At 66.8% G+C, this 166534-nt stretch carries 171 protein-coding genes and 2 pseudogenes (1 of these 173 cut by a window edge); 80 read left to right on the top strand and 93 right to left on the bottom strand.

Going from position 1 to position 166534, the window contains the following annotated elements:
- Window positions 1–131: pseudogene (locus AC1DCZ_RS04100) on the bottom strand (VOC family protein); the annotation flags it as partial.
- 179 nt (window positions 132–310) lie between these two features.
- Between AC1DCZ_RS04100 and AC1DCZ_RS04095 the strand changes: the two are divergent.
- The 5 genes from AC1DCZ_RS04095 (at window position 311) to AC1DCZ_RS04075 (ending at window position 3269) form a co-directional block, all read left to right on the top strand.
- On the top strand, window positions 311–673 hold the full coding sequence (locus tag AC1DCZ_RS04095; RefSeq protein WP_476973476.1) for an ArsR/SmtB family transcription factor: 363 nt from the start codon (window positions 311–313) through the stop codon (window positions 671–673).
- Window positions 666–1139 (top strand): SRPBCC family protein, encoded by a 474-nt coding sequence (locus AC1DCZ_RS04090; RefSeq protein ID WP_476973475.1) that lies wholly within the window; start codon window positions 666–668, stop codon window positions 1137–1139. The genes AC1DCZ_RS04095 and AC1DCZ_RS04090 overlap by 8 nt, the downstream gene beginning before the upstream one ends.
- Window positions 1136–1951, top strand: a complete 816-nt coding sequence (locus AC1DCZ_RS04085; RefSeq protein ID WP_476973474.1) for an alpha/beta fold hydrolase — start codon at window positions 1136–1138, stop codon at window positions 1949–1951. The genes AC1DCZ_RS04090 and AC1DCZ_RS04085 overlap by 4 nt, the downstream gene beginning before the upstream one ends.
- Before the next feature lie 56 nt (window positions 1952–2007).
- The gene (locus tag AC1DCZ_RS04080; protein ID WP_476973473.1) at window positions 2008–2706 is read left to right on the top strand and encodes a DUF998 domain-containing protein; all 699 of its coding nucleotides are present in this window, start codon (window positions 2008–2010) and stop codon (window positions 2704–2706) included.
- A gap of 119 nt (window positions 2707–2825) precedes the next feature.
- Window positions 2826–3269: a YdeI/OmpD-associated family protein gene (locus tag AC1DCZ_RS04075; protein WP_476973472.1), complete on the top strand. Its 444-nt coding sequence runs from the start codon at window positions 2826–2828 to the stop codon at window positions 3267–3269.
- A 401-nt stretch (window positions 3270–3670) separates the two neighbouring features.
- Here the strand turns inward: AC1DCZ_RS04075 and AC1DCZ_RS04070 are convergent, their stop codons facing one another.
- On the bottom strand, window positions 3671–4363 hold the full coding sequence (locus tag AC1DCZ_RS04070; protein WP_476973471.1) for a hypothetical protein: 693 nt from the start codon (window positions 4361–4363) through the stop codon (window positions 3671–3673).
- 261 nt (window positions 4364–4624) lie between these two features.
- Entirely contained in the window at window positions 4625–4801 is a 177-nt protein-coding gene (locus AC1DCZ_RS04065) for a CsbD family protein (RefSeq protein ID WP_476896956.1), read from the bottom strand.
- 292 nt (window positions 4802–5093) lie between these two features.
- On the opposite strand from AC1DCZ_RS04065, the gene AC1DCZ_RS04060 reads away from it, so the two are divergent.
- The gene (locus AC1DCZ_RS04060) at window positions 5094–5558 is read left to right on the top strand and encodes an SRPBCC family protein (protein ID WP_476973470.1); all 465 of its coding nucleotides are present in this window, start codon (window positions 5094–5096) and stop codon (window positions 5556–5558) included.
- Window positions 5555–5893: an ArsR/SmtB family transcription factor gene (locus tag AC1DCZ_RS04055; RefSeq protein WP_476973469.1), complete on the top strand. Its 339-nt coding sequence runs from the start codon at window positions 5555–5557 to the stop codon at window positions 5891–5893. Before AC1DCZ_RS04060 ends, AC1DCZ_RS04055 begins: the two co-directional genes overlap by 4 nt.
- A 754-nt stretch (window positions 5894–6647) precedes the next feature.
- Here the strand turns inward: AC1DCZ_RS04055 and AC1DCZ_RS04050 are convergent.
- Window positions 6648–7661, bottom strand: a complete 1014-nt coding sequence (locus tag AC1DCZ_RS04050; RefSeq protein ID WP_476973468.1) for a medium chain dehydrogenase/reductase family protein — start codon at window positions 7659–7661, stop codon at window positions 6648–6650.
- A 164-nt stretch (window positions 7662–7825) separates the two neighbouring features.
- A complete protein-coding gene (locus AC1DCZ_RS04045) occupies window positions 7826–7990 on the bottom strand; it encodes a hypothetical protein (protein WP_476973467.1) in 165 nt (54 codons plus the stop codon).
- Window positions 7991–8413: 423 nt separating this feature from the next.
- Between AC1DCZ_RS04045 and AC1DCZ_RS04040 the strand changes: the two genes are divergently transcribed.
- The gene (locus AC1DCZ_RS04040) at window positions 8414–8794 is read left to right on the top strand and encodes a hypothetical protein (RefSeq protein WP_476973466.1); all 381 of its coding nucleotides are present in this window, start codon (window positions 8414–8416) and stop codon (window positions 8792–8794) included.
- Between the two features lie 166 nt (window positions 8795–8960).
- Window positions 8961–9473 (top strand): hypothetical protein, encoded by a 513-nt coding sequence (locus AC1DCZ_RS04035; RefSeq protein ID WP_476973465.1) that lies wholly within the window; start codon window positions 8961–8963, stop codon window positions 9471–9473.
- A 53-nt stretch (window positions 9474–9526) separates the two neighbouring features.
- On the opposite strand, the gene AC1DCZ_RS04030 is transcribed toward AC1DCZ_RS04035, so the two are convergent.
- From AC1DCZ_RS04030 to AC1DCZ_RS04015, 4 genes are all read right to left on the bottom strand, one after another.
- On the bottom strand, window positions 9527–10057 hold the full coding sequence (locus AC1DCZ_RS04030; RefSeq protein WP_476973464.1) for a DinB family protein: 531 nt from the start codon (window positions 10055–10057) through the stop codon (window positions 9527–9529).
- Window positions 10058–10230: 173 nt separating this feature from the next.
- Window positions 10231–10755, bottom strand: coding sequence for an N-acetyltransferase family protein (locus AC1DCZ_RS04025; protein WP_476973463.1), 525 nt, complete (start codon window positions 10753–10755; stop codon window positions 10231–10233).
- Window positions 10752–11102: an ArsR/SmtB family transcription factor gene (locus AC1DCZ_RS04020; protein ID WP_476973462.1), complete on the bottom strand. Its 351-nt coding sequence runs from the start codon at window positions 11100–11102 to the stop codon at window positions 10752–10754. Before AC1DCZ_RS04020 ends, AC1DCZ_RS04025 begins: the two co-directional genes overlap by 4 nt.
- Window positions 11103–11167: 65 nt before the next feature.
- Window positions 11168–11908 (bottom strand): aquaporin, encoded by a 741-nt coding sequence (locus AC1DCZ_RS04015; protein ID WP_476973461.1) that lies wholly within the window; start codon window positions 11906–11908, stop codon window positions 11168–11170.
- A gap of 45 nt (window positions 11909–11953) precedes the next feature.
- Between AC1DCZ_RS04015 and AC1DCZ_RS04010 the strand changes: the two genes are divergently transcribed.
- From AC1DCZ_RS04010 to AC1DCZ_RS03990, 5 genes are all read left to right on the top strand, one after another.
- A complete protein-coding gene (locus AC1DCZ_RS04010) occupies window positions 11954–12628 on the top strand; it encodes an arsenate reductase/protein-tyrosine-phosphatase family protein (protein ID WP_476973460.1) in 675 nt (224 codons plus the stop codon).
- A gap of 173 nt (window positions 12629–12801) precedes the next feature.
- Window positions 12802–13224: an arsenate reductase ArsC gene (locus AC1DCZ_RS04005; RefSeq protein ID WP_476897193.1), complete on the top strand. Its 423-nt coding sequence runs from the start codon at window positions 12802–12804 to the stop codon at window positions 13222–13224.
- 35 nt (window positions 13225–13259) lie between these two features.
- Window positions 13260–14636, top strand: a complete 1377-nt coding sequence (locus AC1DCZ_RS04000) for an FAD-dependent oxidoreductase (RefSeq protein ID WP_476973459.1) — start codon at window positions 13260–13262, stop codon at window positions 14634–14636.
- Window positions 14637–14705: 69 nt separating this feature from the next.
- The gene (locus AC1DCZ_RS03995; protein ID WP_476973458.1) at window positions 14706–15128 is read left to right on the top strand and encodes an arsenate-mycothiol transferase ArsC; all 423 of its coding nucleotides are present in this window, start codon (window positions 14706–14708) and stop codon (window positions 15126–15128) included.
- A 223-nt stretch (window positions 15129–15351) separates the two neighbouring features.
- The gene (locus AC1DCZ_RS03990) at window positions 15352–15741 is read left to right on the top strand and encodes a VOC family protein (RefSeq protein ID WP_476973457.1); all 390 of its coding nucleotides are present in this window, start codon (window positions 15352–15354) and stop codon (window positions 15739–15741) included.
- A 303-nt stretch (window positions 15742–16044) separates the two neighbouring features.
- Here AC1DCZ_RS03990 and AC1DCZ_RS03985 read toward each other — a convergent pair whose 3' ends face one another.
- The 7 genes from AC1DCZ_RS03985 to AC1DCZ_RS03955 form a co-directional block, all read right to left on the bottom strand.
- Window positions 16045–16920, bottom strand: coding sequence for a hypothetical protein (locus AC1DCZ_RS03985; protein ID WP_476973456.1), 876 nt, complete (start codon window positions 16918–16920; stop codon window positions 16045–16047).
- A gap of 76 nt (window positions 16921–16996) precedes the next feature.
- Entirely contained in the window at window positions 16997–17653 is a 657-nt protein-coding gene (locus AC1DCZ_RS03980; protein WP_476973455.1) for a response regulator, read from the bottom strand.
- Window positions 17650–18912 (bottom strand): sensor histidine kinase, encoded by a 1263-nt coding sequence (locus AC1DCZ_RS03975; RefSeq protein WP_476973454.1) that lies wholly within the window; start codon window positions 18910–18912, stop codon window positions 17650–17652. The genes AC1DCZ_RS03980 and AC1DCZ_RS03975 overlap by 4 nt, the downstream gene beginning before the upstream one ends.
- 139 nt (window positions 18913–19051) lie before the next feature.
- Window positions 19052–19966: an alpha/beta fold hydrolase gene (locus tag AC1DCZ_RS03970; RefSeq protein WP_476973453.1), complete on the bottom strand. Its 915-nt coding sequence runs from the start codon at window positions 19964–19966 to the stop codon at window positions 19052–19054.
- A 119-nt stretch (window positions 19967–20085) separates the two neighbouring features.
- Window positions 20086–21372: an ABC transporter permease gene (locus AC1DCZ_RS03965; protein WP_476973452.1), complete on the bottom strand. Its 1287-nt coding sequence runs from the start codon at window positions 21370–21372 to the stop codon at window positions 20086–20088.
- Window positions 21369–22067: an ABC transporter ATP-binding protein gene (locus AC1DCZ_RS03960; protein WP_476973451.1), complete on the bottom strand. Its 699-nt coding sequence runs from the start codon at window positions 22065–22067 to the stop codon at window positions 21369–21371. Before AC1DCZ_RS03960 ends, AC1DCZ_RS03965 begins: the two co-directional genes overlap by 4 nt.
- A 93-nt stretch (window positions 22068–22160) precedes the next feature.
- Complete coding sequence (locus AC1DCZ_RS03955; RefSeq protein ID WP_476973450.1) at window positions 22161–22751, bottom strand: TetR/AcrR family transcriptional regulator; 591 nt, start codon at window positions 22749–22751, stop codon at window positions 22161–22163.
- Window positions 22752–22892: 141 nt separating this feature from the next.
- Between AC1DCZ_RS03955 and AC1DCZ_RS03950 the strand changes: the two genes are divergently transcribed.
- Window positions 22893–23147 (top strand): hypothetical protein, encoded by a 255-nt coding sequence (locus AC1DCZ_RS03950; protein WP_476973449.1) that lies wholly within the window; start codon window positions 22893–22895, stop codon window positions 23145–23147.
- Between the two features lie 211 nt (window positions 23148–23358).
- On the opposite strand, the gene AC1DCZ_RS03945 is transcribed toward AC1DCZ_RS03950, so the two are convergent.
- Both AC1DCZ_RS03945 and AC1DCZ_RS03940 read right to left on the bottom strand, forming a co-directional pair.
- Entirely contained in the window at window positions 23359–23856 is a 498-nt protein-coding gene (locus tag AC1DCZ_RS03945) for a GNAT family N-acetyltransferase (RefSeq protein WP_476973448.1), read from the bottom strand.
- A 124-nt stretch (window positions 23857–23980) separates the two neighbouring features.
- Window positions 23981–24095 (bottom strand): annotated as a pseudogene (locus AC1DCZ_RS03940) (TetR/AcrR family transcriptional regulator); the annotation flags it as partial.
- A 165-nt stretch (window positions 24096–24260) separates the two neighbouring features.
- Here AC1DCZ_RS03940 and AC1DCZ_RS03935 point away from each other — a divergent pair.
- Window positions 24261–24635 (top strand): hypothetical protein, encoded by a 375-nt coding sequence (locus AC1DCZ_RS03935; RefSeq protein WP_476973447.1) that lies wholly within the window; start codon window positions 24261–24263, stop codon window positions 24633–24635.
- Window positions 24636–24916: 281 nt separating this feature from the next.
- On the opposite strand, the gene AC1DCZ_RS03930 is transcribed toward AC1DCZ_RS03935, so the two are convergent.
- The 4 genes from AC1DCZ_RS03930 to AC1DCZ_RS03915 form a co-directional block, all read right to left on the bottom strand.
- Window positions 24917–25846 carry a carbohydrate ABC transporter permease gene (locus AC1DCZ_RS03930; protein WP_476973446.1) on the bottom strand — a complete coding sequence of 310 codons (930 nt, stop codon included), beginning with the start codon at window positions 25844–25846 and terminating at the stop codon, window positions 24917–24919.
- Window positions 25843–26934: a carbohydrate ABC transporter permease gene (locus tag AC1DCZ_RS03925; protein ID WP_476973486.1), complete on the bottom strand. Its 1092-nt coding sequence runs from the start codon at window positions 26932–26934 to the stop codon at window positions 25843–25845. The genes AC1DCZ_RS03930 and AC1DCZ_RS03925 overlap by 4 nt, the downstream gene beginning before the upstream one ends.
- A 2-nt stretch (window positions 26935–26936) precedes the next feature.
- Window positions 26937–28187: a sugar ABC transporter substrate-binding protein gene (locus AC1DCZ_RS03920; RefSeq protein WP_476973445.1), complete on the bottom strand. Its 1251-nt coding sequence runs from the start codon at window positions 28185–28187 to the stop codon at window positions 26937–26939.
- Window positions 28188–28292: 105 nt separating this feature from the next.
- A complete protein-coding gene (locus tag AC1DCZ_RS03915; protein WP_476973444.1) occupies window positions 28293–29339 on the bottom strand; it encodes a LacI family DNA-binding transcriptional regulator in 1047 nt (348 codons plus the stop codon).
- A gap of 189 nt (window positions 29340–29528) precedes the next feature.
- On the opposite strand from AC1DCZ_RS03915, the gene AC1DCZ_RS03910 reads away from it, so the two are divergent.
- Window positions 29529–31559 (top strand): glycogen debranching N-terminal domain-containing protein, encoded by a 2031-nt coding sequence (locus tag AC1DCZ_RS03910; protein WP_476973443.1) that lies wholly within the window; start codon window positions 29529–29531, stop codon window positions 31557–31559.
- Between the two features lie 198 nt (window positions 31560–31757).
- Here the strand turns inward: AC1DCZ_RS03910 and AC1DCZ_RS03905 are convergent, their stop codons facing one another.
- Window positions 31758–32060, bottom strand: a complete 303-nt coding sequence (locus AC1DCZ_RS03905) for a hypothetical protein (protein WP_476973442.1) — start codon at window positions 32058–32060, stop codon at window positions 31758–31760.
- A gap of 389 nt (window positions 32061–32449) precedes the next feature.
- A complete protein-coding gene (locus AC1DCZ_RS03900; RefSeq protein ID WP_476973441.1) occupies window positions 32450–33085 on the bottom strand; it encodes a LysE family translocator in 636 nt (211 codons plus the stop codon).
- 418 nt (window positions 33086–33503) lie between these two features.
- Between AC1DCZ_RS03900 and AC1DCZ_RS03895 the strand changes: the two genes are divergently transcribed.
- The 4 genes from AC1DCZ_RS03895 to AC1DCZ_RS03880 are packed head-to-tail and all read left to right on the top strand — an operon-like array spanning window position 33504 to window position 35996.
- Window positions 33504–33830 carry a YciI family protein gene (locus AC1DCZ_RS03895; RefSeq protein WP_476973485.1) on the top strand — a complete coding sequence of 109 codons (327 nt, stop codon included), beginning with the start codon at window positions 33504–33506 and terminating at the stop codon, window positions 33828–33830.
- Between the two features lie 44 nt (window positions 33831–33874).
- On the top strand, window positions 33875–35233 hold the full coding sequence (locus AC1DCZ_RS03890; protein ID WP_476973440.1) for an RNA polymerase sigma factor: 1359 nt from the start codon (window positions 33875–33877) through the stop codon (window positions 35231–35233).
- Complete coding sequence (locus tag AC1DCZ_RS03885; protein ID WP_476973439.1) at window positions 35230–35568, top strand: YciI family protein; 339 nt, start codon at window positions 35230–35232, stop codon at window positions 35566–35568. The genes AC1DCZ_RS03890 and AC1DCZ_RS03885 overlap by 4 nt, the downstream gene beginning before the upstream one ends.
- A 47-nt stretch (window positions 35569–35615) precedes the next feature.
- Window positions 35616–35996 carry a VOC family protein gene (locus AC1DCZ_RS03880; RefSeq protein ID WP_476973438.1) on the top strand — a complete coding sequence of 127 codons (381 nt, stop codon included), beginning with the start codon at window positions 35616–35618 and terminating at the stop codon, window positions 35994–35996.
- On the opposite strand, the gene AC1DCZ_RS03875 is transcribed toward AC1DCZ_RS03880, so the two are convergent.
- From AC1DCZ_RS03875 to AC1DCZ_RS03840, 8 genes are all read right to left on the bottom strand, one after another.
- Entirely contained in the window at window positions 35975–36928 is a 954-nt protein-coding gene (locus tag AC1DCZ_RS03875; RefSeq protein WP_476973437.1) for an alpha/beta hydrolase, read from the bottom strand. The two genes, AC1DCZ_RS03880 and AC1DCZ_RS03875, sit on opposite strands and share 22 nt — an antisense overlap.
- Window positions 36929–37014: 86 nt before the next feature.
- A complete protein-coding gene (locus AC1DCZ_RS03870; protein ID WP_476973484.1) occupies window positions 37015–38577 on the bottom strand; it encodes a long-chain-fatty-acid--CoA ligase in 1563 nt (520 codons plus the stop codon).
- Between the two features lie 23 nt (window positions 38578–38600).
- Window positions 38601–39797: an acetyl-CoA C-acetyltransferase gene (locus AC1DCZ_RS03865; RefSeq protein WP_476973436.1), complete on the bottom strand. Its 1197-nt coding sequence runs from the start codon at window positions 39795–39797 to the stop codon at window positions 38601–38603.
- Between the two features lie 35 nt (window positions 39798–39832).
- A complete protein-coding gene (locus tag AC1DCZ_RS03860; RefSeq protein WP_476973435.1) occupies window positions 39833–41089 on the bottom strand; it encodes an acyl-CoA dehydrogenase family protein in 1257 nt (418 codons plus the stop codon).
- Between the two features lie 133 nt (window positions 41090–41222).
- A complete protein-coding gene (locus AC1DCZ_RS03855) occupies window positions 41223–41936 on the bottom strand; it encodes a TetR/AcrR family transcriptional regulator (RefSeq protein ID WP_476973434.1) in 714 nt (237 codons plus the stop codon).
- An 84-nt stretch (window positions 41937–42020) separates the two neighbouring features.
- On the bottom strand, window positions 42021–42497 hold the full coding sequence (locus AC1DCZ_RS03850; protein WP_476973433.1) for an NUDIX hydrolase: 477 nt from the start codon (window positions 42495–42497) through the stop codon (window positions 42021–42023).
- A gap of 76 nt (window positions 42498–42573) precedes the next feature.
- Window positions 42574–42975: a DUF7793 family protein gene (locus AC1DCZ_RS03845; protein WP_476973432.1), complete on the bottom strand. Its 402-nt coding sequence runs from the start codon at window positions 42973–42975 to the stop codon at window positions 42574–42576.
- A gap of 456 nt (window positions 42976–43431) precedes the next feature.
- The gene (locus tag AC1DCZ_RS03840; protein ID WP_476973431.1) at window positions 43432–44199 is read right to left on the bottom strand and encodes an SDR family NAD(P)-dependent oxidoreductase; all 768 of its coding nucleotides are present in this window, start codon (window positions 44197–44199) and stop codon (window positions 43432–43434) included.
- Between the two features lie 145 nt (window positions 44200–44344).
- Between AC1DCZ_RS03840 and AC1DCZ_RS03835 the strand changes: the two genes are divergently transcribed.
- Window positions 44345–45043, top strand: coding sequence for a DUF998 domain-containing protein (locus tag AC1DCZ_RS03835; RefSeq protein WP_476973430.1), 699 nt, complete (start codon window positions 44345–44347; stop codon window positions 45041–45043).
- Window positions 45044–45235: 192 nt separating this feature from the next.
- Window positions 45236–45556 (top strand): GYD domain-containing protein, encoded by a 321-nt coding sequence (locus tag AC1DCZ_RS03830; RefSeq protein WP_476973429.1) that lies wholly within the window; start codon window positions 45236–45238, stop codon window positions 45554–45556.
- A gap of 38 nt (window positions 45557–45594) precedes the next feature.
- Here the strand turns inward: AC1DCZ_RS03830 and AC1DCZ_RS03825 are convergent, their stop codons facing one another.
- Together AC1DCZ_RS03825 and AC1DCZ_RS03820 are read right to left on the bottom strand one after the other, a co-directional pair.
- A complete protein-coding gene (locus tag AC1DCZ_RS03825) occupies window positions 45595–46296 on the bottom strand; it encodes a maleylpyruvate isomerase family mycothiol-dependent enzyme (RefSeq protein ID WP_476973428.1) in 702 nt (233 codons plus the stop codon).
- 1 nt (window position 46297) lies between these two features.
- On the bottom strand, window positions 46298–46447 hold the full coding sequence (locus AC1DCZ_RS03820; RefSeq protein WP_476973427.1) for a hypothetical protein: 150 nt from the start codon (window positions 46445–46447) through the stop codon (window positions 46298–46300).
- 262 nt (window positions 46448–46709) lie between these two features.
- Here AC1DCZ_RS03820 and AC1DCZ_RS03815 point away from each other — a divergent pair, with 262 nt between their 5' ends.
- The 3 genes from AC1DCZ_RS03815 to AC1DCZ_RS03805 all read left to right on the top strand — a co-directional run bounded on the left by AC1DCZ_RS03815 (window position 46710) and on the right by AC1DCZ_RS03805 (window position 49921).
- Complete coding sequence (locus AC1DCZ_RS03815; protein WP_476973426.1) at window positions 46710–46991, top strand: DUF3311 domain-containing protein; 282 nt, start codon at window positions 46710–46712, stop codon at window positions 46989–46991.
- A complete protein-coding gene (gene mctP, locus AC1DCZ_RS03810) occupies window positions 46988–48682 on the top strand; it encodes a monocarboxylate uptake permease MctP (RefSeq protein ID WP_476973425.1) in 1695 nt (564 codons plus the stop codon). Before AC1DCZ_RS03815 ends, mctP begins: the two co-directional genes overlap by 4 nt.
- Window positions 48683–48907: 225 nt before the next feature.
- Complete coding sequence (locus AC1DCZ_RS03805) at window positions 48908–49921, top strand: isopenicillin N synthase family dioxygenase (protein ID WP_476973424.1); 1014 nt, start codon at window positions 48908–48910, stop codon at window positions 49919–49921.
- A 10-nt stretch (window positions 49922–49931) separates the two neighbouring features.
- Here the strand turns inward: AC1DCZ_RS03805 and AC1DCZ_RS03800 are convergent, their stop codons facing one another.
- Genes AC1DCZ_RS03800 through AC1DCZ_RS03790 form a run of 3 tightly spaced genes read right to left on the bottom strand, consistent with a single transcriptional unit; the run spans window position 49932 to window position 52362 of the window.
- Entirely contained in the window at window positions 49932–50732 is an 801-nt protein-coding gene (locus AC1DCZ_RS03800) for a potassium channel family protein (RefSeq protein WP_476973423.1), read from the bottom strand.
- A gap of 9 nt (window positions 50733–50741) precedes the next feature.
- Window positions 50742–51752: a class I SAM-dependent methyltransferase gene (locus tag AC1DCZ_RS03795; protein ID WP_476973422.1), complete on the bottom strand. Its 1011-nt coding sequence runs from the start codon at window positions 51750–51752 to the stop codon at window positions 50742–50744.
- A 22-nt stretch (window positions 51753–51774) separates the two neighbouring features.
- Window positions 51775–52362, bottom strand: a complete 588-nt coding sequence (locus tag AC1DCZ_RS03790; protein ID WP_476973421.1) for a hypothetical protein — start codon at window positions 52360–52362, stop codon at window positions 51775–51777.
- 148 nt (window positions 52363–52510) lie between these two features.
- Here AC1DCZ_RS03790 and AC1DCZ_RS03785 point away from each other — a divergent pair, with 148 nt between their 5' ends.
- Both AC1DCZ_RS03785 and AC1DCZ_RS03780 read left to right on the top strand, forming a co-directional pair.
- A complete protein-coding gene (locus AC1DCZ_RS03785) occupies window positions 52511–52714 on the top strand; it encodes a hypothetical protein (RefSeq protein WP_476896202.1) in 204 nt (67 codons plus the stop codon).
- 163 nt (window positions 52715–52877) lie between these two features.
- Window positions 52878–54044 (top strand): cytochrome P450, encoded by a 1167-nt coding sequence (locus AC1DCZ_RS03780; RefSeq protein WP_476973420.1) that lies wholly within the window; start codon window positions 52878–52880, stop codon window positions 54042–54044.
- Window positions 54045–54105: 61 nt separating this feature from the next.
- Here the strand turns inward: AC1DCZ_RS03780 and AC1DCZ_RS03775 are convergent, their stop codons facing one another.
- Genes AC1DCZ_RS03775 through AC1DCZ_RS03765 form a run of 3 tightly spaced genes read right to left on the bottom strand, consistent with a single transcriptional unit; the run spans window position 54106 to window position 55555 of the window.
- Window positions 54106–54636, bottom strand: coding sequence for an alpha/beta fold hydrolase (locus AC1DCZ_RS03775; protein WP_476973419.1), 531 nt, complete (start codon window positions 54634–54636; stop codon window positions 54106–54108).
- Complete coding sequence (locus AC1DCZ_RS03770; protein WP_476973418.1) at window positions 54627–54926, bottom strand: alpha/beta fold hydrolase; 300 nt, start codon at window positions 54924–54926, stop codon at window positions 54627–54629. Before AC1DCZ_RS03770 ends, AC1DCZ_RS03775 begins: the two co-directional genes overlap by 10 nt.
- Window positions 54923–55555, bottom strand: a complete 633-nt coding sequence (locus tag AC1DCZ_RS03765; RefSeq protein ID WP_476973417.1) for a cysteine dioxygenase family protein — start codon at window positions 55553–55555, stop codon at window positions 54923–54925. The genes AC1DCZ_RS03770 and AC1DCZ_RS03765 overlap by 4 nt, the downstream gene beginning before the upstream one ends.
- Before the next feature lie 72 nt (window positions 55556–55627).
- On the opposite strand from AC1DCZ_RS03765, the gene pdxR reads away from it, so the two are divergent.
- Window positions 55628–57025: a MocR-like pyridoxine biosynthesis transcription factor PdxR gene (pdxR, locus tag AC1DCZ_RS03760; protein ID WP_476973416.1), complete on the top strand. Its 1398-nt coding sequence runs from the start codon at window positions 55628–55630 to the stop codon at window positions 57023–57025.
- A 114-nt stretch (window positions 57026–57139) separates the two neighbouring features.
- Here the strand turns inward: pdxR and AC1DCZ_RS03755 are convergent, their stop codons facing one another.
- Together AC1DCZ_RS03755 and AC1DCZ_RS03750 are read right to left on the bottom strand one after the other, a co-directional pair.
- Window positions 57140–58405 (bottom strand): APC family permease, encoded by a 1266-nt coding sequence (locus AC1DCZ_RS03755; protein ID WP_476973415.1) that lies wholly within the window; start codon window positions 58403–58405, stop codon window positions 57140–57142.
- Window positions 58406–58535: 130 nt separating this feature from the next.
- Window positions 58536–59432 (bottom strand): amidohydrolase family protein, encoded by an 897-nt coding sequence (locus AC1DCZ_RS03750; RefSeq protein ID WP_476973414.1) that lies wholly within the window; start codon window positions 59430–59432, stop codon window positions 58536–58538.
- 119 nt (window positions 59433–59551) lie between these two features.
- Here AC1DCZ_RS03750 and AC1DCZ_RS03745 point away from each other — a divergent pair, with 119 nt between their 5' ends.
- Window positions 59552–60487, top strand: a complete 936-nt coding sequence (locus AC1DCZ_RS03745) for an aminoglycoside phosphotransferase family protein (protein ID WP_476973413.1) — start codon at window positions 59552–59554, stop codon at window positions 60485–60487.
- 461 nt (window positions 60488–60948) lie between these two features.
- On the opposite strand, the gene AC1DCZ_RS03740 is transcribed toward AC1DCZ_RS03745, so the two are convergent.
- Together AC1DCZ_RS03740 and AC1DCZ_RS03735 are read right to left on the bottom strand one after the other, a co-directional pair.
- Complete coding sequence (locus tag AC1DCZ_RS03740; protein WP_476973412.1) at window positions 60949–61992, bottom strand: NAD(P)-dependent alcohol dehydrogenase; 1044 nt, start codon at window positions 61990–61992, stop codon at window positions 60949–60951.
- Window positions 61993–62047: 55 nt separating this feature from the next.
- Entirely contained in the window at window positions 62048–62191 is a 144-nt protein-coding gene (locus tag AC1DCZ_RS03735; protein WP_476973411.1) for a hypothetical protein, read from the bottom strand.
- A gap of 107 nt (window positions 62192–62298) precedes the next feature.
- Here AC1DCZ_RS03735 and AC1DCZ_RS03730 point away from each other — a divergent pair, with 107 nt between their 5' ends.
- From AC1DCZ_RS03730 to AC1DCZ_RS03700, 7 genes are all read left to right on the top strand, one after another.
- The gene (locus AC1DCZ_RS03730; RefSeq protein WP_476973410.1) at window positions 62299–62481 is read left to right on the top strand and encodes a hypothetical protein; all 183 of its coding nucleotides are present in this window, start codon (window positions 62299–62301) and stop codon (window positions 62479–62481) included.
- A 105-nt stretch (window positions 62482–62586) separates the two neighbouring features.
- Window positions 62587–64125 carry an efflux RND transporter periplasmic adaptor subunit gene (locus AC1DCZ_RS03725; protein ID WP_476973409.1) on the top strand — a complete coding sequence of 513 codons (1539 nt, stop codon included), beginning with the start codon at window positions 62587–62589 and terminating at the stop codon, window positions 64123–64125.
- A 3-nt stretch (window positions 64126–64128) separates the two neighbouring features.
- Window positions 64129–64848 carry an ABC transporter ATP-binding protein gene (locus tag AC1DCZ_RS03720; RefSeq protein ID WP_476973408.1) on the top strand — a complete coding sequence of 240 codons (720 nt, stop codon included), beginning with the start codon at window positions 64129–64131 and terminating at the stop codon, window positions 64846–64848.
- Window positions 64845–66089: an ABC transporter permease gene (locus AC1DCZ_RS03715; RefSeq protein WP_476973407.1), complete on the top strand. Its 1245-nt coding sequence runs from the start codon at window positions 64845–64847 to the stop codon at window positions 66087–66089. The genes AC1DCZ_RS03720 and AC1DCZ_RS03715 overlap by 4 nt, the downstream gene beginning before the upstream one ends.
- A gap of 8 nt (window positions 66090–66097) precedes the next feature.
- Window positions 66098–66676: a hypothetical protein gene (locus AC1DCZ_RS03710; protein ID WP_476973406.1), complete on the top strand. Its 579-nt coding sequence runs from the start codon at window positions 66098–66100 to the stop codon at window positions 66674–66676.
- A 521-nt stretch (window positions 66677–67197) separates the two neighbouring features.
- A complete protein-coding gene (locus AC1DCZ_RS03705; RefSeq protein ID WP_476973405.1) occupies window positions 67198–68502 on the top strand; it encodes an MFS transporter in 1305 nt (434 codons plus the stop codon).
- Between the two features lie 108 nt (window positions 68503–68610).
- Window positions 68611–69066, top strand: coding sequence for a cytidine/deoxycytidylate deaminase family protein (locus AC1DCZ_RS03700; protein ID WP_476973404.1), 456 nt, complete (start codon window positions 68611–68613; stop codon window positions 69064–69066).
- A gap of 15 nt (window positions 69067–69081) precedes the next feature.
- On the opposite strand, the gene AC1DCZ_RS03695 is transcribed toward AC1DCZ_RS03700, so the two are convergent.
- Window positions 69082–69441, bottom strand: coding sequence for a hypothetical protein (locus AC1DCZ_RS03695; RefSeq protein ID WP_476973403.1), 360 nt, complete (start codon window positions 69439–69441; stop codon window positions 69082–69084).
- Between the two features lie 136 nt (window positions 69442–69577).
- Entirely contained in the window at window positions 69578–70285 is a 708-nt protein-coding gene (locus AC1DCZ_RS03690) for a hypothetical protein (protein WP_476973402.1), read from the bottom strand.
- Between the two features lie 570 nt (window positions 70286–70855).
- Between AC1DCZ_RS03690 and AC1DCZ_RS03685 the strand changes: the two genes are divergently transcribed.
- Both AC1DCZ_RS03685 and AC1DCZ_RS03680 read left to right on the top strand, forming a co-directional pair.
- The gene (locus tag AC1DCZ_RS03685) at window positions 70856–71362 is read left to right on the top strand and encodes a sigma-70 family RNA polymerase sigma factor (protein ID WP_476973401.1); all 507 of its coding nucleotides are present in this window, start codon (window positions 70856–70858) and stop codon (window positions 71360–71362) included.
- Window positions 71359–72078 carry a zf-HC2 domain-containing protein gene (locus tag AC1DCZ_RS03680; protein WP_476973400.1) on the top strand — a complete coding sequence of 240 codons (720 nt, stop codon included), beginning with the start codon at window positions 71359–71361 and terminating at the stop codon, window positions 72076–72078. The genes AC1DCZ_RS03685 and AC1DCZ_RS03680 overlap by 4 nt, the downstream gene beginning before the upstream one ends.
- On the opposite strand, the gene AC1DCZ_RS03675 is transcribed toward AC1DCZ_RS03680, so the two are convergent.
- From AC1DCZ_RS03675 to AC1DCZ_RS03625, 11 genes are all read right to left on the bottom strand, one after another.
- Window positions 72062–73333 (bottom strand): MFS transporter, encoded by a 1272-nt coding sequence (locus tag AC1DCZ_RS03675; RefSeq protein WP_476973399.1) that lies wholly within the window; start codon window positions 73331–73333, stop codon window positions 72062–72064. The genes AC1DCZ_RS03680 and AC1DCZ_RS03675 overlap by 17 nt on opposite strands.
- 79 nt (window positions 73334–73412) lie before the next feature.
- Window positions 73413–73682, bottom strand: a complete 270-nt coding sequence (locus AC1DCZ_RS03670) for a hypothetical protein (protein WP_476973398.1) — start codon at window positions 73680–73682, stop codon at window positions 73413–73415.
- An 85-nt stretch (window positions 73683–73767) separates the two neighbouring features.
- Window positions 73768–74361, bottom strand: a complete 594-nt coding sequence (locus AC1DCZ_RS03665; RefSeq protein WP_476973397.1) for a TetR/AcrR family transcriptional regulator — start codon at window positions 74359–74361, stop codon at window positions 73768–73770.
- Entirely contained in the window at window positions 74358–75380 is a 1023-nt protein-coding gene (locus AC1DCZ_RS03660; RefSeq protein WP_476973396.1) for an aldo/keto reductase, read from the bottom strand. The genes AC1DCZ_RS03665 and AC1DCZ_RS03660 overlap by 4 nt, the downstream gene beginning before the upstream one ends.
- Window positions 75381–75422: 42 nt before the next feature.
- Complete coding sequence (locus AC1DCZ_RS03655; protein ID WP_476973395.1) at window positions 75423–76565, bottom strand: phosphotransferase; 1143 nt, start codon at window positions 76563–76565, stop codon at window positions 75423–75425.
- Window positions 76562–77671 carry a phosphotransferase gene (locus AC1DCZ_RS03650; RefSeq protein WP_476896177.1) on the bottom strand — a complete coding sequence of 370 codons (1110 nt, stop codon included), beginning with the start codon at window positions 77669–77671 and terminating at the stop codon, window positions 76562–76564. Before AC1DCZ_RS03650 ends, AC1DCZ_RS03655 begins: the two co-directional genes overlap by 4 nt.
- The gene (locus tag AC1DCZ_RS03645) at window positions 77668–78933 is read right to left on the bottom strand and encodes a phosphotransferase family protein (protein ID WP_476896176.1); all 1266 of its coding nucleotides are present in this window, start codon (window positions 78931–78933) and stop codon (window positions 77668–77670) included. Before AC1DCZ_RS03645 ends, AC1DCZ_RS03650 begins: the two co-directional genes overlap by 4 nt.
- The gene (locus tag AC1DCZ_RS03640; protein ID WP_476896175.1) at window positions 78930–80849 is read right to left on the bottom strand and encodes an ABC transporter ATP-binding protein; all 1920 of its coding nucleotides are present in this window, start codon (window positions 80847–80849) and stop codon (window positions 78930–78932) included. Before AC1DCZ_RS03640 ends, AC1DCZ_RS03645 begins: the two co-directional genes overlap by 4 nt.
- A complete protein-coding gene (locus AC1DCZ_RS03635; RefSeq protein WP_476896231.1) occupies window positions 80846–82018 on the bottom strand; it encodes a glycosyltransferase family 4 protein in 1173 nt (390 codons plus the stop codon). Before AC1DCZ_RS03635 ends, AC1DCZ_RS03640 begins: the two co-directional genes overlap by 4 nt.
- A complete protein-coding gene (locus AC1DCZ_RS03630; RefSeq protein ID WP_476896174.1) occupies window positions 82018–83238 on the bottom strand; it encodes a glycosyltransferase family 4 protein in 1221 nt (406 codons plus the stop codon). Before AC1DCZ_RS03630 ends, AC1DCZ_RS03635 begins: the two co-directional genes overlap by 1 nt.
- Window positions 83225–84421, bottom strand: a complete 1197-nt coding sequence (locus AC1DCZ_RS03625; protein ID WP_476973394.1) for a glycosyltransferase family protein — start codon at window positions 84419–84421, stop codon at window positions 83225–83227. Before AC1DCZ_RS03625 ends, AC1DCZ_RS03630 begins: the two co-directional genes overlap by 14 nt.
- A gap of 152 nt (window positions 84422–84573) precedes the next feature.
- Between AC1DCZ_RS03625 and hrpB the strand changes: the two genes are divergently transcribed.
- Window positions 84574–87240, top strand: coding sequence for an ATP-dependent helicase HrpB (gene hrpB, locus AC1DCZ_RS03620; protein WP_476973393.1), 2667 nt, complete (start codon window positions 84574–84576; stop codon window positions 87238–87240).
- 123 nt (window positions 87241–87363) lie between these two features.
- A complete protein-coding gene (locus tag AC1DCZ_RS03615; protein ID WP_476896171.1) occupies window positions 87364–88464 on the top strand; it encodes an FAD-dependent oxidoreductase in 1101 nt (366 codons plus the stop codon).
- Between the two features lie 85 nt (window positions 88465–88549).
- Here AC1DCZ_RS03615 and AC1DCZ_RS03610 read toward each other — a convergent pair whose 3' ends face one another.
- From AC1DCZ_RS03610 to AC1DCZ_RS03595, 4 genes are all read right to left on the bottom strand, one after another.
- Window positions 88550–90112, bottom strand: a complete 1563-nt coding sequence (locus tag AC1DCZ_RS03610) for a CehA/McbA family metallohydrolase (protein ID WP_476896170.1) — start codon at window positions 90110–90112, stop codon at window positions 88550–88552.
- Window positions 90113–90252: 140 nt separating this feature from the next.
- Window positions 90253–91968: a phospholipase C gene (locus AC1DCZ_RS03605; RefSeq protein ID WP_476973392.1), complete on the bottom strand. Its 1716-nt coding sequence runs from the start codon at window positions 91966–91968 to the stop codon at window positions 90253–90255.
- 74 nt (window positions 91969–92042) lie between these two features.
- Window positions 92043–92207 carry an alkaline phosphatase family protein gene (locus AC1DCZ_RS03600; protein WP_476896168.1) on the bottom strand — a complete coding sequence of 55 codons (165 nt, stop codon included), beginning with the start codon at window positions 92205–92207 and terminating at the stop codon, window positions 92043–92045.
- Window positions 92192–92365 (bottom strand): twin-arginine translocation signal domain-containing protein, encoded by a 174-nt coding sequence (locus tag AC1DCZ_RS03595; RefSeq protein ID WP_476896167.1) that lies wholly within the window; start codon window positions 92363–92365, stop codon window positions 92192–92194. The genes AC1DCZ_RS03600 and AC1DCZ_RS03595 overlap by 16 nt, the downstream gene beginning before the upstream one ends.
- Before the next feature lie 236 nt (window positions 92366–92601).
- On the opposite strand from AC1DCZ_RS03595, the gene AC1DCZ_RS03590 reads away from it, so the two are divergent.
- Window positions 92602–93819: a macrolide family glycosyltransferase gene (locus AC1DCZ_RS03590; RefSeq protein ID WP_476896166.1), complete on the top strand. Its 1218-nt coding sequence runs from the start codon at window positions 92602–92604 to the stop codon at window positions 93817–93819.
- 51 nt (window positions 93820–93870) lie between these two features.
- On the opposite strand, the gene AC1DCZ_RS03585 is transcribed toward AC1DCZ_RS03590, so the two are convergent.
- Window positions 93871–94572, bottom strand: coding sequence for an alpha/beta hydrolase family protein (locus AC1DCZ_RS03585; RefSeq protein WP_476896165.1), 702 nt, complete (start codon window positions 94570–94572; stop codon window positions 93871–93873).
- 69 nt (window positions 94573–94641) lie between these two features.
- Between AC1DCZ_RS03585 and ligD the strand changes: the two genes are divergently transcribed.
- The 3 genes from ligD to AC1DCZ_RS03570 all read left to right on the top strand — a co-directional run bounded on the left by ligD (window position 94642) and on the right by AC1DCZ_RS03570 (window position 97061).
- Window positions 94642–95664, top strand: coding sequence for a non-homologous end-joining DNA ligase (ligD, locus tag AC1DCZ_RS03580; RefSeq protein WP_476896164.1), 1023 nt, complete (start codon window positions 94642–94644; stop codon window positions 95662–95664).
- A gap of 101 nt (window positions 95665–95765) precedes the next feature.
- Complete coding sequence (locus AC1DCZ_RS03575; RefSeq protein WP_476896163.1) at window positions 95766–95894, top strand: hypothetical protein; 129 nt, start codon at window positions 95766–95768, stop codon at window positions 95892–95894.
- Between the two features lie 567 nt (window positions 95895–96461).
- The gene (locus tag AC1DCZ_RS03570; protein ID WP_476973391.1) at window positions 96462–97061 is read left to right on the top strand and encodes a hypothetical protein; all 600 of its coding nucleotides are present in this window, start codon (window positions 96462–96464) and stop codon (window positions 97059–97061) included.
- 322 nt (window positions 97062–97383) lie between these two features.
- Here AC1DCZ_RS03570 and AC1DCZ_RS03565 read toward each other — a convergent pair whose 3' ends face one another.
- A complete protein-coding gene (locus AC1DCZ_RS03565; RefSeq protein ID WP_476896161.1) occupies window positions 97384–97737 on the bottom strand; it encodes a hypothetical protein in 354 nt (117 codons plus the stop codon).
- Window positions 97738–97921: 184 nt separating this feature from the next.
- On the opposite strand from AC1DCZ_RS03565, the gene AC1DCZ_RS03560 reads away from it, so the two are divergent.
- Window positions 97922–99205 (top strand): class I SAM-dependent methyltransferase, encoded by a 1284-nt coding sequence (locus AC1DCZ_RS03560; RefSeq protein WP_476973390.1) that lies wholly within the window; start codon window positions 97922–97924, stop codon window positions 99203–99205.
- A 15-nt stretch (window positions 99206–99220) separates the two neighbouring features.
- On the top strand, window positions 99221–99865 hold the full coding sequence (locus tag AC1DCZ_RS03555) for a hypothetical protein (protein WP_476896159.1): 645 nt from the start codon (window positions 99221–99223) through the stop codon (window positions 99863–99865).
- A 23-nt stretch (window positions 99866–99888) separates the two neighbouring features.
- Here the strand turns inward: AC1DCZ_RS03555 and AC1DCZ_RS03550 are convergent, their stop codons facing one another.
- Window positions 99889–100497: a TMEM175 family protein gene (locus AC1DCZ_RS03550; protein WP_476896158.1), complete on the bottom strand. Its 609-nt coding sequence runs from the start codon at window positions 100495–100497 to the stop codon at window positions 99889–99891.
- 185 nt (window positions 100498–100682) lie between these two features.
- Between AC1DCZ_RS03550 and AC1DCZ_RS03545 the strand changes: the two genes are divergently transcribed.
- Window positions 100683–102251 (top strand): FAD-dependent oxidoreductase, encoded by a 1569-nt coding sequence (locus tag AC1DCZ_RS03545; RefSeq protein WP_476896157.1) that lies wholly within the window; start codon window positions 100683–100685, stop codon window positions 102249–102251.
- A 26-nt stretch (window positions 102252–102277) separates the two neighbouring features.
- Here the strand turns inward: AC1DCZ_RS03545 and AC1DCZ_RS03540 are convergent, their stop codons facing one another.
- From AC1DCZ_RS03540 to AC1DCZ_RS03530, 3 genes are all read right to left on the bottom strand, one after another.
- Entirely contained in the window at window positions 102278–103090 is an 813-nt protein-coding gene (locus AC1DCZ_RS03540; RefSeq protein ID WP_476896156.1) for a CDP-alcohol phosphatidyltransferase family protein, read from the bottom strand.
- Between the two features lie 92 nt (window positions 103091–103182).
- Entirely contained in the window at window positions 103183–103614 is a 432-nt protein-coding gene (locus tag AC1DCZ_RS03535; protein ID WP_476896155.1) for a hypothetical protein, read from the bottom strand.
- A 26-nt stretch (window positions 103615–103640) separates the two neighbouring features.
- A complete protein-coding gene (locus AC1DCZ_RS03530) occupies window positions 103641–103925 on the bottom strand; it encodes a cupredoxin domain-containing protein (protein ID WP_476896154.1) in 285 nt (94 codons plus the stop codon).
- A gap of 325 nt (window positions 103926–104250) precedes the next feature.
- Between AC1DCZ_RS03530 and AC1DCZ_RS03525 the strand changes: the two genes are divergently transcribed.
- Complete coding sequence (locus AC1DCZ_RS03525; RefSeq protein ID WP_476896153.1) at window positions 104251–105198, top strand: cation diffusion facilitator family transporter; 948 nt, start codon at window positions 104251–104253, stop codon at window positions 105196–105198.
- Window positions 105199–105203: 5 nt separating this feature from the next.
- Here AC1DCZ_RS03525 and AC1DCZ_RS03520 read toward each other — a convergent pair whose 3' ends face one another.
- The 3 genes from AC1DCZ_RS03520 to AC1DCZ_RS03510 all read right to left on the bottom strand — a co-directional run bounded on the left by AC1DCZ_RS03520 (window position 105204) and on the right by AC1DCZ_RS03510 (window position 108100).
- Window positions 105204–106037: an EAL domain-containing protein gene (locus AC1DCZ_RS03520; RefSeq protein ID WP_476973483.1), complete on the bottom strand. Its 834-nt coding sequence runs from the start codon at window positions 106035–106037 to the stop codon at window positions 105204–105206.
- Complete coding sequence (locus AC1DCZ_RS03515; RefSeq protein ID WP_476973389.1) at window positions 106034–107482, bottom strand: diguanylate cyclase domain-containing protein; 1449 nt, start codon at window positions 107480–107482, stop codon at window positions 106034–106036. The genes AC1DCZ_RS03520 and AC1DCZ_RS03515 overlap by 4 nt, the downstream gene beginning before the upstream one ends.
- Before the next feature lie 315 nt (window positions 107483–107797).
- Window positions 107798–108100 carry a DUF4193 domain-containing protein gene (locus tag AC1DCZ_RS03510; RefSeq protein ID WP_476896230.1) on the bottom strand — a complete coding sequence of 101 codons (303 nt, stop codon included), beginning with the start codon at window positions 108098–108100 and terminating at the stop codon, window positions 107798–107800.
- 252 nt (window positions 108101–108352) lie between these two features.
- Between AC1DCZ_RS03510 and AC1DCZ_RS03505 the strand changes: the two genes are divergently transcribed.
- Window positions 108353–108613 carry a hypothetical protein gene (locus tag AC1DCZ_RS03505; protein WP_476896151.1) on the top strand — a complete coding sequence of 87 codons (261 nt, stop codon included), beginning with the start codon at window positions 108353–108355 and terminating at the stop codon, window positions 108611–108613.
- A 104-nt stretch (window positions 108614–108717) separates the two neighbouring features.
- The gene (locus AC1DCZ_RS03500; RefSeq protein ID WP_476973388.1) at window positions 108718–109467 is read left to right on the top strand and encodes an ABC transporter permease; all 750 of its coding nucleotides are present in this window, start codon (window positions 108718–108720) and stop codon (window positions 109465–109467) included.
- A 7-nt stretch (window positions 109468–109474) separates the two neighbouring features.
- On the opposite strand, the gene AC1DCZ_RS03495 is transcribed toward AC1DCZ_RS03500, so the two are convergent.
- Entirely contained in the window at window positions 109475–109978 is a 504-nt protein-coding gene (locus tag AC1DCZ_RS03495) for an HtaA domain-containing protein (protein ID WP_476896149.1), read from the bottom strand.
- Between the two features lie 186 nt (window positions 109979–110164).
- Between AC1DCZ_RS03495 and AC1DCZ_RS03490 the strand changes: the two genes are divergently transcribed.
- The 3 genes from AC1DCZ_RS03490 to AC1DCZ_RS03480 all read left to right on the top strand — a co-directional run bounded on the left by AC1DCZ_RS03490 (window position 110165) and on the right by AC1DCZ_RS03480 (window position 112898).
- Complete coding sequence (locus tag AC1DCZ_RS03490) at window positions 110165–111148, top strand: S1C family serine protease (protein ID WP_476896148.1); 984 nt, start codon at window positions 110165–110167, stop codon at window positions 111146–111148.
- A gap of 465 nt (window positions 111149–111613) precedes the next feature.
- On the top strand, window positions 111614–112456 hold the full coding sequence (locus AC1DCZ_RS03485) for an AfsR/SARP family transcriptional regulator (protein ID WP_476973387.1): 843 nt from the start codon (window positions 111614–111616) through the stop codon (window positions 112454–112456).
- Window positions 112457–112634: 178 nt separating this feature from the next.
- A complete protein-coding gene (locus tag AC1DCZ_RS03480) occupies window positions 112635–112898 on the top strand; it encodes a hypothetical protein (protein ID WP_476896146.1) in 264 nt (87 codons plus the stop codon).
- Window positions 112899–112952: 54 nt separating this feature from the next.
- Here AC1DCZ_RS03480 and AC1DCZ_RS03475 read toward each other — a convergent pair whose 3' ends face one another.
- A complete protein-coding gene (locus AC1DCZ_RS03475) occupies window positions 112953–113573 on the bottom strand; it encodes an L-threonylcarbamoyladenylate synthase (RefSeq protein WP_476896145.1) in 621 nt (206 codons plus the stop codon).
- 187 nt (window positions 113574–113760) lie between these two features.
- On the opposite strand from AC1DCZ_RS03475, the gene AC1DCZ_RS03470 reads away from it, so the two are divergent.
- The 3 genes from AC1DCZ_RS03470 to AC1DCZ_RS03460 are packed head-to-tail and all read left to right on the top strand — an operon-like array spanning window position 113761 to window position 115010.
- On the top strand, window positions 113761–113889 hold the full coding sequence (locus AC1DCZ_RS03470) for a hypothetical protein (RefSeq protein ID WP_476973386.1): 129 nt from the start codon (window positions 113761–113763) through the stop codon (window positions 113887–113889).
- Window positions 113890–113946: 57 nt separating this feature from the next.
- Window positions 113947–114465: an SDR family NAD(P)-dependent oxidoreductase gene (locus tag AC1DCZ_RS03465; RefSeq protein WP_476973385.1), complete on the top strand. Its 519-nt coding sequence runs from the start codon at window positions 113947–113949 to the stop codon at window positions 114463–114465.
- Entirely contained in the window at window positions 114462–115010 is a 549-nt protein-coding gene (locus AC1DCZ_RS03460; protein ID WP_476973384.1) for an NAD(P)H-dependent oxidoreductase, read from the top strand. Before AC1DCZ_RS03465 ends, AC1DCZ_RS03460 begins: the two co-directional genes overlap by 4 nt.
- 31 nt (window positions 115011–115041) lie before the next feature.
- On the opposite strand, the gene AC1DCZ_RS03455 is transcribed toward AC1DCZ_RS03460, so the two are convergent.
- The 9 genes from AC1DCZ_RS03455 to AC1DCZ_RS03415 all read right to left on the bottom strand — a co-directional run bounded on the left by AC1DCZ_RS03455 (window position 115042) and on the right by AC1DCZ_RS03415 (window position 122185).
- Window positions 115042–116169 (bottom strand): XdhC family protein, encoded by a 1128-nt coding sequence (locus AC1DCZ_RS03455; RefSeq protein WP_476973383.1) that lies wholly within the window; start codon window positions 116167–116169, stop codon window positions 115042–115044.
- A 9-nt stretch (window positions 116170–116178) separates the two neighbouring features.
- Window positions 116179–116892 (bottom strand): SRPBCC family protein, encoded by a 714-nt coding sequence (locus AC1DCZ_RS03450; protein ID WP_476973382.1) that lies wholly within the window; start codon window positions 116890–116892, stop codon window positions 116179–116181.
- On the bottom strand, window positions 116892–118142 hold the full coding sequence (locus AC1DCZ_RS03445; protein ID WP_476973381.1) for a vWA domain-containing protein: 1251 nt from the start codon (window positions 118140–118142) through the stop codon (window positions 116892–116894). The genes AC1DCZ_RS03450 and AC1DCZ_RS03445 overlap by 1 nt, the downstream gene beginning before the upstream one ends.
- Entirely contained in the window at window positions 118135–118401 is a 267-nt protein-coding gene (locus AC1DCZ_RS03440) for a hypothetical protein (RefSeq protein ID WP_476973380.1), read from the bottom strand. The genes AC1DCZ_RS03445 and AC1DCZ_RS03440 overlap by 8 nt, the downstream gene beginning before the upstream one ends.
- A 95-nt stretch (window positions 118402–118496) precedes the next feature.
- Complete coding sequence (locus AC1DCZ_RS03435; protein ID WP_476973379.1) at window positions 118497–119057, bottom strand: AAA family ATPase; 561 nt, start codon at window positions 119055–119057, stop codon at window positions 118497–118499.
- Complete coding sequence (locus AC1DCZ_RS03430) at window positions 119054–119734, bottom strand: nucleotidyltransferase family protein (protein WP_476973378.1); 681 nt, start codon at window positions 119732–119734, stop codon at window positions 119054–119056. Before AC1DCZ_RS03430 ends, AC1DCZ_RS03435 begins: the two co-directional genes overlap by 4 nt.
- Entirely contained in the window at window positions 119718–120644 is a 927-nt protein-coding gene (locus tag AC1DCZ_RS03425; protein ID WP_476973377.1) for an XdhC family protein, read from the bottom strand. The genes AC1DCZ_RS03430 and AC1DCZ_RS03425 overlap by 17 nt, the downstream gene beginning before the upstream one ends.
- A gap of 1 nt (window position 120645) precedes the next feature.
- Complete coding sequence (locus AC1DCZ_RS03420) at window positions 120646–121434, bottom strand: molybdopterin cofactor-binding domain-containing protein (protein ID WP_476973482.1); 789 nt, start codon at window positions 121432–121434, stop codon at window positions 120646–120648.
- Complete coding sequence (locus tag AC1DCZ_RS03415; protein ID WP_476973376.1) at window positions 121319–122185, bottom strand: molybdopterin cofactor-binding domain-containing protein; 867 nt, start codon at window positions 122183–122185, stop codon at window positions 121319–121321. The genes AC1DCZ_RS03420 and AC1DCZ_RS03415 overlap by 116 nt, the downstream gene beginning before the upstream one ends.
- Here AC1DCZ_RS03415 and AC1DCZ_RS03410 point away from each other — a divergent pair.
- Window positions 122120–122854 carry a substrate-binding domain-containing protein gene (locus AC1DCZ_RS03410; RefSeq protein ID WP_476973375.1) on the top strand — a complete coding sequence of 245 codons (735 nt, stop codon included), beginning with the start codon at window positions 122120–122122 and terminating at the stop codon, window positions 122852–122854. The genes AC1DCZ_RS03415 and AC1DCZ_RS03410 overlap by 66 nt on opposite strands.
- Window positions 122855–122950: 96 nt before the next feature.
- Window positions 122951–123268, top strand: a complete 318-nt coding sequence (locus AC1DCZ_RS03405) for a DUF6457 domain-containing protein (protein ID WP_476973374.1) — start codon at window positions 122951–122953, stop codon at window positions 123266–123268.
- A gap of 157 nt (window positions 123269–123425) precedes the next feature.
- On the opposite strand, the gene AC1DCZ_RS03400 is transcribed toward AC1DCZ_RS03405, so the two are convergent.
- Window positions 123426–125783: an FdhF/YdeP family oxidoreductase gene (locus tag AC1DCZ_RS03400; RefSeq protein WP_476973373.1), complete on the bottom strand. Its 2358-nt coding sequence runs from the start codon at window positions 125781–125783 to the stop codon at window positions 123426–123428.
- A gap of 185 nt (window positions 125784–125968) precedes the next feature.
- Window positions 125969–127711: a long-chain-fatty-acid--CoA ligase gene (locus tag AC1DCZ_RS03395; protein ID WP_476973372.1), complete on the bottom strand. Its 1743-nt coding sequence runs from the start codon at window positions 127709–127711 to the stop codon at window positions 125969–125971.
- Between the two features lie 252 nt (window positions 127712–127963).
- On the opposite strand from AC1DCZ_RS03395, the gene AC1DCZ_RS03390 reads away from it, so the two are divergent.
- From AC1DCZ_RS03390 to AC1DCZ_RS03375, 4 genes are all read left to right on the top strand, one after another.
- Complete coding sequence (locus tag AC1DCZ_RS03390; protein ID WP_476973371.1) at window positions 127964–129346, top strand: MBL fold metallo-hydrolase RNA specificity domain-containing protein; 1383 nt, start codon at window positions 127964–127966, stop codon at window positions 129344–129346.
- Window positions 129343–130659, top strand: coding sequence for an erythromycin esterase family protein (locus AC1DCZ_RS03385; RefSeq protein WP_476896129.1), 1317 nt, complete (start codon window positions 129343–129345; stop codon window positions 130657–130659). Before AC1DCZ_RS03390 ends, AC1DCZ_RS03385 begins: the two co-directional genes overlap by 4 nt.
- 164 nt (window positions 130660–130823) lie before the next feature.
- Entirely contained in the window at window positions 130824–131693 is an 870-nt protein-coding gene (locus tag AC1DCZ_RS03380) for a universal stress protein (protein WP_476896128.1), read from the top strand.
- A 199-nt stretch (window positions 131694–131892) separates the two neighbouring features.
- Window positions 131893–132576, top strand: coding sequence for a hypothetical protein (locus AC1DCZ_RS03375; RefSeq protein ID WP_476896228.1), 684 nt, complete (start codon window positions 131893–131895; stop codon window positions 132574–132576).
- 39 nt (window positions 132577–132615) lie between these two features.
- Here the strand turns inward: AC1DCZ_RS03375 and AC1DCZ_RS03370 are convergent, their stop codons facing one another.
- From AC1DCZ_RS03370 to AC1DCZ_RS03355, 4 genes are all read right to left on the bottom strand, one after another.
- Window positions 132616–133389 (bottom strand): maleylpyruvate isomerase family mycothiol-dependent enzyme, encoded by a 774-nt coding sequence (locus tag AC1DCZ_RS03370; protein WP_476973370.1) that lies wholly within the window; start codon window positions 133387–133389, stop codon window positions 132616–132618.
- On the bottom strand, window positions 133389–134225 hold the full coding sequence (locus tag AC1DCZ_RS03365; RefSeq protein WP_476973369.1) for a fumarylacetoacetate hydrolase family protein: 837 nt from the start codon (window positions 134223–134225) through the stop codon (window positions 133389–133391). Before AC1DCZ_RS03365 ends, AC1DCZ_RS03370 begins: the two co-directional genes overlap by 1 nt.
- Window positions 134226–135377, bottom strand: coding sequence for a cupin domain-containing protein (locus AC1DCZ_RS03360; RefSeq protein ID WP_476973368.1), 1152 nt, complete (start codon window positions 135375–135377; stop codon window positions 134226–134228).
- A gap of 174 nt (window positions 135378–135551) precedes the next feature.
- Window positions 135552–136373 carry an IclR family transcriptional regulator gene (locus AC1DCZ_RS03355; protein ID WP_476896504.1) on the bottom strand — a complete coding sequence of 274 codons (822 nt, stop codon included), beginning with the start codon at window positions 136371–136373 and terminating at the stop codon, window positions 135552–135554.
- A 48-nt stretch (window positions 136374–136421) separates the two neighbouring features.
- On the opposite strand from AC1DCZ_RS03355, the gene AC1DCZ_RS03350 reads away from it, so the two are divergent.
- From AC1DCZ_RS03350 to AC1DCZ_RS03330, 5 genes are all read left to right on the top strand, one after another.
- Complete coding sequence (locus AC1DCZ_RS03350) at window positions 136422–137762, top strand: MFS transporter (RefSeq protein ID WP_476896505.1); 1341 nt, start codon at window positions 136422–136424, stop codon at window positions 137760–137762.
- A complete protein-coding gene (locus tag AC1DCZ_RS03345) occupies window positions 137755–139005 on the top strand; it encodes an FAD-dependent oxidoreductase (protein WP_476896506.1) in 1251 nt (416 codons plus the stop codon). Before AC1DCZ_RS03350 ends, AC1DCZ_RS03345 begins: the two co-directional genes overlap by 8 nt.
- A 268-nt stretch (window positions 139006–139273) precedes the next feature.
- Window positions 139274–140479: an inorganic phosphate transporter gene (locus AC1DCZ_RS03340; RefSeq protein WP_476896507.1), complete on the top strand. Its 1206-nt coding sequence runs from the start codon at window positions 139274–139276 to the stop codon at window positions 140477–140479.
- Complete coding sequence (locus tag AC1DCZ_RS03335) at window positions 140476–140697, top strand: hypothetical protein (RefSeq protein WP_476896508.1); 222 nt, start codon at window positions 140476–140478, stop codon at window positions 140695–140697. The genes AC1DCZ_RS03340 and AC1DCZ_RS03335 overlap by 4 nt, the downstream gene beginning before the upstream one ends.
- A 60-nt stretch (window positions 140698–140757) precedes the next feature.
- Window positions 140758–141330: a dihydrofolate reductase family protein gene (locus tag AC1DCZ_RS03330; protein WP_476896509.1), complete on the top strand. Its 573-nt coding sequence runs from the start codon at window positions 140758–140760 to the stop codon at window positions 141328–141330.
- Here AC1DCZ_RS03330 and AC1DCZ_RS03325 read toward each other — a convergent pair.
- Window positions 141327–141791 carry a hotdog fold thioesterase gene (locus AC1DCZ_RS03325; protein WP_476896510.1) on the bottom strand — a complete coding sequence of 155 codons (465 nt, stop codon included), beginning with the start codon at window positions 141789–141791 and terminating at the stop codon, window positions 141327–141329. The two genes, AC1DCZ_RS03330 and AC1DCZ_RS03325, sit on opposite strands and share 4 nt — an antisense overlap.
- Window positions 141792–142029: 238 nt before the next feature.
- Between AC1DCZ_RS03325 and polA the strand changes: the two genes are divergently transcribed.
- The 4 genes from polA to AC1DCZ_RS03305 all read left to right on the top strand — a co-directional run bounded on the left by polA (window position 142030) and on the right by AC1DCZ_RS03305 (window position 148504).
- The gene (polA, locus tag AC1DCZ_RS03320) at window positions 142030–144669 is read left to right on the top strand and encodes a DNA polymerase I (protein ID WP_476973481.1); all 2640 of its coding nucleotides are present in this window, start codon (window positions 142030–142032) and stop codon (window positions 144667–144669) included.
- A gap of 63 nt (window positions 144670–144732) precedes the next feature.
- Entirely contained in the window at window positions 144733–146019 is a 1287-nt protein-coding gene (locus AC1DCZ_RS03315; protein ID WP_476896511.1) for a GNAT family N-acetyltransferase, read from the top strand.
- Window positions 146020–146260: 241 nt separating this feature from the next.
- On the top strand, window positions 146261–147736 hold the full coding sequence (gene rpsA / locus AC1DCZ_RS03310; RefSeq protein WP_476896512.1) for a 30S ribosomal protein S1: 1476 nt from the start codon (window positions 146261–146263) through the stop codon (window positions 147734–147736).
- Window positions 147737–148072: 336 nt separating this feature from the next.
- On the top strand, window positions 148073–148504 hold the full coding sequence (locus tag AC1DCZ_RS03305) for a VOC family protein (protein WP_476973367.1): 432 nt from the start codon (window positions 148073–148075) through the stop codon (window positions 148502–148504).
- Between the two features lie 394 nt (window positions 148505–148898).
- Here the strand turns inward: AC1DCZ_RS03305 and AC1DCZ_RS03300 are convergent, their stop codons facing one another.
- Both AC1DCZ_RS03300 and AC1DCZ_RS03295 read right to left on the bottom strand, forming a co-directional pair.
- Window positions 148899–149492, bottom strand: coding sequence for a GNAT family N-acetyltransferase (locus AC1DCZ_RS03300; protein WP_476973366.1), 594 nt, complete (start codon window positions 149490–149492; stop codon window positions 148899–148901).
- Window positions 149476–150096, bottom strand: a complete 621-nt coding sequence (locus AC1DCZ_RS03295) for an IMPACT family protein (protein ID WP_476973480.1) — start codon at window positions 150094–150096, stop codon at window positions 149476–149478. Before AC1DCZ_RS03295 ends, AC1DCZ_RS03300 begins: the two co-directional genes overlap by 17 nt.
- Before the next feature lie 103 nt (window positions 150097–150199).
- Here AC1DCZ_RS03295 and coaE point away from each other — a divergent pair, with 103 nt between their 5' ends.
- The 3 genes from coaE (at window position 150200) to AC1DCZ_RS03280 (ending at window position 154779) form a co-directional block, all read left to right on the top strand.
- A complete protein-coding gene (gene coaE, locus AC1DCZ_RS03290) occupies window positions 150200–151465 on the top strand; it encodes a dephospho-CoA kinase (RefSeq protein ID WP_476973365.1) in 1266 nt (421 codons plus the stop codon).
- A gap of 40 nt (window positions 151466–151505) precedes the next feature.
- The gene (uvrB, locus tag AC1DCZ_RS03285; protein WP_476896517.1) at window positions 151506–153587 is read left to right on the top strand and encodes an excinuclease ABC subunit UvrB; all 2082 of its coding nucleotides are present in this window, start codon (window positions 151506–151508) and stop codon (window positions 153585–153587) included.
- Between the two features lie 163 nt (window positions 153588–153750).
- Window positions 153751–154779 carry a TerC family protein gene (locus AC1DCZ_RS03280; protein WP_476973364.1) on the top strand — a complete coding sequence of 343 codons (1029 nt, stop codon included), beginning with the start codon at window positions 153751–153753 and terminating at the stop codon, window positions 154777–154779.
- A gap of 32 nt (window positions 154780–154811) precedes the next feature.
- Here the strand turns inward: AC1DCZ_RS03280 and AC1DCZ_RS03275 are convergent, their stop codons facing one another.
- The 3 genes from AC1DCZ_RS03275 to AC1DCZ_RS03265 are packed head-to-tail and all read right to left on the bottom strand — an operon-like array spanning window position 154812 to window position 159262.
- On the bottom strand, window positions 154812–156203 hold the full coding sequence (locus AC1DCZ_RS03275; protein ID WP_476973363.1) for an alpha/beta fold hydrolase: 1392 nt from the start codon (window positions 156201–156203) through the stop codon (window positions 154812–154814).
- Entirely contained in the window at window positions 156196–156696 is a 501-nt protein-coding gene (locus tag AC1DCZ_RS03270; RefSeq protein ID WP_476896520.1) for an N-acetyltransferase family protein, read from the bottom strand. Before AC1DCZ_RS03270 ends, AC1DCZ_RS03275 begins: the two co-directional genes overlap by 8 nt.
- A 19-nt stretch (window positions 156697–156715) precedes the next feature.
- Complete coding sequence (locus tag AC1DCZ_RS03265; protein WP_476896521.1) at window positions 156716–159262, bottom strand: DEAD/DEAH box helicase; 2547 nt, start codon at window positions 159260–159262, stop codon at window positions 156716–156718.
- Between the two features lie 191 nt (window positions 159263–159453).
- Here AC1DCZ_RS03265 and AC1DCZ_RS03260 point away from each other — a divergent pair, with 191 nt between their 5' ends.
- The 5 genes from AC1DCZ_RS03260 to uvrA all read left to right on the top strand — a co-directional run.
- Entirely contained in the window at window positions 159454–160233 is a 780-nt protein-coding gene (locus AC1DCZ_RS03260; protein ID WP_476896522.1) for a trans-aconitate 2-methyltransferase, read from the top strand.
- Window positions 160234–160369: 136 nt separating this feature from the next.
- Window positions 160370–162115, top strand: coding sequence for an ABC transporter ATP-binding protein (locus AC1DCZ_RS03255; protein WP_476973479.1), 1746 nt, complete (start codon window positions 160370–160372; stop codon window positions 162113–162115).
- 74 nt (window positions 162116–162189) lie between these two features.
- The gene (locus AC1DCZ_RS03250) at window positions 162190–163986 is read left to right on the top strand and encodes an ABC transporter ATP-binding protein (RefSeq protein WP_476973478.1); all 1797 of its coding nucleotides are present in this window, start codon (window positions 162190–162192) and stop codon (window positions 163984–163986) included.
- Window positions 163983–164375 (top strand): GntR family transcriptional regulator, encoded by a 393-nt coding sequence (locus tag AC1DCZ_RS03245; RefSeq protein WP_476896523.1) that lies wholly within the window; start codon window positions 163983–163985, stop codon window positions 164373–164375. Before AC1DCZ_RS03250 ends, AC1DCZ_RS03245 begins: the two co-directional genes overlap by 4 nt.
- A 67-nt stretch (window positions 164376–164442) precedes the next feature.
- Window positions 164443–166534: the 5' portion of an excinuclease ABC subunit UvrA gene (uvrA, locus tag AC1DCZ_RS03240; RefSeq protein ID WP_476896524.1), read on the top strand. Its footprint extends 878 nt past the window's final position; the window shows 2092 of its 2970 coding nt (coding positions 1–2092); it begins with the start codon at window positions 164443–164445; its stop codon lies off the right edge, out of view.

The following is a 166534-nucleotide window of genomic DNA, read 5'->3' as shown; positions in this document are numbered from 1 at the left end:
GGTTCCTGGCTCGCGTGGAAGTCGGCAAAGGTGTTGGTCACCAGCTCGCCGCCGAAGACGCTCTTGTAAAACTCCATGGCTTCACGGGCGTTGTTGCGGAAGCTCAGATATGGATTGAGGCGGGTCGTCATGATGGATTCTCCAGGGTTGTGGGGGCGGTCATGGAAGTACCGGGCCATGCTAACAGGGCGACGCGGGGTCTTTCGGTCATGTTCGTTCAATACCCGATGGTTGTCAAGGCTTGGGATTTGCTTGACGAAAACTCCTGTTTGCGTATTATGAAACCAGTTGATTTCAAAACAGATTGGTTATGAAAGTGGAAACCGATAATCTCAGCGCCGTCTTCGGCGCACTGGCGGACCCGACGCGACGGGCGATTCTTCAGCGGTTGACCGTGGGCGATGCCAGTGTTGCCGACCTGGCCGGTCCGTTCGCTATCAGCCAGCCGGCCGTGTCCAAACACTTGAAAGTCCTGGAGGGCGCCGGCCTGATCTCCCGCAAGCGAGTGTCGACAGCGCGGCTTAGCCATCTGGAAACCGAGCAATTGAAGGCGGCGACGGAGTACATGGAAAAGTACCGAAGGTACTGGAACGAATCTTTCGACCGCCTCGACGACGCCCTCGCCATGTTTCAACGATCCGCAGAACACCCGGACGGAAACGTCGATGCCTGAGGCCACCAGACCCGACATAGCTGACCTGAACGTCTTCGTCACGCGGGTATTCAAGGCCCCACGGGAGGTGGTGTGGCGCTTCTGGACCGAACCGCACCTGCTGGCCACCTGGTTTGGCCCGGCAGGCGTAACCGTGCCGATTGACAGTGTCACAGTCGAACTCCGGGCCGGGGGCCGATGGGAGCTATCCATGGTCGACTCCACTTCCGGTGCCCTGAATCCCATTCTCGGACGGATCTCGTCGTTCGTCGCGCCCGAATTTCTTGAAATTCGGATGGACGCGGACACTGCCGCCGGCCCCGCCCAAGGAGTCCTGCTGCGCCTTAATTTCCATGACCATGGTGACCTCACCCGCGTCACCCTCCACCAGGGCCCGTTCACCGAGGAGATCCGGGACATGACGATCACCGGCTGGGAGCTCTCCTTCAACAAGCTCGACCTTCTAATCGAAAGGCACCCGGCATGAAACCGCACACCATCGACACCTCCGTAGGAGAGGTGATCTCCGCGGATGGAACCCCGATTTCGTATGAAAGAACCGGATCCGGACCGAGCGTCGTTCTCGTCGACGGAGCTTTCTGCGGCCGCGCCTTCGGCCCTTCGCGCAAGCTAGCCGGGGAACTGTCGTCATCATTTACCGTGTACTTTTACGACCGCCGCGGCCGCGGCGACAGCGGGGACACGAAACCCTATGCAGTGCAGCGGGAAATCGAGGACCTCGCCGCGGTCCTGACAGCGGCCGGAGATACCCCGTACGTCTACGGCATTTCCTCCGGTGCCGCACTTGCGCTCGAAGCTGCCGCGGCCGGCATCGGGATCCGTAAGCTGGCGATTTTCGAAGCGCCCTACACCGGTGTCGGCTCGGCAAACGGGGTTCCGGAGGACCACGGTGCGCGCCTCGAGGAGCTGCTCGCCGAAAACAGGCGGGGCGCGATGGTTTCCTACTTCCTGGTAGAGATGATCAACCTCCCTGCCTTCGTGCCCCTCTTGCTGCGCTTCATTCCCGGCGTATGGAAACACCAAACGGCGGCGGCCAACACGCTGCCGTATGAGACGAAAGTACTGAACAATTTCATTGCCCCCCTCGATCGGCTCACCGCCATCTCAGTACCCACCAGGGTCATGGTCGGAGGGAAGGCTGCCGCCGTGATGGCGGCCGCGCAATCGGAGGTCGCGGGGAGCATCCCGGGCGCCGAGCATCGTGTTCTCGCCGGCCAAACCCACCAGGTTTCCGAAAAGGCCGTCGCACCCCAACTCGTCGAGTTCTTCACCGTTTGACACCGGAACCGGAGGGTTCCGCCCCACTCCAGTCACCTCGCGTCAGGAGAACAGCCATGACAACAAGAACGACGCCCGCCAGCGGCTCCACAACAGACTCAGTCCCTTCCGCCACTGATGAACGCACCCGTTTCCTGCTGGCCTGCGGAATTGTCGCCGGACCCCTCTACCTCATCGTTGGATTCACGCAGGCATTCACCAGAGCCGGATACGACGCCGCGCACAACGATTTGAGCGTGCTTGCCAACGGAGACCTCGGCTGGATCCAGATCAGCAACCTCATCCTCACCGGACTCCTGACCTTTCTCAGTGCACTGGGAATCCGCCGCGTCCTCCGCGGCGGAAAAGGCGGCACCTGGGGACCGGCACTCCTCGGGGTCTACGGCCTGGGCCTGATTGGAGCAGGAATCTTCGTCGCCGACCCCATGAACGGATTCCCGCCCGGAACGGCTCCCGGCCACACCACACCCGGTTCGCTCCACGGGTTCCTCCACTTCGTCACCGGCGGCATCGGCTTCATCGCACTAATCGCCGGATGCCTCGTACTCTCCCGCCGGTTCTTCGCCGCTGGGGCAAGAGGCTTCGGCACGTTTTCAATCATCACCGGCGCGCTGTTCCTCATCGCATTTGCTGGCATAGCCACCGGATCAACCGATGCCCTCGTTGTTCTTGGCTTCACCGGGGCAGTCATACTTGCCTGGATATGGCTCGCGCTGGTTACGATCCGCCTGCGCAGACGGACCGGGCACCCATGAGACATCCCTACGGCGGCCAGGAAACCAACCCGGCCGGCGAGCAACGCACCTCCCAGGCTCGACCATCTGGGCCGGCTTAAGCCGCCCGATCGGGGACCCTCGGGAGTCATACTGTGAGCATGAAATTCACTACGACAATCCAGGGCAGCGGCAATAAAGCAGGGATCACGGTCCCCGAGGACGCCGTCGACGCAGTCGGGGCTGGCAGGCGACCGCCGGTGGTCGTGACCATCAACGGCAAGAGCTGCCGCAGCAGCATCGCGGTGATGGGCGGCCAGAATATGGTTGGGGTCAGCGCTGTCAACCGTGAACTGACGGGAGCCTCAGCCGGGGACATCGTGGAGGTGGACGTCGAACTGGACATGCGGCCGCGAATCATTGACGTGCCCGAAGACCTGGGGGTCGTCCTGGAGGCGGACCCCGAGGCGAAGGCGTTCTATGCGACGCTGAACTACAGCAGCCAGCGGCGTTACGTGGAGCCGGTCGCAGATGCCAAAACGCCAGATACCCGCGCCCGCCGAATTGCAAAGGTAGTGACGGACCTCAAGTCCGGCAAAAAGTAACTCGGGCATACTCTGATGGACCCTGGCTGGTTTTGAGGCGGTCAACGGGGCGGGTCCCGATGAGTTCCCTCGTTAAAGTGACCATCCAGCGCGTGAAGTAGTGATGCTGTAGCTGCAGCTCCATCTGCAACCCGTCGGAACCGCATCAGGTTTCCCGCTGGGCAGCGCGGGTTCCGTCGTGGATACGAAGAAGCCTCCGCGCGAATCCAGGAGCCAGGCCGCAGGACAGGCCCATCGGAATGCCACCACCCTGGCAGACTCGTCAGTCCCGGCGCAGCAGCCCAGGCGCGGATGTCCTTCGCGCCCGGTCCCGCAGCGCGAAGCTCGGTGGGCCCCTTGCGGCCGCCGCTACGACAGAATCGAGGCCCCATCGCTTCCCCCGACCGTCCGCGGGCCGGGGCTCAGACCAGCAAGGAGACGGCGTGGGCGATCACGAGGGCCAGGAGAACGAATCCGCCGGCGGCTTCGAGCCCCATCATCATTTTGGCTCGTGGCGACAAGGGCATGGTGTCGGTGGGGCTGAAGGCCATGGAGTTGGACAGCGAGAAATAGGTGTAGTCGACGAAGGAGGCCACCCAGCCACTCTTGACGGAGGATCGCGTAGCAACTTCCGTGACAGCGTCGTGGTCTTCGTCCTGGGGAAACCGGAAGTCAGCAGCGGGAAGGTTGTCGCGGTGGGAATTCCGACGTGCCACCGGTCCGCCGCGGTCCAGTTCCCAGAAGACCAGGGCAAAGGCGATGACGTTTGTCACCCAGATCTGCAGTGCTGCCAGAAGGAGCGTGCGCCCGTCGCCGCTGCCGGAGGCGGTCAGCAAAATGATGAGTTGCACCAAGGCGACGCCATTTGCAGCGACGAGGAGGAGTGCCTGACCCGTGGCCAATCGTTTTGACCAGCGGGTCTCTTTGTGCAGGCGGCGGGGATTAAGAATCAGCAGGGGGATCAGCATCACGAGCCCGATTCCCACGACTGTGTAGCGGATGAGCGGTAGGAAAGCGCTGGGAAGGGCGGCATAGAGACCAAGCGCAATGAGCAACCCGATTACTGCCGGCCAGCGGTGTTCGGAACGATCCTTCAGGTTTGCAGTTTCAGACATCCACCGAGTCTAGGCAAAGCAACGGCGCATGCCGGCCTGGGCGCGTACTGAACCGAGGCCAGACATAGTCGGCAAAATGCGATTTTTGGGTGTCTTGGTCATGATTGTCCAGCGCTCGTTGCCGTACGGCGATTGCGGGTGACGCCATGGCTCAAAATTCCTGGTCCTTGCCATCCTCAGACTCGCAGTACAGCGGGAGGGGGCGGACAAAACGAAGGGCGCACCTCTTTGACAGAAATGCGCCCTTCGCCTGCGATCAGGTCAGTCCTTCTTGAAGGCGTCCTTGACCTTCTCGCCGGCCTGCTTCAAATCACCTTTGGCTTGGTCAGCCTGTCCTTCAGCCTTCAGGCTGTCGTCGCCCGTGGCGTTCCCGGCAGCTTCCTTGCCCTTACCGCCCGCCTTTTCGGCAGCGTTCTCAATCTTGTCGCCTAGTCCCATGGTGTTTCCTCCTCTGGTTGGCAGCCGATTGATACGGCCATACCCCTATCCTAAGCATGCTTGTGATCAGGATTTCAAGTCCGAGCGTGCCCTGGAGTGCGCCTGCTTGCATCTCGCCGCATCCACCACTGTTGGACCAGACCTTGTAGGCGGCGGCATATGTAACCGTCCCGGATGCCCGGCGAACCCAACCGGGTCTTCTATCTGCCCAACCTGCAACCAATGGTTGCGCATGCCTGCGGCATGCCCTACATTGATGTGCAACCAAAGGTTGCGCAGACAGGGGAGTCGGATGGAACACGGCAGCATCGAGCGGGAGATCGAGATCGAAGCGACACCGGAGGTGGTGTACGAGGTCATCAGCAAGCCGGAGCACCTGCGGGAGTGGTGGCCGGATAGGGCGGAGCTCGAACCGGTACCCGGCGCCACCGGGGTCATCTCGTTTGGCGACAGGTCGTCGCCGCAGGCAAAGAGCGTCACGCTCACGGTGGTGGAGGCCGAACCGTCCCGGCGGTTTTCCTTCCGGTGGGTGTACGACGATGGTGAGACCGCGACGTCGTCCAACTCGCTCCTGGTGACCTTCGACCTGATCCCATCGGACAGGGGCACGCTGCTGCGTTTCACCGAGACGGGATTCCGTGAAAAGGGTTGGGAGGCAGCCGTGCTCGAGCAGAGTTACCGCGACCACGTCCGCGGCTGGGACTTCTTCCTGCCCAGGCTCGTCACCTACGTCGCCCGGCTGGTATCGGCGGCATGAGCGTCGCCGTCGACGACGACCTCTGGTCGGCGGTGGGCGATTCGACCCGGCGGCGGATGCTCGACCTGCTGCTCGACGACGGCGGCGGCACAGCAACCACGCTGAGCAGGCAACTGCCGGTCTCACGGCAGGCGGTCGCCAAACACCTTGGCGTGCTCCACCGGGTGGGAATGGTCCATGTCAGGCCTTCGGGGAGGGAGCGCATCTACGTGGTGAGCCAGGGTCAGCTGGCCCGCGCCGTGGCACAACTGTCCTCGGTCGGCTCGACCTGGGACGCCAGACTGCAGCGCATCAAGGGAATCGCAGAAGCAATCCAGCACGGCCGCGAAGGATGAGGCCCCGCGAACGAGATCTCGCCGCATCCGTGGCGGAGCTGAGGGATTCCGCCCAAATGCGGGCGCTCACACGAAAATAGTGAGGTATCGAAAATGTCGGACTTCACCACCGCCTTTACCGTGGAGCGGACTCCCCGGGCAGTCTTTGAGGCCATCACAATCGTCGGCGGCTGGTGGTCGCAAGAAGTCCAGGCGTCACCGACCAGGTCTGGACAACTACTTCAACTTCATCCAAGACCAGACCGAATGGCAGGACACCCAAGTCGTCGTCGAGATCTCCGAACCGGCCGGGCCGAGGTCCGCTTCGCGCACGTAGGCCTGGCGCCGCAGTACGAGTGTTATGAGGTGTGCTCCAACGCGTGGGGCGGCTACCTTGGCTGCAGCCTGCGGAACCTGATTAACACCGGTGAGGGCCAGCCCAATCTGAAGGAGGCCGGCGACGCCCCGGCCCACCAGCAGGCCGCCAGTGTGCTGCGCAGCGGTAGCTCTCCGTGCCCGAATCGCCCGTCGGTGAACTGGAAAGGACAGAACCACGTCGGCACCTTTCCGGCGAGCACAGAGGTTATTCACCGACCTGTGGACCTGGCGGACCATGCCCGGCTCGCCGCTTCAATCGCGGGCCTTCCACCCGGGGCAAGGCAGCCGGGTGCGGCCCGCTCTGCGGAGCGGGCCGGGAGATGTGCGGCCGGCGCCGGGCACTAGCTGTACTCGGCCAACGGGGGCGTCGCCGACGAGGAGGCAGCCCTTTCCCGGCTTATGGCACGAGCACGATTTTTCCCGCCGCAGCCGAGGACTCAAGCATCTCGTGAGCGCGACGAGCGTCGGACAGCGGCAGGCGCGCAGCCACGACCGGGTGGATCTCGCCGCGACGGAGCAGTTCGAGCAGAGTGTGGAAGTCCTCCCGGAACCAGTCCTGGTGGCGGATGCGCAGTTTCTGGTTCCGGTAGGCGAGCACCCGCCGCCGGGGTGAGAGCAGACCCCAGAGCGCGACGCTGATCGTGGCCGCGTACCACTCGGCCCACCCCCGCCAGCTCTTGCGCCCGAGCTTGAGTGTGGAGTAATGGCCGAACACGACGAGCCGTCCGCCGGGCCGCAGCGCGCGGAAGGAGTGAAGCGACAGTGCGCCGCCGAGCCCGTCCAGTGCAACATCGACGCCGTTGCCGGTCAGTTCGCGCACCCGCACGACGAAATCTTCGTTGCGGTAGTCGATCGCGACCGCGCCGAGGCGCTCGACCGCGGCGCGGTCACCAGCTGAAGCGGTGCCGTAGAGGCGAAGACCTGCCAGCGCACCGAGCTCGAGGACCGCGGTGCCTACCCTGCCGGCTGCACCGTGCACGAGCAAAGTCTCCCCGCGCTTAGCCATAGCCACACGGTGAAGCAGCTGGTAGGCGGTCATGAAGGGGAAGACGAGGCTCACGACCTCCGCCGGGTCGAGGTCTTCGGGCACCTCGACCGCGTATGCCTCGGGCACGCAGACGAGCTCCGCGTTCGCGCCCCATACCGTCAGCGCACCGACGCGGTCCCCTTCCCGCAGCCTCGAGCAGCCCTCGCCCAGTTCGTCGACGACACCCACGAGCTCGTAGCCGGGCGTGAACGGCGGCTTCGGCACGCCGAAATATGTGCCGGCGCGCAGCAGGGAATCGGTAAATGACACGCCGGAAGCCAGAACTCTGACACGGACCTCGCCCGGACCCGGTCGGGGATCGTCGGCCTCCACCACCAGCAGCACCTCTGGACCGCCGAAATGGTCGACGACGACACGCTTCATAGGCTCAGCCTACGCCGGCCGCTGGCCGTCAGATCAGGGACTTTAGTCCGGTCGCAGACGCCGGGTCGCATGGTGGCGACGATCCCTCCTAAGCCCTGTCCGTGGGGAGCCAGGTTGTCGCGAGCAGTTGTGACGCCGGAACACTTCAGGCGCCCGTTTCAGGCCTACTCGCTTGGGGAGTCGGGGCCCAGGAGGGTACGTGCGTGGGGGATCGCACGTCCGACGTCGTCGTCGAGGTCTCCGGTGGGCAGTGAACCGAGTTCGCCGCGGAGCAGCCCGACGCCCTCGAGCAGCACGTCGTACTGGACGTCGATGAAGTTGTCGCTCACCCAACTGTGAAGACACATCAGAAGCGGGTTCGAATCGAGCGCGACAATTGAGCCCGTCCACGTGCGACGAGAAGTGCCTGCAGGGTACCTGCCTGGCCGGCTCGGAACATTTTGCGGTATCCGATTTCCGGAGTTGCCAAAAACCATCAGGGTCTTTAGTCCCTATCCGGGAGTCCGCCGCGGGCGTGAACTGGAAAGGTGCTCAGGGCAACAACCTCCGGAGCGACAACGGTCCTATAGATCCGGACCACGGCCGCCGGCCAGGATCCCGGCGCGACGCCACCCATGGCTATCACATACATATCTCCCGGTGTCTTCCCGGGGATCGCGTCAGCAATCCGGGATCGTGGCCCCGTGGGCAGCATGCCTGCCCGGCGACGGCTCGGGGACCGGGGATATGGACTTCTCCAAAGGATAAAGTTCATGAAAAAGACTATTCGCATCATCGGAACAACTGCCGTGACGGCTGCTTTGGGTTTGGGTGCCAGTGCCCTGCCCGCCAGCGCCGCTGTCAGTGCCACCGCCAACTCCTGGAACCAGTCCTCGTTCCAGAACAGGCACCAGATGCAGGACAACACCCGGCACGATACCCAGCGCGGCTGGTTTGACGGCGAGGACCGGTGGCACAGCAACTCCGACGGCTGGGGTTGGCGTGACGACGACGGCAAATGGCGTGACGACAACGACCACAACGGCTCGTGGACGGGCCATGACGGCTGCCGGCACGACAAAGACGGGTTCTTTGACCACAACGGGCAGCGGCACGACAACAACAGGCGCCACCACCGCACGATCACCTGGTGACCGGGCCCTGCTGAGGACCCGGAGAACAGGCCTGGTCGGGGCGGCGGGAGCAATACGCGCCGCCCCGATCCCGCTCACCGGGGTTTCAACTCTGCAGGCCCGCCCGGACTGAATAAGAACGACATTCATGCTGGGGCCGTGCTGGCCCCGGAAGAAAAGGGCATTCATGAACCAGCACCTGGGAGCGCAGATGACGGCGCGGTGCCGGCACGCAGCGGCGGAACCCGCGCGTCCGGCCGCTAACGACGACGGCGTCCGGCGCCGGCTCAGGGCATTCACCGGGGCCGCTGTGGCCGGCTCTTTTGCCCTGCTCGCGATTGCAGCGCCGGCAAACGCCGATGGCGGAGATGTACTGCGGACCGGAAGCGGCAGACTGCTCAGCCACGGCGCAGAGGTTCAGGTGCGCGTCAGCTACCGATGCGAGGAAGGCCGGATCGCCGGCGTCGGGATCTTCCTGACACAAGCCAGCCGCCACGGGCCTGCTGTCTTTGGAGGTGCCGGGTCCGGGCAACGGTCATGCACGGGGGAGACCGAAAGTGTGATCTTGACGGTCCGTGCCGGGAGTGGCCACTTCAGGCGGGGCTCCGCCTCCGAAACAATGTCCCTGTTTACCAGCGCACCCGGGACCCCGGATGAGACCGGGCAGCTCACGGAGACCATCCGCCTGGATCGCCGGTAAGAAACCGCGCCGACCACGTCCGCGAGGGACGCCCACCTTTTCGCTTGGCGCACCTAGCCGAGTGGATGGCTCAGAGATAGCTGGCGGGCGTGAAAGTCGAAGTGAAGCGTGGGGTAAGCGTAGACGTCGTTGAGTGTCATGGCCGGGGCGAAAAATGGGTCCCACCGGTCCGGGAAGGGCATCGATCCTGATAGCGAGGTCGGGCTCTCACGGTCCAGTCTGCGCGTGATGGCGGTGATGGTGGTATCGAGTTTCCGGAGCATTCGGTGCCTGTTGTAGACGAGGGCAGCGGCCCGGGAACCCCAGTAATTCACGACGTCAAACGGGCGTGTTCCGGCATTCAGGACGGCGGCGAACGCTTTGCCGACTGGTTCGGGGAGCCTGACGAGGACGTGGACCATCGGAAGCAGGGCGCGGACGATCATGTATCCGAAAACCATGTGGAATAGCAGTTCTTCGTTGGTCCACCGGGTTCCGCTACTGCCGCGCCGAAGGTCCGCGGCGGTTGCGCTGTCGAGCCAGCCGTCGAGGGCGTGGCGGGCGCGGCTGTATCCGGCCATGATTTCCGCTGTGTTTGGTTCCACGTCGGGCTGTCCCCCTCTTCAGGACTGAACCCGCATGCGGTCCGGTAGTGTTCGCGATTCGTTGCTGATGGCTTCATTATGGGTCGCGACAGGGCGGGGCGGGAACGTTGACGGCGTCAGGGGCACAAACAGTCTTCTGCGGTCGCCTGAGGCGGGGCCGGATCTGGGGCTGGTCAGATGACGGCGGAGCGACGTTCGATCAGGACGGTGTCGCGCCACTGCCCGGTGCGCGGCCCGTGCGCCATTCGGGCGACGCGGTGTCTGCGTCCGACGACGACGAAGCCGTTGGCGAGGTGGAGTCTGAGGCTGGCTTCGTTTTCGGGGAAGACGCTGGCCTGGATGGTCCAGATTCCGTCAGCCTCGGTGGAGTCTGCCAGGGCCCGCAGCAGCGCTGCGCCCAGGCCCTGTCCGCGGGCAACGGCAGCGACGTACACGGAGTGTTCGACCACGCCGGAGTACGCAGAACGGCCCGACGTGGGGGAGACGGCGGCCCAGCCAAGGACCCGACCGTCTGCAGTTTCGGCAACGAGCCGGTGGCGGGTCAGTTTCGAGTTGTTGAACCGTTCCCAGTCGGGCACCTCTGATTCGAAGGTGGCGTGGCCGGTGGCAATCCCCTCACGGTAGATCCGCTGCACGGCCGGCCAGTCGCCGTCGCGCATGGGGCGGATGGTGACCGCGGACAGTTCCGGCGCGGTCACAGGGTCGCCAGGAGGGCGGCTGTCTGTTCGATGGCACCCGGAACGAGGGAGTAGTACGCCCAGGTGCCGCGTTTTTCGCGGTGCAGCAGGCCGGCGTCGACCAGGATCTTGAGGTGGTGGGAAACGGTGGGCTGGCCCAGACCCAGCGGCCCGGTGAGGTCGCAGACGCAGGATTCACCGGAGGCTTCGGCTTTGACCATGGAGAGCAGCCGCAGCCGGTTCGGATCGGCCAGCGCCTTGAAGACCACGGCCTTCCGCTTCGCGTCCCCAGCACCCAGGGCAGGTATTCCTGCCGGGGCGCAGCAGGCTTCGTCCGTGACGGGCTCGAGCATAGGCAGCGAGTTCATGTATCCATTATGCCTCGATATTGACAATCATCAATGTATGAGCCTAAAGGCGGGGCTGGTGAAGGTTAGGAGCTGGCCGTCTCGGCGCTGTGCCGAAGAACGACGCCGTCCGCGGCGCGGGCCGCGGCGGGAAACAAGACAAGGAGGAGGCCCAAGCCGACCGCCGCACCGACCAGCTGTGCGAGGACGAAGGCGGGAACGGAGGCCGGTGCGATGCCGGCGAACGTGTCACTGAAGATGCGGCCGACAGTCACGGCCGGGTTCGCGAACGATGTCGAAGACGTGAACCAGTATGCGGCGCCGATGTATGCACCCACCGCCGGAGCGGCGAGGACGCCACGGGAGGTGGCTGCGAGGGCGAAGATCAGCAGGACCAGCCCCGCGGTAGCCACAACCTCGCCCAGTAGATGCCCCGTCGTTGCGCGCTCCTTGGCGGAGATTGAGGTGCTTACGTCAAACATGGCGTTCGCGACCAAGCTGCCACTCACCGCACCCACGGTCTGGGCGGTCACGTAGGTGACCAGCTCCGGAAGGGTCAGCCCGGTACCGCTGCCTCGACCCAGGACCCAGTCGGCGAGGGAAACCACGGGATTGAAATGCGCGCCGCTCACGGGCCCGAGCATCAGGATCAGCACCGTCAGGCCCAGGACCGTGGCGGTGCTGTTCTGGAGAAGCTGGAGGCCGGTGTCACCGGGGGAGAGCTGCTGGGCGGCGATCCCGGAGCCGACGACGATGGTCACGAGCAAGCTGGTGCCGAGCAGTTCAGCGACGGCTGGTCGCCACAGCGGTGGCTGGTTGGAGGTCATGGAAACAGCTTGACCGAAAGAATTAACTCAGTCAAAATTGAATCAATGAATATTGAGACAGTGGGCGGGTTTCGGGCGCGGGTGGCCAAGCACGCGGCCCTCGCCGATCCCGCGCGGCTGCGCATCGTTGACCTGCTGACCCTGGGGGACTTCGCCCCGACCGAGCTACAGGCAGAGCTGGGCATGCCGTCGAATCTGCTGTCCCATCATCTGCGCACTCTGGAAGAGGCCGGGCTGGCAGTGCGCCACCGCTCCGAAGCCGACAGGCGCCGCAGCTACATCCGGCTTGCTGCCGGCGCTCTGGAGGGCCTGGTGCCGGGGGCCGCGCACGGTGCGCGCCGCGTCCTGTTCGTCTGCACGCGAAACAGTGCACGCTCCCAGCTGGCCGCCGCACTCTGGCGACAGGCCAGCGACATCCCATCGATGTCGGCCGGAACACATCCCGCCGACAGCATCGCCCAGGGCGCCGTCGAGGTCGCCAGCCGTCACGGCATGGACCTCGCCGGCATTCGTCCTCGCCAGCTGGACGCGGTGGCGGCGGAAGGGGACTTGATGGTGACCGTGTGCGATAACGCCCATGAGGAGCTGGCCGGGCAGGGCGACCTCCACTGGTCGGTGCCGGATCCGCTGCGGCTTGGTACTGAGGAAGCCTTCGAGAAGGCCTTCGAGGACATCGCCCACCGTATCAACGGCCTCGCTCCGCGCATGCTTGCTGCCTAGCTTGGCGTGGTGGGGCCCGCGTCACGCAAACATTGACAATCATCAATTTATAGTCCAATACTGTCTATATCGATCAACATCAATATCCCGCTTTGGCGCTCCACCGTGTCTGACGCAGGCCCCCTGCCGGCCCGCGCTGCATCCGTCACCGAACTAAATCCAGGAGAAACTCCGTGAGCACCGAAACCGCCAAGAAGCCCTCCGTCCTGTTCGTCTGCGTCCACAATGCCGGCCGCTCCCAGATGGCCGCCGCCTTCCTCACCACCCTCGGCGAGGGACGGATTGAGGTCCGCTCCGCCGGTTCCCAGCCCGCCGACAAGGTCAACCCCGCCGCCGTCGAGGCGATGGCCGAACTGGGCATCGACATGTCCGCCGAGATTCCCAAAGTCCTCACCACCGAGGCCGTAAAGGAATCCGACGTCGTGATCACGATGGGCTGCGGCGACGAGTGCCCCTACTTCCCCGGCAAGCGCTACGAGGATTGGGTCCTGGAGGACCCCGCCGGCCAGGGCGTCGACGCCGTTCGGCCTATCCGCGACGACATCAGGACGCGCATCGAGGACCTCATCGCGTCCCTGATGCCCGCAGCCCAGTAACCAGCCCGGCACCGACGAACGAAACAGGGGACACCGTGGATCCAGCGAAGAACCTTCCCGTTGCCGTGATCGGCGCCGGGCCCGTGGGCCTGGCCGCCGCGGCCCACCTCCTCGAACGCGGACTCGAACCGCTGATCTTCGAAGCTGGTCCTTCCGCGGGCGCCGCCATCGAGCAGTGGCGCCACATCCGGCTGTTCTCCCCGTGGCGGTTCAACATCGACGCCGCCGCCGTCCGCCTGCTCGAAGCCGACGGATGGGAATCGCCCCGGCCCACGGCGCTGCCCTACGGCGGGGAGGTCATCGACAATTACCTGACGCCGCTGGCCGCTCTTCCCGGGATAGCCTCGCGTCTGCAGACCGGCGCGCGAGTCATCGCGGTCACCCGCCAGGGCATGGACAAGACCCACACGCGTCACCGCGAGGCCACGCCGTTCGTCGTCCGGGTCGAGCACGAGGACGGAGAAACCCGGGACCACGCGGTGGCCGGGGTCATTGACGCCTCCGGCACCTGGTCCGCGCGCAATCCGCTCGGCACATCCGGGCTGCCGGCCATCGGCGAACACTCGGCAGCCGAGCGGATTTCCTCGCCGCTCCCGGACGTCACCGGCCGTGACCGTGGCTCGTTCGCCGGCCGCCGTGTCCTGGTCGTCGGCGCCGGCCACTCCGCCGCCAACACCCTGATCAGCCTCGCCGACCTGGCCAAGGAAGAGCCGGACACCCGGATCCTCTGGGCGGTCCGCGGCGCGTCCGCCGACAAGGTCTACGGCGGCGGCGACGCCGACGGATTGCCCGCCCGCGGCCAGCTCGGTGCCCGCCTGCGCCGCCTCGTCGAGGCAGGCACCATCGAACTGCACACCGGTTTCGGAATCAGCTCGCTGAAAGCCCTCACCTCGCACCTGACCGTCGAATCCGTTGACGGCCGGACCTTGGTGGCTGACGTCGTCGCGCCCTGCACGGGCTTCCGCCCGGACCTGCATATCCTCCGGGAACTCCGGCTGAACCTGGACCCCGCCGTCGAAGCACCCGTGGCGCTCGGCCCGCTCATCGATCCGGAATTCCACTCCTGCGGCACCGTTCCCCCGCACGGCGCGGCACTGCTGGCCCACCCGGATAAGGACTTCTACATCGTGGGCATGAAGTCCTACGGCCGGGCGCCGACCTTCCTGCTGGCGACCGGCTACGAACAGGTCCGGTCCGTCGTCGCAGCCCTCGCCGGGGACCGCAAAGCCGCGGACACCGTCCAGCTCGAACTCCCCGCAACCGGTGTCTGCTCCTCCGACGTCGGCACCAGCTGCGAGGTTCCGGCCGCAGCCGCCGTCGCATCCGAGTCCCCGTGCTGCTCCGCTCCGGAGCCGGTGCTGGTCGGTTTTCCCACCGGACTGGCCCACGGCCGCCACTGCGAAAACACCTGAACCGGACTCCCCGTCGGCGAACCGCGCCAGTGGATCGCTGGAATGACTGAACAAGGAATAATCAAGAGCATGACCGAGACCTCGAAAACGCCCAGCATCCTATTTGTCTGCAGCAAGAACGGCGGAAAATCCCAGCTCGCCGCTGGCCTGATGAACCAGCTGGCCGGCGGGGCCGTTACCGTCTACTCCGCGGGCACAAAACCGGGCAAGTCGCTCAATCCCCAGGCCGCGGAGTCCCTGGCCGAGCTCGGCATCGACATCACCGGCGAACACCCCAAGCCCGTCAGCGACGCGGTCCTGGACGCGGTCGACGTCGTCGTCGTCCTGGGCAACGAAGCAAAAGTCGAGCCCCGCGAGGGTCAGCGGCTCGAGGTTTGGGATACGGACGAGCCCTCCGAACGCGGCATCGAAGGCATGGAACGCATGCGCCTGGTCCGGGACGACATCAAGGCCCGGGTCCAGGAGCTGCATGCGGAGCTTGCCGGAAAATAGGCCATGCCCCCACCAGCGCCATCGCGAACACCGGTCGCAGAGGGAACGCCAAGCCGGTAGCGGAATTGGCCGGGCAACGGAACAGCGCAGGCGCGATACCGACAGTCGCTAGTCCGGCCCCGGAGGAAAGCAGATCGCCGCCGTCGCCTCTCATCGCGGCGCTTCCCGAAGAAACGGGATGAAACGGGGGAGCTGTTCGCGCAATGATGGTAGGGTCCGGGACATGGAAATGCGCCTTGAGGTTATCCAGGTTCCGGTCTCCGATGTGGACCGGGCGAAGACGTTCTACACGGAGCAGATGGGATTTGAACTCGACCACGATGTCGAACACATTCCAGGGATGCGGGTCGTGCAGCTCACACCGCCCGGCTCATCGGCGTCGATTGTTATCGGGACAGGCATGCACAGCATGACCCCGGGCAGCCTGGAAGGGTTGCAGCTTGTTGTGGCCGACATGGCTTCGACCCGGTCCGAGCTGCTTCGGCGCGGTGCGGACATCAGCGATCCCCACGACCTCGGCGGATTCCTCTTCGCCTATTTCAGCGACCCGGACGGCAACCGCTGGGTCCTCCAGGAAATCGCGCCCAAAGGTGCTTCCAACACCTCGTCATAGCAGAGCTGGAGCCTGTTCGTCTTCGGTCAGGCTTCAATGATCGAGGCAAGTTTGACGGCGTTTTTTGTCCGGCCCAGGTGCAAGTCAACGTGCGCTGCCCGGCTGGTTGCCCGGCAAGATCCAGCCGCCGGACACCGAGCAGCTGGAGGCTTGCGGTGTCGATGGCGGTGCCGGCGTCGGTGGTGCGTCGTGTGGCCGCGGAGACGTCAGGAACTGCATCGTGTTTTGGTCCGGCGCTCTGCACGACGACGGGCTGGGTCAGGAGTGCCGTGCCGGAACCCGTGAACCACGGCTGGTCGGGCGCTATCTGGCGGTAGCTGTCAGAGCTGTTGCCTTTGCTGCAGCGGTCCGGCGAATCTCCTTGACCTGCTCGATCTGCGGGGCAAGTTCCTGCATGCGGGTCGTCACGTATTTATCCAGGACCCTGTCCAGCGCGGCATGGAACCCCGTCTTGTCGCGGCAGACGGCGTCGGTGACGGCGATTTTGAACTCTTCCTGCCCGCCCGCAGCCCGACCGGCGTCAGCGGCCTGATGGGGATCCGCGTACGACGAGTAGGGGGACTCTTTCATGCACGTTTTCCAGTCCATTATGGCTTTGTCGATGCCGGAATCGCCCGAGGTGGACAGGCTGGCCGGAAAGAACGAGTTGTAGGCGATGCCGGTGGCGAGCATGTAGTTTTCGGCGCTGCCGTAGATGGTTCTCATGGCTTCGCCACGGCATCCGCCGGATGCGGTGCCCGTTCCTTCGACGTGGGTCATCGTTGCGGAGCCATTGGGCCCGGTGAGGGCGTTGGTGAATGCCGGGTTGGCAAAGAGTTGGCCGTCTCCTGTGTCGACTGTGGGTTCCCGCGGCCCGTGCGGCCCGAGGCTGGCGTAGCCGCTGGCCTTGGCGGCGCCGACGGTCAGCCGTTTGAACCCGATGGCACCGTTGAGGTCCAGTGTCAGGTCCATTGCGGGGGGCGTGTAGTCGAAGCCGGCCTTGGCCATGCAGAGCCGGACAGCCTCCTGCATGCCCTTTTCGGCGATCGGATCGGCTGACGCGTAGGTCTCGGCCTGATGGGTGATCCCCGAGACAGGTTCCGGGGATGCGGTAACTGGCGCGGCCGGAATGGCAGCCGCGGCGAGCGCGACGGCGGTGCCGGCTATCAGGACGGCGGTGCCGAGAGTCTTCTTTTTCATTGTGGCTCCTTAGGGCGTTTGGGCGATGCGGTGGCCGGCCCCCCGGGGGGGAGGCCTGGGTGATTGGTCAGAAAGGCTAGGTCAGTAGGTTCTTTTCGTGGGCGAACGCGACGAGCTGGATCCGGTTCTTGAGTTTGAGTTTCGCCAGGATGCTGCCCACGTGGGACTTCACGGTGGCTTCGCTGAGGACGAGCGACGCGGCAATCTCGGCGTTTCCCAGGCCTTTGGCGGCCAGGAGGAAGACGTCGCGTTCCCGCCCGGACAGGTCGGCGAGCGCCGCGTCGTTGCCGCTGGAGGGGGTGGTGTAATCGCGCAGGAGTTCGTTGGTGAGAGCCGGGGCGATGACCGAGTGGCCGGCGTGCACGGTCCGGATGGCAGCGAGGAGGAACTCCGGTGTGGTGTCCTTCGTCAGGAAGCCGGCGGCACCGGCCTGGATGGCGCGGACGACTGCTTCGTCGTGCTGGATGGTGGTCAGGACAATGATCTTCGTGGACGTCCCGGGCGTGGCTTCCAGGATCTTCCTCGTGGCGGTGATGCCGTCCATGACGGGCATTCGAATGTCCATCAGCAGTACGTCGGGACCTGCCTCCTGCACGAGAAGGACGGCGGCCTCTCCATTGATGGCGTCTCCGACGAGGTCCATGTCGGACTGGCTGCGCAGGATCATTTTGAGTCCGGCGCTGAACAGCGGCTGGTCATCTGCCAGGGCAACCCGGATGGGTGCGGCGGTCATAGCCTGGCTGCCAGGATCGGCAGGGGCTCCGCGTCCGGGGCTCCAGCGGCTTCTTGGCGGGTGCCTGCCGACGGGAGGAATGCCAGCACCTCGAAGGTCTCCTCGCCCCGGACCGTTTCGACCCAGCCCGCCGCCGCTGCGGCGCGCGTTTTCATCCCGGCGATTCCCCGGCCCGCCAGGGATGGCTCCTCGCTTGGCGTGAGGTCACCCGCGGCAATGAGGGAGGAACGGACACGAAGCTCCAGGGATGTTGCCGTCCAGGCCAGGTGCAGGCGTGCGCCCCTGCTCCGGTCCGCGTGTTTGAAGGCGTTGGTCAGGCTTTCCTGTGCCAGCCGGAATACCGTCTGTTGCTGCAGGGGCGTCAAGTTCCAGGGCGTGCCCGTCGTGACGAGTTCGACCGGCATGCCGCTGGAACTCAACCGTCCGGCAAGAACCCCTAGCTCTTCGATGCTCCGCAACGCGGGGTCCGTCATCTCTGTGGAGAAATCTTCAATCAGCCGGCGCGTTTCGACCAGCGCTGTCCTGGCTGCGTCAGCGATGACCCGGGAAGCCTCGTCGACGGCGTACGGTTCCGTCCGGTGGACGAAGCGCATTCCATCGGCCTGCGCGACGATGACCGTCAAGGAGTGGGCAAGGACGTCATGGAGTTCCCTGGCGATTCTGTTGCGTTCTTGTTCAAGAGCAAGCTCAGTTGCGGTTGCCCGCAGCCGGGCCTCCGCTGCGAGCTGGGCTCGCCGGCTTCTCGAGGCGTTAATTACTGCCATCCCCACGGCCCAGGCCGCGAGGTTCAAGGCGGCGAACGCTCCGAAGATCAGAAAAGCGTAGGTGAGGGACCGCAGGAACCCCCTGCCATAGATCTGTGTGCCGAAAATGAAATTGATCCAGGTCTGGTCGGTAAACCAGTTGACTGTTGTAACGCCGGCAGAGACGACAGCTGCAAGGGGAACAATCCACCGGTTCCGGGTTTTCCAGCCGATCATGGCAAAGAAGATCACGACAGGAACCGCGGCGTAGCTGAGCACTCCCGAGAGCAGGACCAGCGGCAGGACCCTCACGCTCTGCAGCACCAGAGCGATGACGACAAGAACCAGAGCCGCGGCCGGCAGGATCTCGGCCACAGCGACGCCGGTCAGGAGGGCCAGCAGCAAGGCACTGTTCTGATCGAAATGGCGCTGCTCCAGAACCAGAAGCGTCCCCAGAAGCAGCGCAGCCGTAGCCGGTGCCGCCAGCGGCCTCAGGTACGTGAGTTTCCTATACATGCCTTCACCCTAAGCAGGGATTCACAACCCCGGTGCGCAATCCGCCAAGGTTCCGATCGGAGGATGAGGAAGTTCCCCCGGAATGATGACGAATCTGCATCACATCAGGGCAGTGCGGACGGGCTGTCCGCAGGCGACCTCATGCGGACCGCAGGTCATCGAGCAGGCATTGCACTTGCTCGGGCTGTTCGACGTTGGCGAAGTGGCCGCAGCGCGGGATGGTCACCAGCCGGGCGTGCGGGACTACTTCGGCCAACCGGATCAGGTCAGACGGCGGCGTGAACACGTCCTCGCCCCCGCGGGTTGCCAGGACCGGGCAGAGGATGCTGCGCCACTGGCCAAAATCGTAGCGGGCCACGGCCCGTGCAGCCGCGGCGAAGCTGGCAGGCCGGGCGTCAGCGCCGAGCCCGCTGATCACCCCTGCGGAGATGGCCGTGGAGTCTGCGAAGAGCGGGGACACCAGTGCACGCATCACAGGTGTGGTCCCGATGGTACGGAGCAGTGCAGGCCCTGCCGGGCCGAGGGCCGTCAGTGAACGCATGGCCAGCAGCATGCCCACAAACGCAGGGAACCCGGACACGCTGCGCAGAGGACGCCGGGACGCCTCGGACACACCGAAGGTGGTGGCCGAAATCGCGGCTACACTGATGGTCTGCTCCGGCCACGCCGCGGCAATGTGCAGTGCCAGGAAGCCTCCCATGGAGTGGCCCACGAGGTTCCACCGCCGGTACCCGAGCGCGGTCAGTACCTCGATGACAGCGCGTGCCATCGCCTCAACGCTGAAATGTTCCAGCCGGGCGCCCTCCGTGGATTCACCCCAGCCCGGCAGGTCAATGAGTACCCGATCATAGGCCGGTGCACCGGACAGCAGCGGCCGGAACGTAGTCCAGGATCCGGCGGCGCCGTGAAGGTAGACTTCCGGGCTGCTGGACGCGGGACCCCGGCCTCCGGTGCCCGGCTGGACTCGGACCGTGCAGGGACCCAGTTCCGAGGGGAGGACATGCCGCCGCAACGTCTCCGTATCCGTGCGCGCGGTTTCCTGCTGAACACTCATGGCCACCTTCTGCTCTTAGTCTGTGCAATTGATTCGGAGCTGCAGGGCTGGCGGACCGGACTCGCCTCCTGCTGTCCCGAATGGCCGGCGGCCGGCAGGAAACGGTCAGCGGGCGCGGCTTATTCGTAGCGGAGCGAGTCGATGGGGTTTTGCCGCGCGGCCCGCCAGGCCGGGAGGGTTCCGGCGATGAAGGCGATGGCCATGACCAGGAGGATGACTCCGGCGACGGGACCCGGGGCGAAGGCGAGGATGTGCAGGCCGGCCAGATCGCTGAGGGGACCGCGGGCGAGGGCGCCGCTGACGGCGGTTCCGAGCCCGATCGCGGCAGCGGAGCCGATGGCGCTTCCGAGGAAGCCGATGAAGGCCGCCTCGGTGCTGAACAGCCCGAAGACTGATCCGCTGCCCATGCCCATGGCTTTCATGAGGCCGATTTCCCGGGTGCGTTCCTGCACGGACATCAGCAGGGTGTTCACAATTCCGAACCCGGCCGCGATCAGGGCGATGACGGCGAAGGCGTCCAGGACGCCGATGATCCCGTTGATGACGGTCTTGACGGTGCCGATCCGGTCATCGAGCGTCTGGGCGCTGTAGCCGGCGGCGGCCAGCCTGCTCTTCATCTCGGTGACCTGCGCGGCGGTGGACGGGGCGAAGGTCGCCGTCGCGTCCGCCCATGCGGTCTTCGTTGCGGCCGGTGCTCCGGTGCCCTGGGCATCCGCAAGGGCTGTCGAGAGGGATTTGTTGACGAATGCGCCGCCGCCGCCGAGCAGGGCGCTTTGTTCAATCCCGGTGATGCGGGCAGTGATGGGGTGCAGCGTCCCGGTCGCGTCGGTGATGCCGATGGTGGCGTCCTGGCCGACAGCCTGGTTGTTGTCCGTGAACCCCAGCGGCGCCACGTAGCTGGCGGGAAGAATGAGCTGGAGTTCGGTGCCGGAGTCGTCGAGGGCAGTGCCCGCCGCGAGTTGCGGCTGGGCGCCGGCGAGGGGGCTCACGGAAAGCTGGTACTTGTCGCCGTTGCTCCATTGGACGTAGTCCGGGTTGAGCCTGATGACCGGCGTGACCGCGGTGATGCCCGGGATGGCGCCGATCGTGTCCAGGTCGGCCTGGCCCAGGGCCAGCTGGGTTGAGCCGGGCCTGCCGCCGGCCGCGAGGACCCGGGTGCTGGGATCGTATTTTTTCGGCCCGGAGGCGGTATTGCCGCTGGTATCGGCCTTGCCCACGGTGAAGGCGTTGCTGGAGCCGACGGCGGCGACCTGGGTATCGATGTAGTTTGAGATTCCGGTGCCGAGGCCGTTGGTGATGGTAAGGGTGAACGCCCCGACGAAGATGGCCAGGATGGTCAGCGAGGTGCGCAGTTTGCTTCGGAAGCTGTTCGTGATGGCAGTCTTCAGGATTTCGAGCGGTTTCATGCCGCGTGCTCCTCGTCGGTGTTGATCAGCAGGCCGTCGCGGATATAGAGACGGCGGTTGAAGCGGGCTGCCAGGTCGTGGTCGTGGGTGACAGTGATCAGGGTGATGCCGTGGCGGGTGTTCAGGTCGAACAGGATGTCCTCGACGATGCGCCCGGTGGCGGTGTCCAGGTTTCCGGTGGGTTCGTCCGCGAACAGGACCTGCGGGGTGTTGACCAGGGCCCGGGCAATCACGACCCGCTGTTTCTGGCCGCCGGAGAGGTTTCCGGCCTTGTTCCGGGCCTTGTCGGCCAGCTCGAGCTGTTCCAGGATGGCCATTCCGCGTGTGCGCCGTTCACGCGCTCCGACGCCGGCGATCTTGAGGGGGAGGACAACGTTTTCCAGCACGGTGGAGGACGGGTTGAGGAAGAACTGCTGGAACACGAAGCCGAACATCGAATTCCGCAGCGCGTTGAGCCGGCGTCCGTTCAGGGTCTTCGCGTCTGTCCCATCGACCTGGATCTGGCCGCCGCCGGGGGTGTCCAGGAGGGCGAGGAGGTGCATCAGGGTTGATTTGCCCGAGCCGCTCTTCCCCACGATCGCCACGGAATCGCCGCGGTCGATCTCCAGGGAGACGCCTTTGAGGGCATCGAAGCGGTCGGGCCCGCGCCCGTAGGTTTTGGTCAGGTCTCGGGCGGCCAGGATCGGCACAGACATGGGGTTCCAATCAGGAGTCGGAATGGGGTCTTGGGATTGCAGGGCAGGGAAGACTGGAACGCCGTCGGGCCGGCGAAGTGCCAAACGGAGAGGTCAGAACCCGGGCGGCAGAAGTCCGGCGGAGATGCGCGCCGCAGCGTCGAGGATCTCATCCTCGCCGGCATCGAGATCGCGGGCGGCCATGCCCGTCATGTTGATGATGAGCAGGGAAAACCGAACCCGGAGCTGGTCTTCGACGCTCGCGTCCGGAGGGGTCAGGATGGAGAACAACTCACTGACTACGGCGGCCATCCCGCCTGGCTGTCCGGGTTCGCCCCGAATGTCGCGGACCAGGCGGTAGTTGGCGCCGAGGAAGCGGAACATCCGCAGGCCCTGGTCGTGCATGATCGCCGACCAGCGGGCGAGCACTTCACGGCGCAGGCCCGGGCCGGGCTCCTGCGCACGGGCCCATTCCACCAGGGCGGTGACCTCGGCCAGCATGGTCTCGATCAGCGCCCGCACGATGCTTTCCTTGCTGGTGAAGTGGTAGTACAAGGCGGCTTTGGTGATGCCGAGCTGTTCGGAGATCTGCCGCATGGACGTCGACTCATATCCCTGATCAGCGAACAGGCGCAGTGCAACGGACTGGATCTTCGCCCGCGTCCCGACTGCACCGGCGGTTGCTCCGGCTGCCGTGTCACTCATTATGCGACCACTGCCTTCACTTCTAGGGGTTTCCGCCGGACGACGGAACTGAAAACTGACACTGGTAACTAACCGGCCGGTAAGTACGATGCTAACCCTACGGCATGCAGGCCTTAGAGCAACTTCCGGAGGACACGAGGCATGGAAAGAGACAGCCAACCCGGACAGACACGGCTTGCAACCCGGACAGACACGGCTTGCGCCCCGGCAGATCATCGCCGTGCTGCTGGCGCAGCTGGACAACATGATCGTTGCCCGGGCACTGCCGACAAGGCCATCGCCGGGGCCGCGCTCCTGGCAACCGGTCTGTTCCTCTTTTCGACGATCGGCCCGGACACGCCTGCCTGGCTCTCCGGGATCTACACGGCCGTCCTCGGCGCCGGCATGGCTGCATGATGCAGACCACCAACCTCATGCCCAGAACAGCGTCCACATCAAGGACGTCGGGGCTGCTGCGGGCTCCAGCACTTTCGCCCGGAACATGGGCGGATCCCTGGGCATTTCCGTGTTCGGTTCAACCTATGCCAGCCGCCTGCCGAAGCGGCCGCCGAAGAACTCGCCGTCTAAGACCCGGGTCCGTGGCCTGTCCGGTGTTGCTGTCCCGGTTTCAGTCGTAGTCCGTGTCGGTGTCATCGTCCGCGAGGCGGCGGAAGTCCCTGGAGAGGTAGAGGGCCATCGCCGCTGCGTTGTTTTCGTCAACGGCGACCCTGACCGTGGTGCGGCCCAGGATGTGCAGGGCGTGCAGGCAGTGCCGGAGGAGTTCTTCGGCCACGCCTTGGCGGCGGTGGTCCGGGTGCGTGAAAAGGTCCTCGATGACTGCTTCGCCGTCGCGTTCGGCGATGATGATGGCCGCAGTGATCTGACCATCAGGTCCTGAAGCTACAAGCGATGCGGCCTCGGCGGGCCGGGCCGGGCCTTCATCGATGGTGGTGCCGATCCAGCCGAGACCGCCACCACGCTGCCGTGCGGCACCGCCGGCATAAGCGTGCCGATGCAGACTGGTGAGCTCGGGAAGATCATCGGGTTCCATGGGCCGGACAGGGATGCGTGCTTGCGTGGTGTTCTGGTGTCCGGTGACTGCAACCAAGGTGATCAATGCGTTCATGACGGTGCTGCCTTCCGCGGTGCGCGGACGACACCGTTGAACACAGTGTCCGGCATTGTGCCTGCGCGCGGAAGACACAGGAAGGCAACGATCTCAGGGGTCCGTGGACGCCGATGGCTATCGCGGCGGGGACGGGGGCGAGGGCGCGGAGGCGGGGGATGTCCTTGGGCGGAAGACGGTGCAGGCCCAGGCGTAGAAGGGCTTCGTTATTCCGCCGGGTCGACGACTAATTTCTGCAGCGGGTGCCAGCTGGAACCACCACACCCCTGGCAGCGGATGCAGCGGACGGTGGCATCATGGGAGCCATGGGGGAGTATCGACCGGCGCCGACATCAACGTCGCGGACCTTCAGGACCGCTTCCGCGCGGCCCGTGGCGGTCATGATCTAGGGTGCCGCGGCCCTGATGGTTGGCTGGCTGGTCCTCGCAGGCGGCTGGGCGGCCGTGGCCGGCCCTGCCCCGTGGCTTGGCCTGGCGGCCTGGGTTGCGTATGTGACGCAGTGGCAACCGTGCCTGGTGGTCGACGGGTCCACTTTCGCGGTGGTCAATGGTGTGCGCACGCACCGGATTCCTGTCGGCGTCATCGAGGATGTCGGGGTGCGCTACACGGTGACCGTGACGGCGGCCGGAAAGCGGTACCGCAGCTGGGGGTGCGCCGACACCGCCCGGTGCGTTCGGTGCCGGCGCGGTGCAGCCCCGGGACTGGAACCTGCGCCCGTACAGCATGCTCCCGTCCAACGAACGGGCATCGCAGCCGCCTCAGGACCGCACGGAACGTGACGCCATCGTCCGTGCCTGGCGCGACGCCCGCGCAACCGGACGTCCCGCTGCTGCGCAGACGGTGACTTCCACCTGGAATAGCCCGGTCATTGCTCTCGGGGGAATCAGCGTTCTGTGGTGCCTCGCGGCCCTCGGGCTCTTCGGCCGGTAGCCACGGCCACGGCCACAGGGTGCGCTGACGGCGTCCCGCGCTTCCGCCACGTTCGACGCCGGCCCCAAGGCGCCCGCCGATTTGGACCGGCCGGGGGACGGGTCTCTGAATCCGCACCGGCCGGGTGTTGCTATTCCTTAACCGCTCCGGCTGTGGCGTTCATGATCCGCTTCTGGAAGATGAAGAAGACGACGGCGACGGGGATGGTCATGATCGCTGCGGCGGCCAGCTTCAGCGGGTACTGCGTTCCGGCACTCAGCTGGCCGGAGGAGAGCTGCGCGACGCCTTTGGTCAGGGTGGTCAGTGCCGGGTCCTGGGTCGAGACGATGAAATGGCTCAACTCGTTCCAGGACCCCTGGAACGAGAGGATCACGATCGTCATGACCGCGGGAACGGACATAGGCAGGACGATGGACCAAAACGTGCGGAAGGTTCCTGCCCCGTCGACCTTGGCTTGTTCCTCGACGCTGACGGGGATGGATTCGAAGAAGTTCTTCATGATGAAGACGCCGGCGGCGTCGGCGAGCAGCGGGATAATCATGCCGAAGTAAGAATCGTAGATTCCCAGCTGGTTGATCACGAGGAACTTAGGGATCAGGAGTACAACACCGGGAACAGCCATGACGGCGATGAGCGCGGCAAAAACCGCAGACCGGCCACGGAAGCGGAGTCGGGCCAGGGCGTAACCGGCGAGCAGGTCGAAGAACACGCGGCCGACGGTGACCAGGACCGTGACGACGATCGAGTTCTTGAACCACAGCGGGAAATCCGAGTTCAGGAACAAGCGCTCATAGGCGGCGGTGGTCCACGTCGCCGGCACGAGGGACAGCGGATCGGCGGCGGCACCCGGTTCGGTCTTGAACGACGTCGCTATGTTGACGAGGAACGGAAAAATGTAAACGGTCGCCAGCAGGATCAGGACAACGTAGTCCGTCCAGCCCCAGGTTGCGGGTTTCCGCACCCGAGACGGTGCGGGCCCGGGCCGTTGGCCGGGCGGCATCAGACGTGCGGCCTGGTTCTCAGCATCAACGGTCGGGGCACTGATGGGGGATACGGTCATTTGGTTCCTCCCTTGGGCAGCGGCGGATTAAACCGTTTGCGGCGCGGAACGGTGGTGCGTTCGCGCAGGATCAGCCGTTGAATGATGGCGAAGAAGATGATGATGGCGAATAACAGAAAACCGATGGCGGCGCCCTGGCCCCATTGCTGGTTGTTGAACGCAGTGCTGAACGACAGATAGGCAGGCGTCAGGGTGGTCTTGGCGGGGCCGCCCTGAGTGCCGGTATAGATCTGGTCGAAGACCTGCCAGGTGCCGATCAGGCCCAGCGTGATGACGGTGAACAGCGTAGGGCGCAACATGGGCAACGTGATGAACCGGAAGCGCTGCCAGCCGGTGGCGCCATCGAGCATGGCGGCCTCCTGGAGTTCGCCTTGCAGGTTCTGCAGGGCTGCGATGAACAGCAGCATGAATGTTCCGGATGTGGTGAAGACCGCCATCAGGATGAAAGCGGACATCGCCACGGAGGGTCCGGACATCCAGTCCCACCAGCTGACACCCAGGAAGGAATGGCCGGCCAGGGAAGCCGGCGCGGTTGTGATGCCGAGGCTGCCGGCTGCAAGGTGCAGCACCCCGTCGGGGTCCTGGAACCAGTTGGGTCCGGCAGCGCCGACCAGTGCGAGGAGTTTGTTGACGACACCGCTGGCGCTGAAGAGGAACAGCCACAACACTGTGATGGCCACCGAACTCGTCACCGACGGAAAGTAGAAGGCGGTCCGGAAGAAGCCCCGTCCCTTCAGGATGCGCCGGTTCACCAGCACCGCCAACAGCAAGGACAGCGCCGTCTGCAGCGGGACGGTGAGAATGACGTAGTAGAAGTTGTTCCGCAACGCGGTCCCGAAATCGCGCTCCGCCAGGCCGCCGCCCGCGAGGATGGCGCTGTAGTTTTCCGTTCCGACGAAGTTGGCGGTACCTGAGAACGGGCTGCCGCGGCCGGTCCAGTCGGAGACGCTGACCCACGCGGCCATGCCTACCGGCAGCGCCAGGAAGAGTCCGAGGATGATGACCACGGGCGCTATGAAAAGCCACCCGGTGGCGTTCTGGCGTCCATGGATGCCTGAACGCCGCCGGGTGAGCAGTTGTGGTGCCATGGTCATTTGGCCAGGACCGCGGTCATTTCAGTCTGGACGGAGTCCAGAATGGTCTTGGGATCGGAGGTCTTAAGCGTGGCCAGTTTGGCGTTCAAGTCCTTGATGACATCCGCTGCGCCGGGCTGGGAGGGAAGCGTCTGGGCGTATTCGGCGCCGGCCAGGGAGGCGGCCTGGGCCGGGAAATCGGACTTGAACGCTGCTGCTGCGGACTGGACGGACGGCATCACGCCGAAGGCCTTGGCGAAGCCGATCTGGCTCTGCGTACTGGTCAGCTGTTCCACCAGCTTTTTCGCGGCCGGCTTATTCTTGCTGTCCGCGGCAATTCCCCAGCAGTTGGTGAACTGCAGGGTCCCCTTGCCCTTAGGGCCGGCCGGAAGCTCCACGGTGCGGTATTTCACGCCGGGGTAGTCCTTGGACAGTGCGCCGCCGATCCAGTTGCCTTCGATGGTCATGGCGGAGAGGCCCTTGCCGAACGCCTCGCCGCCCCAGCCCGCTCCGAGGTCGGAGGAGTACTTCGCTGTTCCATCGGTGAGCAGGGACTTCACGAAGCCCAGGGCCTGGACGTTTTCGGGGCTGTTGAGGGTCGCCGTCTTGCCGTCTGCACTGACGAAGGAGCCGCCGGCCTGCGGGAAGAAGGCGCCCACGCGGGCGACTTCGGGGCTGAACGCCAGACCGGTCGTCGGGCCGGTGGTAAGTTTTTTGGCCGCCGCAGCCAGGCCGTCCCAGCTGGTCGGGATATCGGCGTCAGTGAGTCCGGCGGCCGCCCATTTGTCCGTGTTGATCACCAAGGAGAGGGTCGAGAAATCCTTGGGCGCGCAGTAGAGCTTGCCATCGTAGCTGAACGCCTTTGCCAGTCCCGGGTAAAAATCGCCCTTGTTCGCCAGCGAATCACCGTATGGCTCGAGTGAGCCGTTCTTTGCGAAGCCTGCGAACTGGTCGGTGGAAACGTAGAAGACGTCCGCCGGTTTGCCGGAGGCGAAGCCCTGGCTGAGCTGCTGGACCATATCGGAGGCGACGTTGACGGAGGCCTCGGTCCCGGACGTTTTTGACCAGTCGGCCACCGCGGACTTGACGGCCGTCGTTTCGGCGTCACCGGAGCTGCCGATCAGGACGCTGATGGGCCCTGAGCCGGTGGCTTCGGCTGTCCCGCTTGCGCTGGGGCTGCTGAAGCCTGAGCCGCAGGCGCTGAGTGCCAGGGCTCCAGCAACGGCGGCTGCGCCTGTGACCGTTCGCAGGGTTCGGGTTCTTGCCATGGGTCAAACTCCGTTTCAGTTATAGCGTGCCCATCGTTGGGCGCGCAGCGAATCATGGATTGTCGGGTGGTTTTTGGTTCATGGTGTGATGCGGTAGGCGGTGGATCAGGGGGACGTCGGGCTGGCAAGCGGACCGGCGCCGTCGCGCAGGACCAGCCTGGGCTTGAGTAGCCGGTGGGTGGCGGGGACGGGTTGGTCCGGTGAGCCGTCGAGGACGTGGCGAATGATGTCAACGATTTCCCTGGCGGCCTCTTCCACCGGCTGGGCGACGCTGCTGAGCCCCATCGCGGCCGCCACGGGTGTGTCATCGAAACCGATCACCGCCGGCAGGGTTCCCGGTGCCGCGGCCCGGAACTGTTCGGACGCGCCCAGGGCGAGCGAGTCACTGGCGCAGACCACGGCGGTCGCACCCCGCGCCAACAGCAGACGTGCACCCTCGGCGCCCTGGCGCGTACCGTCGGCGACGCCGACGGACAGGGACTCCAGTTCCCGCGGGGGGACAGTTCCCGTGAGGGCGGATGCCCACCCGGAACGCCGGTCATCGCCGACGCCTGAGCCTGCAGGCCAGCCGAGGAATCCGATCCGGCGGTGTCCCCGGCCCAGCAGGTAGTTTGTGGCCTCTGCTGTGCCTGCCCGCCCGTCGACGTCCACCCAGGAATGGGCGCAGTCCTCGTCATCGCCGGAGATATTCCAGGGGCGGCCAAAGGTCACGAAGGGGACGCTTGCCTCTAGCAGCCAGTCACTGCGGGCGTCGCCATGGTGAGTTCCGGCGAGCACAAAGCCGTCCAAGTCGGACGATTCCAGGAGTTCCTCGTAGGACCGGATTTCCGCGTCATCATCCCGGGCGGCAAACAGCGTTACCCGATAGCCGTGCTCCTGCAGGTTCTCGGTCAACGAGTGCAGGAACCGGTCCAGGATCGCACCATTGATGCCGTCCGTAGGCATCAGACGGAAACCCAGGTTGCGGGACCTCCGGGTGCGCAACTGCCTGGCCGCCGCGTTCGGGCGGTAGCCCGTCGCCGAAATCGTCTCGTTGACCCGGCGGAGGGTTTCCGGCTTGACGCGTTCGGGTGCGTTGATGGCATTCGAGACTGTCTGCCGGGACAGGCCCAGCTGTTCTGCCAGGCTGGCCAGGGTGGGCCTCGATGCCATTGGTCCTCCGGGTGTTTTGAACAGAGACGGGTTTTTGGATCGTTCAAATTAGGATAAAACTGTATTTGATCGATCAAAAACGATAGCCTCATCATGGATTGTGGCTCAGGTCACTGTCAACTAGCTGCCGCAAAGCACCCAACTTTCACACCGCTTCAAGGCCCCTGCCGGGCTCCCAGGAGGAACTTCATGACCCAACGCCAGCCGTTTCTGCACGACCTGAGCGTTCTGCTCGCCGCACCAATGCAGGCGTGGAGTGGCCATGACGGGCAGCTTCGATCCGGCGGGGCCCAGGGGATCTACTGCGCCGACACCCGCGTGATCGACGAGGCGATCCTGCTCGTGAGCGGCGAGGAGCCCGAGATGGTCGGAAGCAGCCTGACCGGCGGCGCTGTGGCATCGTTCCAGGCGCTGGTCCGGACGGTCGGAGGCGAAGGAAGCGATCCGCTGGTCCGGCTCGCCAGGACACGCACCGTGACGACCGGGACGGTTTCTGAGGACATTCTGCTTAGCTCTGATCTCTCCCGGGACACCGTGGCGGTCGTGGAGATGGTGCTCGGAACTGATTTCTCGCCGATGGAGACAGTGAAGTCCGGTGCGGCATCACACCCGGTCCAGCCCGTAGAAGGCGACAACGGGTGGCACGCTGCCGCCGGCGGTGTCGCGTCCTCGCTCACTGCGCCCGGCGCCTCCGTCACGCCGGACGGCCACCGGCTCCGGCTGCGCTGGGAGCTCACCGTCCCCGCCCACGGAACGGTGATGGCTGGCTGGTCCGTCCGCGCCGCGGACAGCGAAGCGCCCGTGATCGCCGCCCGGCGCGCCGCTCCCGCGGGTCTGGCTGTCCGCGCCGGAGACCGGCGGCTGACGGCGCTGGCCGAGCGGGCCATGGCTGATCTCGGCGGCCTTCGCATGGCTACGGCCCAGTCTCCGGACGATACGTTCCTGGCTGCCGGCGCGCCCTGGTTCTTCACACTCTTCGGCCGGGACTCGCTGATCGCGGCGCGCATGCTGCTGCCTGTTGATCCCGAGCTCGCGGCGGGAACCCTCCGGACCCTGGCCGCCCGGCAGGGAACGCGGAGCGCCGTCGGGACGGCCGAGCAGCCGGGCAAGATCCTCCACGAGGTGCGCCGCGGTGAACTGCGCTTTCCCGAGGGCAGCGACCACGCGGGGCTGGCCCTGCCGCCGGTGTACTTCGGCACCGTTGACGCCACCCTGCTGTGGGTTTCCCTGCTCCATGACGCCTGGAAGTGGGGCATGCCCGCCGCCGAAGTCGAGGCGTTGCTGGCCAACCTGGACCGTGCCCTCGTGTGGCTCAAGGACTGGGCGGACGCCGACGGTGACGGATTCCTGGAATATATCGATGACACAGGCCATGGCCTGGCCAACCAGGGCTGGAAGGACTCGGGCGACTCCATCCGCTGGAACGACGGCTCCCTTGCCACCGGACCCATCGCCCTGGCGGAGGTCCAGGGCTACGCCTTTGAAGCAGCCGTCAGCGCCGCCGAGATGCTCGATGCCTTTGACCGGCCGGGAGGTGCCGAGTGGCGGGGTTATGCCGAGGACCTGGCCGGCAAGTTCCGGTCGTCCTTCTGGTGTGCCGATGATCTCGGCCCCTACCCGGCCATCGCCCTGGACGCTGACAAGCGCGCCGTTGACGGCGTGGCGAGCAACATGGGCCATCTGCTCGGCACGGGTATCCTCAACGCCGAGGAGAGCGCGGCGGTGGTGCGGCGGCTGATGCACCCCACCATGTTTTCCGGCTTCGGCATCCGCACCCTGGACACCGGCAATGCCGGCTACTGGCCGCTGCGCTATCACGCCGGTTCCGTCTGGTCCCACGACACCGCGGTGATCCTCCAAGGCATGGCCAAGGCCGGGCACACCGGCGAAGCCGCGCAAATCGCCGCGGCGCTGCTGGACGCCGCGGAAGTCTTCAACTACCGGCTGCCCGAGTTGTTCTCCGGTGACACCCCCGAACAGGGAGGCCCGTTGCCGTACCCGGCATCCTGCCGTCCCCAGGCCTGGGCGGCAGCCTCAGTCATTCCAATGATGCTCGCCACGCTGGGACTGACGCCCCAGGGACCTGGAGTGCTGCCCACAACCTGCGCAACCAGCCCGACGCCGTTCGGCGCCCTGCGGGTGGACGGCCTCCAATCAGCCGCCGCCGGCTTCAGCGTAGAAGTCGACGCCGAGGGACGGGTCACTGTAATCCCGGGATAGCCGTCTCCGCGTGCAAGCAAAACGCCGGCCCGGAAAAGGCCGGTTACCGCAGTGCGGACGGCGATGATCGCGGACCGATAGTGCCATCGTTCCTGACCAGATCGGGGACGCAAATGTCAGCGGGACGGAGTGGAAGATATTCCGCCGTCCCGCTGATCTGCGGTCAGTCGATTTCACCCGTCTGGCCGCGAATGGCCGTCACCGAATGAAGTGGTGGTCTCGGTTGTCACCGATGCGGTGGTCACGGCTATCTCCGTGGTCCCGGTGGTCACGGTTATCGCAGCGGTCCCACCAGTTGCCGTGGTCCCACCAGTTGCTGTGGTCCCACCGGTCGAAGCGGTCACACTTGTTGTGGTCGCTGTTGTGGTCCGGCCAGTTTTGGGCGGACATGCTGGCCGGGGCCGGGGCCGGGGCCGCCGCGCTGGCGGGAAGGGCGCTAACGCCCAGACCCAACGCAGCTGTCATGGCGGCGGTCCCAATAATGCGGGTAATTGCATGCATGGGAATGACCTTTACTCATGGTTTACGTCCTGGTTCGATCCACAACGCTATGACCGGCCTGACGGGTCCGCGGGAATGCCGGCTTCTCCTGAGGCGAAGAACGCAAACGCGGTGTGATGTGAACATGTTCCGCCGGTATCAGCCGCCGGCGGTGATGGAGTGCCCGATTCTTCAGGGCCATTGTCCTGCCGGGAGCATTGGCCGGAAACAGGACCATAACCATTAAATGCCCGTTCCGGGCATTTGTACACGGACAAAAAGTCCCGGCCGGCGATGCATTCCGGTGCTGGATGAGAGCTGCCGGCCAGCATGGCCGGACCAGGACAAGAGTCCTCCTCGAACCTCCTCGAACCGGGCGTTGCCGGCCGCGTCGGCCGGCCCTCGGACCACTACGTGGAGGCCAGCGATTTCGTCAGGATTGTCCCGCCAACGCCGACCAGGACGGTACCGGATCCACCGGTGATGATCCGGTTCACGCGGGGGCGGGCCAGTGCCGTGGAGATTCTCTTGAGCGCATGTACCAGCACGATGTACCACGCCAATGCGGTGAGGAGAAAGATGCCGGCCATCAACGCGTGCTGCCCCAGCGGGGGAAGCGGGGCGAGATTGAATTGCGGGAAAAGGGACAGATAGAAGACGGCGACCTTGGGGTTGAGCAGATTGCTGACCATTCCTTGAAGGAATGGTGAGTTCCCGCGGAATCCAAACCCGGGTTCCGGGGCCGTGGGGTGACGGCGGGGGCGGCCGAATGCCTCCAGCAGGGCGCGGGTCCCAAGATAGAGCAAGTACGTGGCGCCGGCGATCCTGATGGCATTGCCAAGAATTTCGGACGCACCCAAGAGTGCCGTGACGCCGAGCACAGCGAGAAGAGCAAGGATCGTGTTACCGGCCATGATTCCGAGTGCGGTTGTTGCCGCTGAGCGCGGCCCGCGGGGTGCGTTCTTCAGCACCAGGGCAAAATCGGGGCCCGGGACCAGGACCACGACGACGCAGGTCAGCGTAAAGGCCATCAGTTGTTCGACCATCAAGGACTTCTTCCGGAGGGATGGATTGTCGGCCCGTATCGGTCGGCGGCTGGCCGACTCCCGCCGGCCGGGCAGGTGACGGGGATGCGACGGCATGCCCTGTCTTTGGCTCGGGCTGACTTTCACCTGTTGCCTTCAAAAGTGTAGCCGTGTCTGGCAGAAGAGCCCGGTTCTATCGGGCCGGCCGCTCCTCTCGCCGGGGCAGACGGGCCGGGATCACCTCACCGTTAGCCGGAAGTCACCGGCCGCGCGGAGTAGGCTTCCTGAACCGGGATTGCAGCGCCGTGGTGCACGCCACATCTATGGGGGTAGATAAAAGAGTGAAGCATCAAAGTATTTTTCGTCAGGTGTCCTTTTGGCGGCATGCCGGCCGTCGTAGTGGTGTAGCAACCGAAAGGGAGGAGTCAACGTGGAGTACATGCTTTTCATCTGTAGTGATCCCGCGGCGCCGGAATATGTGGCGGCCGAGGACAATATCGTGGAGTGGGCGGCCGAGATGGAAGCCCGTGGTGTCGCCCTTCACGGGGACCGGCTGCGTCCGGTGGAGGACGCCACTACGGTTACGGTGCGCGGGGGTGAGGTGGTGGTCTCGGATGGGCCGTTTGCGGAGACGAAGGAATGGATCGCAGGTTATGACATCATCGCGTGTGCCGATCTTGATGAGGCGATCGAGGTCGCGTCCAAGCACCCGATGGCCCGGTTCGGCAAGATCGAGATCAGGCCCGTGTGGCCGCTCGGAGTATAGCCACCCGCCCGCCGGGCGGCGCTGATGACCGGGGGAGGGGCGACGTGGCGCCGGAGCTGACGAAAGTGCGCACCGTGCTCGCGGCGGCCTCCGCGGCGGAGACCGCACGGATCACCGCCACCCTCATCCGGGTGACGGGGGATTGGAGCCTGGCTGAGGATTGTGTCCAGGATGCGTTCGCGCGCGCCCTGGTCGACTGGCCGGCGCGCGGCATTCCGCGGAGCCCCGGGGCGTGGCTGACCACCGTGGCCAGGAACAGGGCGATCGACCGGATGCGCAGTGCCGCGAGCGAAAAGAGGGCGGTCCGTGAACTCGCGATTCTCACGGAGCTCGAAGGTCTGGCACTCGAAGGTCCGGCCGGGGAGGCCGGCAGCGGTCCGGCGGCCGGCGATGACCGGTTGCGGTTGATCCACACCTGTTGCCACCCTGCCCTCCCCCTCGATGCCCGGGTGGCGTTGACGCTGCGCACGGTCGCGGGGCTGACCACAGCTGAGATCGCGCGCGCGTTCCTGGTCCCGGAAGCCACCATGTCCAAACGGCTGGTCCGGGCCCGGGCAAAGATCCGGGATGCCGGGATCCCGTACCGGGTCCCGCCACCGGAGCGGATTTCCGAACGCACGGCCGGGATCCTGGCCGTGCTGTATCTGCTGTTCAACGAAGGCTATTCCGCCACCGGCGGCGACGCACTTCTCCGCGGGCCGCTGGCCCGGGAAGCCATTCGCCTCACCCGGCTGCTGGTGGCGCTGCTCGATGGTTCCCCGCAGGAACCGGAGGCCCTGGGGCTCCTGGCGCTCATGCTGTTCCACCATGCCCGGCGGCGGGCACGGACAGACGACGCCGGGGACCTGGTGACGCTGGAGGAGCAGGACCGGTCATCCTGGGATACGGCTGCCATTGCGGAGGCTGTGACGCTGCTGGCTGCTGCCGACGGGTTGGACATGTCCCGTGGTTCCCGGCCCGGGAGCTACCGTATCCAGGCCGCCATCGCGGCGTGCCACATGAGGGCCCGCGACGCCGGCAGCACAGACTTCGCCCGCGTGGCCTTGCTCTATGACGCCCTTGCCCGGATTGCGCCGTCACCGGTTGTCGAGCTCAACCGTGCCGTCGCCGTTGCGATGTCCCAGGGACCCGGGGCAGGACTGGCCCTCATCGACCGGCTGGACCAAGCCCGTTCACTCGAGGGGTATTACCTCCTGCCCGCGGCGAAGGCTGACTTGTTGCGCCGCCTGGGCAGAAAAACGGAGGCCGGCCGCGAATATCAGCGCGCGTTCGACCTCGCACCCTCCGAGGCCGAGCGCCGCTACCTCGCCAAACGCCTGGCCGAGACCAGCCCCGAATCCCCGTCCGTGCCTGACCCCAGCCCGACCAGAAGCCCGGCACCCGCCGCAAAGGAGCATCAATGAAACACCTCATGCTGATCCCCAACAACGTCGAGACCTGGAACGCGCTCTCCGCGTCCGAGATCGAGGCGATCATGCAGGCGCACACCGCAGTGCAGAAGGAACTCAGGGCCTCCGGAGAGTTCGTCGAGGCTCATGAGCTCGGTGACGAGGCGAAGTTCGTAAGGAACAACGGCAGTACCTGCACCGTGACCGACGGTCCGTACATCGAGACGAAGGAAATCGTGGCCGGCTACTACATCGTCGACTGCGTGGACATGGCCCGCGCCGCGGAAATCGCGGGCAAGTTCGGCGAGGCCAGGCTGTGGCCCATCGAGATACGACGGATCGACCCATGACAACCCTGATATTCAAGCGTCAGTAAAGAAAATACTAGGAGAAATACATGCGCGTACAAATGAAACTGGAACTGGTGCCGCTGCCGGTAGCAGACGTGGACCGGAGTAAGGCTTTCTACACGGACACCGTCGGGTTCAATCTGGATCACGACGTGCAGCCCGGGAATGGCATGCGGATTGTCCAGCTGACGCCACCTGGTTCAGCATGCTCCATCGTCATCGGCTCTGGGATGGGCAACAGCAACCCGGACGGCGGCACGGTCAAGGGCATGCATTTAGTGGTTGACGACATAGCTGCCGCGCGCGAACAACTCATCAACCACGGTGCCACCGTGAGCGATATTGACGACATGGGCGGCGTCAAATTCGCGTACTTCAGCGATCCGGATGGTAACTCGTGGGCGCTTCAGGAGATGGGAGTTATGTGAGTTCCGGTGGCGTCGATGCCAGGCCAAGCCCGGTCCACGCCCAGAGCGTCGCCGACCGCTGCGGCTACCTGCGCCGCGCCTGAGCTTCCCATGACGATTGTGTAGTGGTTCACGTCGGAAACCATTTCGGAGTGCAGCGACGGCTGGATGTCGGTCCACGCGTCAACGGTTTCCTGTGTGTAAAGACCTGGGGACTCGTTGAGGAGCCCGCGCGGCGCCCACAGCAGGACCGTGGGGTGGCGCAGGTCTTGGAGAGCCTGGCGAACGGAGGTCCCGGCCAGGAGATCCTTCGAGTCCTCCGTCATAGCTTCAATGGCGGTCGAGGGACGAAGCTCCGGAGCGTCCCCCATCAAGTCATATCGTGCGTAGGCTTCGACGGCGTCGTTCCATTCGTCGGCAAAGGCCGGGTGGCGGCGCCAGAATCCGAGATACGTTTCGCGGTCCGGGAAACTCATCGACAGGCGCGCGGCCGCGGGCCCGAGGATCGCGGCAATGGCCTGGTCCACGCTGACTCCGGCCGGCAGCGTGAGCGGAAGGCCGCCGTCCACCAGCACGAGCGAGCTCACCCGCTCCGGGTAGGCCCGGGCGAAGACCGCCGCCGCGAAGGCGCCCATGGAGTGGCCAAGCACCACGACCCGGTCAGCCGACGCCGCATCAAGTAGTGCCGCCAGATCCTGGGCGTGGGCGGCCATGCCGAATGGTCCGGGCAACGCGTTGCTGCGCCCCCGGCCGCGCAGGTCCGGCGCGATGATCCGAACGCCGGGGAGGGCATCCGCCAGGACCGTCCACTGCATGTGTGAGGACGTTACGCCGTGCACGGCAAGGACGGTCGGGGCCGAGGGATCAGCTGGCCCCCAGATCGCGGCACGCAGAAGGCCGCCGCGCACGGGAACGTCGATGGTGCTGTAGTCCTTGCGGCTGGTCTCAGTCATGGGTCGATTCCATTTCTGTTGAGCGGAACATCGGCTGAGCCTGAAAGATCTGCGGGGCCGCGACGTTGTGGGCTGGGACCGGTCCTCTAGGATCCGGCGGATTCCGTCGCGAGGTTCCGTTTGAGGATCTTTCCGCTGGGTCCGAGGGGGAGTTCCGTGAGCAGCCTGATGACCCGGGGGTACTTGTACGCGGCGAGCTGTGCGCTGGCGAATTTGATCAGCTCGGTCTCCGTGGCAGTGGCTCCGGCATCGAGCACGATCGCGGCGGCGATTTCCTGGCCGTGGACATCGTGCGGGACTCCGTAGACGGCGGCGCTGACGACCTGCGGGTGGGTGAGCAGGATTTCCTCAACCTCGCGGGGGTAGACGTTGTACCCGTTGCGGATGATCATGTCCTTCTTGCGGTCCACGATTGTCAGGTAGCCGTCGTCGTCCTTCGTCCCGAGGTCCCCCGTGCGGAACCAGCCGTCAACGATTGCCTCGGCGGTGGCCTCCGGCCGGTTGAGGTAGCCCTTCATCAGCAAGTGTCCCCGGATGACGAGTTCGCCGAGTTCGCCGGCGGGCAGCAGTTCGATGCTTTCAATCGTTTCGGCGCGGGAAATCTCAATGTCGACGCCCCAGATCGGGACACCGATGGTGCCGGGCCGGGGCGGCGTGCCGACGTGGTTGAAGGCAGCGACCGGCGACGTTTCGGTCAGGCCATAGCCTTCGTGGATTTCCACCCCGTAAACGTCGCGGAACTTGTCCATCACGGCCAGCGGGAGGGACGCTCCGCCGGAGACGCCGTAGCGGAGGGCGGCCGGACGGACGGCAACAGTCTTGGCGGCTTCCAGAAGCGCCACATACATGGTCGGCACCCCGATAAAGATGTTCACGTTGTGCCGGTCAAGCAGCCTGAGGGCGCCCTCACCGCTGAAGCGCGGCATCATGACAATGGTCGCGCCGGCGCGCAGGCCGGCGTTGAGAACAACCGTCTGCCCAAAGGTGTGGAAAAGCGGCAGGCCGCCGAAGAGGACGTCGCCGGGTTTGAAATCCATCACGCTCGTTAGCAGGACGCTGGTTTGTTCCACCAGGGCGAAATGGGTGCCAAGCGCCCCCTTCGGCTTGCCGGTGGTGCCGGAGGTGTAGAGGATCGTGGCCGTGTCCGAGGGCCGGCAGGGGACGTAGGTCCGGATCGGCTCAGACGCGGCGGCCTCCGCTTCAAGCCGGGGCAGCCCGCCGTCGTCGGCCGCCATCACCGTCAGCACACCGATTCCGCTGGCGGCGGCACCGGCAGCCCCCTCCTTCAGCAGCGGAGCAGCGCAAATCAACAAAGTGGCTCCGCTGTCCTGGAGCACGTACTCGATTTCGCGGGCCTTGAGCAGGGCGTGCACCGGTACCACAACGGCTCCCAGCGACAGAACCGCGTAGTACACCCTGGCGAAGTCCGGAACGTTGGGAATCAAAACGGCGACGGCGTCTCCAGGGCCGATGCCGCGGGCGCGCAGAGCCCCGGCGTAGGCGCGGGTCTGACGCCACAGCTCGCCGTAGGTGGTCTCGTCCTCGTCCACGACGAGCGCGATGCTGTCCGGCGTCCTCCGGGCGGATTCGGCCAGGATGGCTGCGACGGAAATTGTTGCAAAGCCGTCGGCGGAAATGTTGGTGGTCATGGCCTGCTTCTTCGTTGGGATGGTCATGCTTTGAGGATCAGGGCGTCGCCCTGGCCGCCGCCGCCGCAGAGGGCAACGACGCCGGTGCCGCCACCGCGGCGCTTCAGGGCCAGCGCCTGGTGCAGGACCAAACGCGCGCCCGACGCCCCGACCGGGTGCCCGAGGGCTATGGCGCCGCCTTCGGCGTTCACGCCGTCCGTCTCGATGCCCAAGTCCCTGGCGGACTGGATCAGGACCGACGCGAAGGCTTCGTTGATCTCGACGAGATCGAGTTCCTGCACGGTAAGCCCCTCCAGCTTGAGGGCGCGTTCAATCGCCCGGGCCGGCTGGGAATGCAGGGAACCGTCCGGTCCCGCCGTCTGGCCGTGGGCGCCGATTTCGGCAATCCATTCGAGCCCTGCAGCTTCGGCGGCCGCCTTGCTGGCGATCACCAGGGCCGCTGCGCCGTCAGAGAGCGGGGAAGAGGAACCGGCGGTGATGGTGGCCGCCTCGTCTTTGGAGAAGGCGGGCCGGAGTTGGGCCAGTGATTCTGCGGTGGTTTCCGGGCGGATGCCCTCATCATGCTCGAACGTCACCGCGGGGCCCTTGCGTTGGGGCACCTGGATCGGTGCGATCTCCTCGGCGAACACTCCGGCGGCGCGCGCCGCTTCGGCGCGCTGGTGGGACCGGGCTGCGACGGCGTCCTGCTCGGCGCGCACGATGCCGCGCTCGGCGTTGCCGGCGTCAGTGGCGGCCCCCATCAGCAGGCCGCTCACCGGATCCTGCAACCCGTCGTGGTTCAGCGAGTCGAGCATCGGAGCGTCGCCGATGACGACGCCGGCCCGGAGTCCCGGCACCAGGTGGGGGGCGTTGGTCATCGATTCCTGGCCGGCCGCAACGATAAAGTCTGCTTCCCCCGCGCGGATCATCCGGGCGGCGTCAATCACAGCTGTGAGCCCGGACAGGCAGAGCTTGTTGATCGTGACGGTCGGCACGTCCCAGCCAATGCCGGCGGCCAGGCTGGCCTGCCGCGCGGGGCCTTGGCCGGCGCCTGCCTGGATGACCTGTCCGACGATGACGGCCCCGATTTGTTCCGGGGCGACGCCGGTCCGTTCCAGCGCGGCCCGGATAGCGTGCGCGCCCAGCTCGCTGGAGGAGAAGGGCGTGAGGCCGCCGCGGAACCGGCCGAACGGCGTGCGGGCGCCGCCGAGGATGACAGGGATGTTGGCGTTCTGGTTCACGAGGAATCCTTTCGGGGTGGGAGGGAAAGCGTGGATCACGCGAAGGCGGAGGTGCCGGTGATACCCCGGCCGATGATGAGGGCCTGCATTGTTTCGGTGCCTTCGTAGGTGTGGATGGCTTCGATATCGGCGAAGTGCCGGGCGACGCGGTTCGCCAGAAGGATGCCGTTGCCTCCCAGCAGGTCGCGGGCGTTGGACGCGATGCCACGGGCAACGCGGGTGCACGTGTACTTGGCAAGTGAGGCCTGTTCGGGCGTGAGCGCCCCTTCCTCATCGAGCCGCGTCATCTGGACGACCATCAGCTGCATGGTGGCGAGCTCGCTGAGCATCCGGGCCAGTCGTTCCTGCACGATCTGCGAGGCAGCCAGCGGCCGGCCGAACTGCTGGCGCTGCTTGGCATACTGGACCGCGGTTTCGTAGCAGGCGGTTGCATGGCCGACGGCGGACCAGGCGACGCCCAGCCGGGTGGCCAGCAGGACGCGCGCCGTGTCCTTGAAGGACCGCGCCCCGGGAAGGACGTTCTCGTCGGGGACAAAGACGTTCTCCAGCCGGAGGTGGGCCTGCCAGATGGCACGCAAGGCCAGCTTGCCTTCGATTTTCGTGGCGGAGTAACCGGGGGAGTCCTGCGGCACCAGATAGCCGTGGACCTGGCCGTCCTCGCCCCGGGCCCACACAACGCTGACTCCGCCGACTGAGCCGTTGCCGATCCATTTCTTCTCGCCGTTGAGAAGAAAACCGCCGGCCGTTCCAGTGGCCGTGGATTCGAGGGCCACCGCGTCCGAGCCGTGAGTGGGCTCCGTCAACGCGAACGCTGCATACTCCTTGCCGGCGGCAACCGCCGGCAGCCAGCGTTCCTTCTGCAGGTCAGAGCCGCACTCGGCGATGGACCGCAGGGCCAGACCGCCCTGGACCGCGATCATGGTCGCCACCGAGCCATCGCCGCGGCTGATTTCCATGTTCACGAGTCCGGCCGCCATCTTGCTCATCGTGGGGAAACCTTCCACCGCCGTTCCGTCCCGCAGCAGGTCCAGCTCGCCAAGGCGCCCGAGAAGGTGCAGCGGGTAGTCGCCGCGTTCCCAGTAGCTGTCGATGACGGGAAGTACCTCGTTCTGGACGAAGTGCCGGGCGCGGTCCCAGTACGACCGGTCTTCGCCGCTGATACCAGCGAAGACGGACGCCGGGTCCGTGCCCAGGGCCTCCGTCAGAACGTAGTGGGGTTCTACGGTGCCGTCGGGAAAATGGTCCGCAACCGCCGGTGCGGCGAACCCGGCATCGGGCGACGTCGTCGTCATCTATTCGTCCTCCGTCTTGGGGCCCGGTCGTGGGCGCCCTTGTCCTGTGGCTCACACCACATCGACTAAGGATGCAGTGAATCGCGGTTCCACGTCAAGGAACTCAGTGTCAAAACTGGTCCGTGTCGGCGATTTAGGGCAGGGCGTCGCGGACTGCCCTCAGAATGGCGTCCTTGTCTGCGCCGGCGGTAAGTACGGTCACGACGACGGCCGGGGACGCGGACGCGGAGGCGATCGGCCCAATCAACGCCGGCCGGAAGATCTCGGAGAGGACGCGGAGTTCGTCCGCGAGGGCCGCGGCCCTCTCCCGGTCAGACTTAGTTTCTTCTCCCTGGACATCCTGGGTTGAGCGGAGCCACCGCCGGAGGAAGGCGTTGTGCACGGCGACTGCGGCCGCGGCGAAAGACACGGCCTTGTATTCACGATGCTCACCGTCGGGCAGTTTATCCAGCAGGTGCAGGAGGAAGGCGCGCTCATACCGGTGGGAGGTGACCAGCTCCCGGTCCCGGAGGGCCGGCACGGCCTGCATCAGCTCATACCGGGCGCGCGACGTTTCCCTGTTCCGCAAATGGTGGTTGAACACAAGCAGCGCCGCGTCCTCGATTGCTGCGAGTGGTTCCTGCATCGTTTCCGCCAGACGGTCGGTCACCTGCGCCAGGATCCGCTCGTGGTCAGCGAAGACGACATCCTCTTTGGACCCGAACTTCCGAAAGAAGGTGCTGCGGCTCATGCCCGCGCCATCCGCCAGTTCGTCAACGGACGTGGAGTCATAGCCCTGCCGCGCCAACAGCCTGATGGCGACGGCCGCGGGCCCGTCGGCAGTGTGGGATGCGGGATGGGAGCTCATGGGCCGAAATCTAGCACAACCACTGGAGCCTCTCCCGATCCCGGCGCGGCTCGCACGGGAGGTCCCATCCGTCGTGCTGCAACGTCATGCGCGGCGGGTCCCGAGGAGCTGGATGAGCCCGTCGAGGATTGGCAGTTGACCACCTACGAGCTTGGTCCGGGCTCCGGGCACTGTAGTCCATGCTGCGTTGTCGACCTCAGGGTAGTTCCGCACAGTGCCGGATCCCTTAGGCCATTCGAGTGGGAAGGTGTTGCTCACGATGCGATCCGGGTCAAAGTCCGATTCGGCCGTGAAAACCGTGATGAGCTTGCCTGAGGGTTGCCGGAAGGAGCCCAAATGGAGGTAGTCGATGGAGGGTGCGGGGGTGCCCATCTCCTCGGCGAACTCGCGCTTTGCTGCCGCCAGCGGGTCCTCGTCGCTGAGGAACTCGCCCTTGGGGATGGACCAGGCGCGGGCATCCTTGTGGGCCCAGAATGGTCCGCCCATATGGGCTATCCAAACCTCCAGCTCCGATGTTGCGCTCCACCGGTAGAGCAGGATGCCTGCGCTCAGAACCGTCATTTGTCCTCCACGTCCCTAGGTTATCCATGCGCGCGGCGAACGGGCGGAAAGCAGGCGCTGATCGCGCCGGGGAACCTCAGCCTTGCGCGGGGACTTCGCCGGTCGGGCTCGGATCGGGGAGCTGGTCCAACCACGTCACGGCGTCGAGCGCAGACGTGAAGAAGCGTTGGGGGCAGTTTCGCTCGCGTTGGAGCGCCGCCGCGACGACGCGATCAACGACCGTGCTTCCGACGAGGGCGACGGCGGCGACGAAGCGCGCCTCCAGAAGGACGCACCGGGCCCCTGCGCTCATTACCACGTCAGTGATTTCGACCAGCAGGCGTCGCGGTCGGCCGCCGCTCATCCTCTGTACTGCCAGGACGGCGGAGGTCGCGTCGTCCGCTTCAACACTCGAACCGGGCGTCCACGTCAGGTGCAGTGTCCCGCCCGGGCCCGCTGCCAAAGTCGCCTTACCGCCCGCGAGCGTGATTTCCCCCACTTGTGCCTCCGGTTTGAGGATAGTCCGGCCTGGCGGGGAATTTTGACTTGTCTCAAATACTGGACGCGATCCGGGTCCGGGGGAGTGGGGTTGCCGGAAGGTTACTGAAAGCCTGGGGCCGCCGCCGGGCTGCGGAATGGGAGAGGGGCCGTCTCGGACCAATTCCGGGACGCATTGAGGCCGCAACCCAGGCTGCTGCATTGGCGCGCAGCCACCTCCCAGTCGGGCTGGGCGGCACCCGGAGAACGCGCGTCCTTCCAAATGGGAATCACTCTGGAACCACACTCCGGGCACGGAGGCTCCATGTGCGCGCGTCTTTGCGCTTTGTGCATGATTCCCCCAAAGAAAATTAATGCTCCCCGTTGTGCGGCTAACGTATCAATATATCCAGCGAATGTACAAACATCGGGTGCCTGCGGATGCGATGACGGCCGTCCGGGCGGTGACAGGCGCGGCTCAGGAGAGCGGGATGCCGGTGAGCTCCGCGAGCCGGTTCAGGAGCCGGTCCTGGAAGCCGGGGTCGAGGGCGACAGGTGCGGGCCTTTTCTGTTTCCGGTGGTACCAGTACCCGCCGCTGACCAGCGCGGCCGGATCGTTGCTGGTGGCAAGCCATGTTTGCGTCAGGTGCCCCATTTCCAGATCGTCCGGAGCGCCGGGGCCACCCATTTTCGTGGGGACCCAGCCCGGATCCACGGCATTGCTGAGCACCGCCGGCCAGCGGCTCGCGACCGCGAGGGCCAACGCCGCGACGTACAGCTTGCTCTCGGCGTAGGCCTCGCCGGCATTCCACCGCCGCTCGGTCCAGTCGAGGTCGTGCAGTGAGCCGCTGCTTCCGCGGTGCGTTCCGCTGCTGAGGTAAATGAGGCGGGAGGGCCGTTCAATGAGTGCCGTGAGCACGTAGGGCGCCAGGGTGTTCACGGCGAGCGTCCGCGCGTGGCCCTCGGGTGTCGCAGCCCGTTCCGGCTCCAGATAGGTGCCGGCGTTGTGGATGACAGCATCCATCCTCCCGATGCTGTTCACGTGGTCGGCCAGCGCTTCGGTTCCAACCGCGCTGCTGAGATCCCCGACGACGACGCCTGCTGCCCGTGCGGCGAGATCGGCGACGGCAGCGGCACGCTCGGGTGTTCGGACGTGCAGGACGACCTCGTGGCCCTCGTCCAGGAGGGTGCGCGCCGCAGCGCGGCCGAGCCCGTCGGCGGATCCGGTGATGAAGATGCGTGCCACGGGATGTCCCTTCGCCAGTTCGGTCGGTATGTGGAGGATACGCCCTGCGGCGGGGCAGCTTTGGCCGGCGTCGTGGGCGCGGCTGTCAACGGCGGCCGCCAGTGGGCGCCGGTGAGCTGTTGCGGGAGTGGATAGGCTTCACTATGTGAGCTTCCGCCCATTCCCCGGCCATGCGGTGGCCCGACGACGGCGCGTCGAACTGGCCGCGGTGGCGGGCAGGATCGGAGCGGTCTTCTTCGTCTCTGTCTTCACCGTTCTTGGCTGGCTGGACTCCGGCTACTCTCCGACGCGCATGTTCGTCAGCGAACTGTCCCTCGGCCCCCAGGGCTGGGTCCAGATTCTCAACTTCGTGCTGACCGGCGCCTTGGTGGTGGCGTTCGGCCGGGGCCTCGCCGCCCACTTCAGCAGCGGCGCGGCTTCCCGGGCCGGCCCCGTGCTTGTGCAGGGCATCGGAGTGAGCCTGATCGCGTCCGGACCATTCATCACCGACCCGTCGGCGATGTTCGACCAAACCACGACGCATGGCCTTGTGCACGGTATTTTCGGCGCTATCGTCTTCACGTTTGCGCCCATCAGCTGCTTCGTTTTCTATCGGCGTTTCCGCAGGGACCCCGGGTGGCGCTCGCTGGCGGGGTGGACACTATTCAGCGGCGTCCTGCTCACGGTCGGGATCGGCGTCCTCAAAATCAGCCAGCAGCCCTCGGGCGGGCTGTTCGAGTGGAAGGGCCTCGTGCAACGCGCCCTCCTCGTCACGTTCATGGCATGGATTTTTGCGGTCGCCTCCCGCCTGCGCCGCTGCTGTCGGGAGCCGGAGCGCGGCCCCGGCGCGCCGCCGCCGTCCTAGCGTGGAAGTTCCGCGTGCGGCAGCGTATCCGGTGGCGCGGGGGTCGACGTGAATCTCATTGTCAGGGCCACGAGCACGGCCTAGGATGTGCATGGCCACACTTCGGGGACCAGCTCCGGGACCTTCCTTCGATGGGTGTTCGGCACACCTTCGCATACCCCCGTCCCGGACATTACGGGACAGGAAAAAACCATGACCAAGTATCTGTTCGAAGCGAACTATGTGGGCGATGGAATAAAGGGCCTCATGCGCGAGGGCGGCACCAAGCGCCGTGATGCGGTCGTCGAAGCCCTCAAGTCCGTTGGAGGCTCGCTCGAATGTTTCTACTTCGCGTTCGGGGACACCGATGTCCTGGGGGTGTTCGAGATCCCGGAGCAAGCCGGGGCCGCCGCACTCTCCCTCATGATCAATTCGACGGGCGCCGTAGACCTGCGGTTGAAACCCCTCATGACGCCCGGCGACCTCGACGACGCAGCCAGGAAGACACCCTCCTACCGGGCGCCCGGACAATAGGGCACGGTTGCTGCGGACAAATCGGGCATGGGCCTGGCTCAAGGCGTCAGCGGCCCCTGAAGGACGCGCAGGGCAAGGCCGGTGTCACCTTCGATGAAGGCCGTCCCTGCGAGATCGGAGCGGCCCCAAAGACCGAGGTACATGCCGCGCGCGGGGGCGGTAATCGATGCGGCGGCGGCACCCTGGCCGAGTGTCCAGCTCCCGCCCCCGGGCACGCGGAAGATCACGGCCTGTTCCGGGCGGCGCATCCGCTCCAGACGCAGCTGGCGCGGGGCGAACATTGCCAGGACCTCATCGATTCCGTCGAGCAGGAAGTCCGCACCGAGAGCAGGGACCTCGGATTCTGACGCCTGGCAGGCGTCGGCGAGGTGGATGGCGTGTTCGTGCGCCTGGCGCCGGAGCCAGAACCCGGCCATGCGCGGGGGCGGTCCAAAGTTCCAGCACCGTGCTTCGGGATCCAGTGCCGTCATCGTCCCGAGGAAGGCCTCAGCACCTTCGAGGAACCATGCCGCGGCGCCCCCGGGCGGCGGCGCTGGTTCCTCGACGAACGTCCCGCGACTAACCACACCGGCCGCCCACCGTTCGATCGAACCGAGGTGCCCGAACAGCTGGTCGAGGGTCCAGCCCGGACAGGCCGGAACAGATCGTGCCAGTATTTCGCGGGGCACGACTGCCAGCACTTTCAGGCGCGCAAGGCTGCTGGCCAGCTCGGCACGGTAGGCATCGGGTAGTAGCCGCATCCTAAAGACCCGGCACCGGCGGATCGAGGAGAGCTGAGGCGTCATCGGGGACGGCGACGAGCGTCGGCTCGACGGGGTCCTCTCCCATCGCGACGAGCAGCTCATTGATCGAGATCTGGCCCGTCAGTTCGCCCTCCGGTCCCATGCACATACCAAAACGATAGGCGATCCAGCCCGCGCCACTGCGCTGGAACACGGCCCGGCCGGTCAACTGTCCGGCGGCGTTAGCGTTCTCCGGCGCTTATGCCGTGGTCCGGTCCGCCCAAGATCCGGCGGCTCCGGCACGGCCCTGTCGCATAGCACGCCCACTGTCTATTCTGGTCATGGATCGGTGCAACGTACGGTCCGCAGGCCGCCGGCACGTCCGGGAAAACCCTTCCTGCTCCGGGGGCCGTCTCGATGAGGAGGCGTCGATGTCCAGCCCCGATGTGCCAACGCGCGGGCCTGCCAGATCCGGCCCGTACATTATTGCCGGAATCCTGCTCGCTATCGCCATTCTGGTTCCCCTGATTGTCCCTGCGTATTCGGTCGATAAGCCGCGCTTGGCCGGGATCCCGTTCTTCTACTGGTACCAGATGCTGTGGGTTCCGATAACGGCAGGCCTGGTCGGCATCTCGTACGGCCTGGTCACAAGGGAGGACCGCCGCCGCCGCGAAGCCGTGCGGGGTACGCGCAACGGGGATGAGGAGCCATGACCGCGGCCACCGTCCCTCTGGCCGCGCCGGACCGGCCCGTCAACGGCGTCGCACTGACGATCGTGATCATCCTCTTCGTTCTCGTGGCCGTCGTAGGTTTCCTCGCAGCCCGGTGGCGCTCGGGGGAGCGGAGCGGGCTGCACAGCCTTGATGAGTGGGGCCTCGGCGGCCGGGGGTTTGGAACCTGGGTGACCTGGTTCCTGCTCGGCGGCGACCTCTACACGGCCTACACGTTCGTGGCCGTGCCGGCGGCAATGTGGGCCACCGGCGCCGTCAGCGGCTTCTTCGCGGTGCCGTACACGATCGTGCTGTACCCCATTGTGTTCTTGCTCATGAGCCGGCTGTGGTCCGTCTCCCACCGGCATGGATTCGTCACGCCGGCGGACTTCGTGGGCGGCCGGTACGGCAGCAGGGCCCTGACGCTCGCCGTCGCCGTCACCGGCATCGTCGCGACCATGCCCTACATCGCGCTGCAGCTGGTCGGCATCAAGGCGGTCCTCACAGTGCTGGGCCTCGGCAGTGCAGAGAACGCATTGCTCACAGACCTGCCGCTGATCATCGCGTTTGTGGTGCTGGCGGCCTACACCTACACCTCCGGCCTGCGCGCTCCGGCCCTGATCGCCGTCGTCAAGGATCTGCTGATCTATCTGGCAGTCATCGTCGCGGTGATTTATCTGCCGATCAAGTTCGGCGGCTGGGACAACATCTTCAATGCGGCCCAGGCAAAGCTGGACGCGGTCAGCCCGGCTACCGGCAAGCCCACCGGGGCCTTCATCCCGGGCGCGGCCAGCTACTCGGCTTACTGGACGCTGGCGCTTGGCTCGGCCCTCGCGCTGTTCATGTATCCGCACTCGATCACGGGCGTCCTGGCTACCAAGAGCCGGAACACGATCCGCAAGAACGCCGCGGTGCTGCCGCTGTACTCGCTGATGCTAGGGTTCCTGGCGCTGCTGGGCTACGTTGCCATCTCGGCCGGTACCAAGCCCATCGACTTGAACGGCGCGGTCAACCCTCAACTGGTGGTGCCGCAGCTGTTCCTGGACCACTTCCCGGGCTGGTTTGCCGGGGTTGCCCTGGCGGCTATCGCGATCGGTGCGCTGGTCCCGGCCGCGATCATGTCGATAGCGGCCGCGAACCTGTTCACCCGCAACGTCTACCGGGACCTGTTCCGGCCCAATGCGGACCCCCGGCAGGAAGCCAAGGTCTCCAAGATCGCCTCGCTTGTGGTGAAGTTTGGTGCGCTGATTTTCGTTATCGCGATGGACCAGTCGGCTGCCATCAACATGCAGCTCCTCGGCGGCATCTGGATCCTGCAGACTTTCCCGGCAATCGTGGCGGGGCTCTATACCAGGTGGTTCCACCGGTGGGCGCTCTTCGCGGGCTGGGCCGCCGGCATCCTGTACGGCACCATTGCGGCCTACAACGTGGTCAACCCGGCTACGAAGGCCCACTTTGGCGGGGCCATCGCGGCCATTCCCGGCACCGACGTTCAGGTCTACATCGCTGTCGTGGCGTTCGCGATCAACCTCATCGTCGCAGCCGGCCTGTCCCTGGCATTCCGGGCGATGAAGCTTCCCGACGGGCAGGACATTACCCGCAGCTCTGACTACGGCGCCGACGAGCACGACCCTAAAGTCGCCGAGCTGGCGCGCGAGTATCCTCTGGGCGAGTCCGGGGCCGCCACGCTCTGATTCCGGGGCAGGCACTCGGCAAGCCCTCACGGGGCAGGCGGCGAAGGAAGGAGGACCGCCGTCGGGGATCGTCCCGCGGTATCCGGATCCAGCCCGGGACCGCGGGCGCCCCGGCTCCGGATGTCTTATTTCGACACGTTAATCCCCAACATTATGGCCGGATCCGTAACATTGGAGCGAATACAGGCTTCGGTTTGCCAAGTTTGCTGTAAAGGACTAAAAGACGTGTCACTCGAATCATTGCCCGTCCTGGACTTCTCCCGATTGAGCGCGGGCCCGGTGGAGGCCTCCCGGTTTCGGGACGAACTGCGCAACGCCATGCATGAGGTCGGGTTCCTCTATCTGGCCGGCCATGGCGTCCCGCAGGAGCTCACGGACGCCATGCTCGAGGTCTCCCGCCGGTTCTTTGAACTGCCGGAGGAACAAAAGCTCGCGGTCGAGAATGTTTACAGCCCGCAGTTCCGCGGCTACACGCGCGTCGGCGGCGAGCTCACGGACGGGGCGGTCGACTGGCGGGAGCAGATCGACATCGGCGTCGAACGTGCCGCTGTGACGCCGGGCGACGGCATCGCGGACTATTGGCGCCTGGAGGGGCCCAACTTGTGGCCGGACGCCCTGCCCGAAATGCGGGAGATTGTCTCTGAGTGGACCGAGCGGCTGAGTGATATCTCCCTCGCTCTGCTGCGGGCGCTTGCCGTGTCCCTTGGAGCGCCCGAGGACACCTTCGACGCCGCGTTTGCAGCACGGGCTTTCCCCCTGCTCAAAATTGTGCGTTATCCGGGGGAGTCCAACCCGGAACCCAAACAGGGTGTCGGGTCCCACCGCGACGGCGGCGTGCTGACGCTCCTCCTCGTCGAACCCGGCAAGGGCGGACTCCAGGTCGAGTACCAGGGGAAGTGGATTGACGCGCCCCAAGTGCCCGGAACATTCGTGGTCAACATCGGCGAGATGCTCGAGCTGGCCACGAACGGCTACCTCAAGGCGACTCTGCACCGGGTGATCTCGCCCCTCCGCGGGACCGACAGGATTTCTCTTCCGTTCTTCTACAACCCGGCGCTGGACGCGACCATGCCACAGCTAGCGGTGAGTCCGGAGTTTCAGGTCAAAGCCCGCGGACTGTCGGTTGACCCGAGCAACAGCCCGATCCTGGAGACCTACGGGGACAATGCCCTCCGCTACCGGCTCCGGGCCCACCCCAACGTTGTCGCAGCCCACCACGCGGATCTCGTGAAGAGCTGACGCCCGTCCGCTAAGTCCGACGGTCCGGCTCTCCGTCTGTGTGGGGGCAGCCATTCTGGCAAGAGCCTGGCCGCGGGAGATTTGCCGTGGACCGCTGCTGGCCGGCAAGTTGGGCGGTGAGGAGGTCGATCTGTTGCGCGAGCCGGGCAACCTCTGTTCGGAGTGGCTCCTCGCTGGCTTCGACGTCCGCTGCCGTTTCAAGTGCGACGTTCTCCACCAGCCACGATGCGACGGCGGCCGTAACGACCCCCAGCACGGCAATCCCGCCGATCATCAGACCCCCGGCCACGAGGCGCCCCATCGGGGTCACCGGAAAGTGGTCTCCGTATCCGACGGTTGTAATGGTGGTCATCGCCCACCAGACGGCGTCGCCGAAGTTGGTGATGTTGGAGCCTTCGGCGTTCTCCTCCACGTCGAGCACGGCCAGGGCGCCCGCGTAGATGAGGAGTGTTGCGGCAGCAAGGACGTAGGTAATGATCCGCCCGCGTAGTGCGTTGCCGCCGGTGCGGTGCAGGATCCGTAGCAGGGTGACAAGACGCAGGAGCCGCAACGGCCGCAGGGCAGGGAGCATGAGGACGAGGAGTTCGTGGAGGTTCCGGATGAACCATCGTCCTCGCTGCGGTGCCAGGTAGAGATTGGCCGCGTAGTCCACGGCGAAGGCCGCCCATGTGATCCAGATGGTGACCTCGATCGCGTCAGCCTGGGTGGACTTCAGGTTTGCGATCACCTGGATGGAATAGGCCGTCAGGAACAAAACCGCGGCCGCGAGCATGGGCCATTCGGAGTACTTACGCCAGATCGCTTGATTCATGCTCCAAGGCTAGGGGACGGCATTGTTCTGCTCGCCCACCGTGGCCGCAACGAATCCCGCCGGGGCCTGCCTCCGTCGGGTCTCTGTTCCGAAATTCCGGTGTTCTTCAAGCGTCAGGCCGAAGGCTGCGACGAAATCCGCGGCTCGCTGCCGGGCCGGGGGAGCGTTGTCGAGCCCGAAGGTGAGCGGCTCGCCCACGAATTTCGTCGTCGCCCGGGCATAGCGCATGTACGGCGACCGGGACGCCATGGTCCCGGCGGAGAAGTAGTCAAAGGCAACGACGCTGCCGGGGGCCGTCCCTGCGATCCGCCGCAACGTTTCCTCGACGGACGCGCGGTCCAGGTACATGGTCACCGCTTCCCAGAGGAAGAACGCGGGCCGGGCCGCGTCGTATCCTGCCGCCGCAAGCTTCTCAAACCAGTCCTCCGCCTGGAAGTCGGCGGGCACGTAGGTGGCCAGGTCAGTTGCGAGGCCCGCGCTCTTCAGCATCTCGAGTTTGAAGGCCTGGGTTCGGGGCTGGTCAATCTCGAAGCACTTCACGTGCACGTCCGGTGAGAGGCGGTAGACGCGGGTGTCGAACCCGGCGCCGAGGATGACCAGCTGGTCGATGCCGGGGAGGTGGCGGCGGAGGGCGGCATCGTAGAGGCTTGTCCGTGCGGTCTGCTGGTGGCGCATCGGGGGCTCGCCCCCATAGGGATAGCGGTAGATCCGCGGAACATAGCCGCTCAGGAGATGTCCCACGATCGTCGGGGCGGTCTCCAGCCCGAAGGCTGCACGGGAAACGTTGGGCATGACCATCATGAGCCGTGCGGCGGGCTCATCAGGTCTGGTTCCCAGCCTGTGCTGCATGTAGCGGGTGTAGAGCGATGCGAGCAGGGTCGCCGAAATCCCAGTCCGGTGGCTGTAGAGGAGCAGCTTGGGCACTCCCCAGAGGTAACCGGCCGTCCCGACCGGGAGGAGGGCCAATTGGAACACGCGAAACAAGGACGCCTGCGCGATTCCCCGGATCCCCCGCATCATTTGCCGCATCCTGGCTCAGCCCCTATCCCGCACCGACGGCCGGGAGTGAGGCCCGGTTCCTGATTCGGGACTCACCGAAATCCACGCCCAGACGTCCAATCTCCCGGATTCCACGGTCTCTGGACTTGGGGCGGCCCACGGCGATGTGCGGTATCCAATGGGGGTACCTGAAACCAAGGGCCCGCGAACTGAGTATGAAGTCGTCGATATTATCCACGAGGAGCTCGTCCAGCAGTTCGTGCAGCGCCTTCACGAGGGAGACCTGATAGTCCCGCACGTGCCCGGGTACCTCAACTTCGAGTCCGGACACGCTGCCGCCGCCGAGGACGACCAGTCTGTCGCTGCTCCCGGAAAAGCTTCCCAGCACCGGAAGCGCCTGCAGCCAGTCCACCGTCCTGCCGGCAGCGGCTGCGGCGGTGGTGATGTCCTTCGTCCACTCCGCCACATCCTGGCAGAATTCGTCCAGGATGCCGATGTGCAGCAGGGTCAGGTGCAGCCCCTGGCGGCTGCGCAGCGCGTCGACGTAGCTGCCCAGGTCCTCGTAGTCCGCAGGGCCGGTCCCGATTTTGAGTACAGGCACCTCCACCGTGATGCGCGCAAGTGTTTGCATCCGGACCCCCTGTTATCCGCACGGCGTTACCCACGCTGGCCGTCGGCTCTCGGGGCAATTATCCTCCTGTGATGGAGGCTCCCGCGAATGACTCATCGGACACTGCGCGCAAGGAGTAGGGTTTGCCTCAACCGACGAAGGGGTCCCAATGAGCTACAAGTATCGAACCGTCCGGGTACGCGGCACGGAGCTGATCGGAACCATCGCGCGTAAACACGGGAGCGCGGCCGAGATCTACGAAACCTCGAAGGACCCGAGCACGTCGGTGGTTCCGGTGTTCTTCCCGGAAACGGGCGAGGTCCGGTTCTTCGACAGGTCAATGTTGGAGGACGTCGTAACTCCGGCCGGATAGGGTTCTTTGTTTTGGGTACCGCGGGGCGGATGCGGGCGGACGGGAATACCATGGTGCTGCTGGGTACTTAAGGGGGATCCGCGCGGGCCGCTTGCCCGTCGCCCCCGACGGCTTGTCCGTCAACAGGACGGACAGGTCTCCCGACTGATCAGGAGGACCAGCCATGACGGACGTCTCCGCATTTGAGCAGCAGCTGAATCCGTTTCCCCACTACGAAGCCATGCGGCGAGACCAGCCCGTCTTCCAGGACCAGCAGTCCGGGGTCTGGCATGTCTTCCTCTACGACGACGTGCACCGGGTCCTCGCCGAGCACGCCACATTTTCCTCCCGGATGGGAGGGGATAACCCGTCGGAGACAGGCCAGCTCTTCGCGGCCAGCCTGATCAACACCGATCCGCCGCGTCATCGCCAGCTGCGTTCCCTGGTGACGCAGGCGTTCACACCCCGCGCGGTGGAGGCCCTCGGCCCGCGCATCTCGGAAATCACCGATGAGCTACTGGGCCCGGCGGCTGCCGGCGGAACCATGGACCTCATCAAGGAACTGGCGTATCCGTTGCCGGTGATCGTCATCGCGGAGCTCATGGGCATTCCCGCAGCGGACCGGGACCGGTTTAAACAGTGGTCCGACCTCATCGTCAGCCAGGCGCAGCATTCGGACGACGGGTCCGGACCCGGCGCGGACCATCGGGACATGACCGAATATTTCCTGGGCATGATCGAGGAGCGCAGGCGCCGGCCCGGCAACGATCTGATCAGCAAGCTGCTGGAAGCGGAGATCGACGGCCAGCATCTGAGTGTCATCGAACTTCTCGGGTTCTGTGCCCTGCTGCTTGTCGCCGGCAACGAAACGACGACAAACCTGATCGGCAATGCGGTGCTGTGCTTTAGCGAAAACCCCGGCACGGTCGAGCGGCTCAGCGCCGATCCGGCGCTGCTCCCGGATGCCATTGAAGAAGTGCTCCGTTACCTTTCCCCGGTCCAGTCCATGTACCGCGTTGCCGCCGTTGATGCGACACTGGGCGGTCACCGCATTCCAGCCGGCTCGCCCTTGGTTGCCTGGATCGGGTCGGCGAACCGTGATGGCCTGCAGTTCCCGGATCCGGACGTGTTCGACGTCGGGCGCGCACCCAACCGCCACCTCGCGTTCGGTCAGGGCATCCACTTTTGCCTCGGAGCGCCGCTTGCCCGGCTCGAGGCCAGGATCGCGCTGCAGGCCGTGATCTCGCGCCTCCCGGGACTCGCGGTGGCGCCCGATACGCCCCTGGAACGGGTCGGCAGCACCATCATCTACGGTCTCAAAGAGCTCCCTGTCGTCTGGCAGCCTGCCTGAGGAATGGCGGAATCCCGCTCAAGTGCGTTCCGCCGGAGGCCCGGACGTGGCGCGGCCCGGGCTAAGAATCCCTGCTCCCGGGGCTCATCCGCACTGTCGCTGCGTGGAAGTCTGCGATGGCGCGGGCAAGGTCGTCGGGTGCCCTGAGGTTGGCGGAGTGGCCCTGCCCGCGCAGCACGTGCCTCTCAGTGCGGGGCACGGTCCGGGCCAGGACCTCCAGCCGTCGGCCCAGATGGGCCGGGCTCTTGTCACCGCCGACCAGGAGGACGGGCGCCTGGATTTCCTTGTACAGGTCAAGCCGCAGGCCGAGCTGTTCCAAGGCGGCGTTGTCGTCCATCTGCCGCGGCGCGAGGCGGCGCATCCTGGGGCTGGCGCCGACAAACATGCGGATGAGTCCGGCCTGCCAGGCCGGGAGCCCGACCATGTCGCGGGTGAAAATCTGCATGGCCTTCCCGGGTCTGCCGGCGGCGATGGCCGCCTGGGCGCTGAGCAGGGCGGCCCCGCCGACCGGGCCATCGGTCCTCAGCGGGGGCTCGTACAGGACGCCTCCAATGAACGACGACGGAAGCGCCGCCAGTGCTTCTAGTGCCACCACCGCCCCGGACGAGTGCCCCACAATGAGCATGGGACCCCGACCGTTTCGGCCAGGGCCTTGATGTCGGCGACCTCCTCGGCGATCGACGCCGGGGCACCTGTCGTGATGTCCAGCCGGTACTGGCGGCGCAGCACAGTCAGGACCCGGAACTGTCCCGCGAGGGCGGCGGCAACCTTCTGCCAGGAACTGCCGTCATCCATGCCCGGATGGACGACCAGGATGGCCGGTCCCTGGCCCGAGTCAAGAGCGCGCACCTCGGTGCCGTCAGCGGAAATCGTTGTGATCACGGGGATGCCTCCAAGGAATGCCGGGCGATAGCTGTGGAGAAGTGCCGCGGCGCGGTCACCCGGCGTGGAGAAAGGGGTAGATCGTAGGTGCACCGGATGCTGTTGCCGATGCGGTTGATGTCGGTGCCGTAAATGTGGAGCGATATGCCCAGCCCGGCTCCCGAATTGGTCACGCGATGGATGTCACCCGGCGGGGCGAATCCGGCAACAGCGCCGGCGTCATCGGTCCGGGTTCCCGTCAGTTCGAGGAACCGGCCCGCCCCGGCCAGGCGAAATCTCTCCTCGCGCTCCTGTCCCGCCACTACGCCCACTACGCACCAGGACGTGTGATCGTGGATGCTCGTCGCGTAACCCGGGCGTGTGACCAGGGCGACCACGGAAAAGGAGCCGTCCGGCTCCACATGCAGTACCTGCCCGCGATCGGCGCCGTGCCGTGCGCCGGCGGGCACTGCAAGCAATACCTCCCTGGCGGACGGGAGAATGGGCCTCACCGCCGCGGCGACCGTTTCGGCGACGCACTGCCAGTCGCCCGGGGAACGCGTGTCCGCCCTGACAGCGGCGTAAAGATCTTCCAGACCCGGTATGGGCGCCGCCCGGCGGGCACCGTCGGGCACTGCAACTGGCTTCATTTTTGGGTCCTTTCCACTTTCCGTTGCTGAAAGGCTAGGCCGCAGGGTGGCCCACGTGTAAGGTCCGATTCCATGGCAGTTGACTGGTCCGGTTCATCGCCGTCGTTCCTGCTGGGACTTGACCGCGGCAAGCGGGGGACGCTCGGAGTCCAGCTGCAGGAGGCGCTGCGGGCCGCAATCCGGTCAGGGCGCCTCACCCCCGGCGAGCGGCTGCCCTCGACCCGGAGCATGTCCGAGGAGTTGGGCGTCTCCCGGGGCCTCGTCCAGGCAAGCTATGAGCAGCTGGAAGCCGAAGGCTACCTTCTGGCCCGCGGAGGTTCGGCGACCCGCGTCGCGTTTACCCCGGGACCGGGTGTCGTCGAAGCTGGAACGCCGCCGCTGGCAGCCGTCATGGCGATCGATTTTGCCCCGGGCAGGCCCGACCTCCGCAGTTTCCCGATGCGCGACTGGATGTGGGCCTGCGGCGAAGTGGCCCGGTCGGCGTCGGCCGCCGACGCGGGCTATGCCGACCCGCGAGGGCTGGTCCAGCTCCGCGAGGTCGTTGCGTCGTACGTCCGGCGCGTGCGGGGCGGCGTCGCCGGAGCAGCCAACGTCGTGGTCTGCAGCGGGTTCACGCAGGGCCTGAGCCTCACGCTCGCCGTTCTGGCGCGGCGCGGCGTGCGGTGCGTCGCCGTCGAGGACCCTGGCCATTTGGAGATGGCGGAGCTGGTCAGGCGTGCCGGCCTGCGGCCGGTGTTCGTGCCGGTTGACGCGGAGGGGCTGGTGGTCGATGCCCTCAGCGCCACCGGCGCCACAGCCGTGATCGTCACCCCCGCGCACCAGACCCCGACGGGTGTTGTCCTGGCGCCCTCACGACGGCAGGCGCTGCTGAAATGGGCGATGGACTGCGAAGGGATCGTCATCGAGGACGACTACGATTCCGAGTTCCGGTACGACAAGAAGCCCGTCGGTTCGCTCCAGGGGCTGGCTGCGGACCGGGTGGTCAGTATCGGCTCGGTGAGCAAGTCACTGGCACCTGCCCTGCGGCTCGGCTGGGTTATCGCTCCCGGGGGCCTGGTCGCGGAAATAGCCCGGGAAAAATACCGGGCCGACCGCGGGTCGCCCGGCCTCGACCAGCTGATTCTCTCCCGCCTGATGGCATCCGGCCGGTTCGACCGCCATCTGCGGCGCATGCGCGGCGTCTACGCCGGCCGGCGGGCCGCATTGGTCGAAGCCCTGGCCGTTCACGCACCCGGAACTTCGTTGACCGGGCTGGCCGCCGGTTTCCACGCCGTGGCAGGGCTCCCGCCCGGCACGGACGAGGACGCGGTCGTGGCGGCAGCCGCGGAGCGGTCCGTCGGTCTGCAGGGCCTGGCCCGTTACCGGTCGTGTCGACTCGGCGGGCCGCCGGGGATCGTGCTCGGCTTCGGCGACCTCCGCGAGGAGTCGATCAGAAGCGGAATAGCCGCCATTGCCGACCTCTTGCGTTGAGGCCTTCGCCGCAAAACGGCCTGTCAACGCGCTCCGTTGACACCGCCTGGGGCCCTGCTGACTGGGCTTCACCTGGCCAAGCCCAGGCGAGGGAAGGCTTCGCTGTCCCGAAGGTCAGGGCTTCTGTGTTCCCGGCAGGCGCCGGCGCACGCCCCGGTACAGGACGCCGGCGGCGAACATGGCCAGGCCCGCGATCACGGACCCCGCCGGCAAGGTGGCCACCAGGACCACGCAGGCCGCCGCGCCGGCGATGTGCAGCGCTTTCGGGTAGCGGCGGTGTTCCCCCGTCTGGGTGAACGCGGCAAGGTTGGCGACGAGGTAGTAGATCAGCACGCCGAAGGAAGAGAAGCCGATGGCGCCCCGGAGATCGGCCACGCTGATGATAAGGCAGACCACAGCGGCCAGGACCGCCTCGGCCCGGTGGGGGACGTTGAAGCGCGGATGGACGGCGGCCAGCCAGCGGGGCAGATCAGCCTCCCGCGCCATCGCCAGGCTGGTCCGGCCCAATCCCGCGATCAGCGCCAGGAGCGCTCCCAGTGAGGCCAGAGCAGCGCCGGCCCTGACGATGGGGGCAGCCCACTCCCACGGACCGGCGGATACGGCGGCCGCCAGCGGAGCCGGGGTCCCTGCGACGCCGTCCGGGCCCAGGACGGCGAGGATGCTCACGGCAATGACGGCGTAGACAGCGATGGCAATGCCCAGCGCGATCACGATGGCCCGCGGAATGGTTCTGCGGGGATTGATGACCTCTTCGCCCATGGTGGCGATGCGCGCGTAGCCGGCGAAGGCGAAGAAAAGCAGTCCGGCGGACTGAAGGATCCCGTACCACCCGTGGGAGAGCACTCCGCCGTCGATCAGCCGCAGGGGGTCGGCGGCGCCGGGGCCCCAGCAGGCTGCGACGGCGATGGCCAGGGCCGCCAGGACAGCGACGACGATGACCCGCGTCAGGGCGGCGGTGCGCGTGACGCCCCGGTAGTTGACTGCGGCCAACAGGATTACGGCGGCGATCGCGACCGGACGCTCCCAGCCGGGAGGCGCTGCGTAGGCGGCAAAGGTCAGGGCCATGGCGGCGCTGCTGGCCGTCTTGCCGATGACGAAGCCCCACCCGGCCAGGAAGCCGGGCCATGGCCCGAGCCGCTCGCGTCCGTATACGTAGGTGCCCCCGGACGTCGGGTATTGGGCGGCGAGCTGGGCCGAGGCCGTGGCGTTGCAGAACGCGACGGCGGCGGCCACCAGCAGGCCGACGAGCAGTCCGGACCCGGCGGCCTGGGCGGCGGGGGTGAACGCGGCGAAGACCCCCGCGCCGACCATGGAGCCGAGGCCGATGACGACCGCATCGAAAGTGTTCAGCCTGCGGGCCAGGACGGGGTGGTTGCTCAACGCACAAAGACCTTTCGGACGGAAGCCGGCATCCGCACTGCGGGCCGCAGTCCTCAACTCTACCGAGCGCGATCCCCGGGCCCGGGCCCGGGCCCGGGCCCGAGCCTGAGCCCGCGAGCGCGGATGGGCCCTAGTCTCCGACCAGCCTGTTCCCGTTGTCCCAACAGACAGCACGCAGCCAGTCATCGTCGAGCCGGGGCTCTTTGTCCCGCAGGCGTTCAAGGGCCTCCAGCTGGTGGGCGTAGGGGTAGGGGATGTTGGGGAAGTCGCTCCCCAGTACGACCTTCTCCTGCAGGTCTGCCAGCCGCGGCAGGAGGTCTGAAGGGAACGGGTCACCTGCCTCGAAGAAGTCCGTGAAAGCCATGGTGGTGTCCAGATGGACCCGCGGGTACGCCTCTGCAAGGCTGAGGAACTCGGCGTATTCGGGCGCACCGAGATGGGCGACGACGGCGGTCAGCCCGGGGTGGCGTCGGAGGACGCCCTCAAGCTTGTCGGGTCCGGTGAAACCGGCCCGCGGAACAGGGCCGCTGCCCACGTGCACGACCACCGGGACCTCAGCGTCGGTCAACAACCCCCATACAGGGTCCAGTGCGGGCTCGCGGAGGTCAAACCCGCCCACCTGGGCGTGGACCTTGAAGACCCGCGCGCCGCGTGCGAGGGCCGACCGGACCTGGCCCAGGACACCGTCCTCGGGGTAGAAGGTCGCGCTCGGAACACAGTCCGCCTCAGTGGCTGCCAGATCCAGGGCGAAGTCTGTGAGGTCCGCCGCCATGCCCGGCCGGTGGGCGTACGTCAACGCGGTGAACCGGCGGATGCCGAGCCTGCGCACGTGCGCCAACCTGCGGTCCTGGTCCCAGCGGTAGGTGATCGGCCAGGGGCGCCCGATCAGCGGACCGGCGTCGTCAAAGTGCGCCCACACCCGCCGCATCATGCGGTCCGGCAGGAAATGCGTGTGGATGTCGATCAGTCCCGGCAATCCGAGTTGCTCCCACCAGGCCGGCACATCCGTATCCGCAAGAGGTGTCAACCAGGTCTCCTTCCACAGCGCGTGCAGACCCAGTGTGCCACCAGGCGGCCAGTGTCCCGGCACGAGATCTGACGGTGACATGTTCGCATGGGTGGCACCGCAACGCCTAGCATCGCTACATGAGACAGGTTGCGATGCCCATTGCTGCCCGCGACCGGCTTCTCGACCGGTTCGGCCCCGCGGCCGCGGAATGGATCGACGGTTTCGGAGCGATCGTGGCAGAACTCTGCCTGAAATGGGGACTGGACGCCCGCACTGTCCGCGCGGGTGGAACTGGCGCCGTTGTGGAGTGCGTGTCGAGTGCGGATGAAACGCGGTACGCCCTCAAGCTCTCACCCGACCGTGCGATCACGGAGCAGGAGTCGGCCGCGCTGACGTACTGGGCGGCCGCTCCCGGGGTCGTCGACCTGGTGGACGCGGACGCTGCCCGCAGCGCGATCTTGCTCGAGTGGCTACCCGACACCGCTGGGCTGACCGTTGAGACAGGAGGAATCACGGAGGTCTCCGGTCTCATCAAGGACCTCTACGCAGCGCGCCAAACGCCGCTACCTGATGTTCCCCCCGCTGCAGAGCGCGTGGAGTTCGTGTTCGAGTTGTGGGAGCGCCGCCGACGCGCTCTCCCGGACCCGCCGATCGACGATGCACTCTGGCGTCGATGCCGCGCGGCTGCGATGGATATGGCAAGGCGCGGTAATTCACTTCTTCACGGTGATCTTCACGCCGGCAACATTCTGCGGGCCGGCGGCGGCCGCGGGATTGTCGCCATCGACCCACGCCCGTGCATCGGCGATCCGGCGATGGACCTCACCGACCTGGCCATGGCCGGAGCGACCAGCCCAGCGGCCGTCTGGAGCCGGTGCCGTCAACTCGCTGATACTGCCGAGCCAATCGACGCCGACCGGCTATGGCGCTGGTGCTGCAACTTCGCGCCGCTGATGGCCGTGTCACTCGCCCGCCGGGCCGCGAGGACCGAGGACATCATCCTCATGCGCAACCTCGCTGCTCATTCCGGTCGATGGGGGCAGGAGCTTCCCCTCCCACCCCAGAGTCGCTAGGCTTCGCGGAAACTGCGTATCCACCCGCGGGTTGTCGCGTTGCCCATGGCCTCCTGAGGGTCCCGCTGCTGCTCAGGAAAGGACTTCCCATGCCGGATTCCAGCGTCGAAGGGACCGCACGCTCGTGCATCCAGGCCGTTGGCTCCCACAATATGGGCGTCCTTGAAAACCTGATCAGCGGGATCTCGTAGCCACCTTCGCCGGCGCGACTCAGACCTCGCAGCCTACCTCTCCGGCCGTGAACGCTGCGATGCGCGGGCGCGGTGGCAAGAACTCCACCCCGCATACCAGGAGCTTGCCGCACATCTTACCTAGCACGTCTGCAGCCCTGCCGCCGCACGCGGCCTGCCGAACTGCACCCCCGAAAGCAGATTCTCAAAGTCGCATCCGGCTTTCGAGGGTGCCGTTCAGCCGGCAGGGCCTCTGGGACGCACCCGGCCTGTGGCCGGGTGCCGCGCTGGTTAGTTCAGGGTCGACGTGTCGATCACGAAGCGGTAGCGCACATCCGAGGCGAGGACACGTTCGTAGGCCTCGTTGATCTTGCTGGCCGGAATGACCTCGATCTCGGCGCCGAGGTGGTGTTCGGCGCAGAAGTCGAGCATTTCCTGGGTTTCACGGATGCCGCCGATCATCGAACCGGCGAAGGAACGGCGTCCCGCGATGAGCGCGAAAGCGTTCACGGGGAGCGGTTCGGCCGGTGCGCCGACGTTGACCAAAGCGCCGTCGAGCGTCAGCAGTTGCAGGTACGAGCTGATGTCGATCGAGGCGCTGACCGTGTTCACGATCAGGTCGAAAGTGCCGGCGAGGTCCGTGAAGGTGTTCTCATCGCTCGTGGCGTAGTAGTGGTCCGCGCCGAGGCGCAGGCCGTCTTCCTGCTTTTTGAGCGACTGGGACAGCACGGTAACCTCCGCGCCCATGGCGTGGGCGATCTTGACGGCCATGTGGCCGAGTCCGCCCAGTCCGACGACGGCGACCTTCTTGCCGGGACCGGCATTCCAGTGGCGCAGCGGCGAGTAGGTGGTGATGCCGGCGCACAGCAGCGGGGCCGCGACGTCCAGATCGATGCCCTCAGGGATCCGGACCACGAAGTCTTCGGTGACGACGACGTGGGTGGAGTAGCCGCCCTGGGTGGTGGTGCCGTCGCGGTCGACTGCGCCGTAGGTGCCGGTGTTGCCCTTGAGGCAGTACTGCTCCTCGCCGGCCTGACAGTTGACGCACTCGCCGCAGGAGTTCACCATGCAGCCGACGCCGACGCGGTCACCGACAGCATGCTTGGTGACGGCCGAACCGACCTCAGTGACGATCCCGGCAATCTCGTGGCCGGGGGCGAGGGGATAGGACTGCGGTCCCCAGTCGCCGCGGACCGTGTGGATGTCCGAGTGGCAGATGCCGGCGAACTTGATGTCGATCAGGACGTCGTGCGGGCCGACATCGCGGCGCTGGATGGTCGTCGCGACCAGATCCTCAGTAGCGGACGGGGCAGCGTAAGCGTTAACGGTAAGCATTCTTCTCCAGTAATGGTCGATTGAGTAGTTAGGGTCGTTGGGGAGAGGGTCAGTTTCAAAGGCGGACAACGAGCTTGCGGGCCGCCCTGGCGCGGCGGCCAGCCGGGACGTCGTCGAGGGCCACCATCGGGTCAAACACCGTGCCGGGCTGGATTGTTCCGCTGCGGATGTCCGGCATGAGTTCTACGGGGTGGTCCATGTTGCCTCAGTCCAAGTAAAGAGGGGCAAAGTCGATGGCGGGAGACCCTGTCGATACAGGTAACGGCAGGGCCTCCCACGGACGTGCCGGGGCTTCTGGGCGGAGGCGTGGACACCGCGCGCGCCGGTGTCACCAACACCGAGCGAGATACTTTGGCAATCCGGCCGAAGCAGCCGGGCAACAAGGACCCGGCCGGGATGTTCACCGGCGACGTCCGGTTCGACGTCATCGCCAAGGGCGAAGGGTGCCCACTGCTCCACATGACCGACGGGGAGTACGGGACGCAGTAAGGCGCCCACGCGCCCCGGGGTCCGAAGAGGGGACGCGGGCCGGCGGGGGGTTTGCTCCCACGATTTTCCCGGTCTACGCCCAGCTACCCCGGTTAAGGTCCACGCATGACCTCAAAAACTCTGCTCATCAACTCTGCCCTGGGCGCCGTGATTCTGGCGCTGGGCGCGGGGACTTACCTTTCCGTCACGGCGGCGGGTTCAACGACTCCTGCGGCCGCGGTGCGGAGCGTGGCGGTGAGCAAGGCCACCATCGCATCCGTTGCGACAGCGTCGGGCAATGTATCTCCGGCGACGACGACCGTGGTCAACGCCCAGAACTGCACGGGCCCCATCCTTTCCGTCAGCGCAGCGCTGGGCCAGCAGGTGACGGCCGGCCAGCAGCTTCTGGCGATCGACCCGACAAACGCCCAGAACGCGCTGAAGGCGGCGCAGGCCCAGCTGGATTCGGTGAGCGCCCAGGCCAACCAGCAGCAGGTGGCCGCCGCAGGACAGGTCTCCTCCGCCAACCAGGGCCTTGTCAACGCGCAGCAGTCAGCGGGCCTGGACGCCTCGCAGCAGGCCGCCGCGGTGGCCGCCGCACAGAAGTCGGTGGATGCAGACAACGCAGCCCTGTCCGCTGCGCAGGCCCAGCCCGTGCCCACCCCGAAACCTGCCAACTGGGTGGACCCGGTGGCGGCCGCACAGAACCAGCTGGCCAAGGACCAGCAGCTCCTGACCCAGGCGCAGAACCAGCAGTCCTCCACCCAGCTCAAGGACAAGCAGCAGGTCGCCACGGCATCCACGGCGCTGGGCAACGCGCAGAACGCGGCGGCGTCCGCCGGAGGCGCCAATGCCACCAGCGCGCAGCTGGCGGTCGAGACTGCGCAGGCCAACCTCGCCGCCTGCACCCTGAATTCTCCGGTAGCCGGCACCATCACCGCCGTCAGCGCGACGGTGGGCGCATTGACCGGCGGTAGCGGATCCGCAAGCTCTGGTTCCGCTGCCTCCGGCGCTGCAGGCGCCGGCGCCTCCGCGACGTCGGGGGCCGCCTCCGCGGCGGGCTCGGCGGCTGCCGCCGGGTCCAGCAGCGGCCTCGTGACCATCAGCGACACAGGACACCTTCAAGTGGTGGCAGGCTTCTCCGAATCGGACATCGCGAACATGAAGCCGGACCAGACGGCGCAGTTCACATTCCCGGCACTGAACCAGGATGCCGGTGCGGCAACGGTCACCGGCAAAGTCGAATCGATCGCGCAGACCGCAAGCACCACCAACGGCGTCGTGACCTACCCCGTCACGGTCTCGATAGGGAACCCGCCGGCGACCCTGCGCCTGGGCCAGAGCGCCAATATCTCCGTCACTACTGCCACGGCGGACAACGCCCTCGTGGTTCCAACGCTGGCGGTCACAACCACCGGCACCCGCCAGAGCGTCAACGTGGTCAAAAACGGCGTAACGACCCCCACCAAGGTCACGACCGGAATCGCCGCCAACGGGAGGACCCAGATCCTCACCGGCCTTTCCGAAGGAGACCAGATTGAACTTCCGGCCATCTCCAGCACCCTCGACACCGGCGCCGCCACCACTCCAGGCGGCGGTCTTGGCGGGGGCGGATTCGGCGGCGGCGGTACGCGCGGCGGCGGCACCCGGAACGGTGGCCAGTAGAGCATGGCGGCGGTGATCGACCTCTCCGGAGTCAGCAAGGTTTACGGCAAGGGCGAAGCGGAGGTCCGGGCGCTCGATGGCGTGGACATCACGATCGAGCGCGGCGACTTTGTGGCCATCATCGGGGCCTCCGGCTCCGGCAAATCGACCATGATGAACATCATCGGCTGCCTGGACGCCCCGACGACCGGCAGCTACTTGCTCGACGGAATCAATACCGTCCAGCTGGACGAATACCAGCAGGCACAGATCCGGAACCGCAAGATCGGCTTCGTGTTCCAGAACTTCAACCTGATCTCCCGCACCAAGGCTGTCGACAACGTCGCCATGCCGCTCGCCTACGCCAGGGTGGGCCGGCAGGAGCGGCGCGCGCGTGCCCTCGAGATGCTCGATACCGTCGGGCTCTCCAGCCGGGCGGACCACAAGCCCTCGCAGCTATCGGGCGGCCAGCAGCAGCGCGTGGCGATTGCCCGGGCCCTGGTGACCAACCCGGTCCTGTTGCTGGCCGATGAACCGACCGGTGCCCTGGACTCGCGTTCGTCGTCGGACATCCTCGATCTCTTCGAACGGTTGCACGCAACAGGGCGGACTATCGTCATGATCACGCACGAGATGGACGTCGCCGAGCGGGCGGGGCGCGTGGTGCGCATGCAGGATGGCCGGATTGTTGCCGATGACCGTCAGCAGCCGTCCGGCGACCGGATCCTGGCTGTGGCGCCATGAACCTCCTGGAATCCGCCCGGTTCGCCCTCTCGGGGGTTGCCGCCAACAAGATGCGGTCCGTGCTGACCACGCTCGGAATCCTGATCGGCATCGCCGCCGTCATTGTCCTGCTCGCGGTGGGCGCGGGAACGTCCAACGCCATCAAAGCCCAGATCGGCAAGCTCGGAACCAACGTGCTGACGGTCAACCGCTCGACGTCGGTCGGGGGACGCGCCGCTGCCGGCGGCCAGGTCGGGGCGAGCCGGACCCGCAGCACCAACCTCACCCTCGAGGACCAGCAGGCCCTGACGGACCCGGTGCTGGCCCCGGACGTTGCCCGGACGGCGCCGATCGTCCAGGCGCAAAACGTGACCGGAACGTACAGTGGTGCCACCCATGCGGTGGCCAGCTTCCTGGGGACCACGGCGTCGTATTTCGATATCAGCAACAGTGCCGTGGCATCGGGAGCGTTGTTCACGGACGCCGACGAACAGGCGGCAAACCCCGTCGCGGTCATCGGCAACACAGTCGCAACCGATCTCTTCGGGAACAACCCGGCATCCGGCGTCGGGCAGACGATCCAGCTCAACGGCCAGAACTTCACCGTCGCCGGCGTGTTGAGCATCAAGGGCTCGTCCGGGCTGAACGACCCCGACGACGTCGTCGTCGTCCCGCTGTCCGCCGCGCAAAACAAGTTCACCGGTTACGCCCCGACGCTGGCGTCGATTACGGCCCAGGCGAAATCGGCCGAGGTGATGAACGAGGCCCAAAATGAGCTGCAGATGATACTGGATGCCCGGCATCACGTGGATGCCACCAACCGGGACTATCAGATCCGGAACCAGGCCCAGATCCTCACCACGGCCACCAACACGACGCAGACACTGACAATCCTGCTCGGCGCTGTCGCGGCGATCAGCCTTCTTGTCGGCGGGATCGGCGTCATGAACATCATGCTGGTCACCGTCACCGAGCGCACCCGGGAGATCGGCATCCGCAAGGCGATCGGTGCCTCGCGGGGGAGCATTGTGGCCCAGTTCCTGATTGAGTCCCTGGTCATTTCCGTCATCGGCGGGGTGGCCGGCATCGTCATCGGCTTTGTCGGGAGTGCCTTCCCCGTTCTTGGCGTCCAGCCTGAAGTCCAGCCGTGGACCGTGTGGGTCTCACTCGCAGTGTCGGCCTTCATCGGCCTGGTCTTCGGCGTCTATCCCGCCAACAAAGCCGCGAAGCTGCGGCCCATCGATGCACTTCGTTACGAATAGGACGTCCCGTGAAGAGTTTCCTCCCAGCCAACACCTCCATGACCCGCCGCCGAAGCGACGTCGACGGCCCGGCGTCGCCCGTCACGGAGTCCGTGGCCACCGACCCGGCACTCACCCGGGTACTGCCCGAAACGGCGCCTGAGGCTTCGGCTGGCTGGTACCGCGACGGGGCGCCGTCCGACGGCGTCGGGAACAGCCTCGAGCTCACGGAGCCTGAGGACGGGAACCCGGATGAAGGGGGCGGCGTCCCGGTACTGCCGCCGGCGGACCACGAGCCGTTTGTGCCGAAGCCCAGATTCGTCATGGGACGCTCGACCAGGATCCTGGCGTGCGTGGCGCTGGTTGCGGCCGGAGCGTTTGCCGGTTCCGCGGTGCAGAAACAGATAGACACCGGGAACCGCGCCGCCAGGTTCGGCAACTTCCAGGGCCCCGGTGCGGGAACCGGTTCCGGCACAGGCACAGGAAGCGGCAACGCAACAACTGGCCAGGGACGCCGCAACGGCGGTACAGGTGCCGGTGGCTCACCGGCGGGCGGCGCCGGTTCCGGCCCGCAGTCCACAGCTCCCACGCCAGGGCCCGGTCAGTAACGCGAGCGGGGGCACCAGCGTCTCCCGAGTCCCGCTCCGGCGGATATCCGACGCGGCAGAATCGTTGACATGGTGAAGATCTTCAATATAGTTGTGTGAGTAGCGTCACTCAGCAAAGGAATTCGGTGAACGAAGAGGACTTGGCCGGCCCGTCAGCGGCTGCGCAAAGTTCGCTTCCGATAGCCATCGGAAACCGTATGCGGACAGGTGGCGCAATCTCAAAAGGTGCCCGCGGGGCGGCCGGGGACGCAGCGAACGAGCTGCCGACACCGGATCTGAAGGCGGCCACCGAAGCGGCGATTCAATGATCTTCTCCGCCAGGATCCCGCACTGGTTTGTTAATCGCTACGAAGAGGTATGCGTAGCTATCCGGGTTAATTCGCCTCCCATCTGGTGAGGCCGTCAGGCCCTAGTTCGGCCCAAAAATACCGATAGTTTCGTCCATCGTCTCCCGGCTCTCCGTCCGGTGGCGGTGGTCCATACACTCACGCGCCCAAAAAGCGCTGGCGAAGGAAGCAATCATGATCGACACAGGCATCAAAGATGATGTGAGTAGTTCCCGGACAAGAGGCTTTTCTCCTGAGGTCCGTAGAGGCATACTCGCTCTCGGGCTGGGGAACACCCTTGAGTGGTACGACTGGATGGTATTCGGTCTGCTGTCCGCCTTCATCGGACCCAAGTTCTTCCCGTCGACGGATCCCCTGGCCGCCACATTGAACGCCCTGGCTGTCTTCGCCGTGGGCTTTGCCTTCCGTCCGCTCGGCGGCATCCTGCTCGGAACCCTGGCGGACCGGCTCGGACGGCGCCGTGTGATGCTCTGGTCCATCGCGATGATGGCCGGAACCACGCTCATCATCGCATTGACGCCGACCTACCAGCAGATCGGCCCTTGGGCCGGCATCATTCTCCTGGTATGCCGGGTGATCCAGGGCATTTCCACCGGTGTGGAGGCCCCGCTGTCCACGTCCCACGCGGTGGAACTTGTGCCTGCGGGCCGCGAAGGATTTGTGGCCGGGATTATTTCCTTCTACGTCAACATGGGCATCCTGCTGGCATCCCTTGTCAGCTACGTGGCGAGCCTGGCCTTGGGCGCAGCCGCCATGTCGGACTGGGGATGGCGTATCCCGTTCGTCATCGGTGCGGTCCTCGGCGTCGTCGTGGTCTACCTGCGCCGCGCGCTGCCGGAAACGATGAAACCTGAAGAGCTGGCAGGAAGCACCTCCAAGACCGTGTGGAAGGGCGTGCGCAAGAACTGGCTCAGCGTCCTGGCCATCACCTTCGTCGTCGGCGCCGCCCAGGCCTATAACTACGCCTGGAACACCGGGTTGCCGAACGCCGCACGCAGCAGCTTCAAGGAAGATCCGACGGCGGTCTTCGCCGTGACGACAATCCTGGGTGTCGTCCTCGTCGTCGGGAGCCTCGTCGTGGGCAAGCTGACGGACGGCAAGTCGATGTCCAAGTGGTTCCTCGTGACCCGTGCCCTTGCCGTTCCTTCCGTGTTCCTCATGCTGATGTACGTCCAGCCGGGAATCGGCGGGTTCGCCGCTGTCCTGCTCGGCGGCTCCGTTGTCCTCGTCCTGAACATGACCCTTTACAACGTCGTCTCGAGCTCCCTGATGCCGAAGGCATGCCGGGGTGCCGGAACGTCGCTGGGCTACGGGATCGGCGTCGCGCTCTTCGGGGGCACTGCGTCCTTCCTTCTCGTCTGGCTGCAGTCCCTGAACGCCGCCTGGATCTTCCCGGTCTATGTAGCGGTTCTGTCCATCCTCAGCATCATTTTCTATCTCCTCGCCCGTCGGGCCAACGGCCTGTTCGTCGGAGACTGAGAACGCTTCCGGGACGGGCTTTGGGCCTTCACATCACCCTGGAAGGTGATGTGGGGGCCCTCGGCCTTCCCGGCGACCGTCACCCACATCAACAATTGGAGGATTCACGTGATCAAGTTCGACCTCGATGCCTTAGACATCGAACTCTATGAGGCCGCCTGCGCGCAGCTGTTGGCGGCGCATCACGTCGATAACCACAGGGTCGCGGCCGCGATGCGGGGCGGTTCAGGGCAGATCTATCTCGGTCTTCACGTGGGCTCGAAACGGGTCAACGTCTGTGCCGAGTCCAGTGCCGTTGCCAACGCCTGCATGGCCAACGAGACATCCATCGAATCGGCCGTGGCGGTGTGCATGACGCCGGCGGGAGTGCCCCAAGTGACCAACCCTTGCGGCGTCTGCCGGGAACTGATGCGCACCTACGGGTCCGGCACCACCGTCCTCATCGATGCCGAAGGACGGGTCGGAAAAGTCACTGTGGCAGAGTTGCTGCCGTTGCCGTGGATGCGGGCGGCAGAGAATGACTGGACCGTGGCGCCTCCCAGCGCTTCAGGGCCGGGCGTCTGAGGACGGCAGGCCGGGCTACCGCTGGCAGTACCAGGAGTGCGGATCCCACCAGTACACGAGCCCGGCATAGGCGCCGCCACCGTATTCGATGTCGCATTCCTGGTTGACGTTGATCCCGTTGGAGGTGTCCGAGCCCAAGACGCACCGCCAGCTGTAGGCGTCGTACTGGTCCAGGATCACGGCCCGGATTTCGAAGGCGTCGTAGTACTGGGTGTTGCAGGCGCGCTGCATGTCGACGCCGCCGAGGTAGGTTCCCGCCGATGCCGGCGTCGACCCGGCCAGCAGGCCGGCGGTCGTGAGGGTGAGGGCCGCCGTCGTGGTCAGGGCCTTGCGGATGATCGTGGGGCTTCGGAAGCGCGGAGCCTGGCTTTGCACGGGTCTGTCCTTCCTGGATGAGAACGGCTGAGCGCCGTGGCGCCCGGTGTTTCCACCCCGGCGTTAGGGCCGGTTTAGTCCTGCGCGGGGATCCGTGTCAATAGCTCGGGCTACCCGCTGGATTCGAGGGTGCATCCTACTCAGCCAGGTATGAGTCAATTGCCTGCTGCATCACCGGGCCGTAGCGGTCCCAGGAGCCGGCGAGGGCTGCCACGACCAGTACGCTGCTACCCCGGGTGCCCTCCACAAGGCACGCTATCTCACGATATTCGTGGGCGCCGATGCGGGACACGTAGGCGTCGGCCACGCATGAACCGGTTCCGCCGCGGAACGCCATTCCGTCACGGCTGGAAATTCGGGTCGCGGATGCGGCGTGTTCGCCCGTGAGGTGGTCGAGGCGGAATTCCGGCCAGTTGGTCAGCGACTCCTCGCCCTGCTGCGGCGTGGCGTTGAGATAGACCTGGAGGTCACCGTTCGGTGCGGTGAGGGCGGCAGACAGGCTGCCGGGGTCGCTTTCCACCGGGCTGGCGCCTGGCGGGATGGAGAGAACCGCCGTTCCGTCCGGAAGCTCCCTGGATTTCCAGCCGGCCGGCGCCGGGCCCGCCTGGAACCACGCGAATGTTGTGGTGCCGGCGGGGGCCAGCACGGGTGTCCGGTCCTGAGCGTGGGAGCTGCAGCCGCCCAGGAGCATCGCCGCCAGGGCCCCCAACACCCGGGCGGTCACCGTGGTCCGGCGGAGCCGCGCCGAACTCCCGGACAACCAGTTCTGCGGCCGGGGTTGGCCTGTCTTCGCCCTACTTGTTGCCGTCACCGTCGTCCGGGCCTCCGTTGTTATCGGCATCATGATCGTTCCCCGCGGGTGCCCGTGCGGGCGGGGGAGCCATCCGCGGAGGCGGGGGCGGAGCTAGCCGCGGTGGGGCGGGTGGCGGCGGCGGGGGCGGAGCTACCCGCGGCGGGGCGGGTGGCGGCACGACCACCGGGGCCGGGGGCGGAACGGGCGGCAGCACGGCCGGCGCCGGAACTTGGGCCGGCACAGTAACTGTGGCCGGGGACGGAACTTCTGCCGGAGACGGCACCATCGGCGGCGTGGCGGTTTCATCGGTCGTCCCGGGGGCCGTGGGCTGCGGGGACGGCGCCCCCGTGCCGGGCAGGGTGCTGACCCCGGATGGGGCAGGGGCCGGTGCCGACGGTTGTCCGCCGAAACATGCTCCCAGCAATAGGGTGCTGCCCAAGGCCGCGGCGGCCAGCGCCGGGCGGGGAATCTTCATTGTGCCCTCCTGAGGCAGTGCCCGGCATGGATCGCCGGACTCGTACCTAAGAACGGTTCCGGGAGCCCGCGGGTTCAAGCCCGGCTGGATTATTCGGCTGGTGAACCAAAGGGGGGCCCGCTTCGTTCCCTAACTGGGAGGTTGAGATGTCCGATCAGGAGGCTGAGCTGCTGCGCTCGCTGAATGAGGCTTACGGCCCGGCGCTGCGGCGGTTCGTCACGGGACTGACAGGCGACCGTGCGCTGGCGGACGACGTCGTGCAGGAGACGTTGATCCGGGCCTGGCAACATCCTGATGTGCTCCAGCGGGCGGAGCCGGCGGTGAGGGCCTGGCTCTACAAGGTAGCCCGCAACCTCGTGATCGATGACCGCCGGAGCGCCCGACGGCGGCACGAAACGGAGGCGGAGCGGCTGCCGGAAATCCCGGAAACGGACCGGATTGACAGGATCCTGGACGCGTGGCTGGTCTCTGATGCCCTCGCAGGATTGTCCGCCGACCACCGGGCTGTGATTTTGCATGCGTACTATCAGCGTGAGACAACGGCCGAAATGGCGAAAAGTCTGCAGCTGGCTGAAGGGACCGTGAAGTCCAGGCTGCACTACGCGTTGAGGGCCCTGCGGCTGGCCCTCCAGGAAGGCGGAGTGACTCCATGAGCCCGACCGGAATCGACAGTTACCGCAGCTGGGATGCAGCGTATGTGCTGGGGGCCCTGATCCCCTCTGAACGTCACGAGTTCGAGGAACACCTGGCCGAATGCGCCGGATGCAGGGCCGCAGTGGCCGAGCTTGCCGGGCTGCCGGCATTGTTGGCCGCCCTGTCACCCGCGGAGGCACGCGCGCTGGCGCCGGCTGCCGACGTCACGGCATCGCCGGGGCTGCCATCCGGTCTGGCGGATCATGTCCGGGTGCGGCGGCGGCGGACGCGGCTGGCCGCTGCCGCCCTTGTCCTTGGCGCCAGTGCGGCGTCCGGCGTAATCACCGCCGCGGTCACGAGCCCGGCCCCGCCGGCCGTACAGACACAGGCTGCATCGGCCGCAGCCCTTCACTTCACGCCGATAGGCGCCAGCGGGCTGGCCGCGAAGGGGTCCCTCACCGGGCAACCGTGGGGAACGCGGATCGACTGGGAGTGCACCTACTCGCCTAACCCGGGCGACTACCCGGCAGGATCCGGCGGCACTCAAAATCCGGAGGAGTACAGCCTGATGGTTGTTGACGCCCGGGGCGTCGCAACACAGGTGGCCAGCTGGACAGCGACCCCCGGGACGGTGGCGACGCCGACGGCGACCACCACCATGCGGGCTGCCGACATCCGCCGCGTTGAGATCCGTGCCGCCGGCAGCGGGAAGACCCTTCTCAGCGCAGTGCTGTAGCGCCGGGCAAACGCCGCCGGCTGAGCGGGGAGAAGACCACGAAGCCGCAGCCGGCAAGCGATCCGGCTGCGGCGATCCACATCGTCGGCAGCATCCCCAACCACCCGCCCAGGAGGCCGGCCGCGAGGCTGGAGACGGGCATCACTCCCCACACGGCGAAGCGGATCGAGGCGTTCATCCTCCCCAAAAGATGTGGCGGACAAAGCCGCTGTCGCAGGCTGACCTGCGTGATGTTGTAGGTCAGGCCCATGAACGATACGCCAAATTCGGCGAAAATCAGGACGGCGAGTGAGAATTCACGGGCCCCCGCCGCCAGCGGGATGAAGGCAAGCATGAGCGAGCCCGCGACGGCAGAGAGTCCGATGACCCGTCCCTCCCCGACCCGGCGGGAAAGAGCGGAGGCCGTGAGGGCGCCGAGCAGGCCTCCGATCGCACCGACCGACAACACGAGCCCCAGACCCGCAGTGCCCAGGTTTAGCTGTTGAAGTATGAGCAACGGGAGCAGCGTGGAGGACAAGGTGCCGAACAGGTTCCCCGTCGCGGTTGTGCCGACCACCCTGCGAATGAGCGGCTCGTGGGCGACAAACCGGACTCCATCAGCGATTTCACTCGCAAGCCGGCGGCGTGCTCCGCGGTCTGGTTTCACCTCCTGGTCGCTGATCCGATTCAAGAAGACTGCCGAGAACAGGTAGGACACGGCGTCGGCAATGAGCAGGACCGGGGCGGAGGCGATGGAAATCAGGGACCCGGCAAGCGCCGGGCCCCCGATGCGGGCGATCTGGAAGCTTGCCTCAAGCCTGGAGTTGGCTTCAGCGACCTTTTCCAAGGGCACGAGGATCGGCACGTAGCTTTGGTAGGAGACATCGAAGAAGACGGTGGCAATTCCAACAACGGCCGCGACCACTGCAAGATGCCACAACTGCAGGAGTCCAAGCCACCAGAGCAGGGGGACCGCAGCAATCGCAATCGCCCGGATCAGGTCGGCTGCGATCATGACGTGCCGCTTGAGCCAGCGGTCCACCCATGCGCCAGCCGGGAGCCCAACAACGAGGAACGCCGCCGTTCCGGCGGCGTTCAAAACACCGAGCTGCCATTCACCGGCGTGCAGGAGCGTGACGGCTATGACGGGCAGCGCGAGGGAGCTGAATTGGGAGCCAAGCTCACTGATGCTCTCAGCGCTCCAGAGTCCGACAAAGCCTTTGTGCCGCCAGAGCGACGGCGGTCGCGTCCGGGGATCCGTCTGCCGGGTGCTCATGACATTCGCCTCCATCGAGTGTGATCGGCAGTAGTCAATCACATCCACCGGCGGACGGCGTCCATCGGCGTCGGTTTCCCTACTCTCCGGCCATTCCGGTGTGGACAAGCACAAATTCGATCTTGTTGGCCGGGTGCACTGTCTTTCGCGGGCCACGGGAATATCCCTTTGCGTCCAGGTGGTTCTGCGCCCGGTACTCCGCGAGGGCCTCGTCATACGCCTTGTTCAACCGGCGTCCGGAGAGCACCGCCTCGGATCCGTCGTTGAACGTGACGGACACGGGCGTGCTGTCAGGAAAATGCCTGTTCATGCGGACGAAGCCGTCGGCGTCCTGCTGGAGATTGATCATGTGATTCCTTGCTTTGCGTGGTGTGTTTCGGGCGGGAGCTGACAGGAGCGGGTGTTCGCTTGCGGGCCGGTGGGCGCGTCCGGACCTACCGCGTGGCGAGGCCGGCGACGAGGACGCGACATACGGCGTCGAGGTCCTGGCTGATGGCGGGCTTGTCCCAGTCCTCGGCGTGGGCGGGGTGGTGGAAAAAAGCAGTCGCCTGCAGCACCGCGCGTCCTGCTGAGGGTGGGTCGACGGCGGCAAACTCGCCGCTGGCGATACCCGCGGCGATGATTTGGGAAATCTGCGCGGCGAGATGGCCGACATGTGCCGAGACAACGTCCCGGGCCTCGGTGGTGAGCCGGTGAAACGTGGCGAAAAGCTCCGGGTCTTCCCGTGACATGCGCTGCTTCGTCGCGGCCAGCTGCCGGATCCAGCGGAGCAACCGCTCGACCGCCGGACCGTCGTGTTCATCCACGACCGCCGCAAGGGGTGCCGACAACCTGGCCAGCCAGCGTTCGGCGACGGCATCCCTGAGGGCGATTTTGCTCGGAAAGTGCCTGTAGACACTTCCGTGGCTGACGCCCAGCACCTTGGCGACGTCCACGACATTTGTTTTCGCCGGCCCGTAACGGCGGAGCACGTCCTCGGCAGCGTCCAGGATTCCGTCCGTGGTCAACACGCCCGGAGGGGTGGTCACGGCCGTTCGCTGTCCAGGAAGGACATTTGTCCGGCGTCGTACCGGGTACCCGCGGCGGCTTCGGCAGGGACGGCTGCTTCGATTTCGGCCAGGTCCTGCGGTGTCAGTTCCAGCTCGGCTGCGCCGAGGGACTCCGCGAGCCGGTCCCGGCGCCGGGCGCCGACCAGCGCGACGATGTCCTCGCCGCGGGACATGACCCAGGCGATGGCGATGCGGGCGACGGTGGTCCCCCTGGCCTCTGCCAGACGGCGAAGGGTTTCGACGAGCTGAAGGTTGTGGTCGAGGTTCTCGCCGCTGAAGCGGGGGAGGTGGGTGCGGAAGTCGCGGCCTTCGCTGCGCTGCGCGGACCAGTGCCCGGACAGGAGGCCCCGGGACAGTACGCCGTAGGCGGTGATGCCGATGCCCAGTTCCCGTGCTGCGGGCAAGATGGTGTCCTCGATGCCGCGGGAAATGAGTGAATACTCGATCTGCAGATCGGAGATGGGGTGGACGGCGTGGGCGCGGCGCAGAGTGTCCGCGCCCACCTCGGACAGGCCAATGTGGCGGACGTAGCCCTGGGTGACGAGGTCGGCCATGGCCCCGACGATATCCTCGACCGGCACCGAAGGGTCGAGGCGGGCGGGCCTGTAGATGTCCACGTAGTCCGTCCCCAGCCGGCGCAGGGTGTAGGCGATGAAGTTCTTGATGGCGACGGGCCGCGTGTCGACACCGCCCCAGCCGCCGGCAGGATCGCGCAGCGCGCCGAATTTCACGCTGATGACGGCGTCTTCACGCCGGCGGCCGCGCAGGGCGTCCCGCAGCAGCATTTCGTTGTGGCCCGAGCCGTAGAAGTCGCCGGTGTCGAGCAGGGTGACTCCCGCATCGAGGGCGGCGTGGATGGTGGACTTGCTCTCGGCGTCGTCCGCGGGGCCGTACAGGTCCGACATGCCCATCAGGCCAAGGCCCAAGGGGGAGACCGTGGGGCCGGTTGCGCCGAGGCGGCGCGGCCAAAAGAGGGCGGTGGTGGGGTGCGTAGACATAAAAGAACCATACAGCAATGGAATGACAGATTTCATATTCTGTCAGCTGACGGTTTTGAGCTTTGCGGGCCGCACTGACGACGCATGGGCGAACGAAGGGGTTTCATCCCCTGCAGCGCGGTCGAGGAAATTACCGGCCAGGGTGGCCCACTCCGGCCTGAAGGAATAGAGGCAGCCCAATCGCAGGCGTGTCGCCTGGGCGTAGGCGTCGAAGCGCGCAGGCGTGACCCGTAATTCCTCGGCAGCTGCGATGACCTGGCGGCGGGCGGCCGTGTAGCGTCCGGCTGTCAGGCGGCCCTGGCGCAGGCGCAGCTGCAGGTGCACGGCAAGGTTTGCGAGGTCGGCAGCAGCTTCGGCCCGGCCTGCCTCGTCGAAATCCAGCAGCCCGAGGGGAGCCTCGGGGCCTTCGGCGAATATCTGCTTGTCGTGGAGGTCGCCATGGGACAGCCCCAGCGGATCAGGTTCGGTGCCGAGCAGCTGCTGCCCGATCCGGGCGGCGGCGGAACGGACGTCGCTGCGCTGGGTTTGCGCCGCCGGGTCGTCCTGGGCATGCAGCAACCACAAATTGACGATGCGCTGCAGGTTTTCCAGTTCGACGGCGGCCGTGCGGGCCGGGAGCGCCTCATAGGCAGCGCGGTGCGCAGGAGCGCCAGCCAGCAGTTGTTGCCGGATCCAGCACTCGGACCATTTCCGCCAGGCTCCTTCGAACACGGCGTCGCTGCCCGAGGGGTCCTTTCCCAGCTCGAACAGGGAACGCCCGGGGAGGGCGGTCAGGAGAAGGCAGCCCGGGGTATAGGACACCACTTGCGGCGTGAGGAAGTCCCCGGCGTCCAGGATGGCGTTCATCCGGGTGTGCCGTCCCGCGGCTTCGTCGGACTGCCTGGTCCGGAAGATTTTGAAATAACCGGCGCCGGCCTTCACCACGGCACGCTTGTGGGCCCGGTGCACCACGACCTCGCCCAGCGGTGCCGCATGCGCGAGGGCGGGCAGACGCCGGTCGCCCCCCTCCGGTATCAGCTCCAGCGCTCCGGCCCGGAGATGGGCGGCCCTGACGCCCGGGCGCCCGGGCGCCGCAAGCTCCATGGTGTAGTCGCCCGCGGCGGCTTCGGGCCAGGCCCGCCGGACCAGCCATTGTGTTCCGTCCGTGTCCGGGACAGCGGCCGGGACGGCCGGGTGCCAGTTCATGCCGTCAGCCCCTCCGCCGCGCGGACGGGCGGGTGCGTGGCGCGTTCGTCGAGAACGGCGAGGGCCAGGGCTGATCGCCCGGGCAGCGGAGAGCACGCCAGGCGCAGCCACGCTGCAGCGGAATAGGCATGGAACCTGACCGGGCTCACCTGCAGCAGGTCAGCGGCGGCCCGGACCTGCGTGTGCGCCGCGAAGAAGCGTTCTCCCGTCATGCGGTTCTGCCGGACACGCAGCTCCAAATGGACGTCCAGATTAGCGAGATCGAGGGCGGCCTCGGCCTGGGCGGTGTCGTCAAAATCCAGCAGGCCCAGCGGGGAGATGCCGTCGCCGGCCAGGATCTGCTTGTCGTGGAGGTCACCGTGGGCCCACACCAGGGGATCCGGCGCCGTCCGGAGGAGGTTCTGCGTCACGTCCTCTGCCCGGGCACACAAGGCGTCGCGCTGCGAAGATGCCTCCGGGACTTTCGCATAGTGGTGCAGCCAGCGGTTCACCCAGCGCCACAAATCGGCTACTTCAACGTCGGGCGGGTGAAGCGGGAGGGTGGCAAGGGCGCTGCGCCTGGCAGTATCGTAGCGGGCACCCACCTGGGCGGCCCAGGCGTGCGCAAATTCCTGCCACACCCAGGCGAACCACTCATCGGTGATGGCCGCGTGGTCCTGGCTCAACTCGCCCAGCGTCCGTCCGGGGAGGGGGCTGAAAACAATGACATCCGCTGAGTTCCGGAGGACCTTGGGCGCTGCGAACGTGCGGGGGTCCAGCAGGAGATCCGTTTGGGCGCATCGTTCGGCGGGGACAATCGCCTCGCCTGGCCGGAAAACCTTGATGTAGCAGTCCTCCGCCCGGACGACGGCCCGTGCGTGGGGCCTGTGGGCAATGATTTCGCCATACCGTGCCTCTGCCTGCAGGGCCGGCAACCCGGGATCGTCCCGCGGCACGAGCTCGAAGCGACCGGCGCGCAGATGCGCGGCCCTGACTCCCGTTCGACCGGTCGTCAGGACTTCCATGATGTAGTCCCCCGGAGTCTTATCCGGCCACGCCCGGTGGACCTGCCAGGTTCGCCCGGAGGCGTCGACGACGGCCTGCGGGACCGGCGGGAGCCAGGTCATCGGACCAGCTCGCAGGCGCGGTCGATATGCCGGGACATGTCGGTGGCCCAGTCCGCGGCCCGGTCCCTGAAGGGGTCGACGCAGCCGGCAAACATGCGCAGCGCCGCCCAGAAATCCACTGCGGCGGCGTTGAAGCGGCCGCCGGCCTGCACATAGCCATCGATCAGGTGCCGGGTTTCCGGACCGACAGATGCGTTCGGGTGATCGCGCCACCGGCTCATTTCAGCCACGGCGGCGAAGGAGCCCAAATCAGCTTCTGCGGCCGCGTTGTGGGCACGGTCGAAGTCGATCAGACGGACCTCAGAGCCGCTGACCAGCACCTGGTCCGCGGAAAAGTCCCCATGGATCCGGACCGGAGTCCGCCAGGCGCCGACCGCGTCCAGGCGCTGGCGTATCCGGGCGGCCGCGGCTGCCGCAGCCGCTTCCAGATCGGGCAGGAGGGCCGCGACCATGGCGCAGGTGGCCGCCATTTGGCGTTCCACGAGGGCTTCGGACCCGGCGGGGCCGGCGTCCCCTTCCGTCGGAAGGCTGTGCAGCCGGGCGAGGGCTTCCCCCGCGGCGCGGGCGGCCTCGGGGTTGTCGCTGGCGGACAGGTCCCGGTCGCCCCATAGCGGGCTCGCGGTGGTTCCGTGCTGCCATGTGTCGGCGTCCCCCAGCAGGCGGAGCACAGGAACCCCATGCTCGAGCAGGCGCTGGTGGAAACGGCCTGCGGTCTCGGGGACGGCCCGAGCCGCTGTCTTGACCACGATCGGTGAACCCGGGGTTTGCTCCACCAGAACGACCCGCCGCTCGGGCTTGTAGCGCACGACCCTGGCGGAGCCGCCGGGGAAGCCGCGCTCGGACGGAAGCCCGGCGCCGAGCAGCTCAAGGCCCTGGTTGCGCAGCCAGCGCAGGTTATCGAGCAGGGCCCAGTCGTCATCGACTCCGCCCACAGCGATGACCGCGTCCGCGTCAGCCAAGGCCGGGCGGAGCAGTTGTACGCCGCCGCCGCGCCGTTCGGACTTCCGGGCGCGTCCTGCCAGCTGGGTATTGCCTGCCGTCGTGAGCGCCCAACCATAATCCTCTTGACCGCCGCGGGTGCGGCAGAAGGCAACCAGCACGGACGTGCGTGGTTTGTACCGGACCCGGGTGATGCGGGCCGGCCCGCCCAGCAGCTCGGATAGACGGTCGTCGTCGAGCACGGCTGCGAGGCACGGCAGGGCATCGTCGCGGACGGCGAGCGCGTGATCGGCGCCGCGCAACGGAGTACGCACGGAGTTCACGTCGGCACCTCAACGTCGTGCAGCTCCACTCGCTGTCCGTCCGCTTCCTCGTCGCTGCGCGGGGTGGGAGGACCACCCATCCACCTGCTGAACCGGCTTTCCGGGTCCTGCAGGAGATCCAGGGGGCGGCCTTCTTCCAGGATCCGCCCATTCTCAAGCCAGATGATCCGGTCGGACAGGCGGGCTGCAAAGGCATCGTGGGTGATCGTGATCGAGGTCCGCCCCGTGGTCAGAACGTCAAGGGCATCCAGGATCGATTCGCGGGAGGCAGGGTCCAGTCCGGCGGTGGCCTCGTCAAGGATGACGATCGGCGCCTGGCGCAGGATGGCACGGGCGATCGCGATCCGCTGCCGCTGTCCGCCGGAGAGGTCCTTGGCAGCTTCACCCAGGACTGTGTCATAGCCGTCGGGAAGGGCACGGATGAAGTCGTCTGCCTGCGCCAGCGCGGCGGCGTGTTCGATGTCCTCATCGGAGGCGTCCAGGCGGCCGAACCTGATGTTCTCCCGCACGGTGTTGCCGAAGAGGACGGAGTCCTGGAGCAGGATGGAGACGTGGGAGCGCACGGACGAAATCTGGAGTTCCTTCAGGTCCTCGCCTCCTACCCGTACCGTGCCGGTGGTGGGGTCGATCATGCGCAGGACCAGGCTGGCCAGGGTTGACTTTCCGGCGCCGGACGGACCGATGATGGCCAGGCGTTCCCCGGCCGGAATTCTCAGGTTGATCCCGTGAAGGACTGTGGTGCCCTCGCCGTGTCCCGCGCAGACGTTGTCGAAGACAATTTCCGGGCTCCGGCTTTCCAGGGGGCGGGCATTGGGCGCTTCGGGCACGTCGGTCTGGGCCTCCAGCAGGTCCGCCACGCGCACGCCGGACGCAGTGGCCGAGGCGATCCTGCTTGTTTGCTTGGCGAGATCCTTCAGCGGCTTCATCCCGGTTTTGAGGTAGGTGAGGAAGACGATGAGGTCCCCGGGGGTGATGGAGTGCTGCAGCACGCGCCAGCCTCCGCCGGCCAGGACGACGGCCGTGGCGAGGCCGATCAGCACGTCGGTGCGCCGCTCGAGGCTGGCGGCCAGCCGGAGTGCGACCACCCCGGTCCCGAGGGTGGCCGTGTTGCTTTTCCGGAAGTTGGAGCTGATGGTGTCCTCAAGCCCGTAGGCCTGGACCTCACGCATGGCGGCGAGGGTCTGGGCCGCCGTTGTGGCTAGCGCCCCCTCACCTTTGCGGGAATTTCCGGCTGCCGTCGTGATCGATCCCGAACTCCGACGCGACAATATGGCGAATATGCCGGTCGCCAGGAAGACAACGAGGGCCAGCATCGGGTCAAGCCACAGCATGATCACGGTCATTGCCAGGAGGGTAACGGCGTTGCCGAGCATGGGGAGCCCGGCCGTGACGGCAACGTCCTGCAGGCGTGAGACGTCACTCACGAGCCGCTGGACCGTGTCACCGGAGGAGGCCCGAGTGTGGTGCCGCATGGACAGGCCCTGAACGTGGCGGAACGTGCGGGCACGGAGTTCGGCCGCGACACGTGAGCCCACGAGGGCGAAGGAGATTGCGGACCAATAGTTGGCAATCGCCCGGAGGACACTAATGACCACGATCACGCCGCCGCACAGCAGCAGCGTCTGTGTATTGGCTTCCAATGAGGGCCCCGGCCGTCTCAGGGTTGCGCCCAGCGAACGGGAGACCGCATCGACCACCAGTTTCACTGGCCATGGCTCGAGCAGCCGGAAGAGGACGTCCACGGCGAGGGCGGCGAATCCGACCGCAATCCGGAGGCGGTGCTGGCGCAGATGCGGCCGGACGCACCGAAGTGTCCGGCGGATGCCGGACTCCGGTTTACGGCCGGTGCCCAGTCGCGGCCACGGCCTCCTATCCCGCATGGCCCCGGTCAGCAGGTGCCTCGACGCTGCCGTCATGGCAAAACCACCTTTCGCGGGGCAGGCAGCGCGGCTGTGATGCGGGCCAGCACCCCATTCCAGCTGAAACGCCTTTCGGCGTCCTCACGGGCCCGGCTGCCGAGACCTTCGCGCAGGGCGGGATCGTCCGCTATCCGGGTCAGTGCTGCAGCGAAAGCCCGGGGTTCGGAGGCCGGGACCAAAATGCCGGTGCGTCCGTCCTCCAGGATGGAAGGAATCTGGCCCACGGAACTCGCGATAATCGGCATCGCGGCGGCCATGTACTCGTAAACCTTCAGCGGCGAGAAGTAGTCGTCGCGTCCTTCCTCGTCAGCGGGATAGGGCGCAGCAGCGGCGTCGCATTCATGAAGAAGTCCGGGCACGGCCCCTGGCGGCACCGCCCCGGTGAACTCCGTTTCCACTCCGAGGGAAACGGCAAGGTGTTCAAGGTCCATCCGGCCCGGGCCGTCGCCGATGATCCGTACCGCCCACCGGTTCCCCGGAGCGGCGGCTGCGGAATTCGCCAGCGCGACGGCGTGAAGCAGGTCGGGGACCCCGTGCCACGGCTTCAACGTTCCGACAAAGCCCACCGTAAGGTGGTCCGGATTCCGCCGGCCGCGGGGGCGTGGCGTGACGCGGTCGACGTTGACGCCGTTGGGTGCCAGGACGGTCCGGGCCGTGGGTACCCGCTGGCGGATCCAGCGGACCACCGGTTCGGAGACGCAGGCCACCACATCCGCTGCCCGGGCATTGCGCCGGAGAATGCTGTCGGCTGTCTGGACATCGGTCAGCTGCCGGTAGCGCTGTTGTTCATCGATGAGGGGGGAATTGACTTCGAGCACCGTAGGCACGGCGAGGATGTGGGCCACCACGGAGGTCGCCGGACTGAACAGCGAGCAGCGTTCGTAGGTCAAGCCGCACCCGTCGTGCAGGATCCTGTCGGTGAGGGCCAGCGCAGCGTCTTCGACCGCCCGTTCATGGGCGGCCCCCTCACTGTGCCTGGGCCGGATTTCGACGACTTCAAGATCCGCCAGGTCGGCAGGGCGGTCGGTTCCGAGCCGGGCGCAATACACGGTGACGGTTGCCCCGGTGTTGCGCCAGGCGCGGATGATTTCCTGGACGTGGACGGATGAACCCTTGGTGCCGAAGACGGGCACCCCGGGGTCCGCGCAGACGTAGGCCACCCGCATCACGCGACCTTCCTTTCGGCGCGGCAGAGGGATCGCAGCAGTTCGGCCTGGCGTCGGACGTCGAAGTCGTGTTCGATCAGGGCCCGGGCGTTGCGGGTCATTGCGACCCGGTCGGTGCCGGGGGAGCTCATCTTCCGAATGGCGCGGGCCAGGAAGTGGGGATTGGCCGGGCGGGCCAGGATCCCTGTCGAACCGTTCCGGACGACTTCCGGGATTCCGGTGACGGCCGTGCTGATGCAGGGAACGCCGGCGGCCATTGCTTCCAGGAGGACCGTGGGCATGCCGTCGGCATTGCCGTCGGCGCCGACGACGCAGGGGGCGACGAACATATCGGACGAATCGAGCAGCTCGTGGACCTGGTCCTGGGTCCGGGCTCCGATCAGCCGGACGTGGTCGCCCAGCCCGAGCCGTTCGATGCTGGCCCCAAGCTCTTCGGCCAGCACGCCGGTACCGGCGATGCTCAGGTCCAGCCGAAAACCTTCGTCCAGGAGTTCGGCGGCGGCGGGCAGCAAATGCTGGAATCCCTTCTTTTCCACCAGGCGTCCGACGGCGGCGATCCGCACCGTGGTGCCAAGGGGCCGCGGATCCCGGTACGGGAAGCGGTCGAGGTCCAGGCCGTTGCGGACCAGGTGGAGCCGGGCCGTGGACGAGGGGAAGCGCCGGCGCAGGTAGCGCAGGTTGAAGTGGCTGATCGTCACGGCGTGGTGGGCCTGTTCGAGCTTGATCCGGAGGTCTTCGCTGCTGACCGAGTCATGGAAGATGTCTACGGCATGGGCCGTGAAGGAGTAGGGGATGCCCGTGATGGCGGAGGCCAGCCGGGCTACGCTGGTGGCTCCGGACGCGAAGTGGACGTGCATGTGCCGGATGTTCCGGTGCTGCAGGGCGACGGCCAGGTTGATGGCACGGACAGCATCGTCCGGGGCGGAGGCGGCGAGCTCGGCGAAGTTCCTGGCCAGGGCGCCCGTGAGGCCGGCCGCTTCGGCCGCATGAAAGCACTCCCAGAGGTCGATCGTCTTCAGCGGCCGGTCAATGTAGGTCACCGGCGCCTGGACCCTGGCGAGTTCGGAGTGGAACCTCGGGTCGTTGGGCGGCAGCAGGGAGAAGATCTCGATCCTGTCCCCTGCCGCTTCCCGGGCCAGGATTTCGGACACGATGAACGTTTCGGAGAACCGCGGATACATCTTGAGGACGTAGGCGGTCCCCGGCTCAGACGGCGACACGGCGGGCACTCTCCTTCACGGCGGCCGCCGGCTGGCGTTCGTTCGACTGGGGAACGCTCGGAAGCAATTCGGCGGCGAGTTGGGGAACGCGGATCAGGCCGTTCAGCAGGGCCCGGCGGCGGTCCACCCTGGTGCCGAGCCTCGCGGCCAGCCAGGCGGCCAGGATGTCCGGTGTCAGCGTTCCGATTTCATGGTGTTCGAGATATCCAGCCTTGGCCAGGGACGTGGCCCGGATCCGTTGTTCGGCGCGTGCCTGGCTGCGGGGAACGATGAGCGCAGGGACGTCGGTGCTCATGATCTCGCAAACAGTGTTGTAGCCTCCCATCGAGATGACGGCGGCTGCGTGACGGAGATGAAAGATGACGTCATCGACAGCGGAGACGATCTTGACCCCGGGCCGTGCCCGGCGCCGAAGATCGTTGAGCTCCTCGGCGGGCATCTGGGGCCCCGCGACGATCAGGTGGCCCAGCCCCTCGGGCACCGGCACTGCCGCTGCCATGCTCGCCAGGGCATGCCCGTCGGACCCGCCCCCAACGGTAGTCATGTAGAACGGGCCGGGCATGCAGGTGGTCCCGGAGCCCGGGGGCCGCCCGGCGGCGAGGTACCCGGTGTATTGGATGATCTTCCGCAGGGAAAATGGGATCTCGCCGGTTGCGACAGGATCGTGGACTGCCGGGTCGCCGTAGACCCAGATCGCATCGAACAAGGCCTTGACCAGCCGGGGACCGCCAAAGCGGGCCCATTCGGCGAAGGCGGCGTCGGGGGAGTCCAGGACTTCACGGAGGCCGAGGACCACCCGCACGGGACCGGTGGAGCGCGCCCGCCGCAGGGCCACTTCCAGTTCCCGGTGGACGCCTGTGGCATGGCGGTCCACTATCACCAGGTGCGGGCGGAAGCCCGCCAGCGTGGCCTGAAGCAGCCTGGCCCGCATGGACACCAGCTCCGGCATGGGCAGGCTCACGTTCCGCGGCACGTAGCCCTCAGGTCCTTTGGCGATGCCGGGAAGCAGGACCCAGTCCCACGCCTCCGGGGCGGGAAAGGCGGGCGCCAGTGAGGTGCCGGTGATGAGGACCCCGGTGACAGCCCGGCCGGTCAGGCCCGGCAACTGGTTGCTCAGGGCGTGCGCCAAGGCGAGATTGCGGCGTACATGTCCCAGGCCGACGGAATCATGTGAGTACAGCACTATCCGTAAAGGTTCCACCGTGGTCCTCCCGCAACGCTTTCATCTTCCCGGCGCAGGCCAGCTCGTTTAACTCAGCATGGATGAGAACAATGAGGCGCAGATGAAAGGATCATTAAGGAACCCTCATGTTGGATTGAAGGCACAATGGATGCGTGACTTATCCCCTCGTTCCTTCGGACCCCGCCGGCGCCCAGGGGCCCTTCAACCTGGGCGCCATCGGGGCCGGACTGGCGTTTGCGGACTCGCTCGGGGACCTCTCCGGGGCCCTGCGTGCGGGACTCCCGGCAGCCACGGCAGTCGTGCAGGCGCCTCCGGGCACGGGAAAAACCACGCTGGTTCCCCCGCTGCTCGCCAACATCGTGGCCGGAGCCGCGGCGGATAACAGCGGCGGCAACCTGCGGATCGTCGTGACCCAGCCGCGCCGGGTTGCCGCGCGTTCGGCGGCCCGCCGGCTTGCCGCCCTGGACGGCAGCCGGCTCGGCGGCCGGATCGGGTACACGGTTCGCGGGGAGCGCCAGGCCGGAGCAGACACCGTAATTGAGTTCCTCACTCCGGGGATCCTGTTGAACCGGCTCCTCGCGGACCCGGGGCTGGAAGGCACCAGCGCAGTCATCCTTGACGAAGTCCACGAGCGCGGCCTGGAGACGGACCTGCTGCTGGGCATGCTTGCCGAAGTCCGGCAGCTCCGCGGTGACCTCACCCTCGTCGCCATGTCCGCCACGCTCGACGCGCCCCGGTTTGCCGCCCTGCTGGGAGCGGCCGGGACGGGGGAGTACGACGGCGCCGGACCGGCTCCCGTCATTGACTGCCCGTCCGCGCTGCACCCCCTGGACATTGCGTGGGTGCCCGCGGCGGTTCCCCGCCTCGACGAAAGGGGGGTGGCCCGCGTCTTCCTGGACCATGTGGCCGACACGGCCGCCGCAGCGCACGCCGAAGCACTGGCCGCCGGCCCTGCCATCGACGCCCTGGTGTTCCTCCCGGGAGCGTGGGAGGTAGCCTACGTCGCCGATCGTCTGCGCAGGCGGACCACTGCAGAGGTGCTTGAACTGCACGGGCAGGCGGGCCCGGCGGAACAGGACCGGGCGGTTTCCGGGCGGGAACCCGGGGCAACCGCGCGGATCATCGTCTCGACGGCGCTCGCCGAGTCCTCCCTGACCGTTCCCGGGGTCCGGCTGGTGATCGACTCGGGCCTGGCCCGGGAGCCGCGGCGCGACTCCAACCGCGGCATGTCCGGCCTGGTGACCGTGTCGTGCTCCCGGGCCTCCGCCGAGCAGCGCGCCGGACGGGCCGCCCGCCAGGGCCCCGGCCGGGTGGTCCGCTGTTACGACCAGAAGACGTTCGGGGCCGCCCCCGCCCATCAGACTCCGGAAATCGCGGTGGCAGACTTGACCGGCGCCGCCCTCATTCTGGCCTGCTGGGGATCCCCTGGCGGCCGGGGGCTTGCGCTCGCGGATGCCCCGCCGCCGGCCGCGATGGATGAAGCGGTCGAGGTGTTGCGGGAACTCGGCGCGGTGGGACCCGACGGCCACGCCACGGCGCTGGGAAAGACCCTGGCCAGGATTCCCGCGGACCCGCGGCTGGCCCGGGCGCTGCTGGACGGGTCCGCCATCGTCGGCCACCGGGCCGCGGCTGAGGCCGTCGCCGTCGTCGCCGGCGACCAGCGGGCGCCAGGATCAGACCTCACCCGGCTCCTGGCCACGCTGCGGGCCGGCACGGACCCGGCGGCACGGCGCTGGGCGGAGGATACCCGGCGGATGGAAAAAATCGCACGGCAGGAGGCATCGCGGGCCGCCCGCGCCCCCTCCGGTGCTGAGGTGACGGCCGCTGAGGCCGTCGGGCTCGTCGTCGCGCTCGCCTTCCCTGACCGGGTGGCGCGCCGCGTCACGGGCGAGGGGCCTGAGCGCTACCTGCTCTCCTCGGGCACTCGGGCGGGCCTGCCCGCTGGCAGCCCGTTGGCCGGCCAGGAGTGGCTGGCCGTAGCCGAGGTCTCGCGCACAGGAGGGCGGGACGCCGCGGGGACCGGCGCCGTGATCCGGTCTGCGGCGCCGCTGACAGCGGACTCGGCCGCGGCCGCTGCACGGCACCTCCTGAGCGACACCGTGGTGGCACAGTTCAACCAGGGCAAGGTCACCGCCCTGCGGGAACGCCGGCTGGGAGCGATCGTGCTGTCTTCCACACCGGTCAGGCCCACAGCGGCGGAGGGCCGCGCAGCAGTGGCCCGTGCACTGGGACGGGAGGGCCTGGGCACCATCGGGTGGTCGACGGCGGCGGACGCATTGCGGCGGCGCCTGGCCATGCTGCACCGCGAACTGGGCGGGCCCTGGCCGGACGTTTCAGAGCAAGCCTTGCTTGCCGGACTGGACAAGTGGCTGGCGCCGGAACTCGAGGCTTTGGCCGGAGGCGCGCCGACGAGCCGGATCGACCTGGCCGAGCCGTTGCGGCGGCTGCTGCCCTGGCCCGAGGCGGCCAGGCTGGGGGAGCTGGTGCCGGAGTGGCTTGAGGTGCCCAGCGGTTCCCGGCCGAAAATCGATTATCCGGCCGTGGACGACCCCGCCGGCCGGCCCGTGCTGGCCGTCAAGCTGCAAGAATGCTTCGGATGGGCGGCCACGCCCCGGCTCGTGGGCGGCCGGGTGCCCGTGCTGTTCCACCTGCTCTCGCCGGCACGGCGGCCGCTGGCCGTGACGGACGACCTGACGTCCTTCTGGTCCGGACCCTACGCGCAGGTCCGTGCGGAGATGCGGGGCCGCTACCCCAAGCACCCCTGGCCGGAGGATCCGTGGGCGGCCCCGGCGACAGCAAGGACCAAGGGTAGGAGCTGACCGGAACGGCCCTTGCCCGTGGCCCATCTGCGGCCGGATACTCGTTGTGTAGGCCCCTGAATCCACTTCGCGAGGACAGTACGTCGGCGTGCCGGAGGCCACTTTCGTTGAAGAGGGAACTCCATGAACGGCTCGGCTGTCCAGCAGCCCCTGGTAGCGATTATTGGTGGAGGGTACGGCGGCATTAACGTTGCCAAGGCCTTAGATGACCACGTTGCCGTGACGCTGATTGAGCCCAGGGACGCGTTTGTGCACAACATTGCTGCGTTGCGGGCTGTGGTCCAGCCGGAGTTCCTGCAGCGCATGTTCTTGCCCTACGACCACCTGCTCTCTCACGGCCGTGTCGTGCGGGACCGGGCCGTCAGAATTGACGGACGCAACGTCGTTCTGGCCTCGGGGATCCGGCTGATTCCTGACATCCTTGTCCTTGCCACCGGGTCCACGTACCCGTTTCCGGCCAAGAGCGACAAGGACGAGACGGCCGAGGCGCTGACGGAATACCGCAGTGCCCACGAGAACCTGGTGCGGGCCCGCCGCGTCCTGCTCCTGGGTGCCGGCGCCGTGGGACTCGAATTCGCGGGGGAAATCGCCGCCGCGTGGCCGGACAAGGAGATCATCCTCGTGGACCAGGCTGAACAGATCCTGCCTGGGCCCTACGATCAACGGTTGCGGGATGAGATCAACCGGCAATTGCGGGAACTCCGCGTCGAGCAGGTCATGGGAAGTCCCCTCACCCGGCTACCCGACGTCCCGGCCGGCCAAACGGCCCGGTTTTCCGTCACCACGTCGGCCGGGACCACCGTTGACGCTGATATCTGGTTCCGCTGTTACGGAATAGCCCCGCAGACGGGATACCTTGCCGGAGGTCTGCTGGCCGCCCGGACGGCCGAGGGCTACCTAGCGGTCAACCCGGAACTGAATGTGGTCGGGTTCGGCAACATCTACGCCCTCGGCGACATCGCCGCCATCGACGCAAACAAGGCAGGCATCGCGGGCCGGCAGGCCAAGGTCGTGGCCGCCAACGTCCTGGCGCAGCTTGCAGGGTCCGCCGAACGGACGGCATATTCCCCGGGGCCGCCCGTGATCATCCTCCCGCTGGGACCGACGCGAGGCTCCGGACAGCTTCCGGGCGGGGAAATCGCCGACTCCGAAACGATCGCCAGGATCAAGGGACAAGACCTGATGGTCACCCGGTACGTCGAGATCCTGAACATCCCCGTGTGAGCCACCCGGCCTGTCCGGCGCGCCGCCGGACCGGACCGGACGCGTGCCGGGCCGGCCCGGCAGCGATAAACTGCCCGGTGCGCCCCTACTTTCCGCCGAGGAAGATCGGGTTGGTGAGCGCAGCCATGGGCCCGAGCTTGAGGGTGGTCCCCATGGCTGTGCCGTCGCTGGGGGTGCCGTCGGTCATCGGGTGGCGTACCTCGACGCGCACGTAGGCGGCGAGCTGCGGGGTGGTCACCCAGGTGCTGGTGCCCTGGCCGGTGGCCGGGAGGGTGGTCTGCTGGGTCTGGCCTTCGTCCGTGATGAGCCGGACCACCCCGTTGGGGATACCGGAGATTTTTGCTGTGACCGTGACGCGGGCATCCGCGGCGGCATCGAGGCGCTCCCCAACGCCGGCGCTCCGGCCGCCGGAGGTCACGGTGAAGTCCACGGTCATGTCGGCCGATTCCGCGATCCAGCTTCGGCCGTTGCGGATGCCCTCGAGGATGGCGTCTCGGGACAGCGCCGTGGCGTTGACGACGTTGTGGGGGAAGCCGATGACCTGCGGCGCACTGTGGGCGTCGCTGTTGCCCATTGCCGGAAGCCAGCGTCCGCCGGTCCGCACGGAGTGGGCGAGCATGGAATCCCAGGAGTTGATGGCGTATTCGTCATCGGCGGTCCACGGGCCGGTCCAGACCTCGACCGCGTCGGCGTCGTCGTAGCCGAACTTCCAGCGGCAGGCGACGTACGGGCAGAAGGGGTGGGCGGGAACCACGATGCCGCCGGAGGCGTGGATTCTCTGGGCTTCCTGCTTGAAGCCCTTGTCCCGGGCCCGGTAGCGCCAGTCGATCCACTCCCCGCCCTGGAGTCCCAGGGCGAGGTAGTGCCCGTTCCGGGTCGTCACTTCCTCGCCCGTGAGAATGAGCAGGTCGTTTCCGGCCAGCGGCCCCCACACACCGTGGGACGCCGGGGTGTTGTGGTCGGTGCTGATCATGAAGTCCAGGCGTGCGGCGCGGGCCCCCGCGGCAACTTCGGCGGGCGTGCGCTTGCCGTCGGAATAGACCGTGTGGAGGTGGGCGTCACCGCGGTACCAGCCGGCGCCCCGGCCGGCAACCTGCCGCGGCGGGTACTGCGGGCGGAAGGCCGCGCCGTCGGTTCCGTAGTCCAAGGTGACGTTGACGGTGTAGTCCATGCCCTGCTCGGCCACCTGGTACGGACCGAGCGCGATGTTCCAGGTGCCCTTGCCGACCGGGCCGGGCAGGTATCCCGGGGTGGCTTCGGCGGCGGAGATGAAGAACTCAGTGCGGAAGCCCCCGGACCAGCCGCGGAAGCCCTTGCCGGCAAGGTCGGTTCCCTTCTCATCAAAGACGCCGATGTCGCACGCGTTCGTCAGGAGCCCGGAGGCGACCGTGGGCTTGCTGTAGCTGTACAAAACGCTGATCCTGTTGACGCCGGCCGGCACTTCGACGGGAAGGTAGACGAAGTCCGCGGCTCCCGGTTCCAAGTGCCCGGTGATCGTTTTGGTCTTGCTGGTTCCGGTGTCGGCGGCTGCGAATTGAATGGGAGCCAGCGTCAGCGCGGCGCCGGTTACGGCGGCGGCCAGGAATCCGCGGCGCGAAGGGGAAAGGGGTACGTTGTCGCCCGCATGGGCTTTGCATGGTGAACTCACTCGCCCCATGCTCACGAAGCCGGCTGAATGGAAGGCCACGGGCGCAAAGACAAGACTTGAACAGGTGGAGGCGCCGGGCTGTAGAAACACTGCAGCCCGCCCAGGTAGTCCTGGACGGGCTGCGCAAGTGCGCGGGACCGCTAGTGGGGGGCGTGTCCATTGCTGTTGTCGTTGCCGTTGTCACCGGCGTGTTCGTTGCCGTGGGTGATGCTGGCGACGGCGCCCGTTTGTTCGTTGAGCAGGACCTTGTCCTGGCGGCGGTGGGTGAAGTTGAACATGGCGTTCATTGAGCCGGCTGTGGCGTCTGCAGAGGCGTCGCCGATGTGGCCTGTCGTCCAGTTGTCTTCGATGAAACGGAGGATCGATGCCTGGTCCGTCTGGGTGTGGTCCACGAAGTTCTTCCTGGCGTAGGGGGAGATGACCACGAGAGGCTGGCGGGGGCCGGGGCCGCAGCGGTCGGCGTAGCCTCCGGACATCGGGACGCCCTTGTTGTATGCGTTCAGGCACCACGCGGCGTCGTCGGGGTTATTGGAGGAGTTCTTCACGGCAGCGGCGGCGTGGTCGTACCAGCCGTCGGAGTCGTCGTAGGCGAGGACGACGGCGGTGCTGTCCCAGTTCTTCGACTGCTGGATGGCGTTGACCTGGGCGGTGATGAATTTCTGTTCGTCGACCGGGTCGGAGTAGCTGGCGTGCCCGTCCTGGTAGTTCGGGGCCTTAAGGAAGGAGACGGCGGGCATGTTGTCCGAATTGACCACCTTGCTGAAGTCGGAGACATCGTACTGGTGGTTGGCCTGACCGTTGTGGCCGATCTCCGCGTCGCTGGCGGGAGCGAGGTGATGGGGGTTGGACGTGGACTTGTAGTACTGGAACGGCTGGTGGTGCGGGTTGTAATCCGTGGACGATGTTCCGGCCACGTTCGTGTGGGAGGCGCCGCACGAGGCGGGCGTTGTGGCCGTGGCGGGGGTCGTCGGGGCGAAGCCGCCCTGGAACCAGCCCCAACTGACGCCCTTGTCGTTGAGCATGTCGCCGATGTTCCTGCCGTTCATGCCGGCCAGGTTGGAGTTGGTGGTGTGGCTCTTGTTGGAGCAGTCGTCATAGACGGGGTCGGGGTCGTTGATCATGGTGCCCACGCCGTTCGCGTCGGGCGCGCGGACGGTGTAGTCGCTGGCCGCCGGCTTGACCGGCTGCCCCGCCGCGGTGAATTCGCTCGCGCCGTGCGTCTGCCCTGAGACCAGGTTCAGCGCTCCGGGACTCGAGGGCCCGAACACGGTGCTGAAGTGGGAATCGCTCATGGAATAGTTCTGCGCGTAGTTCCAGATTCCGGTGACGGTGTTGCCGTCGTAGTAGTCCATGGTCAGGCCCGGCCGGCCGAACTGGCCCGGACCGCAGGCGTCCTTGCTGGTGTTCTCCACGAATTTGTCCATGAGGCCGCCGTTGTAGGCTTTCTGCTCGGCGGTGTACTCGTGGTCCTGGTCGCAGGTGACGGCCTGCGACGGCGTAAGACGCGACGGCTGGACCGAGTTGGGGTTGTTCGGTGCCAGCAGTCCGGCGCCGGCCAGCGTGTTGATTCCCTTGGGCGTGTCCTTCGCCGCGGTGAAGGCCGCGGCGGGGGTACCGGTGCCCTGCTGCGCTTCCCCGGCCGTATTGGCAGCGTTGGGGTACGTGGCGAAGTAGTGGTCGAAAGAGACGTTTTCCCCGTAGATCACGACGACGTGCTTGATCGGCGTCGCTGTGCCGGCGTGCTTGTCGCCGGCTGAGGCCGGCCCGGCTCCGAAGCCAAGGAGCCCGGCTGTGAGGGTGGAGACCGCCAGCGCCGCGGCGCCCGTGGCAGCCGCGAAGGGTTTGAAGTGATTCATGGTTTCCTGATCGTTGTCCGGCGCAGGGGTTCCCGGCGCCGTGGGGGCTGATGGATGAGGTCTGGTGTCCGCGGCTAGTCCTGGCGGAAGCAGGAGGTGAGGTCGCCGATCCGGGCGAGCCGGTCCCGGGGAGGGGCCGGGGGCCCGGCGGGGATGCCGTAATTTCCGGCCCACGAGGCAGTGCCGAAGTTGGGGTCGAATGACCGGTTCTCCTGCAGGCAGATCACGATGTGGTCCACCGGCGCGCGCCCGCCGTGGTTGCCGCGCTGGTCCTGGGACCGGCGAAGGCCGGACTTCCGCCAAGGCCGCCGGCCCCGGCCAGGGCGGCACCTGCTCCGAGACCGGCGAGCAGGTTCCGGCGCGTGAACGGCCGGCTTCCGAGGTGCTGGTTGGTCAAGTCAATCCTCCATAGATCGGAACGGTGCCCCTGTACGCGAGTTGAGCCTAGGGTGCGTCGGTGAACCGGGGGCAAACCGAGACCATACTTTCGGTTACGTGCGGTTGACGGCCGCAGTGCAGCACGGCCGTGGAACCCCGGTCCGTGCTGTTCTGTGCGGCGGCGCGGCAGCAGGAGGATGATGATGAAACATGGTGGCCGCTGGCGAACGCCAGTCGCGATGAGGAGTGATCATCATGCACTTTTCGTTCATATCCATTCCCGCCGCAGGGCACGTGAACCCTACGCTGGCGGTCGTCGCTGAGCTCGTGCGCCGCGGGCACCGGGTCACGTATTTCACGTCGGACAAGTTCGAACAACGGATACGGGGTGCGGGGGCGGTGTTCCGCGCTTCCGGGGAGGACTGGATGGCGTTGATGCCGACGCCGGTTCCCGGCCAGCCGCCGCGGCCGGAGTTGATGCGTCCGATGATGGAGCGCGTGTTCGCTGACATCAGGGCGGGCTTTCCCGCTCTGGTGGAAGAGCTGGGGGCAGATCCGCCGGCCGCGGTCTGCTTCGATGCCATGACCCTGACCGGGGGGATGGCCGCGGAGAAGATCGGGGTCCCGGCGATCGCACTGATGCCCACCTACGCCACAAATGAGCATTTCTCCCTCCGGTCGCTGTTTCCTGCAGCGCCCCAGCCTGAAATGGCGGAGGAGATGTCCAGGACCTGGCAGGCGATGGGCCGGTTGATCGCCGAATTCGCGGCCGACCAGGGCGTAAGCACTCCGCGGATGTTCGACGGTCCGCCGGCACCGTTCAATATCGTCTTCATCCCGCGGGAATTCCAGCCCATGGGGGAGACATTCGATGAACGCTTCCTGTTCGTGGGCCCCTGTGTGGCTGGCCGGGACCCGGGCGGCGAATGGACGCATGAGGGCCCCCGTCCCGTGCTGTTCATTTCGCTGGGAACGACTCCGTTGAACCGGCGGCCCGAGTTCTTCCGGATGTGCCTCGAGGCCTTCGGGCTGAGCACATGGGATGTCACCCTGGCCATCGGGGAACAGACTGACCTTGGGTCCCTGGGGCCCATTCCGGCCAATGTCCGTGTGCAGGCGTCCTTTCCGCAGCTTCTGGTTCTCCGCCAGGCCGATGTCTTTCTCACACATGCGGGAATGAACTCGACCATGGAAGCGCTCTATTTTGGCGTGCCCATGGTGGCCTTCCCGCAGCAGCCCGAACAGGAGGCCACCGCGCGTCGGCTCGAAGAGCTGGGTTTGGGCCGGCGCCTTCCGGCGGAGGACCTCACTCCGGCGAAGCTGCTGGACGCAGTGTCCGGGGTCAGCGCGGACGCGAAGATCCGCCAGGCCGTGGCGGCCATGAGCGCGACCGTCCGAAGCGCGGGCGGGGCCACCGCGGCGGCTGCCGCCATCGAAGCCCACCTGCAGCACCGCCTGGCCCGCACGTCCTGACAGGGTCCCTTTCAGTCCCGCGGACGCTCCCGGCCGGCCCTGCCCAGGGCGTCATGCGCCGGGATGCGGGGCAGCGGACGTGGCGATCGTGCCGGCCTGTTTGAGGAACGCCGCAACCGCCGGCGCCAGCGACGCCCCGACCTCCTCGGCGCCGCGTTTGTGTCCGGCGACATCAAAGGTGTGGCCGGCATCCTCACGCCACTCAAGCTTGGCGGAGGCACCAATGCGCGCGACCACCGCCTCGAGCAGTTCCGGCGTAGCGAACGGGTCGCGGGTGCCCTGGAGGAAGAGCATCGGCAGCGTCAGGCCGTAGAGATGCTGATCGCGAAGCTTCTCAGGCTTTCCGGGCGGGTGCAGCGGGTAACCGAGGTAGACCAGTCCCGCGGCGGCCATGCCCTCGGCGACGGCCATCGAGGCCATGCGCCCGCCGAACGATTTGCCGGCGGCCCACAGCGGCCCGCCGGGTGACAGGGAAGCCGCCGCATCCATGGCCGCCCGCCAGGCGGCCACGGCCACCGGCGGCCGGTCGGGGAATTTCCTGCCGGCCTCCCTGTACGGGAAGTTGAAGCGGAGCGTCGCGATGCCCTCCTCGTTCAGGGCGCGTGTGAGGCCGCAGAGGAACGGATGTTCCAGGCCTGCCCCTGCCCCGTGGGCAACGACGATTGTGGCAACCGCGCCCCCCGGTCTTGCGAAAACGCCGGAGACGGTGCCGTCACCGACGGCTATGGCGACGGGGGATTCGGTTGCGGTCATGGCTCCATAATGCACGCCAGCCATGCATGGTGGCTTCATTTGCCGATGGCCAGGGGGTAGCTTGTGCTCATGGTGAGGGAAGCAGCCACGGTAACAGTCAACAGTCCGCAGGGAACCCGGGAACTGAGGGTGTCGAGCCCCGGCAGGGTCCTGTGGCCCGCGCTGGGTCTGACAAAACTGGACCTCGCCCGCTACATCGTCGACGTGGGCGACGCCTTCGTGGCGGCGAACGGGGACCGGCCCGTGACCCTCCAGCGGTTCTCGGACAGCATTGACGGTGAACAGTTCTTCTCGAAGAATCCGCCCAAAGGCGCGCCGGACTTCATCCGGTCAGTCGGCGTCGTCTACCCGAGCGGCCGGTCCCATCCCCAGCTGGTCATCGACGACATCGCAGCCGCGGTCTGGGCGGTGCAGATGAACACGGTCGTGTTCCACCCCTGGGCCTCACGGGCCGGCAACCCGGACAACCCCGACCAGCTGCGCATCGATCTGGATCCGCAGCCCGGCACGGGGTTCGATGATGCGATCCCGGCGGCGCAGGAGCTGCGGGCCGTGCTCGCGGAGGCCGGTCTTGATGCTTTCATCAAGACATCCGGCAACCGGGGCCTGCATGTCTTTTCCCCCATCGAGGCGAGCCGTGAATTCCTTGATGTGCGGCATGCCGTCATCGCCGCGGCGCGGGAGCTTGAGCGGCGAATGCCGTCAAAGGTCACCACCGCCTGGTGGAAGGAGGAACGCGGACGGCGGGTATTCGTTGATTTCAACCAGGCGAACCGGGATCGCACGATGGCCGGAGCCTACAGTCCGCGGGCCCTGCCGAACGCCACGGTTTCCTGCCCGATCGGCTGGGACGAACTGGAGAACGCGGATCCGCATGATTTCACGATCGCCACCGTGCCCGGGCGGCTCAAGGCCACCGGTGATCCCTGGGCGGCGATGCATTCGGTCGCCGGCACCATTGACACCCTCCTCGGATGGTGGGAGCGGGACAAGGCGGCAGGGCTGGGCGAGCTTCCGTTCCCGCCGGACTTTCCGAAGATGCCGGGTGAACCCCCGCGGGTGCAGCCCAGCCGGGCCCGCGCCAAGGACTGATCCCCGACCGGGCCGCCGGCCCGGCGTCGGACGCTTCCGCGGACGCGTCCGCGGCGACATCCGTGAACCATCCGTTTCCGCCGCCGCATCGAATTACCGTCATGAGCAAGACGGAAAAGAAAAACCTGAGGTACTGCGACTACTACTGCATCATGTCGCTGAAGGACTTCTCGGCGTGGGTCGAGGCCGACGACGATCAGGAACCGTCCATGTCGTATTCGACCGTATAAGAACAATTGCCTGCGGGAGGGTGTCGACTGGCCGGCGTATTGGGAGGACGATTAAGGGGCAGTCGCTAAAGGAGGTACGTGATGTGCTATTCATCCAACAAGGACTTCGGGCGGAGCTATAAGAAGGAATCCGACCGAACGCCTGAACCCCGCGCCGAGATCAGGCCGGAGGACCGTTCGGAGCTCCGGACGCAGAGGCAGGGCATGCTGTTCTGGGCGTTCCCCCGCCGTCGAGGCGGGCGCCCGGCCCAGGAGCCGGTTGTTGATCGGACAAGCGAGAAAGTCTAGGGCACAATCCAGCCCGACAGCGAAGGGAAGGCCCCGCACGGCGGGACCTTCCCTCGTGCCGCCGGATTCCTGACGGGGGAGTCCTCCGGGTTGGGTGCCTCCGGGACCCGAGCCGATGCGGGCGTCAAGGGAGCGCTAACGTCGGGCGCGCCGGCGTATGGAAAGCATCAAAGCCTCTTCCGGGCGGGCGCAGCCGGTGGTGTGATGGAGCATAGGGACTACCGTGGCCGCATCGGACACGGTTGACGCCCGGCAGGATCGAGAACCGCAATGGATCACATGGCGCGCCCCCAAGCAGACCTCCTCTCCGCACCGGCCCAGGATGCCCGTGACTTCGTTGTCGTTGATGACAGCGGGGCGTTTTCCTACTACGCGACCGAACGGGCTCTCCTTGCGGACTTCGAGTATATGGACGAGGCGTCCTGCATCATTGATCGCCAAGGCCACTACTACCGCCTGGAACTGGACCCGAACCGGCACCTGATCCTTGGGCCGGCCCTTGGACCCGTGGAGTACCACTGGCTCCGCCAAGCACTGGCCGACGCCCAGGAGATCCACGCGGAGGAGCACCGGCTCCGGCGCCTCATGTCGGCATCGCCGGCCGCCCTGGTGTCCGGCATCTTCGAGACCCTCGAACTGGAACGGGAATCGGCAGCAGCGCCGGCCCCATGGACGTTCGACATTGGCGCTGTCAACGTGCGGCGGTCAACCCTGCACGACGTCGACCGCCGGTTGTCCGAGCAGGTCGACTTGGCAGAGATCAGGGTGACAGACCCCTTCGGCCACGTCTACCGGCCGGTCCGCTACCGCAAGCACTGGTATCTGCCGGCCTCGGCCGGATTCATCGTCTACAACGAAATCCCGGCCTCGAGGAAGTGAGCCGGTCCTCTCTGAGGGATCAGTGGGCCGCCCCAGGCTTGCCGCGGAGGCGTTCGCGCACGAGGACGTTGGCGTCGTTGAGGCCGACGATCTCCACGTCTTTGCCGTGGTGGCGGTACTTCTCCGTAATGGCGTCCAATGCTGCGATGGCGGAAGCGGCCCAGAGGTGGGAGGCGTGCGGAGTTCCTTGAGAGGGCCGTGCACCAGCGGGCGAAGTTGGCCCGCAACCTGGCAAAAGCTGATGAATTCATTCAAAGGCTCAGCGGACAGTCCTGACGGATGGTGCGTCCCCGCCTGTGGGATGCCTCGCCCCAAGTACCTGCTAGGCGCGGACTGTGCGCAGGATTCCGCGGACGGACATCCCGACGGCGCACACCACGGGAACCAGCCCGGCCAGCACCACGACGATATTGGGCCGAAACGTCACGTGCCCGCGGGGACCGCGCGCGTAGACGCCGAGCGGAAGCACGAATCCGCCGCCCCCTCCGCCGGTGCCACCCCTGCCGTCATCGCCGGTTCCCGGTCCGGCGTCGGGACTGCTGCCCCCGCCGAAGCCAAAAGATACCAACGCCACCGGGATAATTTCTTCCCCGGCGATCTGCACCGGAGCGCCGTAGGCCCTGGACACGCCAACGTTTTTAAACGTCTCGACGAGAGACGGGAATGCTTCAGACATAGCCAACACGATAGGCACCCGACGCAGGGAGCGCCAGAGCTTTGCGCACTGCAATCGTCACTGCTGATGAATCCAAAGGCCTTAAGCCCTGTCGCAAGGCCATGGTTGCCAAATACATTGAACACATGGACAGCGCGGGTGCGCTTCTTGCCCTGTCTGCGGTGCTGGAAGAGAGGCAATGAACATGACGAAGACCACGGGTGTGGCATCACGGCTGGCGGAAGCGCTGGCGATAGTCCTGGGAACCCAGGAGATTCCGCTACGGCTTCGGGCGTGGGACGGTTCGGAGGCCGGCCCCGCCGCGGCCCCGAAGGTTGAGTTCCGCTCCCGCCGGGCCCTCCGCCGCATTCTTTGGTCGCCGGGTCAGCTGGGGCTCAGCCGCGCCTACGTGTCCGGGGACATTGATGCCCCCGGCGATATCTTCGCGGCGTTCGCCGCCCTGACCTCTGCCGGGAAGTTCGCCGAGCCGGGCCCCTTCCGGCCCCTCACGGCACGTGAAATCTGGACGCTCGTCACCGCGGCCGTCCGGGTGGGGGCGATTGGCCCGAACCCGGCACCTCCGCCGGAGGAAGCCCGCGTCGCACGGTACGGCAAACGCCACTCCAAAAGCCGCGACGCCGCGGCGATTTCGCACCACTACGACGTCGGCAATGATTTCTATGCCCTCGTACTGGGCCCGTCCATGGTGTATTCGTGCGCCGTCTGGAACGACGAAGATACCGGGCTGGAGGCCGCCCAGGAAGCCAAGCTCGATCTTGTCTGCCGCAAGCTGGGGCTGAAACCGGGAATGCGGGTCCTCGATGTGGGGTGCGGCTGGGGCAGCTTCGCCCTGCACGCCGCAGAGCGTTACGGGGTCGACGTCGTGGGTGTCACGCTCTCCACCGAACAGGCGGCGCTGGCCCGCAAACGGGCAGCCGACGCCGGCCTGACGGACCGCATCGAGATCAGGGTGCAGGACTACCGCGACGTCGACGACGGACCCTTCGACGCCATCAGCTCCATCGGCATGTCAGAGCACGTCGGGAAGGAGCAAATCCACAACTACGTCTCCCGGTTGCACGGGCTGCTGCGCCCCGGCGGCCGGCTCCTCAACCACGCCATCTCCTGGAACGCCGGACCCACGGCGCCGGACCCGGATTCCTTCATTCCGCGCTATGTCTTCCCGGACGGCGAGATGCTCAGCCTCGCTGACATGGTGGGCGCGCTGGAAGCCGGCGGCCTCGAGGTGCTCGACGTCGAGGCCTTGCGCCGGCACTACGCCCTCACCCTGCGGGCCTGGGTGCAGAGCCTCGAAGCACAGTGGGAGGAGGCGGTGACGGCGAGCAGCCTTGGCCGGGCTCGAATCTGGCGGCTCTACATGGCCGCCAGCGCACTGGGCTTCGAGGCCGGAATCACGGGCGTCAACCAGATCCTCGTGCAGCGCGCCGGCGGAACCGAGCCGCCGCTGCGCCGGACCACCTGGATCTGAAGGCGGCCGCTGATCATGGTTGACTGGCAGGACGCACTGCCCCGGTGGGCCGCGGGGTGGGCCGCGGTCCGCGGCGGAACCTCGGCCCCCGAAGGGAACGGTGTCACGGCGTTGCCGGACGGGGAACATCCCCAGGCGGAGTACATCCTCGCCTGGCCCGGAAACGACGTGGACGCCGCGGCCGCGGCGGTACTGAAACAACCAGGCGCAATCCTCACTCTGGCCACGTCCGACCCGGAAGCGGCCCGGAACTATGCTGCCAGCCGGGGCCTCGCCGCTGTCAGGGTGGCCTCACTGCTCACCGCACGCACGGAGGACCTCGATGCACCGCCGGCGTTGCCCGAGGACGCCCAGCTGGCCGAGGCGCCCCTCGAGTTCTACGACGTCGTCGAAATTTCGCTCTTCGACCACCCCGTCGCCGGTGGCAGGATCAGCGTCCAGCAGGATCTCGCCGTCGTCGGGGGGATCCGTGCGCAAAGCCCGGACGACCCCGGCGGTTTGGCTGCCGCGGTGCTGGCCGGCCTCGCCGACGATGCGGCAGTCCACGGCGCCGGCACCCTGTACACAATCCTGGACCCGGACGAGACGGCCAGCTACACCGCCTCCGGCTGGACGGCAGCGGCAGATATCCTGAGCTTCGGCGCGCCCGGAGGAACCTGAACCGGGCAGCGCGTGGCCGTTGCTCAGTCGTTTGGCCCGACCCCGCTGGCCTCGGCCGGGCGCGTAAGGAACCGCTCCACACGCCGGTCCGGGATGAGCCAGATGCCGGCCACCACGGTGTAGACCGCGAGACCCAGGACGGGCTTCACGAGGCTCAGTCCCATGCCAAGGATGTAGATAACGGGGGATCCCTTGCCTTTCCAGTCCCGGCCGAGGGCCGCGTCAAGGGGGCCGTTCCTGCCCTGCTGGCGGATCAGCGTCGATTTCAGGATGTAGTAGGCAATGGCGGCAAGCAGCAGGTTCAGCCCGTACACCAGGACGGGGATCTCGGCCAGGCCCGCAGTGTTCATCCACCGTGTGGTGAACGGAATCAGGGAAAGCCAGAACAGCAGATGGAGGTTGGCCCAGAGGACACTGCCGTTGACCCTGCCGGCAAGGTGAAGCATGTGGTGGTGGTTGTTCCAGTAGATCCCCACATAAACGAAGCTCAGCAGGTAGCTGAGCAGTGTGGGGAGCTCGTCCAGAAGTGCCGGCCAGGTCGGCTCGGCCGGAACGTGAAGCTCCAACACCATGATGGTGATGATGATGGCGAGCACGCCGTCGCTGAAGGCCTCGAGGCGGTTCTTGTTCATGGGGTGACGAGTCTACGCCCGGGGCAGAACGGCGGCTACCCTCCGCCGGATGGAACCGTCTGATCCCTGGCCCTATGCAGGCAACCCGGACGGTGCTACATTCCGTCCATCTTCACCGTGGTGGCCGGGCGTTGTTGTGCACCTGCCGCCAGGTGGGACCGGCATGCTGGCTGAAAGGCGGGGCAGTGGACGAGCGGCTCGAAGGCAGGCAGGTCTCGCTATGGGTCGCCACGGGCGGGATCACCGACTTTCCGGCGGTGAAAGACGGCGTCGAGGTCGACGTCGATGTCGCGGTGGTCGGCGGCGGCATTGCGGGACTGACGGCGGCGCTGGCCCTCAAACGCGCCGGCCAGACCGTCGCCGTGCTGGAAGCCGCACGCGTCGGAACCGGAGTCACCGGCCACACGACAGGCAAAGTCACCTCCCTGCACCGACTGGTCTACACGGAGCTGGAGGGCAGGCACGGTGCTGACACGGCGGGCACTTACGGGCAAGCCAACCAGGGCGCAGTCGAGCACATAGCGCGGGTCGTGGCCGACGAGGGGATCGCGTGCGACTTCCGGCGCGTGGCCAACTACACCTACGCCGAAAGTGAGGACGCCCTGGCCCGGGTACGGGACGAAGCGGCCCTCGGCGCCAGGCTCGGCCTCCCCTCCGTGTTCACCGGCGACGTTCCGTTGCCCTTCGCGGTCAGAGGTGCCGTCCGCTTCGACGGCCAGGCGCGGCTCCATGCGGTGAAATACCTGCAGGGCCTCGCCCGCGCTGTCGACGGCGGCGGCAGCTTCGTCTTCGAGGAGTCCCGCGTGCTGTCCGTCCGCGAGGGTGCGCGATGCCTCGTCGAAACTGCGAGGGGGTCAGTCCGGGCGCGCGATGTCATTGTGGCCACGAATGTGCCGTTCGGCGATCAGGGGTTCTTCGACGGACGCTGCTATCTTCACCGTTCCTACGTCATCGCCAGCGGCGCGCCGTCTGCGGCGCTGGAGGGGACGTTCATCAGCGTGGACGAGCCGATGCGTTCCATCCTCGCGATCGACATCGCCGGCGCCAGCTATATCCTCACCGGTGGTGAGGGCCACCGGGCGGGCGAGGCCGGCGCCAGTGCTGATCGGTACCGCCGTCTTGCGGTCTTTTCCCGGGAACGTCTCGGCGCCGCGGAGCTCCGTTTCCGCTGGTCCACCCAGGACGGCATGCCCATCGACGGACTGCCCTATGCAGGACGCATGCCCGGGACCAATGGACACCTCCACATGATCACGGGGCTGCGCAAATGGGGCCTGACCAACGGCACAGCCGCGGCCCTGATCCTGGCCGATGCCCTGTGCGGCCGGTACAACCCGTGGGCGGCAGTCTTCGACACCAACCGGGCGTTCGACACCAACCGGGGCGCTCCGGCCGGCAGGGCAGCCCGGGCAGTCAACGCGCCAGCGGACGCCGCGTCAGAAGGGAACACCGGGGCTCCGGCCCGGCCGGAGCCAGGCATCGCCGGGCTCCGGCCGGGCGAGGGAACCGTGGTGGATATCGACGGGGAGAAGACGGCCGTCTACGCCGACGCCGGGGGACAGATCCGGGCTGTTTCGGCCATCTGCACGCATCTGGGCTGTACGGTCGAATTCAACGCCGACGACCGAACCTGGGACTGCCCGTGCCACGGCTCCCGGTTCTCCACCGGCGGGGCCGTCATCCAGGGCCCCGCCACAACGAGCCTCGCCCCGAAGCCGCTCCCGGCCGGCACGGCTGGCCCTGCGAATGGTTGATCCCGTGGTGCCGCCACCCGCTGACCTCACGGGCCGGCGGCTGCGCCCGCGGCTGCGCCAGCATTCGTTGCTGCACTCTTCCCTGCACTCGTCCCTGCGGGGGCCCCTGCCCGGCCGCTGAGACCGCGGCGGTTGCTGTTCAGCCGTTCAAGTTCGAGGACATCGCGGCCGAAGGAATACAGGAGCAAAAGCAGTGCCAGTCCGAGTCCCAGGTCTCGGAGTACGGGAGGGACGGCGGGGATCAGGGCGAACAGCAGGGCGGACGGCTGGACGGCGCCGATGACCTTGCGCGACGTGCGCGGTGCCAACGGTTCCCGCAGGGACGGCCGGACCTTGCCGGCAGCGAGAAACGCGTAGTACGCGAATCCGATGCCCAGGGTCCACAGCCCGACCGTTGTCGCCGTCGCGCAGGCAAGGACCAGCACAAGGGCGCCGTCCGTATCCGTGTCCAAACGCGACCCCTCAGCCGACGCGGTGCCTGTCATGCGGGCCACGCGCCCGTCCACGGCATCCAGAAGGAGAGCTGGTGTGCCCAGGAGTACGAGGAACCCCGCCGGTGCCGACCCGGCGGACAGCCCCCCAACCGTCACGGTCGCGCAGCAGGCCACCAGGACCACCCTGAGCAGAGTGACGCGATCGGCCGGTGTCGAGAACCGGGGGGCGCGGTGCAGGATGGAGGCGGCCGCGCGCCCGATAACCGCTGCACCCGCCGCAAGGGCCAGGCAGCGCCATCCGGCATCGGCAATGAGGTCGGCGCCGAGCCAGAGTCCCGCCCCAAGGAAGGCCGCCAGCGCCGCCGCGACATCGGTCACCGCACGACGGGCTGCTGTGCTTTGCATGAATCACCTCGCCCACATGCTAGCAACAACCCCTTGCGGTTCTCCGCGGGCCTGGGACGGAAGCATCCGGCCCTGCAGGGCCGCAGGTGCTGTCAGGATGCGGCGCGGGAACGCCGTCCGGTACCGTCCCGCCGGGCCCTGACGAAGCCGGTGGCGGAAAGCACCGCACCGGCGGCTTCCGCGACGGCGCTCACGGACTTCTCAAAGAACCACACGGGGTCGTACATGGCGGGAAACGGGCCGAACGCCGGTATGTCCACATAGCGGTAGAGGACGACTGCCACGAAGGCGCTGAGTGAGACCAGCAGGGCGGCTGCGTAGGCGGCCCTGCTGCCCCGGAGGAGGACGTAGAGGGCGCTGAGGACCGCCGCACCGCCCTCGAGCAGGAACAGGTTGCCCTGGCCTAGTCCGGCAGCATTTCCCGCCTGGTAGCCGGGCGCGAGATGGATATGGACGCCGGCATCAATAAACAGTGCGACGGCGGTCAAGACCCGCAGGGCCATGCCGGCGCGGTGTACGCCCACGGACCGTCCAGGGTGGCTTTGCACGCTCATTGGACCGTCAACGTTCCGTGCATGCCGGGATGGAAGGTGCAGTGGTACGGGTAGGTGCCCGGCTGTGCCGGTGCCGTGAAAGTCGCAGTGCCGCCGTTGCCCTCGATCTTCACATCAAACGCCGCGCCCTGATCGGCCGTGACAGTGTGTGCCGCGGTGTCCATGTTGGTCACCGTAACCGTCGCACCGGCCGGCACTGTGATCGAATCCCCGTAGGCGAAGTCCTTGATCATGATGGCAAGCCCTGCGGCGCTTCCGCCTCCCGTGGATGCGGTGGTCATGGGGGCGGAGGATCCCATCGGCATGCTCGCCGTTGCGCTTTGGGATGGTGCCGGCGTCGACGACGGGGACCCGCCGCCTCCCGCGCAGCCGCCAGTTGCAATCAAGACCGGGACCAGCAACAGCGAAGCCCGAATCCTGCGAGTATTCATGGCGCACCCTCTCGACGCTGGGAAAGAGCAATGGATGTGAACAATCTCCATTCTGCTCCGGCAGCGGCGAAATAGCACCGCCCCTCACGATGCCTTCGGTGCCCCGGGATGGCCGCCGGAGGGGATAGCGTAGGCAGTGGCCACGTATCCGAAGGCGGCGAGAGGGAACACGACTGTGAAACGCGAGAAACAGGGGGCAACGTCGCTGACGGTGATCATCGCCTTTGCCGCAAACGTTCTTGTGGCGCTGGCAAAATCAGCCGCCGCCCTCGTGTCCGGATCGGCCTCCATGACCGCCGAGGCTGCCCATTCCTGGGCAGACACGGGGAACCAGGTGTTCCTTTTCATCGCGGAAAGGAAGGCGGCCAGGAAGCGGGACAAGACACACCCCATGGGTTACGGCCGGGAGGCCTACGTCTGGTCGATGATTGCCGCCTTTGGACTGTTCACGGCCGGTGCCGTGGTCTCGATCATGCACGGCATCCAGCAGTTGATGGCACCGGAGCCCGCGGGCGAATACGCGCTCGCCTACGTCGTACTGGCGGTCGCGTTCGTCCTGGAAGGCGTGTCCTTCACCCAGGCGTTCCGGCAGACCCGGAAGGCAGCGCGCGAACTTGAGCGGCACACCCTGGACCAGGTCCTGAAGAGCTCCGATCCGACCCTGCGGGCAGTATTCGCCGAAGACGCGGCGGCCCTGCTCGGCCTGGCCATTGCCTTTGCCGGCATTGTCCTGCACCAGATCACGGGATCCGCCGTGCCGGACGCTGTGGGGTCCATCCTGGTGGGCATTCTGCTCGCAGTAGTGGCCGTCGTGCTCATTGAGCGCAACCGGCGTTTCCTCGTTGGCCAGGGCGTGACCGCGGACATCGAGCGGTCAATGGCCCGCCGGCTGCTGGAGCACCCGGACATAGCGCGGATAACGTACTTGCACCTTGAGTTCGTAGGACCACGCAAGCTGTACCTTGTGGCCGCTGTGGACATGGCGGGGGACCACCCCGAGCACGAGGTCGCCGTGGCGCTGCGCCGCGTGGAAAGCGACCTCGAAGACCACGAAACGGTCGAGGAAGCCGTCCTGACCCTGGCCACACCCGACGAACCGACGCTCGCCTTCGAAGCCCAGTGACACCCTCAGGCCGGGGGTCTCTCGCCTGAACCGTCCGGCGTCGACGGAGGCTGGAGGCGGGTGCCCGAGGCAAGCAGCGCCTCGACAATGGCGGAGGGGCTGGGGCCCGCCAGGAGGAATCCCTGCCCCATGCCGCATCCGAGCGATCGCAGGAGGGCCAGCTGGCCTGGGTCTTCGATGCCTTCGGCAATGACGTCCAGGTCCAGTTTCCGGGCCAGTCCCACGATGCCCTCGAGCATCGCAGCCGACGGCGTGTCCGGGGAGTGCGCCGCGAGGAAGGACCGGTCGATCTTGAGGATGTCGGCCGGCAGCACCGCCAGGGAGCTGAGCGAAGAGTAACCGGTGCCGAAGTCGTCGATTGCGATGCGGACGCCGAGACTCTTGAGTTTGTTCAGCGCTGCAATGCCTCCGTCGACGCTGGTCGCCAGTGCTGTTTCCGTGACTTCGAGCACCACCTTCTCCGCCTGCGCTGCAGGGTCGGCAAGGAGGCTTTCGATGGCGGCCAGGCTCCGCGGGCTGGGCAGCTGCAGCGTGGAGAGGTTGACCGAGACCCACAGGTCTTCGCAGTGGCGCATCGACCGCCGCCAGCCGGCGGCCTGTCGGCTTGCCGTCTTGAGGACCCAGCAGCCGATGGCGTCGATGTCGCCGGTTTCTTCGGCCAGCGGGATGAACTCCGCGGGGCCGAGGCGTCCGAGGGTCGGGTGTTCCCAGCGGACGAGCGCCTCCAGCCCGACGATCTGCCCGGTGAGGAGGTCGGCAACGGGCTGGTAGTCGAGGCGCAGCTGCCTGGCCGGGACAGCAGAGGCGAGGTCTGCCCGGAGGACCGTGCGGTACGTCATGTGGTCGTACCCGTCGGCGTCAAAGAGTTGGTAGCGGCCCTTTCCGCCGTGTTTGGCCATGTACATCGCAAAGTCCGCCTGCCGCAGCAGCTCGGCGGGGTCTGCGGACTCGGGGCGTCTCTCCACGGCCCCATGCTGACGGTGACTTTCGAACGCACGCCGCCGATGGAAAAAGGTGCGCGCAGGGCGTCATGGATCCGTTCAGCGATGTCGCCCGTGGGGGAGCCGCCGCCGTCGTCCGCGACCACGATGGCGAACTCGTCCCCGCCGAGGCGGGCGACGAGGTCGCGCCCGCGCACGCAGGCCTGCAGCCGCTGGCCCAGCTGGATTAACAGCGCATCGCCTCCTGCATGGCCCAGGGAGTCGTTGACATCCTTGAAGTCGTCGACGTCGATGACCAACAGTCCCTCGTGCCGGGGCGTGCCGTCATTGCCGGGTTGGAGCGGGCTTGCCAATCGCTCGGTCAACGCGGCGCGGTTCGCCAGGCCGGTGAGGGGGTCGTGGGTGGCCCGGTGGGTCAGCGCCAGGTGGCTGCCGTGGACGGCGGCGGCCATGGTGTTGAAGGCCTCCGCCAGCTCGCCCAGTTCGTCCCGGCGGACGACGTCAATCCGGTGGGTGTAGTCCGCGTTCTGAAGTTTCATGACCCCCCGGTGCAGGCCTTCGATGGGCCGGACTAGGTATTTGACCATCCGCCGCCGGAAGTACACGACGCCGGCGGCGGCCAGGACGAAGAGCCCGCTTCGCGCCGCGATCACGATCTGCTGGAGCTCCGCGCCGTACGCGAGGCCGGCATCCATCTCTTCGAGGGAGGATCGCTCGATGCCGGCCAGCATCTCACGGCTGCCTGAGGTTTCTGCAGCGAATGCCGCAGCCTCGTCGGAGTGGTTCCCGTGAAGGGTCAGCACCTGCCCGCCCCAGAGTCCGTGGGCGGCCAGGCTTTCCTGCCATGCCGCGCGGGCTTTGATCATGGTTGCGCGCATCCCGCGCTCGGCCGGGAGGGCCGCTGCGGCGTCGTCGAAACGGCGGGCGAGATCCTGTTGTTGTTGGAGGAAAGCATCCGCCTCGGCGGATGAGCCGGAGAGCAGCCGGAGACCTGTCTGCTCGTTCGTCTCGAGAACTGCACGCAGCCCCGCCACGCTCTGCGATTCGAGGCGCAGCCGGCCCGCGGTGTCCTGGACCTGGTCGGTAACGCCCCGGACACCCAGGATCGTTGCGGCTGCCCCGACCAGGAGGGCCACCAGCATCAAGAGGAACGCCCTGGACCATTCGCGCTTCAGGCTCCAGATACGACCAGGCCGGCTTCTCCGGTTACGGCCTGCAGGGTTGGGACCTGCTCCGGTGCTGCCGGCTGCCGGTGCGCGGAGCCGTGCGGCCGGCAGGCCGCCGTCGGGCACAGGGAGCGAAAGGGAGCCCGGGTTGTCCTGCGCGTTGCGGCCCCCGGTCACGCCCGGCCGCCGGATCCGCCGTCGGGAACCACGGCCGTGTCCGGCGTGCAGGAGACTTGGACATCAGGGCATGCAGCCAGCGGGACCGCACCGGCCGTATCCCGCCCGTCGGTGTCCTTGTGTCGCATGGGTCTGCCTCCGGCCACGGACCGGCACTCGCCGCATCGTCAATGAGGAGCGTAGCGGAACGTGCGCCCCAAGGCATGTCCGGCACCGGCCGTGCCTGATTGTGAAGGGAGGGCCCGGCGCAGGGGCGTCGAGGCGGGCCGGCGCGGGCCCGGCCCGCGGGGTGGTCGCCTGCGCGGGACCAGAGCCTTAGCTGAGGCAGTCAGCGCAGTATGCGTGCCCGTCTTTTTCGCGGGCCAGCTGGGAGCGGTGACGGACCAGGAAGCAGGAGTAGCAGGTGAACTCGTCGTCCTTCTGCGGAATGACTGTGACCGTCAGTTCCTCGCCGGACAGGTCAGCGCCCGGAAGCTCAACGCCTTCGGAAGTGTCCGCCTCGTCGAGTTCACGGACGACGCTGCGCGCGTCAGGTGCGTTTGCGGAGCGGAGGGCCTCCAAAGAAGCGTTGCGTGATTCCGCGACGTCGGATCGGACTTCGTCATAATCGGTTGCCACGTGTTGGGTACTCATTTCGATTGCTGTATCACTGGTGCTGGTCGGGGTTTCCGGGATTGAACGGTACAGCATCCCACCTTGAATTTGCTGGGAACCGGGGGCTCCGGGGCAGTGACCCTCACGACATCCCGCGGCGACGGGCCAGGATCCCGCCGTGCAGGAAGCGTTCGACACTGGTCACCGGGACGTCACGCGCCGTTAATTTCCGTGTCCTAGCCTGATTCCATAGGCACCATCCGCCCGAAGGGATCCATGATGGCCGATATAGCTGCAGTGCTGGGAAGGCTCACGCCAGGGGAACTGGACGAGCTGCGGTCGCTGGGACCTCAGGGCCACCTGAGCAGAGGCCTTACGGAGGCCCTGGACCGGGCAGCCGGCGGACCGGGCGCGGGCCGGGGATACTACGTCCCCAACGGCAGCGTCAGTGCCACCGGCGGCCCCCATGTTGTCCTGCGCAGCGACGTCTCGGGCTGGCTCTTCGGGGCAGCCCAGCAGGTGCCGCAGGCGGAATGACGCCTGAGAGGTGAACCGGCGGCCGCCCGGTGCCTGGGCCCAGCTGCCGGCCGCGGAACAGGCCGGTGCCGGCACGGCCATAACGCGGTCTATAGGCTTGCCTGATGACCGAGCTTGCCGCCTTCCTCCCGACGATGCTGGGCGTCGTGCTCCTGATGATGCTGACGGTCGGCGTCCTGGCAGCATTCCGCACCCCGCACAGCGCCGCTCCGGTGCTCGCCATCCTTCGCGGGGCCGCACAGCTCGCGGTGATCAGCCTGGTTCTGGGCGGCGTGATCACCAGCCCCGCCTGGGTCGCCGCCGCGCTGCTCGTCATGTTCACCGTCGCCGCCGTGACAGCCTCACGACGCATCGGCTGGACGTGGGGCCGGCTGGCGCTGGTCGGTGGTTCCATGGCCGCGGGAATCGGTGCCACGCTGGTGGTGGTATTCAGCACAGGTGCGATCGCGTTCACGCCGCGCTACGCCCTGGCGATCGGCGGAATCGTGATCGGCAACGCGATGTCGATCGCCACGCTCGCAGGCCGCCACTTTGCCGAGACCGTGAACGAGCGGTGGGACGAGGTTGAGGCGTGGCTGGCTTTGGGTGCTACGCGGCGGCAGTCGACGCTGGAGCTGGCGCGGCGCGCCGTGTACTCGGCCCTCATTCCGTCGACCGACCAGACCAAGACGACGGGTCTGGTCACCTTGCCGGGGGCGTTTGTCGGTGCGATCTTCGGGGGAGTGTCGACTTTGGAGGCAGGGCGTTTCCAGATCGTGGTGCTCGCCTCGATCATGGCTGCCGGCTCGATCACGGCCGTCTGCCTGATCGGGATCCTCGCGCCGGTCCGGGTACGGCCTGCCAGGCTCCGTTAGCGCCGCCTCACGCGGGCACGCGGATGGAGAGCGGGTCCATGGGCTGGCCGGCAGCGTACTGGCCGTCGAACAGCTCGGAACCCTCCTGCGAGATCACGACCCCCACGTGGTCCCAGACCAGGAACCCCTCGAAGGAGCGGGGAAGCCCGGCGCGCAGGACGGCAACCTCAACGCGGCCCTTTCCGTCGACGTCGCCGGTACTGATGGACAGAATCCCGCGGCTGCCGGACAACTCGATCCAGGGGTCCAGCAGCCGGACAAACATCATTCCGTGATGACCGGCGACCCGGACGTCACCGCGGAAGCGCAGCAGGCCCCTGCCACTGGCCAGATCGTAGTCGGAGTCTCCGGGGGCGAAGCAGAACAGGCCGGAGTCCAGCGCGGCGGCGCCGTCGGCCGCGGAGGCGGCACCGTCCGGCAGTTCCCGGATGTAGGTGATGAAGCTGCGCTTGATGCCCCAGGTGAGGCCCGGCAGCGGCAGGGGTCCGGATGAATCGGACGCTGCGTTCACGTGGGTTCCTCCTGCGGCTGTCGGTCTGGTCTACTCCCGAGCCTAGTCCGGGGCCGGCGGCGGCATGAACTCTTGCCACGGCGCCGCTTCATGCGTCGCATTTCTCTGACGGCGTAGGGGCCCGGGGACTACCGCCGCGGCGCCGGTGGTTCACTTAGATGAGTACCGGTTCGCAGGAGGTGCAGCGTGGCCACAGCCATCAGCAGGGTGTCAGGATCCGACGCGTCGGAGGACCCGCTGGATTCGTATTCCGCAACAGTCATCCGCGTCGCGGAAACCGTCACTCCGCACGTCGCCGCGATCGAGATGACCGCCAACTCGCGCGCCGGCAGGTTCCGGGCGGGAGCCGGCTCGGCGGTGCTGTTCACTTCCGACGGGTACCTCGTCACGAACGCCCACGTCGTGGGCGGCGCCCAGGGCGGTCACGCCGTCTTTGCCGACGGCACGAGGACGGCCGTGGAGGTTGTGGGCGCAGACCCGCTCTCGGATCTTGCAGTCGTCCATGGCAAGGCCCCCACCGCGGCACCGGCGGAAATGGGCGACGCCGAGTCGCTCAAGGTCGGCCAGCTGGTCATCGCCGTGGGCAATCCGTTCGGCCTGTCGGGCTCCGTGACGGCCGGCGTCGTCAGCGGACTTGGCCGTTCGATTCCGGTCTGGTCCGGGCGCAACCGGCGCATGATCGAGGACGTGATCCAGACCGACGCGGCCCTCAATCCGGGCAGCTCGGGAGGCGCCCTGGCAGACGCTCGGGGGCGGATTGTGGGCATCAACACCGCCGTGGCCGGGGTCGGGCTGGGGCTGGCTGTGCCCGTCAACGCCACGTCCCGGCGCATCATTGCGTCACTGCTCAAGGACGGGCGCGTCCGGCGCGCCTACCTTGGCTTGGTGAACACCCCCATCCAGCTGCAGCCCAGCGCTGTGGTCCGGACCGGACACAGGGAGGGGTTGCTGGTCGTCGAAGTCCTCAGTGGCTCGCCAGCTGAACGGGCAGGCCTGCAGGCCGGTGACGTAGTCCTGAGCGTGGGGAAGCGCCCGGTCTCCAACGCTGAGAGCCTGCAGAAGCTGCTCTTTGCCGAAGCCATCGGCGTGCCACTTGATCTTGCAGTCCTCCGCGACGGCGCGGAACGGCACGTGGTGGCAGTGCCGCAGGAAATGACCGACACGAAGTAGCGCGAACCCCTCCGCGGGGTGCTTTGGCAACGCCGAAATTCCGCTGTCGAGCCCGGCTTTGTCCCTCCCGCGAGGCGCCCCCGGCGGTACTTGAAACTTCCCGGCTCGTGGACGCAAAACTACCTGTTCCCGGGTGCGAATACCTGCTATTCGTTCCGCGCGTTTACTCGGCGGTACTGACCCCTGTACCCGTCTTTCTCCGGGCGAAAGATCGGGTAGCTTCAGTTCTTGTTGCGCCACGATTGGCGTGTCACGGTGTCATTGGAAAGTCGGACGGAACAAGAGCCTCGGTACCGCCTCGTTCCATAGCAGTCCCGGCCTTCCGCCCAGCGTTTGATTTCGTTGTACCTGGGGAAATCGGAGAATACCGTGGAAAACATGACCGGGCCTACACCCCCAATATCGGTTCGCCTTTTCGGAACGTTCGAAGTACGCCGAAACGGTGTCGCCCTCACCGCTGCGGACATGGGCGGATGCAAGCCCCGGCACATTCTGGAAATCCTCCTGCTGAACCTCGGCACACCGGTTTCGAAGACCCGGCTGATTGAAATCCTCTGGGGGGAAGCTGCCAGCGACGGCTCAGTTGCAACACTTGAGAGCTATGTCAGCGGCATCCGCCGGGCGATCCAGCCGGGCCAGACAAAGACCGGTCCGCTCCGTACGGCCAACAGCGGCTACGTCCTGGATCCGCAGCTCGTGGACTTGGACCTTTCGATTTTCCGTCAGCTCATCCGGGCTGCCGGCGAGGCTGCTCCGGCCGAGGCTTACCCTCTGCTGCTCGAGGCGCTGGAGATCTCCGCGGAGCCGCTCCTGGGGTTCGAGCTTGCCTCCGACTGGGCCGAAGAGGCGCGCAACCGCCAGTCGGCTGAGAAAGTGGCAGCACAGATCTTCGCTGCGGAGACCGCGGCCCTCCTGGACAAGCCCGACGCCGCCGTCAATCTGGCCCAGGCGGCGATCAGGGCTGAACCGCTCAATGAAAGGGCCTGGACAGTACTGGTAACGGCCTACGAGCAGGCCGGCCTCCCGGTCGAGGGCCTGTCGGCCTATGACCGCTGCCGCAGGCTCTTCGACCGTGATCTGGGCTGCGCGCCCGGGCCGGCCCTCCAGGAAGCCCATCTGCGGCTCCTGCGGCAGCGCGCCGAAAGTAACTCCGAGCTGTCCGAAGTCCTTGCGGCCCTGCTCTACCTGGGTGAGCGCCTGAACGGGCCCAAGAGCCGTCAGATGCCGGCAGCAGAGTCCAGGCGCATGCATGAGAACGCCGGACGCGTGCTCGATTCGTTCCTCCAGCGGGTCCGGGCTGCCGTCTGAGAAAGGGCGAGCCGTCGCCTGGGACGTGGCCTCCGCCGACGCATTCCCAAGCCTCCTTCACCCCAGGGAAGTTAGCTTCATCACGTGCCCGGGATTCTCCGGAAATCCGGCCGTCGGGGGCCCCATACTTGGAGTGATCCCGGCGGACTTCTCCCACCGCCACGCATGAGGAGCGTCCATGGAAACCCTTAAGAAAGTTGTCACGAACGAGTACTTCCCCGCGGCCGCAGTGCTGTCCGGAGTGGTCTTGTTTTGGGCCCTTGGCCTCCTCGGCGGGCTGTCCCTGCTGAGCACCCGGCAGTCTCCCGTGACCACGCTGAGCTGGCTGCTGTTTGTTTACGCCGCCGCCGTGCTGTCGCCTCTTGCCGGACTCCTCGCTGCCGTTGACCTCATACGCCGGCGCATGCGCAACCGACAGCCGCGCGGGACGGCCTCGGCCTAACCCGGTGCTGCCTGGCCGGTGCTGCCTGGCCGGGCTCCGTCCGGGCTTCGTCGCCTACTCGAACCGGGACGCGTCGCCCATACCGTGACGGACGACCTCTGCGACGCCGCTGGAGAAGTCGATGACGGTGGTCGGCTCGGCACCGCAGTCGCCGGAATCGATCACGGCGTCCACTACATGCTCGAGTCGCTCCTTGATTTCCCACCCCTGGGTGAGGGGCTCCTCCTCATCCGGGAGGAGCAGTGTGCTGGAGAGCAGCGGTTCGCCGAGCTCGGCCAGCAGCGCCTGAACGACGTGGTTATCCGGGATGCGCACCCCCACAGTCTTCTTCTTGGGGTGCAGCAGCCGCTTGGGGACTTCCTTGGTGGCGGGCAGGATGAAGGTGTAGCTGCCTGGCGTGACAGCCTTGATCCTCCGGAAGACATCGTTGTCGATCTGCACGAACTGGCCCAACTGGGCGAAATCCTTGCAGACCAGCGTGAAGTGGTGCTTGTCGTCAAGTTGCCGGATAGCCCGGATCCGGTCCAGGGCTTCCCTGTTCCCCAGTTGGGCACCCAGGGCGTAGCAGGAGTCGGTGGGATAGGCGATCAGGCCGCCTGAACGCAGTATTTCCACCGCCTGGTGGATGGAGCGCGTCTGGGGGTTCTCGGGGTGCACATCGAAGTATCTCGCCATGCCATGAAGCTTACGCCCGACGGCGGGACGGCCGCCCGCAGCCGGGGGCTTCCGCCCCGGGCTGCCGTGCAGGGTTGGTGGCGCGCAGTTTGTGCATAGACAGGTCTGTCTGATACCTTCGCTGCAGAAGTAGACAACCCTGTCTACGGCCATTCCGGAATGTTGTCACCAGAGTCAGGACGCCCAGATGAGCGAGGCCAGAGCGCTGCCCATGGCAGGAAAAACTGTTCTGATCACCGGTGGTACCGGGGGGATCGGCATGGCCACGGCGCTGGGCCTGGCCGGGAGGGGAGCCCGGGTTGCCATTACCGGATGAAATCTTCACCGGGCGCATCTGGCGGCGGAGGAGATCCGGGCCGTCGCCGTGGCGCCCGTGGACGTATTCCTCGACCGGCTCAGGGAGGACAGCCCGGCACGGGTGGTCACGGTGTCCTCCGGTGCCCCGGCCATGGGCCGCCTGGACTTCGAGGATCTGCAGGCCGAACGGTCCTATTCGGGGCAGCGGGCTTACAACCAGTCGAAACTGGCGAACGTCCTGTTCACTTATGCCTTGGCGGCCAGCCTGTCCGGCACCGGTGTCACAGCCAACGTGCTGCACCCCGGAGTGGTAGCCACGGCGTTCGGGGCAGAGGACCCCGGCCGGCTGCAGAAAGTCATGACGCCGCTGGTCACACGGTGGATGAAGACCCCCGGGCAGGGTGCGCAGAAATCGATCCATCTCGCCTCCGCGCCTGAGCTCGAGCACGTGACCGGCCAGTATTTTGCCAACAGCAAAGCCAGGAAATCAACAAAGCGCAGCTACCGCCAGGCTGACGCGGACCGCCTCTGGCAGGTCAGCGCGGCACTGGTTGGTCTCGATTCAGATTCAGAAAGAAGCACAATCCTTCCATGACGTCACACCGCACCCTCGTCCTCGTCGCTCATCCTGATCTCGAGAGCTCGCGGATCACCGCGCACCTCGCCGAAGCCGTCAGCGGCCTGGACAACATCACGGTCCGGGACCTCTCCGCCCTGTACCCGGACCGCCGCTTCGACGTCGCCCGCGAGCAGGAACTCCTGCGCGGGCACGACACCATCGTCTGGCAGTTCCCGTGGCACTGGTACTCCGTGCCGGGCGTCATGAAGGAATGGATGGATCAGGTCCTGACCTACGGCTTCGCCTACGGGACAGGCGGGGAAGCGCTGCGCGGCAAGCGGCTCCAGCTGGTGCTCTCAACCGGCGGCCCCGAATCGTCCTACGCGCCGACGGGTCACAACCGTTACACGATGGCTGAGCTCCTACTTCCTTTGGACGCCACCGCGCACCTTTGTGGGCTGGAAATGGCTGAACCCCTCGTTCTGCACTCGGCACCCCGGGTGGAGCAGGAGGAATTGGAGCAGCACGCGGCCCGGTACCGTCAAGTGCTGGCGCCCGTAGGGGCAACCGCCGGGCACTGAACCGGAGGGGGCGGGCTTCCGGCGTTGGAAATCACGGCGGCTCTCCGTGGTGGATGCGCTCGTCGAGACGCCGCAGCGGCTCGCCGCTGCGGTTCCACTGCTCCGCGATGAATTCCGCGGCGATGGAAACCGCCGTCTCCTCGGGTGTGCGCGCACCCAGGTCAAGACCCACGGGACTGTGCAGCCTGGCCAGCTCGGCCTCGCCCAGGCCCGCCTCGCGAAGGCGGGCGATCCTGTCCGCATGGGTGCGCCGGGACCCCATGGCCCCGATGTAGGCGACGGGGGCGCCGCGGAGTGCCACCTCAAGGAGTGGAATATCGAACTTTGGATCGTGCGTCAGGACACACAAGACGGTGCGCTGGTCCACCAGGCCCCTGGCAAACTGTTCCGCAAGATAGCGGTGCGGCCAGGCGTTGACCACCTCCGCCGCGCCGGGGAACCTCGCTGGCGTCGCGAAGACCGGCCGGGCGTCACAGACGGTGACCCGATAGCCCAGAAAGGCCCCCATCCGCGCCAGTGCGGCGGCGAAGTCGATGGCGCCGAAGACAAGCATCCGCGGCGGCGGGGCGAAGCTTGCGAAGAAGAGCCGCATCCCGGTGTCGAGCCGCTCGCCGTCGGGGCCATAGCTCAGGATGCCGGTCCTGCCGGCGGCCAGGAAGCCCTGGGCGTCATCGCCGACGGCGCCGGTGCTGCGCGCGGAACCGAGATCACCCTCGACTCCGCCCGGCCTGACCACGAGGTGCCGGCCCACCCGGCTGCTGTCCGGATGCTCGATCACGGTTGCGACCCCCACCCGCCGCTCGGCTGCGATATCCTGCGCGACACCGGCGAGCTCGGGAAAGTAGTGGCGTGAGACCGGCTCAACGAAGACATCGATGATCCCGCCGCACGTCAGGCCTACTGCATAGGCGTCGTCGTCGCTGATCCCATAGCGCACGAGCACAGGCGTGCCGTCCTCTTTGACTCCGGTGGCGAGCTCATAGACGGCACCCTCGACGCAACCCCCCGAGACCGAACCGACCGCTTCGCCGTCGGCGGTGACCAGCATGGAGGCCCCCGGAAGCCGCGGGGCCGACTTGTATGCGCTCACGACCGTGGCCAGGCCGGCGGTGCTGCCTTCCTGCCAGCCCGGCATTATCGCCGCGAGGACATCACGCACCGGCGCGCCTCAGATCCTGCCGCACAGCCGGAGCATCCGGAACGCAGAACGCCGTCCCGCGAAGTAAGCAATGCACGCCACCACGGCCATCCCGCCGAGGACCTTTCCGGGGTGGGAAAGCTGTTCGGCGGCGACGCCCCGGGCCAGGCTCACGGCATCCAGGCTCCCGGCCGCGGGGGCCTCTCCGCCTGCACCCGGGGGAACGGACGGGGGAAGCGCAGGAGCCGTTTCGGGTGCCGGTGCGGCCGTCACAGCAGGAGCGGCAGCCTCCGATGCGGGCTGCGCCAGCATGGCCTGCAGGTTGCTGGCGAAGAGGGACATCATCTGCTCCGTGACGCTGCCGATCACGCCCTTGCCCATGGCGGCAGCTTTGCCGGAGAGCGAGAGTTCTGCGCTGACCGTGCCGCTCGTAGTGCCGCCGTCTTCGGCCAGGGCCAGGGTGAGCGTTGCCTCGGCCGTGCCCTGCCCGCGGGTCTCCTGCGCCTTGCCGCTGAGCACGGCACGGTGTTCACCCGCATCGCGCTCGACGACGTTCAGCAGGCCCCTGTACTGCATGGTCACCGGACCCAGCTTCACCGTCATGCCAACCTGGTAGGCGTCCTCTGAGAGCTTGCCCAGGATCTTCGCGCCCGGGAGGCAACCTGCCACGCGCTCGAAGTCCATGAGGGTGTTCCATACCTGCCCGATCGGTGCGACTACCGAGAAACCGCTGTCGATATGCATTAGTTCGTCCTTTGCCTCTCGCGTGATGACTGGCCTTCGCCGCTGATTGCGGCGGCCACCTCTGCCAAAGCTGTGTAGCTGTGTCCGCTCACGAAGGCGTCGCAGTAGGGCAGCGCCGCGGCCATCCCGCCCACCAGCGGCTCATACCGCGGCGCAGCCTTGCGCGGGTTCACCCAGATGATCCTGTACGCCAGTCTCCGCAACCGGGCCATCTGGGCCGCGACCTGCCCGGGATCGTCCTGGGCCCAGCCGTCCGAGAACACGACCACCACCGAGCCCCGGGCCAGTCCGCGGCGGCCGTGTTCGTCAATGAAGCGGTGGAGGCTCTCGGCGATCCTGGTACCGCCGGCCCAGTCGGGGGCGGCTGCAGCAGCCCGTGCCAGCGCCTGGTCGGGGTTGCGCAGCATGAGCTGGCGGGTCAGTCGGGTCAGGCGGGTGGAGAAGACGAAGGCCTCGGCCCCGGAGCCTGCCACCGCTCCCTGCAGGAGCGAGACGAACACGCGGGAGTATGGTTCCATCGAAGCGGAAACGTCGCACAGCAACACCAGCTTGCGCCGCTGCCGGCGGCGTCGGGCATAGAACAACAGCATGGTTTCGGAACCCGACCGCCGGGCCGCCCGCACCGTTGCCCGGACGTCCAGCCGGGCGCCGGTGTGCGCGGACCTGCGCGTGCGGCGGCTCAGGCGCACCGGCGTGGCCAGCAGCAGCTTGCCCGCGAGCCTGCGCACCTCGACGACTTCGTCGGCGGAGAGTTCCGCGAAGGACGTTTCGTGCAGGTGTTCTTCGGTGGAGGCCATGGCCAGGACGGCCTCCCTTCCGGCTCCGCTGCGCTCCGCGATGCTGTCCCTGCCTGCAGACGCGACCACCGGCTGGGACCGTGGCCGGGCGGGCGCACCCTCGGGCGCCCCCTCCGGCGCCGGTGCGGCCCCTGTGCGCGCCTCGGGCCCGGCCAAAGGTGCGGCGGCCGGCGCTGCGGGGCCGACCCGCTTCGCCGCCGGGGCGAATCCGCCGCTGAAGACAGCAGCAAAGACGGCATCAAACAGGGGCAACTGTTGCCGGGAGGACACAAGCACGATGCGGCTGCACCAGTAGAGCTGTTCGAGCCCGGCCGGCGGGATCAGCTGCAAGGCCTCGGCCAGCCGGGCAGCCCGGTCCGGCGAACATGACAGGCCGGCGCGCCGAAGTGCCGTAACGAACGCGGCAGACAATGCCGCTGCCTCAACGGTCGGCCGGAGAGTGCCCTCAGCCATGGGTACCCTCCACGAGCCAGGCTGCCCCGCGCGCGCCGACGAGCTCCAGGTCGTCGCGGTTCTTGACGATCGAGCCCAGGGTCTGTTCCGCTGTGGCGGCGTCTATCCGCTCGACGCCTAGGACGGCGAGGGCGGACACCCAGTCGATGGCCTCCGAGATTCCCGGCGGCTTGGCAAGGTCCAGGGTCCGCAGCCGGGTGATCGCGGCTGCCGCCTGCAGCGCCAGCGGGCCGCTGCTGGCCGGTACGCGGCGCCGCACGATCTCGGCGATGCGGGCGGGCCCCGGGTAGTCGATCCAGTGATACAGGCACCGGCGGGTCAGCGCGTCGTGCAGGTCCCTGGTCCGGTTGGACGTCAGGACGACGATCGGGGGATGGGTGGCCCGGATAGTGCCCAGCTCCGGGATCGTGACGGCGGCCTCCGCCAGCAGCTCAAAGTGAATGCCTCGAACTCCGCATCGGCGCGGTCGATCTCATCGAGCAGGAGGACCGCGGGGCGGGGCCCGGGATGCTCGATTGCCTGCAGCAGTGGCCGGCGCAGCAGATATTGCGGTCCGAAGAGATCGGTCTCCGTGACGGCGGCATCCCGGACCTCTGCCAGCCGGATCCCGAGGAGCTGGCGCTGGTGGTTCCATTCGTAGAGTGCCTCTCCGGCGTCGATCCCCTCGTAGCACTGCAGCCGGAACAGCGGGGTGTCCAGGGTCCGCGCCAGGGCCTTTGCGGCCTCCGTCTTGCCGACACCGGCTTCGCCTTCGAGGAGGATGGGCTGCGGCAGGCGGAGGGCAAGGAACAGCGCCGTGGCGAGTCCGACGTCGGCCAGGTAGTCGTCCCTGTCCAGCGCCGCCATCAGTGTGGCGACGTCCGGGACGCGCTGCTGTACATCTTCCTCCGCGCCGGGGCGCGCCACCGTCGTCATGCTCGCGCCTGCAGCTCGGCCAAAACCCGGCGGTAGTCATCTTCCGTGTCCACATCGAGGGGGACCGGGCCGGGGATGGCGACCTCCACGACGTCGGCCGCCCGCTGCTTCACCAGTTTCCAGACCCCCTTGTCCCCATGGAGGCCCGCAAGCTGCGGCAGGAGCCCTTGAGTGAACGCCATCGGGTGGCCTATCCCGTCCTCATAGCGGCACACCGCGATGCCGGTGCCACCCGCGCGGCCGGGCTGGCGGACTGCCAAGGCCCGGAGGAGGGCGTGCACGCTCCCGGCGCGGACGCCGGGCTGGTCGCCCAGCATGAGCACCACGGCCTCGATCTCCGGGTGCAGCACCGCCAGGGCCGTGGCTATCGAGGAGGAGCAGCCCTCGCCGAAGTCCGGGTTGACCACCACGTCGCAGCCTGTGGTACCGACGGTTTGCTGCACCTCTGCCGCTGCACCTCCAAGCGCCAGGACCGTCTGGGCGAAGCCGCAGTCCCGGGCAGTCGCCAGGACGGCATCGAGCAGGACGCCAGTGCCGTACGGGAGGACCTGCTTCGGCCGGCCGAGGCGCCGCGACGCCCCTGCCGTGAGGATAATTCCGGCGCCCCGGAACCCGGGCACCTGCGCCGCAAACGGCCCTGTGCCGGGCACCGGCCCCGGTTCACGTAGCGGGGGCATAGCGCTCAGGATCCTTGCGGAAGGCGGCACGGCAGCCGGGTGAGCAGAAGTAGACGGTCACGCCGTTGTGCTCAAGGTGGAGCGAGGAATCAACGGCCGGCACGGACATGCCGCAGACCGGGTCAACCGCGGTTTCCAGGGCCCCGGCTTCCGGGGACGCGGGCGATGCAGCCGTCGCGGTGCTCCGTGCCGTGTTCCGTTCGCTGATCAGCTCGGCAAGAATGGACAGCGCGACCTCCCCGGGGGTCCGCGCCCCGAGCGGGAGTCCCGCTGGAGTGTGCACCCGCGAGCGCAGGACGTCGTCGACGTCGAGCGAACCGAGCACAGCGGCCCCGCGGATCTCACTGGCCACGAGGGCAACGTAGGGCACCCCTGCCCGCAGGGCCGCTTCCAAGGCGCCCTCCTCGGCTTTGCCGTGCGAAGCGACGATCAGGGCAGCGTCGCCACCGAGGGGGCTGGACGACTCGCCGTCGGTCAGTTCCACGTCCAGCCCGACGCCGGCCCCAAGGCTCGCGAGGGCCTGGGCTACCGGGGTGGTGCCGACCACCACGACCCGCGGCGCGGGGATGCGGGGCTGGAGGAAGATCTCAATTGCCCCGCCGCTCAGGCACGGGTTGGAGACCTCGACGGCGCCCTCCTCGACAGTGCGGGACGGCTCGCCCGGCACGACGCGCAGCAGCAGCGGTTCCTGGTCCACCAAGGCCCTGAGGCTGTACTCCCGCACCGACGCCTCGACGCAGTTTCCTCCGACAAAGCCGAGGATTTCGCCGGTTCGGAGCACCAAAGCAGTGTCGCCGGCGTGCGCGCTGGTGGGCCGCTGGGCACGGACCACCGTGGCATGCACGAACGGCTCACGGCGGCCGGCGAGGTCATCGGCCCGGGCCGCGAGGGAATCTGCGGTAGCGGGCATGTCAGATCGGCGGCCTTGCCCGGCCCTGCATGGCGGCCCAGACGCGGGCCGGGGTGCAGGGCATATCCATGTGCGTGACGCCGTAGGGTGCCAGGGCATCGACAACGGCATTCACGATGGCCGGCGGCGAGCCGACCGTGGCGGACTCGCCGATCCCCTTCGCGCCGATCGGATGGTGCGGCGACGGGGTGACGGTAAACCCGGTCTCCCAGTCCGGCACCTCCATGGCCGTGGGGATCAGGTAGTCCATGAAGGACCCGCCGAGGCAGTTGCCGGCCTCGTCGAACTCGATGATTTCCATCAGGGCCATGCCGACGCCGTCGGTCAGGCCGCCATGCACCTGGCCTTCGATGATCATCGGGTTGATCCTGGTTCCGCAGTCATCCACGGCAATGAAGCGCCGGACCTTGACCTGGCCGGTGCCGGGATCGACGTCGACCACGCAGATGTAAGCGCCGAACGGAAACGTCAGGTTCGGCGGGTCGTAGGTGACCTCGGCGTCGAGGTTGCCGTCCACGCCTTCGGGCAGGGCCACCGTGCCGTGGGCGCCCATGGCGATCTCGGCGATGGTCTTCCCCACGCCCGGGTCGCCCTTGACGAACCAGCGGCCCTTCTCCCATTCCAGGTCCTCGGGGCGGGTTTCCAGCATCGCGGCGGCGATCAGCTTGGCCTTTTCACGGACCTTGCGGGCGACGAGCGCCACGGCGCCGCCGCTGACCGGGGTGGAACGGCTGCCGTAGGTGCCGAGGCCGAACGGCGTCTGGTCCGTGTCGCCGTGGACGACATCGATGTCCTCCGGCGGGATGCCGAGTTTCTTCGGCGACGATCTGCGCGAACGTCGTCTCGTGGCCCTGCCCCTGGCTTTGCACGGAGAGCCGGACGACGGCCTTGCCGGTCGGGTGGACCCGGAGCTCGGCGCCGTCGGCCATGCCAAGGCCCACAATGTCGAAGTGCTTGCGAGGTCCGGCGCCGACGACTTCGGTGAAGAAGGCCACGCCGATGCCCATCAGCTCGCCGCGGGCGCGCTTTTCCTTCTGCTCGCGCCGGAGGTCCTCATAACCGGCGAGCTGCATGGACAGCCGCGTGGCGGCCTCATAGTTGCCCGAGTCGTAGACCCAGCCTGTCTTGTTGGCGTACGGGAACTGCTCCGGCCTGATGAAGTTCTTCAGCCGCAGTTCAGCGGGGTCCATCTCAAGCTTCCGGGCCAGGATGTCCACCATCCGCTCGACCAGGTAGACGGCCTCGGTGACGCGGAAGGAGCAGGCGTAGGCGACGCCGCCCGGGGCCTTGTTGGTGTAGACACCCGTGACGCAGCAGTAGGCCGCCGCAAGGTCGTAGCTCCCGGTGAAGATGGAGAAGAAGCCGGCAGGATTCTTGGTCGGCTGCGCGGTGGCGTTGAACGCGCCGTGGTCGGCCGGGCGCTGGCGGAATACGCGCAGGAAATCGTCGGGCTCGCGGACCGGGCGCGGCGTGAGGTGGCCAACGCCACAACCGACGCCGGACGCCTGAAGATTGTCGCGACGGCGCCCTTTGCGGAACACGCCGCCGGACGGCTGCTGGATGTCTTTACGCGCCGTGTTCCCGGCGCAACCGTGGACGTGGTGGTCGAAGCCGCGGAAGACGTTGCCTCACTGCTGCTGGAGCGGGCTTATGACATCGCCCTCGGGGCCCGGCCGGCGCCGGCCAGTCCAGCCGCAGCCGACGGCGGCCTGGAGTCGGTCCCGTTCCTGCGGTATCAGCGGGTCTTCATTGTGGCGGCGGATCATCCGCTCGCCGCGCTGCACGGCCCGGTCGCGCTGCCCCAATTGCTCGGCAGACCGTGGTTTGCCGGGCCCGCCGGAATCCAGGAAAGCACCGAGGAAGGCCGATGGCTGGCGTCCATGGGGGTCGCTCCGGAGATCGTCCGGCTCAGCAGCGAAACAGACGCCCTCGCCGCCGTCAGGGCGGGCGAAGGAATCATGCTTGCCCTGGGGCACATCGTGCGCGCCGAAATCCGGAAGGGATCCCTGGCCCGGGTGCCGGTCGCCGGGACCCCGATCTCCGGTCTGTGGTGGGTCAGTACCCTGGACCGGCACCGGACCACCACGTTGGCACAGACCCTGCAACGGTTTGTCAGTTCGGCGGATGCCACGGCCGCGATGGTTGCCCCGGGCGACTCCCGCGGCCTCGAACGCCGCGGGTCCAAGTTCCATGTTGCGCTCTGGAGCTGATGCGGGAGCCGCTGTGTCGCGTTGCACATCGCGGGCGCGGGTGCTAACCCTTGAGGGGTAGAGGATCCGTTCACGCACCCACGAAGAGGAGTAGCCATGACTTTGTCCCGAGAGGAAGACAGCTCACTGCGGCACTGGAGCAGCCGGCTCATCCAGGCCCTGCAGATCCTGGATCTGGAAGTCGACCACGAAAAGATCGTCCAGGTTGCACAGGAGTCGGAGAAGGCCGTCGGCCCGCACGCCGACGCCATCAGCGCCTTCATTGTTGGCTACGCCGCCGGCACCGCGGCTACCAACGGCCGGAAGAGTACGCAGGAGGCCGTGCACGCCGCATCCAACAAAGTCATCGAGCTCTGCGAGCACGGGGAGGCTGGCGGCCCGGACGAAGAAGGCTGGACCAAAAGGGCCCAGTAAGGCCGGTTCGGCAAGGAGGAGGCCGCGTTCCCCTCGGGGAACGCGGCCTCTGCTCTGCTGGGGCCTTCACCGCGGGGCTTGTACGGCCCGGGTTTCCGCCGGGCCCCCGCGCCGCGAGACCCGGCTCAGGAAGCGCCGGGGTCAGCGGGTCCCAGGGTCAGGACACGCCTGGTGCGGCTGCATCTGCCGTTGCGGGGGGCGAATCCGCCGGTGTCTGGTCCAGGCTGGGTTCGAGCCGGACAATCACCGCTTTGGATATCGGAGTGTTGCTGCCTTCAGCCGTGTGGTTCAGCGGCACCAGCACGTTGGCCTCAGGGTAGTAGGCAGCCGCACAGCCACGGGCGGTGGGGTAGGAAACCACCCGGTACTTGCGGAGCACCCGTTCCACACCATCCTGGTATTCTCCGCGGATATCCACGTACTGCGCGTCGGCCAGGCCCAGTTCAGCGAGGTCCTCCGGGTTGACGAACACCACGTGGCGTCCCTTCTTGATGCCCCGGTAACGGTCGTTGTGCGAATAGATCGTGGTGTTGAACTGGTCGTGGGAACGCATGCTCTGCAGGATCAACGTGCCGGCGGGGCGCTCCACGTGTTCGAGCTCGTTGACAGTGAGGACGGCCTTGCCGGTCGGCGTCGGGAACGTGCGGGAGTCGCGGGGGCCGTTCTCCAGGATAAAGCCGCCGTCCTGCCGGATCCTTTCGTTGTAGTTTTCGCAGCCGCCCACCACGCGCGAGATGTGATCCCGGATGAGATCGTAGTTCCTCTCAAAGCCGTCCCAGTCGGCTTTGATCTTGTCGCCCACGACTGCCTTGCCGAGGCGGCTGATGATGGCCGGCTCGGAGAGCAAGTTGTGCGAAACGGGTTCAACCTTGCCCCAGGACGGATGCACTGCGCAGACGGTGTCCTCCACCGACACGAACTGGGGTCCGGACTCCTGGATGTCGATCTCGGTGCGGCCCATGGTCGGCAGGATCAGTGCTTCCCGGCCGGTCACGGTGTGCGACCTGTTCAGCTTCGTGGAGATTTGGACCGTCATCTCGGTGTTTTCCATGGCGGCCTCGGCGGCGTGGGTGTCCGAGATGGCAGCCACGAGGTTGCCGCCGAGGGCCACGAAGGCCTTGATCTCGCCGTCGCGCATCTTGTTGATGGTTTCGACGGCGTCGGCGCCGTGGTCGCGGGGCGGTTCGAAACCGAACTCCTCGCCGAGGGCGTCCATGAACGACTGCGGCATCTGCTCCCAGATTCCCATGGTGCGGTCACCCTGGACGTTGCTGTGCCCGCGGATGGGAGAGGCTCCGGCGCCTGGCTTGCCGATGTTCCCGCGCAACAGGAGAAGGTTGATGATCTCCTTGATGGTGGCGACCCCCTTCTTCTGCTGGGTGATCCCCATGGCCCACGTGATGATGACCTTCTCGGCCTTCAAGTAGCGGGCGGCGAGCTCATCGATGTCCTCCGTGCGCAGGCCTGTCGCCTCCAGCACTGCCTGCTCGTCGAGTTCGCCCAGGTGCGCCCGGAGCTCCTCAAGACCTTCGCAGTGCTCAGCCAGGAACGCGTGGTCCAGGACCGTTCCGGGGTTCCTGGCCTCCGCATCGAGCACCCTCTTGGAGACGGCCTGCAGCAGTGCCATGTCGCCGCCAATGCGGATCTGCAGGAACTGGTCGGCGATCTGGACGCCGTGGCCGATGACTCCGTTGACCTGCTGCGGGTTCTTGTAGCGGCGCAGGCCCGCCTCCGGCAGGGGATTGACGGCGACGATTTGACCGCCGTTGTGTTTGCAGTTTTCAAGTTCGGTCATCATCCGGGGGTGGTTGGTGCCGGGGTTCTGGCCCATGATGATGATGAGGTCCGCGTTGGCGTAGTCGTCGAAGCTGACGGTGGCCTTGCCGATGCCGATGGTCTGGCCCATGCCCCAGCCGGAGGATTCGTGGCACATGTTGGAGCAGTCGGGCAGGTTGTTGGTGCCGTAGCCGCGGGCGAACAGCTGGTAGAGAAAGGCCGCCTCATTCGAGGCGCGGCCGCTTGTGTAGAAGACGGCTTCGTCCGGGGATTCCAGGCTCTTGAGCTTGTTGCCGAGGATCTTGATGGCCTCGTCCCAGGTGACCGGTTTGTAGTGGTCCTCGCCGGCCGCCTTGTAGACAGGCTCCGTGAGCCGGCCCTGCATGCCGAGCCAGTATTCGGTGCGGCTGCGCAGCTCGCTGACGGAATGCTCCGCCCAGAAACTGCTGGGAACCACGATCTGCGTCGCTTCCCACGTGACGGCCTTGGCACCGTTTTCGCAAAACTCGAACGCCTTGCGGTGATGCGGGTCCGGCCAGGCGCAGCTCGGACAGTCGAACCCGTCCTTCTGGTTCATGGCCATCACGGTCTTGCGGGTACGGTTCAGGCCCATCTGTTCGAGAGCCGGCTTCATGGAATGGTAGACGCCCGGAATGCCGGCCGCCCAGCTCTTCGGCCCGTCTTCAACCACGAGGTCTTTTTCGTCAAATTCCTCGATGTGAGGAGTCTTGCGGGTCACGGTGAACTTCCCTTCTGCCAACACCACCGGATGGGGGTGCGCTGATCTGCCACTACGCACGATACCTTCAGGCCTATCAGCTTGCCCGGAGCGCCGCAAGCGATCCGCCCGGTCCTGGCAAATTCGGACGGCCGCCCGACGGACCCCGGCAGCCCTGTCCTCCGGCCGCAGCCACGAACCGCGGGCTACCGTCGGGCCGTGAGGATGCCCTGGATTTCGCGGCGCAGGACCTTGCCGATGAGGGACCGCGGCAGCATCTCGAGGACTTCGACCCGGCGCGGCACCTTGTAGGCCGCCAGGTTCTTCCGGGCGAAGGCCAGGAGCGCCCCGGCGTCGAGGGCGGTCCCCGGAGCCTGGACCACCGCCGCCACCACGTCCTCGCCGCCTCCGGGGCGGGGCAAGCCCACCACCGACACCTCCACAACGCCCGGATAGTCGGCCAGGACGTCCTCGACTTCCGAGGGCGAGACGTTGAACCCGCCGGTGATGATCAGTTCCTTGATCCGGTCCCGGATGGTGACGAAATAGTCCTTGTCCACATAGACGATGTCGCCCGTGCGGAACCAGCCGCCCTCCAGGAGCACATTTTCGGTTTCCGCCGTGCGGTTCCAGTAGCCGGAGAAAACCTGCGGCCCGCGGATCAGGAGTTCGCCCTCCTCGCCCGGGGCGCGGTCGATCAGCACGTTCTGCGGGTCCACCACGCGGATATCCGTCAACGGGAACGGCACTCCCACGGTCCCGGGCTTCCGGCTGGGACCGAAGGGGTTGCCCAGGGCGATGGGGGAGGTCTCGGTCATCCCGTAGCCTTCGATCAAGTAGCCGCCGGTCGCTTCTTCCCAGGTCTTCACGGTCGACGCCGGAAGGTTCATGGCCCCGGAAATGGAAAAGCGGATACTGGCCAGCGAAACGCCGCGCTCGGCCGCGGCGGCAGCGATCCGGTCGTAGATAGGGGGCACGGCCGGGAGGAACGTGGCAGGTGACTTCCTGAGGGCCCTCAACACAAGGTCGACGTCGAACTTGGGAAACAGCACGAGTTTCGCGCCGATGCTCAACGCAAACGTCATGCACAGGGTCAGCCCGTAGGCGTGGAACATGGGCAGGACCGCATAGACGGTTTCTTTGCCCTCTTTCAACCCGGGCACCCACGCCCGCCCCTGTGCGGCGTTGGCCTGCAGATTCGCGTGGGTGAGCATGGCGCCCTTGGGCTGGCCCGTGGTGCCGGACGTGTACTGGATGACGGCGAGGTCCTGGGCTGATGGGCGGGGGTGTTTCTTCTTCAGCACCCCCGCCTCGAAAAGTTCCTTCCACGGCAGGACCGGGCGGGGGACCGGCCCTGGGTGCGTCCGGCCCGTGACTTTTCCCGCGGACAGGGCAGCGCGTGCCTTCCGCGCCGCGGGCAACGGAAGCCGCAGCGCGACCCGCTGAAGCAGCGGCATCGCCGGGATCAGCTCCACGGAGACAATCTTTGTCAGCCCGACGTCGGCCGGCAGCTGCCGCACCCGGTCCACGGCCTTGTCCCAGACGACAGCCACAGTGGCCCCGTGGTCCTCGAACTGGTGCCGCAGCTCGCGGTCCGTGTACAGCGGGTTGTGTTCCACGACCACGGCGCCAAGGCGCAGCACGGCGTGGAAGGCAATGATGTGCTGCGGGCAGTTCGGCAGGACGAGCGCTACCCGGTCCCCGGCCTTAACACCCAGCTCCTTCAGCCCGGCGGCCGCGCGACTGATCAGCGAGCCCAGTTCGCGGTAGCTGGTCTGCGCCCCGAAAAACTCCAGGGCCGGTTTGGACCCGTAGCGCCGCACGGACGCGTCCATCAAGTCCGCGAGGGAGCCCTTGGGGAGCGCCAGGTCCGTGGGAACGCCCGGGCTGTAGAGGGCGGTCCAGGGGCGGCCCGGGTGCGCCGGTCCCCGGGTGGATTTCTTGCTCATGGTGTGTCCTTGCCACTGGGGGTGCGCCGATTCCGGCGTCCGGCTCTGCGCCCGAAAACGCCTGTCCGGAAATCCTACCGGGGCGCAGGAGGCGGTCCCGGACGTGACTTTTGGCCCTAGGGGCGGACCCGGCTTGAGCGGAAGCTTGGGGGTACATCGGGATGCAGCGGTCCAGCGGGTTCTCGTCCGTGCACCCGTCGTGGCCCTGTCAGCCCGTTGCCGGACGGACACGGGCACCGGAACGGGAGCACCATGAAACACCAGCAGCCGAGCCTGAAGTTCCTTGGAGCGACCGATACCGTCACCGGCTCCCGCTACCTGGTCGAATCCGGGGGCACACGCGTGCTGGTCGACTGCGGACTTTTCCAGGGCTACAAACGCAGCCGCGACCGCAACCGCGCCCCCTTCCCGGTCCCGCCCCAGTCCATCGACGCCGTCGTCCTGACGCATGCGCACCTGGACCACACCGGCTACGTTCCTGCACTGGTCCGTGACGGGTTTGCCGGGCCCGTCCACGCCACGGACGGCACCACGGACCTATGCAAGCTCATCCTCCCCGACAGCGGGCACCTGCAGGAGGAGGAAGCCAGGTACGCGACACAGCGGGCATCATCCAGGCACAGCCCGGCCCTGGCTTTGTACACGGCCGCTGATGCGGTCAAGTCGCTGAACAGCTTCAGGGTCCACGGCTTTGACGATCCCCTGGAGCTCGGCGGCGGCATTGAATTGACGTTCGTGCCTGCGGGCCACATCCTCGGCGCCGCACAGGTCCATCTCCGGATCGGCTCCCACTCGGTGCACTTCACGGGGGACCTGGGCCGCGCCGATGACCCCTTCATGTACCCGCCCCGGCCGCTCGGCGGGGTGGGCGTCCTTGTGACTGAATCGACCTACGGCAACCGGGAGCACTCTGCCGAGGATCCGGAGAAGCAGCTCGGGGAGATCATCACCCGCGTCGCGAAACGGGGCGGGGTCATCATGTTCGCCGCGTTCGCCGTCGGCCGGGCGGAGACGCTCATGCTCTTCCTGTCCCGGCTCCGCAGGAAGAACGCGATTCCGGACATCCCCGTGTACCTGAACAGCCCCATGGCCATCGACGCCTCCGGGATGTACCAGCGGCACCGCGAGGAGCACCACCTCAAGCAGGATGAATACGAGAACATGTACAAGCTGGCCAAGCTCGTCCGGACGGTGGACGACTCCAAGCTCCTGAACCTGCGGGGCGGTCCGATGATCATCATCTCGGCCAGCGGCATGCTCACTGGTGGACGAATCCTGCACCACGTGGCGACCTACGGCCCGGATCCGAAGAACGCCATCATCCTCAGCGGTTTCCAGGCCGGGGGCACCCGGGGGGCCGCGCTCGCCGCCGGCGAGCGCGAACTACGCATCTACGGCGAGGACGTCAAAGTCCGGGCTGAAGTCATCCAGATGGAAAGCCTTTCCGCCCACGCGGACGCCAATGGCATCATCGCGTGGATGAAGGCAGCAGAGAAGGAGCCTCGCATGACCTACATCACCCACGGCGAGCCCGACGCGTCCGATGCCCTGCGCATCCGGATCCAACGCGAACTCGGCTGGCGGGCGAGGGTTCCCGAACACCTCGAAAAGATCTCGATCGGGGACCCCCGATGAATCCCGTCGCCGTCACCAAAACCTCGGTCCTGCAGGAGATCCACGCCCTCGCCGGACCGCTCAAGACGGACAGGGACCTGAACGGGCTGGTCCGGCGTGCCGCGGACTGCCGCTTCGTCGCCATCGGCGAAGCCTCGCACGGCACGCATGAGTTCTACACCTGGCGGGACACGCTCAGCAGGCGGCTCATCGCGGAGGAAGGCTACAACTGGATCGGCGTGGAGGGGGACTGGCCCGACTGCTGGCGCATCAACCGCTGGGTCCGCGGCCAGGACGGGCACAACCAGGGTGTCCACGCGTTGCTGGCCGGGTTCGAACGCTGGCCTACGTGGATGTGGGCCAATGAGGAAGTGGCCGCCTTCCTCGACTGGCTGCGTACCTGGAACGCGGGACGTCCGATGGATAAGCGCGTCGGTTTTTACGGACTCGACGTCTACTCCCTGTGGGACTCGTTGCGCGAGATCATCGGCTGGCTTGAAGAGCACGTCCCGGACGCCGTCCCAGCGGCCATGCGCGCCTGGCAGTGCTTCCTGCCCCACCACGAGGACCCGCACAAGTACGCGTGGAGCACGCGGCTCGTGCCGCAGTCCTGCGAGGCCGACGTCGTCGCCCTCCTGACCGAGGTCAGGAACCGGGTCTTCAGCCCCGGCATCCATGACGAGGACGCCTTCGATGCCGTGCAGAACGCCGAGGTCGCCGCGAACGCGGAGCACTACTACCGGATCATGGTCCGCGGGGACCGGCAGTCCTGGAACATCCGCGACCACCACATGGCGGACACCATTGACCGCCTCAGCCGGCACCTCGGCGCGGCGTCGAAAGGGCTCATTTGGGAGCACAACACGCATGTCGGCGATGCGCGTGCGACGGACATGGCGCAGGACGGCATGGTCAACGTCGGGCAGCTGCTGCGCGAACGGCACGCCGGCGACGGCGTCATGCTGGTGGGCTTCGCGTCCCACCGCGGATCCGTGCTGGCCGCCGACGCCTGGGGGAGCCCGGAGCGAATCCTCACGGTGCCGGAGGCGCGTCCGGGCAGTCACGAGGACTTCCTGCACCAGTCCCTGGGCGTTCCCGCCGTCCTCGAGTTCGGCGACGACAGGTCCGGTCCGTGGCTCTCCACCTGGCTGGGCCACCGGGCAATCGGCGTCGTCTACCACCCGGAGAGGGAGCTCGGAAACTATGTCCCGACCCGTATGGGGGAACGCTACGACGCCCTGATCTGGCTGGAACACACGGCGGCATTGCGCCCGGTCCATCATGAGGGGCCACCCCGGGAGCCCGAGTTCGAGACCGAGCCCAGCGGCTACTAGGCCAGGCCACGGCGGCTGTGACGGCTGTGAGGGCTTATGGCCCTAACTGGTGTTCGGCCGGCGAAGCACACTGAAGTGTCGGCAGCCTGTGGATACTGCCGGCCGGATCATGCGATACACAGATCACGACACAGCTCACGCGACGGAAAAGAGCAGGATTCAGAATGAACAAAGCAATCGTCGTCGGTATCAACGGGTCTGCGGGAAGCGAGGCCGCGCTGGCGTGGGCCCTCCAGCGCGCGGCCCGGCAGAAACTCCCCATTGTCGCCGTCCACGCAGTGGATGACCGGTGGATGTCCCCGGACTTCCAGTACCACGAACTCATCCGGGAAGCGGGGATGGAGCTGCTCCAGAAGGCGCAAACCAGCGCCCACGAGAAGGTGCCCGGCGTCGAGTTCGACATCCAGCTCCGCCACGGCAGTGCCGGTTCGGCGCTCCGCGAGGCCTCCAAGGAAGCCTCCCTGGTGGTCATCGGTACGCACGACAAGCACTGGCTCGATGGCGGTCCCGTAACGGACCGCGCCCTGCAGGTTGTCTCCGGTTCGGACAGCCCCGTCGCCGTGATCCCGCCTGATCGGGGCACGGGCAACAAAGGCGTTGTAGTGGGCGTGGACGGATCCGAGGAGTCCCTGCAGGCGGTCTCGCTGGCCGCCGCCGAGGCAGACAGGGAGGGCGACGAGCTGACCGTTGTACTCGCCTTCCGTAGCCCGGCGAGGTGGGTGGAGAGCGCGATGCCCTCCAGCGGTCTCGCCGAGACGATCGTCGAGGAGGACCGGATAGTCCTCGGCGAATCGGTGGCCGGGCTGACGGACAAGTACCCGGATCTCGTCATCAACCAGCGCCTCGAAACGGACACGGAACCGGCGAAGGCCCTCGTGGACATCGCATCAAACGCGCGGCTTCTGGTGGTCGGCAGCCGTGGCCGCGGTGGCTTCTCCCGCCTGGTGCTGGGTTCCACGGCCCACGCTGTGCTGCTGAACGTGCCATGCCCCACCATCGTCACCAAGGTCCACAAGGTCAAGCACGAGGATTGACGCGGGGCCGGGACCCTGCTTACCTGCCGGCTCCGATCACGGCATGCACGGAAAGCCCCCTTGCGAAAGGGGGCTTTCCGTGCCCATGAACGGCGCCCTGCTCGTCCAGGAACGCGGGTTGCCCGGGCTTCGGGTTTCGTCGACCCGGGGACGTGGGCAGGCTCTTGAGACTGGTCAGGGCGGGTGGGACGATGAAGCGGTGGATCCCTTCTTCAATTTCGTCAGCCACAATTGGTGGCTCATCTTTCCCATGAGCGGACTGATCGGGGGATGGGCGCGGTCGTGGTCCAGGGCCAGCGAACGGCGCCACCGCCGCCGGATGGAACTGTACAAACTCCGGAACCAGTCGGCCGAGGCAGCCCGGGCCAGCGAGTCGGACGTGCTTGCCCTGATGAGCGCGCACGACGCCGTAAACCGGCGCTGGCTGGACTACGAGCTGGACGTGGGGAAACTCATCGACTTTCCGGTCATGACGGATGTCCGCGAACCCCTTACCGTGGCCTTCCTCCGCGCCAAGCGGGAGGCAGACGGTTTGCGCCCCGCAGCCCCAGGAGACATCACGACGCCGGCACGCCTGGCGGAGTACCGGGCGGCGGTCAACGGGTTCGAGCTGGCTTTCGACGTCGCCGAAAGGGAAGCCCTGCGGATCAAGGACAGCAAGTTCAGTGGCCCGGAACGCCAGCGGTTGGACACGGCCCGGAAGCTCCTGCGGATCGCCTCCGACAGCGCGGCCACGCCGGCCGAACGGCAGACAGCGTACAAGCGCGCCCGGCGGGAACTCGATGGCCTGATAGTGCTGCCGGAAGCCACCGTCGCGGCCCTCGAGGACAAGATTGCTGCCATGATCGGCTCCGGCCGGACCACGGATCTCCAGCAGCGCTGAATCATCCTGCCCGATTCACCCTGCTGCGTTGCGTCAGGCTCAAATCCATGTGGGGGCGGCAGGAACCCGGCCGCCACCGTTGGGGGAAGCTTCCGTGCCGGGCCCGACGGCGGTCACGCCGCGGGTGCCGCGGCCAGCTGCCCATTCGACGACGGCGGGGAGCGTTCCCGAGACAATGGTCGGGGACGCCGCGGAGGTGCCGCCGAAAACGGGTTCCGGGTCCTGGCCGGTGACCTTTACCACGAGCCCGGCGTCGCTCCCGCGGTTCTTCCAGGCGCCGGTGATGTCTGCCAGCAGCCTGCGGAGCACGGGTTCCGGGATGTCCTGGAAGCTAGCGCCGTTGTCGAGGTCTACGGCGTGGATCCACACTTCGCGGGTGCGCATCCAGACCGTTTCGGTGGCGGGTACTTCCCGGCCTTGGATGGTCCGGACCGTGCGGTGCCAGGCGTCCTCGGGCAGGTCCCGCCATTCGACGTTCAGGTGCACGGCGGAGTGGTCGAAAAGGTGCCGCAGCGCGATCGGGGACAGCGTGGCGCCGAAACCGATTTCGTGGTCCCGGACCTCGGTGGAGGGATACATGGGTGTTTCCACTCCGGTGGCAGCCCACTCGACGAGCCGCGCGATGGCGCGGGCGTTGTAGCCGATGTGGGCGGTGATGTGGCGGCGGGTCCAGCCCGGCAGCAGCGACTCGCCGTCGAGCTCCGCGTCGCCCAGCTCGTTGAGCTTGCGGGCGAAGAACGCGGTGCCGCGCCGGGCCTGCAGCAGCGCGCCGAGCAGGTCCGGATCCGTCGTCTGGTCCTGGCGGGCGACCATCAGGCTTCCTTGATGACGCGGTTCGTCAGCTGGCCCAGTCCTTCTATGGTGGTGACCAGGACCTGGCCCTCCTGCAGGTAGCGCTTGGGGTCCTGGGCGTGGCCGACGCCGCCGGGGGTGCCGGTGGCGATCACATCTCCCGGGTTCAGCGTGATGATGGTCGAGATATAGGAGACCAGGTATTCCGGGGTGAAGACGAGGTCCCCGGTGGGGGTGCTCTGCTGGACTTCGCCGTCGACCGCGGAGGTCATCAGCGGCCCGGCGGTGAATTCGTCCTTCGTGACCAGGGCGGGCCCGAAAGGGGTGGACTTCTCCCAGGTTTTTCCCTGCAGCCACTGGACGGTGCGGAACTGGTAGTCGCGCATGGACACGTCGTTGAGGACGGCGTAGCCGGCGATGTGGTCCGCGGCGTCGGCTTCGGTGATCCGGCGGCCCGTTTTGCCGATGATGACGGCGAGTTCGGCTTCCCAGTCGACGGTGTCGGATTCCTGCGGGAGGGCCAGGTCATCGTTGGGGCCGATGAGGGATTCGGAGTACTTCGCGAACAGGGTGGGGAACTCGGGGACGTCCCGGCCCATTTCCTTGATGTGGTTGCGGTAGTTGTGGCCCACGCAGATGATCTTGCCGGGGGAGGGGACGACGGCGGCCAGGTCCGCGCCCTCGAGCGCGTGCGTGGCGCCGTTGGCGGCCTTCGCGGTTTCTTCCCAGTCGGGGCTGCGGAGCAGTTCCCCGACGTCGGCGAAGCCGCCGATTTCGGTCAGGGTGGTCCCGTCCTGGCGGACAGCCGTGGTTACTGTCTTGTCCCCAGCAGAGGTGCGGAGGGTGAGGAGTCTCATTTACTTGCGTCCTTCGGTGTAGGTGCGGTTGAAGTTCAGCCGTTCGAAAATGGGGGCGTCGCTGAAACGGAACAAGTCGAACCCGGTGTGGGAGCCGGTGTCTGCCTGCAGGGCCGCCTGGAGGGACCACTGGGTCCAGGAGGGGACGACGAAGAGGTCGCCCTTCGCCAGGGTCCGGGTTTCCCCGTTCAGGACCACCGTGCCGGAGCCTTCGAAGACCTGCCAGACGCTGGAGCCGACCTCGCGGAGGGCCGCGGTGGTGGCGCCGGGGCGGAGGCGGTGGAATTCGGCGCGGATGGTCGGCATGACGTCCCCGCCGGTGGTGGGGTTGGTGTAGCGGACGGCGGCGTGGCCCTGGGAGACGGTGGCCGGGTGGCCTTCGTCCTCGAGGAGGAGCTGTTCGGTCAGGGCCCGGTCCGTGTATTCCCAGCGGTACGCCGCGATGGGGGAGCTCGTGGTGTCATCCAGCCCGGAGAGGGGGCGCAGGCCCGGGTGGGCCCAGAGCCGTTCGGAGCGGGAGATGTCCGGGGTGGCCTCGTCGGTGACGCGTTCGGTGCCGAACTCGAAGAACCCGGCGTCGGCGTAGTGCACGAACGGGATGTCCAGGCCGTCGATCCAGGCCATCGGCTGATCGGTGTCGTTATGGTGGCCGTGGAAGTTCCAGCCCGGGGTCAGCAGGAAATCCCCGCGGGACATCCGCACCGGGTCCCCGTTCACGACCGTCCAGACCCCTTCGCCCTCGACGACGAAGCGGAACGCGTTCTGGGAGTGGCGGTGTTCCGGGGCGGTTTCCCGGGCACCAAGGTACTGGATGGCCGCCCACAACGTCGGGGTGGCGTACGGCGTCCCGGCCAGGCCCGGGTTCGCCAGGGCAATGGCGCGGCGTTCCCCGCCGCGGCCCACCGGCACCAGATCCCCGGCCCGGGCCGCCAGCGGGTAAAGGTCGCTCCACCTCCAGACGTGGGGGACTGCGTTCGGGGCCGGGACCATCGGCATCAAATCCGCGATCTCCGTCCACAACGGAATCAGGTTCTCCCGGTCAAAATCCCGGTACAGCTCCTTGAGCTGGGCAGCCTCTTCGGGCGTCGGCTCCGGGGCAGTGTGCCCCGCGGCCACTGATTCATGAGTCGTGTTGTCGGCGCTGATGGACACGTGGGCCTCCTCGGTAGGTCAGAACAGTTCTTTGGCGTAGTACGACTCTACGGATCCCGGTGTGTGACCCCCAGCATATTCTGCCAGTCAGAATTGCCATCCAACTGACTCGCAGTTAAGGCCGTTATGAGCCCTCAAAACGGCCTTAACTGCGAGTCAGTTGGGCTGCCTGACTCAGTCCGGATCGGCGGGATTGGCGGCGATGTCGATCTCCAGCTGGCGGCAGCATTCGCGCAAAGCGGGGACCAGTCCGGCGTCGAATACGCTGCGGAACCGGGTGGCCGGCGTGGCGACGCTGAGCGCCCCCACCACTTCGCCCCGCCCGTTGTGCAGGGCGATACCGAGGGCGCTGACTCCTTCCTCCGTGCCCTCGAAGTTGGCGGCAAACCCATTGCTCCGGATCGCCTCGAGTTCACGGAGGAAGGCCGTGTATTCACTGTCCGGAATGACGTCGCCGCCGATTTCAGCGTTGTTGCTGCGGAACAGCTGCTCGATCATGGACGGCTCCAGTTCCGCCAGCATCGCCTTGCCCCCCGAGGTCTTGTTGGCAGGCATCACCGTGCCCTGCCGGTCACCCACCCGCAACACGTTGTTTCCTTCCACCGTGGCCAGGAACCGGACTTTCGTGCCCACCCGCACCATGAGGTTCACGGTTTCGTTGAGCTGGCCGGACAAAACCTCCATATGCGGCTGGGCGATCCTGCGCAGCAGCCTCGTCCAGCTCAGTCCCGCCGGGCCCACGCCCATCGCCGGCCCGGGCACATATCGGCGGTTCTCGTCCTGGACGGCGAAGCCGCGGTAGACAAGCATCGCGAGAAGCCGGTGCGCAGTGGACGGCGCCACGCCGAGCTCTGAGGCCGCATCCTTGAGCCGCAGCGCTCCGCCGTCGCGAAGTAACTGCAGCAGCTGCAAGGCGTTGTCTACCGCTTCAACCGAATACGTCGGCCGTTTCTGTGCCGGCCGCCTCGCGGCCTTGGCTGACGGGTTGTTCTGCACATCAGAATTGTATTGTGGTTCGTCGACGCCCGCCACGAAAGTAGTGGTATGAATCACAAACCTTCCGCTGCAGCGCCGGAGCGGCCCGCACCAGGCATCGCCATTTCCACGACCGAGGATGGGCCGGCATTCCGGTCTTCCCGGGCATCGGCCGCGGCCGTACTCGTCTGCTGGCTCCTCGTAGTTTTCGACGGATACGACCTGATCGTCTACGGCACCGTCCAGTCCTCCCTGATCTCCCAAACCGGCTGGGGCCTGACGAAGGCCACAGCCGGGACTATCGGGTCCATGGCCTTCCTGGGCATGATGATCGGAGCCATCTTCGCCGGACGCATGGCCGACTCCTGGGGCCGTCGCCGCACCATCCTCGGCTGCGCGATCGTCTTCTCCGTCTTCACCATCCTGTGCGCCTTTGCCCCCAACGCTCCCGTCTTCGGTGCCATGCGCCTCATGGCCGGGATTGGACTCGGCGGCCTCGTGCCATCGGCCAACGCCCTGGTCGCCGAACTCGTCCCCGACAAGTGGCGCTCCACGATCGCAACCCTGATGATGTCCGGCGTGCCTATCGGCGGCTCCGTCGCCGCCCTTGTGGGCATTCCGCTGATTCCGGCCCTCGGCTGGCCGGCCATGTTCCTGGTCGCCGTCGTCGCACTGATGGTGGTTGTCCCGCTCGGCCTGCTCTATCTTCCGGAAACGCTGGCCCCGGCCGGCACGTCCGCGGCGGGCGACCCCGCGATCAAGGAGCCGGCCGGCTTCGCGTCGCTCCTGCGTGCCCCCTACCTCGGGATCAGCGTCCTGTTCGCCCTGGCAACGCTGGCCACACTCTTCGCCTGGTACGGCCTCGGGACGTGGCTGCCTAACCTGATGCAACTGGCGGGGTACAACCTGGGGTCTGCTTTGACCTTCGCCCTCGCCCTGAACCTCGGCGCGGTGGCCGGTTCGGTCCTCACCGCCTGGGCCGGCACCCGCTTCGGTCCGGCGCCGACCGCCATCGCCGCAGCCGCCGTCGCCGCGGGCGCCCTCGTGGTGCTCGTCAGCGGCCCGTCCGTCATGGTCGTCTACCTCATGCTCGTCCTGGCCGGCATCGGCACCCACGGCACGCAGTGCCTGGTCATCGCCGCGGTCGCCGGACACTATCCCGGACACCTCCGGGGAACCGCCCTGGGCTGGGCCCTGGGCGTCGGCCGGATCGGCGCCGTCGCCGCACCGCAGGTCGGTGGCCTGCTGCTGGCCGCCGGGCTGGGCGTCAACTCGAATTTCCTCGCCTTCGCCGGCGCAGCCGCCATCGCCGCAGTGCTGCTCGCCGCCATCGGCATCAAGCTGAAGGCACGAGCCTCACATCCGGCCTCCATCTCACCCTCAATCCCTCAAGGAGCAAGCAATGTCTGAGCACGCCACGTCCACCGATGTCCTCGTCATCGGAGGGGGAATGGCCGGCCTGGCCGGAGCCCTCGCCCTGCGTGAAAACGGCGCCGACGTCACCCTCGTGGAGCGGGCCCCGGAATTCGGTGAGGTCGGCGCGGGCCTGCAGATGGCCCCGAACGCATCCCGCGTGCTGAAGCGCTGGGGCCTGCTCGAAAAGGCACTCGAAATCGGTGTCCAGCCCAAGCACCTCGTCTTCCGCGACGCCGTGACCGGCGAGGAACTCACCCGTCAGACGCTGGGCGCCGAATTCGCGGAACGCTACGGCGCTCCGTACGTTGTGATCCACCGCAGCGACCTGCACCGCGTCCTGCTCGAAGGCTGTGAGGCGGCGGGCGTCAAGCTTGTCAACGACGTCCTGGTCGAGAGCGTGGAAACCGTGAACGGCCGTGGGGTTGCCCACACCGCCGCCGGCGTGGACTACGAGGCCGACGTCGTGATCGGCGCCGATGGCCTGAAGTCCACCCTCCGCCCGCTCGTGGCGGACGACGCCCCCGTGCCGTCCGCCTACGTGGCCTACCGCGGCACCGTCCCCATCACGGAGAACACACCCAAGGCCGACCTCGAAGATGTGATCGTCTACCTTGGACCGGACTGCCACCTGGTGCAGTACCCCCTGCGGAAGGGTGAGCTGTTGAATACGGTGGCCGTCTTCAAATCCGCATCGTTCGAGCGCGGCGAGGAACAGTACGGCGGCGTGGACGAGCTCGAGGCAGCCTACAGGGACTGCGTCCCGGCCGTGCAGGAAGCGCTGAAGAACCTGGCCACCGGGATCCGCTGGCCCATGTACGACCGCGACCCGATCGAAAACTGGGTCGCCGGCCGGATGGTCCTCATGGGTGACGCTGCCCACCCCATGCTGCAGTACCTCGCCCAGGGCGCCTGCCAGGCCCTGGAGGACGCAGCGGTGCTGCAGGACGCCAGCCACGGCACGGTGTTCACGGCTGAGGGCATCAACCCGGCGGCCTGGGAGGATGCGATCCGGGACTTCAACGCCCAGCGCGCCGGACGCACGGCCAAGGTCCAGCGCACAGCCCGTATCTGGGGTGAATCCTGGCACGTTTCGGGTCTCGCCCGCGTCCTGCGGAACCTGCTGTTCAAGAGCCGCAAGGACGGCGACTTCCAGTACAACGACTGGCTGTATGGCCAGGTGGGGGAAGGTGTTCCTCCCGCCCACAGCCCGGCAGACCGGGCCAAGGTTCACGCATAGGCTCACGCCGCACGGCAGTGCCCGATGCCGGACGTCCAACCGGCGTCCGGCATCCGGCGTCTGCGATCCGCCCGTCCGCTGCCAACCCCGGGGCTTCCGGGGGCCCGGGCTGATGTTTTGCCGAGCCGTCTTTCCCACGTACCATCGATAAGGTTTCAAGCTGCTTTGCCGCACGTCTTGCGTCGTCCCTTGACAGCGGACGAACGCGCGCAATGCGGCAACGGGGAAGTGGAACTTCTGACCGTCGACTCTGCAGATTGGGCAACAGGTGGAAATCACCGTAATGGTGGCGCTAGTGATATCGCTGGCGCTGTTCTTCGACTTCACCAACGGATTTCATGACACCGCTAACGCCATGGCTACGCCCATCGCGACCGGTGCCATCAAGCCGAAAACGGCAGTCGCCCTCGCGGCGGTGCTGAACCTGGTGGGAGCGTTCCTCTCCACGGAAGTGGCCAAGACCGTTTCGGGCGGCATCATCCGTGAAGGTTCCAACGGCATCCAGATCACCCCGGACATTATCTTCGCGGGCCTGATGGGCGCCATCCTCTGGAACATGATCACGTGGTTGAAGGGGCTGCCGTCGAGTTCGTCGCACGCCCTCTTCGGCGGTTTGATCGGTGCAGCCATCGCGGGCATCGGCATCCACTCCGTGAACTTCGACTCGCTGCTCCAGAAGGTCATCCTTCCGGCAGTCTTCGCCCCGCTTATCGCCGGCGGCGTGGCCTACCTGTGCACCCGCCTGGCCTACGCACTGACGTCCCGGCACGATCCCGAGACCGGCGGCAAGCTCACGCAGAAGCGCGGCGGATTCCGCACCGGCCAGATTTTCACGTCCAGCCTGGTCGCCCTCGCCCACGGCACCAACGACGCGCAGAAGACAATGGGCATCATTACGCTCGTCCTGATCGCGGCCGGCACCCAGCCCGCTGGCTCAGGACCACAGTGGTGGGTCATTACCGCTTGCGCCCTCGCCATTGCAGTGGGCACGTACGCGGGCGGCTGGCGGATTATCCGCACCATGGGGGCCGGGCTCACCGAGGTCAAGCCGGCACAGGGCTTCGCCGCCGAGACCAGCACGGCATCCGCCATCCTGGCTTCCTCACATCTCGGGTTCGCCCTGTCCACCACGCACGTGGCCTCCGGCTCAGTCATCGGTTCCGGGATGGGACGCCGCGGCACCACAGTCCGGTGGGGCATGGCCGGACGGATCTTCGTCGGCTGGCTCTTCACGCTGCCGGCTGCCGGGATCGTTGGAGCACTGACTGCGCTGCTCGTCAAGACCGGTGTGGTTGGCCTGGTCATCGCGGCCATCGCCGGCACCGGCGCCGTTGTCTATATGTTCATCGCCTCGCGGAAATCGCACGTGGGCCACCACAACGCCGTCGAGGTCGAAGAAGCAGGCCAAGCCGTCCTGTTCCGCAAGAAGAAGTCCGCCGGCAAGTCGAGCAAGAATAAGGATGTCCAGCGATGAAATGGTTGGAAATCATCACCGTCGCGGGCGCGAGCCTCGTCGCGGCGCTGACTATCGTTGTGCTCTACGCACTCGGTGTCCGGCTCACCGCTATCGCCGGTGATGTCCGCGAGAGCAGCCCGGGGTGGGTCCGTCCGCTCGCCTACGTGTGTTTTGCGGCTTGCGGCATCGCCGTCCTGTTCGGGCTCTACCTGATCATTCCCTACTTCAGCAAGTAGGCGCAGGCGACGGGAAGCCCGGCTCTGGGAACCCGTGGTCGAAGTGGCTAAGCTGGCGCCATGCCGCGTCTGCAGTACTTCGTTGCCTCATCGCTCGACGGATTCATCGCCACGGCCGATGACGGGCTGGACTGGCTGATCCAGTTCGACGGGTTCTCCGGCGGCAAGGAAAGCTACGACGCGTTCATGGCCGACGTCGGCTGCATCGTCATGGGGGGCGAAACGTACGCCTGGCTGACGGAGCACGAAGCCGGCAGCTGGCCCTACCCTGCCACACCCTGCTGGGTCTTCACCCACCACGAGCTCTCAGCGCCCCGGGGCACCGACATCACGTTTGTCCGGGGGCCGGTCCGGGAGTTCGTCGGGGACCTCCACGAGGCCGCCGGCGGCAGGAACGTCTGGATTGTGGGCGGGGGAGTCCTGGCGGCCCAGTTCGCGGAGGCCGGGCTCCTGGATGAGCTGATCATCTCGATCATTCCGGTGGTGCTGGGCAACGGCAAGCCCGTGCTCCCGCTGTCAGGCCCGACGCCGCCGCTGGAGTTGATCTCGTCCCGCACCATGGGCCGCGGAATCATGGAGCTGCACTACCGTTTCAGCAAGCCCCAGGCTGCCGGGAGTCCGCCGCCCGCCTAGTCCGCGATATCGCGGATGAGGTTCGTGATCCGGGCCGTGGAGAGCCGGCGCCCCTTCTCGTCCGTCATGACGATTTCATGCGTGGTGAGGGTCCGCCCGAGGTGGATGGCCGTGCACGTGCCGGTCACGAGCCCTTCGGAAATCGCACGGTGGTGGGTCGCGCCGACTTCGATCCCCAACGCCTGCCGCTTCGGGCCTGCATGCATCCCGGCGGCAAAGGAGCCGAGTGTCTCGGCGAGAACCACGTGCGCGCCGCCGTGCAGGATGCCTGCCACCTGGGTGTTGCCTTCGACCGGCATGGTGGCCACAGTCCGCTGCGGACTCATCTCCAGGAAGCGGATCCCCATCTTCACCACGAGGGCGCCGACACCGTACCGGCCCAGCCAATCGTGCATGTCCTCGGGAACTCCGGCCGCTGCGAGTTCGGCCGCGTAGGGTCCGGGCGTGAAATTGTCCATCATGGGAACTAGGCTGGCACCTGTGAGTGAAACTACCAAACCGGCCCCTGCCCCTTCTGCCGCAGTCACCGCCGTCAGCGCTGAAACTGCCACCCTGACTGATGCAGCGGCTGGCGGTTCCGTGCTTGTGGCCGAACCGGCGGCGAAGTCCCGCCGTGCCGGCGCGGAGGTTTCCGCCACCGAGGCGCCGGTCATCCCCGTCACGGACCAGCCCCGGCTGCTGGTGCTCGACGGCCACTCGATGGCGTTTCGCGCTTTCTTCGCCCTGCCTGCGGACAAGTTCTCCACCGCCACGGGGCAGCACACCAACGCCGTGCATGGCTTCACGTCCATGCTGATCAACCTCATCAAGGAACAGAAGCCCACCCACGTGGCGGTGGCATTCGACGTCTCCGACGACACCACGCACCGCAAGGCCGAGTACGACGGCTACAAGGGCGGACGAAATGAGACGCCGCGGGAAATGAGCGGCCAGATCGACCTCATCGACAAGGTTATGGGCGCCTGGGGAATCAAGACCATCAAGATGCCCGGCTGGGAGGCCGACGACATCCTGGCCACCCTCGCCGCCATGGGTGAGAAGGCCGGCTACGAGGTGCTGCTGGTCTCCGGCGACCGGGATGCGTTCCAGCTCATCACGGACAACGTGTTCGTCCTGTACCCGAAGAAGGGTGTCAGCGACATTCCCCGGATGGACGCGGACGCTATCCAGGAAAAGTACTTCGTCAGCCCGGCCCAGTACTCGGATCTCGCCGCCCTGGTCGGCGAGAGCGCGGACAACCTCCCGGGTGTTCCCGGCGTCGGCCCCAAGACGGCCGCCAAATGGATCAACCTCTACGGCGGCCTGGAGGGTGTCCTGGAGAACCTCGAGGCGATCGGCGGGAAGGTGGGGGATTCCCTCCGCGAAAACGTCGAGGACGTCAAGCGCAACCGGCGGCTCAACAGGCTCCGTACCGATCTGGAGCTGCCCGTCACGCTCGAGGACCTCGCGGAGCCGCGGCCGGACCAGGGCGCCCTTGAGGAGCTCTTCGACGCCCTTGAATTCAAGACCATCCGCACCCGGCTGTTTGCCCTGTACGGCAGTGAAGTGACCGAAGCCGAGCGGGAAAGCCTCGATACTCCGGACTTCGCCGTCCCCGCAGACGCCGCCGAGCTGAGCGCCTTCCTCGCGGCCGCCGCCGGCAAGCGGTCCGCCGTCGCGGTCGATCTTGTGCCTGGCCGGATCGGCGAGGACGCGGCGGCGGTGGCGATCGTCCGCGACGACGCCGCCGTCTACATCGACCTGGCCAGCCAGGACGCCGCCGCCGAAAACGTCCTGGCCGCGTGGCTGCGTGACGCCCAAGCACCGAAGGTGATGCACGGATTCAAGGCTGCCCTGAAGGCTCTGACCGCCCGCGGCCTGGAACTGGAGGGCGTCGTGGATGACACCTCCATTTCCGGCTACCTCATCCAGCCCGACAGCCGCAGCTACGAGCTCGCGGAGCTGGCGCAGCACCACCTCAACATTGCGGTATCCACCGAGGCCGCGAAGGCAGGCCAGCTGGAGCTGGCGTTCGACGGCGATGACGCCGCCGCCGCCGGCGCGCTGGTCCACGTGGCCGCCGTCGTCCTGGCCCTGAGCCGCTACTTCGAGTCGGAACTGAAGGAACGCAAAGCCCAGGACCTGCTGACCACCCTTGAACTGCCTGTCAGCCGGGTTCTCGCCGACATGGAACTCGCGGGCATCGCCATCGACATGCCGCGCATGGACGAGCAGCTGTCGGACCTCGCCAAGGTGATCGACAACGCCCAGGAGCTCGCCTTCGCCGCGATCGGCCACGAGGTCAACCTTGGTTCGCCGAAGCAGCTCCAGACGGTGCTGTTCGATGAACTCCAGTTGCCGAAAACCAAGAAAATCAAATCCGGCTACACCACCGACGCGGCCTCGCTCAAGAACCTGCTGGAAAAGACCGGGCACGAATTCCTGGTCCAGCTCATGGCGCACCGCGAGTCGTCGAAGCTGCGCCAAATGCTGGAGTCGCTCAAGAAGTCCGTCACGGAAGACGGCCGGATCCACACCACCTACGCGCAGAACGTCGCAGCCACGGGCCGGATCTCCTCCAACAACCCCAACCTGCAGAACATCCCCATCCGCAGCGAGGAAGGCCGGCGCGTCCGCGGCATCTTCGTGGTCAGCGAGGGCTATGAATGCCTGCTGTCCGCCGACTACTCCCAGATCGAGATGCGCATCATGGCCCACCTCTCGGGTGACGCCGGGCTGATCCAGGCGTACAAGGACGGCGAAGACCTCCACCGGTTCGTGGGCTCCAACATCTTCCATGTGCCCACAGACCAGGTGACGGGTGCCATGCGTTCGAAGGTCAAGGCGATGTCCTATGGCCTGGCGTACGGTCTCACGTCCTTCGGCCTGTCGAAGCAGCTGGAGATCTCCGTGGACGAGGCCCGGACCCTCATGAAGGACTACTTCGACCGGTTCGGCGCCGTCCGCGACTACCTCCGCGGAGTGGTGGACCAGGCGCGGATCGACGGCTACACCGCCACGATCGAGGGACGCCGCCGTTACCTCCCGGACCTCACCAGCACTGACCGCCAGCTGCGCGAGAACGCGGAGCGGGTGGCGTTGAACTCTCCCATCCAGGGGTCCGCCGCGGATATCATCAAACGCGCCATGTTGGGCGTCTCCGGCGCGCTGGCGGCGCAGGGCCTTAAATCGCGGATGCTGCTGCAGGTCCATGATGAACTGGTCCTCGAAGTCGCCAACGGCGAAAGCGAGGCCGTCGAGAAGCTCGTGACCGAACAAATGGGCTCGGCCGCGGACCTCACCGTTCCGCTGGACGTCCAGATCGGCGTCGGCTCCAGCTGGTACGAGGCGGGGCACTAACGGTTTACCGGTGCCGGCGCCGCCGGCACCGCGGGATTGGCAGGATTCCAGGGGGAGAAGCACATGGCAGAGCAGTACGAAATCAGGCGGTTCAAACCGGCGGCCAAGGACGACCCGGGGTACCCGGAGTCCGTCGCCTGGATGCGGGCCGTTGCATTCGGCTTCCACGATGCCCGCCGCAGCGATGAACGGGTCGATAGAGGCCTCGAGATGCAGCGCGCGGACAGTCGGACGATGACAGGCGTCTACTACGCCGGGCCCGTCGCCGACCACGCACTCGGCGCCGACGTGCCGGTGGCGACTTTCGGCACGATGAACAAGACGCTGAACATTGGCTTCGGGCGGTTCTTGGACACCCGACTCGTGACCGCCGTAACCGTACGGACCTCGCACCGCCGCCGCGGGCTGTTGCGCCGCATGATGGCCGAGGAACTGGGGCTGGCACATCAGGAGGGCTTGGCGATGGCGGCACTGACCGCCTCGGAAGCCTCCATCTACGGGCGTTTCGGCTTCGGCGTCGCGACGTCGGAGCAGTCGATCAAGGTCGACACTAGTGCCCGCTTCGTCGTGAACCACGCCCCGGTCGGCAGTGTCGAGGTGGCTGATCCCAAGGTGCTCCTTGCGTTGGCTCCGGTGATCTTCGACCGCCTTCACCGCCTGACGCCGGGTTCCATAGGCCGGCACGAGTTCTACCGGCAGTTCGTCTCCGGTTCTATCAGCCGGGAGGATAGTGAGGACCCGAAGGTCAAGGTTGCGCTGCACTACGGCCCCGACGGCGACGTGGACGGCTACGTGTCCTACAAGTTCGGCGGCTGGTCCAGCACCCCCTACACGATGGAGGTCGTCGACCTGGTGGCGGCCACCGATGCGGGCTACCTGGAACTGTGGCAATACCTCGGAGCCATCGACCTCGTCGAACGCGTGACTTGGGACGAGGCACCCGTTGACGACCCGCTGCCCTGGGCCCTCAGGGATCCGCGCTGCGTTGATGCTTCGGAGGCCCGGGACATGCTCTGGCTCCGGATCCTGGACACCCCTAAGGCGCTCGGCGCCCGGCGCTACTCCGCCGACGGGTCCCTGGTGCTCCGCGTGACCGACAGCCTGGGTTTCGCTGCCGGGACCTTCGCCGTAAAGATCGTCGGGGGAGAAGCGACGGTGACGCCGGCCCCGGAAGCAGAACCGGATCTGTCGCTTGATGTCGCGGATCTCGGCTCCGTCTATCTGGGCGCCGTCTGTCCTGTGACCCTGAAAGCGGCCGGCCGGATCACCGAGCACACAGCCGGGGCGGCGCTGACGGCGCGGCTCATGTTCGCCGTCGAACGCCCGCCGCACTGCCTCACGCACTTCTAGCTCGCCGGTGCGTTTCCTGCGGCCCGCTTCCCATGGCGGCGGCCCCTGCGCGCTTTGACCCGCGTTCCCGGAAACGACTAGACTAAACGGGCGTGTACTACGTGCGCGCATCTACAATCCACAAAATCAGGATGACCCGGCGGATCGCTTGCTGTGAAGCCGTGTTCTTGGCCTGCATTCCATAATGCAGGTGAAGCGGTTTGCCTGACCGACTCACTATCCACAACGGAGCCCCTACTACATGACCATCACCTCCACCGAGAAGCCCGGTACCCCCGTAGTCGCGATTAACGACATCGGTACCGCTGAGGACTTCCTCGCAGCAGTCGACGCCACCATCAAGTACTTCAACGACGGAGACCTCGTCGAAGGTACCGTCGTCAAAGTCGACCGCGACGAAGTTCTGCTCGACATCGGTTACAAGACCGAAGGTGTCATTCCCTCCCGCGAGCTGTCCATCAAGCACGATGTTGATCCCGGAGACGTCGTCTCCGTTGGCGATCTCGTCGAAGCCCTGGTGCTCACCAAGGAAGACAAAGAAGGCCGCCTGATCCTCTCCAAGAAGCGCGCTCAGTACGAGCGTGCCTGGGGCGACATCGAGAAGGTCAAGGAAGAAGACGGTGTTGTCACCGGTACCGTCATCGAGGTTGTCAAGGGTGGTCTTATCCTCGACATCGGTCTGCGCGGCTTCCTGCCGGCATCCCTCGTCGAGATGCGCCGTGTGCGCGACCTCGCTCCGTACATCGGTCAGAAGATCGAAGCCAAAATCATCGAGCTGGACAAGAACCGCAACAACGTTGTGCTGTCCCGCCGTGCATGGCTCGAGCAGACCCAGTCCGAGGTCCGCTCCACGTTCCTCAACAAGCTGGAAAAGGGCCAGGTCCGTCCCGGCGTCGTTTCCTCCATCGTCAACTTCGGTGCATTCGTGGACCTGGGCGGCGTAGACGGCCTCGTTCACGTTTCCGAGCTGTCCTGGAAGCACATCGACCACCCGTCCGAGGTTGTCGAAGTTGGCCAGGAAGTCACCGTCGAGGTCCTCGAGGTCGACCTGGACCGCGAGCGTGTTTCCCTCTCGCTCAAGGCTACGCAGGAAGATCCGTGGCAGACCTTCGCCCGCACCCACGCCCTCGGGCAGGTTGTGCCGGGTAAGGTCACCAAGCTGGTTCCGTTCGGCGCGTTCGTTCGCGTTGAAGACGGCATCGAAGGCCTGGTCCACATCTCCGAGCTGGCCGTGCGCCACGTTGAGCTGGCGGAGCAGGTTGTCTCCGTTGGTGACGAGCTGTTCGTCAAGGTCATCGACATCGACCTTGAGCGTCGCCGCATCTCCCTCTCCCTCAAGCAGGCTAACGAGGGCGTTGACGCCGAAAGCACCGAATTCGATCCGGCTCTCTACGGCATGGCCGCCGAGTACGACGAAGAGGGCAACTACAAGTACCCGGAGGGCTTCGACCCGGAGTCCAACGAGTGGCTTGAAGGCTACGAGACGCAGCGCGCCGTCTGGGAGCAGCAGTACGCTGACGCCCAGACCCGCTGGGAAGCCCACAAGAAGCAGGTTGCCCAGCACGCTGCCGACGACGCTGCAGCAGCAACGTCCGGCGAGAGCGATTCCGGCACCACCAGCTACTCCTCCGAGCCGGCCGCAACCGAGACCGGTGCAGGCACGCTTGCATCGGACGAGGCTCTTGCCGCACTGCGCGAGAAGCTGACCGGCAACTAATTTGCCCTTAAGACTTCGGGAGTCCGCTCCCGGAGTCCAGGCAGTTGGTAGCTTGAAGTAGCACCGTGAAGGTGGCCGTCCCTAAGGGGCGGCCACCTTTCGTTTAAGCCATGCAGGCAAAGTGGCCACGAGTGAAGAGGCTGGAGGATATTTCGTCGAAAATTCAGGTAGCCTCGAGCTGCGACGTGCCGTTGGCATGCCTCCGCTTGAGCTGTCCGGCGACGCCGTCGGCCCGGGTGGTACAAGCCGGACCGGCGCCGCAAGCGGGTTTAGCGCCGGGCTGTCGACGGAACCGTAAGTCCGATTTCAGGAATCACACACCCCAGGGGGACATCCATGGTTGAAGCATCGGAAGCATCTCAGGCGTCAGCAAACGGTGAGGACGGCGGTGCCTGGCCCAAAGGGATTGGCGCCATCACGCTGTTTGCCGCCGACCTGCCAGCCACCAAGCGTTTCTACCAGGAAGTCTTCGGGCTGCCGCTCGTCTTTGAGGACGATGCTTCGGCCGTCTTCAAGTTCGCAAACACCATGGTCAATCTACTGAAGGACTCCGAGGCTCCCGAGCTCATCCATCCGGCGCCGGTGGCCAGCGCACTGGCGGGATCCCGCATGCAATTTACGATCGAGGTGGACGACGTCGACGCCATGTGCGTCGAACTGGAACGCCGCGGCGTGCAGATGCTCAACGGCCCGATGGACAGGCCATGGGGGATCCGCACGGCCTGCTTCCGCGACCCCGCCGGCCACATCTGGGAGATCGCCCACTAACCAAAGCCCGGGCCTGCCGCGTCCCTTCGCTGGCCAGGGGGCATGCCCGATCCTGGCATCGTCGTCGCGGGGGGACATGTCCAGTCTTGAGGCTCAGGGATGGGCATATTGGCATTATGTCCATCGCCCGCGCCCAGAACGGGGCATGCCCAATCTTGGCGCCGTCGTCGCGGGGGGACATGTCCAGTCTTGGGGATCAGGGATGGGCATATTGGCATTATGTCCATCGCCCGCGCCCAGAACGGGGCATGCCCAATCTTGGTGCCGGTCGCTGCGGGGGGACATGTCCAGTGTTGGGGATCAGGGATGGGCATGCGGGCATTATGTCCATCGCTGGCCCCTAGGGTGGGGCATGTCCCCGTGCATGCTCTCAGCCGCGGGGCCATGCAACCCCTCAGCCCAGCACGATCCGGGCTTGCACCATGCCCGCTGCTCCACCGGGGCCGCCGGACGCGTCCCGGAGGGCCACCGTGGCGCCGGCGGAGCGCAGGAGGGCCTGCGCGGCACTGTTGCCCGCGGTGGTGTCGGCTTCCAAGGTGTCGGCTCCCAACGCACGGGCGACCGCCTTGACCAACTGGAGAGCCTGCGTGCCGATACCGCGGCCCCGGAAGCTCCGTCCCAGCCAGATCCCGGTCTCCAGCGAAACGCCTGACGAAACGCCTGACGAAACGCCTGACGAAGCGTCCCACGGGGCGACGCGTCCGGCGCGCACCTGCCGGCTGAGCCGGATGGAACCGGCAAGTTGGCCATTCCAGCTAATGGCCCAGGTCTGCTGGTGCGCGGGTCCGTCCAGCCCGGCCGCGGCGGCGTGGTGGTATTCCCGGAACCAGCGAACCCGTTCCGGGTTCCAGCCGGCGGCACGTCCCAGCGGCGGGGTGACCTCGTCGGCGTCGGCGTCCTTGATCGCCACCGCGAGCAGCGCCTCCAGGACGTCGTCGCTGACGTCCACAAGCGCGACGGTGTGGCAGCGCTCAGCTGACGGGGACATCGATCCACTCCGTTCCTTGCGGCAGCAGAGAGGTGTTCCCGGCCGTCATGGCCGCTAAGTGCTCGGCGGCCCGGGCCAGAGCGAGCGGTTCGTCCGGGAGGGCGAGCCCCAGGACGGTTGCCTCGGCTTCGTAGCCGGTTCCGGCCATGACATAGCCCGCGGCGCGGAGGTCGTTCTCCAGCCGTCCGGCAGCGGCATGCGGCACCCGCACCGAGCAGATCCGCAACCGGCGCCGCTGCACCAGCGGGGCGAGGTCCAGGGCGCCGGAGACCGATTCGGAATAGGCCCGCACCAGGCCGCCGGCACCCAGCAGGATCCCGCCGAAATAGCGGACGACGACGGCGGTGACGTCACTGAGGTCCGCGATTCCGGGGGCTGTCTCACGCTTCAATAGTGCCTCAAGCATCGGCGTTCCAGCCGTGCCGGACGGCTCACCGTCGTCATTGGAACGCTGCACGCCGCGGTCGGGGCCGATGACGAAGGCCGAGCAGTGGTGCCGCGCGTCGTGGAATTCCTTGCGCAGCCCGGCCAGCAGGGAGCGGGCGCTTGCCTCGTCCCCGGTGCGGCGGAGGACGGTGATGAAACGGGACCGTCGGACGTCCATTTCGCGGCGGAACCCGGGCCCGTCGGCAAGGGTTGCATAGACCGCGGCCCTGCTCTGAAGAGAAAGCGCGTCATCTGCCACCGGATCAGTTTAGTCTGGTGGGGTGCTGAAGATCGGGTTAACGGGCGGCATCGCCTCAGGGAAATCAGTGGTGGCCTCGCGGCTGCGCGAGCTCGGTGGCGTCGTGGTCGACGCCGACGCGCTGGCCCGGGACGTTGTGGAGCCGGGCACGCCCGGGCTGGCGGAGGTGGTCGACGCGTTCAGCTCCGCCATACTGACCGCTAACGGCGGCCTGGACCGGGCCCGGCTGGGTACCCTCGTGTTCGGCGACCCGGAACGGCTGGCCGTGCTGAACGGCATCATCCACCCCCTCGTGCGGGAACGCGCCGCCGCGATGATCGCGACCGCCCCGGCCACCGCCGTCGTCGTCCAGGACATTCCCCTCCTGGTGGAAACCGGGCAGGGAAGCAACTTCCACCTGGTCCTTGTCGTTGACGCCCCGGACGCGGTGCGGGTGCAGCGCATGGTGGAACACCGGCACATGACCATCAGCCAGGCCCGCGCCCGGATGGCCGCCCAGGCACGCCGGGAAGACCGGCTGGCGGCGGCCGACGTCGTGCTGGACAATTCAGGCACGCGGGAGGAACTTCGGGACACGGTCGACCGGCTGTGGAAGCAGCGGCTCGTTCCGTTCGCGCAGAACCTGGCCGCCGAAAGGATCGCGCCCCGGCAGGGCGGCCCGGTCCTGAAGGCCGCGAATCCTGACTGGGACGCCCAGGCGCGCCGGCTGATCGCACGGCTGGAGACCGCGGTGCCGCAGGACGTCCTGGCGGTGGACCATATCGGCTCAACAGCTGTCCCCGGGCTCGATGCCAAGGACGTGATCGACCTCCAACTCAGTGTCCCGGACCTCGCCGCGGCGGACCGGATTTCGCCGCTGCTGGCCGCGGCGGGGTTCCCCCGGTGGCCGGGCATCATCTCCGATAACCCCAAGCCCTCGCACCCGGACCCGGCGGACTGGGGCAAGCGGCTGCACGGCAACGCCGATCCCGGCCGTCCCGTCAACCTCCACCTCCGCGCCGCCGGGTCGCCCGGATGGCGGTACGCGCTCTGCTTCCGGGATTGGCTGCGGTCCGACGCCGGAGCGCGGGCGGACTACGTGGCGGAGAAATGCCGGGCCGCCGAGCTGCACGACGTCGATAAGTCCACCGCCGGCTACGCGGCGGACAAGGAGGGCTGGTTCACGGAATACGCTGCGCCCCGGATGGACGCCTGGGTGGCGCGTACCGGCTGGCAGCCGCCGTCGTACCGCACCGAAACGACAGCGGGCAGCGCGTCCCCGGCAGCCTCCGGTACCGCCCAAAGCTGAATCAAGGAATACAGTCGGTGGGCGGCGGTAGATTAGATGCATGAGTCTTGCCCAGGAAATCAACCGGGTCGTGGCGCCCTTCGAGGTCATCAGCGAGTTCCAGCCCGCGGGTGACCAGCCCGCAGCGATTGCCGAACTCACCGAGCGCATTAAGAACGGCGAGAAGGACGTGGTGCTGCTCGGTGCCACCGGCACCGGTAAGAGTGCGACGACGGCCTGGCTGATCGAGCAGGTCCAGCGGCCCACCCTGGTGATGGTGCAGAACAAGACCCTCGCCGCGCAGCTGGCCAATGAATTCCGCGAACTGCTGCCCAACAACGCGGTCGAGTACTTCGTCTCCTACTACGACTACTACCAGCCCGAAGCGTACGTGGCGCAGACGGATACCTTCATCGAGAAGGACTCCTCCGTCAACGAGGAAGTCGAACGGCTCCGGCACTCCGCCACCAACGCGCTGCTGACCCGCCGGGACGTGATTGTCGTGGCTACCGTCTCCTGCATCTACGGCCTCGGCACCCCGGAGGAATACATCGCCGGCATGGTGACCCTCCGCAAGGGCGCGGAGATGAACCGGGACGACCTCCTCCGGAAATTCGTTTCCATGCAGTACGCCCGCAACGACATGGACTTCCACCGCGGCACGTTCCGGGTCCGCGGCGACACCGTGGAAATCATCCCGATGTACGAGGAGCTTGCGATCCGGATCGAGTTCTTCGGGGACGAGATTGAGAACATCCACACCCTGCACCCGTTGACCGGCGAAGTGCTCCGGGACGAGGAAGAAATGTACGTCTTCCCCGCCTCGCACTACGTGGCCGGTCCGGAACGCATGGGCCGGGCGATCAAGAGGATCGAAGACGAACTTGCCGAGCGTCTCGCCGTGCTGGAGAGCCAGAACAAGCTGGTCGAAGCCCAGCGGCTCCGGATGCGCACCACCTATGACTTGGAAATGATGCAGCAGATGGGGTTCTGCAACGGCATCGAGAACTACTCCTCGCACATCGACGGCCGCGCCCGCGGCACGGCGCCGCACTGCCTCATCGACTACTTCCCGGACGACTTCCTCCTGGTGATCGATGAATCCCACGTCACCGTGCCGCAGATCGGCGCCATGTACGAGGGAGACATGTCCCGCAAGCGGAACCTCGTGGACTTTGGCTTCCGGCTGCCCTCAGCGATGGACAACCGGCCGCTCAAGTGGGACGAGTTCCAGGACCGCGTCGGCCAGACGGTCTACCTGTCCGCCACGCCGGGCAAATACGAGCTCGGCAAGTCCGACGGCTACGTCCAGCAGATCATCCGTCCCACCGGCCTGATCGACCCCGAGGTGATCGTCAAGCCCACCAAGGGCCAGATCGATGACCTCCTGGGTGAGATCCGGACCCGCACCGCGAAGAACGAACGCGTCCTCGTCACCACCTTGACCAAGCGGATGGCCGAAGACCTCACCGACTACCTGCTGGGCCACGGGGTCAAGGTCGAATACCTGCACTCCGACGTCGACACGCTCCGCCGCGTGGAGCTGCTCCGCGAACTCCGGATGGGCGTCTTCGACGTCCTCGTCGGCATCAACCTGCTCCGTGAAGGCCTCGACCTGCCGGAAGTCTCCCTCGTCAGCATCCTCGACGCGGACAAGGAGGGCTTCCTCCGCTCGGCGACCTCGCTGATCCAGACTATCGGCCGCGCCGCCCGCAACGTTTCCGGCGAGGTCCACATGTACGCGGACCGCATCACCGACTCCATGGCGAAGGCCATCGACGAGACCAACCGCCGCCGCGAAATCCAGGTGGCGTACAACACCGAACACGGCATCGACCCGCAGCCCTTGCGGAAGAAGATCGCCGACATCACGGACCAGATCAACAAGGAGGACGCGGACACCCGCGAGCTCCTGGCCGCCGCCGGCAAGACGCGCGGCAAGGGCAAGGGCGCATCGAAGGTCCGGGCCGACGGGCTCGCGGCGGCTCCGGCCGAGGACCTTGTGGGGCTGATCGAACAACTCACGGAACAGATGCACGCCGCTGCAGGGGAACTCCAGTTCGAGCTCGCTGCCCGGCTCCGGGACGAGGTCGGGGAACTCAAGAAAGAACTGCGGCAGATGCAGTCCGCGGGGCACGCCTAGGGTAAAGTTGGTCCAACGTAGGGGAGTATCCCAAGCGCTACGATCGTCAACACGCACGGCACAGATGCCTTGCCGGGCGTAGCGGGCTGCCGGCCGGTCATACCGGGTCCGGGCGGCCGGAGAGACTTGCACCGCTGAGTTGTACCCTGCGAAAGGTATCCCCGTGCCTGAACTTCCCCTTTGGTTTGAGATTGGCTCGTTTGTCATTATCGGCATCATTCTCGCCGTTGACCTGCTGCTGGTCCTGAAACGCCCGCACGAGCCCTCCATGAAGGAGGCCGGGCTGTGGGTCACCTTCTACGTGGCACTCGCCCTGGCGTTCGCCGGCGCCATGTTCGCCTTCACCGGCCCCGAGTACGGCGGCCAGTTCATCGCCGGCTGGGTGACGGAATATAGCCTCAGCATCGACAACCTCTTCGTCTTCATCATCATCATGGCTCGCTTCTCCGTGCCCCGTAAGTACCAGCAGGAAGTGCTCATGGTGGGCATCATCATCGCGCTCATCCTGCGCGGGATCTTCATTCTGCTCGGTGCCATCGTGATCGAACAGTTCAGCTGGGTCTTCTACATCTTCGGCGCTTTCCTCCTCTGGACCGCCTGGAAGCAGGCGCAGGACGAAGGCGAAGACGAGGAGGACCGGGAAAACCCGCTCGTCGCCCGGATCCGCAGGATCCTTCCCATGTCCGAAAAGTTCGACGGCGGGAAGCTTCGCACCGTGGTGGACGGCCGGAACGTCTTCACGCCCATGCTGATCGTCTTCGTGACCATCGGTATGACGGACCTGCTCTTCGCGGTGGACTCCATTCCGGCCATCTTCGGCCTGACGCAGAGCGCCTTCATCGTCTTCACCGCCAACCTCTTCGCGCTGATGGGGCTGCGCCAGCTGTACTTCCTGCTGGGCGGGCTCATGAACCGGCTGATCTACCTCAAGCACGCGCTCTCGGTCATCCTGGCGTTCATCGGCGTCAAGCTGGTCCTGCACGCCATGCACGTCAACGAGCTGCCGTTCATCAACGGCGGCAGGCACATCGAGTGGGCTCCCGAGATCCCGACGTACGTCTCCCTCGCGGTGATCATCGCCACGATCATCGTCGCGGTCATCGCCAGCCTGATGAGCTCCAAGGCCTCCAAAGCGAAACTGGACGCCCGCCTGGCGGAAGACTCGCGGACGAGTTTGAGCGACGTGGAGTAGCAGCGCCGGCGGGCCCCGGGACGGGTCCGCCGTCAGCGCCCGGCGGAACGGACCATGCCCAGGAGACGGGCGAAAATCGCCTCGCCGTCGTCCGCGATGCCGTCGTGGTGGTAGTCCGCGGACTCCCAGACCTGCAGCCCGCGGACCGCGGCGGCGGTTTCGAGGGACAACTCACGATCCACGTAAATGTCCTCGCTGTACACGGCGGCGGCGACGGGGACGGTGTTCAGCGCAAGTCGCTCCGGGTCGTAGAGCGGCGTCCAGTCGGACTTCTCGGCAAGCAGCTGTGCCACGCCGCGGAGCGGGAGGAGTGCGGGATCCTGCTCGAAGTACCAGGGGTAGACCATCTCCCCGGTCAGCAGCGGCTCCGGGACCTCCGGGCGGAATTCCGGGAAGTCCTGCAGCGCCCGGAGGGCGGCCCAGTCGGTGGCGTCGCCCTGCCCGTAGATGGATTCGTGCATGAGTGCGTAGAGAGGGTTGCCGGACCGGGACACGAGCGCGTGGACCTGGCCCAGGAAAGCGTCCGAAAGCCGGTCGCCGCCGGGGGTGCTGACGAAGGCGTCCTCCAGCAGGTGGTGCAGGGCATCGACGCGGGTGTTTCCGCCGAGGAAAGAACCCACCATCTGGAACCGCTCCACGGTCAGACGGCAGCCATCGGGCAGGACTTCCTCCACATCGCGCAGGTGCCGGGCGATCCGGCTGACCACGGCACGGTCTTCCGGGTACCAGCTGAAGTACTCGGCGTTGCGTGCAGCGACGCGCCGGAAGGTGGCCTGGTAGACCCGGTCCGCGGGGCCCGCCAGCGGAGCCAGGCCGCCCGTGACGAGCACTTCGCGCAGGCCCTCGGGCGCGAAGGAAAGATAGGTCAGCGCGCAGAATCCGCCGTAGCTCTGGCCGTAGATGGTCCACGGAGCCGAACCCAGTGCCTGCCGGATGGCCTCCGCGTCCGCGACGATTGAGTCCGCCCGGAAATGGGCCACGTAATCCGCCTGGTCCGCGTCGTTGCCGCGCAAGGGGAGCGTGTTGCGGTCGATGGGGGACGACAGACCGGTGCCGCGCTGGTCCAGCATGAGGATCCGGAAGTCCTTCGCAGCGGCTTTGCTCCAGCCGCCCAGGGACGGAAACCGGTTGCCGCGGCCGCCCGGGCCGCCCTGGAGGTACAGCAGCCACGGCAACTCCGCTGCCGCCTCCGCACTGTGGTCCGCCGAGACATACTCGCGGGCGAAGACGGTGATGGTCTCGCCGCCGGATCCGTCCTCGCTGAAGTGGTCCAGGGGCACCTCAAAGAAGTGCTCGGCGGTGCGCACGCCGCGGTACTCGTGCCGCGCCTTCACGATGTGGGGCACGGTCACGATGTGGGGCGCGGTGCTGCCGGCCTCCAGGAGCGCGGCTGCGGCGAGCCCGGTCATCGGCAGGTCAGGCACGGGCCGCCGCCTTGCGGGAGTTGCCGAAAGCCTCCAGCGCCCCGCCGGTGAGGCGGAAAGTGGACCATTCCTCCATGGGGGAAGCGCCGAGGCTCTTGTAGAAATTGATGGACGGCTCGTTCCAGTCCAGGACGCTCCACTCGACGCGCGCGTAGCCGCGTTCAACTGCGGTCGCCGCAAGGTGCTGCAGGAGCGCCTTCCCGTGGCCGTAGCCGCGGGACTCCGGCCTCACGTACAGGTCCTCGAGGTAGATGCCGTGGACGCCTTCCCACGTGGAGTAGTTCAGGAACCAGAGGGCAAAGCCCTGGACGTCGCCGGTCTCGTTTTCAGCCATCGTGGCGAAGACCCGGGGGTTCTCGCCGAACAGCGCCTCCGTGAGCATCTCCGGGGTGTTCCTGACGGCGTCGGGTTCGTTCTCGTAGATGGCCAGGTCATGGATCATCCGCAGGATGGCGGGGACATCGTTCGCGCTGGCGGGCCGGATTACACTCATTGTTCGAGTTTACTAGCGACTAGAGGCGGTTGACGTCCGTCACACGAACGATTGCGGTGCCGGTGTCGTCCGAGGCCGCCAGGTCGACGTCGGCCGAGATGCCCCAGTCGTGGTTGCCGGCCGGATCATCGAAGATCTGGCGGACCTTCCACGCCCCGGGCTCCTCCGTGATGATGAGGAGGCCTGGTCCGCGGGCGTCGGGGCCCGTGCCGATGTCGTCGTGTTCGTCGAAGTAGTCGTCCAGCGCGTCTTCCCACCGTTCGGCGTCCCAGCCGGAGCCGGCGTCGAGGTCGCCCAGGGCCGTGGCGGCCTCGTCGGCGAACAGTTCCACGCGGCGGAACATCTCGTTGCGCACCATCACCCGGAAGGCCCGGATGTTGGACGTCAGGGACGGCGGCGGGGGCGGGGGAGCGTCGTGCCGGGTCGGCACGGCACCGGAGGTGAGCTCCTCCCACTCGTCAAGGAGGCTGGAGTCCACCTGGCGCACCAGTTCGCCCAGCCAGGCGATGAGGTCCTCGAGGTCTTCGCGGAGCGCGTCCCGGGGGACGGTCTGGCGGAGGGCCTTGAAGCCGTCCGCGAGGTAGCGCAGCACAATGCCTTCGGACCGGGCCAGGCCGTAGAACTGCACGAACTCGCCGAAGTTCATGGCACGCTCGTACATGTCACGGACCACGGACTTTGGCGCCAGCTCGAAGTCGCCGATCCATGGTGCGGCCTTGCGGTAGACGTCGAACGCCTCGCCCAGGATCCCGGCCAGCGGCTGCGGGTAGGTGACCTCCTCGAGCATGGCCATGCGCTGGTCGTACTCAATGCCGTCGGCCTTCATCGCCGCAATGGCCTCGCCGCGGACCTTCTTCTGCTGGGCGGACAGGATCTGCCTCGGCTTCTCCAGCGTCGCCTCGATCACGGACACGACGTCCAGGGCATACGACGGCGACTCCGGGTCCAGCAGCTCCAGCGCCGCGAGGGCAAACGGGGACAGCGGCTGGTTCAGGGCGAAGTTGGCCTGCAGGTGGACCGTGAGCCGGACCGTCCGGCCGTCCGCGCCCTGCTCGGCGGCCGGAATCCGCTCCACGACGCCGGCCGCCAGCAACTCCCGGTAGATGCCGAGGGCCTTCTTCATGAGCTGGAGCTGGGAGCTGCGCGGCTCATGGTTTTCGGTGAGCAGCCGGCGGGCGGCGGTGAACGGATCACCGGGCCGTTCCATCAGGTTCATCAGCATCGCGTGGGTCACGGTGAAACTCGACGTCAGCGGGTCCGGGACGGAGTCGACAAGCCGCTTGTAGGTCGGTTCGCCCCAGGACACGAAGCCCTCGGGCGGCTTCTTCCTGACCACCTGGCGCAGTTTCTTCTGGTCGTCGCCGAATTTCGCCGTGGCCTTGGCCATCGCCTTGACGTTCTCGGTGACGTGCTCGGGCGCCTGCACGACGACAGTCCCGGCCGTGTCGTAGCCGGCCCTGCCGGCCCGGCCGGCGATCTGGTGGAACTCGCGGGAATTCAGCAGCCGGGTGCGGACGCCGTCGTACTTGCTCAGGGCGGTGAGCAGCACAGTGCGGATCGGCACGTTGATGCCGACGCCGAGCGTATCGGTGCCGCAGATGACTTTGAGCAGCCCGGCCTGGGCCAGTTGCTCCACGAGCCTGCGGTACTTCGGGAGCATCCCCGCGTGGTGGACGCCGATGCCGTGGCGGACCAGCCGGTTCAGGGTCTTGCCGAAGCCGGCGGCGAAACGGAAGCCGGCGATCAGCTCGGCGATCTTGTCCTTCTCCTCACGGGTGCAGACGTTGATGCTCATGAGGTTCTGGGCCCGGTCGATCGCCTCGACCTGGCTGAAGTGCACGACGTAGACGGGCACCTGCTTCGTGGCGAGCAACTCCTCGAGGGTCTCGTGGACGGGGGTCTGCTCGTAGTAGTAGTGCAACGGAATGGGACGCTCCGCGGAACTGACGGTCGTCGTCGGACGACCGGTCAGTTCGCTGATGCCCGCCTCGAAGCGGCTGACGTCGCCAAGTGTTGCGGACATCAACAGGAACTGGGCCTGGGGGAGCTCGAGCAGGGGAACCTGCCAGGCCCAGCCGCGCTGGGGGTCGGCGTAGAAATGGAACTCGTCCATGATGACGGCGCCGAGCTCGGCGGCGGCGCCCTCGCGCAGGGCGGTGTTGGCGAGGATTTCGGCGGTGCAGCAGATGATCGGCGCGTCCTGGTTGACGCCGGAATCACCGGTGATCATTCCGACGTTTTCGGCGCCGAAGATCTCGCAGAGGGCGAAGAACTTCTCGGACACGAGGGCCTTGATGGGTGCGGTGTAATAGCTGCGCTGGCCGCGGGCCATGGCCTGGAAATGTGCGGCAATCGCGACGAGCGACTTTCCGGAGCCTGTGGGGGTCGCCAGGATCACGTTGGCGCCGGAGGCAAACTCCATGATGGCTTCGTCCTGGGCGGTATAGAGCGCCAGCCCGCGGCTTTCGGTCCACTCGACAAATCTGGTGTAGAGCTCGTCCGGATCGAGGCCGGTTCTGCCGGGAATTCGGGCGACCGGGGCGGGGAGCTGATCAACGAGTTTCATTGCTTTCCAGCTTAGTGCCCGCGGCCGGGCGCGCACTCCCCAGGCGGCGTCCGCGGGGCACTGCCCGCGGGTGCGTGGCCTCCTTGGCGCGCCCCCCAGCCGGGGTTACGCTTCGAACAGGGCTTCTCAAACGACGCATCTCAAATAACGCATCGCGAATAAGGCTTGTTGCCGGCGACTGGAGGAAACTAGTGAAATGGGACCCCGCAAAATACGTGCAGTTCGGGGATTACCGGGACAGACCCTACTTTGACCTGACGGCCAGGGTGCATGCGGACGCCCCGCACCATGTCGTTGACCTGGGCTGCGGTCCGGGCAACCTGACGGCGACTCTCGCGGACCGCTGGCCGGATGCGCAGGTGCTGGGCCTGGACTCCTCCCAGGAGATGCTGGCGAAGTCCGGCGGCTACGCTGCCCAGGCGGAGAATCTCTCCTTCAGCCTGGCCGACATCGCCGGGTGGATGCCGTCGGGGGAGACGGACGTGGTGGTCACCAACGCGGCGCTGCAATGGGTGCCCGGCCACCGTGGGATGCTCCGCCGCTGGCTTGACGCGCTCAAACCGGGAGGCTGGTTCGCGCTGCAGGTGCCCGGCAATTTCAATTCTCCGTCGCACACGCTCATGCGCGGGCTCGCGGAATCGGAGGCCTGGTCCGGGCGGCTTGCCGGGGTGCTGCGTCACGACGACGTCGTGGGGGAGCCCGCCGACTACCTTGACATCATGCTCGACGCCGGATGCGACGCCGACGCATGGGAGACCACCTACCTGCAGCTTCTCGCCGGTCAGGACCCGGTGCTGGAATGGGTGCGGGGTACGGGCCTCCGGCCCGTCCTTGCGGCCCTCACCCCCGCGGAGGCGAAGGAGTTCGAGGCCGAGTACTCGGCCCGCCTTGCCGAAGCCTATCCGCCCGGCCCCCACGGGACGGTCTTCGCCTTCCGGCGCATTTTTGCAGTGGCCCGCAAACACGACTGAACGGGGTGTCGGCGGTATGACACGGAGCACTCCGCGGCGGGGCTTACAATGACGGAGCGGCCTCGGGGGTGGGCGTCATGCTGTTTCCTTGTCCGAGCCCTGCGCTAGTGATGGAGGTTCGGTGCTTATTGGCCTGATGGGGCGCCTGTTGTCCGCCCATAAGGTGACCGTGCTGGCCATCGTCCTCCTGCAGCTCGTGCAAACCTCGGCGAATCTGCTGCTGCCCACCTTGAATGCCGCCGTCATCGATGACGGAATAATCGCCGGCAACACGGCGGAAATCCTTCGCCTTGGTTCGTGGATGGCAGGGATCGCTGCCGTCCAGGTTGTAGCCGCGATCGGGGCCGGCTACCTGGGCGCCGTCGTGGCCATGGAGCTGGGGCGCCAGCTGCGTGCGGAACTATTCGCCAAGGTGCAGTCCATGTCGTCGCAGGAGGTCGGGGCCTTCGGTGCACCCAGCCTCGTCACCCGTGCCACCAATGACGTCACCCAGATCCAGAACCTCGCCGTGCTGGTCTTCACCATGCTGATCGCGGCCCCGGCGATCTTCCTCGGCGGCATTGCCCTCGCGGTGCACCAGGACATGGCACTCTCCGGCATCGTGGTTGCCGTGATCCCGGTGCTCGCCGTCATCATGACCGTGATCGTGCGCCGCCTGATACCCCTCTACCGTGAGGGGCAGGGGCTCATCGACCGGATGAGCCGGGTGCTGCGCGAGCAGATCATCGGCGCCAACGTGATCCGCGGCTTCGTCCGGCAGCGCCACGAGGCCCGCCGCTTCGACGCCGTCAACGTGGAGCTCACACGGAACAGCCTGCAGTCCGCGCTGCTGGTCGCGGGGATGCTGCCGATGATCATGCTCGTGGTCAACCTTTCGTCCGTGGGCGTCATCTGGTTCGGCGGCCACCGGATCGAAGCCGGGGAAATGCGGGTGGGCGCCCTCACCGCCCTCATCGCCTACATCCTCCAGATCCTCATCGCAATCATGATGGCAATGTACGTGTTCATGACCGCACCGCGCGCGGCCGCGTGCGCCGAGCGGATCCAGGAAGTGCTGGATACCGATCCCGCGATCGCGGACCCTGCAGCGGCCGCCGGTGCGGCTGCTGCCCTGCCGTCCGGCGGCGCCGTCCCTTCCGCTTGCCCGTTGGAGTTCCGCAACGTTACTTTCGCCTACCCGGGGGCCCAGTCTCCCGTATTGGACGGCGTCAGCTTCACCGCGGTTCCCGGGACCACGACGGCGATCATCGGCGCCACCGGCAGCGGCAAGACCACCCTGCTCAACTTGCTGCCGCGTTTCCTTGACGCCACTGGCGGACAGATCAGCCTCGGCGGCTGCGACCTGCGTGCGCTGCCGCTGGCCGTTCTCCGTTCCCACATCTCCCTTGTGCCCCAGCAGTCTTATCTCTTCTCCGGGACGCTCGCGGCGAACCTCCGTTTCGGTTCGCCCACAGCTGGCGACGAGGAGCTCTGGGCCGCGCTCCGGACCGCCCAGGCCGAGGACTTTGTTCGCGCACTGCCGGAGGGCCTTGACTCGCCGGTGAGCCAGGGCGGCACCAACTTCTCCGGCGGCCAGCGGCAGCGGCTGTGTATCGCCCGGGCCCTGCTCCGTCGCGCCCCGGTCTATTTGTTCGATGACAGTTTTTCGGCGCTGGACTACGGAACGGATGCCAGGCTTCGGGAGGCGATTGAACCCCTACTGCGCTCGGCCACCGTGCTGATCGTGGCCGAGCGGGTGGCCACGATCATGGACGCCGGCCTCATCCTCGTGCTTGAAGATGGCCGGCTCGTCGCGCAGGGCACCCACAAGGAACTTATGGAGTCCTCGCCGAGCTACCGGGAGATCGCAGCCTCCCAGCTCGTGCTGGAGGAGTCGCCGTGAGCAGGGACACGGACCGGCTGCGGTGGCGGAGCGCCACGCGGCTGCTTGGACTGCTCAAGCCCGCCAAGTGGCGGATGGCAGGCGTCATTGCCGCCACCTGCGCCTTTGTCACCCTCAACGTCGCGGCCCCGAAGATCCTGGGGGATGCCACCGATGTGGTCGTGCATGGATTCCTGGGAGGGTCCTTCAACGAGCAAAAGCTCGAGACCCTGCTGGTGACCGTCGCCGTGATGTACATCGGCGCATCCCTTTTCAGCTGGATCCAGGGTGCGCTGACCGCCAGTGCCGTGCAGCGCGTCGGCTACGCCCTTCGCGCCTCTGTCGAGGACAAACTGCATCTGCTGCCTTCAAGCCACTTCGATGAACAGCACCGCGGTGAGGTGCTCTCCCGAGCCACCAACGACGTCGACAATATCTCGCAGGCCCTCAACCAGCTCCTCAACCAGCTGATCATGTCCGTCCTGATGCTCTCCGGAGCGCTGGCCATGATGCTGTGGCTTTCACCGCTCCTTGCCCTGATCGCACTGGTGACCGTTCCGGTGTCCACGCTGATCACCGTGCCCGTGGCACGGAAATCCCAGGCCCACTTCACCGCACAGTGGGCCAACACGGGCGAGCTGCACTCCCAGCTGGAGGAGTTCATCACGGGGCAGGAGGTGGTCAAGGCCTTCGGGCGGCAGGACGCGTCGGCAGCCAGCTTCACGGACAGCAACGACAAGCTGACCCGCTCCAGCGCCCGCGCGCAGTACCTGTCGGGCGTCGTCCAGCCGCTGATGATCTTCATGGCCAACCTCAACTACATCGCTGTTGCCGTGGTGGGGGCGTTTCAGGTCACGGCAGGCGTCCTGACCATTGGCGGCATCCAGGCCTTCATCCAGTTCAGCCGTCTCTTCAGCCAGCCGATGGGCCAGATCGGCGGCATGCTGACGCTCATGCAGTCCTGTCTTGCCTCCGCGGAGCGTGTCTTCGCCCTCCTGGACGCGCCGGAGATCGCGCCGGAGGGTCCGGCCGTTGTCCGGCTTCCACACCCCGCGCCCACACACCGGGCCTCCGCGGACACGGGCACTCCCGGGAACCCGGGCGCCACCGGCGCAGTTCCGGGCGTGGAGGGACGCGTCGCCTTCGAGCATGTCACGTTCAGCTACAGCCCGGGATCCCCGGTGATCCAGGATCTCTCCTTTGCCGTGGAGCCCGGGCAGACGGTGGCCATCGTGGGACACACCGGCGCCGGCAAGACAACTGTCGTAAACCTGCTGATGAGGTTCTACGAACTCGATTCGGGGCGGATCAGTGTTGACGGCATCAACATAGCGGACCTGCCGCGCGATGAGTTGCGGTCCGTCTTCGGCGTCGTGCTCCAGGATGCCTGGCTGTTCACCGGGAGCATCAGGGAAAACATCGAATACGGCCGGCCCGGCGCCAGCGACGCCGAGATCGTCGCGGCGGCCCGGGCCAGCCATGTGGATCAGTTCGTCCGGGCCCTGCCTGCAGGCTACAACACAGTGATCGGCAACGACGGCGACTCCTTGAGCCGGGGGCAGCGCCAGCTCATTTCGATCGCGCGCGCAGAGCTTGCCGGGCGCAGCATCCTGGTGCTGGACGAGGCGACCAGCTCCGTGGACAGCCGCACCGAGGTGCAGATCCGGCAGGCAATGCAGCGGCTGCGCCGGGGTCATACGAGCTTCGTCATCGCGCACCGTTTGTCCACGGTCCGGGACGCTGATCTAATTCTCGTCATGGACCATGGACGGATCGTTGAACTCGGGACCCATCAGCAGCTGATGGCCAGGAGCGGGCACTACGCAACGTTGTACGAGGCGCAGTTCGCGGGTCGCGAACAGCTGCAGGGCGTCCGGGAGCGGGAACAGTGAGCCCGACGGAGGCCGCCGCGGGACGCTTCCCTGGTTCGTGGCGGCCCAACCCGGCCAGCACCGTCCCGCTGTTCGAACAGCTCCGGCTCCACATCATTGAACGCGCCGACAACGGCGCCCTGGCGCCTGGAACGAGGCTGCCGGCAGTCCGAATCCTGGCCGGAGAACTGGGCGTGGCCCCCCACACGGTGGCGCGCGCCTACAAGGAACTCGAAGCCGCCGGTATCGTGGCGACGCGGGGACGGAACGGGACGGTCGTCTGTGCCCGGGACGCCGCCTGGGGCTCGCTGTCAGCCTCCGCTGCCGACTTCGCTGCGGCGGCCAAGGCCCAGGGGGCAAGTTTCGCCGAAGCCGTCCAATTGCTTGCCGCCGCCTACGACCGCCAGTAGGGCCGCGCGGCCCCGGGACTGCGGGGAGAATAGTTCTTCGAAGAAGTTTTCGATTAGCATTAGTTCCGTGCCTAAAGCTGTAGCTGAAGATCCAGCCGTTGAAGTCCAGTCCGCCTCCGCACCAGTGGCGTCCGCCGAACCGGGCCCTGGCCGGCCGGGCCCCGACCAGGCGCGCCCGGACGTGAAGCGTCCCGACCTGACGCGGCTTGTCGTCAAGGGCGCGCGCGAACACAACCTGCGCAACGTTGACCTCGATCTTCCCCGCGACGCCATGATCGTCTTCACCGGGCTGTCCGGGTCCGGGAAGTCATCCCTGGCGTTCGATACGATTTTTGCCGAAGGACAGCGCCGCTATGTCGAGTCGCTGTCGGCCTATGCCCGGCAGTTCCTCGGTCAAGTGGATAAGCCCGACGTCGACTTCATCGAGGGCCTCTCGCCCGCAGTGTCGATCGACCAGAAGTCCACCAGCAAGAACCCCCGTTCAACGGTGGGCACCATCACCGAGATCTACGATTACATGCGCCTGCTGTGGGCCCGCGTGGGCCGGCCGCATTGCCCCATCTGCGGGGAGCCGGTAGCGAAGCAGACCCCCCAGCAGATCGTGGACCAGCTGCTCGAACTGCCGGACGGCACGCGGTTCCAGGTGCTGGCGCCCGTGGTCCGGGGCCGCAAGGGCGAATTCGTTGACCTGTTCAAGGAGCTCACCGCGAAGGGCTACTCGCGGGCGCGGGTGGATGACAAGCTCATCCAGCTCAGCGACCCGCCCAAGCTGGGCAAACAGTTCAAGCACACGATCGAAGTTGTCGTTGACCGCCTTGTGGTCAAGGAAGGCATCAGCCAGCGCCTCACCGACTCGGTCGAGACCGCCCTGGGACTCGCCGAGGGCCGGGTACTGGCCGAATTCGTCGACCTTGAGGCTGACGATCCCGAGAGGATCCGGGCGTTCTCCGAGCACCTTGCCTGTCCCAATGAGCACCCCCTCGCCATCGACGAGATCGAGCCGCGATCGTTCTCCTTCAACAACCCCTTCGGCGCCTGCACTGCCTGCAGCGGCATCGGCACCAAGCTTGAGGTCGACGAGGAACTCCTCATCCCCAACCCGGAGCTCTCACTCTCCGAAGGCGCCATCGCGCCATGGTCGCTCGGGACGGCGACGACCGAGTACTGGAACCGGCTCCTCGGCGGCCTCGCGAAGGAGCTCGGATTTTCCATGACCACGCCGTGGGAGAAGCTTCCCGCCGAGGCGCGGCAGACCGTCCTGCACGGCAAAGACCACAAGGTCGTGGTGCAGTACCGCAACCGCTTCGGCCGGGAACGCAAGTACAGCACGGGCTTCGAGGGCGTCGTCCAGTACGTCCACCGCAAGCACACTGAAACCGACTCGGACACGGCCAGGGACCGCTACGAGGAGTACATGCGGCAGGTCCCGTGCCCGGCCTGTAACGGTGCCCGGCTGAACCCGGCGTCGCTCTCGGTCCTGATCAACGGCAAGTCCATCGCGGAGGTCGCAGCGCTGCCGATGCGCGAATGCGCGCATTTCCTGAACACCCTCGTGCTCACCGGCCGGGAGGCCCAGATCGCACACCAGGTCCTGAAGGAAATCCAGGCCCGCCTGACCTTCCTCCTCGACGTCGGACTTGAGTACCTGAACCTCGAACGCCCCTCGGGTACGCTCTCCGGCGGCGAGGCCCAGCGCATCCGGCTCGCTACCCAGATCGGATCGGGACTTGTCGGCGTGCTCTACGTCCTCGACGAACCATCCATCGGCCTGCACCAGCGCGACAACCGCCGGCTGATCGAAACGCTGACCAGGCTGCGCGACCTCGGCAACACCCTGATTGTGGTGGAGCATGACGAGGACACCATCCAGGAAGCCGACTGGGTAGTGGACATCGGACCCGGCGCCGGCGAACACGGCGGCAACGTAGTGCATTCCGGCTCCTACCAGGCCCTGCTGGAGAACACGGCGTCCCTGACCGGCGACTACCTCTCCGGCCGCAAGAAAATTGACATCCCGAAGAAACGCCGCAAGTACGACAAGAAGCGTGAGCTCAAGGTGGTCGGGGCCAAGGAGAACAACCTCCTGAACGTCGACGCCAGTTTCCCGCTGGGACTCTTCACAGCAGTGACGGGCGTCAGCGGCTCGGGCAAATCCACCC

This window comes from Arthrobacter sp. 10N418, assembly GCF_056394725.1.
Note: the sequence above shows the minus strand (reverse complement) of the source record. Positions and strands in the feature narration are given on the sequence as shown.

Bases quoted from the DNA above. Each gene is read 5' to 3' on its own strand.
- AC1DCZ_RS04095 (WP_476973476.1), top strand. From the start codon at position 311: ATGAAAGTGGAAACCGATAATCTCAGCGCCGTCTTCGGCGCACTGGCG.
- AC1DCZ_RS04090 (WP_476973475.1), top strand. From the start codon at position 666: ATGCCTGAGGCCACCAGACCCGACATAGCTGACCTGAACGTCTTCGTC.
- AC1DCZ_RS04085 (WP_476973474.1), top strand. From the start codon at position 1,136: ATGAAACCGCACACCATCGACACCTCCGTAGGAGAGGTGATCTCCGCG.
- AC1DCZ_RS04080 (WP_476973473.1), top strand. From the start codon at position 2,008: ATGACAACAAGAACGACGCCCGCCAGCGGCTCCACAACAGACTCAGTC.
- AC1DCZ_RS04075 (WP_476973472.1), top strand. From the start codon at position 2,826: ATGAAATTCACTACGACAATCCAGGGCAGCGGCAATAAAGCAGGGATC.
- AC1DCZ_RS04070 (WP_476973471.1), bottom strand. From the start codon at position 4,363: ATGTCTGAAACTGCAAACCTGAAGGATCGTTCCGAACACCGCTGGCCG.
- AC1DCZ_RS04065 (WP_476896956.1), bottom strand. From the start codon at position 4,801: ATGGGACTAGGCGACAAGATTGAGAACGCTGCCGAAAAGGCGGGCGGT.
- AC1DCZ_RS04060 (WP_476973470.1), top strand. From the start codon at position 5,094: ATGGAACACGGCAGCATCGAGCGGGAGATCGAGATCGAAGCGACACCG.
- AC1DCZ_RS04055 (WP_476973469.1), top strand. From the start codon at position 5,555: ATGAGCGTCGCCGTCGACGACGACCTCTGGTCGGCGGTGGGCGATTCG.
- AC1DCZ_RS04050 (WP_476973468.1), bottom strand. From the start codon at position 7,661: ATGAAGCGTGTCGTCGTCGACCATTTCGGCGGTCCAGAGGTGCTGCTG.
- AC1DCZ_RS04040 (WP_476973466.1), top strand. From the start codon at position 8,414: ATGAAAAAGACTATTCGCATCATCGGAACAACTGCCGTGACGGCTGCT.
- AC1DCZ_RS04035 (WP_476973465.1), top strand. From the start codon at position 8,961: ATGAACCAGCACCTGGGAGCGCAGATGACGGCGCGGTGCCGGCACGCA.
- AC1DCZ_RS04020 (WP_476973462.1), bottom strand. From the start codon at position 11,102: ATGAACTCGCTGCCTATGCTCGAGCCCGTCACGGACGAAGCCTGCTGC.
- AC1DCZ_RS04015 (WP_476973461.1), bottom strand. From the start codon at position 11,908: ATGACCTCCAACCAGCCACCGCTGTGGCGACCAGCCGTCGCTGAACTG.
- AC1DCZ_RS04010 (WP_476973460.1), top strand. From the start codon at position 11,954: ATGAATATTGAGACAGTGGGCGGGTTTCGGGCGCGGGTGGCCAAGCAC.
- AC1DCZ_RS03995 (WP_476973458.1), top strand. From the start codon at position 14,706: ATGACCGAGACCTCGAAAACGCCCAGCATCCTATTTGTCTGCAGCAAG.
- AC1DCZ_RS03990 (WP_476973457.1), top strand. From the start codon at position 15,352: ATGGAAATGCGCCTTGAGGTTATCCAGGTTCCGGTCTCCGATGTGGAC.
- AC1DCZ_RS03985 (WP_476973456.1), bottom strand. From the start codon at position 16,920: ATGAAAAAGAAGACTCTCGGCACCGCCGTCCTGATAGCCGGCACCGCC.
- AC1DCZ_RS03980 (WP_476973455.1), bottom strand. From the start codon at position 17,653: ATGACCGCCGCACCCATCCGGGTTGCCCTGGCAGATGACCAGCCGCTG.
- AC1DCZ_RS03975 (WP_476973454.1), bottom strand. From the start codon at position 18,912: ATGTATAGGAAACTCACGTACCTGAGGCCGCTGGCGGCACCGGCTACG.
- AC1DCZ_RS03970 (WP_476973453.1), bottom strand. From the start codon at position 19,966: ATGAGTGTTCAGCAGGAAACCGCGCGCACGGATACGGAGACGTTGCGG.
- AC1DCZ_RS03965 (WP_476973452.1), bottom strand. From the start codon at position 21,372: ATGAAACCGCTCGAAATCCTGAAGACTGCCATCACGAACAGCTTCCGA.
- AC1DCZ_RS03960 (WP_476973451.1), bottom strand. From the start codon at position 22,067: ATGTCTGTGCCGATCCTGGCCGCCCGAGACCTGACCAAAACCTACGGG.
- AC1DCZ_RS03955 (WP_476973450.1), bottom strand. From the start codon at position 22,751: ATGAGTGACACGGCAGCCGGAGCAACCGCCGGTGCAGTCGGGACGCGG.
- AC1DCZ_RS03950 (WP_476973449.1), top strand. From the start codon at position 22,893: ATGGAAAGAGACAGCCAACCCGGACAGACACGGCTTGCAACCCGGACA.
- AC1DCZ_RS03945 (WP_476973448.1), bottom strand. From the start codon at position 23,856: ATGAACGCATTGATCACCTTGGTTGCAGTCACCGGACACCAGAACACC.
- AC1DCZ_RS03935 (WP_476973447.1), top strand. From the start codon at position 24,261: ATGGTTGGCTGGCTGGTCCTCGCAGGCGGCTGGGCGGCCGTGGCCGGC.
- AC1DCZ_RS03930 (WP_476973446.1), bottom strand. From the start codon at position 25,846: ATGACCGTATCCCCCATCAGTGCCCCGACCGTTGATGCTGAGAACCAG.
- AC1DCZ_RS03925 (WP_476973486.1), bottom strand. From the start codon at position 26,934: ATGGCACCACAACTGCTCACCCGGCGGCGTTCAGGCATCCATGGACGC.
- AC1DCZ_RS03920 (WP_476973445.1), bottom strand. From the start codon at position 28,187: ATGGCAAGAACCCGAACCCTGCGAACGGTCACAGGCGCAGCCGCCGTT.
- AC1DCZ_RS03915 (WP_476973444.1), bottom strand. From the start codon at position 29,339: ATGGCATCGAGGCCCACCCTGGCCAGCCTGGCAGAACAGCTGGGCCTG.
- AC1DCZ_RS03910 (WP_476973443.1), top strand. From the start codon at position 29,529: ATGACCCAACGCCAGCCGTTTCTGCACGACCTGAGCGTTCTGCTCGCC.
- AC1DCZ_RS03905 (WP_476973442.1), bottom strand. From the start codon at position 32,060: ATGCATGCAATTACCCGCATTATTGGGACCGCCGCCATGACAGCTGCG.
- AC1DCZ_RS03900 (WP_476973441.1), bottom strand. From the start codon at position 33,085: ATGGTCGAACAACTGATGGCCTTTACGCTGACCTGCGTCGTCGTGGTC.
- AC1DCZ_RS03895 (WP_476973485.1), top strand. From the start codon at position 33,504: ATGCTTTTCATCTGTAGTGATCCCGCGGCGCCGGAATATGTGGCGGCC.
- AC1DCZ_RS03885 (WP_476973439.1), top strand. From the start codon at position 35,230: ATGAAACACCTCATGCTGATCCCCAACAACGTCGAGACCTGGAACGCG.
- AC1DCZ_RS03880 (WP_476973438.1), top strand. From the start codon at position 35,616: ATGCGCGTACAAATGAAACTGGAACTGGTGCCGCTGCCGGTAGCAGAC.
- AC1DCZ_RS03875 (WP_476973437.1), bottom strand. From the start codon at position 36,928: ATGACTGAGACCAGCCGCAAGGACTACAGCACCATCGACGTTCCCGTG.
- AC1DCZ_RS03870 (WP_476973484.1), bottom strand. From the start codon at position 38,577: ATGACCACCAACATTTCCGCCGACGGCTTTGCAACAATTTCCGTCGCA.
- AC1DCZ_RS03860 (WP_476973435.1), bottom strand. From the start codon at position 41,089: ATGACGACGACGTCGCCCGATGCCGGGTTCGCCGCACCGGCGGTTGCG.
- AC1DCZ_RS03855 (WP_476973434.1), bottom strand. From the start codon at position 41,936: ATGAGCTCCCATCCCGCATCCCACACTGCCGACGGGCCCGCGGCCGTC.
- AC1DCZ_RS03850 (WP_476973433.1), bottom strand. From the start codon at position 42,497: ATGACGGTTCTGAGCGCAGGCATCCTGCTCTACCGGTGGAGCGCAACA.
- AC1DCZ_RS03830 (WP_476973429.1), top strand. From the start codon at position 45,236: ATGACCAAGTATCTGTTCGAAGCGAACTATGTGGGCGATGGAATAAAG.
- AC1DCZ_RS03825 (WP_476973428.1), bottom strand. From the start codon at position 46,296: ATGCGGCTACTACCCGATGCCTACCGTGCCGAGCTGGCCAGCAGCCTT.
- AC1DCZ_RS03820 (WP_476973427.1), bottom strand. From the start codon at position 46,447: ATGTGCATGGGACCGGAGGGCGAACTGACGGGCCAGATCTCGATCAAT.
- AC1DCZ_RS03815 (WP_476973426.1), top strand. From the start codon at position 46,710: ATGTCCAGCCCCGATGTGCCAACGCGCGGGCCTGCCAGATCCGGCCCG.
- mctP (WP_476973425.1), top strand. From the start codon at position 46,988: ATGACCGCGGCCACCGTCCCTCTGGCCGCGCCGGACCGGCCCGTCAAC.
- AC1DCZ_RS03800 (WP_476973423.1), bottom strand. From the start codon at position 50,732: ATGAATCAAGCGATCTGGCGTAAGTACTCCGAATGGCCCATGCTCGCG.
- AC1DCZ_RS03795 (WP_476973422.1), bottom strand. From the start codon at position 51,752: ATGATGCGGGGGATCCGGGGAATCGCGCAGGCGTCCTTGTTTCGCGTG.
- AC1DCZ_RS03790 (WP_476973421.1), bottom strand. From the start codon at position 52,362: ATGCAAACACTTGCGCGCATCACGGTGGAGGTGCCTGTACTCAAAATC.
- AC1DCZ_RS03785 (WP_476896202.1), top strand. From the start codon at position 52,511: ATGAGCTACAAGTATCGAACCGTCCGGGTACGCGGCACGGAGCTGATC.
- AC1DCZ_RS03780 (WP_476973420.1), top strand. From the start codon at position 52,878: ATGACGGACGTCTCCGCATTTGAGCAGCAGCTGAATCCGTTTCCCCAC.
- AC1DCZ_RS03765 (WP_476973417.1), bottom strand. From the start codon at position 55,555: ATGAAGCCAGTTGCAGTGCCCGACGGTGCCCGCCGGGCGGCGCCCATA.
- pdxR (WP_476973416.1), top strand. From the start codon at position 55,628: ATGGCAGTTGACTGGTCCGGTTCATCGCCGTCGTTCCTGCTGGGACTT.
- AC1DCZ_RS03745 (WP_476973413.1), top strand. From the start codon at position 59,552: ATGAGACAGGTTGCGATGCCCATTGCTGCCCGCGACCGGCTTCTCGAC.
- AC1DCZ_RS03740 (WP_476973412.1), bottom strand. From the start codon at position 61,992: ATGCTTACCGTTAACGCTTACGCTGCCCCGTCCGCTACTGAGGATCTG.
- AC1DCZ_RS03735 (WP_476973411.1), bottom strand. From the start codon at position 62,191: ATGGACCACCCCGTAGAACTCATGCCGGACATCCGCAGCGGAACAATC.
- AC1DCZ_RS03725 (WP_476973409.1), top strand. From the start codon at position 62,587: ATGACCTCAAAAACTCTGCTCATCAACTCTGCCCTGGGCGCCGTGATT.
- AC1DCZ_RS03720 (WP_476973408.1), top strand. From the start codon at position 64,129: ATGGCGGCGGTGATCGACCTCTCCGGAGTCAGCAAGGTTTACGGCAAG.
- AC1DCZ_RS03715 (WP_476973407.1), top strand. From the start codon at position 64,845: ATGAACCTCCTGGAATCCGCCCGGTTCGCCCTCTCGGGGGTTGCCGCC.
- AC1DCZ_RS03705 (WP_476973405.1), top strand. From the start codon at position 67,198: ATGATCGACACAGGCATCAAAGATGATGTGAGTAGTTCCCGGACAAGA.
- AC1DCZ_RS03690 (WP_476973402.1), bottom strand. From the start codon at position 70,285: ATGATGCCGATAACAACGGAGGCCCGGACGACGGTGACGGCAACAAGT.
- AC1DCZ_RS03685 (WP_476973401.1), top strand. From the start codon at position 70,856: ATGTCCGATCAGGAGGCTGAGCTGCTGCGCTCGCTGAATGAGGCTTAC.
- AC1DCZ_RS03680 (WP_476973400.1), top strand. From the start codon at position 71,359: ATGAGCCCGACCGGAATCGACAGTTACCGCAGCTGGGATGCAGCGTAT.
- AC1DCZ_RS03675 (WP_476973399.1), bottom strand. From the start codon at position 73,333: ATGAGCACCCGGCAGACGGATCCCCGGACGCGACCGCCGTCGCTCTGG.
- AC1DCZ_RS03670 (WP_476973398.1), bottom strand. From the start codon at position 73,682: ATGATCAATCTCCAGCAGGACGCCGACGGCTTCGTCCGCATGAACAGG.
- AC1DCZ_RS03660 (WP_476973396.1), bottom strand. From the start codon at position 75,380: ATGTCTACGCACCCCACCACCGCCCTCTTTTGGCCGCGCCGCCTCGGC.
- AC1DCZ_RS03655 (WP_476973395.1), bottom strand. From the start codon at position 76,565: ATGAACTGGCACCCGGCCGTCCCGGCCGCTGTCCCGGACACGGACGGA.
- AC1DCZ_RS03650 (WP_476896177.1), bottom strand. From the start codon at position 77,671: ATGACCTGGCTCCCGCCGGTCCCGCAGGCCGTCGTCGACGCCTCCGGG.
- AC1DCZ_RS03640 (WP_476896175.1), bottom strand. From the start codon at position 80,849: ATGACGGCAGCGTCGAGGCACCTGCTGACCGGGGCCATGCGGGATAGG.
- AC1DCZ_RS03635 (WP_476896231.1), bottom strand. From the start codon at position 82,018: ATGCGGGTGGCCTACGTCTGCGCGGACCCCGGGGTGCCCGTCTTCGGC.
- AC1DCZ_RS03615 (WP_476896171.1), top strand. From the start codon at position 87,364: ATGAACGGCTCGGCTGTCCAGCAGCCCCTGGTAGCGATTATTGGTGGA.
- AC1DCZ_RS03605 (WP_476973392.1), bottom strand. From the start codon at position 91,968: ATGAATCACTTCAAACCCTTCGCGGCTGCCACGGGCGCCGCGGCGCTG.
- AC1DCZ_RS03590 (WP_476896166.1), top strand. From the start codon at position 92,602: ATGCACTTTTCGTTCATATCCATTCCCGCCGCAGGGCACGTGAACCCT.
- AC1DCZ_RS03585 (WP_476896165.1), bottom strand. From the start codon at position 94,572: ATGACCGCAACCGAATCCCCCGTCGCCATAGCCGTCGGTGACGGCACC.
- ligD (WP_476896164.1), top strand. From the start codon at position 94,642: ATGGTGAGGGAAGCAGCCACGGTAACAGTCAACAGTCCGCAGGGAACC.
- AC1DCZ_RS03575 (WP_476896163.1), top strand. From the start codon at position 95,766: ATGAGCAAGACGGAAAAGAAAAACCTGAGGTACTGCGACTACTACTGC.
- AC1DCZ_RS03570 (WP_476973391.1), top strand. From the start codon at position 96,462: ATGGCGCGCCCCCAAGCAGACCTCCTCTCCGCACCGGCCCAGGATGCC.
- AC1DCZ_RS03565 (WP_476896161.1), bottom strand. From the start codon at position 97,737: ATGTCTGAAGCATTCCCGTCTCTCGTCGAGACGTTTAAAAACGTTGGC.
- AC1DCZ_RS03560 (WP_476973390.1), top strand. From the start codon at position 97,922: ATGACGAAGACCACGGGTGTGGCATCACGGCTGGCGGAAGCGCTGGCG.
- AC1DCZ_RS03555 (WP_476896159.1), top strand. From the start codon at position 99,221: ATGGTTGACTGGCAGGACGCACTGCCCCGGTGGGCCGCGGGGTGGGCC.
- AC1DCZ_RS03550 (WP_476896158.1), bottom strand. From the start codon at position 100,497: ATGAACAAGAACCGCCTCGAGGCCTTCAGCGACGGCGTGCTCGCCATC.
- AC1DCZ_RS03540 (WP_476896156.1), bottom strand. From the start codon at position 103,090: ATGCAAAGCACAGCAGCCCGTCGTGCGGTGACCGATGTCGCGGCGGCG.
- AC1DCZ_RS03530 (WP_476896154.1), bottom strand. From the start codon at position 103,925: ATGACCACCGCATCCACGGGAGGCGGAAGCGCCGCAGGGCTTGCCATC.
- AC1DCZ_RS03520 (WP_476973483.1), bottom strand. From the start codon at position 106,037: ATGACGTACCGCACGGTCCTCCGGGCAGACCTCGCCTCTGCTGTCCCG.
- AC1DCZ_RS03505 (WP_476896151.1), top strand. From the start codon at position 108,353: ATGATGGCCGATATAGCTGCAGTGCTGGGAAGGCTCACGCCAGGGGAA.
- AC1DCZ_RS03500 (WP_476973388.1), top strand. From the start codon at position 108,718: ATGACCGAGCTTGCCGCCTTCCTCCCGACGATGCTGGGCGTCGTGCTC.
- AC1DCZ_RS03485 (WP_476973387.1), top strand. From the start codon at position 111,614: ATGGGCGGATGCAAGCCCCGGCACATTCTGGAAATCCTCCTGCTGAAC.
- AC1DCZ_RS03480 (WP_476896146.1), top strand. From the start codon at position 112,635: ATGGAAACCCTTAAGAAAGTTGTCACGAACGAGTACTTCCCCGCGGCC.
- AC1DCZ_RS03475 (WP_476896145.1), bottom strand. From the start codon at position 113,573: ATGGCGAGATACTTCGATGTGCACCCCGAGAACCCCCAGACGCGCTCC.
- AC1DCZ_RS03470 (WP_476973386.1), top strand. From the start codon at position 113,761: ATGAGCGAGGCCAGAGCGCTGCCCATGGCAGGAAAAACTGTTCTGATC.
- AC1DCZ_RS03460 (WP_476973384.1), top strand. From the start codon at position 114,462: ATGACGTCACACCGCACCCTCGTCCTCGTCGCTCATCCTGATCTCGAG.
- AC1DCZ_RS03450 (WP_476973382.1), bottom strand. From the start codon at position 116,892: ATGCATATCGACAGCGGTTTCTCGGTAGTCGCACCGATCGGGCAGGTA.
- AC1DCZ_RS03445 (WP_476973381.1), bottom strand. From the start codon at position 118,142: ATGGCTGAGGGCACTCTCCGGCCGACCGTTGAGGCAGCGGCATTGTCT.
- AC1DCZ_RS03435 (WP_476973379.1), bottom strand. From the start codon at position 119,057: ATGACGACGGTGGCGCGCCCCGGCGCGGAGGAAGATGTACAGCAGCGC.
- AC1DCZ_RS03430 (WP_476973378.1), bottom strand. From the start codon at position 119,734: ATGCCCCCGCTACGTGAACCGGGGCCGGTGCCCGGCACAGGGCCGTTT.
- AC1DCZ_RS03425 (WP_476973377.1), bottom strand. From the start codon at position 120,644: ATGCCCGCTACCGCAGATTCCCTCGCGGCCCGGGCCGATGACCTCGCC.
- AC1DCZ_RS03405 (WP_476973374.1), top strand. From the start codon at position 122,951: ATGACTTTGTCCCGAGAGGAAGACAGCTCACTGCGGCACTGGAGCAGC.
- AC1DCZ_RS03395 (WP_476973372.1), bottom strand. From the start codon at position 127,711: ATGAGCAAGAAATCCACCCGGGGACCGGCGCACCCGGGCCGCCCCTGG.
- AC1DCZ_RS03390 (WP_476973371.1), top strand. From the start codon at position 127,964: ATGAAACACCAGCAGCCGAGCCTGAAGTTCCTTGGAGCGACCGATACC.
- AC1DCZ_RS03385 (WP_476896129.1), top strand. From the start codon at position 129,343: ATGAATCCCGTCGCCGTCACCAAAACCTCGGTCCTGCAGGAGATCCAC.
- AC1DCZ_RS03380 (WP_476896128.1), top strand. From the start codon at position 130,824: ATGAACAAAGCAATCGTCGTCGGTATCAACGGGTCTGCGGGAAGCGAG.
- AC1DCZ_RS03370 (WP_476973370.1), bottom strand. From the start codon at position 133,389: ATGGTCGCCCGCCAGGACCAGACGACGGATCCGGACCTGCTCGGCGCG.
- AC1DCZ_RS03365 (WP_476973369.1), bottom strand. From the start codon at position 134,225: ATGAGACTCCTCACCCTCCGCACCTCTGCTGGGGACAAGACAGTAACC.
- AC1DCZ_RS03350 (WP_476896505.1), top strand. From the start codon at position 136,422: ATGAATCACAAACCTTCCGCTGCAGCGCCGGAGCGGCCCGCACCAGGC.
- AC1DCZ_RS03345 (WP_476896506.1), top strand. From the start codon at position 137,755: ATGTCTGAGCACGCCACGTCCACCGATGTCCTCGTCATCGGAGGGGGA.
- AC1DCZ_RS03335 (WP_476896508.1), top strand. From the start codon at position 140,476: ATGAAATGGTTGGAAATCATCACCGTCGCGGGCGCGAGCCTCGTCGCG.
- AC1DCZ_RS03330 (WP_476896509.1), top strand. From the start codon at position 140,758: ATGCCGCGTCTGCAGTACTTCGTTGCCTCATCGCTCGACGGATTCATC.
- AC1DCZ_RS03325 (WP_476896510.1), bottom strand. From the start codon at position 141,791: ATGATGGACAATTTCACGCCCGGACCCTACGCGGCCGAACTCGCAGCG.
- polA (WP_476973481.1), top strand. From the start codon at position 142,030: ATGGCGTTTCGCGCTTTCTTCGCCCTGCCTGCGGACAAGTTCTCCACC.
- AC1DCZ_RS03315 (WP_476896511.1), top strand. From the start codon at position 144,733: ATGGCAGAGCAGTACGAAATCAGGCGGTTCAAACCGGCGGCCAAGGAC.
- rpsA (WP_476896512.1), top strand. From the start codon at position 146,261: ATGACCATCACCTCCACCGAGAAGCCCGGTACCCCCGTAGTCGCGATT.
- AC1DCZ_RS03305 (WP_476973367.1), top strand. From the start codon at position 148,073: ATGGTTGAAGCATCGGAAGCATCTCAGGCGTCAGCAAACGGTGAGGAC.
- AC1DCZ_RS03300 (WP_476973366.1), bottom strand. From the start codon at position 149,492: ATGTCCCCGTCAGCTGAGCGCTGCCACACCGTCGCGCTTGTGGACGTC.
- AC1DCZ_RS03295 (WP_476973480.1), bottom strand. From the start codon at position 150,096: ATGGACGTCCGACGGTCCCGTTTCATCACCGTCCTCCGCCGCACCGGG.
- uvrB (WP_476896517.1), top strand. From the start codon at position 151,506: ATGAGTCTTGCCCAGGAAATCAACCGGGTCGTGGCGCCCTTCGAGGTC.
- AC1DCZ_RS03270 (WP_476896520.1), bottom strand. From the start codon at position 156,696: ATGAGTGTAATCCGGCCCGCCAGCGCGAACGATGTCCCCGCCATCCTG.
- AC1DCZ_RS03265 (WP_476896521.1), bottom strand. From the start codon at position 159,262: ATGAAACTCGTTGATCAGCTCCCCGCCCCGGTCGCCCGAATTCCCGGC.
- AC1DCZ_RS03255 (WP_476973479.1), top strand. From the start codon at position 160,370: ATGGGGCGCCTGTTGTCCGCCCATAAGGTGACCGTGCTGGCCATCGTC.
- AC1DCZ_RS03250 (WP_476973478.1), top strand. From the start codon at position 162,190: ATGGCAGGCGTCATTGCCGCCACCTGCGCCTTTGTCACCCTCAACGTC.